This window comes from Streptomyces sp. NPDC088147 (assembly GCF_044741565.1).
Taxonomy (GTDB): domain Bacteria; phylum Actinomycetota; class Actinomycetes; order Streptomycetales; family Streptomycetaceae; genus Streptomyces.
The window spans coordinates 112,237-338,868 of the sequence record NZ_JBIUSY010000007.1 but is presented as its reverse complement, the minus strand read 5'-3'; the positions used below and the strand labels follow the sequence as shown (position 1 = coordinate 338,868).

Genomic DNA, 226,632 nt, shown 5'->3' with positions numbered 1-226,632 from the left:
CGCCCGGCACGAGCGCGCGGATGCGGTGGCGGCCACGTCCGCCCCCTCTGCCTCTGCCTCTGCCTCGCCGACGCCGGCCGAGCGGCCGTATCGCCGGGCGTTGGTGATCAGCCTGTTCAACCCGAAGGCGATCCTGTTCTTCATCTCCTTCTTCGTGCAGTTCGTCGACCCGGGCTACGCGCACCCCGCGCTGTCCTTCGTCCTGCTGGGACTCCTCGCGAACGTGGCCAGCGCCCTCTATCTGTCGGCCCTGATCTTCGGCGGCACGCGCCTCGCCGCCGGCTTCCGCCGCCGTAAGCGCCTCTCGGCGGGGATGACCTCGGCGGCGGGCGCGCTGTTCCTGGGCTTCGCGGTGAAGCTGTCACTCAGCAGCGCCTGACGGCGGCGGGCCGCCGGGGGGCGGCGGGATGCGGGGGCCCACCGATCGGCGAGCGCGGCGACGAGCACGAGCCCCCTGCCGTCGCACGCGTCCAGGTCCGGCGTCCGCTGCGCGTCGTGGGGTGGCGCAAGTCCAGCTACAGCGGCGGCAGTCAGGGCGAGTGCCTCGAAGTAGCCGACGGCTGTGCGGATGTCCCCGTCCGTGACGCGAAGAACCCGCACGGCCCCGCGCTGTTCTTCCCGGCGGTCGGCTGGGCCGTGTTCGTCGCGGCGGTCAGGGACGGCGAGTTCCCCGTCTGAGCGGCTGGCTCCGCGGCGCCTGATGCCGGCGCTGCGCGGCGGTCAGTTCGGGGCCGGGGACGCCGTTTCGTCGGCCTTGATGTCGAAGTTGATCTGATCTCCCTCGACCGAGGTCACCTTGACCGTGACGCCCAGGGTGCTGCCGTCGTCCGCCGTGAGCGTGCACCGGGTGGTGGTGCCGACCTTTCCGGCGAGGTCCTCGGGGCAGGTGATGTCCGGCTTGGGCTGGCCCGTTGTGGCGGCGAGTTTCTCGGCGACCGTGGTGGCCAGCTTGTCCGTGGACATTTTCGGCGTGGACGATCCGACCTCGACTGAGGCCGAGCATCCGACGAGCAGCGCGCCGGCGGCTACGGCCGAGAGGATCGACGTCGCTGCGGACAGCCGGTTTGCGGGCATCGTGGACTCCGGTCTGGGGTTTTGGCAGGGAGCGGCAGGAAGCATACGTGGCGGGGGGCCGCGTCCGCTCTCGTGAGGCCGCGGCTCAGGGCTGACGGACGCCCGGTGGGCGCTCTCCGCGTGCGAGGCAAGGCTATCGCGCAACTCCCCTCGGTGAAGGATCGGTTCAGCGCGATGCGCGGCTCTCTCCGCGCTCCCTCGTTTCTCCCCGTCACCCCATCAAACGTCCTCATGTGTGCGCGCCTTGTGCCCGAGATGTTTCAAGCCACGGCCGGGGCGTCGGAGCTTCGGAAGCGGACGATAAGGTGCACGACAAGCTTCACAGCATGAACGCAACGGGGGTTGCCCATGGGATCCGGGAACGGTGGCGAGCCGACACTCGCCAGTTCGTCCAGCGACAAGAAACGCGCGACGAATTACATGGAACAGGACCTGATACCGGACACCCAGGTAGCCGCCCGCATGGCGGCGGGCGGTGGGGCGGTGCGACCGCTCTTCGTCGGCCCGGTGGCCCCCGCGAGTCCCCTGATGAAGGAGGACACCGGGCTGAAAGGTCTCTCCGGCTGGGCCTTGGACCAGGGTGTCTCCGACGCGCTGACCGCCTGGCAGGGGCAGGCGGCCCGGCTGATGGGCCGGTTGCAGGTGGAGTTGAACGGGCTGCACGGCACGAAGAACACCTTGCTGAACCAGGACACCGCCATAGGCGCGCAGGCTGACGCGATACGGCCCCCCAGCAGTTTCGACGGGATGTGACGGGGCCGGCCATGACGCTGACCTATCAGGACGTGATGACGGCCGACCTGTCTTCGCTCACGGACGTGTCCGCGGCGTGGAAGAAGATGGGCGAGCGCTTCGGTGAGCTGAAGACCGGCTACGAGACGAACGTGCAGGGCGTGCTCGGCAACGGGAACTGGCAGGGGCTCGCCTTCGGCGCGCAGCAGCAGTACGCCTCGGCCACGGCCTTCGAGTACGGGGCGGCCAAGAAGGAGGCGCTGGCCATCGCCAGCCTCCTCACGGACGCGCACACCGAGCTGACCCGCCTTCAGAAGGCGGTCAAGGACCTGGTCCGCGACGCGGAGAAGAAGGAATACAAGGTCGACAGCTCCGGCAAGGCGACCTACGTCGGGTACGACAACCTCTCCGAACAGGAGAAGTACGCCCTCCATCACGACCCCGACTACCCCCGGCTCCAGGCCGACGCCCGGGAGAAGGCGCAGGGCTGGACCGACGAGATCGCCAAGGCGGTCAAGGCCGTCGACGAGGCCGACCAGAGCGTGAAGCGGGCGCTGGCCCGCGCGACGAGCGACGGTTCGACGGACGGCATCGGGATCGGCGGGTTCAACGCGCAGGCCGAGGGCGACCTGGCGAAGGCGGGGAAACCGGAACCCAAGGCCACGAAGCCCGACGGATGGGTCGCCGAGGGCGAGTCCGACGCCTCCGGCCCCGGCACCGGGACATCCGCCACCGGGCCCGACGCGGCGGCCGGCAAGCTGGCGGAGGCCGAGGCGCACGCCGACCTCGGCCGCGCGAGCGCGGAGGGCTCACTCACCAACGGCCCGATGAAGCTCGCGGGCGAGGCCGAAGCCTATGTGGGCGCCAAGGCCTCCGCGGCCGGCGGCATCACCAACGAGGGCATCAGGGGCGAGGCCGGAGCCTTCGCGGGCGCCGAAGCCTCGGCCAAGGGCACCGCCGACGCGGGCCCCGTCGGGGTCTACGGACGGGCGGAGACCAAGGCGGGCGCCGAGGCCGGCATCAACGCCGGGGTCGGCCTCGAAGGTGTGCAGGCGGGTGCGGAAGCGTTCGCCGGCGCGAAGGCCGGCGCCGGAGGCGGCGCGGACATCGGCGGCATCGGGGCGGGCGCGACGGTCGAGGGCTGGGCCGGGATCGGCGCCGAGGCCGAGGCGACGTTCGGCAAGGGCGCGGACGGCAAGTGGCACATCGGCGCGAAGACGGGCGTCGCGGTCGGGCTCGGCGGCGAGGTGGGCTTCGAAGTCACCGTCGATCCGGGGAAGATCGCCGACACGGCGGGCGACGCGGCCAACGCCATCGGCGACGCGGCCGGTGCCGTGGGCGATGCGGCCGGGGCGTTCGGCAATGCGGTCGGTGGCCTGTTCTGATGTACGTTCGCACACCCGCTGCCGTAGTAAGGAGGCCCCGAGATGGCCACGACCCTGCCCGTACCGATCGAGTTCGAACTGCCGGAAGGCTGGCGCGCGGCACGGCCGGATGAAGCCGGCGCGCCCGGCGCGGCGTTCGTCGCGCTGCATCCGCGACCGGATGCCGGATTCAACGCGAACATCACGATCGACGGCGAGTACCGGCCGGACACCGCGACGCTGGCGGAGATCGCCGACGCGTCCGTGGAGCGCCTGGGCCAGGCCACCACGTCGGTCGTGGTCGCCGGACGGCGCGAGATCGGCTCCGCGGACGCACCCGGTTTCACGCAGACGCTTGCCCTCTCGACCGTCGTCGGCGGCGTACCCCGCGACCTCGTCCAGTCCCAGGTGTACCTGTCCATGCTGGACGTCGCCGATCCGCACAAGCGGGCGGTGGTACGCCTGGTCCTGACGGCCACCGCGTCCCAACACCCGTCCGTCGTGGCCGACTTCCAGGACTTCGTGCGCACGGTCCGCCCGGACACCGCGGCCTCGTAGCGCGGACGCACCCTCGTACCGGCAGACCTTGCACCGGCAAACCGACTCCTCATAGGTTGATTTCATGGGACTCTTCGACAAGCTGACCGGAACCAAGCGCCCCGCCGACGGTGTCGCCCCGCGCTCCGCCGCCGAGGTCCACGCGGCTCTGCTCGGCCTCAACCGCCCGGACGTCCCCTATGTCATCCGGGACGGCCGCGAGGAGGGTGCCGATCTGGTGGCCGAGTGGCGCATCCTGGACCCCGCCTGGCAGACCTTCTTCGTCCGCACACAGGTGAGCCGGGTCTTCCAGGTCCGTATGCGCCTGGTCCCGGAGAAGAACGAAGTCCGTTCGCTCGACCAGCAGTACGAGGTCTCGTGGGTCGGTGACACCCCCAGGCTGGCCCTCGCGGCCGATGCCCAGCGCGGCCAGGTGCAGACGGTCTCGAAGCGCTGGACGCTCGGCGGGGGCGAGGACGGCGACCGCGAGGCGACCGAGACGTTCAGCTTCGACAGCTCCGACCTGAAGGACCCTCTTCAGGACGCCGTTCTGGGCGCGGGATGGACCTGGCGCGGAGTCATCAGCGGCAAGCTGTGAGCTTGTCGGCCGGAGAGTGACGTCCGGGGAGTGACGGCCGGGGTGTCGGCCGGGGTCCTGTCCCGCTGACCGCATACCTCGGAACCTCGGAACCTCGGACACCTCGTATGCCTTGGCGCGAGGAGTCGGTCCTGCTCGTTCTCGTCCAGCAGGGCCCGGACGCGGAATCGACGCGGTAGCCGAGGTCCCGTGGCTTGGCGTGTCCCGGGCTCATGCGTACGGGGCCACCGATTCCCCCGCTCCGCCCACTCCCCGCAGCCATTCCTCCAGGCCCCGCGCGTCGTCGCCCGCCCATCCCACGTAACCGTCCGGGCGGACGAGGAACAGGCCCTTGCCGTACGGGGCGTACGCGTCCAGCTCGCGCACCCGGATCAGTTCCGGGTCCAGCGGCGGGAGTTCGGGGGCCGTGCCCACCGCGAGCAGGGTGAAGTGCGGGCCGCGCAGGACGTCGAAGACGGTGGTGCCGTCGGGCAGCGGGCCGTCGGGGGCTCGGTCGCCGGCGCGCAGGGCGCCCGCCGCGCCGGTGGACAGCGGGCCTTCGCGGTAGCCGAGGCCCAGTTGGCGGGTGGCCGCGCCACGGCGGGCCTCACCGCGGTGGATCCGGGTCGACAGGCCGAGCATGTCGGCGGCCACGGGCCGGCGCTCCTGTTCGTATGTGTCGAGCAGGCCCGCCGGGGCGCCGTGACGCAGCACCTGGCCGAGCTTCCAGCCCAGGTTGTAGGCGTCCTGGACGCTGGTGTTCAGGCCCTGGCCGCCCGCCGGGGAGTGGACATGGGCCGCGTCGCCCGCGAGGAAGATCCGGCCGTCCCGGAAGCGGTCGGCGAGCGCCGCGCGCGGGCGGAAGTCCGAGGACCAGAGCACGTCGGTGACCTCGGACGCGGCGAGATGCGTACGGGCGGCGACCAGCGCGCGTACGCCCGCCGCCGAGGTGTCGGGCGCGGAGCCGTCCTTGAACTGGGCGGTCAGCTGGAAGTCGGCCGTGCCGGGGAGCGGGCACGCGGCGAGGAACGAGCCGTCCTCGGCGGGGAAGATATGCCAGTTCAGCCGGTCCAGCGAGGGGATCCGGACGTCCGCGACCAGCATCGGCGCCGGGTCGACGGTCTCGCCGGTCATGCCGATGCCGAGCAGGCTCCGTACGGTACTGCGGCCTCCGTCGGCGGCCACGGCGTACCGCGCGCGGACGGTCCGGGACGGGGGCGCGCCGACTGCCGTCGCTTCGGCCGCCGTCGCGCCGACTGCCGTCGCCCCGCCGTCGGCCGCCGCCCCGCCGTCGGCCGACAGCTCCGCCGTCACCCCGTCCGCGTCCTGCGCGAGACCGGTCAGCGCCGTTCCGAAGGCGACGCCGCCACCCATTTCCCGCAGACGCGCGTACAGGATCTCCTGCGTACGCCACTGCGGCACCAGCCACGGGCCCGCGTACGGCTCCGCCGCCGTCGGCCGCGTCTCCTCGAACATCCGGTGCTCGCCCTGCCGCTCACCGTTCAGCCAGACCATGCCGACGGGCGCGGGGCCGCCGTGCGCGAGCATCCGCTCCACGACGCCCAGATCGTCCAGCACCTCCAGCGTGCGCGGCTGGACGCCCTTGCCGCGCGATCCGGGGAAGAGCCGCGCCTCCCGCTCCACGACCTGTACGGAGACCCCGCGCCGCCGCAGATCGCAGGCGAGGGCGAGGCCGGTCGGTCCGGCGCCGACGATCAGTACGTCGACCACCGGGGCAGGACCGGCTCCGGTGTCGGCGACCGCTTCCTTAACGTTGTTAAGTTCCATGCGGCCGAGGATGCGCTTAACGCTGTTAGATTGTCAAGGTGGCTACGACACGACTGGACCGCACGCTGGTCGCCCGCACCGCGCTGCGGCTGCTGAACGAGGTGGGCCTCGAAGGGCTGACCCTGCGCGCCATCGCCGCGGAACTCGGCGTCAAGGCGCCCGCGCTCTACTGGCACTTCAAGGACAAGCAGGCGCTGCTCGACGAGATGGCGACCGAGATGTTCCGGCGGATGGCGGCCGACCTGCCCGCCGTCGCCGCCCCCGACTGGCGGGACGGTCTCACCGCGGCGATGCGCGGGCTGCGCGGCCATCTGCTGCGGTACCGCGACGGCGCCAAGGTCTACAGCGGTACGCACTTCACGGACACCGGTTACGCGGCCACCATGGACGCCCATCTGCGCGGGCTCACCGAGTCCGGATTCACCCCGCGGACGGCGGCGCGCGCCTGGTTCACCGCGTACAGCTACACCATCGGTTACGTCATCGAGGAGCAGTCGATGTTCCCGGTCGCGGCCACGGACACCGGCACGGCCAGTGGGGCGACCGGCGCGGAGGGGATCGACCTGGCCGCCCGCGCCGAACGGCTGGCGGCGTATCCGCTGGCCGCCGGCGCGGGCGACGAGATCTTCGGCAATCACGAGGAGGGCTTCGAGAGCGGCCTCGCGGCGGTCGTGGCGGGGATCGCCCTCACGGTCCGCCCGACGGACACGGCCTAGGTGGCGCCCCGGTCACCCTCCGTCGCGCGGTCACTCTCCGTCGCGGCGGCCACGGAGAGTCGCCCTACCAGCCCCCGATGTCCGAAGCGTTTCGTTCCCCTTACCGATGGTGTGAGTTCACCTCCGGGGCGGAGAGATTTCCTACCCTGTCACCCACTCACCATCTGTCCGTGGGGCAGTAGACGCCGGGAGCAGCATGACGAAGGCCCGCAGACTGTGGCCGAGATGGCGCGGCGGTAAGAACGCCGAGAACGCAAGGATCGGGAAGAGCGGACGGAGCGGACGGAGCGGAAACGCCGGAAGCACCGCCACCGCGCCGCCGGACGGTACGCCTCCCAGGGACTCGAAGGAGCTGGAGGAGTGCCTGCGCGCCTGCGCGCTGCACAGCGACAGGCTCGCGGCCGCCGGTACCGAGAACAACCGCAAGCGCGCCGATCTCGCCGCGAAGCTGCGCCACCTCCGGACCGTCCACGCCGCGGCCCATGCCTCCGCGGCCTCCGCGGTCTCCGAGCCCGCCGGGAACGAGCTGTTCGACGCGCTGCTCGCCGCCGGGACCGCCGCCCTGGAGTGTGGTGACGGCGGCGGAGGAAACGGCGGCGACGGCGACGAGCCGGCGCTCGCCCTGCTCATCAGCGCCACCGTCCTGGCCGAGCGCGGCAGCTCCCGGGCCGGCTGGCGGCTGCGGGCCAGGACCCTGGAGGCAGCAGGCGACGAACTCGCGGCCGTCGAGGCGTACGAGCGCTACCTCGCGCTCACCGACGACGACTGGTACGGCGTCGCCCCCCGCCTCGCCGGGCTGCGGACAGCCGCCCGGCAGCAGGAGGACATGCTGCGGCTGCTCGCCCGCGAGTGCCCCCGCGCCGAGGAGTTCGCGACCGCGCCCGCCTCCGCCACCGAGGTGCGGGCCGTGTGGGAGGAGGGCCTGCGGCTGCACGACAAGGGCGACCGCGAGCAGGCCGAGCCGCGGCTCGTCGGCGCGCTGCTCGCCATGGGCCGCGACCGGCACCCGGTCGGGGAACTCCAGAACGCCGTCGGCCAGTACCTCGACCTGCGTATCGCCGCCGCCGACGGCGACGCCTCACGGCTGCGCGAACTCATCGGCCACTACGCGGAACAGCGCAGGAACCGGATGCGCCCGCCCCTCGCCGATCCCACCCTCGGCGGGGCCGACTGGATCGGCGTCGGCGAGCTGCGCAATCTGATCGCGGGCAAGTCCGTCTGTCTGGTGGCCAACTCCGAGAGTCTCGGGCGCGGTTCGCTGGGGCCGGAGATCGACGCGTACGACCTGGTCGTACGGTTCAGCTCGTACCGTATCGACGCGCCGGCCACCGGTACGCGCACCGATCTCCACGCCACCGCCCACGAGCACGGCTTCAACTGGGACCGGCCGGTGACCACGCGCATGGTGTTCGGCGGGTCCGCGGAGAAGTGGAGCTACTCGCTGCGCGAGCGGCTGGTGCCCGGCGCCCAGCGGTATGTGACCGACGAGTCGGTGCGCTGGCCGCTGCGCCATCTCGGCGGGGTCGACTGGGACGCCTGGCCGTCCGTCCCGACCAGCGGGTTCAACACCCTCTGGCTCCTCGATTTCCTGGATGTCAGCCCCACGCTCGATCTGTTCGGCTTCGACTTCTACGAGAGCGGCGTCCACCGCCTGCCCGGAGCGATGCGCGTACCCGTCACCTCCGAGCGCGAGCGGACCAGCGAGAAGGCATGGGTCATGGAACGCGCCCAGAGCGTCAACGACATGAGGATTTCCCTGAGATGACCCCCAGCCCCGCGCCCCCCAGCCCAGCGACTCCCGACCCAGCGACCTCCAGCCCCGCGACCCCCAGCCCCGCGACTCCCAGCCCCAGGGCCGCGGACTCGCTCACCGGCAAGCGCCGTGTCGCCTTCGCCGCGCTCGTCGGCGGCGACGACGATGTGCCCGGCCTCCTGACCCTGCTGCGCAGCCTCGCCCTGTCCAACCCGGGCGTGTGCGAGGACTTCGTCGTCCTGCACGGCGGGCCCGGTCTGCCGGCCGCCTCCGCCGCCCGTATCCACGCGCTCCACCCGCGCGTCGAGCTGCGCCCGTCCGGGACCGGCTCGCGCGGCGACGTTCCCCGTATCCGCGACCACGACACCGTGATCCGCGACGTCGACGCCGTCATCCGGGACTACGACACCGTGATCGTCCTCGATCCGCGCACGGTCGTACGGGGCGATCTCGGCGCGCTCCTGCGGCTGCGCGACGGGGCGGTCGCCTTCACCCCCGGCGACACCTTCGTCATCCAGCGCGACCACGCGCAGACGGACCCGGAACCCGGCGGCGAGGCCCCGATCGGCGACTCCGAGGACGACCGGAGCGCGTACGAACTCTCCGACGCCGAGCTGCACGCCGCCTACCTCGCGCTGAACGGCACCCCCCACCACGATCTGATCGTGCACTACGGGACCCCGCACGTCGCCCGCACCGGAGACGTCGAGACCGCCCGCCGCGTCGCGCTCGCCCATATCGGCGCCGGCGAGTTCCAGGAGGCCGCCGACCTGCTGGGATCGGTCCGTATCCCGGTGAACGAGGCATGGCCGCACGAGGTGTTCGGGCACGCCCTGATGAGCCTGTCCCGCTACGAGGAGGCCGAGGCCCAGCTGCTGCTGGCCACCGCCGCCCCCAAGCGCGCCGCCACCGCCTTCGCGCGGCTGGCCCAGATCGCCTGGATCCACGGCGACGACGCCACGGCACAGCGCCACGCCATGAACGGGCTCTCCGCGGACCCCACCCACCGGGGCGCGCGGCAGATGCAGCGCCGTACGGCGGGTGCGCCCGCCGGGCTGCCGCACCCGCGCGAGGGCGCCGCGGAGGACCAGCTCGCCCATGTCGCGTACTACATGCCGCAGCAGGGCAACGCCGGGGACAAGCTGCTGCCCGAGTCCGTACGGCTCACCTTCGGCCCCGACACCGGACCCCGCCGCTGGCACTCGATCCACGCGCACCGGCTCTTCGACGAAGCCGCGCTGGAGCGGGTCAACGCCCGGCGCGGGCTGGTGATCGGGGGCGGCGGGCTGTTCATCCCCGACACCGCGCCGAACGGGAACAGCGCCTGGCAGTGGAACGTCCCCGACGCGCTGCTCGACCGGATCGACGTGCCCGTGATGGTGTACGCGGTCGGCTTCAACGCCTTCGACGGACAGTCCTACCGGCGCGAACGCTTCCACGAGAGTCTGCGCAGGCTCGTGGAACGGTCCGCCTTCTTCGGGCTCCGCAACCACGGCTCGATCGAGAAGGTCCGCGCGCTGCTCCCCGCCGCACTGCACGAGAAGGTGCGCTTCCAGCCCTGCCCGACCACCGTCACCCGGCAGCTGGTCGAGGGCTGGACGGACCCGGCGCACCGGGAGAACACCGTCCTGGTCAATGCCGCCTACGACCGGGCCGGGCTGCGCTTCGGCCATGACTACGGGCACTTCCTCGCCGAACTGGCCAAGGCGATAAGGGCGCTGGGCGGCCACGCCGAGGTGAAGTGCGTGGCGCACTCGGTGGACGACGAGCGGATCGCCTTCGACCTACGGCGCGAGCACGGCATCTCGCTGCCGGTGATCCCGATGTACGACTCCGGGAACGACGAGATCCGGGACCTCTACGCCCGTACGAAGCTGGTGATCGGGATGCGGGGGCACGCGGGAATGATCCCGTTCGGCTGCGGGACGCCGATCATCAGCCTGATCTCGCACCCCAAGATGGCGTACTTCCTGTCCGACATCGAGCGCCCGGAGTGGGGCGTCTCCGTCCATGACAAGAACCTCGGGGCGGTGCTGACGGAACGGGCGCTCGGGCTGCTGGACGATCACGCCGCGTCCGTCGCCGACGTACACGGCAGACAGCGGGAGCTGTGGAAGGTCACGCAGGCGAACGCGGCGGAGCTGCGGGCGATCCTGGGGACCACCGCGCAGACCCCTGAAGGTCTCACGGCCTGATCCCCGGCCCTCGCCGGAGACCCTCGCCGGACGGGCGACTTCGCGTCCCGTCCGGCGACCAGGGTCCTCGCCGTCCTGCCGCGGCGGTGCTACCGCAGCACGGCGCGCCGCAGCTTCCGCGCCCGCCGCACCATCCGCCGGGCCGTCGCGTTGCGCGGGATACGGGCCAGCTGCGCCGGGACCGCGCCGGGCAGCGCCAGCGCCGTGAGCCGGCGCCGCTTGAAGTAGCGCCAGGTGTGCGTGTCGAGATGCTCCGACAGGTACTTCTCCGCCGTCGGGCGCAGCCCCGGGTAGATCTGGTGCTGCATCGCGTAGCCGACGGTCGCGACCAGCTCCGCGATCAGCGGGTCCGGCCGGTGGGTGACGGAGTCACCGTCGTCCAGCGACGGCAGCAGCGCGTCGACGATCGTCACGGGCACGCGGTTGCTGTTCTGGTACGGGGCGAGCCGTTCCAGCAGCAGTTCCGTGCCCGTGTGCGCCACCGGGATGCCGTAGAACGCGGACGCCGTGAACAGCGCCGTCGAGAAGCAGCCGACCACCAGCGCGGGCTTCAGCCGCCGGAAGAGCACCTCGGCGAGCACCGGGCTGTCCAGGATGGTCAGATCGGCGCCGAGCTTCTTCGCCTCCTGCTCCAGCTGCCGCGACCAGGCGGCCGGGGCCGTGGGATGCGGCTTGAAGACCACCTGGGTGTGGCCCTTGGCGACCGCGCCCCGCACCATCCGGATGTGCAGCTCCTCCTCCTCGCGCTCGGAGAGGATCCCGAGCGCGGAGAGGTACTGGCCGAGGAGCAGCGCCGGGGGCTCCGACGGAGTGTCGAAGTTCCGCTCGGCGTCGGTGAGTTCGTCCAGCACGCGCAGGAAGGCGTCCGTCGGCACCAGCTCCGGGCCGACGCCGAACTCGGTGAGGAGCAGCGGCTTGAGCCCCGGTACGAGATCGAGGTGCAGCAGTCTGCGCACCCGCTCGCCGACCAGCGGTTCTATCTTCGAGCGGGTGGGCCCGTAGCTCATCAGCCCGTCCGCGTACACCTCGATGGGCGCGCCGGTGAAGATCTGCGCGATCGCGAGCGCCGGATTGACCTGGATGGACTCGACGACCAGCCGTACGTCGTCGTCCCCGAGCCGCCAGGCCAGGCGCAGATGGCGTTCCCAGAGGGGGACGTCGTCGGCGCGCGGGGACCAGCTGCCCGGGTGGAACGGCGCGATCGTCTCGTTCCACGACACGAGGTCGTCGAACCGGTCGCGCAGCTGCTCGAAGCCCGGCATCTCGTCGACCGAGGGCGTCAGTTCGGGCGAGCCCGCGTTGTTGCAGATGACCAGGAGCCGGCGGTGGACCGCGGGGAAGAGCCCGGCGTCGATCGCGGCGGCCAGCGTGGCCGCTCCGTAGAGCGTGGAGGCGCAGAAGACCTGCGTCGTACGCCCGGCCGCGGACGCACTCGGAAAGAGGGACGACGACGCCATCACGCTGCCGCCTTCCCGGCGGCCAGGGGCCGCCTTCGCAGGCGGCGCAGCCGGGCCGAGCGGTCCAGGTCCATCGAATCCAGCGCTTCCTTCAAGACGTCCTGAGGCAGTCGTTTCAGAGCGGCGGCGCTCATCGCGCGCAATTGCCGCGCCACGGCCGGTTCGAATCGCTCTTTCGACGCCAGATGGTGGGAAATGATCGCGCAGTAGGTGCGCACGGCCTTCAGCAGGAAACGGTCCGCTTCCGCGTCTTTCGCGGTCTCCTCGATGACCTGGTCGAAGGCGCGGATGAAATCGAGCTGCCGTACGTCGCCGATCTGGGTGAGCGACGAGGCGACCCCGCGCCGGTAGAAGGTCCCGAGCAGTCCGAGCACGGCGAAGGACTCCGCCTCGCGGTGCAGCCGCCAGATCCAGGGCCGGTCCTCGGCGGTCCGCAGCCCGTCCGTGAAGTGCACCAGGCCGCGGTCGACGAGCCTGCGGTGGTACATGCCCGCCCAGGCGTACGGATAGTCGACCGAGGTCGAGCGGTCGGCGGGCAGGATCGCGTCCCGGGGCGACAGCACCTCGTCGCGCCGGCCGACCGGGACGCGGTGGATCGTCCGGGCCCTGGCCGTGAACTGGACGTGGTCGGTACGGACGAAGTCGCAGCCCAGCCTCTCCATGGAGGCGAGCACCTGCTCGTAGTAGCCGGGCGCCACCCAGTCGTCACCGTCGAGGAAGGTGACGTACTCCCCGTCCGCGGCGTCCAGACCCGTATTGCGCGCGGTGGCCAGCCCCCCGTTCTGTTCGTGTCTGAGGAGGACCGCCCCCGGAAGGTCGCGCGCCGCCTGTTCGAGGATCTCCGGGGTCCCGTCGGTCGAACAGTCGTCGACAAGAAGGAACTGGAAGTCCTCGCGGCTGTTCGCGCGCAGGCTTCTAAGGGTTTCGAGGGCGTATGTCTGCACGTTGTAGAACGGCACGACAACAGAGAGCTTGACCACCTGCGTGACGCTAGGCGGAGCCGAGTCATGCCGCCTGACATCCGGACGCATGGAAGGTGAACGAAGAATGGCGGAATGGTGAAGCCGCCCGCATCCCGGCAGTTTTTTGTCCGTTCCGGGCCCGCGTCGCCATTCGTAGATGTGCTGTTAACCCTTTATTGCCATTGAGTTGGGGCGACAAACGGAATGGCTTTCTAACGTCCACGTCGTGCCATCACGTATCAGCGGTCAAGCGGTCCGGGTCGCCGTGCTCGCCGACTCCGACACCCGGTGGAAGTGGGGCGCGCTCACCGCGCGCCGCATCGCGCCGGACGACCGCTCCATAGAGCTCAGCGGCTTTCTCCTGCGCGGACGAGCCACGCCCACCGCGAGACAGCTCGCCGAGGTCGGCGCGGAGGCGGACGCCCTGCGTGAGGTGACCGGCACCGACTTCCTGCGCACGCTCCGCGAGGAGTCGTACGACATGGTCGTCCTCGCCCTCGTCGGCGGCGCCGTACAGGCGATGCTGCACGGGATATCCGCCCTCAAGATGGCCCACCGGCCCGTGATCGTCACCGGCTACGTCGGGGTCGTCTACGAGAAGCTCTCGGACGGGCTGCTGCTGCGGCACGGCGCGGATGTCGTCCTCGCCAACTCGCGCTACGACGCGCAGCGCTTCCGCGCCGTCTACGAGGGCGTGGGCGCCGACGCCTCCTCGGTCACCGAGGCCGCGCTGCCCTTCCTCGGCGGTGAGCGGTACGTCCCCGAGGAGGGCCGCGACACCGTCGTCTTCGCCGCCCAGCCCTCCGTGCCCGCGAGCCGCGCCGACCGTACGTATCTGCTGCGGCGCCTCGTCGAGCACGCCAGGCTCCACCCGCGCCGCGAGGTGCTGCTGAAGCTGCGCAGCAAGCCGGGCGAGCACACCACGCACGTGGAGGAGTTCCCGTACCAGCGGCTCGCCGAGAAGGTGCCCGGCGGTCTGCCGCCCAACTTCCGCATGGTGTACGGGAACATGGGCGAGGTCCTCGACCGTACGGACCTGCTGGTCACCGTCTCCTCGACGGCCGCCCTCGAATCCCTGCACCGGCGCATCCCGACCGCGATCCTCACCGACTTCGGGGTCCGCGAGCCGCTCGGCAACCACCACTTCATCGGCTCGGGCTGCCTGGCGTCCTGGGACCAGCTGGACGGCGGCGGGCGCCCGCGCCCCGACGCGGTCTGGTGCGACCGGCAGGGCGTCGCCGCCGACGGATCGTACGCGTCGGCCTTCGACGGCGCCCGGCAGCGGGTGGCGGAGCTGCTCGACGGGCCGGACCTGCCCGAGATCAGCCCGTACTACACGGCCACCACCGCGCCCGGCTACCTGCCGCCGCTGCTGGCCCGCTACCACCTGGCCGTGGACGGGACTCCACTGCCGTCCCGGGCCTCCGAGGGCGATGTCCGCGGGGTCAGGCGCGTGGTGCGCGAGGCCGTACGGGGCGCCGCGCGCGGTGCCTACCGCCACGGCGTGCAGCGCGTGGCGCCCGTCATCCGCCGCATGGGCGAGCTGTGACCGGGCCGTCGCCGGCACAGGACCCGGCCACACCACACACCGCGGACGAACGGGCCGCGCATGACCGAGCCGCAGATGAACGACCCGCGGAGGACCGAGCCGCGGACCAAGGAGAACAGATGACCGTCCTCGCGGTGATCCCCGCACGCGGCGGATCCAAGGGCGTACCCGCCAAGAACCTCGCCCCCGTCGGCGGCGTACCGCTCGTCGTCCGCGCCGTCCGCGCCTGCCTGGCGGCCCGGCGCGTGACCGATGTCGTCGTCTCGACCGACGACGCGGCCATCGCCGACGCGGCACGCTCCGCCGGCGCCGAGGTCGTCCTGCGCCCCGCCGCGATCGCGGGGGACACCGCGACCAGCGAGGCCGCCGTCCTGCACGCGATGGACGCCTACGGCGCGATGCGCGGCAAGACCGCCGAGGTCGTCCTGCTCGTACAGTGCACCAGCCCGTTCATCACGGCCGAGGACCTGGACGGCGTCGCCGGAGCGGTCACCGAGGACGGCGCGGACAGCGCGCTGACCGTCGCGCCGACCCACGGCTTCATCTGGCGCCGCGACAGCGCGGGCAGCGCCGACGCCGGGGCCTCGGGCGGCTACGGCGTCAACCACGACAAGTCGAACCGGCCGCGCCGCCAGGACCGCCCCCAGGAGTACCTGGAGACCGGCGCCGCCTACGCGATGCGCGCCGAGGGCTTCCGCGAGGCCAACCACCGCTTCTTCGGCCACACCGCGCTCGTCACCACCGACCCCGCCCGGGTCCTGGAGATCGACGACCCGCACGACCTGGCCCGCGCCCGCGCGCTCGCCCCGCTCCTCGACCCGGCCGTCCTGCCGACGTACGACGACATCGACGCGGTCGTGCTCGACTTCGACGGCACCCAGACCGACGACAAGGTCTTCGTCGACTCGGACGGCCGCGAGATGGTCGCCGTGCACCGCGGCGACGGGCTCGGCATCGCCGCGCTGCGCCGCAGCGAACTGAAGCTGCTCATCCTCTCCACCGAACAGAACCCGGTCGTCGCCGCCCGCGCCCGCAAGCTCCAGGTGCCGGTGCTGCACGGCATCGACCGCAAGGACGTCGCGCTCAAGCAGTGGTGCGACGAGCACGGAATCGCGCCCGAGCGGGTTCTCTACGTCGGCAACGACGTCAACGACCTCCCGTGCTTCGGACTCGTCGGCTGGCCGGTGGCCGTCGCGAGTGCCCATGACGCCGTACGCGCCGCCGCGCGTGCCGTCACCACGACACCCGGAGGCGAGGGGGCGATCCGCGAGATCGCCGCCTGGATCCTCGGGCCGGGGCTCCAGACCCCCCACACCCCCACCCTCAACAAGTAAGGACGCTCCATGAGCACCAACTCCACCTCGCGCCTGCGCACCCTCGGCACGCGGACCGCGGGACCCGGCCGCCCGGTCTACGTGACGGGTGAGATCGGCATCAACCACAACGGCGAGCTGGACAACGCCCTGGCCCTGATCGACGCCGCCGCCGACGCCGGCTGCGACGCGGTCAAGTTCCAGAAGCGCACCCCGGAGATCTGCACGCCCCGCGACCAGTGGGACATCGAGCGGGACACCCCCTGGGGCCGGATGACGTACATCGACTACCGCCACCGCGTCGAGTTCGGCGAGGACGAGTACCGCTCCATCGACGAGCACTGCAAGAAGCGGGGCATCGACTGGTTCGCCTCCCCGTGGGACACCGAGGCCGTCGCCTTCCTGGAGAAGTTCGACGTGCCCGCCCACAAGGTGGCCTCCGCGTCCCTCACCGACGACGAGCTGCTGCGCGCCCTGCGCGCCACCGGCCGTACGGTCATCCTCTCCACCGGCATGTCGACGCCGAAGCAGATCCGGCACGCGGTCGAGGTCCTGGGCAGCGACAACATCCTGCTCTGCCACGCCACGTCCACGTACCCGGCCAAGGCCGAGGAGCTGAACCTGCGCGTGATCAACACGCTCCAGGCCGAGTTCCCGAACGTCCCGATCGGCTACAGCGGCCACGAGACCGGTCTCCAGACCACCCTCGCCGCCGTCGCCCTCGGCGCCGTCTTCGTCGAGCGTCACATCACCCTCGACCGCGCCATGTGGGGCTCGGACCAGGCCGCCTCCGTCGAGCCGCAGGGTCTCCAGCGCCTCGTCCGCGACATCCGCACCATCGAGGCGTCCCTCGGTGACGGCGTCAAGAAGGTCTACGAGTCGGAGCTGGGCCCGATGAAGAAGCTCCGCCGCGTCGCGGGCGTCGTCGCCGAGGCCACCGAGCCGGTGGCGGTCTGACGCCATGACCGGTGCCGGCGGGGGCCGCTCCCCGCACCCTCGTGCGACCGTCGGCGGTAACGCCGCCGACGGGAACGCCGACGCGATCGCATTCGTGGAGAGCCCGGTCCAGCTGCTCAATGTGCTGGAGTGGGCGCGAGCCAGCGCGACCGGTGACGCCCTCACCGTCGTCGTGCTGTCGCCCACCGATCCCATGTCGCGCGGCCAGCTCCGCCGGATGGCGGAGCTGGCCCGTGACGAGGGTTTCACCGTGCGCTGGCAAGAGGCGCGCGGTGGTGCGGGGGCGCCCCTGCGGACGCTGCGGGAACTGACCCCGCTGCTCCGCAAGGCCGGCCGGATAGTCATCGGAGACCCGTTCTCCCGCTATGTACAACTGCTGCTGACCCTGGTCAGCGGCAAGGCGCTGACGGTGGTGGACGACGGCACGGCCACGCTGGAGTTCATCGGGCAGATCGCCCGCGGCGAACGGCTGGTGCGCTGGCACCGGCGCGGCAGCCGCGGGCCGCGGGAACTGGTCCTCGCGCCCGTCACCGCGGCCGCGCGGCGCCGGCTCTCCCCGTCGGACGGCCGCACGGTCGAGGTCTTCACCTCGATGCCCGTCGAGGAGATCCCGGCCGGCATCACGGTGACCGCCAACCGCTTCGAGTGGACCCGGGCGACCTTCGGGCCGCCCCGGATAGCCGCGGGCGCGGACATGGTCGGTACGTCGCTGGTCGAGACGGGCGTGGTCGACGCGGACCAGTACCTCGACGCGGTCACGGCCCTCGCCCGCACCCACGGCGCCACCCGCTACTTCGCGCACCGCCGCGAGGACGTGGACAAGCTGCACCGCCTCCACACGGTCACGGGCCTGGAGATCGTCCGCCCGGACCTCCCCCTGGAAGTGATCGCCCGTCGCGGCCCGATCGGCAGCACGGTCCTGAGCTTCCCCTCCACGGTGGTCCACACCCTGCCCCTGGCCCTGGCGGGCACGGGCGTACGCGTCGCGGTCTGCGACATCGCCCCGGAATGGCTGAAGGAAACGGCGAGCCCACGCGCCCAGGGCTTCCTGTCGGGGGTGACGGGCACGGCCCGCGACATCCACCGCCTCCCGAGACTGCCCTCCCCGGCCTGACCCAGGGCCCGCCGCTCCGGCCCGGACCGCGTCCACGGACGCGGCCCGAGTCGGCACGCAGCGGTGGCCCGGCCGCTCGGCGGCCGGTACACCCATTTCCGGATCCTGCCCGATGACCTGTGACCGTCCATGGCGACCCGGCGCCCCGGCGATCCACACCCGCTCCAGCGCCTCTCGGCGCCGCTCCGGAACGCGAGGATGGCGCGGTATACCCGCTCTGTCCGAACCTCACACACGCCGGAACTCGGTTTCTTGGCCTGTGTGGCTGAAATTTTCTTGATCCAGGGCTGGTTGATCACTGAAGGGGCCTACCCTTCAACAGGTGAGCCAGTTGATGTCCTGCGAATCCGAGAACGACCTGCCCGCGGAAGCGGAAGCCGCACTCCCCGGCACGTTGCCCGAAACCTTGCGTGCCGAGCTGATCGCCTTCCGCCGGGACATGCATATGCATCCCGAGCTGGGCAACCAGGAATTCCGTACCACCGCCGCGCTCAAGCACAGACTGGAGCAGGCCGGGCTCGTGCCGCGGGTGCTCAACAGCGGTACCGGGCTCATGTGTGACATCGGGACGCCCGACCCCGCCCGCCCCATGCTGGCCCTGCGCGCCGACATCGACGCGCTGCCCATCCCGGACACCAAGACCGGCGTCCCGTACCGCTCCACCGTGCCCGACCGGGCGCACGCCTGCGGGCATGACGTCCATACCACCGCCGTGCTCGGCGCGGGGCTGGTTCTGGCCGAACTCGACCGGCAGGGGCAACTGCCCAATGCCGTACGGCTGATCTTCCAGCCCGCCGAGGAAGTACTGCCGGGCGGTGCCGTCGACGCCATCGCGTCCGGCGTGCTCGACGGCGTCGGCGGCATCATCGCCGTGCACTGCGACCCCAAGGTCGACGCCGGGCTGATCGGACTGCGTTCCGGCCCCATCACCTCCGCCTGCGACCGGCTGGAGATCAGCCTCGACGGCCCCGGCGGCCACACCGCGCGCCCCCACCTCACCACCGACATGGTCACCGCCGCCGCCAGGGTGGCCACCGACGTTCCCGCGCTGCTCGCCCGCCGGGTCGACGCCCGCTCCGGGCTCTCCGTCACCTGGGGACGGATCGCTTCCGGCCACACCTGCAATGTCATCCCGCAGCACGCCGAGCTCTCCGGCACCGTCCGCTGTCTGGACCTGGCCGCCTGGCGCGACGCACCGGACCTGGTGCACGCCGCGATCGACGAGATCGCCACGCTCCACCGCGCCAAGTCGCAGATCGAGTACGTCCGCGGCGTGCCGCCCGTGGTCAACGACCCGGTCGTCGCGGAGCTGCTGCGTGCCGCGCAGACCGCCCGCCGGGGATCGTATGCAGTCGAGGACACCGAACAGAGCCTCGGCGGAGAGGACTTCTCCTGGTATCTGGAACAGGTGCCCGGCGCGATGGCGCGGCTCGGCGTACGGACGCCCGGCAGCCAGGCCCGGTACGACCTGCATCGTGGCGATTTCGACGTCGACGAGCAGGCGATCCAGGTCGGCGTGGAGCTTTTCACCGCCGCCGCGTTGATCGACGGCAACCGTTTGTAACCGGCCTTGACACCTTCGGCTCGCTCTCCGTTCGCGACGATCCGATAACGGCTTCCGTACAGGTCTTTATCTGACATCTACGCGCGTTACGATCGCCGCGAAACCAGCGCCAGCCGAGGCGCTTCGGTCAGGTTGAAGGAGCCTCCCTTGCGCCGGATCACCAGGATCGCCACCGTGGGTGTCGCGTCAGCGGCACTCGCGCTCACCGCCACCGCGTGTGGCAACAAGTCGTCGTCGGACGCCGGTTCCGACTCCAAGGAAGCCGGCGCCGCCATCGCGTACGACATCGGTGGCCGAGGTGACCAGTCGTTCAACGACGCCGCCTTCGCCGGTCTGTCCAAGGCCGAGACCGAGCTGAAGATAAAGGGCAACGCCGCCGAGCCCTCCCAGGGCGAGTCGGACGCCGACAAGGTCCAGCGGCTGACCGAGCTGGCCCGCGCCGGCAACAACCCCGTGATCGGCATCGGTTTCGCGTACGCGCCGGCCCTCAAGAAGGTCGCGCCGAAGTTCCCGAAGACCACCTTCGGCATCATCGACGACTCCTCGGTGACCGGCAAGAACATCGCCAACATGGTCTTCAACGAGGAGCAGGGCTCGTACCTCGCCGGCGTCGCCGCCGCCAAGGTCACCAAGTCCAAGACGGTCGGCTTCATCGGCGGTGTCGAGACCCCGCTGATCAAGAAGTTCGAGGCCGGCTTCACGCAGGGCGTCAAGGAGACCGACCCCTCGGTCAAGGTCCTGTCGCAGTACCTGACCCAGCCCCCGAACTTCGAGGGCTTCTCCAAGCCCGACCTGGGCAAGGCCGCCGCGCAGGGACAGCTCGACAAGAAGGCCGACGTGGTCTACGCCGCCGCCGGTCTGGCCGGCACCGGCTCGATCGAGGCCACCGCGCAGGCCGGCAAGTGGGCCATCGGCGTCGACTCCGACCAGTACGTCCAGAAGGGCCTGGCCGCCTACAAGGACCAGATCCTGACCTCGGTCACCAAGGGTGTCGACGACGCGGTGTTCAACCTGATCAAGTCGGTCAAGGACGGCTCGCCGCAGTCCGGTGAGGTCCGCTACGGCCTGGACAAGGACGGCGTCGGCCTGGCCGACTCCAACCCGGCCTACGCCAAGCTGACCGATGTGGTCGCCGCGGTGGACAAGGCGAAGAAGGACATCGTGGACGGCAAGATCACCGTCAAGTCCGCGCCGTAACGACCCTGTCCGGTCGCGCGCGGTACCTCCCGCGGGCCCGGAGCGACGGTGCACGCCGTCGCCTCGGGCCCCGGGCACACCGGCCCCCGCGGACGACCCGGCACGGGACCGCCCGGCGTACGACCCGGCGCACCGCCCGGCGTACGAACACCCCGTCACCGCCCGGTCACGCCCAGGTCGCCCCCGGCCTCCCGCCTTACGATTCGGCAGCGCTACGCGTGTAGACGACCCTCCGGCGCGATAACTTCACCCCGCCTGCCACTCACCCCCGCCTTCACTCCTTTCCCGCCAAGGAGAGTGCGTCATCAACGCGTCCAGCAGCCCGCCCAGCGGTGCGCCCAGCAGTCCCCCCGCAGTCGAACTGCGGGGCATCACCAAGAGATTCCCCGGCGTTGTCGCCAACCACGACATCGACATCACGATCCGCAAGGGCACGGTCCACGCCCTGGTCGGTGAGAACGGCGCGGGCAAGTCGACCCTGATGAAGATCCTCTACGGCATGCAGAAGCCGGACGAGGGCACCATCACCGTCGACGGAGCGGAGGCCGTGTTCGCCAGCCCCGCCGACGCCATCGCGCGCGGCATCGGCATGGTGCACCAGCACTTCATGCTCGCCGACAACTTCACCGTCCTGGAGAACGTCGTCCTCGGCGGCGAGCGCCTGTACGGGATCGGCGCGAAGGCCCGTAAGAAGATCAAGGAGATCTCCGACGCGTACGGCCTCGGCGTACGCCCCGACGCGCTCGTCGAGGACCTCGGGGTCGCCGACCGCCAGCGCGTGGAGATCCTCAAGGTCCTCTACCGCGGCGCCCGCATCCTGATCCTGGACGAGCCCACCGCCGTGCTGGTGCCGCAGGAGGTCGAGGCGCTCTTCGGCAATCTGCGCGAGCTCAAGGCGGAGGGCCTGACCGTCATCTTCATCTCGCACAAGCTGGGCGAGGTGCTGTCGGTCGCCGACGACATCACCGTCATACGCCGCGGCACGACCGTGGGCACCGCCGACCCCGCGCGCACCACCCCCAAGCAGCTCGCCGAGCTGATGGTCGGCAGCGAGCTGCCCTCGCCGGAGACCCGCGAGTCGACGGTGACGGACATACCGATGCTGACGGTGGACGGACTGCGGCTGACCGCGACCGACCCCGACGGCGTGGTACGCGAGGTGCTCGACGGGATCACCTTCACCATCCACCAGGGCGAGGTCCTGGGCATCGCGGGCGTCGAGGGCAACGGGCAGACCGAGCTGATCGAGGCGCTGATGGGGCTGCGCGACCCCGACGGCGGGGTGATAACCCTCGACACCGCCGACATCTCGCACGCGCCCACCCGCAAGCGCCGCGAGGACGGCATCGGCTACATCCCCGAGGACCGGCACCGGCACGGCCTGCTGCTGGAGGCCCCGCTCTGGGAGAACCGCATCCTCGGCCATGTCACCGAGAGGCCCAACAGCCGCGGCGGACTGCTCGACCTGAAGGCCGCCCGCGCCGACACCACCCGGATCGTGCGCGAGTACGACGTCCGTACCCCCGGTATCGAGGTCACCGCGGCCTCGCTCTCCGGCGGCAATCAGCAGAAGCTGATCGTCGGCCGCGAGATGAGCCACAGCCCCAAGCTGCTGATCGCCGCCCACCCGACCCGCGGTGTGGACGTCGGCGCGCAGGCGCAGATCTGGGACCAGATCCGGGAGGCCCGCCGTGAAGGGCTCGCCGTCCTGCTGGTCTCCGCGGACCTGGACGAACTGATCGGGCTCTCCGACACCCTGCGCGTGATGTACCGCGGCCGGCTCGTCGCCGACGCGGACCCCGCCACCATCACTCCGGAGGAACTGGGCTCGGCCATGACCGGCGCCGCCACCGGTCACCTGGAGGCAGAGCCCGAGCCGGCGGCGGAGTCCGCGCCCGCGGCAGAGGCACCACAGGCCGCAGCGGCACCACCGGAGGACGACGCCCGATGAAGAAGTTCGACAAGGACCGGCTGATCCTGGGCTTCGCGGGCCCGGTGCTCGCGCTGGTCGTGGCCGTGGTCCTCACCACCGTGGTGCTGCTCGCCTCGGGCAGCGACCCCTTCGAGCCGTACCGCATCATGTTCGAGTCCGCCTCGTACGTGGATGTCCAGGTACTGATCGTCAACCAGGCCGGCACGTACTATCTGGCCGCGCTCGCGGTCGCCGTCGGCTTCCGCATGAACCTCTTCAACATCGGTGTCGACGGGCAGTACCGGCTCGCCGCGATGATGGCGGCGCTCGTCGGCGCCAGCGTCGATCTGCCGGGACCGCTCCAGATCGCGCTGATCGTGATCGTCGCGATGCTGGTCGGCGCCTTCTGGTCCGGTATCGCGGGCATCCTCAAGACCACCCGCGGGGTGAGCGAGGTCGTCTCCACGATCATGCTCAACTCGATCGCCACCAGCCTCGTCGCCTGGCTGATCCTGCCCAAGAACTTCGGTGTCCAGCCGGCCGGTTCCAACAACCTGACCACCGGCGAGATCCCGGAGTCCGGCTGGTTCCCCGGTCTCTCCATGGGCGCCGAGGCCGGCGAGATCTACGGCTTCACCTTCGTCGCCGCCGCCTGCGGCCTCATCTACTGGTTCGTCCTCGGCCGCACCCGCTTCGGCTTCGACCTGCGCGCCACCGGCGCCAGCGAGACCGCGGCCCAGGCCTCCGGCGTCGACGCCAAGAAGATGATCCTCACCTCGATGCTGATCTCGGGCGCGGTCGCCGGCCTCGCCGGGATGCCGACGCTCCTCGGCGACACCCACACGTACAGCCTCGACTTCCCGACCGGCATCGGCTTCACCGGCATCACCATCGCCCTGCTCGGCCGGAACAACCCGCTCGGCATCGCCTTCAGCGCCCTGCTCATCGCCTTCCTGGACAAGGCGTCGGCCTCCCTCGACCAGTACGGGTACGAGAAGGAGATCGCCACGATCATGCAGGGCCTGATCGTGATCTCGGTCGTCGTCAGCTACGAGCTCGTCCGCCGCTACGGAATCCGCCGCCAGCAGCAGAAGGTCGGCGCGGAACTCGCCGCCGGAGGGGCCCTCACGACCGAGGCCCGCCCCAAGAACGACCAGACCGAGAAGACCGAGAAGGAGGGGGCCGCGCTGTGAGTACGAGCACGAGCACCGTCTCAGCCACCAGCGCCGCCCCCAAGAAGGGCGGTGGCCGCCGCACACTCTCCCTGCCCGTCATCCTGCTGATCATCGCGGGCGGGCTGGCCCTCATCTCGCTCGTACGGCTGATCAGCGGCGCCGACGACATCACCTCCGTCGGCCAGGTCGCCGGGGCCCTCGAACTCGCCATCCCCATCGGTCTGGCCGGACTCGGCGGACTGTGGGCCGAGCGCGCGGGCGTCGTCAACATCGGCCTCGAAGGCATGATGGTCCTCGGCACCTGGTTCGGTGCCTGGGCCGGCTTCCAGTGGGGTCCGTGGGCCGGCGTCCTGTTCGGCATACTCGGCGGCTGCCTCGGCGGTCTGCTGCACGCCGTCGTCACCGTCACCTTCGGCGTGAACCACATCGTCTCCGGTGTGGCCATCAACATCCTCGCCGTCGGCGCCACGCGCTATCTCTCCAGCTTCGCCTTCGACGGGGTCGACGGCGGCTCCTCCAGGCAGTCCCCGCGCATCGACTCCATCACCGAGATCACCGTCCCCGGGCTCGCCGACTGGATGCAGGACCTCCAGGCCAGACACTGGTTCCTGGTCTCCGACATCGCGGGCGTCGTCGGCGGTCTGGTGACCAATCTGTCGCTGCTCACCGTCGTCGCGCTGCTGCTGATCCCCGGCACCTGGTGGGTGCTGTGGCGTACGGCGTTCGGCCTGCGGCTGCGCTCCTGCGGCGAGAACCCGGTCGCCGCGGAGTCGCTGGGCGTCAACGTCTACAAGTACAAGTACATCGCCGTCACCGTCTCCGGCGGTCTCGCCGGTCTCGCCGGTGCCTTCCTCGCGATCGTCGCCACCGGCATCTACCAGGAGGGCCAGACCGGCGGCCGCGGCTATATCGGTCTCGCCGCGATGATCTTCGGCAACTGGATGCCGGGCGGCATGGCCCTCGGCGCCGGGCTCTTCGGCTTCACCGACAGCCTCAAGCTGCGCGGCGGCGCCGAGAACGTCCACGCCATGCTGCTGCTTCTCGCGATCCTGCTCGTGCTGGTCGTAGCGTGGCAGCTGTACAAGAAGAAATACGTCTCCGCGGTGATCTCGGCGGCCGTCTCGGCGGGGCTCTTCGCCTGGTACGGGCTGACCGACCAGGTGCCGAGCCAGTTCGTGGACGCCGCCCCGTACGTCACGACGCTGCTGGTCCTCGCGCTCTCCGCGCAACGGCTCAGGATGCCCAAGGCGGACGGTATGCCGTACCGGAAGGGGCAAGGAAAATGACCGCACCGGCCGGACCGGCGGTGGACTGGGACGCGCTGCGGGCCTCCGCACGTGCCGCCATGACCCACGCGTACGCCCCGTACTCGAAGTATCCGGTCGGGGTCGCGGCCCTGGTGGACGACGGCCGTACGATCACCGGCTGCAACGTCGAGAACGCCTCGTACGGCATCGGACTCTGCGCCGAATGCGGTCTGGTCTCGGCGCTCCAGCTCAGCGGCGGCGGCCGGCTCACCCACTTCACCTGCGTCGACGGCGCGGGCGAGGTGCTGGTGCCGTGCGGGCGCTGCCGCCAGCTGCTGTACGAGTTCGGCGGTCCCGAGCTGGTCCTGGAGACCCCGGACGGCTTCCGCACGATGGCCGAGATGCTGCCGCAGGCGTTCGGTCCCGGCCATCTGAACTGACCACGGCCCACCGGGCGTACGCGGGCCCCTGGACCCGCGCGCCCCTCTGAACCCGGCCCCTCCGCCGCCGCGACCGACCCGGCGGCGGAGGGGCCGTACAAGCTCCTCGCAACCACGAGGCGTATCCATAGGCGTATCTATGCGCGTAGAGACTCCGGGATACTCTCGCCTACGTACGGCAGTCATCGAAAGGATCACCATGGACGTCATCTCCGTCATCCGCACCAAGCGGGACCGGGGCGAGCTGAGCCCCGAGCAGATCGACTGGGTGATCGACGCCTATACGCGCGGCGAGGTCGCCGACGAGCAGATGTCGGCGCTGGCGATGGCGATCCTGCTCAACGGCATGAACCGTACGGAGATCGCGCGCTGGACCGCGGCCATGATCGCCTCCGGCGAGCGCATGGACTTCTCCGCGCTGTCCCGCCCCACGGCCGACAAGCACTCCACGGGCGGCGTCGGCGACAAGATCACGCTGCCGCTCGCCCCGCTGGTCGCCGCGTGCGGCGCCGCCGTACCGCAGCTCAGCGGCCGGGGCCTCGGCCACACCGGCGGCACGCTCGACAAGCTGGAGTCCATCCCCGGCTGGCGGGCGCTGCTCTCCAACGACGAGATGCTGCACGTCCTGGACACCACGGGCGCCGTCATCTGCGCGGCGGGCGACGGACTGGCCCCCGCCGACAAGAAGCTGTACGCGCTGCGCGATGTGACCGGCACCGTCGAGGCCATCCCCCTGATCGCCTCCTCGATCATGTCGAAGAAGATCGCCGAGGGCACCGGCTCGCTGGTCCTGGACGTCAAGGTCGGCTCCGGCGCCTTCATGAAGACGATCGAGGACGCGCGCGAACTCGCCTCCACCATGGTGGGCCTGGGCACCGACCACGGCGTACGGACCGTCGCCCTGCTCACCGACATGGACACCCCGCTCGGCCTCACCGCGGGCAACGCCCTGGAGGTACGCGAGTCCGTCGAGGTCCTGGCGGGCGGCGGCCCGGCCGATGTCGTCGAACTGACCCTCGCCCTGGCGCGCGAGATGCTCGACGCGGCGGGCCTGAAGGACGCGGACCCGGCGAAGGCGCTGGCGGACGGCTCGGCGATGGACGTCTGGCGCCGCATGATCGCCGCGCAGGGCGGCGACCCGGACGCGACGCTCCCGGTCGCCCGCGAGACCCAGGTGGTGACGGCCCCCGCCACCGGCGTCCTGACCCGCCTGGACGCGTACGGCGTGGGCGTCGCCGCCTGGCGCCTGGGCGCGGGCCGCGCCCGCAAGGAGGACCCGGTCCAGGCGGGCGCGGGCGTCGAACTCCACGCCAAGCCGGGCGACCGGGTCACGGCGGGCCAGCCCCTGCTGACGCTGCACACGGACACCCCGGAGAAGTTCGACTACGCGCTGGACGCGCTGACGGGCACGTACGACATCGAGGCGTCCGACACGGCGTTCAAGGTGGCGCCGGTGGTGCGGGAACGTATCGCCTGACCTGCGCGCCCGCGGCCGGAGGCCGCTGAGGTACACGCCTCGTTCGGGTGAACGGGATCGGTGGACGGCCGCCGGTCCCGTTCGGCATCCTGGGATCGATGGTGAAACGAATGGAGACCGCCATGAGCGCACTCACTGTCGACCACGAGCCCCATCAGGGCTGGGACGACCTCGTCCGTGCCTGGGAGCAGACGGACGCGCCCGAGGGCTGCAAGGTGGAGATCATTGAGGGGATCGTCACCGTGTCACCGTCGCCGTCCTGGGACCACAATTCCACCGCTTCCATCATTCAGCGGCGTCTGTTCGCCGTGATCCCGGAGGAATGGCACATTTTCCAGACGCAAGAGGCGGCTGTACCAGGCCGTATGGGGCTGTACATCCCCGACCTGATGGTGGCGGCGGAGGAGGACAGGCCCGCGCCCGGGGATCTGTTCCCGGCGAGCCGGGCGAAGCTCGTCGTCGAGATCACCTCGCGCGGCAACGCGAACCATGACCGCGTCGCCAAGCTCCACGGCTACGCCCAGGCCGGCGTTCCGCTCTATCTGCTGCTCGACGCCTGGCATTCGGGTCAGCCTACGGCGACGCTCTACGGCGAGCCCGAAGGCGGTACGTACCGCATGCTTCAGTCGGTCGAGTACGGCGGCAAGCTGACGCTGCCGCCCCCGTTCGATCTCACCATCGACACAGCGGAGTTCCCCGTCAGCTGACGGGGATCAGCTGACCGACCGCCCCGCCAGCAGCCCCGGCAGATCCCGCATGTCGTCGAAGACGACCGTGCCGGGGCCGGTCAGCCGGTGCGGGGCCGTCAGGCCGCCCGCGTAGCCGAAGGCGCGCATTCCGGCGGCCCGTGCCGCCTCGACGCCGTACGGGCTGTCCTCCACCACCGCGCAGCGCGCCGGGTCCACGCCCAGCGTGCGGGCCGCGTGCAGGAAGAGGTCCGGGGCGGGTTTGCCGCGGGCGACGTCGGCCGCGCTGAAGACACGGCCCGTGAAGTAGTCATGGAGGCCGGTGGTCGTCAGATTGCGGCGGATGCCGTCATGACCGCCGTTCGACGCGAGGCAGAAGGGGATGGGCAGGGCCTCCAGCACCTCCGCGATCCCGTCGACGGCCGTCAACTCGGCGTCGAACGCCTCCTGGTAGAGATGCTCGTACGCGCGGTACCACCCCGGCTCCAGCGGGCGCCCGAGCCGCTCCTCGACCGCCGCGTCGAAGACCTCTCCGGAGGAGCCGACGAACGTCGCGACGATCTCCTCCTCCGTGAAGTGACAGCCCAGCGCGGCGAAGACCTGGGCGTCGATCCGTACGGATATCCGCTCGCTGTCCACCAGGACGCCGTCGCAGTCGAAGATCACCAATTCGAAAGGATCACGGGTCATGCCCGCAGCGTACGGGGTGTGCCCGGACCGCTCCGATGAGTTCCGGCCGCCGGACCGGTCTCCCCAGTGTGGATGCCACGAAACCGATCGTCCTCGTCATCGCCGGCCACCTCACGCCGGCCGATGTGCCCCGGTTCCACGAGGAGCTGTACGCGCGGCTGTACGAGGAACTGGCCGCGCGGCCGGACGACTTCGGCGCGGCCGAGGTGATCTGTGAGGTCGACGGTCTCGTCCGGCCGAACCTGGCGGCGGTCGAGGTGCTCGCCAGGCTCCGGCTCGACGCCCGCAGACGGGGCTGCCGGCTCCGCTTGCGGGGCGCCGGGCGGGAGTTGCGGCTGCTGCTGGATCTCGTGGGTCTGGGCGACATGGCGGTGTAGGGAGGCCGGGGAGGCAGAGGACCACGAGGCTCTAGATGCGCGGCGCACCGGTCGATCAGGTGGTTCGCGCTGCGGTCCGTGGGGAGACGCGCGGCGGCGGGAAGGGCATCATCCCGGGGCGCGGGTCATGTGCCCCACGAAGGAAAGGTGCTCGACATGCGAGCGTTCACGCGTGCCGCGCTGGTCGCCGTCTGTGTGGTCGGGGCCGCCCTCGCCGTTGTCTCCGCGGCCCAGGCCGCGCCCAACGCGGCGGCGCACAAATGCCGTTACTACTACTCCAGCTGGGGCCAGGGCCCGAACGGCGAGATCGAGGGCTTCGGGGACTACGCCGAGGGAGCCACCGACCCCCAGGGCCGGGTCTGCCAGAACGGCTGGTGGGCGGACGCGCGGGAGAACGAGAAAGAGGGGACCCGGGCCGACGGCTCCGGGCTGATGGCCCGGCGCTGACGGGCCAGGGCTTACGGTCGTCCGCCCCGACCCCGGGCGTACGGTCGTCCGCCCCGACCCCGGGCGCACCGCCGTCCGTCCCCGCCCCGGGCGCACTGCCGCACATCCGGGCCGCCCGGCACCGCGGCGTCTGTCACGGCCTCGGGCGCACCGCCGCCCGCCCGCGCCCGCCGACGCGGGACAGCCGCGTCGGCGGGCCGGCTCCGGCGGTACGGACCTATGCCTTCTCCAGCCCCGCCGGCAGACCGAACAGCGGGAACCACCGCTCCGTGTCGAGGAAGCAGTGCATCGTGACGATCTTGCCGTCCTCGATCTCGATGACCTGAAGCGCCCAGGGGGTGAAGCCGTCGCCCGACTCGGCCGGTTTGTAGTGCGCGAAGGCCGGGGTGCCGTTGGCCACCGTCGGCAGGAGCCGTGAACCCCGGCAGCCCGCGCCGATGGTGAGCATGAAGCCGGTGATGTCGTCGTGGCCCTGGAGCCACAGGTCGAACGGCGGCATGGTGAACTTCGCGTCATCATGGAGCAGCGCGGTCAGCGCCTTCATGTCGTAGCCCTCGAAGGCCGTCACATACCGTTCGAGCAGTTCCTTCTGCTCCTCGTCGAGCGGATCTGCCGCATCCGTCGCGGCCGGCTCCGACTCGGCGATCGTCGCGCGCGCCCGCTGGAGCGCGCTGTTGACGGAGGCGACCGTCGTGTCGAGCAGCTCGGCGACCTCGCTCGCCTTCCACGCCAGCACCTCGCGCAGGATCAGCACGGCCCGCTGCTTCGGCGGCAGATGCTGGAGCGCCGCGACGAACGCCAGCCGGATCGTCTCCCGCGACACCGCCGTCTCGGCCGGGTCGGCCACCGAAGGCAGCACCCGGCCGTCCGGCACGGGTTCCAGCCATACGTTCTCCGGAAGCGAGGTGAGCTGCGCCTGGGCCACCGGCGTCGGGCCCGACAGATCCATCGGCCGGGCCCGGCGGCTGCCCGCGTTGAGCATGTCCAGGCAGACGTTCGTCGCGATGCGGTAGAGCCACGACCGGAGCGAGGAGCGACCCTCGAACTTCTCGAAACTCTTCCACGCGCGCACCATCGTGTCCTGTACGGCGTCCTCGGCCTCGAAGGCCGATCCCAGCATCCGGTAGCAGTAGCCGGTCAGCTCCGTACGGTGCTTCTCCAGCCGGGTATCCAGGTCGTGTGTTGCTGCAAGATCACTCATCGCGTCACCCCAGTCGCCCCCTTGAGACCAGTCTGTGAGACCGGTCTCACGGAAGCTACCGCAGGGCACTGACAATGCGCTCAGGTTCCGGGTTTACGGCCGTAAACGTAGACATCGTCGCCGTTCTTCAGCAGCGACCAGTACGTCGCGGCGACCGTCTTGGTCATGTTCACGCAGCCGTGCGAACCGGGCGGGTTCCACATGCTCAGGTTCGCCTGGTGGAAGGCCTGCCCGCCGTCGAAGAACTGGGCGTAGGGCATGGGTACGTCGTAGATCGTGGAGACGTGGTTCTTGTTCCGCCAGTAGACCTTCTTGAGCCCGGTCCTGGTCTCGTAGCCGTCCCGCCCGGTACGCACCGGCACCGGTCCGTACACCAGCTTCCTGCCGTCCTGGATCCAGCTCAGCTGGCGCGAGAGGTCGACACAGGCGATGCGGCCCTTGTTGGTCGGGCACTTGCCCGCTTTGTTGGGGTTCTTGCCCGCGGCCTTCTGCTTGTTCATCAGATCCATCACGCCCCAGGTGATGGGTCCCGCGTAGCCGATGGTCGGGGTGATGCCGTGCTTCGACTGGAAGGCGCGGATGGCCTTGCAGTCCGTGGCCGATTGCTTTCCGTCCACCGGCCGGCCGAGGAACTTCTCGACCTGCTTCTGGTGCGTGCCCGTGCTGGTGGTGCACGACGCCGCCTGTGCGGGCGAGGCCCCGCCCAGCACCACGGTCAGTGGGACCACCAGCGCGGTGATCCCCGCCGCCACAGCGCCGTTACGGCCTATGTGTGCGTGTCTCATCCCGTTCCGCCCATCTGTTTTCCCTCAACCGCGCCATCCGGAAGGCGCGTTCTGTGGGCTAGACGGGTGAAACGCGGGCTTAGTTGCGCGGAGGGGACAGAATGGCGCGACTCAGTCGCTGACGAGCTCCCGGGCACGCGCCCCGGCGGCTTGGGGCCCGGCGGCCCGCGTCCCGGCGGCTTGGGGCCCGGCGGCCCGCGTCCCGGCGGCACGCGCCTCGGCGAGCGACCGCCGCCGCTCCGTGCGCGCCGCGAGCGAGCCGTACAGCGTGAGGGAGACGACGCCGAGGACCGCGAGCAGACCCAGCGCGACCGTCGCCGCCCAGCCGCCCGCGTGGAACGCGATCGCGCCCAGCGTGCCGCCCGCGCTGCTGCCCAGGTAGTACGCAGACTGGTAGAGCGCCGACGCCTGCGCGCGGCCGGACTTCGCCGTACGGCTCACCGCCGACGAGGCGACCGCGTGGCCCGCGAAGAAGCCCGCCGTGATCAGCACCAGTCCGAGCAGGACCGCGGCCAGCGAGTCGGCCAGCGACAGCAGCAGACCCGCCGCCGTCGTGCCCACCGCCAGATACAGCGCCCCGCGCCGGCCGAGCCGCTCGACCAGCCGTCCGGCCGCCGCCGAGGAGACCGTACCGACCAGATAGACCAGGAAGACCGACCCGATGACGCCCTGCGCGAGCTGGAACGGCGCCTCCACCAGCCGGTAGCCGATCACGGTGTAGACCGCGCCGAACACCGTCATGAAGAGCGCGCCTATCGCGTACAGCCGGCGCAGCAGCGGATCGGCCAGATGCCCGCCCACGGTCTTCGCCAGCGCGCGCGGACTCAGCGACCGCGACGTGAAGTTCCGTGCCTTCGGGAGCAGGGCGCGGAACACCACCGCGCACACCAGCGCGAGCAGCCCGACCGCGCCGAGCGCCGCCCGCCAGCCCCACAGCTGGGCGACCCAGCCGGTGAGGATACGGCCGCTCATACCGCCGACGCTGTTGCCCGCGACGAACAGCCCGATCGCGGCGACCAGCGCCTTCGGCCGTACCTCCTCCGCCAGGAACGCCATCGCCGAGGCGGGCAGACCGGCCAGCGCCGCGCCCTGTACGGCGCGCAGCGCCACCAGCCACTCCACGTTCGGCGCGAACGGCACCAGCAGCCCCACGGCCACCGCGACCGCCAGCGAGACGCTCATCAGCGTGCGCCGGCCGAACCGCTCGGACAGCGCGCTCAGCGGCAGGACGAACAGCGCCAGCGCGCCCGTCGCGGCCGAGACCGTCCAACTGGCCTGGCTCGCCGTGACACCGAGACCGGCGGAGATGGCGGGCAGCAGGGCCTGGGTGGAGTAGAGGAGGGCGAAGGTCGCGATCCCGGCGGCGAAGAGCGCGAAGCTCATCCGGCGGTAGCCGGGGCGGCCGGGGGAGAGCAGCGAGTCGGTGGTGTCGGCGGCGGCGGACGGCGCGGCGGAGGCACCCGCGGTGACGGGTGCCTCGGTACTGACAGAAGGCATGCTTCGAACGTAGGCACCGCACCTTCATGCGTCCAATGCATGGAATGGCGATAATCGTTCCCATGGTGCATGAACCCAGCTCACAGCGGCGGCTGTCACGGAACAGTTACGAACACGACATGGATCACACGGGCCCGGATCGCACGGCGCCCGTGGCCGGGCTGGACCCCGACTCCTGGTCCGCGGTCCTCGCCCCCCGGCTCGCCCACTTCGCGGGAGTGGCCCGCCACGAGCATGTGACCCGCGCCGCCCAGGACATGGCCGTCCCGCAGTCCACGCTCTCCCGGGCGATGGTCAGGCTCGAACGGGACCTGGGCGTCGCCCTGTTCGCCCGTAAGGGCCGTACGGTCTCCCTCACCCCCGCGGGCCGTACGTTCCTGACCTCCGTCGAACGGGCCCTCGCGGAGGTCGAGCGGGCCGCCGAGTCCGTACGCGCCGACGCCGATCCGGCGTCCGGCAAGGTCGCCTTCGGCTTCCTGCACACCATGGGCTCGGAGACCGTACCGGCACTGATCAGGGCGTTCCGCGCCGACCATCCGCGGGTCCGGTTCCAGCTCGTCCAGAACTACGGCGAGGCGATGCTGGAGCGGCTGCGCGCGGGCGAGCTGGACCTCTGTCTCACCTCACCCGTGCCGGACGCCCCCGATCTGGTCGCCCGCAGACTGGACGAACAGCGGCTGCGGCTGGTCGTGCCCGACGACCACCGGCTGGCGGGACGCCGCCGCGTGCGCCTCGCCGAGGCCGCCGACGAAACGTTCGTCACCCTCGAACCGGGGTACGGGCTGCGCCGGATCACCGACGACCTGTGCGCCGAGGCGGGCTTCCGGCCGCGCGTCGCGTTCGAGGGCGAGGAGGCCGAGACGCTGCGCGGTCTGGTGGCGGCGGGCCTGGGCGTCGCGCTGCTGCCCCCGCCCGCCGTGGCCCGCCCCGGGGTGGCCGAGCTGACCGTCACGACGCCCCGCGCGGCCCGCGAGATCGGCGTCGCCTGGCTCGACGGCCACCCGGACACCCCGCCGGTCGCGGCCTTCAAACGCTTCCTGCTCTCCCGGCGCGGCCAACTGCTCCCGGACTGAGGGGGGTTGGGCGTCACGTACCGAGAGGGACGGGCCGGCCGGGACCGCGTGTCTATCCGGTCCCGGGTTTCGTGTGCAGGACTTCGCGAACCTGCTCCGCCGCGCGGAGAATGCTCTCGCTGATGAAGTCGCTGAACCGGGCGATGTTCTCCAGACGGGCGGCGGCCGGGGTGTCGACGCCGAGGACGCCGACGCCCTGCCGCGCGATCTCGGCGACCCGGGCGATCCCCTGGGCGCTGGCGATCGTCGACTGGTACCAGACGTTGTCGTCGACGAAGTAGCGCTCGCGGCGGCGTTCGTCGCGTTCCCTGCGGATGAGGCCCTGTTCTTCGAGGAACGCGATCGCCTTGGAGACGGACGCCGGGCTGACCTGGAGGTGCCGGACGAGTTCGGACGCGGTGAGGCTGCCCGCGTCGGCGATGAAGAGGCAGGTCAGCACCCGGGCCATCATCCTGGGCAGGCCCTGCTGCATCAGGAGGACGGTGAACGCCTCCTCGTACTCGCGCAGGGCCTCGTCGTCGCGCCCGTGGCCGTGCACCGGCGCTCCCTGTTCGCGGGGCGGGGTGCTCTTGCGCCGGCGGGCGCGGCGTTCGGTGGCGCGGTGGGCCACGTCGGCGCGGTAGGCGGTGGGGCCGCCGTTGCGCATCACCTCACGTGTGACCGTCGAGGTGGGGCGGTCGAGACGCCGGGCGACCTCCGCGTAGGCGAGGCCGTCGGCCAGCCCCAGCGCGATCTGCTGACGTTCCTGCTGGGTGAGTCTGCCTCCCGGCACCGCGCTCTCCCTTCGTTCTTTCCTGACTTCGTTCTTCCCTGACCCTGCCAGCGTAGCGTTCGTCCACATCCCAATGCAACGCCAAGGGTAATCGTCATTGCGTTAGATCGCTCTTCGTTGCAACGAAAACGCGGCCTTCACCTGCAAGGATTCACTTTGTGTGCAACGAAGTCGTTGCGTGATATTCAAACGCAACGTAGCGTTTCCGTTGTAAGAAACAACGAGCGCACAAGGAGAGCATGATGCAGAAGTTCGACACCCCCGCCGCGATCTCCGCCGTCCTGGACATCCCCGCCGGGCGCGTCCAGGTCATCGCCGCCGACCGGACCGACACCACCGTCGAGGTCCTGCCCGCCAACGCCGCCAAGGGCCGCGACGTGACCGCGGCCGAGCGGACCACGGTCGAATTCGGCGACGGCGTCCTGCGGATCACGGCCCCGGCGGAGAAGAACCAGGTACTCGGCGCGTCCGGATCCATCGAGGTGACGGTCCAACTGCCCGCCGGCTCCCACATCGAGGCGAAGGCGGCCGGCGCCGAGTTCCGGGGCGTCGGACGGCTCGGCGCCGTCGTCGGCGAGGGCATGCACGGTGCGGGCACGCACGGCGCGGTCAAGATCGACGAGGCCGCGAGCGTGCGCGTGACCGCCCACGCCGGTGACGTCACGGTCGGCCGCCTCACGGGCCCCGCGGAGATCAGCACCCAGAAGGGCGACATCCACATCGGCGAGGCCACCTCCGGCGCGGTCGTGCTGCGCACCCGGAGCGGCGACGTGACGGTCGGCGCCGCCCACGGTGTCTCCGCCTCCCTGGACGCCGGCACCGGATACGGCCGGATCCACAACACGCTGAAGAACACGGATGGCGCCGCGGCCGGCCTGAACATCCGGGCCACCACCGACCACGGCGACATCACCGCCCGCGGCCTGTGACGAGGGAACCATCCGCCGCGGCCAAGACCCCCCAGTCACCCGGAACACCGAAAGCGATCAGGTGGAACACATGACGAAGAACAGCACGCCCCCGGCCGGCTCGACGTGGACCGGCATGGTGCCGGTCGACGACACGGCCCTCGCCGTCACCGACACCGGCGGCCCCGGCATCCCCGTGGTCTACCTCAACGGCCAGTTCGCCACTCAGGGGTACTGGCGGCGGACCATCGCCCACCTGGGCACGGGATGGCGGCACATCACCTACGACGAGCGGGCCCGCGGCAGGAGATCGAAGCGTTCCGCGGACTACTCCTTCGAGGCTGCCGTCCGGGACGTCGACGCCGTTCTCGCGGCCAGGGGCGTGGACCGGGCGCTGGTGGTGGGCTGGTCCTACGGGGCGGTCGTCGCGGCGCACTGGGCCGGCCGGAATCCGGACCGTACGGTGGGCGCGGTCCTGGTCGACGGCGCGTTCCCGTCCGACTGGCTGGACGAGGCCATGGAGGAGCGGATCCGGAAGCTGTTCCGGCGGATGGGCTGGTTCACGCCGCTGCTGCGCCCGACGGGCCTGGTCCCGCGGATGACCGCCGGACAGCAGGCCGACAGCAACATCGAACTCGGCAGGCTCTCCCGCGAGCGCGAACTGGGCCCCGTGCTGGACGACATCACCGTCCCGGTGCGGTACGTCGTCGCCTCGGGAACGTCCCTCGGAAGCCGCGGTGACGAGCAGGAACGGATACGCACCAGCCTCGACGCGGTGACCGCCCGCAACGCGCACATCCGGATCGGTGCGAAGGTCACGAGCAACCACGGTGCGATCCTGCGCAAGGACTTCCCGGCCATCGCCGACGCCGTACGCGAGGTCGCCGCCCTCGACGGCGGGGGGCGCTGAGGCCCGGCCACCGGAGCGACGGTGGCCGGGCACGGCTCAGCGCCGCAGCGACCGCCCGAACCCGGCCGCGAGCGGCATCCGCAGCCCCAGCGGCGGCGGCGCCGCCAGCGCGTCCGCGACCGGCCGGGAGTACGTACGCGGCAGCAGCGCGCCCAGTACGAAGTCCGCGGCCAGCGCCAGGACTTCCTGGTGGTGCTGGCGCAGCGCGTGCCCGTCGGAGTGGACCTCGAAGCGGCAGGTGTCCCGGTTGACCTTCTTGGCGCGCTCGGCCAGCCGGTAGGACAGCTCGGGGTCGGTGCGCGCGTCGGTGGTGCCGTGCATGATGAGGACCTGACGGTCAGCCAGCTGCCGTACCGGCTCCGGCTCGGCGGCCCGGTCGTCCTCCGGCAGCCAAGGGGCCAGCGCCAGAACGGAGTTGACGGCGCGGTGCCCCGCCGCGTGCAGCGCGGCCCGGCCGCCCATCCCGTGTCCCGCCAGGCACACCGGCACATCGCCGTAGCGCCGTACGACCTCGTCCGCCGCCCACTCGGCGTCCGAGGCCAGCCGCGCCTGCGCGCCGTTCCAGCCGCGTCCGCCGTAGTGCACCGCGTGCGCGACCAGCCCCTCGGCGGCGCCCGCTCTGGCGAGGTGGCGGAGAAGCGGCAGCATCCGCGCGTACGCGACGGGGGAGGGGCGCCGGTCGGACACGGGCTCGCCCTCGGGAAGCACCAGGATCACACCCCCCACCGACGCCCCCGCGACGCATGCGCCGAACGCCCGGCCCAACCGTGCCCGTGGCTCCGCGCGACGCGCGCGCGCCGAACCGTCCCGGCCTGCCGTACGTCCCCCCGGCCCGGGAACCGCTTGCTGTCCCATAGCAGAACAGTCTCAGAAGGAGAGGTGTACTCCACCCGTCCGCCCGGTCACTGTTACATATCGACCCCGTACGCTCTACGCGCGTAGGCGTTAGAGTGCGGAGATGACGAGCCAGACCTCCCGGCCGCCCAGTGCCGACCAGATCCGCCGCGCCCCGAAAGCCCTCCTCCACGACCACCTGGACGGCGGACTCCGTCCCGGCACGATCATCGATCTCGCACGTGAGATCGGCTACGAGAACCTGCCCGAGCAGGAGTCCGACAAACTCGGCCTCTGGTTCCGCGAGGCCGCCGACTCCGGTTCGCTGGAACGCTATCTGGAGACCTTCGACCACACCTGCGCCGTCATGCAGACCCGTGAGGCGCTCTTCCGGGTCGCGGCGGAGTGCGCGGAGGACCTGGCGCAGGACGGCGTCGTCTACGCCGAGGTGCGGTACGCGCCCGAGCAGCACCTGGAGCGCGGACTCACCCTCGAAGAGGTCGTGGAGGCCGTCAACGAAGGCTTCAGGGAAGGCGAGCGGCGCGCGCAGGCCGACGGCCACCGCATCCGCGTCGGCGCCCTGCTCACTGCCATGCGGCACGCGGCCCGCGCCCTGGAGATCGCCGAACTCGCCAACCGCTACCGCGACTCGGGGGTCGTCGGCTTCGACATCGCGGGCGCCGAGGCGGGCTTCCCGCCCACCCGTCACCTCGACGCCTTCGAGTATCTGAAGCGCGAGAACAACCACTTCACCATCCACGCGGGCGAGGCCTTCGGACTGCCCTCGATCTGGCAGGCGCTCCAGTGGTGCGGCGCCGACCGGCTCGGCCACGGCGTGCGCATCATCGACGACATCGAGGTCGCCGAGGACGCCTCGGTGAAGCTGGGCCGGCTCGCCGCGTACGTACGCGACAAGCGCGTCCCGCTGGAGCTGTGCCCCAGCTCCAACCTCCAGACCGGCGCCGCCGCCTCGATCGCGGAGCACCCCATCGGGCTGCTCCGCCGGCTGCACTTCAGGGCGACGGTGAACACCGACAACCGGCTGATGAGCGGCACGAGCATGAGCCGTGAATTCGAGCTGCTGGTCGACGCCTTCGACTACACACTCGACGACATGCAGTGGTTCACGGTCAATGCGATGAAATCAGCATTCATTCCTTTCGATGAACGACTCGCCATGATCAATGACGTGATCAAGCCGGGATATGCCGAGCTGAAGTCCGAATGGCTGTTCAGGCAGACCGCTGTGACCAGCTAGTTCTTGCTGCCGGTGAGGAGATCGCCGGGATGGGGAAGCGGCCGGGAACACGGAATCCCGGCCGCTGTCGGGTGTTTGCGGGGCGGGTGCGCGGCTGGCTAGTTTGGAGAGCCGCTCGCAATTCCCCCCATTTTCACCATCGCCCTTCCCTTCCTTCCCCCTCTTTATCCCGTCACCTCACCTTCCGCTCACCTTCCGCAAGGACGAAATTCCAGATGAAGCAGTCCGCCATCAAGACTCTCGGCACTGTCGCCCTCGGTGCCGCCTTCGCCGCCACCGCCGCGGGCAGCGCCGCCGCCGCGCCCGCCGCCCCCGAGGCCGGCGCCGCGCTGGACCTCGTCACCAGGACGCTGCCGGTGGGGGACCTCGCCGGCCAGCTCCCCGCGCCCCTCCCCGACGTGCTGACGGCGACCGGGCTGGCCCTGAGCACCATCCAGACGACCGCGCCGTACGCGATCGACGCCGCGAAGACGGCCGGCCCCGTCCAGCAGCTGGTGGGCGGGCTGCCGGTGAACGGCCTGGGCAAGGGACTGCCCGTCAACGGGATCCCGCTCGGCGGCTGAGCACACGCGCACACAGCGGTGGGGCGTACACCCGGATCCGGGTGTACGCCCCACTGTCATCTGTCCGGGCGCCTGTCGGCTGTCGACCGCCCGCTGTCGGCTACCAGGCGGCCGTGGAGGTCTTCCCGCCAGGCAGCAGCAGCCACAGCGCCAGATAGAGCAGGAACTGCGGACCGGGCAGCAGACACGAGACGAGGAAGATCACCCGCATCGTCTGCGCGGACGTACCGAAGCGCTGGGCCAGCGCCGCGCACACTCCACCGAGCATCCGTCCGTGTCGAGGGCGGACCAGACCAGCCATGATGGGCTCCTTCACGAGACCGTTCGGGAGCCTCTCTCGTCGTGCTCCCCGATGTCTCCATGGTGCGCCCGGAGCCGGGGCCGGAGCGTCGCTCTACGGAGCGATGCCGACCCTGGGAATCGTCGGGGTCGTTCCCTGAAGCGCCTCATCCCGCGCGACGGTGTCCGTCTCGTTCTCACGGCTGCCCGGGTGCGACCCGCGGGGGATGCGGAAGACACGTGGGAAGCGGGGCATACGGCGGGGGACCGTACGGGAACGACGCGCGCGGCGCAGCCGCGCCCGCCCGGCCGGAACCACCACCAGATGCGCCAGGGCGACGCCCGTCGTATTGAGCAGCAGCGCGTCCACGTCCACCACCCGGCCCGGCACCCCGGTCTGGAGCAGCTCGATCCCGAGCGAGATCATCGCGCCCGCCGTGACCGTACGGGCCATCGAGGCCCACCCGGAGACGAAGAGACGGCCGTCGACCATCGGCAGCAGCACACCCAGCGGGGCCAGCAGCAGAAGCCCCTCGCCGATGCGCCGGGCGCCCTGGACGGGCCCCAGCGCCAGATCGGCCTTGATCCCCGCGAAGGGCGTCAGATTGGCCGCGTTCACCCACATGACGTCCAACGGGCGGAGCGTCACCCATCCCACCAGCATCAGATGCAGCAGGAGGAGAGCGAACCCCGCCATACGGAAGTGGATGACGGCACTGCCGCCCGGACCTTGACGCACGCAGCCCAAGACGCGGTGGCCGGCGGGAACGGTTCCGCCCGCGGTGGAAGAAGAGCGCCGTGAGACGGGTATCACCCGCCCGGCCCGCCTGCCCCGGCCCATCCGCCCGGCCCGCCGCGAGCCGAACGGGAGGCCCTAGGGTCTGTCTTCAAAGTAGCGCCGTCCGCCCGGAGGGCGGGCCCGGCGGCGTCCGGTGCGTGCGATCGCAAGGCGGAGGGTCGCCCCCGTACTGGACGTACTGGGGTGATCCCGACAACGCCGCGAGCGTGCGTGCCGGGCGTCGCCGAGCAGGCGGGACTTTGAAGACAGGCCCTAGCGACCCGACGGTGAGGCGGACGCCGTCGAGGGCGCCGACGAGACCGGGCCGAGCGTCGGTACCGGCGCGTCCGGCTGGGCCTTCGTCGCCCGGGTGCAGCCATAGGCGCGCGCCGGATAGTCGCCGGGTCCGCCCAGCACGACCTGCCCGTCCGTCGCCTCGCTCTCCGCGAACGTACAGACGATCTGCGCCAGCGCCGTCGCGGGCAGATCCTCCGGCTGGCGGCTGAGCCGCAGCGCCCCGGCGGGGTCGCCCTCACGCGAGGACGAGACGACCAGCGGCCCCCGTACGGTCGTGCCGAACCCCGCCTCCCGCTCATCGGCGGACGGCTCGGCCTGAAGCTCGTCCAGCAGGCCCTGCGCGATCACCACCCGGTCGTCGGAGCCCCTGCCCTGCTGGATCCGCGCCGCGCGCTCCACCGGCGCGAGCCCGGAGGAACAGACCAGATAGATCCGCACGGGAACGCCCGGCCGCGCCTGGGTGATGACGTCCTTCCCGGAGATCTCGCACGGCTTCCGGGAGGGCGCGGGTCCCGCGTCCACCGGTACCGAGGTGGTCCTGATGCCGCACCCCGCGGCGAGCGCGGCGAGCGCGACCACACCCGCGAGCCGCCCGAAGGCGGCCACCCCGGCCCGCCGCCCACGGCCCGCGCGCCGCGTCCGGCCCGCTCGCGGCGTCCCGTCCACCGCCCGCGTCCGGCTCGGGCCGCTCCCCGTCATCCCGCCCCAGCGCGTCACGGGGTGCCGCCTTCCTCTCCCGGATCCCGGTCGCGGTCACGCTCCGCGGCCTCCGTGCCGTCCGCGCCGTCCCGGGGCAGCCGCAGTACGAACATCGCGCCGCCGTCCGGCACATTGGCCGCGGTGATGTCACCGCCGTGGATATGCGCGTTCTCCTGGGCGATCGACAGCCCGAGCCCGCTGCCCTCGGAGCGCGGCCGGGAGGCGCTCGCCTTGTAGAAGCGGTCGAACACATGCGGCAGGACGTCCTCGGGGATACCGGGACCGTGGTCCCGTACCTCGATGACCAGCCAGCCGTCCTCCGTACGCACCGCCACCCGGACCGGCGAGCCACCGTGCTTGAGCGCGTTGCCGATCAGATTCGCCATGATCACGTCGAGCCGGCGCGGATCGAGCCGCGCCATGATGCCGCGCTCGGCGTCCAGATCCACCGCGTCCAGCCAGGCCCGCGCGTCGATACAGGCCGTGACCTGGTCGGCGACATCGACATCGTCCAGGACGAGCCGGGCCGTACCCGCGTCGAAGCGGGTGACCTCCATCAGATTCTCCACCAGCACATTGAGCCTGCGGGTCTCGCTCACCACCAGCGTCACGGCGGGCGCGATCATCGGGTCGAGGCTGTCGGCCTCTTCCTCCAGGACCTCCGTCACCGCGGTCAGCGCGGTCAGCGGGGTGCGCAGCTCATGGGACATGTCGGCGACGAAACGGCGGCTGGACTCCTCCCGCGCGCTCATGTCCGCGACCTTCTTCTGGAGCGACTCCGCCGCCTTGTTGAACGTACGGGAGAGATCGGCCAGTTCGTCCCCGCCCGACACCCGCAGCCGGGTGCCGAACCTGCCCTCGCCGAGCTGCCGCGCCGCCTCGCCCAGCCGCTGCACGGGCTTCAGTACGGTCGTCGCCGCGGCGTGCGCCAGCAGGGCGGAGCCGACGAGCGCGAGGGCCGTGGCGATCCCCAGCGACCAGGCGAGCGAGTTGAGATCGGTACGTTCCTGGTCGAGCGACTTGAACAGATACCCGGTCGGCCCGCCGCCGATGATCCGCGTACCGCCCACCAGATAGGGCGTGCCGCCGCGCTCCACGCGCTGCCAGAAGACGTGGTACGGGTATTTGTTCCCGGCTGTGAGCTTCTGCTTGTCGTTCACCGCGTCCTGGAGAGACTTCGGTACGTCGTCCATCGTGAAGGTGTCCGGATCGGAGACGCCCACGATCGGCTTGCCGCCGTCGCGCGTGCCTATCAGCAGCACGCTGTACCCGGGGCTCTCGCCCGCCATCAGCACGGCCGTGCTCTGCAACTCCGTCTGACTCGGCCGCAGGGGCAGTTCCGCGGCGCGGTTCTGCATCTCCTGCTGGAAGTCCTCCAGCGCCGAGTCCTGGGTCCTGGTCAGGACGGCCTCGCGGTTGAGCCAGTACGCGATGCCCGAGGCGGAGACGGCGGCGGTCAGCGCGACGGCCGCGAAGACGACCACGAGCCGCAGCCGCAGACTGGTCCAGCGGAGCCCCGCCAGAACCGCCCTCTTCGCCGCGCCGGCCCTCGCCTCACCGCCGCCGAGGCCGCGGCGCGGGCGGCGGTACGGGTCGATGCCCTCACCGAGGTGCACGCCGTACACGTCCTGCGCGCCGTACACGTCCTGCGCGCCGTACACGTCCTGCCCGGCGGACACCTCGTGCGTGCCGCGCGGGCCGTGCGCGTCGTCCTCCGGCGGGCCGCCGGCCGGCCGGTGCCGCCTGGGTGCGTCACTCACGAAGGCGTGTCCAGCCGGTATCCCACGCCGCGCACCGTACGGATCAGGGTCGGCGAGGACGGCACGTCCTCCACCTTCGCGCGCAGCCGCTGCACACACGCGTCCACCAGCCGCGAGTCACCGAGGTAGTCGTGCTCCCACACCAGCCGCAGCAACTGCTGCCGGGACAGCGCCTGGCCGGGCCGCCGGCTCAGTTCGAGCAGCAGCCGCAGCTCGGTCGGCGTGAGCTGGAGGTCCTCGCCGTTCTTGGTGACCGTCATCGCGGAACGGTCGATCACCAGGCTGCCGAACGTCGCGGAGTCCGTGGACTCGCGCTCGCCGCGGCGCAGCACCGCGCGGATCCGGGCGTCGAGCACCCGGCCCTGGACAGGCTTCACCACATAGTCGTCGGCACCGGACTCCAGACCGACCACTACATCGATGTCATCACTGCGCGCGGTCAGCAGGATGATCGGCAACTGGTCGGTGCGCCTGATGCGCCGGCACACCTCGAACCCGTCGATCCCGGGCAGCATCACGTCCAGCACGATCAGATCCGGCCGCTGCTCCCGCAGCAGTTTCAGGCCGTCCTCTCCCGTCGCCGCGGTGGCCACTCGGTGGCCCTGGCGTGACAGCGAGAGTTCGAGGGCCGTGCGGATGGCGTCGTCGTCCTCGATCAGCAACAGGAAAGGCACGGAGGTCATTCTGTCCCATGGGGGGACCGGAGTTCGACCGCCGGTGCGCTCCCCACTCATTCCCCACGCGTTTCACAAGCCACGAAGTCCCCTGTGACAGGGCTGTGACAGACGGCGGACAGGGCCATGAAACTGCCCCGGCAAGCTCATTGGCACACGGAACGAAACCAGACTCCAACGACGGGGGGCGCGGGATGAACGCACTGCACGGAACGACCTCAAGCGCAGTGGTCACGCGTCTTCACGACGTCACGCGGAGCAGCGAGAAGTCCGGCGGCGTGAACGGGCGGGGGTGCGTTCGCGGCGCCGGGCGTCAGCACAAGCCGTCGTACATGACGGTCGTTGACGCGGACCGCACGGAGCGCTCGGACCGGGCGGGCAACGGGGGAATTCCGGGCAACGGGGGTAACAGGGCAGCCGCGTACGGGGAGGTCACGGGGGAACGGACGGTCCTGACGGAGCGGACGGACGCCGAAGCGGCGTTCACCGCGTACGTCCAGGAGCGCCGCGCCTCCCTGTACGCGACGGCCTACCACCTGACCGGCGACCGGTTCGAGGCCGAGGATCTGTTGCAGAGCGCCCTCTTCTCGACCTACCGGGCGTGGGACAGGATCAGCGACAAGGCCGCGGTCGGCGGCTATCTGCGCCGCACCATGACCAATCTGCACATCAGCGCCTGGCGCAGGCGCAAGCTCAATGAGTATCCGACGGAGGAGCTGCCGGAGACGGCGGGCGACACCGACGCGATGCGCGGTACGGAACTGCGCGCGGTGCTCTGGCAGGCGCTCTCCCGCCTGCCGGAACTCCAGCGCACGATGCTCGTACTGCGCTACTACGAGGGCCGCACCGACCCGGAGATCGCGGAGATCCTCGACATCAGTGTCGGCACGGTGAAGTCGAGCATCTGGCGGTCGCTCCGCCGGCTGCGCGAGGACGAGGTCCTCAGCTTCGGCCGTGACGAGGAAGAGTCCTTCGGGGAGCTTGTCGCCTGAAGGCTGTGGGGGGAAGCACGGGGGAAGTACGGGGGGAGCGGGACTCGCCGTCTCGGGGGAGGCGGCGGGAGCACCACAGGGGGACGGACGGACCGGGGGCTGGGGGGTTCTCGGACGGCCGGGGGATCACGGGGGATACCGGGGGGACACGGGGCAGGAAGCGGGATCGCACGGGCCTGGGGGGCTCGTGCGGTCCCGCTTCCATGTCCGCGTGTGCGCGTGGCGCGTATGCGCGTATGTGCGCGGCGCGGTGGCGGTGGCGGTGGCGGTGGCGGTGGCCGTGACCTACGGGTGACTGGTCGCGGTCGGCGACGATTCGGTGTGCGCGGATCTCGTGACGCGCGCGGCCTTCCCGGTACGCGGCCTGACGTATTGCCCGGCCGCCGCCGCCGCGATCCGGCCCAGCGCCTCCGCCTTCGCGCACGGATACGCGCCCAGCGCCGTCTGCCGCCCCACGATCGCGCGCTCCGCCCGCATCAGCCGCCAGCCCCGCCGCAGCAGGAACGTCACCGACTTCCGCCCTTCGCGCAGATCACGCATCAGCCGCCGCCGGAACGTCGTCGACGGACGGCCGCGCAGACAGAGCGCGTCCGCCAGCACGCCCAGCTCCCGACAGCGCGCCACGATATCGGCGGCGAAGATGCCCTCAGCGAGGAACACCGGCGTGCGCCGGATGTCGAGGGCTTCGGAGTCCACGCGCGAACTGGTCGCGATCGAGTAGACGGGAACGGTCGTACGTCCCGTACGGCACAGCTCGGCGACCGCCGCGACCGCGGCGTCCGCGTCCCAGGACCGCACCGAGTCCCAGTCGATGTCCGAACTGCCCGCCACCAGCGGCAGCGTGGGGTCGTCGCCCTCTTTGTAGAAGTCGTCCAGGCGCAGCACGGGCAGGCCGGTGCGGGCGGCGAGGGACGATTTTCCCGAGCCGGAGGGGCCCGTGAGCAGCACGACTCGGGTCGGAAGGGTTGCGGAGTTCACGGGACACCAGTGTGAGGCATGTACCTGCTCAGGAAACCCCCCGGGGACCGATCGGGCGGGATCGGCGGGTCGGGTTCGGCTGGTTTGGCGGGTTTATTGGTATCGGCACCCCCGCCTCAACTACTCTGCGTGTCAGTCCGATTACTCCTCGATCAGGCCAGGCGGAAAAATCCATGGCACGTCACGCAGCTTCCCTCTCCCCCCGGCGCACTCTGCTCCGCGCCGGTCTGACCGTCACCGCCGCGAGTGCGGCCCTCGGCCTCGGCGGTACGGCGGCCCAGGCGGCGGATCCCGCCGCACCCGCATCCGCGACGGACACCAGCGAGCAGCTCTCCGAGTCCTCCATGGCGGCGGGCCAGGCCCTGACCGGCTCCGTCGGGTATGTGCTGGGCCCGCTCACGGACCTGAAGCTCTACCCGCTGGCCCACACGGGCGTGGATCCCCTGGACAACGCGGTGGGCACACAGATCGCCGACTTCAAGCCGGTGTCCACCGCCCCGCTGACCGCCCCGGTGACCGAGGGCGCGGCGCTCAAGGACGTGCCGGTGCTCGGCCCGGTGCTGGGCACGGCGACGGGCATGCTGACGGGGTGATCGGTGTCGATGGCTCGATGGCCCCGTTCTCCCCCGGAGTGAGGGAAAACGGGGCCTCCGTGTGACGGTTCGGGAGGACAGGCCTCGGCGAGACGAGCGTCAGCAGGACACGCGTCAGCAGGACGAGCGTCAGTAGGACGAGCCCGACGCGCCCAGGCTGCCCGTGGGGTGCCAGACCGTCTTCGTCTCCAGGAAGGCCGTCAGCCGGCGGATGCCGGGGTCCGCCGACCAGTCGGTACGGCCCGCGCCCTCCGGGCGCAGCACCCGCTTCAGATTGTCCGCCGCCGCGATCTCCAGCTCCTTGGCGAGGGCCTCGTCCGCGCCGGTCAGGTCGATCCCGTTGACGTCCTGGTGCGCGGCGAGCGGGGCCGCGATCTCGGCGGTCCTGCCGGAGAGGACGTTGACCACGCCGCCCGGGAGGTCGGAGGTGGCCAGCACCTCACCGAGCGAGAGCGCCGGGAGCGGGGACTTCTCGCTCGCGACGACGACCGCGGTGTTGCCCGTGGCGATCACCGGCGCGATGACCGAGACCAGGCCCAGGAACGACGACTCCCGCGGCGCCAGTACGGCCACGACCCCGGCCGGCTCGGGGGTGGAGAGGTTGAAGAACGGTCCCGCGACCGGGTTCGCCCCGCCCACCACCTGGCCGATCTTGTCGGTCCAGCCCGCGTACCAGACCCACCGGTCGATCGCCGCGTCGACGGACACGGCCGCCTTCGACTTCGACAGGCCCTCGGCGTCCGCGACTTCCCGTACGAACTGGCCCTTGCGGCCCTCCAGCATCTCGGCGACGCGGTAGAGGATCTGGCCCCGGTTGTACGCCGTCGCGCCCGACCAGCCGCCGAACGCCTTGCGCGCCGCGACGACCGCGTCACGGGCGTCCTTGCGGGACGCCAGCGGGGCGTTGGCCAGCCAGGTGCCCTTGCCCGCCGCGTCAGAGGCCGATCGCGCTGCCGTCACTTCGTACACCCGGCCGCTCTCGCTGCGGGGGAACTTGCCCCCGACGTACAGCTTGTAGGTCTTGAGGACACTCAGTCGCGTCACATCGGACTTCGAGTCAGACATTGAGGTACGCCTCCAGGCCGTGGCGACCGCCCTCGCGGCCGTACCCCGATTCCTTGTAGCCGCCGAACGGCGAGGTCGGGTCGAACTTGTTGAACGTATTGGCCCAGACGACACCCGCCCGGAGCTTGCCGGCGACCGCCAGGATGCGGGAGCCCTTCTCCGTCCAGATACCGGCCGACAGCCCGTACTGGGTGTTGTTGGCCTTGGCCACGGCTTCCTCGGGCGTACGGAACGTCAGCACGGACAGCACCGGGCCGAAGATCTCGTCGCGGGCGATGGTGTGCGCCTGCGTGACGTTCGTGAAGACCGTGGGGGCGAACCAGTAGCCGGAGGAGGGCAGTTCGCACGCGGGCGACCAGCGCTCGGCGCCTTCCGCCTCGCCCGCGTCGGCCAGCGCCGTGATCCGGGCCAGCTGTTCGGCCGAGTTGATCGCGCCGAGGTCGGTGTTCTTGTCCAGCGGATCGCCGACGCGCAGCGTGGCCAGCCGTCGCTTGAGCGAGTCCAGCAGCTCGTCCTGGACGGACTCCTGGACGAGCAGCCGCGAGCCCGCGCAGCAGACCTGGCCCTGGTTGAAGAAGATGCCGGTGACGATGCCCTCGACGGCCTGGTCGATGGGGGCGTCGTCGAAGACGATGTTGGCGCCCTTGCCGCCCAGTTCGAGCGTGGCCCTCTTCCCCGTACCGGCGATCTCGCGCGCGATGGCCTTGCCGACGGCGGTCGAGCCGGTGAAGGCGACCTTGTCGATGCCCGGGTGCGAGACGAGCGCGGCGCCCGTGCCGCCGTCACCGGTCACGATGTTCACGACGCCCTTGGGGAGCCCGGCCTGACGGCAGATGTCCGCGAAGAAGAGCGCGGAGAGCGGGGTCGTCTCGGCGGGCTTCAGAACGACCGTATTGCCGGTCGCCAGCGCCGGGGCGATCTTCCACGCGAGCATGAGCAGCGGGAAGTTCCACGGGATGATCTGGCCGGCGACACCGAGCGGGCGGGGGGTGGCCCCGCCTCCTCCGTCTGTCGTCCTCCGGCCGAACCCCGCATGGTCGAGCTTGTCGGCCCAGCCCGCGTAGTAGAAGAAGTGCGCGGCGACCAGCGGGAGGTCCGCGTCGCGGGTCTCCCTGATCGGCTTCCCGTTGTCGAGCGTCTCCAGGACGGCCAGCTCGCGCGAGCGCTCCTGGATGATCCGCGCGATACGGAACAGATACTTGGCCCGCTCGGCGCCGGGCAGCGCGGACCACTTCTCGAACGCCTTGCGGGCGGCCCTGACCGCGCGGTCGATGTCGTCGGCGCCGGCCTGGGCGACCTCGGAGAGGACCTCCTCGGTGGACGGGCTGACGGTCTTGAAGACCTTGCCGTCGGACGCCTCGGTGAACTCGCCGTCGATGAAGAGCCCGTAGGACGGCGCGATGTCGACGATCGCACGGGATTCCGGCGCGGGGGCGTACGCGAACGCGGAACCGAGTGCGGAACCGGACGCGGATGTGGATGCGGGTGTGGATGCGGATGCGGATGCCATGGTGATCAGTCCACCGTCACGTAGTCGGGGCCGGAGTAGCGGCCGGTGCTGAGCTTCTGACGCTGCATCAGCAGATCGTTCAGCAGGCTGGAGGCGCCGAACCGGAACCAGTGGTTGTCCAGCCAGTCCTCGCCCACGGTCTCATTCACCAGCACCAGGAACTTGACCGCGTCCTTGCTGGTACGGATGCCGCCCGCCGGCTTCACGCCGATCTGCACCCCGGTCTGCGCGCGGAAGTCGCGTACGGCCTCCAGCATCAGCAGGGTGTTGGCCGGGGTGGCGTTGACCCCGACCTTGCCCGTCGACGTCTTGATGAAGTCCGCGCCCGCGATCATGCCGAGCCAGGAGGCGCGGCGGATGTTGTCGTACGTGGACAGCTCACCGGTCTCGAAGATCACCTTGAGCCGGGCGGCCCCCGCGGCCTCCTTCACGGCGCGGATCTCCTCGTACACCTTGAGGTAGTGACCCGCGAGGAACGCGCCGCGATCGATGACCATGTCGATCTCGTCGGCGCCCGCGGCCACGGCGTCGCGGGTGTCCGCGAGCTTGACGGCCAGCGAGGCGCGGCCGGCCGGGAAGGCGGTGGCGACGGAGGCGACCTTGACGTCCGAGCCGGCCAGCGCGGCGACCGCCGTCTCCGCCATGTCCGGATAGACGCAGACCGCGGCGGTGGCGGGCGTCGTACGGTCGGTCGGATCGGGCCGGAGGGCCTTGGCGGCGAGCGCCCGGACCTTGCCCGGGGTGTCCGCGCCCTCGAGCGTCGTCAGGTCGATCATGGAGATGGCCAGATCGATGGCGTACGCCTTGGCGGTGGTCTTGATCGAGCGCGTACCGAGCGACGCGGCGCGTGCCTCCAGGCCGACGGCGTCGACGCCGGGGAGCCCGTGGAGGAAGCGGCGCAGTGTGCTGTCGGACGCGGTCACGTCAGCGAATGCGGGGGTAATGGTGGGCATGGTCACCAGATGAGCATATCTACGCGCGTAGCAGCCTGTACAGGGGGTGAGGGCCGCGAGGGGGAGCCGTTCCCGAGATGTGACCGTCGCGGGTGGTGCTCGTCGTTGACCGCCGGGGGCGTGGAGGCACGTTCCGGCCATGCGGCAGAATCGGACGTATGACGAGCCCCGAGCAGCCCACCGAGCCGACCCACGCCGACCGCGTCTTCCGGTCGTCCGGCGGGATGGTCGGCGGCGGCCTGCTGCTCGCGCTCACCCTCTGGATCGGCGGCGACGCGCTCTTCCGCGGGACGGGCGGCACGCCCTGGCTGGCGCTCGCCGCGATGCTGTTCCTCGTACCGCTCGTGATCGCGTTCAGCCTGCGCCCGGCGGTCTACGCGAACGCCGACCGGCTGCGGATCAGGAACCCGTTCCGGACGATCACGCTGCCGTGGGGGGCGGTCTCGACCGTACGGGCCCAGTTCTCCTGCGAGGCGCTGACGGAGGACGGCAGGAAGTTCCAGCTGTGGGCGGTCCCGGTCTCGCTGCGCCAGCGCAAGCGCGCGAACAGGGCGCAGCTGCGGGGTGCCTCCGGCAGGGCGTCGGGGGGTGCGGGCGGCGGTGCGTCCGGCGGTGCGGGCTCGGGTGCGGGTGCGGCCGAGGTCCGGATGGCTCAGGCGGACCGTACGGTCGCGGATCTGCGCGAACTGTCGGACGGCGCGGAGTCGCGGCCGTCGGCGCAGGGGGAGCCGACGGTGCGGTGGGCGTACGAGGTGCTGGCGCCGGCGGCGGCGGGGCTGATCGTCCTGATTGTTCTGCTGCTGATCGGCTGACGCGGTGCGCCGTCCGGCGGGCGGTCGTGGCGCGGTGCGCCTGCGGCGGGCGTGGTGCGCCTGCGGGGCGGGGCCCGGACGCACCCTGACCGTGTGCCGACTGGACGTGTTCGGCGTACGAGAAGGCCGGTCCAAGCTCATCGCGGCCGGCCGGCAGACGCTGATCCGCGTGGACGGCGCGGTCAGGGGCGGCGGCCGGTGACGCGCTCGCCCCAGATGAGGTAGGCCGTCCGGCCGGTGAGCCAGGCTTCGTGGGCGGAATGGATGCGGTCGCGCTCCGGGCCGAGGCAGAGGGTGTCCGTCTCCTTGAGTGTTGCCCACCGGTACGCGGTGGCCGTGTGGGGTTCCGGGCCGTACGGGACGACGTCCGCGCCCTTGAAGACGACATCGAGCCCCTCGGCCTCGGTGACGCCTCTGGGTACGTGGTCCACGACGAGGATTTCCTCGGGTGCGGCGGGAGAGAGGCCGGTCTTCGCCGCGATCTCGCGCACGTACGCCTCGTGCATGAACTCGTCGGTCTGGGCGTCGCCGCCCGGCAGTTGCCAGGATCCGGCGGTGGCGGTGGGCATGAGGAGGACGTTCAGTTCGTCGTCGATGCGCCGGGTGAAGAAACCGGCGACGCCGGTCCGGCGGCGGGGCGGTTCGGACCGGCCGAGTTCGAAGTACATGTCCTCACCTCTCGTTGATCATCGCGGGGTACGGGGCCGTCGCTCTCACCGTGAAGATGAGCCCCTTCCCGGTCATCGTTCTGACGACGGACCACCCGGGCGCGAGGAGATCCAGTAACTCCAGCCCCCTGCCGTGCTGGTCCCATGCGTCGTGCGCGCGGCGGGAGGGGCGGTGTCGTGCGCTCCGGTCGTGCAACTCGATCTGGACCGCGCCGTCGTACGGCGCATGGCAGATCAGATCGAACCCGCCACCGCCGGCGTGCAGCACGGCGTTGGTGGCGGTCTCGCTGACCAGCAGCTTGACGGTGTCGTGGTCCACCCAGGGATACGGCGCGTAGGCGCGGGCGGCTATGGCGCGGGCCTCGGGCACGGCAACGGCCGTACAGGGATAGCGCCCTACTGCCAGGACGTAACCACGCTGATCCATAACCCCCGCCTTTCAGGCGCGCGGATGTAGGGCGAGCCCGCTGCGGTTACGTGTGTCCGCAGCGTGCGCGCCCAGTTTGAGTCACGTGACTTGCCCTGCGCAACCCAGCGTGTGGATCTCAGCTCGGAGAGTCATAAGGTGGTCAACTGACCGATACTCTGACGGCGTCGGGAGAGCACGCCACTGGAAGGGGACTCGTGGCTGTAAGCGTCAATGCGAACGCGATCTTCGCCATGCGCCGCGTGGGCGAGGAACTACAGCGTCTCCGCGTCGAAGCCGGTCTCCAGCAGGAAGCGGTGGGGCAGGCGCTCGGCGTCTCGCGGTACACCGTGGGCAAGATCGAGCGCGGCAGAGCGTTCCCCACGGACGAACAACTCCCCAAGCTGCTCAAGCTCTTGAAGGTGACGCCGGAGGAACGAGCCGGGATCGTCGCGACGATCGAGCAGGGCAGGTCGTACGGTCGCACGTGGTACGAACGGCCCGAGATCCAGGCCCTGTTCAGCGGCGACTCGTACCGATACCTCTCGCTCGAAGATGCCGCGGAACGCATCTCGCTCCACTCGGGAACGTACGTTCCGGGGCTCCTCCAGACTCGTGAATACGTCGAGGCGATCGTCGCCTTCGGTCAGAAACACGAGAGCACGGAGCGCCGTGAGACATTCGTCGATGCGAGGCTGAGGCGACAGGAAGTCCTCACCCGCAGAAACCCGCTTACGGTGGACGCGCTGTGTCTGGAGTCCGCGCTGCGGGCTGTTGTCGGCGGACCGGAGGTCATGCGTGCGCAACTCCGGCATCTGGTGGCGTGTGCTCAGCAGCAGAGCGTCACTCTGCGAGTGATCCCTTTCGCAGCCGGAGCCGCGAGTGCTTCAGGTGCGACGTTCACCATCCTCGACTTCCCCGGGGCTGACCATCGCAGCGTCGTGTCGCAGGAGCGAGCACGAGGTGAAACCCTTCAGGACGATCCTGCGGAGGTGCGTCGCAGCCGCCGGAAGTTCGCCGACCTGGCAGATCAAGCACTGGGTGAGGAAGCAACCATCCGGTGCATTGAAGAGATCGAGAAGGGACTCCAATGAACAGCCCGAAGGATGACCTCTACGTGGCACCGCTCGACGGCGAGTGGGAGAAGTCCTCGTTCAGCGCCGGCTCGGGTAACGACTGCGTTCAGATCATGCCGATCGACGGCGGCGTCGCCTTCGGCGACACCAAGCGCCGCGACCTGGACGGTGCGTTGCGGTTCACCGACAAGGAGATGCTGGCCCACATCCTGGCCGTCAAGGCGGGCCAGTACGACCACCTCATCCCCGACGGCACCGAACTCTGAGCGGCACGGCACGCCGGCGGTCGAGGCGTGAACGCGCTTCCATAGCAGCCACGTTGGGTACGGACGGTCCGGGGTAATCCGTAACTTGGCGGCGGAGGCGCATCAGCACCGGTGACCGACCCACCGCCCTGAAAGGCTGTTGATGGACACCCGCACAATCCGCCGCACGAGCGTCACACTGCCTGCCCTGAACGAGCCGGGCCGCTACCTCTCCCACGTCACCTCGTTGGAGGGCGGCCGTGGCCGGGTGGCGGAGTTCCACTACGCCGACGCCGATCTGCGGGACCTCGACCTGGCCGACACCCACCTGATGGACGGGAGGATCACCGGTCTCAAGGCCCGGCGCACCCTACTGGAGAAGCTCCGCGTCGACTCCGTGGAGTTCACCGGCTGTGACCTGTCCTCCCTGCGGTGGACCGACAGCAGGATCTCCCGAGCCGTCTTCCGCGGCTGCAAGCTCATGGGCGCCGCGCTCGAAGACGTCACGCTGGACAACGTGCTGTTCGAGAACTGCACGTTGGACTACAGCACCCTCACTCGCGTCCGGGCCGTCGGGCCCGTGATCTTCGCCAGGTGTTCGCTGCGGGAGGCCATTTTCAGTGCCGTCGATCTGGGCGCCGCCCTGATCGACGACAGCGATCTGCGGCTGACCGAGTTCGACGGCGGGAAGTACCGCGGCCTCGACCTTCGGGGCAGCGACCTGTCCCAGCTCCGTGGCGTCGCCTCGCTCAAGCAGATCGTCATCGACCGGGCCCAGACACTCCAGCTGGCCGAGGCTCTCGCCGTCGAGCTGGATGTCACCTTCGGCGAAGACCTCGACGACACGTAGCCCCGCATCTGCCCTCGGGAGGCACAGCCATGGGCCCGCGACTCGTATTCGACACGTTCGACGACATACGCGGCCGGTGCGACATCACACCGGTCCGGCTGCTTGGCAGCGAGCCCGGCTACGACGACGACGCCATCGTCCCCGGCGACGACTGGACGCCCCTGACTGCCGACGAGGCCGAGCAGCACCGAGCCGACGACTCGACGCCGGACAGCGTCCGGATCGAGCTCGTACGCCACCCGCTACCGGATCTCGATCCGGACGATGTGGCCGGCCGCCTCGAAACCGCCGCCCGCCTGGATCCGCTCAAGGGCCACCGGCCCCCTGCCCTCCTGGGCTGTACGGCCAGCCCCGCCAACTGGGCCACCACCACGGAGGACACCGCCACCGGCCGGCGCATCGGCCTGCGTGGCGGCCGGCCACCGAGCGCGAGCAGCGTGATCGCTCCGGCGCCCGCGCGCCCCGTGGTCAACGAGGGGAGCCCGGGGCGGCGGGGGCCTACGCCGTGATCGCGTAGAGCGTGCCCGAGGCGCCCGTCGCGTAGGCCGTGGAGCCGGAGAGCAGGGGGCCCGTGCGGAGTTGTTCGCCGGCGGGGAAGTCCCACTTCTTCTTGCCGGTGGCCGCGTGGAGCGCGTGCAGGGTGGTGCCGGCCGCCACGCAGACCGTGCCGTTGTCGGCGCTCGGGGCGGGGTGGATCTCGGTGGTGAAGGGGGTGTTCCACCTCGGGGCACCGGTCTTCGCGTCCCAGGCGTACAGGGTGGTCTTGCCGCAGACGTAGACCGTGTCGCCGGACACGACCGGGGGGCCCTGGAACGAGCCGCCGTCCTCGGCGGCGGTCAGCCACTTCTCCTGGCCGCTCGTGGACACCGCCGACACGGACGTGCCGTTCTCGCCGAAGACGGTGAAGAAGACGGAGTCACCGGCCACGGCCACGTCCGAGATCCGGACGGCCGAGGTCAGGTGCTTCCATTTCCGCTTCCCGGTGGCCGGGTCGTACGCGTACAGGGCGCCGCCGCTGCTGGTGTAGACCGTGCCGTCGGCTATGCGCGCGGATTCGGCGTATTCGAGGTCGGCCGAGGTCTCCAGCAGGATCTTCCCGGTCGACGTGGACACCGCGTACAGCACGGCGGAGGTGCCGCTGCCGCCCAGGAAGCAGACGGTGTCGTCGGACGCCGACGGGGCCGCGTCGGCGACGTCCAGTTCGGAGGAGGCCCACTTCCGCTCGCCGGTGGCCGCGTGCAGCGCGCGCAGGACATCGCCGACCACGACGCAGACGGTGTCGTCGGTCACGGCCGGGGCGGGCACGAGCGGGCCGTCCGTGGCGCCGGTGGTATGGGTCCACTGATCGCCGCCCTGGTCGGCCGAGACCGCGTACAGGCCCTTCCGGCCGGGGAAGTAGACCATGCCGTTGGCCACCGTCAGCGCCCCGTCGGCGTCGTCGCGGCCGTCGCCTGCGGCGACCGTGGACTTCCAGCGTGGGGTGCCGGGCCGCTGCGGGACCGTCGGGGTCTCCTCGGGCGCGGGGGTGCCGGCATCCGTGTCGTCGTCGGTGCCGGAGGACTGCCAGACGCCGTAACCGATCCCCGCCGCGGCGGTGACCCCCACGAGGCCGAGCAGCGCCCTGCGGCGGGTCATACCGGACGAGGGGAGTGCCGTGGGCGGTGGCGCGTCGGTGAACTGGGCCGTGGAAGCGTTGAGTTGTACGGTCCTGGCGACCGGTTCGGGGAGCCAGCCGTGGGCCGGGGGAGGCGCGGCGTACGCCCCGGCCCCGGACAGGTGGTGCATCAGCTCGGCCACGGTGGGGCGTTGGCCGGGGTCCTTGGCCAGGCAGTGCTCCACCAAGGGCCGCAGGCCGGGCGGAAGGTGCTCCAGGCCGGGCCTCTCGTGCACCGTTCGGTAGTGGAGCCCGTGCGCCGACCCCGTGCCGAACGGCCCGGCTCCCGTCGCCGCGTACGCGAGGACCGCTCCGAGGGAGAACACATCGCTGGCCGGGCTGACCCGGTCGTCCGTCAGCTGCTCGGGGGACATGAAACCGGGGGTGCCCACCATCACCCCGGTCTGGGTCAGGGCGCTGGCGTCGCTGACGACGGAGATGCCGAAGTCGATCACGCGCGGGCCGTCGTGGGCGAGCAGGATGTTCGAGGGCTTCAGGTCACGGTGGACCACCCCCGCCGCGTGGATCGCCCCCAGCGCCTCGGCCAGCCCCGAACCGAGCGTCAGGACACGCTCCGGCGGCCATGGACCGTGCGCGGCGACGGCCTCGCTCAGCGCCATTCCCGGTACGTAGACCGTCGCCAGCCAGGGGGGAGTGGCGTCGGGATCGGCGTCGACCACACCCGCGGTGAAGGCGCCGTTCACGCGCCGGATCGCGGTGACCTCCCGGACGAACCGGCGGCGGAACTGCGGGTCCTCCGCCAGGTCCGGGCGGACCACCTTGACGGCCGCCATGCGCCCGCCCCGCGAACGCCCCAGGAACACGCTGCCCATGCCGCCGGAGCCGAGCCGGCCCACGAGACGATAGGGCCCCACCTGCTCGGGGTCCCCGGCACGCAACGCCTTCAACGCCTCCACCACGTACCCCCGCCGAACCTGGTGCCGGTCGCGGCACCGCGGCTGTCTGTCGGATCCCTGCGAAGTCAGCCACATTACTGGGAGTACGCGCCCACGCGGGGCAGGGGGTTGGGATCCGCCGCCGGACAAGTGGCCTGTGGCGGGCCCGCGTACGACAACCGCGTACGACAGCCGGATACGACGGCCGCGTACGACAGTCGGATACGACGGCCGGGTACGACAGTCGGATTCGACGGCCGGGTACGACAGTCGGATACGACGGCCCGGTACGACGGAACGGTCAGATGCCGGCGACCGCCGCCAGGTCACGCTTCATCGCCGCCAGCGTCGCCGTCGCCGTGTCCCGTGCCGCCGTCAGGGCCGTCGCGTCCGCGACCGGGATCACGACCTCCAGGTAGCACTTCAGCTTGGGCTCGGTGCCGCTCGGCCTGACGATGACGCGGGCACGGTACGCGCCCTCCAGGTGGTAGCGGAGGCCGTCCGTCGGGGGCAGCGCGTCCGTACCGCGTGTGAGGTCCTCGGCGGAGGCGACGCTCAGGCCGGCCAGCTCCGTCGGCGGCGTCTCGCGCAGGCGGCGCATCGCGGCGGCGATCAGGGACAGGTCCCGGACACGGACCGACAACTGGTCCGTGGCGTGCAGGCCATGGGTGACGGCCAGATCGTCCAGCAGGTCGGTGAGCGTGCGGTCCTTGGCCTTGAGTTCGGAGGCCAGCTCGGCCACCAGCAGCGCGGCCGTGATGCCGTCCTTGTCGCGGACGCCGTCGGGATCGACGCAGTAGCCGAGCGCCTCCTCGTATCCGTACCGCAGGCCCTCGACGCGGGCGATCCACTTGAAGCCCGTCAGCGTCTCCTCGTAACCCAGCTCCGCCGCCCCGGCGATCCGGCCGAGCAGCGACGACGAGACGATCGACTCGGCGAAGGTGCCCGTCGCGCCCTTGTGGACGAGATGGGCCGCGAGGAGCGCGCCGACCTCGTCGCCGGTCAGCATCCGCCAGCCGCTGACGGCCGTGTCGTCGGGGACGGCGACGGCGCAGCGGTCCGCGTCCGGGTCGTTCGCGATGATCAGGTCGGGCCGTACGCGCCGGGCGGTGGCGAAGGCCAGGTCCATCGCGCCCGGCTCCTCCGGGTTCGGGAACGCCACGGTCGGGAAGGCCGGATCGGGCACGGCCTGCTCCGCCACGAGCGCGGGCTCGGGGAAGCCCGCGCGGGCGAAGGCCGCCAGGAGGGTTTCCGTACCGACGCCGTGCAGCGCCGTGTGGACCACGCGGGCGGTGCGGGGCGTGCCGGGGGTCAGGACCGCGTCCGTACGTGCCAGGTACGCGGCCAGGACGTCGTCGCCGAGGATCTCCCAGCCGTCGTCGGGCCGGGCCACGCCGGCCAGCGGGCCGACCGCGGCGATCCTGGCCGCGATCTCGCCGTCGGCGGGCGGCACGATCTGCGAGCCACCGCCGAGATAGACCTTGTAGCCGTTGTCCTGGGGCGGGTTGTGGCTGGCGGTGACCTCCACACCGGCGACGGCGCCGAGATGCCGTACGGCGAAGGCCAGTACGGGCGTCGGCAGCGGCCGGGGCAGTACGGCGGCGCGCAGCCCGGCGCCGGTCATCACGGCCGCGGTGTCCCTGGCGAAGTCGGCGGACTTGTAGCGGGCGTCGTATCCGATGACGACCAGCCCGTCACCATGACCCTGGGCCCTGAGATACGCGGCGAGACCTGCCGCGGCGCGGATGACCACCGCGCGGTTCATCCGCATGGGCCCGGCGCCCAGCTCGCCGCGCAGCCCGGCGGTGCCGAACTGGAGCGTGCCGGCGAACCGTTCCGCCAGGGTGGCGGTGTCCCCGGCGTCGATGATCTTGCCGAGCTCCTCGCGGGTGTCGCTGTCGGGATCCTCGGCCTGCCAGGCCTTGGCCCGTGCGACGAGGTCCTGATACGTGGCGTCCTGCACGGTGGGGGGCACCTCCTGGTAGCTGTGACGCCGGGGCCGACGGCATGGCCCCGGCGGGATGTCATTCCCGGCTCGGACGTGACCTAGTGCCGCGACCGGGCAAACATTGCCGGAGAGGGTCTAGACGCGCTGGAGCACCTGGGCGAGCAGGGCGCCCATCTGCGTCGCCGAGTCGCGGCCCGCCTGGAGGACCTCTTCGTGGTTGAGGGGCTCGCCCGAGATGCCCGCGGCCAGATTCGTGACCAGGGAGATGCCGAGCACCTCGGCGCCCGCCTCACGGGCCGCGATGGCCTCCAGGACGGTGGACATGCCGACGAGGTCGCCGCCCAGGACGCGGACCATGTTGATCTCGGCCGGCGTCTCGTAGTGCGGGCCGGGGAACTGCACGTACACCCCCTCTTCGAGGGCCGGGTCGATCTCCTTGCACAGCGCGCGCAGCCGCGGCGAGTACAGGTCCGTGAGGTCGACGAAGTTGGCGCCGACGATGGGGGAGACGGCCGTCAGATTGATGTGGTCGCTGATCAGCACGGGCTGGCCGGGGCGCATGCCCTCGCGCAGTCCGCCGCAGCCGTTGGTCAGCACGATGGTCTTGCAGCCCGCGGCGACCGCGGTACGCACGCCGTGCGCGACGGCGGCGACCCCGCGGCCCTCGTAGTAGTGCGTGCGGCCCAGGAAGACCAGCGCGCGCTTCTCGGCGATCCGGTACGAGCGGATTCTGCCGCCGTGACCGGCCACGGCCGGCGGCGGAAAGCCGGGGAGATCGGTGACGGGGAACTCCGCCTCGGGCGTGCCGAGCGCGTCGACCGCCGGTGCCCAGCCGGAGCCCATCACCAGGGCGACGTCATGGGTCTCGGCGCCGGTCAGCTCGCGCAGGCGGGTGGCGGCGGCGTCGGCGGCGGCCAGGGGGTCGGATCCGTCGGCGTTGGCCGGGATAACAGATGCGTTCACGCGGATGAGGGTAGCCGGTCATGCCCTACGCGCGTAGATGGTCGTCGCACGGTCATGACATCGTTGTGTTGTCGTTTCCAACGAAAACAGCGGCCATGCGCCGCTTCCCCGGTTCCCGCCCGGTTCTTCCCCGGTTCCCCCGGAGGTCCCGCGCGGTTCGCCCGCCCGTCCGGCCCCCGTCAACAGGGGCGCTTGCGCAGCTCCATCACATAGTCGTGCGGGGCGCCCGCAGACTCCGCCGCGTCGGCCAGCTCGCCCAGATAGCGCGCCGAGGGGAGACCGCCCTCGTAGCCGTTCAGGACGTACATCCAGGTCGGCTCCTCGCCGTCCAGGGTGTGCACCCGTACCCGCATACGGCGGTAGATGTCGAGCCCCACGCCCTCCCAGCGGTCCATGGAGTCCTCGTCCATCGGGGCGATGTCGTACAGCGCGACGAAGACCTGGGAACGCGGCGCCTCCACGACCGTGGCCAGCGCGCCCTCCCAGCCCATCTGCTCGCCGCCGAAGGTGAGCCGCCAGCCGTTGAGCCAGCCGGTGCCGCGCAGCGGGGAGTGCGGGGCGCGGCGCGTCATCAGCCGCGCGTCGAGGTTGCCGGCGTACGCGGCGTAGAGCGACATGGGGTCGAGGGTACGGGAGGTACGGGCGTGGGCTGTTTTTTTGAGGGCTCGGTTCGCCTCCGGGGCGCTTCAAGTCTGCGTCGACGGTCGACCGTGCTCGATTCGCTCGTTCCTCACGAACCTCCGCGCGCTCTCCCTTTCGACGCCGACGCGCCCCTTCGGCTCACTCGCCGCCGGGAGGACAGCAGCCGGAACGTATCGGCGCCCCTGCCCCTTGCGGTGACCTGAGGGCCGGGTTTGGCGCGGCCGGAGGCGAACCGAGCCCTAGAGAAGAAGGCCGCCGGGCACCCCGGGGGGAAGGTACTTGAAGCGTGCGGGACAATGGAGTACGACTGCATCCCCCGGGGCTCCCCCCGGAACCCCGGCCGGGGTGGCAGACGGGCCGGGTTGACAACGCGAGGCGGACTTTTTCGTGACCCGGATCGTGATCATCGGTGGCGGCCCCGGCGGCTACGAGGCGGCTCTCGTCGGGGCCCAGCTCGGCGCGGAAGTGACCGTCGTCGACTGCGACGGACTCGGCGGCGCGTCGGTGCTGACCGACTGCGTACCGTCGAAGACCCTCATCGCGACGGCCGAGGTGATGACCACCTTCGACTCCTCGTACGAGGAACTGGGCATCATCGTCGCGGACGACACCCCTCCCCTTGAGCAGAAGGCCCGCGTCGTCGGGGTCGATCTCGGCAAGGTCAACCGGCGTGTGAAGCGGCTCGCGCTCGCCCAGTCGCACGACATCACGGCCTCCGTCACCCGGGCCGGCGCGCGGGTCATGCGCGGGCGCGGGCGGCTCGACGGACGGCAGGCCGTGGACGGCTCGCGCCAGGTGATCGTGACCGCGGCGGACGGCACGGAGGAGTCGCTCACCGCCGACGCCGTGCTGATCGCGACCGGCGCGCACCCCCGCGAGATCCCGGACGCGAAGCCCGACGGCGAGCGCATCCTCAACTGGACGCAGGTCTACGACCTCGACGAGCTGCCCGAGGAACTGATCGTGGTCGGCTCCGGTGTCACCGGCGCCGAGTTCGCCGGTGCCTACCAGGCGCTCGGCTCGCGCGTCACGCTCGTCTCGTCCCGTGACCGCGTCCTGCCCGGCGAGGACCCGGACGCCGCCGGTGTGCTGGAGGACGTCTTCCGGCGCCGCGGCATGAACGTGATGTCCCGCTCCCGCGCCGAGGCCGCCAAGCGCGTGGGCGACCGGGTCGAGGTGGCCCTCTCCGACGGCCGGGTCATCTCCGGTACGCACTGCCTGATGGCCGTCGGCGCCATCCCGAACACGGCGGGCATGGGACTGGAGGAGGCCGGCGTCCTGGTCAAGGAGTCCGGCCACATCAAGACCGACCGGGTCTCCCGTACCTCCGCGCCGGGCGTCTACGCCGCCGGTGACGTCACCGGGATCTTCGCCCTCGCCTCCGTCGCGGCCATGCAGGGCCGGATCGCGATGTACCACTTCCTGGGCGACGCGGTCGCCCCGCTCAACCTCAAGACCGTCTCGTCGAACGTCTTCACCGACCCGGAGATCGCTACCGTCGGTTACAGCCAGGCGGACGTCGACGCCGGCAAGATCGACGCGCGCGTCGTCAAACTGCCGCTGCTGCGCAACCCGCGCGCCAAGATGCAGGGCATCCGGGACGGCTTCGTCAAGATCTTCGCCCGCCCCGGCACCGGGATCGTCGTCGGCGGGGTCGTCGTCTCGCCGCGCGCCAGCGAGCTGATCCATCCCATCGCGCTCGCCGTCGACAACAACCTGACCGTGGAACAGATCGCGAACGCCTTCACCGTCTACCCGTCCCTGTCGGGCTCGATCGCCGAGGTGGCACGGCAGTTGCACACCCGGAAGACCGGCGAGGAGGGCTGACGGACGGGCGCTCCGCGGGACGCTCCGCGGGGCGCTCCGCGGGGCGCTCCGCGGGGCGCTCCGCGGGGCGCGAAGGCACCGCGGTTCGCCTGCGTGAAGGCGTCGTTCGTGAGCGCGTCGCCCTGGCCGGTACGGGCTTCGCCGCTGCTGACGCGGCCTTATACCACTGTGCGTACCCGTCTGTGTACAACTTCTGTTATTCGGCGCAAACTGCTGAAAGTAGACGGCGGTTGGGGTTACTGTCAGTTTCGTGTTCGCTGCAGAACGTCGCCAATTGATCCTCGAAATGGTGCGCGCCAACGGGGCCGTGTCGCTCCGTGAGCTCGCCCGCGTCGTCCAGACCTCCGAAGTGACCGTACGGCGGGACGTGCGGGCGCTGGAGGCCGAAGGACTCCTCGACCGCCGGCACGGCGGTGCGGTATTGCCGGGCGGATTCACGCGAGAATCCGGCTTTCCGCAAAAGTCCCATCTCGCAACGGCGGAGAAGACGGCCATCGCCGATCTCGCCGCGAGTCTCGTCGAAGAGGGCGAGGCCGTGGTCGTCGGCGCCGGTACGACCACGCAGGAGCTGGCCCGTCGGCTCGCGCGGATCCCCGGCCTGACCGTCGTCACCAACTCGCTGCTCGTCGCGCAGGCGCTCGCGCACGCCAACCGGGTCGAAGTCGTCATGACCGGCGGCACGTTACGCGGCTCGAACTACGCGCTGGTCGGCAGCGGGGCGGAGCAGTCCCTCCAGGGTCTCCGGGTCACCCGCGCGTTCCTGTCCGGGAGCGGACTGACCGCCGAGCGCGGGCTGTCCACGTCCAACATGCTCTCGGCGAGCGTGGACCGGGCGCTGGTGCAGGCCGCGGCGGAGGTCGTGGTGCTCGCCGACCATACGAAGCTGGGCACCGACACGATGTTCCAGACGGTGCCGACGGATCTCATCAGCAGGCTGGTGACCGACGAGCCGCCGGCGCATGACGACCGCGCGGCGACGGAGCTTCAGGCGCTGGCGGACCAAGGAGTGCAGATCGCGGTGGCCGGCGCGGTGGCCGGCGGAGCCGGCGGTTCGGCGGGCGGGGTGTCCGGGGGCGCGGCCGGTACGGGGTCCGGGTCCGTCGCGGGGACCGGCGGCTCGGGCGGTGAGGTGCATCCGGCGGGGCGGCAGTCGCGTCGTGACGTACCGCTTCCGGGGCAGCGCCGCACGCATGCGGCGGGTCCGGGACAGGGGCCGGGGAACGGGGGGCCGGGTCCGCAACTGCGGAGCGCGGCGGCGTCGCTGGCGGCGCAGGAGCCGGGGGAGAGGGCGCGGGTAGCGGACTTGCGGCGCCGGTAACGCCTCCGGCTGGGGGGCGTGGTCGTGGGTTCGTTTCGCTGGGGCCGGTGGCCCGGGTCCGGGGTGCCGCCGGGTGGCCGTCCGGCCATGTACCACCGGAGACGCCGGACCCCGGCACCACCCACCGGCCCCGCGCCGCAGGCGCACACCGCACCCCGCGCCGCAGGCGCACCGCGCACCCCGGCGACAACCCGCACACGACCAACCCGCACACGACCACCGGCCTCAGCCGAAACGCACCCCGGACCACGGCCCCCAGCCGGCAGGCTCACCTCAGGGCCGTAGGCCCGTCAGCGTCAGCTTGAGCAGGCGTTCGCCCAGGCTCGGGTCCGACGATTGTTCCGCCGCCAGCGCGATCGCGTTCGTGAGTTGCAACAGGTCATCGATCGCGACCTCCTGCCGTACGTGCCCGGCCCGTTGCGCCCGTTCCAGGAGGCGTCCGCCCGCCTCTCGCATCGGCACGCTGCACTGCGACAGCGCCGAACTCTTGTCGTGCGACGCCGACATGAGCGCCTGCGAGAGCCCGCGGTACTCACCCGCATGAGTGATGAGCGCACCCAGCCATTCGACCAGGGCGCCGCACGGCTGGTCCGACTCGGCGAGTTCGCGGGAGCGGTCGATGAGGGAGGCGAGCGCTTCCTGGAAGACCGCGTTCATCAGCGCGTGGCGGTTCGGGAAGTGCCGGTAGAGCGTGCCGATGCCGACGCCCGCGCGGCGCGCGATGTCCTCCAGGGAGGCATCCGTGCCGTGTTCCGCGAAGCTGCGGCGGGCCTCCGTGAGCAGGCGTTCGTAGTTGCGGCGCGCGTCGGCGCGCATGGGACGGGGCAGTGCGTGTGCCGTACTGCTCGCCATTGGGGGTCCTCTCTGTCTCCGCCCGTGGCGTCAAGGATGCCACCGCATACGCCGGAGCCCCGCCCGATGTGCTCGGGCGGGGCCCAGGTCCTGTCCGGTCGGTCAGTCCTTGATTTCGCAGATGGTCGCGCCGGACGTGAGGGACGCGCCGACTTCCGCGGCGAGGCCCTTGATCGTGCCGGAGCGGTGCGCGTTGAGGGGCTGCTCCATCTTCATGGCTTCGAGGACGACGACGAGATCGCCTTCCTTGACCTCCTGGCCCTCCTCGACGGCGACCTTGACGATGGTGCCCTGCATCGGGGAGGCCAGGGTGTCGCCCGAGGCCGCCGAGGCGGACTTCTTGGCGGCGCGGCGCTTGGGCTTGGCGCCGGCGGCCAGGCCGGTGCGGGCCAGGGTCATGCCCAGGCTGGACGGCAGGGAGACTTCGAGGCGCTTGCCGCCGACCTCGACGACGACGGTCTCGCGGCCCGGCTCGTCGTCGGTCTCGGCGTCGGTGGGGGCCGCGAAGGGCGGGATGTCGTTGGTGAACTCCGTTTCCATCCAGCGGGTGTGGACGGTGAACGGGTCGGAGGTGAAGGCCGGGTCGGTGACGACCTTGCGGTGGAAGGGGATCGCCGTGGCCATGCCCTCGACCGTGAACTCGTTCAGGGCGCGGGAGGCGCGCTGGAGGGCCTGTTCGCGGGTGGCGCCGGTGACGATCAGCTTGGCGAGCAGGGAGTCCCAGGCGGGGCCGATGACCGAGCCGGACTCGACGCCCGCGTCCAGGCGGACCCCGGGGCCGGAGGGCGGGGCGAAGGTGGTGACGGTGCCGGGGGCGGGCAGGAAGCCGCGGCCCGGGTCCTCGCCGTTGATGCGGAACTCGAAGGAGTGCCCGCGCACGGCCGGGTCGCCGTAGCCGAGGGCCTCGCCGTCGGCGATGCGGAACATCTCGCGGACCAGGTCGATGCCGGTGACCTCTTCGGTGACCGGGTGTTCCACCTGGAGGCGGGTGTTGACCTCCAGGAAGGAGATCGTGCCGTCGGTGCCGACGAGGAACTCGACGGTGCCCGCGCCGACGTAGCCGGCCTCCTTGAGGATCGCCTTGGACGCCGCGTACAGCTCGGCGTTCTGGGCGTCGGAGAGGAAGGGCGCCGGGGCCTCCTCGACCAGCTTCTGGTGGCGGCGCTGGAGGGAGCAGTCGCGGGTCGAGACGACGACGACGTTGCCGTGCGAGTCCGCCAGGCACTGGGTCTCGACGTGGCGGGGCTTGTCGAGGTAGCGCTCGACGAAGCACTCGCCGCGGCCGAAGGCGGCGACGGCCTCGCGGACGGCCGACTCGTACAGTTCCGGGACCTCTTCGAGCGTACGGGCGACCTTGAGGCCCCGTCCGCCGCCGCCGAAGGCCGCCTTGATGGCGATCGGCAGGCCGTTCTCCTTGGCGAACGCGACGACCTCGTCGGCGCCGGAGACCGGGTCGGGGGTGCCGGCGACCAGCGGGGCGCCGGCGCGCTGGGCGATATGGCGGGCGGCGACCTTGTCGCCGAGGTCGCGGATGGCCTGCGGAGGCGGGCCGATCCAGGTGAGCCCGGCGTCCAGCACGGCCTGAGCGAACTCGGCGTTCTCGGAAAGGAATCCGTAGCCGGGGTGGATCGCGTCCGCACCGGAGTCCTTGGCCGCCTGAAGCACCTTGGCCATGTCGAGATAGCTGGCTGCCGGGGTGTCACCGCCCAGGGCGAACGCCTCGTCTGCCGCGCGGACGTGCAGGGCGTCCCGGTCCGGGTCCGCGTAGACGGCTACGCTCTGGATCCCGGCATCCCGGCAGGCACGGGCAACGCGGACAGCGATTTCGCCACGGTTGGCGATGAGCACCTTGCGCACGATGGCTCCCTCCTTGAAAACAAGCTGAGTTTAGGGACTGCCGACACGCCCCATGGATCCGTCCCCCATGGTGACCTTGCCCACACGGCGCGTGGTTCGAGGCTCGTTCAGAAGGCGAAATCCCTTGTGGCACCACGGTACGCCGGGATCCCCCGTCGCACAGTAGCGCTCGGATGTGGTCCACCTCTCTGTCCGAGTACCCCTCGGCGGATCGCGATTCTTTGTGGAGTCCCTACGAATGGCCGAATGATTCTCTGCACCCGCCGGGGCCCTTGTCCGGAGGTTTACCGGTTAGTAGCGTTCGCGATGTCCTACGTACTACCGGTAACAGGGGAAGAGGGTGGCGCCGTGGCGCGCAGACCGGTGGCCTGGGTGGCCGCGGTGGTACTGCTGTTCGAGGCGGTCGGCGTCGTGTTCGTCAACGGCGTGCTGGCGACGGTTGTCGACAATCAGCGCATGTCCCTGGCCGGACTCGACCCGTCCGCCATGTCCCTCGGCGCGTGGGTGATGGGCGGCGTCCTCGGCTGCTTTCTCGTGCTCATCGCGGCGATTCTGGTACGTACCGGCATCAAGGACCGCGTTCCGGGCCGGTTCGGCAGGGTCGCGCTCATCACCTGCGCGGTCGTGCACGGGGTGCTCGGCGCGGTGACGATGGGGCTGGTGGGGTGGAGCGCCTTCGCGCTCATGATGGTCGTGCTGGGGCTGATCGTGCTGGTGCTGGTGGGGTACGAGCCCGAGCGGGCCGCCGCGGACGACGGGCCGGCCGCCGCCTGAGTCCGGCCGCCGCCTGAGTCCGGCCGCGGCCCGCGCCTGCCCGGTCAGGAGTCGAAGCGGCTGCGGGAGGACTCGATGTGGCCGAGGTACTGATGGGTCCAGTCGCACATCCGGCCGACCGTCTCCCGCAGCGCCCGGCCCGGTTCGGTGAGGGTGTACTCGACCCGCGGCGGCACGGTGGGGTGCACGGTCCGGTCGACCAGACCGTTGCGCTCCAGCATGCGCAGGTTCTGGGTGAGCATCTTGTGGCTGATGCCCTCGATCCCGTTCCGCACCTCACCGAAGCGCAGGGTGCCGTCGCCGAGCGCCTCGATGATCAGGAGCGCCCACTTGTTGGCGACGTCCGAGAAGATCTCCCGGGCCAGCGAGTCCGCGCGCGTCAGGTCGGCTTCGTCGGGCGAGCCGTCGTACTTCGTGGTCACCATCAGGTTCCCCAGTCACCGAAAAGTGCGTTCTTCCACGTCGGCGCTCACTCTCCTACGGTTCTTCAGTAACCACAAGAGACCACGAGGAGCGGAGAAGCATGGCCATCACTCTGGTGAACCCCGGCGGACTGCCGGAAATCGATGTCTACCGGCAGGTGTCGGTCGCGACCGGATCGAAGCTGGTCTTCATCGCCGGACAGGTCGCCTGGGACGCCGAGGGGAGCACGGTCGGCGAAGGTGACCTCGCGGCGCAGGTCGAACAGTGCTACCTGAACGTCGGCACCGCCCTGGCCGAGGTCGGCGGCTCCTTCGAGGACGTGGCGAAACTGACCGTCCACGTCGTCGACTGGACCCCCGACAAGATGCCCCTGTTCCTGGAAGGACTGGCCCGTGCCGCCGCGAAGCTGGGGATCACGCCGCTGGCGCCGGGCACGCTGATCGGCGTCGCGGCGCTGGACGTGCCCGAGCATCTGGTGGAGGTCGAAGCCACCGCGGTCCTCGACTGAAGGGGACCGCACAGGCGCCGGTGGGGCCGGTTCAGGCCCACAGATCGGTGATCGTGACGCCGTGTTCGCCGAGCAGCCGGCGCAGCAGCGGCAGCGACAGGCCGATGACATTGCCGTGGCTGCCGTCGATCGCGTCGACGAAGGGCGCGGACCGGCCGTCCAGGGTGAAGGCGCCCGCGACGTGGAGGGGTTCGCCGGAGGCGACGTACGCGGCGATCTCGGCGTCCGTCGGATTCCCGAAGCGGACGGTGGTCGAGGCGGTCTCGGCGGCACGGCGGCCGGTCGTCGTGTCGATCACGCAGTGACCGGTCCGCAGGATTCCGTCCCGCCCGCGCATCGACTTCCAGCGGGCGGTGGCCTCTTCGGCGTCGGCGGGCTTGCCGAACGCCTCGCCGTCGAGTTCGAGGACGGAGTCGCAGCCGACGACCAGCGCGCCGGCCGTCGCGGGGAGCGCGGCCACGGCGGTGGCCTTGGCCTCGGCCAGAACGAGCGCCAGTTCGGCGGGGGTCGGGGCGGAGAGGGCGTCCTCGTCGACGCCGCTGACGATCACCTCGGGGGCGAGCCCGGCCTGCCGGAGCAGTCCGAGACGGGCGGGGGAGGCGGAGGCGAGAACGAGCCGGCGGCGCTGATCGGTCATGCGGGCCATCGTAGGTCGCGGCGTCCGGCCGCTACGGGGGAGGTCCGCCGGGGGCGATCGGCGGGAAGTCCGCCGGAGGCGGTCAGCGGAGGCCGAGCACGAGCATTGCCAGCACCACCGCCAGCGCGAGCAGCACACCGGCGCGGCGCAGCATGAGCTGCGCGTCGCGCATCTCCCTGGGGGGCTCGTTCTCCGGATCGGACCACAGCATGGGACCGATACTCCGGCCGCCGGGTCCGTAGCGCCTGAGTACGTGTACTCAGGCGCTACCGTGCCGACGGCCTGTCCTCGCGCCCGGCCCGGGGGGTGGTGGTCAGCCGGGCCAGTACGTGCGCGCCCACGCCCGCGGCCCCGGCTCCGGGAGCCGGCGGCGGGCGATCCGCGTCGGGGCGGACCACTCGGCGGGGGGCGGGGCCGCGTCCGACGGCGAGTCCGCCATCGCCGCGGCACGGGCCCGCACCACCGCGAGTGCGGCGGCCAGCTCTTCCCGGGTCGGATTTCCTCGTACAACCTTGATCACTGTTCGGCGCCCTTCCCGGTGTCCTAGAGGGGGATGTTGCCGTGCTTCTTCGGAGGCAGGCTTTCCCGCTTCGTCCGCAGTTGACGCAGGCCCTTGACGATGTGTGCCCGGGTGTCCGAGGGCATGATGACCGCGTCGACATAGCCGCGCTCGGCCGCCACGTACGGATTGAGCAGAGCGTCCTCGTACTCCTGGATCAGTTCGGCGCGTGTCTCCTCCTGCGCCGTCGCGTCACCGGCCGCGGCGATCGTGCGGCGGTGCAGGATGTTGACGGCGCCCTGCGCGCCCATCACCGCGATCTGCGCCGTCGGCCAGGCCAGGTTGAGGTCCGCGCCCAGATGCTTGGAGCCCATGACGTCGTAGGCGCCGCCGAAGGCCTTGCGGGTGATCACCGTGATCAGCGGGACCGTGGCCTCGGCGTACGCGTAGATCAGCTTGGCGCCGCGCCGGATGATGCCGCCGTACTCCTGGTCGACCCCCGGCAGGAACCCCGGGACGTCGACGAACGTCAGCACCGGCACATTGAAGGCGTCGCACGTACGGACGAAACGCGCGGCCTTCTCGGAGGCGTTGATGTCCAGACAGCCCGCGTACTGCATCGGCTGGTTCGCGACGATCCCGACCGGGAAGCCCTCGACCCGGCCGAAGCCCGTGATGATGTTCGGCGCGAACAGCGCCTGGGTCTCCAGGAATTCGGCGTCGTCCAGTACGTGCTCGATGGCCGCGTGCATGTCGTACGGCTGGTTCGCGGAGTCCGGGATCAGCGTGTCCAGCTCGCGGTCCTCGTCCGTCGGCTCCAGCGAGGCTTCCTCGGGGAAGGCGGGCGGCTCGGACAGATTGTTCGAGGGGAGGTACGACAGCAGGGACTTGACGTAGTCGATGGCGTCCTTCTCGTCGCCCGCCATGTGGTGCGCGACGCCGGAGGTCGTGTTGTGCGTACGGGCGCCGCCCAGCTCCTCGAAGCCCACGTCCTCGCCGGTCACCGTCTTGATGACGTCGGGGCCCGTGATGAACATGTGCGAGGTCTGGTCGACCATCACCGTGAAGTCGGTGATCGCGGGCGAGTAGACCGCGCCGCCCGCGCACGGGCCGACGATCAGGCTGATCTGCGGGACGACACCCGAGGCGTGCACATTGCGGCGGAAGATCTCGGCGAAGAGACCGAGGGCGGCCACGCCCTCCTGGATCCGGGCGCCGCCGCCGTCGTTGATGCCGATGACCGGACAGCCGGTCTTCAGCGCGAAGTCCATGACCTTCACGATCTTCTCGCCGTAGACCTCGCCGAGCGAGCCGCCGAAGATCGTGAAGTCCTGCGAGTAGACACAGACAGGACGGCCGTCGACCGTGCCGTAACCGGTGACGACCCCGTCCCCGTACGGGCGGTTCTTCTCGATGCCGAAATTGGTGGAGCGGTGCCGGGCGAACTCGTCCAGCTCGACGAAGGAGCCCTCGTCCAGCAGCAGATCGACCCGCTCGCGGGCCGTCAGCTTGCCTTTGGCGTGCTGCTTCTCCACGGCGCGCGCGGAACCCGCGTGCGTGGCTTCCTCGATACGGCGCTGGAGGTCCGCGATCTTTCCCGCGGTGGTGTGGGCGGCGGTTCCGTCGGGGATTCCTCGGGCGTTTTCCGGCTCGGACATCGGGATGCGGCTCCCTGCGGGGTCACGGATGCGGGTGTTCCGGGTGCTACTGATCCGTAGGGTATCGGCGCCCATACCGTTCGGCAGTGCGGTGTTGGCCACACCTAGGGTGGCTTGCATGACGGATCCCCATGCACCAGAGAGCCGCTGGTCCGACCTCGAACGCCCCCCGCTGAACGAGCGCGCGCTGCGCCGCGGGCTGATCCGGCCCGGCGGGCTGTGGAGCTCGCTCGACGTGGTCGCCGCCACCGGATCCACCAACTCCGATCTGGCCGCGCGGGCCATGGCGGGGGCGGACGGCACACCGGGAGCCGCGGAGGGCACCGTACTGATCGCCGAGGAGCAGACGGCGGGCCGCGGCCGGCTGGACCGCCGCTGGTCGGCGCCCGCGCGCTCCGGGCTCTTCTTCTCCGTACTGCTCAGACCCGGCCCCGGCGTACCGGTCCACCGCTACGGCTGGCTGCCGCTGCTGACCGGAGTGGCCGTGGCGACCGGGCTGGCGCGGGCCGCGGGCGTGGACACGGCACTCAAATGGCCCAATGACCTGCTGGTGACCGTGGACGGGGAGGAGCGGAAGGCCGGCGGGATCCTCGCGGAGCGCGCGGGGGACGACGCGGTCGTGGTGGGTGTGGGCGTGAACGTCTCGCTGCACACGGCGGAACTGCCCGTACCGGCGGCCGGCTCGCTGGCCCTGGCGAACGCGGTGTCCCTCGACCGCGACACCCTGCTGCGCGGGGTCCTGCGGGCCCTGGAGCGGTGGTACGGGGAGTGGCGCGAGGCGGGCGGCGACCCGGCGCTCTGCCGGCTCCAGGAGGCGTACGCGGCGGGGTGCGCGACGCTGGGCCGCACGGTACGGGCGGTCCTGCCGGGCGACCGTGAGCTGCTGGGCGAGGCGGTGGCCGTGGACGGCGACGGACGGCTGGTGGTCGCGACCGAGGACGGCGCCAGACATCCGGTCGGGGCGGGCGACATCGTCCATCTGCGGCCGGCCTCCTGAGGCGCGCGTCGTCCGTACGAGGACGTCTTCCGGCGTCCGCGTTGTCCGTACGAGGACGTCTTCCGGCGTAGGCATATGCACGACGCACATGGCGCGGTCGCCGGGGCGGTCACCGGCGACGCCCCGTGACCGGACCGTCGCACCCGGATCCAGGTTGCTCACGCGATACGTGAGCCAGCGCACATCTGCCGTATCGTTGAGGCGGTCCACGACAGATCGGCAGGGCAGTGCGCAGGGAACGGGCAGGAGGCGGCTGGTGACCGTCGACGATTCGACTTCCGGCGAGGACGCGCAGCCGCCGTCGGAGTCTTCGGTACACCCCAACCCCCACCATGTCGTCGACCACACGGCCGAGCCGTCCGACGACCCGCTGGCCATCCGCCTCGAACAGCTGATCCTCGGCGCGGACCGCCGTTACACCGCCTTCCAGGCGGCCCGTACCGCCGGGGTCTCGATGGACCTCGCCTCCCGCTTCTGGCGCGCCATGGGCTTCGCCGACATCGGCCAGGCCAAGGCGCTCACCGAAGCGGACGTACTGGCCCTGCGGCGGCTCGCCGGTCTGGTGGAGGCGGGGCTGCTGAGCGAGCCGATGGCGATCCAGGTCGCCCGCTCGACCGGACAGACCACCGCCCGGCTGGCGGAGTGGCAGATCGATTCCTTCCTGGAGGGCCTGACCGAGCCGCCCGAGCCCGGCATGACCCGTACGGAAGTCACGTACCCCCTGGTGGAGCTGCTCCTGCCGGAGCTGGAGGAGTTCCTCGTCTACGTGTGGCGGCGCCAGCTCGCCGCCGCCACGGGCCGTGTCGTCCAGGCCGCGGACGACGACGAGATGGTCGACCGCCGCCTCGCCGTCGGCTTCGCCGACCTCGTCGGGTTCACCCGGCTGACCCGTCGGCTGGAGGAGGAGGAACTCGGCGAGCTGGTCGAGGCGTTCGAGACGACCGCGGCCGACCTCGTCGCCGCGCACGGCGGCCGGCTGATCAAGACCCTCGGCGACGAGGTCCTGTTCGCGGCGGACGACGCGGGAACGGCCGCGGAGATAGCGCTGCGCCTGATAGAGACCATGACCCACGACGACTCGATGCCGGCGCTGCGCGTCGGGATCGCGTTCGGGACGGTCACGACGCGGATGGGCGACGTGTTCGGCACGACCGTGAACCTCGCGAGCCGGCTGACCTCCATAGCGCCGAAGGACACGGTGCTGGTCGACGGCGCGTTCGCGGAGGAGCTGATCCGCACGGGCGACGCCCCGGCCTCCGAGGCGCAGGCGGCGGAGGCCGCGGCGAAGGCCGAGCACGAGGGCGCGGCGCTGCCCTCGTACCGCTTCGGGCTCCAGCCGATGTGGCAGCGGCCGGTGCGGGGACTGGGTGTGGTGGAGCCGTGGCTGATGGGGCGGCGGAACACCTAGGGCGGTCCCAGCTCTTCCAGGCCCGGTGCGGCTCCCCGCCGAGCCGCCCCCCTAGGATCGGTCCGGCCAAGGTGAACTGTCGTTAACCGGGAGGGTGCGGTCGTGACGGAGACTGAGCAGAGGTTCGGGGAGTTCGTCGTCGTACGGCGGCACGGTCATGTCGCCGAACTGGCCCTGGACCGGCCCAAGGCCATGAACGCCGTCTCCAGCGAGCTGGCCCGGTCCCTCGGGGCCGCGTGCGCCGCGCTCGGCGCCGACCGGGACGTCCGGGTCACGGTGCTGACCTCCACCCACGCGCGGGCCTTCTGTGTCGGCGCGGACCTCAAGGAGCGCAACTCCCTCAGCGACGCCGAACTCGTGCGCCAGCGCCCGACCGCGCGGGCCGCGTACACCGGCGTACTGGAACTGCCGATGCCGACGATCGCGGCGGTGCACGGCTACGCGCTGGGCGGCGGCTTCGAGCTGGCGCTCGCCTGCGATCTGATCGTCGCCGACCCCACGGCGGTCGTGGGGCTGCCCGAGGTGTCGGTCGGGGTGATCCCCGGCGGCGGCGGTACGCAGCTGCTCCCGCGCCGCGTCGGCGCCGCGCGCGCCGCGGAACTGGTCTTCACGGCACGGCGGGTGGCCGCGGCCGAGGCGGCGGCGCTGGGGCTGGTCGACCAGCTCGTGGACGAGGGCGCCGACCGGGACGAGGCCCTGGCCCTGGCCGGCCGTATCGCCGCCAACTCGCCCGTCGGCCTGCGCGCCGCCAAGCGCGCGCTGCGGCTCGGGCACGGGCTCGACCTGCGAGCGGGGCTGGAGGTCGAGGACGCCGCGTGGCGGTCCGTCGCGTTCTCCGGAGACCGGGCGGAAGGGGTCGCCGCGTTCAACGAGAAGCGCGCGCCGCGGTGGCCCGGTGAGTGAGCACGCGCCGCGGCGCGCGGTACGGGTGAACGCGTCATGATCACCCATCGATCCGGATGATCAAATCCCGTCAAACCGTCTTAAGGTGGGGCGATGGGAGTGGATGGGCGACTGCGCGCCATAGTGCGACTGTCTCAGGCGATGGCGGCGGCCCCAACAGCGATCGAGTCCTGGCGGGCCGCGGCGTGCGGCGCGCTGGAGGCGCTCGGGGGGAGCTTCGGGGCGCTGTCGGTGTGGGAGCGGGATCTCGGTCGCCTCAAGGTGCTCGTGAACGCGGGAGCACGGGTGGACGGGGAGGAGGAGTTCCCCGAGGACGAGACGTATCCCGTGCATGAGTTTCCGGAGATCGCGGAATTCCTGCACGGGCGGTGGGCGGGCGGCGGCGGGCCGCAGGCCTGGGTCGAGACCGCGGCGGGGCCGGCGGTCGCGCCGGCGTCGGACGGCCCGGGTGGCCCGGGTGGCTCGGGCGGGCCCGGCTACAACCACCAGCGCATGGCCGCGCTGCGCAGGCGGGGCCGCGGCTGCTGCGTCGTCGCGCCGATCGTGCTGCACGGGCGGGCGTGGGGCGAGCTGTATGTGGCCAGGCCCCCGGAGGCGCCGCTGTTCGACGCGGCCGACGCGGATTTCGCCACCGTCATCGCGTCGGTGGTGGCGGCGGGGATCGCCCAGACGGAACGGCTCGAAGAGGTCCGCCGGCTCGCCTTCACCGACCCCCTGACCGGACTCGCGAACCGGCGCGCGGTCGACGTACGGCTCGACGAGGCGATCGTCCGGTACCAGGAGGAGGGGGCCGTCGTCAGCCTCGTCGTCTGCGATCTCAACGGCCTCAAGAAGGTCAACGACACCCAGGGCCATGCGGCCGGTGACCGTCTGCTGGAACGGTTCGCCACGCTCCTGTCCGTATGCGGCGCACGGCTTCCCGGCGCGCTGGTGGCGCGGCTGGGCGGGGACGAGTTCTGTCTGCTGACGGTGGGCCCGACCTCGGACGAGGTGCTGGCGGTGGCCGCCGAGGTGTGCGAGCGGGCGGCCGGGCTGGATCTGGGGGAGGGCGTGGCGTGCGGGATCGCGTCGACGGGGGACCCGATCGGGGAGGTGGGGTCGGCGCGACGGCTGTTCCGGCTGGCGGACGCGGCGCAGTACCGGGCGAAGGCGGCGCGGGCGGGCGGGCCGGTGGTCGCGGGGCGGGACGGGGCGGTACTGAGACTGGCGGACGCGCCGGCGCCGGCGCGGGGGGAGAGACGGCGCTTCCGCGACGCCCCGGGGTCGGCGTAGCCGACGGGGGCGTTGGCCGGGCGCGTTTCGGCTGGGGCCGGTGGTCGCGGGTGCGGGTTGTCGCCGGGGCGAGCGTGCCCACCGGACCCCGACCCCTGGCACCCCAACGGCGCACCCGTACCCCGCCCCCCGCCGGAGGCACGCCGCCCCCTAGTGACACCCTGCGATTCAGTCCGTACGCTCCTGAATATGGATATGCACACTGTTGTGGTGGGGACGTCCGGGACCACCGCCGAGGATGTGGTCGCCGTGGCCAGGGGCCGCGCCCGGGTCGAGCTTTCCGTCGAGGCCCTCGACGCGCTCGCCGTCGCGCGCGAGGTCGTGGACGCGCTGGCCGCCAAGCCCGAGCCGGTGTACGGGGTGTCCACCGGGTTCGGGGCGCTCGCCACCCGGTGGATCAGTCCGGAGCTGCGGGCGCAGCTCCAGCGCAATATCGTGCGGTCGCACGCCGCCGGGATGGGGCCCCTCGTCGAGCGGGACGTGGTGCGGGCGCTGATGTTCCTGCGGCTCAAGACCGTGGCCTCCGGGCGCACCGGCGTGCGCCCGCTCGTGGCACGGGCCATGGCCGACGTGCTGAACGCCGGGATCACGCCCGTCGTGCACGAGTTCGGCTCGCTGGGCTGCTCCGGGGACCTCGCGCCGCTCTCCCACTGCGCGCTGACCTTGATGGGCGAGGGCGACGCGGAGGGCCCCGACGGTGTCGTACGGCCCGCGGGGGAGCTGCTCGCCGCGCACGGGATCGAGCCGGTGGAGCTGCGGGAGAAGGAAGGGCTCGCCCTGCTCAACGGGACCGACGGCATGCTCGGCATGCTGGTCATGGCGATCGCCGATCTGCGGCGGCTCTACACCTCCGCCGACATCACCGCCGCGCTGAGCCTGGAGGCCCTTCTCGGTACCGCCAAGGTCCTCGCCCCCGAGCTGCACGCCATCCGCCCGCACCCGGGCCAGGGCGCCAGCGCCGCCAATATGCTGCGGGTGCTCGCGGGGTCCGGGCTGACCGGCCACTTCCAGCAGGACGCGGCCCCCCGCGTCCAGGACGCCTACTCCGTGCGCTGTGCCCCGCAGGTCGCCGGCGCGGGCCGGGACACGCTGGCGTACGCGAGCGTCGTGGCCGACCGGGAGCTGGCGTCGGCGGTCGACAACCCCGTCGTCCTCCCGGACGGCCGGGTGGAGTCCAACGGCAACTTCCACGGCGCCCCTGTGGCGTATGCGTTGGACTTCCTGGCGATCGCCGCCGCCGACCTCGCTTCCATCGCGGAGCGCCGTACGGACCGGCTGCTGGACAAGAACCGCTCGCACGGTCTGCCGCCCTTCCTCGCCGATGACGCGGGGGTCGACTCGGGGCTGATGATCGCCCAGTACACCCAGGCCGCCCTGGTCAGTGAGATGAAGCGGCTCGCGGTGCCGGCCTCGGTCGACTCGATCCCGTCCTCCGCGATGCAGGAGGACCATGTCTCCATGGGCTGGTCGGCCGCGCGCAAGCTCCGTACCGCCGTCGACAGCCTGTCCCGCGTGATCGCCGTCGAGCTGTACGCCGCGACGCGTGCGATCGAGCTGCGTACGGGCCTGACGCCCGCGCCCGCTTCCCAGGCGGCCATCGACGGCCTGCGCGCCGCGGGCGTCCAGGGGCCGGGGCCCGACCGCTTCCTCGCGCCCGATCTGGCCGGGGCCGACGCGTTCGTGCGCGGGGGCGGGCTCGTCGCCGCGGTCGAGCCGGTGACCGGGCCGCTGGCCTGAGACGCGGAGGGGCCGCCGGGTTCCGGCCCGGCGGCCCCTCCGTGCGTACGACGCTCAGAGCGACGCGCGGACACTTCTGCGTATGGAGTACGCGACGAACCCCGCGCCGATCCCGAGACAGAGGCTCCCGCCGACCAGATACGGCGTGGTGTCCACGCCGCCCGTGTCGGCGAGGGTCAGCGGCTCGGATTCCCCGGCGGTGAGGCTGTGAGCGGATGCGGCTGACTGCTCCCGCGGACCGTTCTGCTCCTCGGTGGCCTTCGCTGAGGGCACGAACCACAGGGCGCAGAGCAGGGTGCCGGCGGCGGTAGCTGTCAGGAGCGGTCGGCGTGCGACGGACACGTGATCGATCCCCCTTGTGACAACGCCGAATTGGCTGGGTGCGGTGATGTTAGTGATAGCAGCGGGTCGCGGGAAAGTCGTGGGGTCGGGAGCTTACCCTCCGTCGTATGAGCGATTCTGAGACATCACGGTATGTTCGGGTACAGGTGGAATTGGTGCTGGAGGTCGATGACCCTCAGCGACTGAGCGCCGCCGCCCTCGACCGCATCGGCGCGGACGAGTCCATGCCGGACGACGAGCGGGCGCATGCCCGGTCCGCGGTCCGGGAAGATGAGGCGGAGGCCCTCGCGTATCTGGTGGAGCCCTTCGACCTCGTCAAAGAGGTCCCGGGGATCGAGCTGGCCCAGGCCTCCTGGACCAGCGAACTGATCGACTACGACCCCGACGCGGTCGAGTGGGCCCTCGACGAGGACGACGAGGACGGCGAGGACGACGGCGAAGAGGCCGGGGTCGAGGGTGAGGTCGGAGCTGGTCGGATGTAGACCGGAGGCGTGTCACTCTGGTAAGCCCCGGTCCGCCGTAACCGACGGGCCGGGGCTCGCGCATTTCCCCGGGGCGAGTGGCGTTCACCACATCCTCGGTGGATGTGGAACCGGACGAACCGGTACAGGTGTTCTTAAGTGTTATCGGCAGGGTAAGCGGCGATGATGGAGAAGCGTGTGATGAGGGACAGCAAGCGGCGCAAGGGCCTCGCGGCCGCGTCCGCGGTGCTCGGCGGCCTACTGGTGCTTTCGGCCTGTAGCGAGGGGACCGACAAGGCCCCCTCGGAGAGCGGGGCGTCGGCTCAGGCCAAGGCGGACGAGGTGGCCGCCAAGGAGACCTCGCAGGCCCAGATATCCATCGCGCCCAAGAACGGCGCGACGAATGTGGGCATCAACAACGACGCCAAGGTCACCGTCACTAAGGGCACCCTCACCAGCGTGACCATGACCACCGCGGACGGCACCGCCGTCAAGGGCACCCTGGCCGCCGACGCCAAGAGCTGGAAGCCGGACGCGCAGCTGGAGCGCTCCACCGCGTACAAGATCACCGCGACGGCGAAGGACGCCAAGGGCCGCGAGGCCCATGAGAACTCCTCCTTCACCACCGTCTCGCCGAGCAACAGCTTCATCGGGAACTTCACCCCCGAGGACGGCTCCACGGTCGGCGTCGGGATGCCGGTCTCGATCAACTTCGACAAGGCGATCACCGACAAGAAGGCCGTCCAGGACGGCATCACCGTCACGTCGAGCAGCGGCCAGCAGGTCGTCGGCCACTGGTTCAACCAGCAGCGCCTCGACTTCCGCCCCGAGCAGTACTGGACGGGCGGCTCCACGGTCACCCTCAAGCTGAACCTGGACGGGATCGAGGGCGCCGACGGCGTCTTCGGCGTCCAGCAGAAGACGGTCACCTTCCAGATCGGCCGCAGCCAGGTCAGCACGGTCGACGTCAAGAGCAAGACGATGACCGTCGTGCGCGACGGCAAGACGCTCAAGACCATCCCGATCTCGGCCGGCTCGCCCGAGAACACGACCTACAACGGCCAGATGGTGATCTCCGAGAAGTTCAAGGAGACCCGGATGAACGGTGCCACGGTCGGCTTCACGGACGACGACGGCAAGGGCGAGTACGACATCAAGGACGTCCCGCACGCCATGCGGCTGTCCACGTCCGGGACCTTCATCCACGGCAGCTACTGGGGCGGCAACGCGTTCGGCAACGTCAACACCAGCCACGGCTGTGTGGGCCTGAAGGACGTGAAGGGCGCCGGTGACCCCAACCAGCCGGCCGCCTGGTTCTACGACAACTCGCTCATCGGTGACGTGGTCGTCGTCAAGAACTCCGCCGACAAGACCATCGCCCCGGACAACGGCCTCAACGGCTGGAACATGAACTGGTCCGACTGGCAGGCCGGTTCGGCCGCCTGACCGACGCGGGTCGGCAGGCCCCGGCCCGAACCGACTCGCCCGGCCGGTCCGAGTCCGCGGGCGAACGGCGGCGGCACCTCCTCCAGGTGCCGCCGCCGTTCGCGTTCTCATGCCGCTCTCACCCGGCCCTTAACTCTTCATCACACCGGGCTCCTAGCTTCGGCGCATGTTCTTCACCTACCTCAGGCGCGAGCTGCGCCGTCGCAGAAAGGCGGCGCTCGTCGTCGCCTCGGGGCTCGCCCTGGGCATCGCACTGGTGATCGTCGTCAGCTCCGTCTCCTCGGGCATGAGCCAGGCCCAGGACAAGGTCCTGCAATCGCTGTACGGCCTCGGCACCGACATGACCGTCACCAAAGCCGCGGCCCCGCCCGGCGAGGGCGACACCAACCGGCGGCGCTTCGAATTCGACGCCGACGGCGACACCGACGCCGAACAGAGCAGCGACCGGGTGATGGTCCAGGGCTTCCAGACCCTGTCCTCCTCGACCGTCACCGAGGTCGGCGGCCAGAACGGGGTGGACGCGGCCGTCGGCGGGCTCAGCCTGACCGTGCTCAAGGTCAACGGGGAGTTCAAGCCCGGCGAGATCGCCCCGCCGCAGGGCGGCGACCGGACAGGCCAGGGCGGAGCGGGCGGCTCCGGCGGCGGACAGGTCCGGGGCGGCGGCGCCGCGTTCGACGTCAACTCCTACTCCGTGTTCGGCACCGACGTCGCCGCGCCCGCGCTCGGCCCGCTGACCTCGTCCAAGATCACCGCAGGCCGTACGTTCAAGAGCACCGAGACGGACACGGCGGTCGCGGTCGTCGACAGCGCGTACGCCAAGGAGAAGAGCCTCGCGGTCGGCAAGACCGTCACCATCTCCGGTACGACGTTCTCCATCGTCGGCGTCGCCACCGCGGACAGCGGGGACTCCGCCGCCAACCTCTACATCCCGCTGAAGAAGGCCCAGACCCTGGCCGACTCCAAGGACAAGGTCACCACGGTCTACGTGAAGGCCGCCGACTCGCAGCAGATCGACAGCGTCAAGTCCGCCATCCAGAAGAACATCCCGGACACGACGGTCACCACCTCCGCCGATCTCGCCGGCACCGTGTCCGGCTCCCTGTCCACCGCCTCCGACCTCGCCACGACGGTCGGCACGTGGCTCTCCGTCGCCGTGCTGATCGCGGCCTTCCTGGTGGCGGGGCTGCTCACCTCCTCGGCCGTCAGCCGCCGCGTACGGGAGTTCGGCACGCTCAAGGCGCTCGGCTGGAAGAGCGGCCGGGTCACCCGCCAGGTGGTCGGCGAGGCGCTCGTCAACGGACTGCTCGGCGGGGCGCTCGGTATCGCCCTCGGTCTCGGCGGCGCCTATCTCGTCACCGCCATCAGCCCGACCCTCACGGCGCAGCTCGGCGCCACGGGCGGCCAAGGAGGCGGCGGCTTCGCCGGCGGCGGTCCCGGGGGCGGGGGCGGCCCCGTGCGGCAGACCGCGTCCAAGGCGCTCGACATCGCCCTGACCGCGCCCGTCTCCGTCTCCACCATCGGTATCGCCGTGGGGCTGGCGGTCGCGGGCGGTCTCATCGCCGGCGGCTTCGGCGGCTGGCGGGCCTCCCGGCTGCGGCCCGCGGACGCTCTGCGCCGCGTCGAGTAGCCCGTTCCCCTTCCCGCGGGATTCCGCAGGTCCCGCGGCATTCCGCGGGTCCCGCAGGTCCCGCTGGATTTCGCAGGTCTCGCAGGTCTCGCAGGATTTCGCAGATTCCGCAGCAACAGGATTTCGCACAGCAGGAGTTGCACCGTGTACCAGCTCAGAGGCGTCACCAAGCGCTACTCGCGCGGCAAGAAGACCGTCGACGCGCTCGCCGGCGTCGATCTGACGATCGAGGACGGCGGCCGGCTCGTCATCCAGGGCCCGACCGGAGGGGGGAAGTCCACGCTCCTCCAGATGCTCGGCGGCCTCGACCGCCCGACGGAGGGGAGTGTCGAATTCGACGGGGTGGATCTGGCCCGGCTGCCCGAGGCCAGACTCACCAAGGTACGGGCGGAGAGCATCGGCTTCGTCTTCCAGAGCTTCAACCTGATCCCCACGCTGACCGCGCAGGAGAACGTCGAGACGGCCCTGGTGCCGCTCGGCCTCAAGGGCGCGGCCCGGCGCGAACGCGCGGCGGAGGCGCTCGGCTCCGTCGGCCTCGGCGAGCGGCTCGGCCATGTGCCCGGCGAACTCTCCGGCGGCCAGCAGCAGCGGGTCGCGATCGCCCGCGCGCTCGTCAAGCGGCCGAAGGTGCTGCTCGCCGATGAACCCACGGGAAATCTCGACGAGTCGATGCGTGACGAGATCATGGAACTGCTGGAGGGCCTCTGGAAAGAGTACGGTCTGACCTTCATCATGGTCACTCACGACAGCTCGATCGCCCGCCGCGCTCCACGGCTCGCCACGATCCGCAAGGGACGGGTCACGATCACCGAGAACGCCGCGGCCTGACGCCGCCAGGTCCTGGCGGCGCACGCGCCGGGCCGTACGGGCCCGGACGTGAGGGCCTGGCCGTACGGCCCCGGAAGTACGGCCCCGGACGTACGGCCAGGTTCCGCCCGGACGTCTCCTTAAGTCGGGGGCGTCACCCTCCTCGTACGCGTAGGTTCGACCCATGCTGATCACTCTGGGAAGCCCGCCCTCGGACGCCGAGACCGACGCCTGGCACGCGGTGATCAGCGCGGCCCATGTCCGCGATCTGCCGGCCTCCGCGCCGGAGCCGAGCAGGACGGAGACCGCCGGAAAGCTGCGGGTCCCGCCGGTGAGCGGGCGAAACGTTCATCTCGCGGCGGTGGGGGAGGACGGCTCGTACGAGGGCGTCGCCTCGCTGCTGCTGTTCACCGACGAGACCAACCGGCACACCGCCTTCCTGGACGCCCTGGTGGTACGCCCCGACGCCCGGCGGCGCGGCATCGGGGCGACGCTCTGGACGGCGATACGCGCCGAACTCGCCGACCAGGGGCGCTCCTCCGTCTCGACCGTCCTCGAACTCGGCGGCGCGGGCGAGGCGTTCGTCGACAGCCTCGGGTTCACGAACGTCCTGCGGCTCGGCTGGTACGTGCAGCGCGTCGCCCAGGCGCTGGAGGAGGTACCGCAGCCCGCTCTGCCGGAGGGCCTGCGCTTCGCGGGCTGGTCGGGCGTCGTGCCCGACGGGACGGCCGAGGCGTTCGCCCGCGCGCACGACGCGAGACGTGACGTATCGGGGCCCAGCAGACAGCTGGACGAACGGACACCGAGCTGGGACGTGGAGCGGGTACGGACCGCGGCCCGGCTGATCGAACAGCGCGGCGGCGTCGTCCTCACCTCGGCAGTCCTCGACACCGAGCGGGACGACGCCGTCGTCGCTTACACCGAGCTGGTCCTGACCGCCCCCTCGGACACCCGCGCGCTCCAGTACGACACGGTGGTCGTCCCCACCCACCGGGGCCGGGGCCTGGGCCTCGCCGTCAAACGCCATCTGCTGGGCCGGCTGAGCGAACTGCACCCGGGCGTACGGGAGATCCGTACCACCGTCGCCGACGACAACACGTCGATACTCGCGATGAACGAGGCGCTCGGCTACCGGCGGGAGCGGCCGGCGGGAATCTTCCAGGCGAAGCTCTGACGCTCCTCCCGGCCCGATGCCCGCCCGCCGGCTCGCCGGGCGGATCAGCTCACGACACGGCCCGCCCGCAGTTCCAGCCGGCCGCCCGTGAACCGGGCGCGGAAGCCGCGGTCGTGTGAGACCACCACCACCGCCCCTTCGTACGCCGTCAGCGCCTCCTCCAGCTCCTCCACCAGGCTGAGCGCCACGTGGTTCGTCGGTTCGTCGAGGATGAGCAGATCGGCGGGGCGGGTCACCAGCCGGGCCAGTTCCAGTCTGCGCCGCTGGCCGACCGAGAGCGCCGCGACCGGTACGCCGAGGTCGTCCGGCCGGAACAGCCCGAGGCCCAGCAGTTCGCCGGCGTGCTCCTCCGGGAGCCCGGGGCGGCCCGTGGCGAAGGCGTGCAGCAGCGGGAGCCCGGACGGTACGGCGGGCAGGTCCTGGGGCAGATAGCCGATCCGGCCCGTGTGGCGCACCGTGCCGCTGTCCGGGCGCAGTTCACCGGCGAGGATCCGGAGCAGCGTGGTCTTGCCCGCGCCGTTGGGGCCGGTCACCAGCAGCCGTTCGCCCGCCTTCACCCGGAGGCCGGCCACCGTCAGCCGGCCGCCGACCACCACATCGTCCAGCTCGGCGACCGTTCCCTCGGCGGCCGCTCCACCGACGGCCGGTCCCTCGGTGGGCGCTGCCCCGACGGCCGTTCCCTTGGCGACCGCTCCCCCGACGGCCAGTCCCTCGGTGGGTGCTGCCCCGGCGAGCGGCTCTTCCGCTCTCCGGGTGCCGCCGGACGCGACGAGCGTGGCCGTGAACCGCAGCGGCTCGGGTGGCGCGGGCACCGGGCTCTCCTTGAGCCGCCACAACCGCTCCCGCGCCGCCCTGACCTGCCCGGACAGCTTCGCCTCGTGCGAGCGGCGGTGCTTGCCGAAGCCCTGGCGCGGGTCCTTGCCGGTGGCCGCGAGCCGCCGGCCGGACGCCTCGACCAGCTCCTCCGTACGCGCCAGCTCGTCCAGATACTCCAGATGGTCCTGCTCCCGGCGGCGCCGGGCCGCCGCCTTCGCCGTCCGGTAGCCGTGCCAGCCGTCGCCGTACCGGGTCACCGTACGGGTGTCCCGGTCGACCTCCAGGATCGTCGTCGCGATCCGCTCCAGGAACGCCCGGTCATGGGTGACGGCGAGCACCGTCCCGCGATGCGCCCTGAGCTGGTCCTCCAGCCAGGTGCTCGCGCGGAGGTCGAGATGGTTGGTGGGCTCGTCGAGCAGCAGCAGTTCGGGCGCCGACGCCAGGACGCAGGCCAGCGCCAGCCGGGACTGCTCGCCGCCGGAGAGCGAGCCGAGGGTGCGGTCCCGGGTCACCCGGGCGAGTCCGAGGCCGTGGAGCGCGGCGTCGACGCGGGCATCCGCGCGGTAGCCGTCACGTTCCTCGAAGGCCGCCAACAGCTCCCCGTAGGCGGCCAGTTCGTCAGGTCCGGCCTCGCCGAGGGCCGCTTCGGCCGCCGCGATCCGGCGCTCCAGGGCGCGCAGCTCGGCCAGGGCCGCGTCGACGGCGTCCTGGACGGTGTGGCCGGGATCGAGGGCGAGGGTCTGGGCGAGATGGCCGACGCCGCCGGGGAAGCGGACGGTGATCTCGCCGTCGTCGGGCCGTTCGGCCCCGGCGAGCAGCCGCAGCAGTGTCGACTTGCCGGAGCCGTTCTCCCCGATGACTCCGGCCTTCTCGCCGGGACGTACGGTCAGTGACACCTGGTCGAGAACCGACCGGTCGCCGTACGCCTTGGACACGTCTTTCATCGCCAATTGGGCGCGTTCGCGCATGCTTCTTCCTGGATTGTCACGCCCTTGTGCAGGGCTGAGCAGTGTCGGACCTGGGGAGCGGGTCCGGAATCACAGGAAGTAGTAGTGCTTGAACATGCCGCCCACTGTAGCCGCGCCTTTCGGCGCGGCCCAGGGGATTTACGCGTGCCTACGGGGCGCCCGTGTTGTTACGGGTTGCCGACCAGTTGCACCGGGCCGTTCAGGGTGTTCGGAGTGCAGCCGGGTCCCGACAGGGTCAGCTGCCGCTTGGTGTCGACCACGGAGAGGGGACCGGTCAGCGAGGTGCCGCAGAACTGGACCGTGTGGGCTCCGGCCGCCTGGACGGGACCGGTGATGTCCGCGCCCGTCGCCACCAGGCTCGCGCCCGAGGTGACCACGACGGGGCCGGTCTGCCGTGTGCCGTTCAGACAGAGGACGCCCGAGGAGACGACCAGCGGGCCGGTGTGCTTGCCGGTCAGCGTCTTCGTACAGGCGGGCGTGGCCGCGATCCGGCCGCGGAAGTCCAGCGCGTACGCGAGCTTGCCGGGCTTGTCGTCCGAGATCGGGGCGCTCAGCTTGCCGAACTCGCCGCCGGTCGGCTTCTTCCCGGCGTTCCACTCCGGCATCCGGCCCAGCTCGTCGGCGGTGCGGCCGTCGGCGATGACGGTGTCACCGGCCGTGCCCGACATCGCCTCGGAGGCGGCGCGGATCGCGGTCAGGTAGGAGGCGGGGGAGTCGAGGTCGTACGAGTCGAGGTCCACGCGGTCGCGCAGCCAGGTGCCCCACAGGAACTCCAGGTACTCCGCGGCGGCCTCGGGGGCCTGGTAGCCGATGTCGCGCGTGAAGTAGACGAGGCTGCGGTAGCGGTCGTCATGGAAGCGGGCCAGACCGAGGCGCTGGGGGAGCTGGTCGGTGGTGATGGGGTCGTTGTTCTCGTCGCGCAGCCAGACCCACTTCTTCTCCCGCATGGTCTGCCAGAAGGCGGCGGTCGACAGGCCGCTCAGATTGGCGGCGACGCGCAGCCGGATGTGCGTCTTCGCGCCGCCGTCGGGCGTTTCGAGGAAGGACGTCAGGGAGTGGTGTCCGTCGGTGAGATACAGCTCGCCGCCGGGGCCGACGACGACCGTCTTCATCGCGGCGCGCGTCTCGTCCGTCTCCTGGCCGACCGGGACGGTGCAGGTGAAGCTGGTGGGGTCGGAGAGCGTGGCGCCCGACGGCACCGTCGCCGCCTCCTCCTGGCCGTTGGTCTCGCACCAGTCGTCGAAGCGCTTGTTGACGTCGCCGTTCTGCTCGTCCTTGGTGCTGCCGTAGCGGCCGAGCTTGTAGTAGATCTGGTCGAAGCCCACGGAGGGCTGGGTGGGGCGCAGTTGGTCGAGCGTGACATCGAGGAGATCGCCGGCCTCGGCCTTGAGAGCGGCGCTCTTCGTTCCCGTTCCCGCCGGGTCCGCCGGGGCCGCGCCGACGGGGGAGCCGCCCGCGACGACACCGCCCAACGCGAGCGCGCCCGCGGCCAGTCCGGCGGCCAGACCGCGCGCCGCGCCGCCGGGGCGCCCGCCGGCCCGTGCGGGGCGGTGGCTGTCAGGCCGGTGCTGCGTACGGGCTGAGGCGGTCATTCGGGCTCCAGTTGGTGTGGTCACGGGACCGCGCCCCTGCGTGAGGCGTGGTGGGTCAGCGCATATCCACTCACCTCTCGGGGTACCGTCCGGCGGCTTTCGGCCATCGGGAAGGTGTCGGGCGGGTGAACGGTGGCGTCGGGGTTGGGTGTTCGGGCGGGATGTTCGGGCGGGGCGTTTGTCCGGTCGGCGCCGGTTCAGCGCCTGGGCCCGGCCAGCGCGTAGAACAGCCCACCGCCCACCGCGAGTACGACCGCCGTCCAGTCGGCCGCGGCCGTACCGGACGGCTGGATCAGCCACGTCGTGACCTGGGACGTGATCGAGCCCGTGGACGGTACGAACAACGACGCCGCGCACCAGCCGAAGGGCAGCGTCCAGGCGTACTGGCCGCCCCACAGCGCCGCTCCGATCGCGGCGAGCCCCGCCGACCCGGCGCTGTTCCGCAGGAGGGTCCCGGCCCGCACCGGCTCGTCACCGGCGGTCAGGAAGGCGAGCAGCAGCGCTCCGGCGAGCACCCCGATGAGCAGGACATGGGCCGCGCGCCGGGGCGCCCAGCGGATCGCCGCCGTACGGTCGAGCGCGCGGTCCTGCCCGCTCAGACCGACCGTGGCCGCCGCCACCACGGAGGTCAGGAGCAGAATCCCGGTCCTCGGATCATCGGATCCGGCACCCCGGGTGAGCGACCAGGTGGCGACGGTGGCGATCAGAGCGGCGGCGAGGGACGCGGGGACCTGGCGGGAGCGCGCGTACAGCGTCAGCCAGCGGGTGGACGGCCGGCGGGTGGACGGCCTACGGGTGGACGGCCGGCGGGTAGTCGGCTGCCGGCCGGAAGGCCCACGCGTGGACGCCTGCCCGGTGGAAGGCCCACGCGTGGACGACCGGTGGGCAGGGGCCGCCGCCTGTCGTTCCGGCTGTCGCTGTTTCACCGAGGACCGCCGTTCTTCAGTACGTCCAGCAGGTCACCGTCGCAGGAGAGCGCGGCGGTCCGCAGCGCCGTGATCCGCGCGCGCTGCGCTTCGGGCGGCAGGGCGCGCAGCGCGTCCCAGGCGGGCCCCGCCAGCGCGTCGATGTCGGCGCGCGGCCAGCCTGTGCCGCGCAGGGGCTTCAGATCACCGGTGAACCAGGCGGCGGCCACCGTCCGCGCGGCCAGCTCGCGTACGACCTCGGTCTCGTAGGACGCCTGCCGTTGCTCCTCGGTCGGGTCGCTCGTGTCCGCGTCGAGACACGGCGCCGTGCCGGCGCCCGCCAGCAGGGCGCGGGTGTACTCGTCCTCCGGCGCGCCGTCGAGAGCCTGCGCCTCGAAGTCGACGGGTACGACATCGGCCGGTACCGCGTTGGCCGGTACCGCGTTGGCGGGTACGGCGTTCGCGGGCGGGGACGCCTCCTTGTCCACGGGCCACGGATCGACGCTCTCGCGGACCGCCGACGGCGGGTCGGGCAGCCGCCCCAGCAGTCGCAGGGCCTCCTCGCCGGGGCCCTTGAGCGCGGCCAGCCGGGGTTCGTGCAGCTTCGTCACGCAGACGCGGCCCTCGCACACCAGCGCCGTCGCCGCCTTGTCGAGTGCGTAGTTGCGCGCGTTGTCGGCGGGCAGGAGCGGTACGGCGACGGCCGCGCCCAGCACCACCGGCAGCAGCGCGAGCAGCCGGGCGCGCGGCTTCCGGGCCACGAGCAGGAGGAACCCGGTGGCCGCCAGCCCGAGCAGCCAGAGGGCCTGGCCCGCGTGGACGCGCCACGTGACGGTCAGGAACGCGCTGTACACCTGGGAGAGCGCGGGGGAGAGGAGCACGATCCGGTTCGGGACGAGGTCGCCGGTGACCGTGTCGTGCACGATCAGCACCGCCATCAGGGATCCCAGCGCGAGCACCGGCGGGGTCAGCGCGGACGGTACGGTCCTGGCGACCCCCATGCCCAGCAGAGCGCCCGCGACCAGGGCCAGCACCCCGACCGCCAGGATCGGCAGCCAGCCGAGATGGGCGTAGCCGTCGTTGGCGAGCACCCGCACCCCGCCGTAGAGGAACACCAGCACGTACGCGGCGGTCAGGGTGAGCGCGAACGCGCCCGCGGTCGTGGTGGCGCGGTGCCATCGGGGGCGCGGTGTGGCCGCGAGGAGTTCGGACGTACCGGAGCGCCGGTCCCGTATCCCCTGCACCGCCCCCGCGGTCACCGCCAGCGGCCACATGAGCACCATCGTGAACCGTTCCCACCAGGCGGTGGAGGTCCACTGCTGCGTCCAGCTCTCGGCGCCCTTCCACCACGGCCCGCTGACCAGCTGGAGGAGGGCGAGTGCGAGGATCAGGAGCAGGACGCCGGCCAACGGGGCGGCCGAGCGCCGGAGTTCGATGCGCAGGATCCGGCCTGTACCGCTGCGGCGTGCGCGCGTCTGCCGCGCGGGGGCATCGGACCGTGCGGGGGCGTTGGACCGTGCGGGGGTCTCGGGACTGACGGGGGTCTCGGACCGTGCGGGGGCCTCGGACCGTGCGGGGGGCTTGGGGCCCACGGGGGTTTCCGGGCTCACCACGTACCTCTTCCCGGCTCGGAGCGCATGAGCAGCGCCGCGTAGCCACGCTCGATGGGGCTGTCGCCCGGGTGATCGGTGCCGCCCGCGTCGGCGAGCTGTTCCGGGGTGCCCCGGAACACCAGCGCGCCGTCCGCGATGAGCACCACGTCCGTACAGGCCGCCGCGACGTCCTCGACCAGATGCGTGGAGACGACCACACAGCTGTCCGTGCCGAGTTGGTGCAGCAGCTCGCGGAAGCGCAGCCGCTGCGCCGGGTCGAGCCCGGCCGTCGGCTCGTCGAGCAGCAGGATCCGCGGGTCGTTGACGATCGCCTGCGCGATTCCCGCGCGCCGCACCATGCCGCCGGAGAGGGTCTTCATCCGGTCGTCGGCGCGGTCCGCGAGGCCCACGCGCTCGATGGCGCGCTGGACCGCCCCGGGGATCTCCTCGTGGGGCACTTCCTTCAGCCACGCCATGTACTCGACGAACTCGCGGACGGTGAAGCGCCGGTAGTACCCGAACTCCTGTGGCAGATAACCGATACGGCGGCGCAGCTCGCGCCGGCCGGTCTGCGCGTGAGCGGGTGTGCCCAGCAGTTCGAGGGTGCCTCCGGCGGGCCGGAGGACGGTGGCGAGTGCGCGGATGAGGGTGGTCTTTCCGGCGCCGTTGGGGCCGAGCAGACCGTGGACGCCGGTACCGAGGTCCAGATCGAGGCCGTCGACGGCCATTTTGCGGCCGCCGGCCCGTACCCGCAGTCCTTCGGCCCGGATCTCCCAGGCGTAGGTCCGCGGTGCCACTTCGGCGGCGGTCACGCCGCGCGTCATGTCGTCACCATTTCGGTCATGAGCAAAGGCCCTTTCGCGTGTGTGTCGCACGTTGAGGTGAGCGTGTGTGCGGGGCGGTGGCGCGGCTGTCTTGTAAGTACGGCTGTGTCAGCGGTGGATGCCGAGGAGGGTGTACGCGCCTCTGCGGGCGATCACGACCACCAGACCGAGCGCGAAGACGGCGCCCCACACGGGCAGGGCGTCCGCGTGGAGGACCACGGGCGTACGGCTCACGGCCACCGTCGGCGCCACGATCACCGCCGCCCAGACCGCCACCAGCCCGATCGCGGCCCGGGTCACCCCGATCAGCCCGCCGAGCGCGAGCGCGCCGGTGGTGAACGCCAGACAGGGCAGCAGCCACTGCGCGACGCCGGCGCCGGTCACCCAACCGGCCACCAGCAGCGCGGAGATCACCACGACGAGTACGGATGTCGTGCGCCGGAGCACCAGTTGGAGCCCGGCGCGCGGGGTGCCCGCGATCAGTTCGTACGCCGGGTCGAGGCCGCGCGCCCAGGAGGCGGCGACCCCCAGCACGGGCAGTACGGGGGCCAGCAGCAGCACGAAGGAGACGCCCTGGCCGCTGAGGTCGTTCAGGCTGTCGAGGATCACGGCGGTCAGGGTGACGAGGACGGTCATGAACAGCCACGGCACCATCACGGGGGAGGCCCAGGCCGAGAGCGGCAGGGCCCACCGGCGGCGTTGTGGCATCGGCGCGATCGCCGGGAGCTGTGGTGTCAGCTCGGCCCAGACTCCGTCGACGAGCGCGGTCACGGCCGGGGTGGCGTCGCGGGTGACCGCGGCGAGGCGCGCACGGCATCGCGCACAGGACTCCAGATGGGCTTCGAGCGCCCACACCTCGTCGTGCGCGAGGCCGGCGCCGCCCGTCCCGCCCGTCCCGCCCGTATCCTCCGTGTCGCCGCGCGCGTACCGGCCGATGAGCCGCTCCGACGGGTGTTCCACCTGGTCCTCCGCGCTCATGACAGCGCCTCCCGCATCGCTCTCCGTGCCCGCCGGGCGCGGGTCTTGACGGTTCCTTCCGGCACCCCGAGCAGTACGGAGGTCTCCCGTACGGTCATCCCGTCGAGCACCATGGCCCGCAGTACGTCGCGCAGTTCGGGCGCGAGCCGCCGCAGCGCGTCGCCGACCTCCCCGCCGACCGCCGCCGCCAGCACCTCGTCCTCGGCGGCGGGCGCGACGGCCGGCCTGGTGGCGTCGGCGGTCACGGCGGCGGGCAGCCGGGCCTGGTGCGCGCGCCTGCGGAAGGCGTCGACGAGCCGGCGCGCCGCGATCGTCCACAGCCACCCGACGGCGGTGCCGCCGACCGCGGCCCCCGCGAACGCGCTCGCGGCGCGCCATACCGCCAGATACGTCTCCTGCATGACCTCGGCGACGATCTGCTCATCGGCGCACCGCCGCCGCAACCGCACCGCCAGCCACGGCGCCGTACGCCGGTACAGCTCCTCGAACGCGGCGCGGTCGCCTTTGGCGACGAGCTTGACGAGTCTCTCCTCGTCAAGCTCCGCTGGTGTCTTCCCGCTGAATCCCACACCGGCTAGACGTACGCGGCGCGCGTGGGGTTTTCCATCCGGTGTGCCCTGTGTCACATTCCGGCGGGGGCCGGGGACTTCGGGGGCGGGGGACTTCGGAGGCGGGGACTCAGGGAACGGGGACTCAGGCGTGGGGCCGGAGCCGTTGTATGCGGTCCAGGTCGCCCGCGAGCAGATCGTCGTGGGTGATGGCGAAGTCGCCGTTGGGGAGGGAACGCCCGCCGAAGTAGGACCCCATGACGGTGTCCGGCAGATACTGCCGCAACTGGTGGCGCATCCCTGGCGGATAATCGACGGCTTCCCCCCAGCCCTCCGGCGCCTCATCGGTGGCCAGCAGCACCCAGTGGTCCACGGGAACATCGGCGTCGAGGTCGGGCGGCTCGCCCGTATGACAGTCCAGCGCGGGCAGCGTCAGCCGGTCGGGGGCCGTCGGCCGGTACCACATCAGCAGCGGCTTCGCCCGCTCCGCCTCGGCGTTGTCGAAGCAGCACACGGCGATGGAGTGGCCGGGGTAGTGGGCCGCGTAGAACTCCATCAGGAGCGGATTGAGGCGCGGCCGTCTGCGTAACGGCACCTGTATCAGGGCGGATTCGAGGAGCGTCGGATCGGCGGCGAGCAGCACGGTATAGATGTCGTGGTCGAACACCTCGACCCGCCCGGGGTCCCACCCCATCCCCGCCATCCCGCCCCACCCCACGGCGGGAACCGGCCGGACGGCGTCGACCATCCGGCTGAGCACGTCCGGAGTGCGCCCCGCCGAGATGAAGTTCTCCCGCGACATGTGCCGCGCGGGCAGGTGCAGCAGCATGGCGTTGGGCCCGACGGCGAGACTGGCCGCGGTGTTCTGATACCCGAGGACATGAATCAGTCCGTGCGCCGCGTGATGCAGCCGCCCGGCGTACAGGGTGGTGCCTGAGAACTCCGCCTGGTCCGTCGAGACGCACATGGGCTCAAGTTATCCGCCGCGGCGGGGGGCGTGAAGTGGGCGTGAACCCACGCCGGGTGGCATGGCACGCGCCGGTTGGCGTGGCACGCGCCGGTTGGCCGGATGAGATGTGCGCGCGGTCATACGGGCTCGGCCACGCGTGCTTCGCCGCGGAACACCTGGGCTGTGTGCCACTGGATGTACTCGGACGCGACCCGGGGACTGCCGTTCTGCGGGCCGATGAGCCCCCGGCCGGTGAGGTCGAGCACATGGGTCCGGGCCGCGGCGCTACGGCCGACGAACTCGCGGGAGACCGTGATCCGTCGGCCGGCGTCCAGGCCCAGCACGCCTCTGTCGAAGAGCTTGTGGTGCAGGGAGCACAGGCACAGTGCGTTGGAGAGCGTGTCCGGGCCCAGGAAGGCCCACCACCGGACATGGGCGGCCTCCAGCCCGACCGGCAGGCGGCCGAGCGCCCCGTCGAAGCCGCAGAACGCGCACTGGTACTCGTACGCCACCAGCACCTTCCCCCTCAGCTCGACCGCACGCCGTCGCGCGTCGGCGGGACCGGTGGCACGCGGCGCGCCGTCCGCCAGATCGAGGTCGAGTCCGACGGAGGCGGCGATGTCCGAGTGCAGGGACGGCGGGAAGTGGACGTCCAGCAGCAGGCGCGCGAGCCGCCCGAGCAGCGCCAGATCCGAGCCGAGCGCGTCCCGCAGCCCCGGAACCAGCCGCCCTTCCGCACCGCTCTCCCGCAGCACACGGACCCCCGTACCGGGGCTGTCCGCGCCTTGCTCGGTCCGTACCTCCCAGACGCCGTCGCTGACGAGATGGTGGAACGGGTAGGCGGGCGAGGTCCGGTGGGTGGGACCGTAGTCCTGCAACAGCTCCCGGAGGTCGTGCTCGATGTCCGAGTAGCGCAGCGACTGTTCGGGCTGCCGCTGGAACCGCCCCAGCGCGTACAGCATCAACAGGGGTTTGTGCGGGGCGCGTTCTCCGTTCTGCGTCCACTGACGCAGGTTTCCGACTCGTTCGATCCAGTCCATGACAGGGGACTGTATTGCGGGGTACACGGAGGGATGACACCGCCCGGTCGCCGGTCGGAGACGACGGCGCCGGACGGAACGCGTGGCCGGTATAGTCCGAAGATCAGGTAATTTCCATGTATGGGGGTCCAGTTATGGCACTGTTCGGCAACGCGCACACGGTCGACCCGGCGGCGGCGCAGCAGGACTACGCGCGCCTCCTGGGCCAGGGCGAACAGGTACACGCCGCGTACACGCTGATCCGCGACACCATGCTCTTCACCGACCGCCGGCTCATCCTCGTCGACAAGCAGGGGATCACCGGCAAGAAGGTGGAGTACCACTCCATCCCCTACAGGAGCATCACGCACTTCGCGGTGGAGACGGCCGGCACGTTCGACCTCGACGCGGAGCTGAAGATCTGGATCTCCAGCAACCCCGCGCCGATCACGAAGACGTTCACGAAGGGCGTCGACATCTACGAGGTACAGGCCATCCTGACCCAGTTCGTGGCCCGCTAGACCCGGTCTCGCGGACCGCGTGTGGGCGGTCGGCTCAGGCGGCGTGTGGCACGAAGGAGAGGCGGGTCTCCTCCGTGTCGATGGATACGTCCAGCTTCGCGTCCAGTGCCACCGCGAGAGCACGCAGCAACGGGAGCGTGGGGGTCGTTCCGCCGCCCTCGATCCGTTCGATGTCCTTCACGGACAGGTCCGTCCGTTCGGCGAGCGCGGCTTGATCGATCCCCAACGCCGTGCGGCGGTCGTGGACCGCCTGTCCCAGAGCGATGGCGGCCCCGGCCTCGACGTAGGCCGGGTCGGCCCGATGCTCCTCGGGAATTGTCCACGAGGTGTGGTATCCCGCACTCACGCCTGCTCCTCGAACGTCCGGTGGTACGCGGTGGTCGCGGTCGGATGCGACCCGTCACATTCCTTCTGCGCCCACAGCGACCGCTGGACCTCTCGCTCTTCGCGCATCCGGGTCTTCTTGAAGACCGTCAGAAGCACGATACGTCGCCCTGGTGCCAGCCAGTAGGTGAGACGGACGGCATCCGGGCCCAAGTGGAAGCGCAGCTCTCTGACGGGGCCGCTCAGATGCCGCGAGTGCGGTTCGCCAAGCGTCGTGGGTGCGTCGGCGAGCCGGTCGGCATGGCGTTCCACCGCGCGATAGTGCTCGCGCGGCAGCCCGTCCAGCCAAGCCTTCACCTCGGGTTCGATCTCGATGTCGTAGCGGTGCTCCACTGGGTGAAGCGTAGGCAGACCCCGGTCGGCGCCGGTTGATTCCGCCAGTGATCACCCGATCGTGTGCGGAGCCCGACGTCGTCGGATTACTCGCCGGACGAGACCGGGGCCACGCCGATCGGGCAGGAGACGCCCGTGCCGCCGAGGCCGCAGTAGCCTGCCGGGTTCTTGTCCAGGTACTGCTGGTGCTCGGCCTCCGCCGGGTAGAAGGTGCGGCCTTCCGCCGGGAGGATCTCCGTGGTGATCGTGCCGTAGCCGTTGCCCGTCAGGACCTTCTGGTAGGCCGCGCGGGAGGACTCCGCCGCCTCGGACTGGGCCGGGGAGTGCGGGTAGACCGCCGAGCGGTACTGCGTGCCGACGTCGTTGCCCTGGCGGAAGCCCTGGGTCGGGTTGTGGGACTCCCAGAAGAGCTTCAGCAGGTCGGCGTACGAGACGACCTTGGGGTCATAGACCACGCGGACCGCTTCGGTGTGGCCCGTCAGGCCCGAGCAGACCTCTTCGTAGGTGGGGTTCGGCGTGGAACCGCCCTGGTACCCGACCAGCGTGGTCCAGACGCCTTCCTTCTGCCAGAACGTGCGCTCCGCGCCCCAGAAACAGCCCAGGCCGAAGTCGGCGATCTCCAGACCCTGCGGATACGGGCCCAGCAAGGGGTTGCCGAGGACCGTGTGGCGGGAGGGGACCGCGAACGTCGGCTCCGGGCGGCCGCGCAGGGCCTGCTCGGGGGTGGGGAGCTCGGGGGTGCGGCGCAGGAACATGGCTCTCCTCAGATGTGGTGTCCTGCTCAGAGGAACGTACGACGGCCCCCGGACATTCCGGGGGGCCACCTCACTGCGGCAGCGTCGCCGGGCTGCCGCCGTTCGCCTCGTACCCCGCCACCGCCAGCGCCCGGTACACCGTGTACTCCGCCGCCGGGTCCCCGTCGTGCGTCCACGGCAGCGCCCCGACATGGCCGTCCACCCGGACCAGCTGGTTCATCGCCTCGGCCCAGCGCTCGGACCGTACGAGGAACAGGATCAGCAGATGCCGTACGTGCGGCAGCATCGGGTCGTCCTGCCGGGCGGCGTGGACCGCGAAGAGCGCTCCCTCCACCGCCTTCTTGACCACCGCGCTCTGGTAGAAGCCCTGCACGAGATTGACCTCGGGGAGGTGCTCGTACACCGCGAACAGCGGCAGCGCCGCCAGCAGCGAGCCCTGCGGTGCGCGCGCGGCCGCCGCCGTCGCGAACCGGTCGGCCTCCTCGCGGGAGCCGTGCCACTTCTCGCACCAGTAGTGCAGCGCCGCCAGATGCGCCCCCATGTGCGCCGGAGCGCGGTCGATCACCTTCGCCCACAGCTGGTCGAACCGCTCGGGGGAGTAGCCGAGCCCACGGGCCACGGCCAGTTCGATGATGTACGGCACGGGGTCGCCGGGCGCCAGCAGGGCGGCCTCGCCGCACACCGTACGGGCCTCCTCCAGGATGATCCGGAACTCATCGGTCCCGGCGGCCGAGGACCGCCACGCCTGCTGCGCCAGGAACTCCGCGTGCACCGCCGCGCCGCCCGCGTCCTTCGGCGACTCGGCACGCCAGGCCCGGAGCCACGCGCCGCCCGCCGGGCGCTGCCCTTCCTGTACCGGCGCGCCCGCCGACGCCGCCTGAAGCTCCAGCGAGGCCGCCCCGGCGAACGCCTGCACGCGCTGCCAGCGCACCTCGCCCTCCTTCGCGGTGCCCGCGAGCAGTTGCGCGGCGGCCCGCCAGTCCTGCGTGTGCTGCACGACGTCGAGTACGTCCAGGAGGTCCTGATCGGGGCCCGGCAGCCGCACGTCCAGCGCCTCCTGCCGTACGAAGCCGTACGCGGCCGGGTCGGCGGCATCGGGCGATCCCGGGGCGACCTGGCGGATACCGCCCCTGCCGCGCCGGACGAACGGAACGATGACCGCGGCCAGCAGGCCCATCGCGATCAGGAACCAGAGAATCTCCATGGCCCCATTGTCCCGGATGCCGAATGCCCGCCCCCGCCCCTACCCCCACGGAGCGACCACCTGCCCGCACTCACCCCCGGCCCCCGGCACCAGCCCACCGGCCCCGGCGCCGCACCCGCACCCGCGCCCGCCACCCCGCGCCGGAGGCCGAAGGCGCCCCGCCGCGAGGCGAACCGGCGATACCCTCAGGACCCATGACCCACCAGCACACCAGCGAGCCGCATCACTTCGAGACTCGCGCCATCCACGCGGGCAACACCGCCGATCCCCGCACCGGCGCCGTCGTCCCCCCGATCTACCAGGTGTCCACCTATAAGCAGGACGGCGTCGGCGGCCTGCGCGGCGGTTACGAGTACAGCCGCAGCGCCAACCCCACCCGTACCGCGCTGGAGGAGAACCTCGCGGCCCTGGAAGGCGGCCGGCGCGGGCTCGCCTTCGCGTCCGGGCTCGCCGCCGAGGACTGCCTGCTGCGTACGCTGCTGGCGCCCGGCGACCATGTCGTGATCCCGAACGACGCCTACGGCGGCACCTTCCGGCTCTTCGCCAAGGTCGTCTCCCGCTGGGGCGTGGACTTCTCGGTCGCGGACACCTCGGACCCGGCGGCGGTACAGGCCGCGCTCACCCCCCGTACGAAGGCGATCTGGGTCGAGACTCCCTCGAACCCGCTCCTCAACATCACCGACATCGCCCAGCTCGCCGGGATCGCGCGCTCGGCCGGGGTGAAGCTCGTCGTCGACAACACCTTCGCCAGCCCCTACCTCCAGCAGCCGCTGGCGCTGGGCGCCGATGTCGTCGTCCACTCGACGACGAAGTACATGGGCGGGCACTCCGATGTCGTCGGCGGCGCGCTGATCGTCGACGACGCGGAGCTCGCGGACGAGCTGGCCTACCACCAGAACGCGATGGGTGCCGTCGCCGGGCCCTTCGACGCATGGCTGGTGCTGCGCGGCATCAAGACCCTCGCCGTACGGATGGACCGGCACAGCGAGAACGCCACGCGCATCACCGAGATGCTCACCGCGCACCCGCGCGTCTCCAAGGTCCTCTACCCGGGGCTGCCCGAGCACCCGGGGCACGAGGTGGCCGCCAAGCAGATGAAGGCGTTCGGCGGGATGATCTCCTTCCAGGTCGAGGACGGCGAGGAGGCGGCGGTCGCGGTCTGCGACCGCGCGAAGCTGTTCACGCTCGGGGAGTCCCTCGGCGGCGTCGAGTCCCTGATCGAGCACCCCGGCCGGATGACGCACGCCTCGGCGGCGGGCTCGGCGCTGGAGGTGCCCTCCGACCTGGTCAGGCTCTCCGTCGGGATCGAGTCCGCCGACGATCTGCTCGCCGATCTCCAGCAGGCGCTGGGCTGAGCGGCCGTTCCACCGCGGGCTGCTGCCGGCAGTCGGCAGTCGGCAGCTGACAGCCGGTAGCCGACAGCCGCCGACCGTCGCCGGCCGGGCTTCACGGGCTTCACCAGCCGTACCAGTCCTCCAGCGGCGGTGTCGTCTCCGTCGGCGGCGCCGACCACGGATGCGCGGTCGACGCCCAGACGCCGAACACGATCAGCGCCACGATCAGCAGCGTCCAGAACGCCCGCCGCGCCGCCCGGCGCCTGCGCAGCACCCGGGCGCCGCGGTGGGCGGCGCGGCGGGCGATGTCGGCCGGTACGTCGGGGCGTGCCGCGTCCAGCATCATCCGCAGCACCTCGGCCCGCTTGCGGTCGGTGCTCCTCATGGGCCCGCCTCCCGCGGCCCGGACGGGCCCGGCTGCGTCCCGCTCCGCCGCGACGGCTCCCGTATCGTCGCGATCGCCCGTGCGCAGAGCACGCGGACCCGCTCCTCCGGGAGCCCGATCAGCGCCGCCGTCTGTTCCTCGGCCAGCCCTTCGTACAGGCGCAGCACCAGCACGACACGTTCCTGCGGGCCGAGCACCCCGAGCACACCGCTCGCCCGGCGGCCACGCCGGGCCGGGTCGCGCCAGGCGGCCTCGCGGGCGAAGCGCAGCACCAGCTCCTGGCGGGCGCGGTCGTACGGATCCTCGCCGTCGTCGCCGCTGAGCCGGTCCCACTCCGCGTACGTCCGGGACAGCGCGGCGACCAGCAGGCGCTGGGCCCGTGGGGTGGCGTCGGGCGGCTCGCCGGTGAGCAGTACGGCCGCATGCAGAAGCCGGCCGGCCGCGCCCGCTGCGAACGCCTCGAACTCCCGGGCGCGGCGGCGATCCAGGACCGCCCGACGCTCTCGCACGACCTCATATGAGGCCAGTCAGGGGCCCAGGGTCAAGAGGGCGTATCCGCACCCCGGTGCACACCCTGCCCCGCGCCCTGCCCCGCGCTCTGCCGCGCGTCCTGGGCGACCTCCGCCGCCGGGCGGTCGCCCGCGTCCGGTTCGTCCGTGCCGTCCGTACCGCCCTCACCGGAGGGCAGCCCGGCCGCGCGCGCCGACAGCGCGCCGTTGAACCGGGTCAGCAGGGTGGTGAAGGAGTTCCGTTCCTCCTCCGTCCAGCCGCCCGTGACCTGTGCCATCAGCTCGCGCCGTGACGAGCGGACCTCTTCGAGCCGGGCCAGTCCGCGCGCCGACAGTTCGAGCACGACCGCGCGCCCGTCCTCCGGATGCGAGGTGCGCTTGACCAGGCCGGTGTCGACCAGCGGGGCGACCTGCCGGGTGACGGTCGAGGAGTCGATGCCCATCCCGGCGGCCAGCGCCTTGACGCCCATCGGACCTTCCCGGTCGAGCCGGTTGAGCAGCAGATACGCGGCACGGTCCATCGAGTTGCGGACCTGGCCCACACCACCGAGCCGGGTCTGTTCGGCCCGCCGGGCGAAGACGGCCACCTGGTGCTGGAGGGCATCGAGGAGGCCGGCGTCGTCCGAGGGTTCGGAGGCCGTCTCCCTGGAGACCGACGCAGCGGAAGTCATGTCCTGAATGGGGGGCATGGCTGGGGCTCTCTCGTACGGGGGTCGGTTGGTGGGGGACAGAGTACGCGGCGACGGCTTGGACCGTACCTGCCCTGCGAAAACCCGACGCCGTACCTGCCCCGGCCAACCCCAGGCCGTACATGACCCGGGCCCGCCCGGGTCCCGCGGCGGACGCGGCCGGCCGTGGACGCCGATGGCCGACAGTGGACACCGACCGTGGACGCCGACCGCCGGCCGTGGACACCGACGGCCCTCCGGCCGGTGAGCTGCGAGACTGGCTCTCATGAGCTTCGGTACGTCCCGCCCGGTGCCTCGCCCCGCGCACCACCCCTCCCACCCCCTGATGCTCGATGACATCCGAGGGGCCCAGAAGATGCTGTCCGACGTCGCGCGGACGACCGCGATGGAGGGGAGCCGCTATCTGACGCAGCTGGTCGGCGCACCCGTTCTCCTCAAGTGCGAGAACCTCCAGCGGACCGGCTCGTTCAAGCTGCGCGGCGCGTACGTACGGATCGCCTGCCTCTCCCCGGAGGAGCGCGCGGCGGGCGTCGTCGCGGCCAGCGCCGGCAACCACGCGCAGGGCGTCGCGCTCGCCTCCACCCTCCTCGGCGTCCGCTCGACGGTGTTCATGCCGGTCGGAGCGCCCCTGCCGAAGGTCGCGGCGACCCGCGACTACGGCGCGGAGGTACGGCTGCACGGACAGGTCGTGGACGAGACGCTGGCCGCCGCCCAGGAGTACGCCAGGAACACCGGCGCGGTCTTCATCCACCCCTTCGACCACCCGGACATCATCGCCGGACAGGGCACGGTCGGCCTGGAGATCCTGGAGCAGTGCCCGGAGGTACGGACGATCGTCGTCGGGATCGGCGGCGGCGGGCTGGCCGCGGGCATCGCCCTCGCGGTGAAGTCGCTGCGCCCTGATGTCCGGGTGATCGGGGTCCAGGCGGCGGGCGCCGCCGCGTATCCGCCCTCACTCGCCGCGGGCCGGCCGATGGCGGTCGAGTCACCCCAGACGATGGCGGACGGCATCAAGGTGGGGCGGCCCGGCGACATCCCGTTCCAGCTGGTCCAGGAGCTGGTCGACGAGGTGCGCACGGTCTCCGAGGACGAGCTGTCCAGCGCCCTGCTGCTCTGCCTGGAGCGGGCGAAGCTGGTGGTGGAACCGGCGGGGGCGAGCCCGGTGGCCGCGCTCCTCAGCGACCCGGGCTCCTTCCACGGCCCCGTGGTCGCGGTGCTCTCGGGCGGCAACGTCGACCCTGTCCTGATGCAGCGGATCCTGCGTCACGGCATGGCGGCGGCCGGGCGCTATCTGAGTCTGCGGCTGCGGGTGACGGACAGGCCGGGCGCGCTGGCGACGATGCTCGGGGTGCTGTCGGTCGCCGACGCCAATGTGCTCGATGTGAGCCACGTACGGACCGATCCGCGGCTCGGGCTGACGGAGGCGGACGTGGAAGTGCATCTGGAGACCAAGGGGCCCGCGCACTGCACGGCGGTGGCGGCGGCGCTGCGGGAGGCGGGTTACACGATCCTGGGCTGAGGCCCACGGCGTCGTCATGCCTGAGGGCCGGTACACCCGTGGGTGTACCGGCCCGGACTCAGCCCCGGTAGGGCTTGGCGTCGAGGATCTTCACGGAGGCGGTCCTGCCGTTCGGCAGCTCGTACTCCGCGTCCTCGCCGACCCTCTTGCCGTTCACACCGCTGCCCAGCGGGGACTGCGGCGAGTAGGTCTCGATGTCCGAGCTGGCGTACTCACGCGAGGCCAGCAGGAATTCCAGGGTGTCGTCGGGATCTCCGTCGAAGGCGATCGTCACGACCATGCCGGGCTCGACGACCCCGTCGTCCGCCGGGGCCTCGCCGACCTTCGCGTTCTGAAGGAGCTGGGTCAGCTGGCGCAAGCGGAGCTCCTGCTTGCCCTGCTCCTCCTTGGCCGCGTGGTACCCGCCGTTCTCCCGCAGATCGCCCTCTTCACGGGCCGCCGCGATCTTCATGGAGATCTCCGCGCGCGCGGGACCAGACAGGTACTCCAGCTCGGTCTTCAGCTGGTTGTACGCCTCCTGGGTGAGCCAGGTGACGTTCTCACTGGTCTGGGTCACAGGTGCTCCTCGTAGGTACCGGGAATACAAAGCAACGCCCTACCCAGAAGAATGTGCCTTCTCGGGTGGGCGAAACCACGAGCCTAACAATTTCGAGGCGCGAGGGGGAGGACGAATGCCATCAGAATTACATCAACGCAGGTCAGCGATGTCCATCCGGGGTGCAGGCGGCGGGTCACCGCGCTCGTGTCGCCCGCTTCCGTCCGTCCGGAGGCCGGGCCGTCGGGGCAGGACCCGGGCGGGGCTCAGTCCGACGTGCAGCCCAGCAGCTCGGTACTGGTGGCACTGTCGGTGGTACGCACCGTGACGACCCGGTCGATCCGCGTCTCGCCCGCGCCGAAGCGCACGTCCAGCCGGCCGACCTCCGCGCCGCTCTCCGCGAGGGAGCGCAACGTACAGCTGCCGGTGGCGTCCCGGTCCTTGCGGACCTCCAGATGCGCCTCGACCGCGGTGGCGGAAACCCTCTTGAACTTGATGAGCTCGCCGGAGACACTCCGTTCGACCACGTAGTGATAGCCGAACCAGCCGATCAGCCCGATCAGCGCGACGCCGAGCACCGCGCCGACGACCTTCAGTCCGCGGTCCGCGCGCTGGTCCGCCGAGCGGCCGTAACGGCCTCGGGGAGGCTCCTCGCGCACCACGGCCATGATCGTTCCTTTCGGACTCGGGCAAGCCGGAATTTCCGCCGCCCGATATCCGTCACTATAGAAGCCGTCCGATGCGACACATCACTGAGGATCGAGTCTTGACTGAGCAGCTGCGGCTGATGGCCGTTCACGCCCACCCCGACGACGAGTCGAGCAAGGGCGCGGCCACCATGGCCAAGTACGTGTCCGAGGGGGTGGACGTGCTGGTCGTGACCTGCACGGGAGGCGAGCGCGGCTCCATCCTCAACCCCAAGCTCCAGGGCGACGCCTACATCCAGGAGCACATCCACGAGGTACGCAAGAAGGAGATGGACGAGGCGCGCGAGATCCTCGGCGTCGAGCAGGAGTGGCTGGGGTACGTCGACTCGGGGCTGCCCGAGGGCGACCCGCTGCCGCCGCTGCCCGAGGGCTGCTTCGCGCTGGAGGACGTGGACGAGGCGGCGGGCCGTCTCGTACGCCTGATCCGGTCGTTCCGGCCGCAGGTCATCACCACGTACGACGAGAACGGCGGGTATCCGCACCCGGACCACATCATGACCCACAAGATCTCGATGGTGGCGTTCGAGTCCGCGGCGGACAAGGAGAAGTACCCGGAGGACGACTTCGGTCCCGTCTGGCAGCCGGAGAAGCTCTACTACAACCAGGGCTTCAACCGGCCGCGCACGGTCGCGCTCCACGAGGCGCTGCTCGCCCGGGGCCTGGAGTCCCCGTACGGCGAGTGGCTGGAGCGGTGGAAGGAGATCGAGCGGGTGGAGCGGACGCTGACCACGCACGTTCCGTGCGCCGACTTCTTCGAGATCCGGGACAAGGCGCTGATCGCGCACGCCACCCAGATCGACCCCGACGGCGGCTGGTTCCGTATCCCGATGGACATCCAGCGGGAGGTCTGGCCGACCGAGGAGTACGAGCTCGCGAAGTCGCTCGTCGATACATCCCTCCCCGAGAGCGACCTGTTCGCGGGCATCCGCGACAATGACTGATATGTATGCGACTCAGGCGATGGCGTTCGTGGCTCCTCTCGCCAAGGAGCTCGACGAGAACAAGGTGACGCCCGGTGTGCTCGGGTTCATCGTGTTCGCGGTGATGGCGGGGGGCGTGTGGCTGCTGATGAAGTCGATGAACCGCCACATGGGCAAGGTCAACTTCGAGGAGGCCCCCGCGCAGACGCCCGCCGCGTCCGCGGGGTCCGCGAAGAGCGAGCCGGCGTCCGCCGCCCCGCGCGGCGAGTAGCGCGGCACCGGCCGGCTTCACGCCCCGCCCCTTCACGCCCCGCCCCTTGACGCCGCCCGCAGGCGTCAAGGGGCCGGACGCGACGGCTACCCGGGCGATGTCACCGGTACGCCCATCACCTCGCGCGCGTGGCGGTTCGGCACCATTCCCAGCTGCCATGCCTGCCAGCCGTCCTCCAGCCGCAGGCCCCGGCCCAGCATGACCCCGAGCGTCGCCGCGGACTCCGCGAGCTTGCCGTCGCGGGCCGGGTGGGCGGCGGCGGTGAGGTCGGACAGTTCCTGTTCGGCGACCACCGAGCCCACGTCGATACCGCCCGCCGAGGCGTACGGCAGCAGCGTGCAGCGCAGGAAGCGGGACCAGTCGGCGCCGCGGTGGTCGTCGTACGAGGAGAAGAGCGCCGTCGCCTCGTCGCAGAGCTGGAGCGCCTGGCCGGGGCGGTTGTTGCCGGCGTCGATGATGGCCAGCTCCAGACAGGTCCACGCCTCGCCGTGGGCGACGCCGATGCGGCGGAAGTCCGCGCGGGCGTCGGTCAGCAGCTGGCGGGCGAAGCCGGAGTTGCGGAGGTTGCCGGTCTGGGCGGCGCGCTGGTCGCGGGTGACCCGGCCGGAGTGGTGCCGGGCGCAGGCCAGCCCGTACACGTCGCGCATCCGGGAGAACATCGTGCGCGCCCGCTCCAGCTCCCGTACCGCCTGGTCGCGGTCGCCGGTCTCCTCCAGCGCCTGGCCCAGGTAGTAGAGCGTCCACGCCTCGCCGCGCGCGTCCTCGTTCTCGCGGTGGCGGGCGAGGGCTTCGCGCAGTTCGCCGACCGCCGGGGCCGGGTCGCCGTCCACCAGCCGGGTGCGGGCGAGCTGGGTCATCGCCCAGGCCTCGCCGCGGCCGTCGCGGGTCCTGCCGTACAGATCGAGGGCCGCGCGCAGCTCCGCCTCCGCCCGCGCCACATCGCCCAGCCGCAGATACAACTGGCCGAGCTGGAAGTGCGTCCACGCCTCGCCGTGCAGGGACTCGTTCTCGCGGTGCAGTACGAGCGCGCCGGAGAGCAGCGTGAGCGCCTCGGCCACCGAGCCCCGGTCGCGCTCGACGGCCGCCAGGGCGTGCAGCGTCCAGCCGCGGTCGCCGGCCAGCGGCTCCGGGGACTGGAGCGCGAGCGCCTCGCGCAGCTTCGCCGACGCCTCGGCCAGATTGCCCTGGTGGTGCAGGGTGATGCCGAGCGAGCACAGCGCGCGGGCGGCGCCCGCGTCGTGGTCCGCCTCCCGGTAGAGACCGACGACGGTGGTCAGGGTGGTGCGCGCCTTGTCCAGCTCGCCGAGCTGGCGGGCCGCGATGCCCGTACGCCACTGGACCGAGCGGAGCAGCAGCCCCTGGCCCACCGCCTGGGTCAGCTCGTTGATCTCGCCCAGCCGGTAGAGGTCGCCGCGCAGCAGGCAGTAGTCGCAGAGCGCGCCCAGCAGGTTCAGTACGGCCTGCTGGTCGACGCCCTCGGCGTGCCGCAGCGCGGCCGTGATGAAGCTCGACTCGTCGTCCAGCCAGCGCAGCGCGGACTCCAGCGAGGAGAAGCCGTGCGCTCCGGCCGCCGTCTTGAAGAGGTCCGCGCGGGTGGAGGTCTTGCCGTCGACCAGCCGGATCACGGAGTCGGCCAGCTCGCCGTAGTTCCGGATCAGCCGCTCCTGGGCGGCCGTACGGTCCTCGGCGCTCTCCTCGTCCCGCAGGCGTGAGTGCGCGAAGATCCTGACGACATCGTGCAGCCGGTAGCGGCCGGCCCGTACGTGGTCGATCAGCCCTGCCCGGGACAGCTCGGCCAGCGGCCGGCCGGCCTCCTGCTCGTCCGTCGCCAGCAGCGCCGCCGCCGCTGCCACGCCCAGGGACGCGCGGCCGGCCAGCGCGAGGCGGCGCAGCAGCATGCGGGCCTGGTCGCCCTGGTCGGTGTAGCGCACCCACAGGGCACGTTCGGCCGGTTCGACCGGGCCGTACGCGTCGAGGTCCGTGGCCAGCCGCTGCGCCGTGCGCTCCCCGAGCGAGGACCCGGCGATCCGCAGCGCGAGCGGCAGGCCGCCGCACAACTCGGCGACGCGGTCGGTGGACTGCGCGTCGTACGGTCCCTCCGCCGACGCGGCGGGGGGTGCGGCCACGGCCCGCAGCAGCTCTTCCGCGCCCGCCGTGTCCAGCGGCTCGACGGGCAGCTGGTGCACCCAGGCCGGTACGTCGTCCGGCAGATCGAGCCGCTCGCGCGCCGTCACCAGCACCAGGCTCTCGGACCGTTCCGGCACCAGCGTCCGCACCTGCTCGGGATCGGAGGCGTCGTCCAGGACGACCGTCACCGGCAGGCCCGTCAGATGCTGGTGGTACAGCTCGCTCAGCCGCCGCACCTGCTGCTCCGGGGAGGACCCCTCACGGAACAGCAGCTGTTCGCGGGGCGCGCCCAGCCGGTTGAGCAGATGCAGCAGCGCGTCGCGGGTCGACAGCGGCGCCTCGAAGGAGCCGCCGCCGCGCAGGTCGACCACGCACGCGCCCCTGAACTGGTCCTTGAGCTGATGCGCGGCCCGTACGGCCAGCTCGGTACGGCCGGAGCCCGGCGCGCCGTACAGCACCACGACCGTCGGCTTCGTCTCCGTCGACACGCGGGCCGCGTGCACCCACTGAGCGATCTGCGCCATCGCCGCGCGCCGCCCGGCGAACGGCCCGTCCGGCTCGGGCAGATGACCGAAGGACCGTTCGAGCACACTGCGCCTGCGGGCGGCGGCGCTGCGGTCCCCGCCGCGCAACTGCGGCACGACGGTGGGCTTCTTGGTGGTGCGCCGGGTCGCGGAGGTCAGCACCCGCTGCTGGTCGAGGAACGGGCGGATGCCCCGTACCTCCAGCGCCGTCAGCCACTGGAGCCGCAACTGTTCGGTGCCGCCCGGCTGGCCCGCGGCCCCGGCCCTGCGGTGCGCGGCCGGCCAGTGCGAGGCGGTCACCTTGGCGACGGTGGTCGCGGCCCCGGCGACCGCCACGACGGCCCCGGCGCCGAACGCGATGCCCGTGGCGGTGCCCAGCGCGACGTCCGCGCCGACGGCGGCGACCGCGGCGACGGAGGTGACCAGCACGGGCGTGCCGAGGGACTGCCTGCTGAACCGCTCCGACAGCGCCGGGCGTTCGGCCCGCTCCGCGTCCAGCGCCCGCACGTACGCGGTGTACTCCTCGTCCGCGCCCGCCGCCATGGCATCCAGGGCGCCGCGCCCGCGTGCCAGCAGTGTGTTCCCTTCGGTCCGCCCGCCGGAGCGCCGTACCTCTTCCTCCACGGCACGTACCAACAGCCTCTCGGCTTCGGCCCGGTGGCTTTCCCGCATATGCGTCCCCCTCCGAGAGCATGGGTGAGAGAGGACATTGTCCTGTGCGGGCGGCGCGAGCGCGAGGGGAGCCCGCGGGCGCGTGTGTCTTCCGCGGTCTCTCGCGGGCTGGGGCGCAATACCGTTCTTGGCTGGGAAGCTGATTGTGCGTCGTCGGCTGTTCCAGCCTTGTCCCCGTAGATCAAGAGGGGGCGGGATGCCGAAGGTGCCTGAGAGTCGGCGCGTTGGGCGTATGGCCCTGAATGAGGTGCGTGCGCTTCTGGAGCGGCACGGGCACATCGTGCAGGAGGTCGACGGCGGTAACGACCACGGTGAGGACCTGCACGTCACCTTCGTGCAGAACGGCGAGCGAACAGCAGACTCCATGGCCGTGCAGGTCAAGGGTGGAGTCTCGTCGCGAACCAGAAGGGGCCGTCGCATCCGAGTCGGGGATCACGGGGGCAACTGGCGCGACGGTAGCCTGCCAGTGCTCTGTGTCGTCCATGATCCTGAGCGGGGCGGCCTCTTCTGGGCTAACGCGACCCGTCAGCTCCGCCGAGCCGAAGCGCTGCGCACGATGCTGAAGTCTGTTGTCGTCTCACGGGAGTCCGTGCTGAACGACGATACGATCGGGACTTTCGTGCAGAGCATGAGAAACGTCCTGGTTTGGGAACGTCAAGGGGTTGGTCGTTGGGCTGACCTGGGCGGACGTTGAGTTCACTCCGCATGATGTCGTTAAGCCTTTCGAGAACGAGTATGGCGAACCCATGATCTTTTGGCAGCAGCGTGGGAGGCCATTCGCGGTTTTGCTTCATCATGATCTTGACTGGGATCCCGTGCGCGTTCAGGAGGGGATGCTCCGCTTTGATCCCATTCCGATGATCAGCAGCGTCATCCTCAACGATGCGCAAGCGCACTGGCTCATGGGGTGCTTTAAATCCACGGAGTGGTGGCGCCGACCGATCGAGCAGAGCGACCTTTCCTGACCTCTGAGGTTCCTTGGAACTGCCTGCATCTGACATTGCGCTGCTCACTTCTATGCCCTTTCAATGCAGGTGAGCTGAAGGAGAATGCTGGTCCGATCGTGCGGAACCGCGCGGGGGGTGGTTACTAACGTCCGCAACTGCTCGGGCAAAGGCGCGGAAGGCCAAGACGCGCTCGGGGGCACTCAGGCCGCGCAGCGCTGACAAGAAGCCGACCAGGAGGGCCAGCGGATAGATGGCGCGCTGGAGGGTGAGTGCACCAGCGCAGATCACGGTAGACAGCAGTGCCACGGTCACGATGAGAGAGCCCCTTCGGAGAGACGTCGCACCGTTTTGGTGCGCTGACGCTCATAGAAGGCCGTGCGGTACTGGAGCTCCGAGCCGCCTTGTGCGCCAGGATGCTCGAAGTGCCTGGTCGGGCAGATAATGTCCGGACTTCCGGTCCGGATACGTGCTGGAAGTTGTCGTCACATGTCACGCCCACACCAGGCCCGAAGCGAGGGTGATGGCTGCTTGGTAGGAGTCGACTCTCCTGTCGCGGCGGGCTGCGATGCCACGCCATGCTTGAGGCGGTTGCAGCATCGCACCACGACGTTGCGTCGTTTGTGGACTCCTTGTCGAAGGGGTCGCGGCTGGCCGCCCTGCTGCCGCACGGGAGTCGGTTGCTGATATGGCTGGCCGCTCGGGAATGGTGTGTGGGATGCCTCGGCGTCGCAGCCAGGTCAGGATGATCGCGGAGGTGCAGCCTTGCCGCCAAGGACGTGGCGAGTCGTATCCAGGAGCGTTCCGGCACGATCCATGGGGGGCTGTATCACCACCATCACCGTGGTGAACTGCGCGCAGCCGTCGGTGTCCCTGCCCGTGACGGCGAAGAGGGCGGACGTCCAGCGCAGTGCAGACCACGTGGGATCCTGGAGCTCAGTCCGCCATGGAGTGGCCGAGCACCGCGTCGCGAAGCCTCTTTTCCGAGCCCTGGTGGCACGCTGGTGAGCGTCTGCGACGGTGAATTCCACCGGACGCCAGCCAGTCGATGTAACCGGCCCCGTCCGCTCTCCGCTTGCGCCGCCCGAAGTGGCTCGAGGGTGCCGTCCTTCAGCTACTGGCGGAAACGGGTGGACAGACTGGTTCATGCTCCGTGTCGCTCGGCCACGTCCCGCCAGGCCAAGATCAGCATGTGACGACATGGTTCAGCCGGGTCGGCTCAATGCATAAACCCTCGGGTCGGATCGCGAGGCGGCACGTTGCCGAACTCCTCGAACCATCCTTCAGGGCGCAGATCTCCGATGCCCATGCGTTGATTGAGGGGGCTGTCAGGGTGCTCCAACCCCTGCAGCGTGGGGTCATACAGAAAGAGCACATCGTGGTCTTGGAAGAGCAAATCCGAGCAGTCGGACCAGTCGTAGTCCCCCCGCTGCTCGGGGAGCCCTTCGGTGAACTTGGCGACCAGATCCGGTTCATCACATGTCATTGCCGAAGCACTCTGCAGGGCAAAGTGGAGCGCCAGTTCCTCTGCCGCGCAGCGTGGTTCAGGGGAACGGCCAAGGGTGATGTCTTCGTTGAGATCGTCCAGGGCTCTCAGCATCCTGCGCCGCCAAGGCCGTGGCTGGCCCCATGTCGATGCTGGCAAGTATGCGAAGAAGATCCCAAAGCTGTTCGCGAGGATCGGCTGGTCACCCAACTCTTCCAACTCGTCATGAGCCATATCGGCGAGGATCTCCAGGTTGCAGCTGAGGATGCGCGATGTGCGGGGCGTCATCCGCCATGGCTCTTCGTCTTCCTCGTCCCAGACGACGTCTGGGTCCCAGGTTTCCGAACCTAGCCCGTGGCCCTCTTGAGGTAGGTAGATGCTAGGAGCATTGAAGGATGCGATCGCTACCGCATCTCCACCCTCTGCAGCCTGGACGTACCACTCATGGGCTTCGGCGTTCTGTCGGCGCCGCTGGGCGATAACACCCCGGAGCCGCATGGCAAGGGCATCCCTCTGGGCTGCGGCCCTCTCGTAGCAGGCCGCTGCTTCGTCCCATCGTCCTTCAATCTCGTGCAGGGCACCAAGGGCTCGGGCCTGCAAGGGAGTTCCTGTCTCAGATACCGTCCGGTACCACGATGACCAGGTGTGTTCTGGACGTTGCTCGCGCTGTACGAACCCAAGGTCGTGCATGGCGGCATGGTCACCTCTGGCTGCCAGTGGAGAGAAGCAGCGCTTGGCGAGCACGAGGCGACCGAAGCGGAAGGCAGACCGCCCGACAGGCAGCAGCTCGCTACCGCCACTCGCGTGCGCGACTGCTGCCTCCCATACCTCGTCAGGGATGTCCGCCGCTTCGGCGGCGCTGGCTGTGGCGTCCACGAGGTAGTCGAATGGGCGCCAGGCATCTGCGGTATCTGTGGCAACCAGCATTCCTGCTACACCGAATTGGGTCTCGGTCGCCCACATCAGAGCCTGCTCGGGACTCTCGGCTCGGAGACGGGAGGCATCCCCAGCAGTGAGATAACACGTGGACAATGTCAGCAGGGTCTCAGCGGGCAGCGGAGTGGAGATGCCTGCTCGCGTAAGGTCGATGGCTGCTTGGACCAGGGCCGCGCCACGGGGATGGCCTTTCGGCTGACGTTTGGTCGTCAGGAACTCTTCGAGCAGCTTCGGCCCGGCTGCGAGGTATTCTGCGATGCCGTGAACGCCGTGGTGGCGGGCTGCTTCAGCAAGACGAATATCGCGGTTCGGGTTTTCAAGGTGCGCGTGGAGCCTGCCCATTTCCGCCTCGGACCACTGTCGGTCCAGTACGAGGGGCTCGATGAGGTTCAAGACCCGGGATCCCAGGCGGCGCACAGACGCCACGCCAGCTCCCGTGCCTCTCAACGCGCGCTCACTGTAATTGCCGTACACCTCGGAACGCATGGTGGCCATGACCACAACTCGTTGGTCCAAGAGTGCGGACAACATGCCTTGATCGAGACTGCCTGGGAGGAGGAAGCGGTCGAGGTCGTCCAGCCAGAGCACCCACTTCCGACGGCCGTGCCTCCGTAGCGATATATGCGATAGCACGGGGCCCAGGTCGCTTGCCGCAGGTGGTGCAATGATCCAATGATCAGAAAGTTCGCGTTGTACGGCCTCGAAGGCGCACCGTGATTTTCCGGCCGTGGACTCGCCGACCAATAGGATGAGGCCGCCGTTCTCCCTGGCTTCAAGCAGTTGAGTCGAGACTGTGCTGTCCGCGTCCCGTGGCACATAGGTCGGTAGTGGGGGAACACCCTCGAGGCGACTCGTTCGGTGTACGCCCAGTTCCAGCGGCTTGGCGTCAGCCACCGGGCGGATCGGGATCCGGACTGGGCCTACCGTGATGTGACGCGATTCTTCCTGTGTCGGAGTGGGAGTCTTGGCTCGCGCCGCGCGCAGGAGGCGATCCCAAACTGCCGGGTCGGCGAGCGCGGCAGGGAGGACGGTGTTTCGCTGCCGAGCCATGGCGTCGACTGCACGGAGAAACTCTCGAAAGAGTTTATCTCTCGGTATGTGCTTTCCGCTTCGCCAATCGCTGATGCGCTGCACGGACAGGGAAGTTCGTCCAAGGCGATCCCTGCTCGCAGAGCAGATCGCGGCTGGCTTAGGGGAGCCGACTGCAGCGAAAAGAGCCTCCAGGTGGTCCCTGAATTTCCGCTTTCCCTTGTGCTCAGTCATGAGGAAATGATCTTCCAGCGCTATCAGATGGCTCCCAGGTCCACGGTGACGGAGAAGGGCGCGGCAGCCTTGATCACGCCGGTGAACATCTCGCCGTCCCTGTAGACCTTGGTGGCAGGGTCGAGAACGTAGGTGTAGATGATGGGGACACCGGTCGTGGCCTGTTCGATCCGCCAGTAGAAGGGGATGCCGGCCTTGGCGTACTGGTCCACCTTCACGATCCGGTCGGTGGTCTCCGAGCCGGGGGACACGACCTCGACGACCAGGAGCACATGCTCTGGGCGGGTGGGCGTGATGTCGATGGTCTCCGTCTGGTAGACGACGACGTCCGGACGGCGGTTCGTGAGAGGAACGTCCTGCAGGCGGACGTCGAAGTCCGTGTCGGCGTTCCAGTCCGGGCCCGCCGCGGCGTCCAGGGCATTGGCCAGGATTCGGGCCAGCCGGTTGTGCCGTTTGGACGCGCTCGGGCTCACAACGACCATCCCGTCCACGATCTCGATGCCGGCACACTGCTCCTCTGACCAGGAGTCGTACTGCTCCGCGCTGATCTGCGTATGCATCCACGCGGGCGCCACCATCTCGGCGGTCATGGTGTACCTCCTTCGAGGGGCCTCGACAGTTCCAGCGCTGCTGGCCTCAGCCTACTGTCCTGTGATGCCGGGGCGCCCAAGGCCGCTAGGCGCTGTCCGGCGGATCATGTGACCTTCTGACCGGTCGCTCGTTAATTCGGTTATGGGTCGGGGGGATCTGACGAATCGTGAGTGGTCGCTTCTGGAGCGGCACCTGCCACTCCCGGGCGGCTGGGGCGGGCGGTGGAATGACCACCGCACTGTGGTCAACGGAATCCTCTTCCGGGTCCGCACCGGTGTCCCGTGGCGTGACCTGCCGGAACGCTACGGCTCCTGGAAAACGATCTATGAGAGGCATCGCCGCTGGTCGGCGGACGGCACCTGGGACCGACTCCTGCATGCAGTCCAGGCCCACGCCGACCTTGCAGGGCGGATCGACTGGTCAATGGTCGGTGTCGACTCGACCTCCTGCCGGGCCCACCAGCACGCGGCCGGCGCGCGAAAGACCCGGCCACGGGTCCCGAAAAAAGGACGACGCCCCGGCACCACCGCCCCGACGAGGGACTCGGACGGTCTCGGGGCGGCCTGACCTGCAAGATTCACCTTGCCGGGGAAGGCGGCTGCCGCCCCATGGCCCTGCTGGTCACTCCGGGCCAGTGGGGCGATGCTCCGCAACTGGCGGAGGTCCTGGACCGGATCCGAGTTCCCCGGCCGCTGGGCGGACGGCCCCGGACCCGGCCCGACCACATCAGCGGCGACAAGGCATACAGCTCCCGCCGCAACCGCCGCTACCTGCGACGACGACGGATCCGGCACACGATCCCGGAGCCGAAGGACCAGCGGGCCAACCGTCGCCGCCGAGGCAGCGCGGGCGGCAGGCCCACCGGGTTCGACCGCGAACGCTACCGGCGACGCAACGAGGTCGAGCGGACCATCAACCGGCTCAAGAACTCCCGAGCGGTCGCAACCCGATATGACAAGCGGGCCTACGTCTTCCACGGCACGGTCACCGCAGCGGCGGTCCGCTTATGGCTCCGCCCATGATCCGCCGGACAGGCCCTAGGTGCGGCATGCGGGGGAGGCCGCTGCGAACCGCTTGATGGCATGACTTCGCCTTGCCTGCTTCCGCACGCTGAGCACCCCGTCGGGTGGTGGCCGGCGGGATGACTTTGCCGAAGTCACACACTGTGATGTGCCGGTTCCAGCACGAGTACCGCAGCGTGTCTGAGGTGCGACCGCTCGGTGATCAGCCGCTCATCACTGACGCTTCGGCTTCGTGTCGAGAACTCCGTGCCTGCGGCGGGCGTGCGGGGAGGCTGGGGCAGGATGGGGCGCATGGCGAACCGACTGGCCCATGAGACCTCCCCGTACCTCCTCCAGCACGCCGACAACCCCGTCGACTGGTGGCCCTGGTCGCCCGCGGCGTTCGAGGAGGCGCGGCGGCGGGATGTGCCGGTGCTGCTGAGCGTCGGGTACAGCAGCTGCCACTGGTGCCATGTGATGGCGGGCGAGAGCTTCGAGGACGAGACGACCGCCCGGTACATGAACGCCCACTTCGTCAGCGTCAAGGTCGACCGCGAGGAGCGGCCCGATGTGGACGCCGTGTACATGGAGGCGGTTCAGGCGGCCACCGGGCAGGGCGGGTGGCCCATGACGGTGTTTCTGACGGCGGACGGGGAGCCGTTCTACTTCGGTACGTACTTCCCGCCCGCGCCCCGGCACGGCATGGCGTCCTTCCCGCAGGTCCTGGAGGGGGTCAGTGCCGCGTGGAAGGACCGGCGCGGGGAGGTCACCGAGGTCGCGGCGCGGATCGTGGGGGAGCTGGCGGGGCGGTCGCTCGCGTACCGGGGGGACGGGGTGCCGGGTGAGGAGGAGCTGGCGCAGGCGCTGCTGGGGCTGACGCGGGAGTACGACGCGGTGCGGGGCGGGTTCGGCGGGGCGCCCAAGTTCCCGCCGTCCATGGCGGTGGAGTTCCTGCTGCGCCACCACGCCCGTACCGGCGCGGAGGGCGCGCTCCAGATGGCGGCCGATACGTGCGAGGCGATGGCCAGGGGCGGGATCTACGACCAGCTCGGCGGCGGGTTCGCCCGGTACTCGGTGGACCGCGAGTGGACCGTGCCCCACTTCGAGAAGATGCTGTACGACAACGCGCTGCTGTGCCGGGTGTACGCGCATCTGTGGCGGGCCACGGGCTCCGATCTGGCCCGGCGGGTGGCGCTGGAGACGGCCGACTTCATGGTGCGCGAACTGCGCACGGCGGAGGGCGGGTTCGCCTCGGCCCTGGACGCGGACAGTGACGACGGCAGCGGCGCGCATGTCGAGGGCGCGTTCTATGTGTGGACGCCGGACCAGCTGCGCGAGGTGCTGGGGGAGTCGGACGCCGCGTTCGCCGCGCGGTACTTCGGGGTGACGGAGGAGGGCACCTTCGAGGAGGGCGCGTCCGTGCTGCAACTGCCGCTGGACGGCGGGGTGGCGGACGCCGAGCGGGTCGCCTCCGTACGGCGGCGGCTGCTCGCGGCGCGTGACGGGCGGCCGAAACCGGGGCGGGACGACAAGATCGTGGCCGCCTGGAACGGGCTCGCGATCGCCGCCCTGGCCGAGACCGGCGCCTACTTCGACCGGCCGGATCTGGTGGAACGCGCCACGGAGGCCGCCGATCTGCTGGTGCGGGTGCATCTGGACGACGCGGCGCGGCTCGCCCGTACATCGAAGGACGGCCGCACCGGCGCCAACGCGGGGGTGCTGGAGGACTACGGCGATGTCGCCGAGGGCTTCCTGGCGCTCGCGGGGGTCACCGGTGAGGGGACATGGCTGGAATTCGCCGGGTTCTTGCTGGACATTGTGCTCGACCGGTTCGTGGCCGGGAGCGGGACGCTGTACGACACGGCGAACGACGCCGAACAGTTGATCAGGCGCCCGCAGGACCCCACGGACAACGCCACGCCGTCCGGCTGGACGGCCGCCGCCGGAGCGCTTCTCTCGTATGCCGCGCACACCGGCTCCGAGGCCCATCGCACCGCCGCCGAAGGGGCGTTGGGGGTGGTGAAGGCGCTCGGGCCGAGGGCGCCGCGCTTCATCGGCTGGGGGCTCGCGGTGGCCGAGGCGCTGCTCGACGGGCCGCGCGAGATCGCGGTCGTGGAGAAGCCGGGGGCGGCGGGAGCCGGGACCGGGCCGGAGCGGAGCGCGCTGCACCGTACGGCGCTGCTGGGCACCGCGCCCGGCGCCGTCGTCGCGGCGGGAGTGGCCGGAAGTGATGAGTTCCCGCTGCTGACGGACCGTCCGCTGGTCGGCGGGGAGGCCGCCGCCTATGTCTGCCGGAGGTTCGTCTGTGCCGCGCCGATGACGGAAGTAAGCGCACTAAAGGGAGAGTTGGGCGTTTTCGAGTAACGTATGGCTGATTTCCGACGCGTGGTGAATCGGACTGAAACGCAGTATTCACCCAATCGGCCCTCCGGCTGTCACAGGTCCCCCTTATTGTCTCCACAAGAGTCACAACAGGTGCGCACGGGGGGACTGTGCGCACGAGGGGGATGCAGGGGTCAGCCGACGGCCAGGGGGGCCTGCCGCGGCCTGCCCTGGCCGAGGGGGGCCATGTGTTCACGTCCGTATTCATCGCTGCCATTTCACTGGCGCTGTTCTGGATGGCCGCGTTCACGCTCTGGTGGCAGATGCATGCCTGGCGTACGCCGGAAACGCTCGCCGCGACCAGATTCGACCGGCCCGACGGCGGACGCGAGGGCTCGTTCTCGCTGCTGCTGCCGGCCCGTCACGAACAGGCCGTGCTGGAGCACACCGTCGAGCGGCTGCTGGAGTCCGGCCACAGCAGGTTCGAGATCATCGTCATCGTCGGGCACGACGACCCGGAGACGGCGGCGGTCGCCGAACGGGCCGCCGCCCGCGACCCGCACCGGGTCAGGGTCGTCGTCGACACCCATGAGGCCAAGAACAAACCCAAGGCGCTCAACACGGCGCTGCCGTACTGCACCGGCGAGGTCGTCGGGGTCTTCGACGCCGAGGACCAGGTCCACCCGGAGCTGCTGACCCACGTCGACCACGCCTTCCGCACCACCGGCGCCGATGTCGTCCAGGGCGGCGTCCAGCTGATCAACTTCCACTCCAGCTGGTACAGCCTGCGCAACTGCCTGGAGTACTTCTTCTGGTTCCGCAGCAGGCTCCATCTGCACGCCCAGAAGGGCTTCATCCCGCTCGGCGGCAACACCGTCTTCGTCCGTACCGACGTCCTGCGCGAGGCGGGCGGCTGGGACCCGAACTGCCTGGCCGAGGACTGCGATCTGGGCGTACGCCTCTCCAGCGTCGGCAAGAAGGTCGTCGTCGCGTACGACTCCGACATGGTGACCCGCGAGGAGACCCCGGGCTCGCTCGTCTCCCTGCTCAAACAGCGCACCCGCTGGAACCAGGGCTTCCTTCAGGTGTACCGCAAGAAGGACTGGCGCCAACTGCCCACGCGCGGACAGCGGATGCTCGCCCGCTACACGCTGATGACACCGTTCCTCCAGGCGTTCACCGGCCTGATCATCCCGCTCAACGTGGCGGTCGCGCTCCTGCTCGACGTACCGGTCACGGTCGCGTTCGTGACGTTCCTGCCGCTGGTCACCGCCATGGTGACCTTCGTCTTCGAGGTCGTCGGGCTCCATGACTTCGGCAAGCAGTACGGACTGCGCGTCCGCCTCTCGCACTATCTGAAGCTCATCGTCGGCGGCCCCATCTACCAGGTGCTCCTCGCGGGCGCGGCGATCCGCGCCGTCTGGCGCGAGCACCGGGGGCGCAGCGACTGGGAGCTGACCAGTCATGTCGGCGCGCATCTCATCCGAGAGGACGTCCACGCGTGACCTCCACCCTCCCCACGGTGACGACCGGGCAGCCGACCGCCGTCACCGCGCGGCCCGGCCATGCCCGCCGCGTCAGCAGGACGCGGCTCACCGTCCGGCCGGTCATACGCTTCCGCCGCTCCCGCGCCGATCTGCTCCTGTGCGGGGCGCTCCTCGTCGCGATCCTGCTGGTCCAGGGCTGGAACATCCAGCACTATCCGACGCTCAGCGACGACGAGGGCACCTATCTCGCGCAGGCCTGGGCCGTCCAGGAGGGCAAGGGCCTCGCCCACTACACCTACTGGTACGACCATCCGCCGCTCGGCTGGATGCAGATCGCCTTCCTGACCTGGCTGCCCGCGCTCCTCTCGCCCGAGACGATGACGGTCGCCCCGATGCGCTTCGCGATGCTGCTGGTCAGCGCGGCGAGCGCGGTCTTCCTGTACGTACTGGCCAGGCGGCTCTGGCTGCCGCGCTGGGCCGCCGGGCTGGCGATGGCCCTGTTCGGGCTCTCCCCGCTCTCCGTGGTGCTCCAGCGGGAGATCTTCCTCGACAACATCGCCGTGATGTGGATGCTGCTCGCGTTCTGCCTCGCGGCCTCGCCCAGCCGGCATCTCTGGCACCACTTCGCGGCCGGAATCGCCGCCGCCGTCGGGGTGCTCACGAAGGAGACCATGCTGGTCATCCTGCCCGCGCTGCTGGTGACCCTGTGGCGGCACAGCCATCGCGACACCCGGAAGTTCGCGGTGACCGGCGCGATCACCGCCTGCGCCCTGGTCGGCCTCAGCTATCCGCTGATGGCCCTGCTCAAGGGGGAACTGCTGCCCGGCGGCGGCCATGTCTCGCTCTGGGACGGCATCGCGTTCCAGATGAGCAGGCCCGGATCCGGCTTCGTACTCGACCCGGGCAGCGGCTCGTACGGGGTGCTCCAGTCCTGGCTGTACTACGACCGGGTGCTGCCGCTCGGCGGCATCGCGGGCGCCGTCCTGCTGGTGGTCACCCTGCGCTGGTCGGTCACCGCGCGGGCGCTCGCGGGGCCCGCGCTGGCCGTGGTGATCCTCACCCTGGTCGCCCTGCGCCCGTCCGGCTATCTGCCCGCGATGTACGTCATCCAGGCGCTGCCGTTCCTGGCGCTGGTGCTGGCGGGCGGCGCCGCGTCCGTCACCCACGCGATCCTGCGCAGACGGCGCGGCCCGCGGGAGGGCCGTACGCTCACCACCGTCCGCTGGACGGCGCTGGCCGCGCTCGCCGCGAGCGCGCTGGCCGTCGTCGTCCCCCGGTGGTACGAGGGCGATCGCACCGCGCTGACGGCCGACGCCAACGCCCCCTACCGGCAGGCCGCTTCCTGGATGGCGACCGAGGTGCCCGACCCGTCCCGGGCCCGGGTGCTGGTCGACGACGCGCTCTGGCTCGACCTCGTGCACGCCGGGTACGAACCGGGGCTCGGCGCGATCTGGTTCTACAAGGCCGACCTCGACCCGGCCGTCACGAAGACCATGCCCGACGGCTGGCGCGATCTGGACTATGTGGTCGCGTCCCCGACCGTACGGCGCGACGCGCGCGATCTGCCCAAGGTGCGGGACGCGCTGGAGCACTCGACCGCCGTCGCCGTCTTCGGGGACGGCGAGGACCGGATCGAGATCCGGCGGATCACGGGAGGCGCGGGAGGCGCGGGGCGCACGGGAAGTACGGGAAGCGCCGCACGCACGGCAAGCACGGATGGCGACCGGATCGCGGGAGGCGACGAGCGATGAGCATTCTTCCCCCCATCGGTGCCGGGGAGCGCGGTGAACCGGAGCTGGAGGCGACCGTCGTCGCCGAGCCCGGCGCCGTCACCGTCATCATCCCGACCTTCAACGAGTCCGGGAACGTACGGGAGTTGCTGCGGCAGCTCACCGGCGCCGTACCGGCCAGGCTGCCCTGCGAGGTGATCTTCGTCGACGACTCGACCGATGACACCCCCGACGTCATCGAATCCGCCGCGCAGGACTGCCCGTTCCCGGTGAGCGTGATCCACCGGGAGAAGCCCGAGGGCGGTCTCGGCGGTGCGGTCGTCGAAGGGCTCAGGGCCGCGGGGTCCGACTGGATCGTCGTCATGGACGCCGACCTCCAGCATCCGCCCGCGCTCGTCCCCGAGCTGGTCGCGGCCGGGGAGCGGACCTCCGCGGATCTCGTCGTCGCGAGCCGCTATATCGAGGGCGGCAGCCGGGCCGGGCTGGCCGGCGGCTACCGCGTCGCCGTGTCCCGCGCGGCGACCTGGCTGACCAAGGGGCTGTTCCCGGCCGGGCTGCGCGGGATCAGCGACCCGATGAGCGGGTTCTTCGCGATCCGGCGCTCCGCCGTCACCGCGGAGGCGCTGCGGCCGCTCGGCTACAAGATCCTGCTGGAGCTGGCCGTACGCTGCCGGCCCGAGCAGCCGGCCGAGGTGCCGTTCGTCTTCCGCGACCGGTTCGCGGGCGAGTCGAAGTCGACGGCGAAGGAAGGACTGCGCTTCCTGCGCCACCTCGTGGAGCTGCGGACGGCCGCCCCGCTCGCCCGGATGATCGCCTTCGGACTGATCGGGCTCACCGGCTTCGTACCGAACCTGCTCGCGCTGCACGGGCTGACGGCGGCCGGGGTGCACTATCTGCCGGCCGAGGTGGTGGCCAACCAGTTCGGGGTCCTGTGGAACTTCCTCCTGATCGAGGTGCTGCTCTTCCGCGACCGGCGGGCGCACCGGCACTGGGCGGACCGGGTGGGCCGGTTCGCGCTGCTCGCCAACGCCGACCTGCTGCTCCGTATCCCGCTGATCGCGCTGTTCGTCGCACAGCTCGGGATGGGGGTGCTGACGGCGACCGCGTGCGCGCTGCTGGCGACGTTCGTGCTGCGGTTCGTGGGCACGGAGGCGCTGGTGTATCTGCCCAAGCGGGAGCCGAGGCGGGAGCGGGCGGGGCGCGGCGCGGGGCGCGGCGCGGGCCGTGCGGCCCGCCGCGCGTCGGACCGTGCGGCGGTGGCCGCCCGTACCGAGGGGAGCGTGCGCCGATGAGCCCCGTCCCGCCGCGTGTCCCGCCACGCCGGTTCCGTACGCCGCGCGGATCCCGTACCTCGCGCCCCTTCCGTTTCCGTACGTCGCGCGGATCCCGTACGCCGCGCCCCTTCCGTTTCCGTACGTCGCGTCGTACCGCCTTCCTCACGTTCCTCGCGCTGACCGGCAGCATGCTGTACGCCACCCAGCAGCCCGCCGCGGCCGGGGCGAACCTCGTCAAGAACCCCGGGTTCGAGACACCGGGCCCGCCCGGCACGGACGCCCTGCCGTACTGCTGGGAGCGGTCCGGCTGGGGGGACAACGACTTCTCCTTCGATACCGTCGCCGACGCCCACTCCGGCACCGCGGCGCTGAGAGTCGCGCTGACCCGCCGGACCGAGGGCGACCGCAAGGCGCTGATCACGGAGTCCGCGGAGTGCGCGCCCGCGGTCGTGCCCGAGCGGCAGTACGACCTGTCCCTCTGGTACAAATCCACGACACCCGACGCCGCGATCACGCTCTTCCGCCATGACGCCACGGCGGGCTGGCAGTACTGGACCGATCTCAAGACCCTGGACCTCAGCGCCGGTTACCAGCGGGCCGAGGTCCGTACGCCCGTCATCCCGCCCGGCACCGACCGGATCACCTGGGGCGTGTCGGTGTACGGCACGGGCAGTGTGACCACCGATGACTATGTGATGGAGGAGGTCGCCCCGCCGCCCGTCGAACCGGAGTGCACCGGGACCGCCGAGGAGTGCGCCAACGGCCGCTGGCAGGTGCTGCCGACGGAGAACCCGGTGCGCTCGATGCACTCGGTGGTGCTGCACAACGGCAAGGTGCTGCTGATCGCGGGCTCCGGCAACGACCCGGAGATGTTCGAGGCCGGTACGTTCACCTCGGCGGTGTACGACCCGGCGGACGGCTCGTACCGTACGGTCCCCACCCCCGACGACATGTTCTGCTCCGGTCATGTCCAGCTCTCCGACGGCCGGGTGCTGGTGATGAGCGGCAACAAGGGCTATCCGTCGGCGGACGGCACGGTCGGCTACCAGGGCTACAAGGACTCGTACGTCTTCGACCCCGCCACCGAGACGTACACCAGGACCAACGACATGAACGACGGGCACTGGTATCCGTCGGCCACGATCATGGGCAATGGCGATGTGATGTCCTTCGGCGGGCTGCGCGAGGACTCCAGCGGTTCGGTGACGGCCGAGCGCTGGTCGGCCGCGCAGGACAAGTGGCTGCCGATGGGACAGGTCAACCAGACCTGGTCGTACTGGGGCCTGTACCCGTCGATGATCCTGATGCAGGACGGGCGGCTCTTCTACTCCGGCAGCCATGTCTTCGGCAACGGCACGCCCGGCACCGGCTCGTCGGTCTACGACTACGACGCCAACACGGTGACCGAGATCGCGGGTCTCCAGAACAAGGACGAGCGCGACCAGTCGGCGAGCGTGCTGCTGCCGCCCGCGCAGGACCAGCGGGTGCTGACGATCGGCGGCGGCAATATCGACTCCAATCCGGAGGCCAACCGGCTGACGGATCTCATCGACCTCAAGCAGCCCAACCCCCGCTACACCCCGGGCCCGTTGCTGCCGCAGGGCACGGTCGACCTCGGCAACGGACCGCAGCCGCAGACCGGGGCGCAGGGCAAGATGTACGGCTCCGCCGTGCTGCTGCCCGACGGCAAGGTCCTGGAGACGGGCGGCGCGCTGCACAACCGCGCCAACCCCGTCTACGAGTCCTCGCTGTTCGACCCGGCGACGGACACCTTCGATCCGGTCGCGGTGGACCCGGAGGCGCGCGGCTACCACTCCTCGGCGTTCCTGCTGCCGGACGGCCGGGTGATGACGACCGGCGACAACCCGGGCAACGGCTCCTGGAACCACCGGGTGTCGCTCTACACCCCGCCGTATCTCCTCAAGGGACCACGCCCGCGGATCACGTCACTGATCGACAACCAGTGGCTGTACGGCGATACGCAGCGGATCACGGTCGACCGGCCGATCGCCAAGGCCGAGCTGATCCGGCCGGCCGCGGTCACCCACTCCTCCGACCCCAACCAGCGGTTCGTGGATCTGCCGCTGTCGGTGGACGGGAACAATGTCGACCTCAATGTCACGAGCAACCCGAATCTGGCGCCGCCGGGCTGGTACATGCTCTTCGCGGTCGACGCCAACGGCGTTCCTTCGGTGGCCGAGTGGGTGCGTCTGGGCGGTCCGCCGGCGCTCGCCGACAAGGCGGCGGAGTCGGCGCACGTCCACGACTTCGCGGGGGATCTCGCGAAGAGCCCCGGGAAACCGCGGAAGAAGCGGACCTCGGCGCCGGTGAGCCCGCAGGTCGCGGGATGCGACCGGCACTACGGCTCGGCGAACGTCTGCGTACCGACGGTCTTCCCCGAGACGGTGCGGGGGAGCCAGGGGAGCCAGGGGAGCCAGGGGAGCCCGGGGAGTACGAAGGCGGCGACGACGAGGGCACGCTGCGACTGGCTCGCGGCGAACGACTACGGGCGGCTGAAGGTCAACGGCGGGGACGATCCGCTCCGGCTCGACCCGGACGGCGACGGAGTGGCGTGCGGGAAGGGGGACGTGAGGCGCCGCTGACTCTGGGGTGAGGTGTCGCGTACGCGGACCGGGCCCCGGGCTTTCGCCACCGCGTACGCGGCCCCCCGGGACGGTCGCCGCGTACGCGGCCCGCCGGACCGTCATCGCGTACGCGGCCCCCGGGCTCTCGCCACCGCGTATGCGGCGCATCGGCCCCAACAGCGGGCGCGGAGCACGCACTTCATCGCGATGTCAGTGCTCCGCCATATCATCTGCTCCAGGTATTCCCGGTCACGGTTCTACGATGCGATCGTGGTCCACGACGCGAGGGGGGCGTTGATGTCCGACGTGGAAACCGGTTCCGGCACACCCGGGCTGCGGGGTATGGAGCGGCTCTCGCGCGACCTGCCCCACGGAGTGGAGCTGTTCCATCTCAAGCCCGGGGGCAGCGTGCTGTTCGCCGACCGGAACGGGGCGCGCGAGCTGGGCCCGAGCGAGGAGTTCCTGCGTTTCCTCGACGACGGGCAGTTCGCCCACTACCTCGTCGGTGACGCGCACACCTCGCCCGAGCGCCCGTCCAACGCCACGTTCAAGCTCGGGGTCGTCGGCCCGCGCAGCGCCGTCACCCCGCACGCGCACGGCGGCGAGCACGTCGTGCTCAGCCTCGGTCACGCCGCCTGCGGTCTCTACGACGCGGCGCGGGGCCGGGTCACCGAGATCCGGCTCTCTCCCGGGGCCATGATCCGGATCCCCGGGATGATGCCCCACTCCTTCGCCAACCGCGGCGCGAAGCCGTTGAACATGCTCGCCGCCCAGGCCGGTTTCGGTATCGACCACGAGGACTACGCGATCACCGCGGACGAAGCCGAGCGCCGCGCCACCGCAGGCGACCGGCGCGTGGCACACGGCCGCGGCGGGCTCGGCACCGTCACGCGCGTGGGCACCGACTACGGGCTGCTGGCCGCCGCGCTGCGCGACATCGAACGTATCCAGCGCGTCCGGGGCATCGGCGCCACCACCGTGCGAGAGCGTCTCGCCGCCGGACTCCGGCGCGCCGCGTCCGTGCTGGAGGGCCCACGATGATCTGCCCGTTCTGCAACAAGAACCTTCTCCTGAAGGAGCGGCCCAACCGCACCTGCTCCCACTGCAAGCGGCGCTTCGCCCTGGACCCCAGGACCAACTCGCTGAGGATGAGCGACGCACGGGTCCGCCGTCTCCTCCCCAAGCTCACCGACGGCGGACGGCTGAAGATCTCCGTCCACCAGCTTGGGGCCGCGGCGCTGCCCAGGACGGCGCCGGCCAAGAGCCAGAGCCCGGTCGTGGAGGCCCTTGGCTGCCTGTGGGTGCCCCTGCTGGTGGGCGTCATCATGGTCGTCGTCGGAGTGAGCACCGGTGACATGGTCGGGTTCACCATCTTCGGCTCGATCCTGGTCGGCATCTTCATCCTCGGCGTGACCATCGCCCTGGCGAGCAAGAGGAAACCGACGCCGAATCCGCTCAGCGGCTTCCGCGCGATGCTGCTGAGCGACTGGGTGGACGTCTACGGCGCGCTCCCGGCCGGGATCGTGGACGACTTCCCGTACCGCCGCGTCTATATACCGGAGGGGGCACGCCTCGCGGTGCTCTGCCCTGACCGGGCCATCGCCGCCTTCCTGGTCGCCAACGGGATACCGGAGCGGCACGGAGCCGTCATCGCCACAGAGGTCGAGCAGGTGCCGGACGCGCTGCCCGTCCTCGTCCTGCACGACGCGAGCGCCCCGGGCTGCCGGCTGGTCATGCGGACGCGTGAGGCGCTGCCGGGCCGCACAGTGATCGACGCGGGGCTGCCGCCGCGCGCCGTCATGCGGACGCCGGGCGCGCCGGCGAGGCGCGGCGACAAGCCGGCGAAGGATCTCGTCGAGTGGCTGGGCGAGAGCGGGACGCTCACCAAGGACGAGCTGGAGTGGCTGGCCAAGGGCTGGACCGTCTCCCTCGTGGCCATACGGCCCGCCAAGCTCCTCGCGGCCGTCAGCAGGACCGTCGCACGCGTCGGCGCCGCGACCGGTCCGGATCCCGAGCGGCGGAAGGCGGAGTCCGTCGGGTTCCTCACCTGGCCGGGCGAGGACGGCCGATGACCCCACGCGTCGCCGCGAGCATCGGCGACCGGTTGCTCGACCGTGCCCTCGCCACCGCCGTCGCGCGTGCGGGCGCGCCCGGCCGGATCCGGTTCACCGAGCGTCAGTTGTACTACGAGATGTGCCGCGTCCTGCGCCCGTCGCACGCGGTCCCGCGCAGGCTTCCGCTGACGCCCGCGCCGCCCGTACGGTACGAGCGGTTCGAGGAGGCGCTGCGGCGGCACGGCGCGGTGCCGGGACTGCTGGCCCCGGCTCCGGCTTCAGCCGATGACTTTCGGGAACCGTCCGCGCCCTCCGCGCCCGATCTCTACGACTATGGACTGCCCCGGCTGCTCATCTGCCAGAGCCGCCAGGTGGCCCGGATGCTCCTCGCCAACGATGTGCATCTGGAGGCCGCCTGCCCGGTGTTCGCCGCCGACGATCTGCCGCTCGACCCCCGGCTGGTGACCGGGCTCGGCAGGGTCGACGGCGCGACCGTGCACGTCCTGCACGACGCGAGCGTGGACGGCATCGCGCTCACCGGCCGGGTGCGTGACGCGGTCCCCGGCGTACGGGTCTCCTCGATGGGCCTCGTACCCCGGCACGCCACGGCGCTCCACCTGATCTCGCCGCGCGGCCCGGCACAGGTACTGGCACAGGGACCCGGCCCGCTGACGCTGCCCGCCGCGCTCGGACCCCGCGAGCGGGACTGGCTCGCCGACGGGCGCTTCGCGGAGGTGGAGTCCGTCTCACCGGCCCGGCTGCTGCGCACCGTACTGCGGCTCGTGCGCGGACCGAGGACGCCCGGCCACTCGGTGTGGACCGGGCTGCGTGAGCTGCGTACGGCGGGATTCATGACATGGCCGACGAACCGACCAGGGGATACGAGGACTCAAGGTGATCAACCGGCCACGCGAAACCCCGTACAGGGATGAGCTGCTCGCCGACGGCAGCGTCCACCGCCGCTATGAGGACGGACGCGAGGAATGGCGGCGGCGCGAAGGCGGCACGCACGTGCGCTGGCACGACAACCAGGGCGCGTCCGGCACCGACGAACAGCTCGGCGGACGCATCATCAAGCGCCGGTACTCCGACGGCAGGGTGACCTACGGCCGGGACATCGGCTACGGCCGCACGGTCTGGGACCGGGGCGAGACGTTGCTGGTCAACAAGACCTCGTTCGGCGGGCGCATGGGGACGCTGCTGGGCGGGCTCGGGCTCGTCGCCCTCGCCGTCACGGCCGCCCAGCTCCCGCCCGAGGAACTCACGCCCGAAGAGGAGGAGGAACTGCGGCAGCAACAGCAGCAGGCGGCGGCCCAGAACTCCTCAGGCGGCGGGGACGCGGGCGGTGGCGACGGCGGCGGCGACTGGGACTCCAGTGACGGATGGAACTCCGACGACGACGGCGGCTGGAGCGACGACGACTTCGGATAGCCCGGCCGGCCGACCGGTCCGGCCACCCGCGAAGGATCGCGAAGGACCGCGAAGGACCGAGTACGACTGAGAAGGACCGAGAAGGAACCGAGAGGAGGGGGCGGCCATGGCGCGTTTCTGCGCCTGCCTGGCGGCGACACCCGAACGGGCGGCGGAACATCTCGCGGCGATGGGCGCCGCCGTGGGCGCCGGTCTGCCGGGCGCGGCGCTGGTCCGGGACGAACCGGGCCATGCCACCGGCCCGTTCACCGCGTACGGCCGTACCGCCGTCGGCGAGGTCACCCTCCACAACCGGCCCGAGCTGTTCGCGGCGCTCGTCGGCGCCGGGGCCCCCGCCCCGCCGGGCTGCCCGGACGGTGAGCTGCTGCTGCGCTGCTGGGTACGGCTCGGCGCCGCCGGGATCCGGGCGGCGGAAGGCATGTTCGCGCTCGCCGTGCACGACACCGGGGAACTGGTCCTGATCCGCGACCACATGGGCGCCCGCACGCTGTTCTACGCCCGCGCCGACGGCTGCTGGGCCGCGTCCACCTCGCTGCGCGCCCTGCGCCGCTGGCCCGCGCTCGGCACCGGTCTCGAACTGGCCGCCGTACGCTCCTTCCTGACCTTCGCCTACCTCCCCGGCGAGGAGACGCTGCTGCGCGGCGTACGCGAAGTGCTCCCCGGGCGCTGTCTGCGGCTCGCGGTGGACGGGGCCGTCACGGAGGAGCACTACTGGGAGCCCCAGGAGCTGATCGAGGACGACGGCGCGGCGCCCGAGAGCCACGCCCTGCGCCTGCGCGCGCTGCTGGAGGAGGCGACGGCACGCCGGCTGCCGGAGGCCGAGGCCGTGGGCGTGCTGCTCTCCGGCGGGGTCGACAGCTCGCTGGTGACCGCGCTCGCCGCCAAACTCCACGCCCATCCCGTGCACACGTACTCCATCAGCTTCGGCGACGAACTCCCCCATGAGCTGGGCTACTCCGGCCTGGTCGCCCAGCACTGCCACACCCGCCACCGCGTCCTCACCGTGTCAGGCGACGCCGTGGCCGCGCGGCTCGCGGAGGCCGCCGCGCTGCTCGACAGCCCCGTCGGCGATCCGCTGACCGTGCCCAATCTGATGCTCGCCGAGGCCGTGGCGGGCGACGGGCCCCGGGTCGTGCTCAACGGGGAGGGCGGCGACCCGGTGTTCGGCGGGCCGAAGAACCTGCCCATGCTGGTGTACGAGATGCACCGCGGCGAGGTGGCGGGCGGCGACGCCGAGGACGCGCGCGAGACGGCGTACCTGCGCTCGTACCGCAAATGCTTCACCGACCTGCCCGAGCTGCTCACCGCCGACGCGCTGGACGCCCTGGCCGCCGCGCCGGCCCCGGAGCGGTTCGTCGCCCCGTATCTGCGGCCCGCGGCCCGGGACGGCAGGATGGACCACCTGCTCAACCAGCTGCTGCACTGCAATCTGCGCACCAAGGGCGCGCATCACATCCTCACCAAGGTCGAACGGCTCACCGCCTCCCAGGGGATCCAGGGCCGCGCCCCGCTGTTCGACCGCCGGGTGGTGGACCACGCCTTCGCCACGCCGCCCCGGTGGAAGCTGCACGGGGCGGCCGAGAAGTGGGTGCTGAAGGAGGCCGTACGGGATCTGCTGCCGGACACGGTCGTGGACCGGCCGAAGAGCGGTATGCGGGTGCCGGTGCAGCAGTGGCTCGGCGGACCGCTGCGGGAGCTGGCGGGCGATCTGCTGCTGGGCCGCGAGGCGCGCGCCCGCGGGCTGTTCCGGCCGGACACGGTGCGCGCGTGGATGCGGGGAGAGGGCACGCTGCTGCCCAGGCAGGGCGGCAAACTCTGGCTCGTGCTCACCCTTGAACTGTGGCTGCGCGCCTACGACGTCAGCTGATGGAGGACTCCTTGACCGCCGAGCGGAACACCGAGCCGAACACCGAGCCGTTCACCGAGCCGAACGCCGATGCGTACCTCTGGGCGGAGGCGTCGGACGCCACCGAGCCGGACGCCACCGAGCCGGACGCCACCGTGCCGCTCATCGACCCGCGTACCGGACGGATACGCGGCAGCTCGCCCGTCGCCCGTGGCCCGCGGGTCGCCGCCGCGGTCCGCGCGGCCCGCCGTGCCTTCGACGGCTGGCGGGCGCGCACCCCGAGGGAGCGATCCCGGGCGCTCGACCGGCTCGCCGGGCTGATCGAGGAGCACGCCGACGCGTACGCAGCTCTGGAGCGTGCGGGCACCGGCAAGCCGGCGCACGAGGCGGCGGGCGAGGTGGCGAACGCCGCGGACCTCTTCCGCTTCTACGCCTGGGCGGCGCGCACCCAGCCCGCCCCCGCCGCCGGAGGCTTCGTCGCCGGGCACGAGAGCTGGGTCCGCTGGGAGCCGCTCGGTGTGGCCGGGGTCGTCGTCCCCTGGAACTACCCGCTGATGATGGCCACCTGGCGCTGCGCGCCCGCGCTCGCCGCCGGGAACAGCGTCGTCGTCAAGCCCGCCGAGACCACCCCCGACTCACTGCTGCTGCTCGCCGAGCACGCCGCGGAGGCACTGGGCGAGGCGGTCCTCCAGACCCTGCCCGGCGACCGGGAGACCGGACGGCTGCTCGTGGCGAGCGCGGTCGACATGGTCGCCTTCACCGGGAGCGCGGAGGCCGGGGCCGATGTGGCGGCGCGCGCGGGCACCCGGCGCGTCAGCCTGGAGCTGGGTGGCAACAGCCCGGTCGTCGTCCTGCCGGACGCCCCCGAGGACACCTGGTCGGAGCTGGCGCTCGCGACCACGTACAACGCGGGCCAGAGCTGCGCCGTCCCGGCGCGGGTGATCACGCTCCGCGAGAACTACGAGTCGGCCGTGTCCCTGCTCGCCGACGCGATGGGGGAACGCCGGGCGGGCCGGGACTTCGGTCCGCTCAACAACCCGGACCAGATGGGGCGTTACGACCTGCTCATGGCCTCCTCGACGGCGGTGGTGATGGCGACGGGCGAGAGCGCGCCCGGCACCGGCGAGGAGGACGGCTTCTGGCGGCCCACGTGTGTGCTCGCGGATCTGCCGGACGACGATCCGGCGGTGCTGGACGAGGTGTTCGGCCCGCTGCTGACGGTGCAGGCGGCGGACAGCGTGGAGGAGGCCGTGGCGCTGGCGAACGAGGTGCCGCAGGCCCTGGCCGCCAGCGTATGGACCCGGGACGTGGCGGCGGGCCTGGACCTCGCGGCCCGGCTGAACGCGGGCGAGGCGTGGCTCAACTGCCATCTCGTCCAGACGGCGGAGCTGCCGCACGGCGGCCGGGGTTCGTCGGGCCACGGCACGGACCTCAGCACGCTGGCCCTGCACGCGTACCAGCGCCCGAAGACGATCACGGCGCGTCTGACGCTGACGCCCCGCTTCCGCTGAGGAAGGCCGCGGAAGGACGTCAACGTCCGTAACTCCCTGCCGGTCAGACCGTGCTGATCGGCCACGGGCGAGGACCGAGTCCTCCCGCTCGTGCGCGGCGTCGATCGCGCAGACCGCGTCCTGGAGCGGTGGGATCGGTCGGCGGGTCCGTCCGGGGCGGACCCCGTACCGGACCCCGTACCGGACCCCGTACCGGTCAGAGACGCAGTCCGTCGGCGACGCTGTCCAGGGCGTGGCCCACCAGGACGCGCAGATCGTCCTGGTTGCCGTGCTCGCCCCAGTAGAGGGTGACCTCGCGCACCACGCTCAGCATGGCCGCGATGAAGAGCCGCAGCTCCAGGTCGTCGGGGGCGCGGCCGGTGCGCTCCGCGAGGACATCGCCGAGGAGCTTCGCCGACTCCGCCATCGTCTCGGTCATCCTGGCGCGGACGGCCGGGACCTCGACCATCAGCTTCGTACGCTGTATCGCCTCGTCGTACTCGGTGGCCAGGATGGACTGGAGCGTCTGGTCGAGGAGGAACCGGATGGATTCGAGCGGGGGTTCACCGGCCGGCCGGGAGCGCAGTACGGACGCCACGACCGCGTCGTAGTCGTCGGTGAGGACGATGTCCTCCTTGGTCGGGAAGTACCGGAAGACGGTGGACGGGGAGACCTCCGACGCCTCCGCGATCTGCTCGATGGTCGTCGCCTCGTACCCCTGCTCGGCGATCAGCCCGAAGGCGGCCCTGCGGATCGCGGTCCTGGTCCTGAGCTTCTTGCGTTCACGCAGGCCGAGCTGGGGCTGCTGCGCCGTGAGGGGGGTGTGAGAGAGGGCGGCCATGCTTCTCATTGTCGGGCATCCCGGGGCTCCCGGACCCTGTGCGGTCCGGGATCCGCGTCCGTCAGGAGTGCTGGTACGCCACCAGTGAGATGCCGACGAAGTGCGTGGCGAACGCGGCGAGGGTGAAGGAGTGGAACACCTCGTGGAAGCCGAACCAGCGCGGTGACGGGTTGGGGCGCTTCAGTCCGTAGATCACGCCGCCCGCGCTGTAGAGCAGCCCGCCGACGACCACGAGCACGAGCACGGCGATCCCGCCGGCGCGCATGAAGTCGGGCAGGAAGAAGACGGCGGCCCAGCCCATCGCGATATAGCACGGGGTGTAGAGCCAGCGCGGCGCGCCGACCCAGAAGACCCGGAAGGCGATGCCCGCGGCGGCGGCGGCCCACACGGCCCAGAGCAGGGTCCGGCCGGTCGAGTCGGGCAGCAGCAGCATGGTCAGCGGGGTGTACGTGCCCGCGATGATCAGGAAGATATTGGCGTGGTCGAGCCGGCGCAGGACGGCCTCGCCGCGTGGGCCCCAGGTGCCGCGGTGATATATCGCGCTGACGCCGAAGAGCAGGCACGCTGTGAAGACGTAGATACCGCACGCGACACGCGCGCGGGTCGAGTCGGTCAGGACGATCAGGGCCAGCCCCGCGATCAGCACGGCGGGGAACATCCCCGCGTGCAGCCAGCCGCGCAGTTTCGGTTTGACCGGACTCGGCAGCTGGATCTCGACCGGCCCCCCTTCCGAGTGCGGGAGGTCTGTCCGCGGGGAGCTGTCGAGCGGATCGGGAGCGGCGTTAGTCATGAGCTCATGCTACCTACGGGGCCGTAAGTTACGCCCTGGTACGAAAGATCCGGGGTGCCCAGTGCGTGCCGTCGAGATGACGTAAGCGTGCCCTGCGAGTGGCGATGCTCACGTGTGAGGCCCTCTGGACAGATGGGCGGATCAGTCGGATGATCAAATGAGTGCGGTCGGCACCGGATGAGCGGCTACGAAGCATCCGGGTCGCAGCCCCCAAGGGGCACAACCTCAAAGAACCCTCATCAAGGAGCGATCGTGGCGCGCGACATCGCGGCTCCCAGCACCAGCACCAGCACCGTCCCCACCAACCACCAGGAGCTGATCTCCTGGGTCGACGAGATCGCAGGAATCACGCAGCCGGACAGGGTGGTCTGGTGCGACGGGTCCGAAAGCGAGTACGAGCGCCTGTGCGGGGAGCTCGTCGCCAAGGGCACCTTCACGAAACTCGACCCGGTCAAGCGGCCGAACTCCTACTACGCCGCTTCGGACCCGTCCGACGTGGCACGCGTCGAGGACCGCACCTTCATCTGCTCCGAGAAGGAGGAGGACGCGGGCCCGACCAACCACTGGAAGGCGCCGGCGGAGATGCGCGAGATCTTCACGGGGGACGACGGCGTCTTCCGCGGCTCGATGCGCGGCCGGACGATGTACGTCGTGCCGTTCTGCATGGGACCGCTGGGCTCACCGCTCTCCGCGATCGGCGTCGAGATCACCGACTCCGCGTATGTCGCGGCCTCCATGCGCACCATGACCCGCATGGGGCGGCCGGTGCTCGACGAGCTGGGCTCCGACGGCTTCTTCGTGAAGGCGGTCCACACGCTGGGCGCGCCGCTCGCCGAGGGCGAGGCCGATGTGCCGTGGCCGTGCAACTCCACCAAGTACATCTCGCACTTCCCCGAGTCCCGCGAGATCTGGTCGTACGGCTCCGGCTACGGCGGCAACGCCCTGCTGGGCAAGAAGTGCTACGCGCTCCGTATCGCCTCCGTCATGGCGCGTGACGAGGGCTGGCTCGCCGAGCACATGCTGATCCTCAAGCTCACGCCCCCGCAGGGCGAGTCGAAGTACGTCGCCGCGGCCTTCCCCTCCGCGTGCGGCAAGACCAACCTCGCCATGCTGGAGCCCACCATCTCCGGCTGGACCGTGGAGACCATAGGCGACGACATCGCCTGGATGCGGTTCGGCGAGGACGGGCGGCTCTACGCGATCAACCCCGAGGCGGGCTTCTTCGGTGTCGCGCCCGGCACCGGCGAGCACACCAACGCCAACGCCATGAAGACCATGTGGGGCAACTCGGTCTTCACCAACGTGGCGCTCACCGACGACGGCGACATCTGGTGGGAGGGCATGACGGAGGAGCCGCCCGCGCACCTCACCGACTGGAAGGGCAACGACTGGACACCGGAGTCCGGCACGCCCGCCGCCCACCCCAACGCCCGCTTCACCGTCCCGGCCGGGCAGTGCCCGATCATCGCGCCCGAGTGGGAGGACCCCAAGGGGGTCCCGATCTCGGCGATCCTCTTCGGCGGCCGTCGCGCCTCCGCCGTACCGCTGGTCACCGAGTCCTTCGACTGGCAGCACGGCGTCTTCCTCGGAGCCAACGTCGCCTCCGAGAAGACGGCGGCCGCCGAGGGCAAGGTCGGCGAGCTGCGCCGCGACCCGTTCGCCATGCTGCCGTTCTGCGGCTACAACATGGGCGACTACATGGGCCATTGGGTCAAGGTCGGCTCGGACGCCGCGCGGGAGGGCCGCGAGTCGAAGCTGCCGAAGATCTACTACGTGAACTGGTTCCGCAAGAACGACGCGGGCCGGTTCGTGTGGCCCGGCTTCGGTGAGAACAGCCGCGTCCTGAAGTGGATCGTGGAGCGGCTGGAGGGCACGGCGGAGGGCGTCGAGACCCCGATCGGCATCCTGCCGACCAAGGAGGCCCTGGACACCGACGGCCTGGCGCTGTCGGAACCCGAGCTGGACTTCCTGCTCTCGGTCGACAAGGAGGTCTGGCGCGAGGAGGCGGCTCTCGTCCCCGAGCACCTCAACACCTTCGGCGACCACGCGCCCAAGGAACTGTGGGACGAGTACCACGCCCTGGTCGAGCGCCTGGGCTGACGGCGGCCCCGCCGGTATCCGTGGCGACGCGTATACCGGCACCCGTCGACCCGTACCCGTACCCATCGACCCGTACCCGTCGACCCGTACCCCCGGAGCCCCCGCACGGCTCCGGGGGTACGTCAGTGCTTGCCCCGGTCCTCCAAGTACCGCGTGTGCGTTTCCTGCCTGCGCGACTCCGCCTCACGCAGTGCCGTCGCCAGCGCGTGTGCCTCGTCGTGCAGCACCGTCAGCTGGCGCTCCAGGTGGCGTTCCGGCGGCTCGGTGCCCGGCTGGAGGCGGGTCCACCAGCGGGTGCGGACGAAGGTGTCCACCGACTCCGGGATGTCCTGGCGGACCGCCCTGGACAGGGTGTGGACCGCTTCCGGGTCCACGGCCAGGGCGTCCGTGACCCAGCCGGGCTCCAGCAGGGCGGCCAGCGTCTCGGTCAGCTCCGTCAGCCGGCCCGCCGCCGCGGGAGGCAGGTCCACCTCGCCCAGATAGGCCATGAGCTGCTCGAAGTCGCCGCGCAGCTCGTCCAGTTGCTCGGAAGGGTCGGTGAAGGGCGGCGCGTCGGGGCGTTCGGGCGGGGCGAGCAGCGCACCCGCGCCGTACAGTCCGGCGACGACCACCGGCCAGTACGCGCCCGCGAGTCCGGTGAAGGTGAGGGCCAGTCCCGCCAGCCCCGCCGCGCTGCCGGTGAGGTTCTTCCGGGACTCCACGTACCTGAGGAATCTACTGGTAGCCACGGATCTCCTCGAAGGCCCCGTCGAGCGAGCCGCGCGTCGCGTCGAACAGCCGCCCGCCCGTCAGTTCGGCGATATGCCCCAGCTCCGCGCGGTCCGAGTCGCCGAAGAGGATCGGGAAGACGGGCGTGGCCCGCCGGTCCTCCGGCAGCCCCGCGTAGAAGGCGTCGAAGTCGCCGGGACCGCTGCCCGCGGTGTTCTCGCCGTCCGTCATCAGCACGATCGAGGTGAAGGCGTCGGCGCCGCCCGCGCCCAGCCGCGCGTACGCCTCCCGCAGGCTGCTGTAGATCGCCGTGTCGCCGGACGCGGTCAGCGAACCGGCGTCCGCACGGATCCCGTCCAGCGCGGTGGCCGGGTCGCCCGGGTCCACCGTATGCGTACGGATCCGCTTCACCGACGAGCCGAACGGCATCAGCGTCACCTCCTCCCGGTCCCGGAAGCGCTCCCCGGTCGCGGAGTCGTCCGTGCCCGTGAGCCCGGCCAGCGCCGCCTTGAGCCGGGACAGCCGCTCGCCCTCCATCGAGCCCGAGGTGTCCAGTACGTACACGGTGCGCGAGGGCCGGCGCAGCTGGTTCTCGTACGCGTCGAGCAGCCCGTCCGCGACCGAACGCGAGCCGGGGAAGGGCAGTTCGCGCCGCTTCTCGGTGCCGAGACCCGCCGCGGGCTTCACCGACGGGACGACCGGGCGGCGGAACGTCTCCTCGGTCAGCGCCCGCTGTGCTTCGGGGCCGCGCAGATACGAGGTGAGCGCCTGGCCGGATTCCCGCGCCTCCTGGGGCGCCGACGTCAGCAGCGTCAGCGGGTAGTCGGCGGTCACCACGCCGTCCTTCGGGCGGATCACGGTGAGTCCGGTGTGGCTGTCGCGGTTCATGGAGAGCAGCACCGACTCGTAGTTGACCAGTGCGTCCACGCTGCCGCGCCGGGTGTACGCGGTCGCCAGCCAGCCGGAGGAACCGGAGGTCAGCTTCTGCCCGGTGAAGAACTCCTCCAGCTTGGGCGCTGCCCGGCGCACATCCGCGTCCGTCAGCGCGGACTGCGCGCCCGACAGCCCGGAGGCCACCGAGATCAGCGCGGAGAAACCGGAGTTGGAGCGTACGGGGTCGGTCATCCCGTACGTCAGCTTCCCCGCCCGCACCGCCTGGTGCACCTGTGACCAGGTGACCTCGTCCGGCCGCCAGCCGAGCCGCGCGACCGTGGCCGCCTTGACGCCGAGGGCGACGGGGGAGGACATGACCGAGGTCTCGTTGGTGAGGCGCTCGGCCGTGCCCGGGTGCAGCCGCAGATAGTCGTTGGACGACAGCCACACCGCGTCGTACTTCCCGTCCGCCTTGCCGGACGCGATCAGCTCGGCGGCGTCCAGCGTGCCGGTCCAGGTGGGCCGTACCTTCACCCCGGTCTTCCGCTCCGCCTCGTCCAGCACGCCCCGCATGTCGGCGAGTTCGCTGGAGGCGAGCACCCGCAGGGTGCCGGGGTGGTACGCGGTGTCCGCGCCGTCGTTCCGGGGATCCTTCGCACCGCCGCCCGGCGAGCAGGCGGTGACGGTGGCGGTCGCGGTGAGCAGCGCCGCGATCAGCGCGGCCGTCAGCCTCGGCCGCCGTCTCCCCGAAGGCCGTCTTCCCGTCACTGCGGACCGCCTTCCAGCGCGCCCGCGGACCGGGTCCGCTCCAGATGCGTGCTCGCGGTCCGCAGCTCCGCCGTCAGTGATTCCACGGTCGTCGCCATCGACTCCGTCGCCTGGATCTTGTACGTGTCGATCGCGTCCAGCGTCCGGTAGATCTGCTGGAACGCCGACCGCAGCGTCTCCGCCCCGACCGCCGGGTCCGCCGCGATGCGCTGGATCTCCCCGCTCTGGGTGGCGAGCATCTCCGCGTTGCCCCGGATCAAGTCCTCGGTGGTCGAGCGCAACACGTTCACCTGCTCGGTCACCTTGCGCTGGTTGTCGAGGGCCGAGGCCAGCATCACGGCGATCCGCAGCGCCGAGACGGTGGTGGTCGCGGCCCGGTCGACGCCCTTGATCAGCTCTTCGTTGTTGCGCCGTACGACGTCCATCGCCAGATAGCCCTGCGCGCACACCGCGAGCTGGGTCAGCAGGTCCTGGTGCTTCTGCCGGACGGGGAAGAGGACATCGGCGCGCAGCGCGTCGGCCTGCGCCGGGTCCGTCAGGTCGGCCGCCGCGACGCGCTCCTCGACCGCGGTGTCGAGCGCGTCGGTGAGGACCGCGTACTCCTGGAGCTTGCCCATGGTCTCCCACAGGCGGGTGCGCTCGGTGTGCAGCGCGGCGTTGTCGCGCCGCAGTTCGTCCTGGCCGCCCCTGAGCGAGCTGACGATCCGGTTCAAGGTGGCCTGCGAGGAGGCGTACTTGGCGGCGTGGTCGCGCAGCCTGTTGCCGCCGGGGAGCCTGGAGAGGAGCTTGCGGGCGCCCTTGCCCGGGGTGTCGCGCGGGTCCAGGTCCTCGACCGTACGGCGCAGTTCGACGAGCGAGGACGACACCCGGGACTGCGCGTCCTCGCCGCCGGACGCGAGCGAGCGGACCGTACGGTCCAGCATGCGGTTGGACTGCTGGGCGGCGCCGCGGATCTCACCGGAGCCGAGGGCCGCGATCTCCCCAACGCGCGTGGTGAATTCCGGCGAGCGCGCGTCGAGACCGGCGAGCGAGCCGACGTAGTCCGTGGCGCGCCGGGTCATCTCGTCGCGTACGGAGGCGTCGATCGGTACCAGCCCCGCCGCCTGTTCGGTGCGTACCGGGGCGACGGGCTCGGGCGGCGTGAGAATCAGCTCGCTCGGCGCGCCCGCCGTGTTGTCTGTGGTCATCTGGTCCCCCTGGATATGAGCCGAGCCTGAGCTTGTGCCGGTGCCGGTGCCGGTGCCGGTGCCGGCGCCTGAGCTTGTGCCGGTGCCGGTGCCGGTGCCGGTGCCTGAGCATGTGCGGGTGCCGGGTAGGGCGGCATCACGACCGGCTCCGCCGCGCCATCGCCTGGAGCCACTCGGTGGTGGGCACGGGCGCCTGGTGGACGCCGGCCAGCGTCTGGTTGAGATAGTCCGTGTGGGCCGCGGTCGCCGCGGTGAACTCGGCCGCCGCTCCCTGCGGGCGGAAGCCATGGCGTACCGCCAGCTCGCGCAGCCGTGTGTCGGTGGTGAGCAGCTCGCCGAGCGCGCGGCCTTCGCCGGTGAGCGGGACGAGCGTGTGGGCGCTGTTGACCGTGGTGTCCGGATAGAGCACCACCAGGTCCCCGACGTCCTGCTTCTGGAGCAGCAGCGAGGCGACCTGCGACTCGTACACCAGCACCAGCGGATTGCCGGCGCCGCTGATGAAGTCACGGAACGGCGCGTCGGAGCTGGTCTGCTGGGCGCCCTGCGGCGCGATCAGCTTTCTGAGCAGCGGCGCCGTACGGTCGACCCCGGCGGCGTCGGTGACGAGTCCGCCGTTGGCGACGAAGGACGCGGCGGCGAGATAGAGCGCGCCGGAGTTGGAGGTCTCGGGGTCGGTGCTGCTGATGAACACCGTCCCGTTCAGCTCGGCGTGCGCCGAGGCGCCCTTGAGCCGCTGCCAGGTGCGGTCCGCGCGGACCGCGTCGAGGAACGGGCCCATCCGGAGCGTGCCGCGCGCTGCCGCGCCCGGCTTCCCGCCGAGGGCGGCCAGCCCGTTGCGCGCCAGGACCTGGGCGACCGGGCGGTGCGCGACGACGACCAGCGGCGAGTAGAAGGGCCGCAGCGGGCTGCCCGGCACCTTGTACTTCGTGTCCAGCGCCGTGGCCGGGGCCTCGGAGGCGGGAAAGGCGAAGTCGTAGCCTTCGAGGGGCAGTTCCTCCATGGCCCAGGAGCCCGAGGTCTCCGTCCTGACGGTGAGGCCCTTGTCCGCCAGGGCCTTCACCACCTCGGGATCGGCGAAGAACTCGCTCTTCTCCGAACCGATCACACCCCGCACGGTCTTCGTTGCCGTGCCCGTTCCTGTGCGCGTTCCCGCGTCTTCCCGGCCTGCCACGACGGCCGCTGCCACGCCGCCGATCAGCAGCACCGCCAGAACGATTCCCACGATGCGTTTCACGAGGGAAGCGTGCTCCCAGAAGCCTATGTTCTGGGGTGAGTTGGATGTACGTAAGGTGAAGGGCCCATCCCGGTGCGGAACCGGAGGGATCCGTTCATCCCCGGCGGATGTGGCGCCCGGTCCGCGCGCCTCCGCGGCCCGTGGACCGGGGCCGTCAGAGGGCGGCGACGAGCCGCGGCTCGCGCAGCGCGGCGGTGTGCGCGTCCATGCGCTCGGCGGAGAGGATCGCCGCGGCGGTGTCGGCGCGCGAGGCGGCGACGACCAGGGCGCGGCCCGCGAGGGCGAGCGCGCGGCGGTGCAGCGCGGCCGGATCGGCGCCGGTGAGCGCCGCGTGCCGGGCCGGCGGGGCCCCGCGCAGCCTGGCGATCTGCGCGGCGATGGACTCGGCGGCCTCGTCGAGACCCAGCTCGTCCGTGACGGCGAGCAGCGCGGAGAGATGCCCGGCGAGCTGGATGTTCAGCTCTTCCTCGCGGGTGCGGTGGGGAAAGTCGGCGGTGTCGGCCAGCGCGTGGACCGACTTGGTACGGATCGGCTCGTACATAGGAGGGCCTCCTGGCATGGTCAGGAGACCATCCTACCTTGGATTCAGTCTAAAGTTGAGTGCAGTCCGGCGAATACCGTCGGTGATCGCCGGAGCCGATGAGCCCGGACGCGGGCCATGGCCGGGCTATGGCTGCGAGTACCCCTCCAGGAACGTGCCGATCCTGGTCACCGCGTCGGCCAGATCCTGGGCCGCGGGCAGTGTCACGATCCGGAAGTGGTCCGGCTCCGGCCAGTTGAACCCCGTACCGTGCACGACCATGATCTTCTCGGCGCGCAGCAGATCGAGCACCATCTCCCGGTCGTCCTTGATCTTGTAGACCTTGGGGTCGAGGCGGGGGAAGAGATAGAGCGCGCCCTTGGGCTTGACGCAGGTCACGCCCGGGATCGAGGTGAGCAGTTCGTACGCGGTGTTCCGCTGCTCCAGGATCCGGCCGCCCGGCAGCACCAGATCCTGGATCGACTGCCGGCCGTTCAGCGCCGTGGCCACCGCGTGCTGCGACGGCATATTGGCGCACAGCCGCATATTGGCCAGGATCGTCAGCCCCTCGATATACGACGCGGCGTGCGCCTTGGGCCCGCAGACCGCCAGCCAGCCGGAGCGGAACCCGGCCACCCGGTAGTTCTTGGAGAGCCCGTTGAAGGTGAGGGTGAGCAGATCGGGCGCGACGGCGGCGGTCGGGGTGTGCGTGGTGCCGTCGTAGAGGATCCGGTCGTAGATCTCGTCGGAGCAGACGATCAGGTTGTGGCGGCGGGCGATCTCGGTGAGCGCGCCGAGCATCTCCTCGCCGTACACGGCGCCGGTCGGATTGTTCGGATTGATGATCACGATCGCTTTGGTCCGATCGGTGATCTTCCGCTCGATGTCGGCGAGGTCCGGCATCCAGTCGGCCTGCTCGTCGCAGCGGTAGTGCACGGCCGTACCGCCCGCGAGCGAGACCGACGCGGTCCACAGCGGATAGTCCGGCGCGGGTACGAGCACCTCGTCGCCGTCGTCCAGCAGCGCCTGCATCGACATCTGGATCAGCTCGGAGACGCCGTTGCCGAGGTAGATGTCCTCGACGCCCAGCTCGATGCCCTTGGTCTGGTAGTGCTGCATCACCGCGCGCCGCGCGGACAGCAGCCCCTTCGCGTCGCCGTAGCCGTGGGCGCCGGACAGATTGCGGAGCATGTCCTCGAGGATCTCCGGCGGGCACTCGAAGCCGAAGGCCGCGGGGTTGCCGGTGTTCAGCTTGAGGATGCGGTGGCCCGCTGCTTCCAGCGCCATCGCCTCATCGAGGACCGGGCCCCGGATTTCGTAACAGACGTTGGCGAGCTTCGTCGACTGGATGACCTGCATGGCGGCCACCTTACGGCGCCGGGGGCGGGGGTGCTCGGTGGTTTTGGCCACGTCCGAACCACTTCGCCCCCCTCACCGCACCGCGAACGGCGCGCGGAAGAAGCAGAGGCCCCGGATGTCAGGAGCCGGGACCTCTGCGCTCATGGGGTGGGACGGGGCCGGGCCGGGAGAGCGTGCCGCTCACGATCGCGGCCCGGCGGCGTCCCGCTGGGCGAGGGTCTCCCTCAGCCGGGCGGGGGTGGTGAAGAGGTGGCCGTGCATGCCGATGGTCCGGGCGGCCCTGATGTTCTCGTCGCGGTCGTCGACGAAGAGGACGCGGTCGGGTTCGAGGCCCAGGGCGCTGAGGCACCATGCGTAGGCCCCCGGCTCCGGCTTGGCGCGGCCGATGCGGCAGGAGAAGGCGCGTACCTCGAAGTGCTTCAGCCAGCGGTGGTGTTCCTCGTAGTGAACGGCGAGCTCTTCGGGGATGTTGGACAGCAGCGCGATCCGCCGGCCGGCCGCCGCCAACCCGCCGACCAGGGCCACCATGTCGTCGTCGACGGCGTTCCAACTCGCGATGTCGGCCTCGACGAGAGCGGCGATCCGGCGGTCGTCGAAGCGGGTGCCGAGGAGACCGGACGCTCGGCGCCAGTAGTCGGGACCGGTCAGCTCGCCGCGGTCGTAGGGGGGACGGAGCGCCCAGTAGGTCTCCCAGAACGCCGGGGCGGGCACGCCCGCCGTCGCGGTCAGCCGGTCCCGCCCCGCCGGGGACTGCTGCCGCGCGATGACGCCGAACAGGTCGAAGAGGACCGTGTCGGTCACGCGGTCGCACCTTCCGCACGGTGACACCGGCCGTGGCCGGTGCGTCGGTCTGCACTCATGCCCCATATTGAACATCACGTGTGTTTGAAACGCAATCTTGCGAACGTGTGTGGTGTTCGATCGCGCGCATTCGCGCTGACGTCCCGGTGCCCGCCGTGGTGGGTGCAGGGTGGTGCGAGGGTCTGGTCATCCTCACTTACTTAAAGTAAGGTACTGAAGGAATCGGCCGGGTCCCGGCCGGTGGCAGCTCTGCCCTGCCCGCCCCGCCCGGCCGGTCCTCATGAGCCCGCGCCCCGCGGTCGGCGGTTGCCGCCTACGTCTTCCGAGAGGTCATCGTGTTCATCGCCTATGCCGTCGTCGGCATCCTGCTCGCCGTCGCCCTGACCGGCTCCGCCGTCGGTACCTTCACCCGGCAGGAGAAGATCGTCGGCTCGATGCTCGGCCTCGGCGTGCCCGAGAGCTGGCTGCCGCGCCTCGCCACGCTGAAGGCGGCGGGCGCCGTCGGCCTGGTCGCCGGGCTCTGGGTGCCGCTGCTCGGCGCCGCCGCCGCGATCGGCGTGGCCCTCTACTTCATCGGCGCCGCCGTCACGCACCTGCGGGCCAAGGACTACGCGATCGCGCCGGTCGTCGTCCTCTTCCTGCTCGCCGTCGCCGCGCTGGTGCTGCGCCTGGCCTCGGCCTGAGCGCGATCCCGGCGCGCCGGGAAGGGCTCCGCGCCGCGACGGCCGCGTGCGGGGTCGTGGAGACCGGGCCCTTTAAGAAACCGTTTGTTGAACGCGCCCTCATGGATGAGCGAACGGGACCGGGAATCGGTGAAGGGCCGGCGAAGGCCATCAGCGTGTCGCTGCCCGAGGGCACTGTGCGGGCACTGCGCGACAGCGCGGGTGGTCGTGGTGTGTCCGCCATCGTGGCCGCGGCCGTTGAGGAACATCTGCGCAATCAGGCCACGTTGGCGTATCTGGACGAGTACGAGCGCGAGCGTGGCGCCTTCACCCCCGTGGAGAAGCAGGAAGCCGCGGACGTCTGGGCGCGGGCCGAGCACCGGGAGGGGGAGTGGCGCGAGGCCGTCTGACGGGTGGGGGCAGTCTGGTGCTCGACAGCCAAGGGCTCTCGCTCTACCTGGAGCAGGACCGGGCTGTGATGAATCTGGTGCGGTCCGCGGTTGACCGTGGCGCGGACCGTGTTGTCAGCGGTGCGACGCTCATCGAGGTCCAGCATGGGCGTATCAAGCACGCTCGCTGGAACTACGTGCTCTCTCAAGTGCGCCTGGAGCCGCTGAGCGTGGGGTGGTCCAAGGAAGCCGCTCAGCTGCTCCGGGCGACCGGGTTGCACGGACGCACGTACGCCATCGACGCGATGGTCGCCGTCACCGCGATGTATCAGCCCGGTCCGGTGGTGCTGCTCACCTCGGATGTGGATGACATGTCGAAGCTCTGTGGGGCGCGCGTGACGCTCGTGGCCGTCTGAGGCGCGGCCGGGCCGGGCCGCGGCGCGCGTGGGCGGCTCATCGCTTCGAACGGCGTACCGCGCGGCCCGCCAGGACGTTGGTGCGGCGGCCGTCCTCGATCACGAACCGGCCGTCGATCAGTACGTGCGGGATGCCCACCGGCGGCGTGCGCGGTTTCTCGAAGGTGGAGCCCGCGGCGACGGTGTCCGGGTCGAAGAGGACCAGGTCCGCGCGGTAGCCCTCGCGGACCAGGCCCCGGTCGGGGAGCCGGAGCCGGGCGGCCGGGCGGGCGGTGAGGTGGGCCACGCACTCCTCCAGGGTCAGGACGCCCAACTCCCGTGCGTACCGGCCCAGATACTGCGGGAACGTGCCATAGGCGCGCGGATGCGGCTTCGCGCCCTGGAGGATGCCGTCACTGCCGCCCGTGTGGACGCGGTGGCGCATGATCTGCCGGACGTTCTCCTCGTGTCCCACGTGCTGGAGGATCGTCGAGCCGAGCCGGTCCTCGATCAGCAGCCGCCGGGCCGTGGTCCACGGGGCCTCGCCCGCCCGCGCCGCCGAGTCCGCGACCGTCCTGCCGACATGGTCCGCGAGACCGGGCGCCGAGACACCGGAGATCTCGATGGTGTCCCACTCGATGGGCACGCCATGGCAGCCGTCCGCGCCGATGACCTCCATGTGGTGGCGGATCCTCTCGGCGGTCGCCTCGTCGCGCAGCCGCTCCAGGATCGCGTCGGGGCCGCCCTCGCTCGCCCAGCTGGGCAGCATCGCGACGAGCGTCGTACACCCGGGGGTGTACGGGTACGTGTCGAGCGAGATGTCCGCGCCCGCGTCCAGGGCCTCGTCGAGCAGCGTGAGCAGCTCGGGCGCCCTGCCCTTGTTCACGCCGAAGTTCATGGTGGCGTGGGCGAGATGGAGGGCGCAGCCCGCGTCCCGGGTGAGCGTCACCATCTCCTCGTACGCCCGGAGCGCGCCGGCGCCGTACGAGCGGTGATGCGGGCAGTAGTAGCCGTCGTACCGCGCCACCACGCGGCACAGCTCGGCCAGCTCCGAGTCGTTCGCGTACATCCCGGGCGTGTAGGTCAGCCCCGAGGACATCCCGACCGCGCCCTGCTCCATCGACTCGGCCACCAGCCGCTTCATACGGGCGAGTTCGGCGTCCGTCGCGGGCCGGTCGTCCCAGCCGACCGCGTACATGCGGACCGTGCCCTGCGGGATCAGGTACGCGGCGTTGACGGCGATGCCCCCGCCGTCGAAGCCCTGGCCCTCGAAGGCGCGGTCGAGCCGGTCGAGATAGCCGCCGACCGTCCGCCAGTCGAAGTCGATGTCCGAACCGTCGCCGTTCCAGCCGGTGATCGCCTGCCGGACCTGCGCGAGGGTCGTGTCGTCCACGGGCGCGTACGACAGCCCGTCCTGGCCGATCACTTCGAGCGTGACGCCCTGCGCGGCCTTCGCGGAGTGGTCGGGGTCGCGCAGCAGGGCGAGATCGCTGTGGGCGTGCATGTCGATGAAGCCGGGGGAGAGGGCGAGCCCGGCGGCGTCCAGGACGCGGGCGCCGGACGGGCGCGGCTCGCCCTCGCGCCGTATCGCCGCGATACGGCCGCCCTCGACTCCGACATCGGCGCGGTACGAAGGGCCGCCCGTGCCGTCGACGACCCGTACGTCGCGAATGACGAGATCCATGTGCGAAGGCCCCTCGGAGTCGGTGATCGGAGGTCGGAGGTCCGTAGGCGGAGGTTGGCAGGCGGAGGTTGGCGGAGGGGCGGCGGTCAGAAGAACGTGCGGATGAGGTCCGTGACCGTGCCGTCCGCCTCCACCAGCGGGATCAGCTGCCACTTGTCGAACGACGTACAGGGATGGGACAGCCCCATCCCCACCCAGTCGCCGACCTCCAGGGCGGCTTCCGGCGTGGTGGTCAGCCAGCCGTGCTGGTCGGACAGACCCGTCACCGTGATCCCCGTCGCCGGACGGATCTCGCCGGTGCGGCCGTCCCGTACCACTCGCGCCACCGGCAGATCGAGGTCGTACGCCGCGTCCCGCTTCCCGGCGTTGACGAACGCCTGCCCGGCGGACGGACGGGAGACGACCTGCGCCCAGAGCCGGAAGGCGGGCTGGAGGGACCCCTCCTCGGGGACGCGGTTGAAGGGGGTGAGATGGCGGTAATGGCCGTCGTCGTGCGAGACGTACGCGCCGGAGCGCAGCAGCTTCAGCACGGGCCGGGAGAGGGCGGGGATCTCCGCGAAGACATCGGCGACCGCGTCGAACCAGGCGCTGCCGCCCGCGCTGACCACGATCTCGTCCGTGTCCCCGAACCGCCCCGCCGCGTCGAACTCCGCCGCCAGCGCGACCAGCCGGCGCAGCCAGGCGCGGACCGTTCCGCCGTCCGCTCCCGGCACCTCGCCCTCGTAGCCGGCGACCCCGGTCAGCCGCAGGGTCGGTACGGCCGCCACCGCGTCCGCGACCGCCGCGCACTCCGCCTCCGTACGCGCGCCGGTACGCGCCCCCTCGCCGGCGCCCAGCTCGACCACGACCTCCACCGGGCGGCCGGCCCCGGCGGCCCGCAGGGCCTCGTCCATCAGCTCGACACCGCGCACGGAGTCGACGTAGCAGACGAAGCGGAAGCCGGGGTCGCGGTCCAGCTCGGCGGCGAGCCAGCGCAGCGCCGCCGCGTCGACCACTTCATTGGCGAGGAAGATCCGCTGGATGCCGAACGCGCGGTAGACGCGGGCCTGGTGGGGCACGGCGGCGGTGATGCCCCAGGCGCCGCGCTCCAGCTGACGCGCGAAGAGCCGCGGCGCCATGGAGGTCTTGCCGTGCGGGGCGAAGGCGAGGCCGTGGCGCTCGGAGTAGGTCTCCAGGAGCGCGAGGTTGTGCTCGACCGACTCGGCGGAGAGGGCGAGGACCGGGGTGGTGAAGCCACCGGTGAACAGGGAGCGGCGCTCGGCGGCGAGCGCGCCGACGGTGAGGCCGTCGGCGTCCGGGGGGAGGGCCTTGAAGCGGTGGTCGACGCGCTCGTCGCTCAGCCCTTCGAGTCCCTTGAGGTCGCTGATCCCGCCGAGCCCGCCGAGCCCGCCGAGCCCGCCGAGCCCGCTGGACTCGTCCAGCCCGTCCGGCTCGTCCATCCCGTTCAGCCCGTCCGTTCGTCGGCCGGCGGCCATGGAGCCTCCCCTATGTCGATCTCATTGCAGCTCGTTGCAGTACACGCAATGGCCATTGCGCATATCGCTGAGGGCTGTCTAACATCCGAGCCGACAGCGGGTCAATGGTGACCCGTCACGGTGACCGGCCCAGGCCGGTCGAGCGGCGAGGAGCCCCAGAGTGACCGGAACCGTAGACACGGACCTCCACCCCGGCGTGGATGTCGTCTGCCTCGGTGAATCCATGGTCACCTTCCTGCCCTCGCTCCCGGGCCGCCTCGCCGACGTCCCCTCCTTCGCCCGTACGATCGGCGGCGCCGAGTCCAATGTCGCCTGCGCGCTGGCCGCCGCCGGGCACACCGTCAAGTGGGTCAGCAGGGTCGGCGCCGACGGCTTCGGCGATCATCTCGTGGACGCGATCGCCGCGTACGGGGTCGACACCTCGGGCGTACGCCGCGACCCGGACCGGCCCACCGGCATCTACTTCCGTACGGCGACGGACCGGGCCACCGACGCGCACGAGGTCGCCTACTACCGTGCGGGCTCCGCCGCCTCCGCGATGGCGCCGGGGACCTTGTCCTACGACGACCTGTGGGCCGGGCGCGTGCTGCACGTGTCGGGCATCACGGCCGCGCTCTCGGACGACTGCCTCGCCCTGATGCGTGAGCTGACCGCCCGCGCGCCGGGACGCCCGCTGCTCTCCTTCGACGTCAACCACCGGCCGGGGCTCTGGCGCGACGGCTCGGGCGCCCGCGTCCTGTTGGATCTCGCCCGGGGGGCCGATCTGGTCTTCGTCGGTGAGGACGAGGCGGCCGAGGCGTGGGGCCTGCACGGCGGGGACGCGATCCGGGCCGCGCTCCCGGAGCCGGCGACGCTGGTGGTGAAGCGGGGGAGCGCGGGGGCGACGGTGTACGAGCGGAACGCGGGCGGCGCCGGCGAGAGCGTGCACGGCGGTGCGGGCGAGAGCGTGCACGGCGGTGCGGGCGAGAGCGTGCACGGCGGTGCGGCCGGGGGCGTGGGGAGCGATGGCGTGGCCGGCGGCGTGGAGGGCGGTGGCGTGGCCGGGGGTGCGGTCCGGGGCGCCGACACCGTCACGTCCGTACCCGCGCTGCGCGTCGACGTCGTCGCGCCCGTCGGCGCCGGGGACGCCTTCGCCGCCGGATTCCTCTCCGCGACCCTCCGCGGTCTGCCCGCCGCCGCCCGGCTCCGGCACGGTCACCTGACGGCCGCGGCGACCCTCACCGTCCCCGGAGACCTCGGCACACCCCCCTCCCGGGCGGACGCCGACCGGCTCGTGGACCTCGACCCCGCCGCCTGGGGCACACTTCGTCTCGGCCCCGGGTGGACGGCGGCCACGGAGCAGGAGGTACGTACCCCATGAGCCAGACCGTCGACCGGGCACTGAGCATTCTGCCGCTGCTGGCCCAGGGCCCCGCCGACCTCGGGAGGGTCGCCGACCGGCTCGGCGTCCACAAGTCCACCGCGCTGCGGCTGCTCCGTACGCTCCATGAGCACGGGCTCGTCTACCGCCAGCAGGACAACCGCTACCGCCTCGGCGCACGCCTTTTCGCGCTCGCCCAGGAGGCCGTCGAGAATCTCGACATGCGCGACATCGCCCACTCCCATCTCGTCGCGCTCAACAGCCAGTGCGGCCACACCGTCCATCTCGCCGTGTACGAGGACGGCGAAGTCGTCTACATCGACAAGGTCGAGAGCCGCTACCCGGTCCGGATGTACTCGCGGATCGGCAAACCGGTGGCGATCACCGTGGCCGCCGTCGCCAAGCTGCTGCTCGCCGACCTCCCCGAGGCGGAGCGCCGCGCGCTCGCCGAACGCCTCGACTACCCCATGTACACGCCCCGTTCGAGCCCCAACGCGGTCGCCTTCCTCAAGGAGCTGGCGACCGTACGCGAACAGGGCTGGGCCACCGATCTCGGCGGCCACGAGGAGTCCATCAACTGTGTCGGCGCACCCATCCGCGGTGCGGACGGCCGGGTCGTCGCCGCCATGTCGGTCTCCGCGCCGAATGTCGTCGTCACCGCGGACGAACTCCTCACCCTGCTCCCGCTGGTGCGTCGTACCGCCGACGCGATCAGCGGGGAGTACTCCGGCACCACCTATCCCAGCAAGGACGCTTCATGACCGACAAGACCGGATCGACCGCCAAGACCGGCAAGACCGCGCTGACCCCGTCGACCCACACGACGCCGCCGGCGAAGTTCTCGCACGGCGTCCGCAAGGGCAACATCCTCCAGGTCGCGGGCCAGGTGGGCTTCCTCCCGGCCGTCGAGGGCCAGGCGCCCACCGTCGCGGGCCCGACCCTGCGCGAGCAGACCCTCCAGACCTTCGCCAACGTCAAGGCGATCCTGGAGGAGGGCGGCGCGAGCTGGGACGACGTCATGATGGTGCGCGTCTACCTCACCGACGTCGACCACTTCGCCGAGATGAACGAGATCTACAACACCTACTTCGGCGAGCAGGGTCTGAAGGAAGCGCCCGCCGCCCGTACGACGGTGTATGTGGGCCTGCCCAAGGGGCTGTTGATCGAGATCGACGCGCTGGCCGTCCTCGGCTGAGCCGTCGCCCCGGCCCGTCCCCCTCGTCCCCGTACCGGGAACCCACACCGCTGAACGACTTACGCGTACCCGCGCCGCCCTACGTCACGGCGCCCGCCGACCGGGCGCCGTGTCGTGATCCCCCCATGCCCACGACCAGAGGCTCCCCATGCTGCTCGCCGCTGACGCGCCACCGGAGACCCCGCCCCACACAGGCGGTCTGCTGCTCCTGATCGACGGCACCGCCGGTCTGCTGACCGTCGCCGCCCTCGGCATCGTCCTGCTCCTCTTCCTGATCATCAAGGTCAGGCTCCAGCCCTTCGTGGCGCTGCTCGGCGTCTCCATAGCCGTCGGCCTCGCGGCGGGCCTCTCCGTCACCGAACTCTTCGGTACGGTCCAGAAGTCCGCCGCCGTCTCGATGATCGAGACCGGGATGGGCGGCATCCTCGGCCATGTCGCGATCATCATCGGACTCGGCACCATGCTCGGCGCGATCCTCGAAGTGTCCGGCGGCGCCGAGGTGCTGAGCGCCCGGCTGCTGAACCTCTTCGGCGAGAAGCGCGCCCCGCTCGCCATGGGCGTCACCGGCGTCGTCTTCGGTATCCCGGTCTTCTTCGACGTCGGCATCTTCGTGCTCGCGCCGATCGTCTACGCCGCCGCCAAGCGGTCCGGCAAATCGATCCTGCTGTACGCGATGCCGCTGCTCGCCGGCCTCTCGATGACCCACGCCTTCCTGCCGCCGCACCCCGGCCCGGTCGCCGCGGCCGGACTCTTCAAGGTGGATCTCGGCTGGGTCATCCTGATGGGTGTCGTCGTCGGCGTCCCGGCCGTCCTCGCCGCGTGGGCCTACGCGGCCTGGATCGGGAAGCGCATCTTCGTCGACGTCCCGCAGGACATGGTGGAGGCCGCGGAGGAGGCCAAGGCCGCGGTCGCCGCCGAGCAGCGCGCCTCGGGGGTCACCCCCAGGGAGACACCGGTCGCGCTCGGCACGGTCCTCGCCATCATCGGCACCCCGCTGATCCTGATCCTCCTCGCGACCTTCTCGTCGATCGCCCTCGACCCGTCGACGGGCCGCTCGGTCATCGAGTTCTTCGGCCACCCCTTCGTGGCGCTGACGATCGCGCTGCTGCTCGCGTACTACCTGCTGGGCATCAGGCGGGGCTGGTCCCGCAAATCCCTGGAGACGGTCTCCACCGCCTCGCTCAAGCCGGTCGGCAACATCCTGCTCGTCGTCGGCGCCGGCGGTGTGTTCGGCGCGGTCCTCAAGGGCAGCGGGATCGCGGACGCCCTCGCCGACACCTTCAACGACGTCGGTCTGCCCGTCATCCTGCTGGCCTGGCTGATCTCGGTCGTCCTGCGCGTCGCCCAGGGCTCGGCGACGGTCGCGATCGTCACCACGGCCGGTATCGTCGTGCCGCTCGTCGAGGGCCAGGACCTCTCGCAGGCGCATCTCGCCCTGATCATCATGGCGATCTCGGCGGGCTCGATCTTCGCCTCGCACGTCAACGACGGCGGGTTCTGGATGGTCGCGAAGTACTTCGGCATATCGGAGCGCGACACCCTGAAGTCCTGGACGGTCCTGGAGACCGTGCTGTCGGTGGCGGGCTTCGTGGTGGCGGCGCTGCTGAGCCTGGTCATCTAGGGCGTGTTGCGAAAGTGCGCCGTCCGCCGTGTGGGCGGACGGCGCCGCTTCCACGTAGCCGCCACGATCGCGACGTGCGACCCGTCAGGTGGGGATCGGCTTGGTCTGGGTGCAGTTCTTCCATTCGACCCAGGGCCGGGCGCCGCCGTTCTTGGGGCCGGTGGCGTAGGTGGGATCGCCGGTGATCGTCTGTCCCTTGGATTCGTGGGTGATCTCGATGCCGAAGAGCTTGAAGCCGAGGGAGACCTGTCCGGCGGAGAGCCCGAAACCGATGCCGAGCGAGGCGTTCCACCAGTCGGTGTTGGCCTTGTAGTCGAGTCTGCTCAGTTTTCCCTTGTCGTGGAGGAGCCGTTCGAGGGGGCTGGCGTCGTCGTCCGGTACTTCGGCGGCGTCGGAGGGGGAGGGCAGCGGATTGCTGGCCGGGTCACCGTTTCCGCGCAGCCAGTCCTCGACGGTGGTGCTGTCGGCGTCGTTGTCGAGGAGGAGTTCGGCGGACTCGGTGTGTATCCGCGACTCGGTGGAACCGCCGCCACCGCCGACATCGATGGTGACCGGACCGGCGTTGGCGCCCGCCTCGGCCTTGCCGCCGACGCCTTCCCCGGCCTCCTGGCTGGTGGTGATCAGCAGCTTCTCCGGGTGGTGTGCGGCGCCGTCCGCTTCCTCCTGGTCGTAGGCGGCCGCGTCGTAGGTGACGGAGACCTGCTGCATCTTCTCGCCCGTGGCGACCCCCAGCGCGCCGGCCGTGCCCTTGACGGTGAAGGTGTAGATGAAGGTGATCTTCCCGGCGTTCGGTCCGCTGTGGGAACGCATGACCACCACGTCCTCGGTCATCGTGCCGGAGGCCAGCTCGCCGGAGAACTTGCCGCCCTTGCCGCCCGTGAACTTTCCACCGAAGCTCACCGAGCCGGATGCCTCGGTGGAGGTCTTGGTGATGTCGACGTCCGGCGCCAGCTCCGGAGCGAGATCGGGTTTCTTGGTGGCCGCGTCCTGTTGGCACGCTCCCATCGCCGCCCCGGGGTTGTACCCGCTCTGGTACTTGCAGCCGTCGTTCGCCTTGAGGTACGCGGCGAACTTCTGCGCGTCCTGGAGGTTGGCCGCCAGGTCCGCCTGGGGGTCGCCGCTCTTGTGCCCGTTGAAGAGCCACTGGCCGCCGCTGCCGCTGCCCGCCAGGTAGGTGCCGCTGAGCTTGGCGCTGCCGCCCCAGTCCTTCAGACCCGGGATGCCGGCGGAGATGCTCGCCGTGACGCCGCCCGAGGTCTCGTTCACCCGCTCCAGGGTGACGGTGCCGTCCGACCACTGCTGGAGCTTGACCGTCTCCGAACTGCTGATCTTGATGAAGACCACCTGGATGACGACGGTGTCCTTGGTCTGGTCCTGGGACAGCAGACACCGCGCGGGCTCGAACGGGTCGCCGTTGGGGACGAACGGATCGCCGGGACCCCCGCCTCCGCCGTTGTCCCCGCCCCCGTCCCCGCCGTCGCTCCCGTCGCCCGCGTAGTCGCCGGAGGAGCACGCCTCGGCCCCGCTCAGCGGGTGAAGTATTCGGCACACCGCGCTCTTCAGCCCGGTCGCTTCGTCGGCGGGCACACTCAGCCCGACGATCCCCGCCACGACCAGGGACACCACCCCGACCATCGCCGCGTACTCGGCCCCGCTCTGACCCCGGTCGCCCCGTCCCCGGCCACGCCCCATCCCGTGCCCCTGGACAGCCCCGTGCCCCTGCGCGATCCCGCGCCCACGCCCGTACCAACTGTGCAGCCTGCCGGCGTCCTTCACCTGTTCTCCCAGCTCACGCCATCGTCGTGACCTCCCGAGCGGCAGCAGCCTAAGAACGGGCAAGGGCCCATACGCAGGTCCACGGACCCATTCGCGGGCCTAGTCACGGTCGTCCCGGTAGGAGTTCATTTGCCGGTTGGCCATTGGCCCCCTCGGAGACGCCCGCTGTCTCCCGTACCGCCGGGCAGGGGGCCGCGACCTGGACTCCCGGCACCGAACCCTCACCGCAGGCCCTCTTGCGCGATCATCGTCACCCCGCTTTGGTGACTCGGGTCACGTAGAGACAAGCGGGAGGCGACGACACGTATGGCAGACACCACGGACACCGGCATGGATGAGGCCGTCTCCCGTCCGCGCAAGTCGAGTTGGACGTACATCGGCCCCGGCATCGTCGTCGCGGCGACCGGTGTGGGCGCGGGCGATCTGGTCGCCACGCTCATCGCGGGCAGCAAGTTCGGCTACACCCTGATGTGGGCGGCGGTCATCGGCTGCGTCGTCAAGATCTCCCTGGCCGAGGCCACCGGCCGCTGGCATCTCGCCACCGGCCGCACCCTGTTCGAGGGCTGGCGCAGCCTGGGCCGCTGGACCACCGTGTATTTCGCGGTGTACGTCGTCGTCTGGGGCTTCGTCTACGGCGCCACGGCGATGTCCTCCAGCGCGCTCCCGATCGTCGCGCTCTTCCCCGACGGGCCGGGGCTCAAGACATGGGCGGTCATCACGGGCCTGATCGGGCTCGTCTTCGTCTGGTTCAACCAGTACGCCGTCTTCGAACGGGTCATGACGGTCCTGATCGGCGTGATGTTCGTGGTCGTCATGTACGTCGCGATCCGCGTCGTCCCCGATGTCGGCGCGAGCTTCGCGGGCCTGCTCCCGGTCCTGCCGGACGGCTCACTGCTCTACACACTCGGCCTGATCGGCGGGGTGGGCGGCACGATCACCATGGCCGCGTACGGCTACTGGGTCAACGCCAAGGGCTGGACCAACACCGGCTGGATGAAGGTGATGCGCCTCGACAACCGGGTCGCGTACATCACCACCGGCCTCTTCGTCGTCGCCATGCTGATCATCGGCGCCGAGCTGCTGCACTCCTCCCAGATCGCCCTGACCAAGGGCGACCGCGGCCTGATCGACCTCGGCACGATCCTGGAGGACCGCTTCGGCCCGACCACCGCCAAGCTGTTCCTGGTCGGCTTCTTCGCCACGTCGTTCTCGTCGCTCATCGGCGTCTGGCACGGAGTGAGCCTGATGTTCGCGGACTTCGTGGAGCGGATCCGCAAGGAACGCGTGGGGGCGGCGGCGGACGAGGCGGGGAAGACGACGGAGGAGGTCGCCTCCGGCGAGCGCGAACGCTCGGTGCCGTTCCGCGCGTATCTGCTCTGGCTGACCTTCCCGCCGATCTCGCTCCTCTTCCTGGACGAGCCGTTCGGCCTGGTCGTCGTCTACGGGGTGCTGGGCGCGTTCTTCATGCCGTTCCTGGCGCTGACGCTGGTGTGGCTGCTCAACTCGTCGCGCACGCCGAAGGAATGGCGGAACGGCATCCTGAGCAATGTGATGCTGACGGCGGCGGGGCTGCTGTTCGTGGTGCTGTGCGTGCAGCAGGTGCGGGACATTCCCTGGTAGGGCTCAGGGCTTGTCCCGGGCGGCGCTGATGATGTCGAGCCATCGCTGAACGGAGAGAGTGTCCGGGTGTTCGGGGCCGAGTACGCGCCGTCGTGCCGAGAGTACGGCGGCACCTCCACCGCCGCGCGGTCGTGATGTCCTTGGTGGTGCAGGACGACGGCGAGGCTGAGGTGGGTGGTGAGGGTGGAGGGGTGGTGCTCGCCGAGGGTGTCGCGTTCGATGTCGAGGATGTCCTCGTAGATGGCGCGTGCTCGGTCGTACTGGCCTTGGTCGTCCAGGACGGAGGCGAGGTTGTGGTGGGTGGTGAGGGTGGAGGGGTGGTGCTCGCCGAGGGTGTCGCGTTGGGTGGTGAGGATGTCTTCGTAGATGGCGCGTGCCTGGTCATGGTGGCCTTGGTCCTGTAGGACGGAGGCGAAGTTGTTGTGGGTGGTGAGAGTGCCGGGGTGGTGCTCGCCGAGGGTGACGCGTCGGGTGGTGAGGATGTCTTCGTAGATGGCGCGTGCTCGGTCGTGGTGCCCTTGGTCATGCAGGACGACGGCGAGGTTGTGGTGGGCGGTGAGGGTGTCGGAGTGGGTTTCGCCGAGGGTGCCGCCCAGCCGGGGCACCAGCTCGTCGAGCAGCTTTCTGGCCTGGCTCAGCTGTCCCTGGGCATGCAGGCTTCGGGCGGTCAGCATGGCCGCCGTCCAGATGTTCGGGAACACCTGGTCGTCGTCCGAGCCCTCCTCGAAGGTCAGTGCGTGCACGGCATGCGGTGTCAGCGCCGACCACAGTGGCCACCGCTCCACATCTTCTGGGAGGCCGGTCTCGTCGCTCTCGGCGGCCTTGTCCAGCAGTCGCACATTCAGCGTGTACCACCCCGGGTTCCTATGGGCGTCCCGTACCAGTGGGTGCAGCGCGACCGTGTCCACCCCGTTCGCGGCGGCCAGGTCCACCAGCCCCAGCCCCGCCAGCGCCTGCAACGCGGCCCAGATCTCGGCCCCGCTCACCCCCTCGAACGCCTCGTCCTCGCCCAGTACCGCCGGGTCGGCCAGGATCAACGGCACCGGCGCGTCCGCGAAGTTGGCCAGTACCTCCAGCAGCGGCCGTACGCAGCGGTGGCCGCGCTCGGTCAGCAGGTCCAGGGACATCCGCCAGATGCCCGCCAGCGCGGTGGCCGTGCCGGGGTGCGGGAATGCCCCGCCGTCGTCCAGTGACGCGCGGAACTCCGCGAAGGTCGCCGTCTCCCCGGCGTCCCGGAAGCGCGCCGGGCGTTGCCCCACAGCCGCCAGGTAGCGGCCCACGGTGTTGAGCGCGAGCGGCAGCCCGCCCAGCCGCCGGGCCAGTTCCGCCGCCTCCTCGCGTGAACCGGCCGACGGGCCCGCGAGGTCCAGCAGGACGTCCGCGCCGTCGCCGTCGCCGAGCGGCGTCAGCCGGTGCAGGACCGCGTGATCGCCCCACGTGCCCGGCTGGCCGTCGCGGCTCGTGACCAGGACCAGTCCGCGCGGCGACCGGTGCGGACGGACGAGACCCGTGCCCAGCGCCAGCCGCCCCGGGCCGTCGAGCAGCCGCGCGTCGTCCGCGTTGTCGACCACCAGCAGCCAGGGCTCCTCCAGCGCCGAGAGCCGGCGCCAGAGCTGGTCGGCCAGTCGCCCGACGGCGATCTCCTCGTCCGGTACGCCGAGTTGGCGGGCGAGCGCGGTCAGGCCGCCGGTGAACCGGGACGCGTCCTGGGCGCCGATCCACCAGACCTGGTCGGTCTCCCGCTGGAGGCGGTGGGCGACGGACACGGCGACGCTCGTCTTGCCGACCCCGCCGAGGCCCTGGACCACATGGACCGCCCCGGCGTCCTGCTTGTGGCCCTCGTCCCGTACGGCGGCGAGCAGTTCGTCGAGCAGCTCGTCCCGGCCCCACAGTGTGCGCCGGGAGGCCGTGCCGTGCGGGACCGCGAGAGTGATCTGGTCGCTCTCCCGCGTCGAGAAGCCGGAACCGGTCAGGCCTGGCCCGGCTCCGGCGCGGGAGGGTTTGCCGGGGCGGGTCCGTTCGTACCGTAGAAGTGCTGGTTGATGACGCCCGCCGTGCTGCCGCTGCCGCCGCCCGTGATGTCCACCTTCTCGGTGGAGACCCATGCGCCCGCGCCCGTACCCGTGATCGTCGTGCCGGCGCCGCGTGACGTCAGCTCGGCCCGCAGTTCGTCGCTGAACCTCTGGAGTTCCAGGGCGAGTTCGGACCTCAGCTCCTCGGGTGCGGCCTCCAGTACGTCCACGAAGCGGTCTTCCCACCTGTCAGCCTGGCGTGTCTGGCCCGCCTCGTCCGACCCGTCCAGCTCCGCCGTCGTACGGTCCAGCCGCTCCAGCGTCACCCGTTCCAGCTCCGCGTTCCCGGAGCCCCGCCCGAACCATCCCGCGACGCGCGTACGGAACGACTCCCACGCCTGCGTACCGGCGGCCGACGCCGCGCCCTCCACGACCGCGATCCCACCGGCCGCCGCTGCCGCCGTCACCGCCTCGGCCAACATGAATCCCCCCGGATCCCCGAATCCCTGAACCGCGTTGCATCTGAGGGTCCTTCTTACCGCAAGCACCCCGCCCCCGGACACACGGCAGCGCCGTCGGGTGGGGTTTCGACGGCGCTGCCGGCCCTGTGGGGGGCTCGGGGTGGTGGTGCGGTCTACGGTGTGACGGGCCTACGAGAGGCCGTGGACGTGCGGGCCGACGGCGTCGGACCAGGCGTTGCCGGCGGTCGCGTCCCAGTTGGTGGACCAGGTCATGGCGCCGCGCAGGCCGGGGTAGGTCTTGGAGGGTTTGAAGGAGCCGCAGTTCGTGCCTTTGGTCAGGCAGTCCAGGGCGTTGTTCACGATGGAGGGTGCTACGTAGCCGCTGCCGGCTCCGCGAGTGGAGGCGGGGACGCCGATGCCGACCTGGGAGGGGTCGAGGCCGCCCTCCAGTTGGATGCAGGCGAGGGCGGTGAGGAAGTCGACGGAGCCCTGTGAGTAGACCTTGCCGTCGCAGCCGAGCATGGAACCGCTGTTGTAGTACTGCATGTTGACGACGGTGAGGATGTCCTTCACGTTCAGGGCGGTCTTGAAGTACTCACCGGCCGTCGACTGCATGTCGATCGTCTGCGGCGCCATCGTGAGGACGAATCCGGGTCCGGCCTTCGCTCCCAGCGACTTCAACGCCTGTGTCATGTAGGTGGAGTTGAGGCCGTTCTCCAGATCGATGTCGACACCGTCGAAGCCGTACTCCCGCATCAGCGCGTACACCGAGTCGGCGAAGGCGGTGGCGGAGGCCGCGTCGTTGATGGCGACCGCGCCCTTCTCACCGCCGATGGAGATGATGACCGACTTTCCGGCCGCCTGCTTGGCCGCCACATCGGCCTTGAACTGCTCGACGGTGTAACCGCCGAGACCGGCCGAGTCGAGGTTGAAGGCGACCTGGCCCGGCGTGCCGGTGGCGTCGGCGAAGGCGACCGCGATGATGTCGTACTGGTCCGGGACCTGGGCGAGGGTCTGGACGGTCGCGCCGTTGTTGAAGTTCTGCCAGTAGCCGGTCACCGCGTGGGCGGGAACGGCGGCGGGCGCGGCGGGTGCGGCGACGGGTGCGGCAGGTGCGGCGGCGGGCGCGGTGGGGCGCGCCGTGCCGGACGACGACGCCGCCGTCGCCGAGGGGATCGCCAGTCCGGCGGTGGCGAGGACGGCCGTTGCCGTCAGCGCGGCTTTCAGGAGCGAGGTACGGGACGGTGATGGAGCTACGTTCCGGCGCACTGCATGGCCTCCGTGGGGGGAGTCGGTTGGAGGGGGGAAGTCGGGAGTCGGAACGGTGGCCACCGCTGGCCCTCCAAGTTGGTCCAGACCATTGCTCTTGTCAAGGGCCCCCGCAGCAGCGCCGCCGGGGGAGCGGCGGCGCTGCTGGTTCGCGGGGCCCGGTCCGTGAGGGGTGTCCCCTCCGGCCCGGACCTTCGGCCGGACCTGCTACGGCAGGCTGTGGACGTGCGGGCCGACGGCGTTGGACCAGGCGTTGCCGGCGGTCGCGTCCCAGTTGGTGGACCAGGTCATGGCGCCGCGCAGGCCGGGGTAGGTCTTGGAGGGTTTGAAGGAGCCGCAGTTCGTGCCCTTGGTCAGGCAGTCCAAGGCGTTGTTCACGATGGAGGGTGCTACGTAGCCGCTGCCGGCTCCGCGTGTGGAGGCGGGGACGCCGATGCCGACCTGGGAGGGGTCGAGGCCGCCTTCGAGCTGGATGCAGGCGAGGGCGGTGAGGAAGTCGACGGAGCCCTGTGAGTAGACCTTGCCGTCGCAGCCGAGCATGGAACCGCTGTTGTAGTACTGCATGTTGACGACGGTGAGGATGTCCTTCACGTTCAGGGCGGTCTTGAAGTACTCACCGGCCGTCGACTGCATGTCGATCGTCTGCGGCGCCATCGTCAGCACCATGCCCGCGCCCGCCTTCGCGGACAGCTGGCGCAGCGCCTTGGTCATGTAGGTGGAGTTGAGGCCGTTCTCCAGGTCGATGTCGACGCCGTTGAAGCCGTACTCCTGCATCAGCGCGTAGGCGCTGTTCGCGAAGGCGGTCGCGGAGGCGTCGCTGTTGACGGAGATGCTGCCCTTCTCGCCGCCGACCGAGATGATCACGGACTTGCCCGCGGCCTTCTTCGCGGCGATGTCCGCCTTGAAGTCGGCGACGGAGGCGTAGCCGACGGCCGGGTCGAGGTTGAAGGTGATCTGGCCGGGCGTGGTGGTCGCGTCGGCGAACGAGACGGCGATGATGTCGTACTGCGCCTGCACGTCACGGAGCTTCTGGACGGTCGCGCCGTTGTTGAAGTTCTGCCAGTAGCCGGTCACCGCGTGCTTCGGCACGCCGGGGCCCGGGTTGCCGCCGCCGCCCTGGGAGGTCCTGCCGGTCACGGTCGCGGACTTCGCGGACTCACCGGCCGCGTTGGTGGCGGTCACCTGGAAGTCGTACGAGGTGTTCGCGGCCAGCCCCGTCACGGTCGAGGACGTACCGCTCGCCGACTGGACCTTCGTACCGGCCCGGTACACGTTGTAGCCGGTCGCGCCGGACACGGCGGTCCAGTTGAGGGTCACGGACGACGACGTCACCGACCCGACCGCCAGCCCGGAGGGCGCGCCGGGCACCTGGGGCTCGGGGTCGCCGCCCCCGCCGCCGTCGGGGCCGAAGACGGACACGTCGTCCGCGTAGTAGGCGCTCTGGCCGTACCACCCGTGGGTGTAGACGGTCACGGACCTGGTCGAGGCGCCGGTCCTGAAGGTGGTGGTCAGCTGCTTCCAGCCGGAGCTGTCCGGAGTCCAGGCCGACACATCGGTGGTGCCCGTCCCCTCGGCCCCGAGATACGCGTATCCGCCCTGGACCCAGGCGCTCAGCGTGTACGTCGAGTTGGGCTGTACGGCGACCGCCTGGGCGCACTTGGCGTTGTCCTGGCCGCCCGGGGTGGCCCGGAGCGCGGCGGCGCCCCCGTGCACGGGAGATCCGACGGTGGCCCCACTGCCCGCCGAGCAGGTCCAGTTGGTGAGCCCGGACTCGAAGCCCGCGTTCTTGGCCACGTTGACGTCGGCGGCCTGCGCGGTTCCGGTGAGCCCGGTCAGGCTCAGCGCGCCGGCGGCCAGCACGGCCACCGTCCCGCCGATCCAGGTTCTGATACGTCGTCTGCCGCCTGGTGCACGTTCCACTTGCTGCCTCCGGCTGGGGTTCGGGGATGGAGGTACGTGAGAGGGGGAACGGTGGCCACCGTCGGGCGTAAAACTGGTCCAGACCAATCAAGTTGTCAAGACCTGTGGCAGCAGGTCGTACACGAAGGGGTGGGGCAGGGCCGGTCCGGAACCGTCCGGTCCGGGCGGGCGGGCTGCATCCGGGCAGGGCCGGTCCGGGCTGGGTGGGTCCGGGCAGGGCCGGTCCGGCCGGACGCGCGTTTACGGAGCGTCCCCCGGCGCTTCGCCGTTCGCGAAGGTCACCACGAGATCGGCCGCGGACCGGCCCGGGGCGACCAGGCGGGCGTTGGCCTCGTCGGACTCCAGGACGAAACGCTCCGCCTCGGCGGGCGGCTTGCCGAAGCGCTCGTGGCGGGCGATCAGCCTCCGTACCCGTTCCTCGTCCGCCAGATCGACCCACCAGGTCTCGTCGAGCAGCCCGCGCACCTCGCTCCACGGGCCGTCCGGCCCGTCGTCCAGCAGGAGGTAGTTCCCCTCCGTGATCACGAGAGGCACATCGGGCGGGACGGGGATGGTCCCCGCGACCGGCTGCTCCAGCTCCCGGTCGAAGCCGGGCGCGTACACCGTCTCGCCCGCCCGCGCGGTCCGCAGCCGCCGCAGCAGGGCGGTGTAGCCGTACGGGTCGAAGGTCTCCGGAGCGCCCTTCCGGCCGAGGAGGCCCAGCCGGCGCAGCTCGGTGTCGGCGAGGTGGAAGCCGTCCATCGGGACCAGGACCGCGCGGTCCCGGCCGAGCGCACCGGCGATGTGGGCGGCGAGCGTGGTCTTGCCCGCGCCGGGCGGCCCGGCGATTCCGAGGATCCGGCGGTGGCCGGGACCGGCCGTGCCGCCGGTGTCGTTCGCACCGTTCGCGGCCAGGCGCCGCGCGCGCTCAAGGAGGTTCCGGAGTTGCCGGGGTCGCTGGGGAGTCATGCGCCGAGCGTATTTCGGCAGCCGCGGCCGGAACGTTCAGTCCTCCTGGAGCCGTTCCACCGCGTAGCCCGTCACGCACCCGACCACCAGCACCGCGTTCGACATCAGCAGCCCCTCGGCCGCCAGGTCCTGCCACTGGAGCGACATGTTCAGTGCCTGCGCGGCCACCGGCACGGTGAGGACCGCCGCCAGATGCTGCACCGTGGCGTCGCGGAACGGCTCGTGGTGGAAGCGTCCCGCCGCCCACGCCGCGACGGCGATGCAGACGGCGTTCGGCAGATGGATCAGCAGCAGTCGGCCGGTGAACGTCTCCAGCTTCTCGTCCGAGGCCAGATGGTCGTAGACCAGCGTGGCCTGGAGATACTCCGTGATGAGCAGCATGACGATGCCGGCCGCCCAGGCGCGCATGAGCGCGAAGACGGGTGCTCCGCCTCCGCCGTCCCGGCGCGTGGGCGCCCTCGGATAGTCGTACCGCGTCATCGCCTCTCGCCTCCGAACGGATGGCTGAACAGATCGCCGTGCATCAAATCCTCGTACTTCAGGTCGTTCTTCAGATCGTTTCGCTGTCGATTCGTTTCCCGGGCCGGGGCGGTCGGGCCGGGCCCGTGCCCGGTGTCGGCCCGCCCCGGCCCGCGGCGCCGGCTCAGATCGCCGTGAACACCAGCACCGCCGCGAAGCAGGCCGCCGCCAGCCCGCACCCCGTCACCAGCAGGACGTACTGCGCCACCGGCGACCAGTTGCCGCGCCCCGCGACCGTCGCGGTGCGCTCGGGGGCCGCCGGGTCGTACGCCACCGTGACCTGCGAGCCGACCCGCACCGCGCCCGTCGCCAGATCCTCGAACTCGACGCTCCGCCCGTCCGGCGTGCGGAAGGAGAAGACGTACCGGCGCGCGTCCGAGCGGTTGTACGGCTCGCTCTCGATCCGTACGCACACACCGGCCGCCCGGCCGCCCGCCCGCAGCGCGCGTGTCACCGCCGCCAGCCGCCGGGCGTAGTGGGCCGCCAGCCAGCCGAACAGCAGGGTCATGCCCCCGAAGAAGACGTAGTCACCGCCCGGGATGTCCATGGTGGCCGCCTACGTGAGGGTGATCGAGTCGATGATCTTCGTCAGGTCGCCGTCGCCGAGTCTTCCCTTGGCCGCGTCGACCCGTACCGCGTACGACTTCTTCGCGGAGTCGAGCCCGGCGACGATCACGCCCTTGATCCGGGAGCCCTTCTCGGTGAACTCGAAGTCGATGCGCCGGGCCTCCGTCCTGCCCTCGGGGCCCGCGACCTCGACCTTGCGCTGCTTTCCCAGCGTCGAGCCGAGGGCGATGCCCGCCTCGGCGCCGATCGCCGCCTCGTCCACCGAGTCGGCGTTGGTGAAGTCGAGCTGGACGGTGATCATTCCGACGTCCTTGCCGTCCTTGGTGAGCGTCGCCGCCGCCGCGTTGTACGTGCTCCGCTCACCGGCGCTCTGGGGAGTGAAGGCGGGCGGGTGGGCGACCGTGACCGCGGACGTCTTCAGCGTGCCCCAGCCCTCGGGCACCACTCCGGCCGTCGTGTCCGTACCGCACCCGGCCACCAGCGCGACGACGGCGGCGCAGGCGGCGGTGACGGCGGCAGCGGCCGGCCGGCGCGGTGTCCTCCCGCTTCTCGGGCCGCTCCCGCTTCTCGGGCCGCCGCCGACGCCGCTTCCCGGGCCGCTCCCGGTGCTTCCGCCGTTCGCGCTGTTCGGCCTGGTCGGGGTGGTGATGGCGGGTGTCCTCATGGCTGGTGTGCTCCTGTCGCCGGCCGGGTCAGTTCGCACAGTAGCTGTACGGAAGATAGGTGCGGCTGTCCCCATGGGGTGCCCCCAGGAACCGCGCCTCGTCGAGGGTCTCCTCCTTCTTCTCGGTGGAGACCGAGAAGCCGAGGCTGAGTCCCAGGTTCAGCTCGAAGCCGTACTCCGCGGCCTCCGTGTTTCCGGTGTAGTTCGTCCGGCTGGAGAGCCCCTCGTCGAAGAGGAGCCGCCCGAACGGATCGTCCGCGCCGGGGCGCTTCGTCGGCGCGTGGTCGTCGAACATGTAGGTGAAGGGCGCGGCGTTGTCGCCGTGTCCGTCCAGCCACTCCTGCGCGATCCGGCGCTGCTCGTCGCCGTCGGAGCCGGGCGGGATGACCACGGAGTTGGTGACGACCTCGATACCGGTGGACCCGTCGGTGCCCTTCGCCCCGCCGCTGCCGCCGCGCTTGTCGTCGCCGTCCTTGCCGTTGTCCCCGCCGACCTTCACGCCGTCCTTCGTGGCGCCCTTCTCGACCGTGCGGGTCATGTCGATGCGCAGCAGCTCGCCGGTCTTCTTGTCGTGCGTGACGGTGATCGTGCCGGTCTGCGTGGTGGACGCGGAGGACTCGCCGCCGAGAGGCCCGGCCTCGTACCCGACCTTGCCGCCGTACTCGACGGCCGCGCTGTACGTGTACGCCTTGGTGCCCTTGAAGTCGTTGTCGGTCCAGGTCACCTCGGGCGAGAACTTGAAGGTGCCGCCGAGGGTGGCGCTCAGCTTCTTCTCGTCACCCGCCGACAGCTTGAGTCCGCCCGCCGCGCTGGCCTCCAGGCCGACCTTGCCGTAGCTGATGTGGCGGTTGCCGAGCTTCTCCTCGATCCGGTCGCGCAGCTCCTCCTCCTTGGCCATCGGGCCCTTGCCGAAGAGGTAGAGGATGCTGTTGCCGAGGCCGCCGCCGCGCGCGTTGGTGTTGCGGTTGGCCAGCTCGTACGTCTTGAGTTCCTCGATGTCGTCACGGAACGACGCGGCCTGCTCCTCGCTGTCGAAGACCCAGGTGTCGCCGTTGGTGACCTTGATCCCGGCGCCCAGCTCGACCTTGTCCGCGCCGAACTTGCCGATCTTCGCGCCCGGTTTCCAGTCCTTCTTGGCGGCGACGGAGGCGGCGTCGGTGAACGTCATCATGACCTGCTGGTCGTGCGCGTCAACCCTGCCGTCCTTGTTGAGGTCCTTGTTGGACTGGAACGTCGTCTGCTGGAAGCCGTACTCCTCGCCCCACTCGATGAAGAGGACCTTCGCCTTGGCGCCCGCCTTGTCGGTGACCGAGGAGATCTGGCACAGCGGCGGCTCGTAGTCGGCGTCGGTCCTGGGAGTGGCCCGGTCCTGGTCACCGCCGCCGCCCGCGTCGCAGGGGCCGCTGAAGGTGACCAGACAGCGCAGCCCGTCCGCGAGGGTCTGGTCGACTCCCGTACCGACCAGCGCCCCGACGACCGCCGCCACGACCACGATCACGCCCGCGTACTCGGTGGCCGTGGCCCCTCGGTCGCGAGCACCGTCGGGCGGCTTCTGTCGTTCCGTCCGGTGTGCCGTGCGGTGTGCCGCCTGGTGTGCTGCCTGGTGTGCCGTGCGGTGTGCCGTCCGGGGCGCCGCCCGGCGTCTCATCCGGCCTCTGATCCGGCTTCTCATCCGACCCGTCCCCCTCGGTGACCGAGTGCCTCTCGCACACGGAATCGGAAGGGGAGCGTACGGGCCCCGGTGATGCCCGTTCGTGGGCCCCTGGGCCCAACTCGGGCCCAAACCCGAGCGATTGGATGCGGAATTCGACCAAATGGAATATTAATTGAAACGGCAGTGAACAACTGACTGCTTCGCCCGCTTTGCCGGAGGCTGCCACCCGTATCCCTGGCATCGTCATCTGATAGGTGTTCTCTGCGCAGTACGAGGTGGATAAAGTGCTGAAGCAGAAGCACGGAGCAGGAGACAGAACTGCGGCCGTCGGGACTCCGGCGGCCGGAGCCGAACGGGGAACCAGCGTGCCGACCGCGATTGCTGTCACCAGTCCTGATCTGGTGCTACCACCGACGGACCAGCAGACGCCGACCGCGGCGCTGCTCCAGTCACCCGACGCCCAGCCACTGGACGCCGCGCTCGCCGACATGCAGGTTCTCGTGGAGCAGCACGGCTACGTCGTGGCGCTCTACCCCGCGTCGATCACGGCGGCTCACGAACGGCGCCTGCACACCGTCCGGTCGGTCCTGGAGACCGACCGGATCGCGCTGCTCAAGCTCGATCTGCCGCCGCTCGGCGTGGCCGTACTGGTGCGCCAGCTGCGGCAATTGTCCATCTGTGACTTCAGTGCCGGAATCGTCGCTTCAGCGGCCCGGCTGCTCTCGCACTACATCTACGCCGGGGCGCAGCTCAACTCCGTGACCAGGCTCGACCGGGTGCCCGTGAGCCTCAAGACCCATGCGAAGTCCTGGGTGCCCGGATCCCAGTTCGGAGTGCTCGCCAACCCGTCGCCCCAACTGATCAAGATCGGCGGAACCGGAAAACTCGCGGGCCCCGACTTCGGGACCCAACTCATCGTCGGAAAAGGGCAGTTGCAGTCCGACTGGGTGACCAAGACCCTCGCGCCCGCGTGGCGCGTCCAGGGGGTCCAGGAAAGCACTCTCCCGGCGGATTCGCCGCGCTGGTGGGGGACTTCCAAGATGGTCGAGTTCGCCGCGTTCCTGCCGGACATCTCCGTCCTCTATCAGCTGGTCTCCTCCGTACGAAGAGAGGTGTGTTCCTGGTGCGGCATCGAACTCATAGGTGATCGCTGTGGATTCTGTTCGGCTCCGCTGACGCCGCCGGAGAACCAAATGGGCGCCGCCGGTGTCCTGAACCACGGAACATCCACCTAGACGTACGCGCCGCACGTGCGGCACCGCTCACGACCCGTTCACGACCGGGGCGCTCTCCTCGCGCTCCTCCGGCCCCAGGGCCCGTTTCCTCCCCCGGCTCCCGATACCCCGATCCGCTCGTCAGACTCCCCCGCTCCCGCTTCGCACACCATTTCGACACACCGATTTCACACATCGGGCTCATTCTCAGTCCTGACACCCCGCCCTCACACTCACGTCACCGAACGAGGTTGCTCCGCCCATGAATTCACGGCAACGCCGCGGCGTCATACTCCTTCTTCTCTCGGTCCTCTGCGCCTTCGCCGCGTTCGCCGGTGTCCTCTCCGTGATCAGCGACGTGAATTCGAAGGTCGGACCCGAGGTGTCCGCGTACCGGCTGAAGGCGGACGTCGCGCCGTACACCCCGCTCACCGAGGGGCAGTTCGAGAAGATCAGCATGCCGAAGCGCTGGCTCTCCGAGAACGCGGTGACCGATCTGGCCGTCGTCAACGGAAAGATCGCCGTCACCCAGCTCAAGCAGGGCTCGCTGCTCCAGGACGACATGATCGTCAGCCGGCCCGCGCTCGCCAATGACGAGCAGGAGATCGCGATCATGATCGACGCGTCGACCGGTGTCGCCGGGAAGATCCTGCCGGGCGACCTGGTCAACATCTTCGCGACCTTCGCCGCCGAGAACAAGGACGCCCAGGCGCAGTCGCGGATCATCGTCCCCAACGCCAAGGTCCTCGAGGTCGGCAAGCTCACCGCACTCCAGCCCGACGAGAGCAACAGCAACCGCAGCGCGGCCACCAAGGCGGTGCCGATCACCTTCGCGCTGAAGACCAAGGACGCCCAGCGCGTCGCGTACGCCGAGTCCTTCGCGAAGCACGTACGCCTCGCGCTCCTCGCCGACGGCAGCCCCACCACGCTGCGCCCGGGGGAGAACACCTACACCCTCGAAGGGGACAAGTGAGGGACGTATGAGCACCAGAATCCTGCCGGTCGTCGGGGACGCCGACGCCGCCCGGTCCATCACGACTCTGCTCAGTCAGCTCCCTGACGCCGAGCCGGCCGCACCGGTCGGCGACTCCACCTCGCTGATCGACACCCTGGCCAGGCTGGCCGCCGAGTCGATCGACGAGCTGCCGGAAGTGGTCCTGGTCCATGAGCGGATCGGTCCCGTACCGGCGCTCGAACTGATCCGGGAAGTGGCCCTGCGCTTCCCGGCCGTCGGGGTCATCCTCGTCACCACGGACGCCGGTCCCGGCTTCTTCGCCGCCGCGATGGACTCCGGCGCCCGGGGTCTGGTCGGACTGCCGCTCTCGTACGAGGAACTCGCCCAGCGCGTACAGGCCGCGGCGGCCTGGTCGGTGGGCGTACGGCGCCATCTCGGCCAGGGCGCCGATGTGTTCACCGGCCCCGGCGGTACGGTCATCACCGTCAGCGGCGCGAAGGGCGGCGTCGGCACGACCATGGTCGCCGTCCAGCTGGCCCTGGCGGCACGGGCGTCCGGCATGAACACCGCGCTCGCGGATCTCGACCTCCAGGCCGGCGACGTCGCCTCGTACCTCGATGTGCAGTTCCGGCGGTCGATCGTGGACCTCGCCACCATCCAGGACATATCTCCCCGGGTGCTCCAGGACGCGGTCTACATCCACCCGAGCGGGATAGGGATGCTGCTGGCGCCGGGGGAGGGGGAGCGCGGCGAGGAGGTCAACGAACGGTCCGTACGGCAGATCGTCAGCGCGCTGCGCAACCGCTACGAGGTCGTCATCATCGACTGCGGCACCCAGATGAACAGCGCCAACGCCGCCGCGATCGAGATGGCCGACACCACCTTGCTGCTGACGACCCCCGATGTGGTGTCGGTCCGGGCGGCGAAGCGCATGGTGCGGCTGTGGGACCGGCTCCAGATCCGCAAGGCGGAGGAGACCGTGATCGTCGTCAACCGCCATACGCGCAACACCGAGATCCAGCCGCCGCTGATCGAGCGGATCACCAGCACCCGGGTCGCGCGCGTGACCATCCCGGCCAACTTCAAGGAACTGCAGTCCGCGGTCGACGCCGGCCGGATGCAGGACCTGGAGTCCAGGTCCACGGTGAAGCAGGCGATGTGGGGGCTGGCCGGGGAACTGGGCCTGGTGAAAACGCCCGAAGGCGGGGAGAAAAGCAGCAAGTTCAAGGGAGACCGCGGATCGGTCGGGGTCCTGCGCGGACGATCGAAGCAGCACGACTGATGAGGCCAGCCCACCCGCCGGAGGGGGAGCGTTGAAGCATGAGTGTCCCAAGAACAGACATACGACGATACGGAGAGGGCCCGGCCACGCGGCCGGGCGACGGCGGCTCGCACGCTGAGCGGCTGAGCGACGGCGACCGCTCGCGTGGCGACCGCCTGCGTAACGGCCGATCGCAGGGCGACCGCTTGCGTGGTGACCGGTCGCGTGGTGCGTGGCTGCGCTCTGTGCGGCTGCGCGGTGCACGGCTGCGCGGCGCGCGACTGCGTGACGCGCGGCTTCGCGACACGCGGCTTCGCGACGACCGGGGGCAGCTCGCCGTCGAGTTCGTCGGCATGGTGCCGATCATCCTGGGCACGGTGATCCTGCTCTGGCAGGCCGCCCTGGTCGGCTACACCTTCTCGCTCGCGGGCAACGCGGCGGACGAGGCGGTGCGGGCGGGCACGGTCGCCGAGACGGAGACGCTCGCGGCGGCCTGCGAGCGGGCCGGGACCGAGAACCTTCCCGGGGCCTGGAGCGCCACGATCCGGTGCAGCGACGACTCCGAAACCGGTCTGGTGGAGGCCGAGGTCGATCTCGAAGTGCCGGTGCTCTTCCCCGGCTTCAACATCCCGGTCACCGTCCCGGGCCAGGCCTCGGCCGTAAGGGAGAGCTGACCGATGGTGAAGCGCACAGCGCGCGGCGCGCGCGACCGGGGACAGATCGCCCTCGAATACGTCGGCGTCATCACCCTGCTGCTCGTCCTCGCCCTCGCCGCGATCCAGCTCGGGCTGGCCGGGTACGCCGTGACGCAGGCGAGCACGGCGGCGCGGACGGCGGCCCGAGCCGCCACGTACAACGATGTCAACCTGTCACCTCAAGCGGCCGGTGAGGCCGCGACGAGCGACTGGCTGACGGTCAACATCCCGGATCCGGCCATCAGCGGCGACGAGGTGACGGTCACCGCGGAGGTCACGATCCCGGCCATCCTGCCCGGCATGGACCTGCCCAAGGCCAAGAGGAGCGCCACCATGCCCCTCGACTGACCGGGGCGTCCGGCCGCACGCTGGTCATGGACGCGACCACGCACATCACCACCGCATCACCGCACCACCGCACCACCCGAGCACACCAGCAGAACCTGGGAGTTGAGGACATGAGCCTGCGGGCGCGCATCAACAGCCCCGAGCCGACGAACGGGCACAGCGAGGAGAGTCTCCTCGTCGGGGTCTACCGCGCCAAGCTCCTGGAGGAGATCGACCTCGCCGAGATGTCCGCGCTCGCCGCGGCCGAGCGCCGGGCCCGCCTCGAGCGGGTCCTGAGCCACATCATCAGCAGGGAGGGCCCGGTCCTCTCGACCGTCGAGCGGTCCCAGCTCATCCGCCGGGTCGTCGACGAGGCCCTCGGTCTCGGCATCCTGGAGCCCCTGCTCGAAGACGCCTCCATCAGCGAGATCATGGTGAACGGCGCGGATCAGGTCTTCGTCGAGCGCGGCGGCCGGCTGGAGCAGCTGCCGATGCGGTTCACCTCCAACGAGCAGCTGATGCAGACCATCGAACGCATCGTCTCCACGGTCAACCGCCGTGTGGACGAAGCGAATCCGATGGTCGACGCCCGGCTGCCGTCCGGCGAGCGTGTGAACGTGATCATCCCGCCGCTCTCGCTGACCGGGCCGATCCTCACCATCCGGCGCTTCCCGAGGGCCTTCACCCTTCAGGAGATGATCGGCCTCGGTTCGCTGGACGAGCAGATGATGGTCCTGCTGTCCGGTCTGGTGCGTGCCAAGTTCAACGTGATCGTGTCCGGCGCCACCGGCACCGGCAAGACGACGCTGCTCAACGCCCTCTCCGGACTCATCCCCGACGGTGAGCGCATCGTCACCATCGAGGACTCCGCCGAGCTCCAGCTCCAGCAGTCCCATGTGATCACGCTGGAGAGCCGCCCCTCGAACGTGGAGGGCAAGGGCCAGGTCACCATCCGCGACCTCGTGCGCAACTCCCTGCGCATGCGCCCCGACCGCATCATCGTCGGTGAGGTCCGTGGCGGCGAGACACTCGACATGCTCCAGGCGATGTCCACCGGTCACGACGGCTCGCTCGCCACCGTCCACGCCAACAGCGCCGAGGACGCGCTGATGCGACTCCAGACCCTGGCCTCCATGTCGGAGGTCGAGATCCCGTTCGTGGCGATCAAGGACCAGATCAACAGCGCCGTCGATGTCATCGTGCAGCTCACCCGGCACGCAGACGGCTCCCGCCGGGTGACCGAGATCGCCATCGTGGACTCGCACGGCCGCGAGGAGTACCGGATCGTCTCCGTCTGCCGCTATATCGCCCAGCCGGTGTCCGCGGACGGGCGGGTGCACGGGAAGTTCGAGTACTACCCGCTGCCGCGCCGGATCGCCGACCGTCTCTACCTCAAGAGCGAACCCGTCCCACCGGCCTTCGGGGTCGCTGCCGCGGAGGAGGAGCTGGCCGTACGCAAATCGGCGGCCTGAACCGATCCGACGTCCGCTCCCCGGCTCCCCGCCCCTCCCCGCCCGCCCCGCCCCAACATCGTCCACACTCCACCTCGTCCACCGAGAAGGTCCCGCACGACATGGATAATCTCCCGCTCCTGACGATCGGCGTCACGCTGCTCACCTGTGTGCTCGCCGTTATCGGCGTGCACATCTACGCGTCGGGGAAGGCCCAGCGGCAGGTACTCGTCGCGCGCATGTCCCAGACGGGACAGATCTCCACGGTGTCCGGCCGCCGCCGGCACTTCGTCGGTGTCGACCAGTGGCTCCGTACGACGAAGCTCGGCAAGCGCATCGAGCGCAAGATCGCGGTGACGGGCCTCGATCTGACCCCCGGCGAGTACTTCGTGTACGTCGTGGCCGGACTGCTCGCGCTGTACTTCAGCATCGGCGCGATCTTCGCCCAGTTCTTCGGCATCCTGGCGGCGCTGATCGGCGTGTGGGGCGCCAACGCCTTCCTCAACTGGCAGCGCACCAAGCGCACGGAAGCCTTCATCAACCAGCTGCCCGAGCTGACCCGCGTACTCGCCAACGCCACCCAGGCCGGACTGGCCCTGCGTACCGCCCTGGCGATGGCGGCCGAGGAACTCGACGACCCGGCGGGCGAGGAACTGCGCAAGGTCGCCGACCAGCTCGCCGTCGGCCAGTCCATGGACGACGCGCTCGGCGAGCTGTCCGACCGGCTGCCCTCACGTGAACTGGTCGTCCTCGTCACCACGCTGGTCCTCTCCAGCCGGGCCGGCGGCCAGGTGGTGAGTTCGCTGCGCAACCTCACCGAGACGCTGGACGAGCGCAAGGAAACCCGCCGAGAGGTCAAGACCATGCTCTCCCAGATCAAGGTCACCGCCGTGGCGGTGCCGATGCTCGGACTCGGCTTCCTGCTGGTGATCAACGCCATGTCGTCCGGAGCTCTGGACAAGATGACGGGAACGGTGCTCGGCCAGGCCGCGGTCGTGGTGGCCTTCGCGATGTACGGCGTGGGCTTCTTCCTGATCCAGCGCATGTCCCGCGTCCAGGTCTGAGTCCGGGTCCCAGGAAGGAGGAGAGAGAACATGATGGGTCTACTGCTCGCGGTCGTCGTCGGACTGTCCGTCTACGGAGCGTTCCAGGGCGTCCGTCTCTACCGCGCGGACGCCAAACTGCCCAGCGACCTCGCCATCGCGCTGGAGGTCGGCGCCACCCGCACCACCGCCGTCGGCTCCGGCATAGACCGGCTCGGGATGCGCTACGCCCCGTCCGTGCTCCGCATGATGGGACCCAAGCGCGTCGACGCGCTGCGCCGCCGCCTCGACATGGCGGGCAACCCCGGCGGTATAACGGTGGACCGCTATGCCGCCCGTCGCGCGGTCTACGGCATCCTGGGCGTGCTCGCGGCGCTGGCGCTCGTGATGCGCGGACAGCCGGTCATCGCTCTTATCGCGCTCGCGTACGGCCTGGTGTGGACGGACGTCATCATCCGCTCGCACATCGCCCGCAGGAAAGAGGACATCGAGCGCACCCTGCCCGACTTCCTCGACGTCCTCGCCGTCGTCGTCTCCGCCGGTCTCGGCTTCCGTCAGGCACTGGAGCGTGTCGCGGAGAAGTACAAGGGCCCCTGGTCCGACGAACTTCGCATCACGCTGCGCCAGATGGACATGGGCGTCAGCCGGCGCGAGGCGTTCGACCAGCTGCGCAAGCGCAACGCCTCCGAGCAGGTGTCGATGTTCGTCACCGCGCTCCAGCAGGGCGAGGAGCTGGGTGCCCCGATCGTGGACACCCTGATACAGATCGCCAACGACATGCGCCGCACCGACGCGCAGAACGCGCGGCGCCGGGCCGCCCAGGCCATCCCGAAGACCACGCTCGTCGTCACGATGGTCATGCTCCCGGCCACCATGCTGTTGATCGTCCTCAGCTTCTACTACGGTTCCGGCGTCGACTTCGGGGACATCCTCGGCTAGTGACTCCACGACGGCGACCCCGGCACGGCGGCCTCAGTATCAGCGACCGACGAAGCGTGAACCCGATCCCCAGTACGGGAGGTGACCCCCATCATGGCCCAGAAGACCCTCATCCTCGCGGGCGGCAACAGCAGTGAGGTGCCGCGTTCGGCCACCGCCGACCCGAAACACGTTCCGGCACTGCCGATCCAGGTGAACGCCCTCCAGGCGCTGTGCCGACAGGTCTTCGGGTTCCGTCTGGCGATGATCGCGCTCGCCGCTCCCTTCGCCCTCAGGAATACCGCACCCGGTCTCGGGACCTGGCTCGTCGGTGTGGCCGTTCTCGTCACCTTCATGGGCTCCTACGTCCTGCTGCGTGACTGGGAGCGCTTCGGTCCGTTCCTGCTGCGCCACCCCGTGCTCCTGGCGGCGGACATGTTCTTCGGCGCTCTGCTGCTTGTGACAGCGTCCCCGGACTCGACGCTCGCGTACGTCACCATCTGCACCCCGCTGCTCGCCGGGCTGGTGTACGGCTGGCGCGGCGCCGCGCTCTTCGCCGTACTCCAGTCGCTGATCGTCGCCGGGGCGTACGCCGTCAACAACGAGGCGGAGGCGGGCTTCAACGCCCTGCTGCTCCCGGGGCTGTGCGTCATGGCGGGCGCGGTCGGCAGCACTCTGCGCAATCTGATGCTCGGCTTCGGCACCGCGAGCCAGGCGCTGACCGAGGCCCGCGCCCGGCTCGCGGTCAGCGGCGCGGTCGAGGAGGAACGCGCCAGGCTCGCCCGTGAGATGCACGACTCCGTCGCCAAGACCCTGCACGGCCTGGCCATGGCGGCGGACGGCCTGGCGAGCTCGGCGGACCGGATGGAACCGCGCACCGTCAAGCACCAGGCCGAACTGGTGGCACGCTCGGCGCGCCGGGCCGCCGCCGAATCACGGGAGCTGCTCTCGGACCTGCGACGGGAGTCCGGGCTGGACGGCGGCATCGACGTCCTGGGGGAACTCCACTCCCGTACCGAGGACTTCGGCCGCCGCCACGGCATGTCCGCCACCTTCCGGCGGCTCGGTGACACCTCCGTACCGCCGATCCCGCATGCCGTGGCCCGGCACGCGCTGACCATCGCCACCGAGGCGATGGAGAACGCGCAGCGCCACGCGAAGGCCGAATCCGTCACCGTCTCGGCGGGCGTGGCCGGGGATGTGCTGCGTATCAGCGTCTACGACGACGGTCAGGGCCTGCCGCCCGGCACCACCCTCAACGATCTGCGGCGGGCGGGACACTTCGGACTGGTCGGCATGGTCGAGCGGGCCGCCTCCATCGGGGCGCGTATCCGCATCGGCAGGGGCCGGGCCGCGAAGGGTACGGAGGTACGGCTGGAACTGCCGCTCAACGCCCTGCGACCTACAGGAGAGGAACAGCGGCCACAGAGCCCTGTCCCGCAGCTGAACTGAACCTGATCCGACCCGATCCGACCTGATCCGACCCGAGCAGACCCGAACAGACCTGAAGCACCGCCCATTCGTCCCCACACTTGAGAGGAGGCCGCAGCCATGCCGGACGACATCTCCAGCACTTCCGGGCAACACTGGACGCAACAGGCTCATGCCTCGCAGCACACGTCCTCGCACGCCACACCGCTCAGCTCGGAACAGACCGCCGGAACCCCCGTATCCGCACCGCCGGCGGCATCCGGAGAACTCCCCGACTTCCCCCATACGATGCCGGCCGCGCCGGCCCTGCGCGTCGTGGTCGCCGACGACAACCCCGTGGTACGGGCGGGCCTCACCGTCCTGCTGTCCGGACGTGACGACATCGAGGTCGTCGCGGAGGCCCAGGATGGCCGCCAGGCGTATGAACAGGCCGTACAGCACCGGCCGGACGTGATCCTGCTCGATGTGCGTATGCCGGGGGTGGACGGGATCTCCGCCCTGCCTCATCTGGTGCGGCTGGCCCCGGTCCTGATGATGACGTACAGCCGTGAGAGCGAGATCGTCCACGAGGCGCTGCGGCTGGGCGCGGGCGGCTATCTCGTCCACGGCGAGTTCACGGCCGACCAACTGGTCGCGGCGGTCAGGGACATCAAGCAGGGCAGGGCCCACTTCACCTACTCCGCGTCCAGCGCGCTGCTGGCGACGGTACGGGGCGGCGCCGGCGGCCGGCCGGAGGGCGGGCAGCTGCCGGAGGGCCTGGGCACGGCGTTCACCGGCCCCGGTTATTTGCCGAGCGTTCCCGAGCAAACGTCTGCGTCTGCACATGCAATGCCTCCGGGGCACCCCCCGTACTTTCCGTCAACCAATGTCCAGGCTGGCGTGGTTGATCCGGAGTTGAACGCACAACAATTTGCTCAAGACTCTTCGCTTTCGCAAGCGAATGTGGGACATTCTCTTCAGGGGCGGCAACCGTCCGGGGCCTCGGCGGCCCTGTACTCCGAACTGAGCCAGCGGGAGGTGGAGATCATGGACCTGATCGGGTCGGGAATGACCAATCAGCAGATCGCCGCGGCCTGCTTCATCAGCCAGAAGACCGTCAAGAACCACATCAATCGCATCTTCGCCAAGCTCAACGCGGGCAGCCGCGGGGAGGCCATCGCCCTGTGGCACGGCATCACGCGCGGGGGGTCGGCGAGCCATGGCTGAACGCGCGCGAGACGAGCAGGCGACGGGGACGGCGGGCTCCGGCATGCCGGGCGCCGGGATACCGGATTCCGTGCGGCCGGGCTCCCCGCTGCCGGGCTCCGCGATACCCGGCGGGGCCCAATCCCCGCGTTGGGCCCTGGGTTGGGCCCTCAGGCCCATGCTGAGGGGTGCTTCCCCGGCGTACGTTTCTCATGTCGCCAGCGAGACCGGCCGGGAGGAAGCCGGAAACGCGAACGACACCAAAGACTCGTACGAGTCGGCCGGTACACGGCCGGCCGACACCGGAGGAGAACACCATGTCGAACATCACGCTGAAGGCCGCCACCAACGCCAAGCTCTACGTCGGCACCTGGGCGAACACGGCCGTCACGGCGATGAAGCGCCGCAGCGACAAGGGTCAGGGCGCCGTCGAGTACGTGGGCGTGATCGTTCTGGTGGCGCTGATCATCGTGGCCATCGTGGGCACCGGTGTGGCGGAGGACATCGCCACCGGCCTGTCGGACAAGGTCAGCGAGATCCTCGACGCCAGCTGATCATGAGCGATTCTCGCGAGTCAGGGCAGGCCGCCCCCATCTACATCACGATGGTGGCGGGCCTGCTCTTTCTCGCGCTCGCGCTCTTCGCGGTCGGTCAGGCCGGTGCGAAACACAGTGGTGCGCAGTCCGCGGCGGACGCCGCGGCCTTGGCGGCAGCCCAGGAGTCCCGCGACGACTTCGTCAGCGTGAACATCCTGGGGAATCTGGGGAATCTGCTGAACCCCGCATTTTTGGACGACATCTTCAACGGCAATCCCCTGGGCACCAATGTCGGGTGCCAGGCAGCGGCGCGTTTCGCCGACCGGAACGAGGCTGTTCTGGTGACGGACGACGAAGACGGCTGCCGTCCCGTGGACGACAGGTGGGGTTTCAAGGTCCGTGTCAGGACCCAGGAGCCGATGGGTGCCACCATCCTGCCGGGAATCGCGGACAAGAAGGCCGAAGCGTCGGCCACGGCGGTCGTGGAACCCCGGTGCACCTTCGAGCCCGCTGAAGATGAGGAGAATCCGCCCACAGAGGGCGACGAGTCGCCGCCGGACGAGGACAACCCGGACGACGCCGAGCCGGTGTCGCCCGGCTCGCTCAAGTGTGATGGCGGCACTATGTGGGAGATCGATCCGGAGGATCTCGATGACCTCGACCTGCTCCCGGACTCGGCCGATCTATTCTCCGTCCGACTGGCCCAGGACTGACCACCGCGAGTGAACGCAAAGGAACAGGATTAATGAGTCTGTGGCATGGGGCGAAGGCCCGTAGGGCGGCCGGGGCCGCTCTCGCTGTCGTGGCGTTGAGCATCTCCCTGACAGCCTGTGGGGGCGGCGACGCGGACAACAAGCAGAATACCGGGGCGTCGTCCTCCGCTCCTGGCGACGAGAAGCCCAAGGACGGTGCGGAGAGCGGTGGTACCACCGTCCCGGACACCAGCCAGACCTTGGCGACGATCAACGGCACCAACGGCTTTCAGGTCCTCATCCACACGGCTGTGCGGGACGAGGGCGGCTTCCTGACCGTCACCGGCACGCTCAAGAACACCTCAGGCTCCAACCAGTCCGTGCCGATCCACTGGAACGGTCTGGAGTCCCAGATCAAGGCCAAGGGCCGGTCGTTCGGCGGTATGACGCTCGTCGACAAGGCGGAGAAGAAGCGTTACTACGTCCTGCGGGACACCGACGGGAACCCCCTGACCACGACCGGCATCACCCGTGTGGACGGAGGGGCCAGCGTGACGTTCTTCGCCCAGTTCCCGGCCCCGCCGTCGTCCACGACCCAGGTCGACCTCCAACTGCCGCTGATGCCCTCCGCGACGATTGAGATCTCCTGATGCGTGCCACGACGCCCCGCGCGCGCAGGGCATCCAGGCGCCCGGCCGCGACGGCCCTCGCCGCCGTCGTGCTCTTCGCCGGTGTGCAGTTCACCATGGCACCCGGTGCGCACGCCGACGAGACCCCCAGTACGCCACCCGGCACCGAATCGACCTCGCCGCCCCCCCAGGTCGACGGCAACGCCTCCGGCCTCAAGCTCCGCGCGGGCGCCACCCTCGCGCCGGCCAAGGTGCTCGACATCATCTCGGTCATCGAGTCCGAGGGCGGTGAAGAGCGCCGTGAGGACACGAACGAGAACGTGAAGTTCGCGCTCCAGGCCGAGGTCCTCTTCGGCAAGGACAGCGCCAAGCTGTCGTCCGCCGCGAACTCCCGTATCGCCGCCATCGCCGAGGAGATCACGAAGCAGGGCGCGACGAAGGTCCGGGTCTTCGGCTTCACGGACAACCTCGGCTCCTCCGCGCACGGAGACGTGCTCTCCAAGCAGCGCGCCGAAGCCGTGCACGGTGTCCTGCAGCAGCAACTGACCTCCGCCGGGATCACCTTCGAGATCCGCGGCTACGGCGAGCAGTACCCGATCGCCGACAACAGCTCCGAAGAAGGCCGCAAGAAGAACCGTCGCGTGGAGGTCTCCTTCCCGCGCGGGGAGAGCTGACGGCTTTCCGGCTCGTCCGCTGATGAGGGGGCGGGTCCGCGACTGGTTCGCGGACCCGCCCCCTCACCACGTACGGGGTCAGAGCAGGTGGTCGGCCTTGCCGGCCTTGATCTCGCGGATCAGATTGCGCAGGGCGTCGCGGCTGTCGGTGAGGTAATGGTCCTCCTGGCCGCGTACGGAGATATAGCCATTGCCGTCGTCGTCCGTGCCTATGCGGAAGCAGTTGTTTCCCTCGCCGCAGAAGGCGTCTTCCCAGTGGATCTCTGACATGTCGACCTCTCAGAGCTCGTGTGCGATCCCGTGGATGAAGTCACGTGACTGTGCGGTGCTCAGAGCGTGCGTCTCCATCCAAGCGAAGTGAGCGCGGTATTTTACGAGTTCGCCCTCGGCGTGGCTGAACACGGGGCCATGGGCCGAGTCGAGCTGAACGGTGTCCAACTGCGACACAGGTCCCTCGGCATAGAGGACCGCGTGACCCGCGCCCGGGAAGGCCCCTGCCTGAACCGGCAGTATGCGCAGTTCGATGTTCTCGCGCTCGGACATGGCGCACAGATGCCGAAGCTGCTCGCGGGTGGCCCGGCGGCCCCCGAACTGCATACGGAGCGCCGCTTCGTGTACGTACCCGGCGTACCGCACCGGGTCGGGCCGGTCGAGCACCCGCTGACGTTCGAGCCGGTGGGCGACGCGCAGTTCGACGTCGGAGGCGGGGAGCGGAGGGAGCACCGCGGTGAAGACGGCGCGTGCGTATTCGCTCAGGTGCAGCAGCCCCGGAAGGTGAACTGTCTGGAGCGTACTCAGGCGCGTGGCGTGCCATTCCAACTCGGCGATGTCCAGGAGCCCTTCGGGTAGCGCGCCCCGGTACGCCTCCCACCACCCCTTGCCTCTGGCCATCGCCATTGCGGCCAGGGCGTCGACCAGGGCCTTGTCCTCGCACCCGTAGTTGCCGGAGAGCGTACGTACGCGTTCGACGCTGAGTCCGGATCGGCCGGACTCCATGTTGGGCACGTTGGTGCGCGGAATCTCCAGCAACCCGGCGGCGAACTCCGTGGTCATACCCGCGGCCAGGCGCATCTTCCGCAGCTCGGCGCCGAGCCGGCGTTGACGCTCCGTGGGTGAACTCCTCGGCGGCATTCCGCCCCTTCCGCCCATTCCTGCCTGAGTGATCCCAGTCTGCCGGTGGGTGCTTACCCGCTCAACCGCGGCACGACGACGTTCATCAAAGAGTAGTACACGTACTCCCGCATGCCCTACAGTCGGTAACGCACCACTCACGCAGACGAGTGGGAAGTGCGTCGCGCGGTCCTGCCCGCAGCTCCTTCCCTGGGAGGGGCGGTCCCGCGTCAGGGAGACGAAGCCACTGCTCAGCCGCGTCGCGGAGAACACCCAACTCGCCCCGCCCGAGGGAGACATCCATGCCGCTCACGCGCGCCACGCACTGCCCGGTGGCCCAACCCGTCCTCGCCAACGCGGGTCTCGCCGGCCGCCGCCGCACCCGGCCACCACGCCCCGAGGGCCTGGCCTACAGCTTCACCCTTCCCGGTGAGCCACACTGCGCGACGACCGCGCGTGCCACGATCCGGTCCGCGCTCTCCGTGCACGGGCTCGCCCCGTACGCGGACCTGGCCGCGCTCGCCGCGACGGAACTCATTGGCACGGCGGTCAAACTGACACCCGGTCGGGAACTCCACCTCTCCCTGCGCCACCGCGCGGGCGCCCTCCGCCTTGTCCTCTGGGACCAACACCCGCACCACACGGACCCCGACGACGTGAGCCTCTGCGCGACACGCCGCCGGGACGCGCTCTGGTTGCTCGCGGCATGCGTCGACGACTGCGGGGGCGAGTGGGGTACGGCCGAGGCGAAGCCGCCGCAGCGAGGGGTGAAGTCGTGGGCGGTACTGCCGTGTCGGCGCCTCGACGGACGCGGCGGGGCGCGCCTCTGAACCGACCTTCGTGGGGCCGGGGCCCGGGACGCACTGTCTGCGGGTCCCGGGCACGCGCGTTCACCGCCGGGGCGGTGCTGTTTCAGGGAGAAGGGGACGGGATCGGGGTAGTCGCGGACCAGAAGTCGGAGTGGACGGAGGGATAAGGGACATCCGCCCCTTCGAAAGGAGTCCCGTTGGCCTTCGTCTTGGGTGGGGCGACCTCCGACTCGATGAAGCACGGGGTGACGACGTCGAAGAAGAACTGGCCCTTGTCGCCAACCGAGACGCTCATCCTGAAGTCCTCCGCGGTCCTGGCATGGATGGACGGGAACTTCTTGCTGCTGTTCACCGTGGTGATCGTGTAGCCCTGCTTCTTCCAGTACCGCTCCACCACGCCGAGCAGACTCCCGCGTCTGGCCTCCGAAACGACAGTCATCACCGCGGTGCGCCGGGTTACTGCACCCGTCTGCTTGCCGTCGATGGTGTAGTCGTCACATCCGCTCGCCGTGGACCCGTCGTGCACCCAGTTCAGGGTGGGACGCACCGAAGACATAGTGCTCAGCATGATCGCGTCGGCCTTTTCGGCCGCCTCCTGCAGACTGATCTTGCTGACCACGTGCTTTTCCTCTCTCCGCTCTCCTGACACTTCCGGACTGGAACACCCGGCTGTTACGACCGTGAGCGCCGCGATCAGAACAATGCGCAGCATCTTCATCGGGGCTCCTCAGTCGAGATCTCATCGCTCTGACCGGCGACGATGAGGGCAATGTTCTCGGCAGACACCGTGTCCTTGACGGGGTGGAAGTAATTCGAGTGGGCAGGCGTGGCCCCTTGGCCGTCGATGTACGGGCGCGGTCCGTCATCCACCTTGAAGCGTTGCGCCCCGAAGTCCTCGTGGGCCGGATCCGTACCGAACCAGAGTTCGCTCTCGTCCTCCGACGACATGTATCCGGCTATGCCACCGACGACACCGCCGGCCACGCCCCCGACGACGCCCCCCACCGGGCCTCCTATGCCCAGCCCCAGCACTGCTCCGGCGGAGGCGCCGCCCACTACACCGGCCCCAAGAGCACTCGCCTCGTCCCTACTTGGCAGCATGGTCACGGGGTCGTTGTCCGCAGCGCCGACGTACACGTGGTCCTTGCCGACACCGAGGTCCTCGGCGGAATCCGCGCCGGTGCCGGGGCTGCCGACCAGGATGATGTCATCGGCTCCCGGGATTCCGCCGTCCCGCTGCGCCGCCTGTCCCACCGTGAACGAACCATATGAATGGCCGATGGCGGTGACATGCGGGTCAGGGTTCTGGTTTGTCGCCGAGATGCCCGCCATGAAGTCGTTGTACGCGACGGCCCCGACTTTGCCGTCACGCTCGAACATCACGCCCGCATTGTCGATCACTTTCTCGGCTGGCAGCTGCGGTGCGTCGTATCCGAGCCATACGATCGCCGCGCTGGACTTGTCGAACCGCATTGCGCCCTTGGCGGTGTCGCGCGCTCGCTGTACGTCGTTCTTGGCGAACGCCTCGTCCAATGACGTCCCGAGCCCTGGGACATACGCGGACACATTCCTCGACGCATCCGGGTTGCCGAAGGAAACGATGGCGCGTCCGAGTCCCTCGTCCCCGATTCCCAGCAGGTACATGCGCGGCACGCCCTTCTCCGGATCCGCCCGTAACTGCCCGTCGATCGACTTCAGCCCCGCCAGCTGCGCCTTCGCCTTCTCTCCGTCCTGCCCCTCCAACTTGCCGATCAGCAACTGCAAGTTGTCTCTGTTGGCTGTGTCGCGCACCTCGGAGGGAATGCCGTCCAAGTTGCCGATCTCATTCGGGTACACCGCGAGATACTCCTCGCGCTGCTCCTGCGTGAGGGACGTCCACCAGGCCTTGCGTTCCGCCGGGGACTTGTCGTTGGGGATGTCTTTCTTCAAGTAGTCGTCCGCCGCGCCCCGCACAGCCGCGGCGTCCGCTGCGGCATCCGTCCACGTCTTCGTGTCGACGGTGAGACCGGGGGCGGCCTTGAGTTTGCCGAGTGTCGCGCTGAAGCGGGTGTCGATGTCCTGGGCCTCGTTGACCGCCCGCAGGATCCGGTCGGCGATGGCCTGGGCCTTGGCGTGGTGGGGGTTGGCATGGGCGAGCAGTGGTCCGCCCGAGGGGGCTCCCAGCGGGGGGCCGTACGGCGTGCCCAGGGGAGAGCCGTTCGTGCTGCCGCCCGGGAGCTCCTTGCCGTCGGTGATGTTCTCTCCACCGGCCGGGTAACTGACGGATCCGTCCGCGTGTACGGTGAATCTCAGGTTCGCCGCGTCCTCCAGAGCGTCCTTCAACCTCCGCTGTGCGCCGCTCAGTTCGAAGGCGAGACTGTTCAGAGTCGTACGGACCAGCCCGCACTCCGTATAGAGGTACTCGAAGTTCCTGTCGAGCCGTTGCAGCCGCCCGAGTGCGGCCGTCGCCGCCTCCCCCTTCTGTGACGCCGCGAGCCGGTTGGTCATCTCGTTGCTCACCCGGTCGCGAGCCGCGTCGGCCCTGTTGCTGACTTCGCCCCAGCCGTCTGCCGCGTCCTGGAGCTCCGACCACTTCAGGTCGCGTAATCGCTGCCATGTCAGCACAGCGGTCATTTCTCCTTAGGTTCACCCAGGTCACTCAGGTCACTCAGGTCACTCGGGTCACTCGGTGTGTTGATCCCCTGTAGCGAGGATTTCACCTTGGTGTCCCGCTCTCCCAAGTCCTTGCCGACCTGCCGCAGCTTCGGGGCGAGGGATCCGCACTCGTCCCGTACGGAACTCAGCCGGTCCTCCCAGGAGGTCAGGACCGCCTTCAGGACGCCGGAACTCGCCAGGCCCTCGGTGGCCGCCGTGACACCCGTATGAGTGGACGTCAGCCTGCTCTTCGCGGTCGTGGTGCTCGTCCGTAAGGCTTCGGCGACGCCGGCCGCGGTCGTCCACGGTCCGTCGCTGTGCTCCAGATCGCTCCGGGAAGCCGCGCCGCCCGAACCGCCCGAACCGCCCGCCGACGCCAGCGACATCGGCCCGCTCGCGGCGCTCTGTCTTTCCTGACCGGCCAGGTCGATCAGCTCTTGCCAGGATTCCGAGTACGCCTCGGTCGCCATCCTCGCCCCTCCCCATTTGCCCCTGTAACGACGTGCGCCGGATCAAGCTATCGAATCCGCGTACTCCGCTTGCCGCGCACGAGTCCGGGTTTGGGCCCTGGGGCTCAAGACGGGGGAGGCGCGCGCGCCTAACCTGGGTGTATGTCGCCATCGGGGGTAGTGCGTCAGTTTCGTCGTGTGCGCGGTCGCGTGCGTCGGCGCGTGCGGAAGTCCATGCCGCGTACCGAGGCCAGGCTGCTCGGGCTGCGCCGGGCGCGGCGCGGGCGCCGGGGGCAGCGGGGACAGGGAGCCGTCGAGTACGTCGGTCTCGTGGCGGTCGTCGCCGCGATCATCGGCACGCTGGTGGTCACGGGCGTGGGGCCGACGATCGCCGAAGGTCTCGGCACGCAGGTGTGCCGGATCACCGGCGGCGACAACTGCGGTGGCGGCGGGGGAGACCACACCGACGCCGCGGACGACCAGGGCGAGCAGGACGATCCCGCCTCCGACACAAGTGACACCGGTGGCACCGGCGGTGGTACCGGCGGCGAGAAGCCCCAGACACAGATCGACTACGAGGCCGCCCTCAAGGAACTCCAGAACGCCCAGGCCGCCGAGAAGTCCGACTCCGACAAGGCCAAGGAGGCCGCGAAGGAGCTGGCGAAGATCCTGGCCGACGAACTGGGGATCACCGACGCCCTGGACTGCGTCACCAAGGGCGACATGGGCGCCTGTACGGAGACGCTCGTCAACGTACTGCTCAGCCTCATCGGCGGCGCCGTGGGCAAGCTCGCGGCGAAGTACGGGGCGCCATGGAAGTGGAAGAAGGCCGTCGAGCTGGTCAGAAAGCTGAAGAAGCACGGCGGTGATCTGTACGACGGCATCAAGGGCCTGATCAAGAACCGCAAACGCGTCAGCGAGGCCGAGGACAGACTCGCCGACGCGAAGCGGAAACTCGACGCCGAGAACAAGGGTAAACCCAAAGAAGGCGACAAAGAGGGAGACAAGGAAGGCGACAAGGAGCCACCGGACAAGAAACCCACCACGTGCCCCGTCCGGCACAGCTTCCTGCCCGGTACGCCGGTCCTGCTCGCCGACGGCACACGACGGGCCATCGACCGTATCCCCGTGGGCACGCGCGTCCTGGCCACCGACCCGCTGACGGGCGTGACGGAGCCCCGCGCGGTGCGGCGGACCATCATCACGTACGACGACAAGCACTTCACCCGGCTCACGGTCCTGGACGGCGGCGTACCGGCGCGCCTCACGGCCACGGACACGCACCCGTTCTGGCTGAGCGGCGAGCGCCGCTGGGCGGAGGCCGGCGAACTCTCCCCGGGCGACGAGCTGCGTACGCCGACGGGCTCGACGCGTACGGTCACCGCCGTCTCCCGCTACACCCAGCGTCAGACCACCTACGACCTGACCGTCGCGGGCATCCACACCTACTACGTGGGGATCGGCTCCGCCGCCGCGCTCGTCCACAACAACGACTGCGACATGTCCCCGGAGGACGCCGACGCGGCCAGGAAGCCGAACGTCGGCGAGGGCGACGCCAAGAAGTTCAAGGATCACTTCCTGCGGCACAAGAAGCTCATCGAGGACGCCCTCGGTACGAAGTACAAGAAGCTGAAGGAGGACGGCCCCCGGTTCCGTGAGGACATCGGAAAGGCCATCAAGGACGGCACATTCGAGCTGGTCGGGAAGGGTACGTTGAAGAAGGGCGAGCCGGAGGGGCTGATCTATCGTGGCAAGGGCGTGACGGTCGTCCTGCGGGAGAACGGCGACTTCTGGACGGCGCTCAAGAGCGGCGAAGGACTGGACACCTCGATCGAGATCACCCAGAAGGTGCCCAAGAAGAAGTAGCAGACACAGCAGAAGCCGAAGAAGCCGAAGAAGCCGCAGAAGCTGAAGAAACCGAAGAAGCAGCAGAAGAACACGCGGAGAAGGGGTAGCCGGGATGAGCAGCCAGTGGCGGCCGGTCGAAGAGGCGCTCCGCGCCCACCATGTCCGCGATGTGCTCGTCCCCGGCTGGGTCGACCGGGACGGCGACGTACCGGAATTCCGGCCGCAGCCGATGGCCGTATGGCTGCGGCTGGACGACGGACTGCTGCGGTTCGAGTCCGTCGGCCAGTACGACCGGCTGGCCTCGGCCCGGGTGCCGGCCGTCAGCTGGTCGGACATCGAGGTACTGGCAGACGCCGAGGACGAGGTGATCGTCGCCTCGTACGGCGAACAGCTCTTCGGCGACGGCAGGAGCGAGTGGCGCTGTACACGGATCCGGGTCTATCCGGGCGGCGGTGCGGAGTGCAGATGCCTCGCCCTGGACTTCGAGGGCGGCCACACGCTCTTCCTCGACCCCACCTGGACGTTCGGTATCCGGCTCGGCAACGAGGCGCAGGAGAAGTGCTGGGTGGAGCTGTACGGGGACGGCGCGTGCGGAGTCGAGACCACGCTCGTGCCGGGCCGATGAACGAGGGCCGGTACGGATCGGACAGGCACGGATCAGGCGGACCACGAACCGGGTTTGGGCCCGGACCCACGCGCGTACCGGGTCCCAGGGCCCATGACCACGTGCCCCGGAACGCATAGCGTCCGCATCGCTGGAGTCGCGTACGTCCAGGACACAGAACCCGGACGCCCACGCGCGAGCCGCCGGAGTCGTCGACGGGGGAACGTGCACATGCTCTGCAACTTCTTGATCAGCCAACCGCTCGAACCGTCCGAGCTGATCGCCGCACTGGCGCACGCCACGGGCGTGCGGCCCGGCCAGGTGGACGTGTGCGCCGAGGAGGACGGCCAGGACGCACGCGACTGGGAGGCGTTCGTCCTCTGTACGCACCACCGGGTACGGGGCGATGTGGTGATGAGCCTGGACGTACAGGTGCAGCCCGCGACCGTCGCGTACGGCGCGCCCGAGACCGAGGCGGAGCTGGCCGCGGCCCTCGCCGCCCGTACGGGGGCCGCCGTGCTCTATCCGGACGAACACGTCGACCCGGAGACGTACTGGCTGGCGGCCCCGGCCGGGGGATCGCCCGCCCCGGTGGTGACCCGGGCGCGGCTGGTGGCCGCGGAGGTCGCCCCGGATGTGACCGAGGCCGACGAGCGGCCGATCTACACCGTGGACGCCGTGGAGACGCCGGTGGCCGCCTTCCCCGCCGCCGAGGTGACCCCGCTCGGCGAGCCGGCCGTGAGGGCGGCCGATACGCCGGCCGGCATGAACGCGCCCGGGGGCACGAGCCAGTGAGGAGTGACCGGATGAGCACACGCACCGAAGGCAGGCCGGAGGAGGACACGCCGGGGACAGCACGGCGTGTGTGCCTGGCCGCCGTGACCGCCGCGCTCTCGCTCGGGCTGATGGGCGCCTGTGGAGGCGGGGAGCGCAGCGACGCGAAGGAAGCCGGCAACGAGGCACCGGCCACCCCACGCGCTTCGTCCTCCGGCGCTTCGTCCACCGGCTCTTCGTCCTCCGGCTCTTCGTCCTCCGCCCCTTCGTCCTCCGCCCCTTCGTCCTCCGCCCCTTCGTCCTCCGCGCCCTCGTCGGCCGCGCCCGGACTCGCGGCGACTCCGCGCCCGGACCTCACCGGCATCGGCGCGAGCGGCGGGAAGGCCCTCACCCAGGGCGAGTTGGACCGGGCGATCCTCGCCGACGGCGATGTGTCGGGCTTCAGGTCAGGCCCGATGGACGCTCCGCCGCCCCGGGGCGAGAACGCGGACAGGAGCGAGTGCCTGCCCCTCACCGCCGTCCTGAACGGCAAGCCGGAACCGCTCGGGAAAGCCGTCGCGTACCGGCAGCTCGTCGGCCCCGACAACGACCGCCCGGCCGTCTCCGAATTCCTCACCACCCACGGCGTGCAGGACGCGAGCACCCTGCTCAACCGGCTGCGTGCCGCCGTCACGGCCTGTGCGGACGGCTTTACGGCCTCCGGCGGTGACGGCCCCTCGACATACACGGGCGTCAAGCGGTTGAGCACGGTCAAGGCGGGCGACGACGCGCTCGCCTATCAGCTGACGGGGGACTTCGAGGGCGATCCGGTCCCGCTGGTCTTCCATCTCGTACGGGTGGGCGGCACCGTGGCCACCTTCTACACCGCGAACTTCGAGAACGGTGCGACACCGCTGATGCCACCGGCCCTGCTCGCCGCCCAGGCGACCAAGCTCACCTAGCGCGCGGACTCACGCAGCATCCTCCAGGACTCGTACAGCGCGCTCCACGACTCACGCAGCGCGCTCCGCGTCCATGTTCACACTCAGCCGCACCCCGGGCCGCAGCCCCCACCGCTCCATCGCGCCGCCCTCCGCCTCCAGCACATGGCGGGCCCGCCAGCGCGGCAGGGGGAGCCGGCCCGGCTTCAGCGTGTGGACGTCGATGACCTTCAACTCCTTGTCCAGATACGCCACATCGATGGTGAAGCGCATCCTGAAGGTGTGCACGCTGTTGCACGGAGTGATCAGCAGCGCGCCCGCTATCCCCTCGCGCCCGAGCAGCCCACGCCGCCGTGTCCCGTACGACGCGGCGATCTCCAGCTCCACCGGGACGTCCTGCCCCGCGACCGTCAACTGCCCTGTGCCGTTACGCCAAGTGCCCATGGCGGTAGACCGTAGCGCCCGTGGCACGGCCACGCGCCCCCGAGGGTGGGGATGGGGCCCTGGGGCGCCGAGAGTGGGCCCCTGGACCCATGACCGGGTCCGTCGGGGAGCCCTAAGGTCAGTGCTGTGTACGCCACGCTGATCGTCGTCGCCGCGCTCTGGGGTGCGGCCACCGCACTGCTCCTGCCGCGTGCCGCCTACCGGCTCTCCGTCGAGCCGGAGGACGCGTGGCGGGACAGCTGCCCGGCCGGGCACCCGATCACGGGGCCCGCCGGCGGATGGCTCGGCGTCGCGAGGTGTACGGGCTGCGCGGTGGCCACGCCCTCCGGTACGGCGGAGAGTTCCGGGTCCCAGACCGAAGCCCCTGGCATCGGCACCGACCGCGCCGCGGCTCCCGTCACTACAGCGAGTCGTTCGGAGACCAGTTCCGAGACCGGTTCGGAGACCGGGTCCGAGCCCAGTCTCGCGACCGGGTCCGAGACCAGTTCCGCGACCGGGTCCGAGACCAGTTCCGCGACCGGCTCAGCGGCCGGACCGGCGGTCGGATCCACGGTCGGTTCCGTCGGCGCAGCGGCCGAACCGGCGGTCGAAGGATCCGGCGCCCGCGTCCGCTACGCGCCCTCCCTCCCCATATCTCTCCTCACCGCCCTCGCCTGCGCGGTCCTCGCCGCCGCCACCGGCCCCCGCCCCGAACTCGCCGTCTGGCTGCTGCTCGCGCCCTTCGCCGTCCTGCTGGCGCTCGTCGACCGCAATGTGCACCGGCTGCCGGACCAGCTGACCCTGCCGCTCGCGGCGGCGGCCGTCGTAATGCTGGGGCTCGCCGCGCTGCTGCCCGACGGCGGCGGCGACCGTACGGGTCCCGGCGGCTCGTGGGGGACCGCGCTGCTCGGCGGACTCGTCCTCGGCGTCTGCTACTTCGTGCTCTTCCTCATCAACCCGAACGGCATGGGCTTCGGCGACGTCAAGCTCGCCCTCTCCCTCGGCGTCGCGCTCGGCTGGTACGGCTGGACGGTCCTGTTCGTCGGGGCCTTCGCCGGGTTCCTGCTGGGCGCGCTCTACGGCTTCGGGCTCATTCTGCTGCGCCGGGCCGGGCGCAAGTCCGCGTTCCCCTTCGGCCCCTTCATGATCGTCGGCGCGCTGATCGGTATCCTCCTCGGCGCTCTCGCCGCCGCGTGACGGCCGCCGCACGACTGGGCGCCGTACGACCGACCGCCGTACGACTGGATCCCGTACGACCGGCCGTTGTACGACCGGACGCCGTACGACCGACCGCCGTACGACCCGGGGCCGCCGCGCGGCCGGCCGTACGGTCCGAAAGCGTTCGCGAACCCGGGGTGCCGCTGCCACGATCGCCCCATGTCCCACCGTCACGACCGCGCCCGCACCTTCGAAGAGCTGATCGCCGAGGCCGAGGCCGTCTCCGTCGACGGCTGGGACTTCTCCTGGCTGGACGGCCGGGCCACCGAGGAGCGCCCCGCCTGGGGGTACGCCCGGTCGATGGCGGACAGGATGTCCCGGGCCACCGCCGCCCTGGACATCCAGACCGGCGGCGGCGAGATCCTCGCGTCCGTACCGAAGCGCCCGCCACTCACCGTGGCCACCGAGTCCTGGCCGCCGAATCTCGCCCGTGCCACCGCCCTGCTGCACCCGCTCGGCGTCGCGGTCGTCGCCGACCCGGACGAGCCGCCGCTGCCGTTCGCGGACGGCGCGTTCGATCTGGTCGTCAGCCGCCACCCCGTACACGCCTGGTGGGAGGAGATCGCGCGGGTCCTGTGCCCCGGCGGCCGTTATTTCTCCCAGGAGGTCGGCCCGGCCAGCGTCTTCGAACTCGTCGAGTACTTCCTGGGGCCGCAGCCTCCCGAAACGCGGTCCGCCCGCGACCCCGTGCGGGCGCGGGAGGCGGCCCAGGCGGCGGGTCTGGACGTGGTCGATCTGCGCACGGCCTCGCTCCGTACGGAGTTCCACGACATCGGGGCCGTCGTCTACTTCCTGCGCAAGGTGATCTGGATGGTGCCCGGCTTCACCGTCGAGCGGTACCGCGACCGGCTGGCGGCGCTGCATCGCCGCATCGAGGCCGAGGGGCCCTTCGTCGCGACCACGACGCGCTTCCTCATCGAGGCGGTCAAGCGCGGAGGCCGCTCCCGAGCGTAACGGCGCGGGGTGGCAACTACTCGCCACTCCGGGCCCCGGAATCCGCGAAATGCCTGGTACTACGGGCCTCACGCGGCCGGCCGTGGTTTTCGGAGCACCGGCACGGCCCGTCGCGACGCCCACCATCAGTTATGAAGGGTTATGGTGGAAACCCCCCCTCGGGCCGGTCCGTATCCCCCCCACGGACCGGCCCGTTTTCTGTGTCGGCCCCGCCCGGAGCCAACCCCGCCCGGCGAGCCAACCCCGCAACGGAGCAGGCCCCGCCCGCCGAGTCAGCCCCGCAACGGAGCCGGCCCCCGCAACGGAGCCGGCCCAGCCAACGGAGCCGGCCCCCCCTGCGAGTCCGCCCAGGGCCCCGGCGCGTCAGCCCCGCCCGGCCCAGATGTTCGTGCCCGCCGTGTCCACCGCGAAGCTGTCGATCTCCTTCAGCTCCTCGGCGGAGAGCTCCGGCCCGGCCAGCGCCGCGACGTTCTCGTCCAGCTGCTTCGTACTCGACGCGCCGATCAGCGCGGACGTCATACGCGGGTCACGCAGCACCCACGTCAGCGCCAGCTGCGCCAGCGACTGACCGCGTCGCCGCGCGATCTCGTTCAGCCCGGTCAGCCGCCGCACGACCTCGTCCGACAGCAGATCCGGGTCCAGGGACTTGCCCTGGGTGGCCCGCGAGCCCTCCGGGATGCCCTTCAGATACTTGTCCGTCAGCAGCCCCTGGGCGAGCGGCACGAAGGAGATACAGCCCATCCCGGCCGTCTCCAGGGTGTCCAGCAGTCCGTCGTCCTCGGTCCAGCGGTTGATCATCGAGTAGGAGGGCTGGTGGATGAGCGCGGGCACGCCCATCTCCTTCAGAAGCCGGGCCGCCTCGGCGGTCTGCTCCGCCGTGTACGACGACACACCGACGTACAGCGCCTTGCCCTGCCGCACGGCGGAGGCCAGCGCCCCCATCGTCTCTTCCAGCGGGGTGTTCGGATCGAAGCGGTGGGAGTAGAAGATATCGACGTGGTCGAGTCCCATCCGCTTCAGGGACGCGTCCAGCGACGACAGCAGATACTTACGGGAACCCCATTCACCGTAGGGGCCGGGATGCATCAAATAACCGGCCTTGGTCGAAATGATGAGTTCATCCCGATAGGCCGAGAAGTCCTGCGCGAAGATCTTGCCGAAATTCAGCTCGGCGGATCCCGGAGGCGGACCGTAGTTGTTCGCCAGGTCGAAGTGCGTGACGCCGAGATCGAAGGCGCGGCGCAGGATCGCGCGCTGCGAATCGAGGGTGCGGTCGTCGCCGAAGTTGTGCCAGAGGCCGAGCGAGATGGCGGGCAGTTTCAGGCCACTGCGTCCACTGCGCCGGTACTCCATGGAGTCGTACCGGTCGTCGGCTGCGAGGTATGAGGGAAAATCAGTCACGCTTCTCTCCCTATCACGTACTTGTGACAGACCGGGTTGGGTCCCCGTGGGGCCCGCGCAGTAATGTGACGGCTTCGGGGTCCCCGGGCCGGCCCCAGGATCCCGTCAGTGGATGCGCCGGTCCCCATGGAATCGAGAGGGTGGACTCAGTGAACCTGCGCGACCTGGTGTATCGGCTCTACGCACGCCGGGTGGAAGGCCGCCTCGACCACACACAGGTGCCCAAGCACATCGGTGTCATCCTCGATGGCAACCGTCGCTGGGCGCGGGCGGCGGGCGGCACGGCCGAGCAAGGACACAAGGCGGGCGCCAACAAGATCCAGGAACTGCTCGGCTGGTGCTCCGAGACCAAGGTCGAGGTGGTCACCCTCTGGATGCTCTCCACGGACAACCTCGACCGTCCCGAGAACGAGCTGACCCCGCTCGTCGGCATCGTCGAGAACGCGGTCCGCGATCTGGCGGCCGACGGCCGCTGGCGGGTGCACCACGTCGGCACGCTCGATCTGCTGCCCGCCCATACGCAGACCGTTCTCAAGGAGGCCGAACAGGCCACCCACGGCAATGAGGGAATACTCGTCAATGTCGCCGTGGGCTACGGCGGCCGGCAGGAGATCGCGGACGCGGTCAGCTCCCTGCTCATGGACCACGCGAGCAAGGGCACCTCGTTCGAGGAACTCGCCGAGATCGTCGACGTCGATCTGATCTCGTCCCATCTCTACACGCGCGGCCAGCCCGACCCGGACCTCGTCATCCGCACCAGCGGCGAGCAGCGCCTCTCCGGCTTCATGCTCTGGCAAAGCGCCCATTCGGAGTACTACTTCTGCGAAGTCTTCTGGCCGGCGTTCCGTAAAGTCGACTTTCTGCGCGCGCTGCGCGATTACGCCGCACGTCACCGGCGCTACGGGACCTGACCTCCCCCTTCTCCCGTAAGGACGCCGCGAGACGGCGACTCGGCGCCGGCCGGTGCCCGGCGGATTCCGCCGGGCAGGACCGCCCGCTTCACCCACGGTTCATCCACCGTCCGCCCTACGCCCTGGCATGGCGGCGCGTGTTCGAGGGAATACCTCCCCCAGGTCGACGTCCAAAACAAGTCAGTGGACGTCGCATCTCAGCGGACGGCATGGGGCCGTCCGCCCGGGAGGCCCTTTGCACCAGGACGACCGTGCGCCGAGTCGTACGGGCGACATGGAGGGCCGGAGTCCGGCCCGCGCATGGGGTCAGGACCCGGCCCACCCGCCCGCGACGCCGTCGCACCCCGACCTCATCCGAGGGGGTACGTCCTTCCGTGGTGACCAGCACAAAGCGCCGCATGCCCGACAGGCGCACCTACGTTCTCGACACCAGCGTCCTGCTGGCCGATCCGAACGCCATGTCCCGCTTCGACGAGCACGAAGTGGTGCTCCCGATCGTGGTGATCACGGAGTTGGAGGCCAAGAGGCACCATCCGGAGCTCGGCTACTTCGCCCGGCAGGCGCTGCGCCTGCTCGACGACTTCCGTATCCGGTTCGGCCGTCTCGATGCCCCCATCCCCCTGGGCGACCTGGGAGGCACGCTGCGCGTCGAGCTCAACCACTCTGATCCCGGCATCCTGCCCGCCGGCTTCCGCTTGGGGGACAACGACTCACGGATTCTCGCGGTGGCCCGCAATCTGCAGGCCGAGGGGTACGACGTCACGGTCGTCTCCAAGGATCTGCCGCTGCGTATCAAGGCGTCCTCGGTCGGGCTCCTCGCCGAGGAGTACCGCGCCGAGCTCGCCATCACCGAATCCGCCGGCTCCTCCGGCTGGACGGGGATGAGCGAGGTGTCGCTCGCCGCGGATCAGGTGGACCTTCTGTTCACCGAGGACTCCCTCTTCGTGCCCGAGGTCAGCGATCTGCCCGTGCACACCGGTCTGGTGCTCCAGTCCGAGCGCGGCAAGGCGCTCGGCCGGATCACCGCGGAGGGCCATGTCCGGCTCGTCCGCGGCGACCGCGAGGCATTCGGCATCCATGGCCGCAGCGCCGAGCAGCGCATCGCCCTCGATCTCCTCCTCGACCAGGACATCGGCATCGTGTCGATGGGCGGCCGGGCGGGCACCGGCAAGTCGGCGCTGGCCCTGTGCGCGGGGCTGGAGGCGGTCCTGGAGCGCAGACAGCACCAGAAGGTGATGGTCTTCCGGCCGTTGTACGCGGTCGGCGGGCAGGAGCTGGGCTATCTGCCGGGCACCGAGGCCGAGAAGATGAGCCCGTGGGCTCAGGCGGTCTTCGACACGCTCTCCGCGGTCGCCGGCCGTGAGGTGATCGAGGAGGTGCTGGGGCGCGGCATGCTCGAAGTGCTGCCGCTCACGCATATCCGCGGCCGGTCCCTGCACGACGCGTTCGTCATCGTCGACGAGGCCCAGTCCCTGGAACGGAACGTACTGCTGACCGTTCTGTCCCGTATCGGGGCGAACTCCCGGGTGGTGCTCACGCATGATGTCGCCCAGCGCGACAATCTCCGGGTGGGGCGTTACGACGGAATTGTCGCCGTCGTCGAAAAGCTGAAGGGGCATCCGCTCTTCGCGCATGTCACGCTCACCCGCTCCGAGCGTTCACCGATCGCCGCGCTCGTGACCGAAATGCTGGAGGACGGTCAGATCTAACCCCGTATCACCCCACTTGGCGCCGCCCGGCGAAAGCGCAGCAGCTTAGCCGGGCGGCGCTGTGCCGCGCCGCTTTTTCCTTGATTCTCCTGGCGCAAACAGAGTGTGAGCTTTCCCACGCAACGAAGAATTGCCTCGCGCCGTTACCTTCCGGCAGAGTCTTGCTTCCGTCAGGCCCCGCATGCGGCACACGCGCATCTTCAGTGATGTGGCACCACACAACTCAACAACTGCCGCCGCATGCCGCCCGCGCACCACGCGGCAGTCCCCGCAAGGGGGTTGCCCACCGGGCCCGTGTCTCCCGTGACGCCGTAGTACGGAGACCAGTGCCAGGGGCACGATTGCGTCCGCGAGGTCACGTATGCGGATGTTGCTGGAAGGACACCGTGTGAGCCGGATCTCGGTCCGGGGATTCGCCGTGGCATCTGCCACTGCGGTCACCACCGTCGGCGCTGTCGTGGGTGTCGCCTCGGGCGACCCTCAGGTCTCGGACGACAATTTCGAGGCGACCGCAGCCGACATGACGCTTCTCGCTGACATCCCCGCGGGCCAGCAGGCCCAGGTGCAGACCGCGTCGCTGACGCAGCAGGCCGACGTACAGGCCGCCGCCGCCGACGCGACCGCCAAGAAGTCAGCGGAGGAAGCGGCCCGTATCCAGGCTGCCAAGGACGCCAAGGCGAAGAAGGAGGCCGCCGACGACGCGGCCGAGCGTGAGCGCAAGGCCAAGGAGGCCAAGGAGCGCGCCAGCCGTGACGAGGTCCGTTCCAACTCGGGTCTCGGCGCGTCCTTCACCCAGCAGGCCTCGTACACCGTCGCCGAGGTCAAGGCGATAGCACGGCAGATCGTTCCCGCCGATCAGTTCCAGTGCTTCAGCAGCATCGTGGAGCGCGAGTCCACCTGGAACTACCGGGCGCAGAACCCGTCTTCCGGTGCCTACGGCCTGATGCAGGCGCTTCCCGGCTCCAAGATGTCCTCGGTCGGCTCCGACTGGCAGACCAACCCGGCCACGCAGATCAAGTGGGGCCTGAACTACATGAACTCGGATCGCTACGGCAGCCCCTGCCAGGCCTTCGCGTTCTGGCAGGCCAACGGCTGGTACTAGACGCCGTGACCGGTTGAACCCGGTCCTCCCGGCGCTCAACCTCACGAAGCCCCCCGCCGTCCTACGGCGGGGGGCTTCGCACGTGTACGGTCGGTTCGGACGTGCTCCGTGCTCCCAGAGGAGTGAGTTGGGGACAGCACAGGGGGAAGAGGAAGCTTCATGTCGAAAGTACCCGCATGGCTCGGTCAGGTCGGTGCCGAACTGACCCGTATAGGGGAGCGCCTGGACCAGCGCCGGGCGGAGGCCGAGGAGGACGACCGGCCGGTACCGCGTACCGCGCCCGAGAACGTCCCCCCGCCTCCGGCGTACGCGCCCTCCGTCTCGGCCAAGCCGGACCCCGTCGCCGCCATCCCCTGGGGGATGCGGGTCGCGGGCGAGGCGGCCTGGCGGCTGCTCGTCCTCGCCGGGCTGGTCTGGGTGCTGATGCGGGTCATCGGCGCCGTACAGCTGGTCGTCATGGCCTTCGCCGCCGGTCTGCTGATCACGGCGCTCCTCCAGCCCACGGTCGCCTGGCTCAAGCGGCACGGGATGCCGCGCGGACTGGCCACGGCCCTCACCGCGGTCGCCGGATTCGTCCTCATGGGGCTGGTCGGCTGGTTCGTGGTGTGGCAGGTCATGGAGAACATCGACGATCTCTCCAACCGTGTCACGGACGGCATCAACGAGCTGAAGCGCTGGCTGCTCGACAGCCCGTTCCATGTCACCGAGGGCCAGATCAATGACATCGCGAAGACCCTGAGCGACGCGGTCGGTTCCAACACCGAGAAGATCACGTCCGCCGGGCTTCAGGGCCTGACCGTGATCGTCGAGCTGCTGACCGGGATCGTCCTCGCGATGTTCTCGACGCTCTTCCTGCTGTACGACGGCAGGAAGATCTGGCACTGGACGCTCAAGCTCGTCCCGGCGCAGGCCCGTGAGGGCGTCGCAGGAGCCGGGCCGCGCGCCTGGCGCACCCTGACCGCGTATGTGCGCGGCACGGTCCTGGTGGCGCTGATCGACGCGCTCTTCATCGGTCTCGGGCTCTACTTCCTCAATGTCCCGCTGGCCGTGCCGCTGGCCGTCTTCATCTTCCTCGGCGCCTTCATCCCGCTGGTGGGCGCGCTGGTGTCGGGCGCGCTGGCCGTGGTCGTCGCGCTGGTCACGCAGGACGTGTTCACGGCGCTGATGGTCCTGTGCGTCGTGCTCGGGGTCCAGCAGATCGAGGGGCATGTGCTCCAGCCCTTCATCCTGGGCCGTGCGGTACGGGTGCATCCGCTCGCCGTCGTGCTCTCCGTCGCGATCGGCAGCCTGGTCGCGGGCATCGGCGGGGCGGTGGTGGCGGTGCCGGTGGTGGCCGTCACCAATACGGTGGTGGGCTATCTCCGGGCGTACAGCGCGGAACAGGCCCTGCCCCGCCCGCCGGCGCAGGACCCCGCCGACTCGTCGTCCTCCGCGTCCCCCTCTTCGTCCGCCTCGTCCGCCTCGTCCGCGTCCTCCTCGTCCCTGTCCTCCGCGGAGGCCCAGGCTCCGGAAGCCCCGGCCGTGGCGCCGTCGGCCAGGCCCGCCACCGCCGAGGCCGGGGACGGCCGGGAGTGATATCCGAGCCGGAACTGGAAGGCGAGGACGACGGGCGGAGCGGCCCGCGGTCCTCGCCGTCCCCGCGGTCCTCGCCGTCCCCCCGGTCGCCGCTGTCCCCGCGGGCTCCCGAACCGACCGACGGGCCCGGGACGGTCGTCGGTGACGGCATCCCCGTACTGCCGCCGCGCCGCGTGCGCTGGCTCTGGGCCCTCGGCGGCGCGGTCGTCGCCTCCGCCGTCTGGGCGGGCGGACTGTACGCGTACGACCGGACGGGGCCGGATCTGCGCGGCTACCGGACCAGCGAGGACCTCTGCCGGGACGCCGATCTGTCCGCGCTCTCCGCGCTCCTGGGCGGCAAGAGTTCCCCTCGGCCCGCGGTGGAGGAACAGCGCGCCATCGACCGGTCCTTCTGCAATGTCACGATGGCGCCGGGCCGGCCGCCCGAGGCGAAGGACGACGTCCTGACGAGGTCGTACGCGTCCGTCACCGTCCAGTACACCCTGCACAAGGAGACAGATCCGGAACCGGAGTTCGAGGCGACGCTGACCCCGCTCGCGCTCTCCCAGGTCATCGAACGCAGGACCAAGCGGGTCCCGGAACTGGGCGAGCGCGCCTATCTGATGACGGACTCCGACGGATACGGACCCGAGCTGAAGGTCCTGGACGGCCGGGCCGTGCTCTCGATCGAGGTCGCGAGCGAGTCCGTCACCGAGGGCCCGCCCGGTGGCGGACAGATCGCACCCCCGGACACGGAACCGGTCGACCCCGCCGTACTCGAACCCGCGATGGTCGAGGACATGAAGGCGCTGATGGCCGCAGTCAGGGAGTGACCGCGGTACGGGCAAACGGAACCGGCCCCCGCCCTCCACCGTGTCGTGGAGGGCGGGGGCCGGTCCCGTCCGGGCACTACTCGGCGGGTACGGCCTCGGCGAGCACGGCCTCGGCGTCGAGTGTCGTGCCGACCGCCTGGATCACCGCGGCGATCTTGAAGGCTTCCTGGATCGTCTCGCGGTCCACACCGGCCGTGCGGAGCACCTGCTCGTGCGAGTCGAGGCACTGGCCGCAGCCGTTGACGGCGGAGACGGCGAGCGACCACAGCTCGAAGTCGACCTTCTCCACACCCGGGTTGCCGATGACGTTCATCCGCAGACCGGCGCGCAGCGTCCCGTACTCGGGGTCCGACAGCAGATGCCGGGTCCGGTAGAAGACGTTGTTCATCGCCATGATCGCGGCGGCCGATTTGGCGGCGGTGTACGCCTCGGCGCTCAGGTTCGCCTTGGCCTCCGGCTCCAGCTCGCGCAGCACCCGCGCCGAGCGCGAGGCGATCGCGCAGGCCAGCACGGTGCCCCAGAGCTGCTGCGCGGGCAGCCCGCTGTTGCCGATCACCGAACCGAGGTTCAGCCGCAGGTCCTTGGCGTAGTCGGGCAGGGCCGACTTCAGTTCATCGAGGGCCATCGGAGATCACTCGCCCGACAGGAGCTTGACGGGGTCGAGGGTGTTCTCGCCCTTGTTCCAGTTGCACGGGCACAGCTCGTCGGTCTGGAGGGCGTCGAGCACCCGCAGGACCTCCTTGGGGTTACGCCCCACGGAACCGGCGGTCACCATCGTGAACTGGATCTCGTTGTTGGGGTCCACGATGAAGACGGCGCGCTGCGCGAAGCCGTCCTCGCCCTCGATGCCGAGGTCGCGCATCAGCTCGTGCTTGGAGTCGGCGAGCATCGGGAAGGGCAGGTCGCGCAGGTCCGGGTGGTCCTTGCGCCAGGCGTGGTGCACGAACTCGGAGTCGCCGGAGAAGCCGAGGATCTGGGCGTCACGGTCGGCGAACTCGTCGTTCAGCCGGCCGAAGGCCGCGATCTCGGTCGGGCACACGAAGGTGAAGTCCTTGGGCCAGGCGAAGATGACCTTCCACTTGCCCTCGTAGGTCTTGTGGTTGATCTCCTCGAACTCCTTGCCCTTCTCCAGGGAGACACAGGCGGTCAATTCGAACGAGGGGAACTTGTCACCAACGGTGAGCACGGACTCTCCTTGTGGGGGCGGGAAGTCCCTTTTTGAGGTCTTCCGGGTGGTTGGACGGCTCACTGATGGTGGCACAGTCAGCATTGATCATAGAAATAGCTAGACTCGGTCGCCGTGATCGGAGGTGCCTATCAGTGGGGTCGGTTCAGTGGGTTCGGTGTCAGCGGGTTCGGTGTCGGTGGGTCCCGTGTCAGCGGGTCCTGTGTCGGTGGGGCCGGTGTCCGTGACGCAGCACGTCAGGCAGTCCGGTCCCCGGGCCAAACAGCCCAGCCTCTCCCAGCTGCGCGCCTTCGCGGCCGTGGCCGAGCATCTGCACTTCCGGGACGCCGCCGCCGCGATCGGGATGAGCCAGCCCGCGCTCTCCGGCGCGCTCTCGGCGCTGGAAGAGGTCCTCGGCGTACAGCTCGTGGAACGTACGACCCGCAGGGTGCTGCTCTCCCCGGCCGGTGAGCGGCTGGCGTCCCGGGCGATGGCCGTACTGGACGCGGTGGGCGCGCTGGTGGACGAGGCCGAGGCGGTACGGGCGCCCTTCACCGGAGTCCTCAGGCTCGGCGTGATCCCGACCGTCGCCCCGTATCTGCTGCCGGCCGTGCTCCGGCTGGTCCATGAGCGCTATCCGGAGCTGGACCTCCAGGTACACGAGGAGCAGACCTCGTCCCTGCTGGACGGTCTGGCGGCGGGCCGGCTGGATCTGCTGCTGCTCGCCGTACCGCTCGGCCAGCCCTCGGTCACCGAACTGCCGCTGTTCGACGAGGACTTCGTCCTGGTCACCCCCGACGACCACCCCCTCGGCGGCTGTCGCGACCTGCCGCGCGAGGCGCTGCGCGAGCTGCCGCTGCTGCTCCTGGACGAGGGCCACTGCCTGCGCGACCAGGCGCTGGACATCTGCCGGGAGGCCGGCCGCGCCGACGGCGTGCCCGTGACGACCACGGCGGCGGGACTGTCGACGCTGGTGCAACTCGTCGCGGGCGGCCTCGGCGTCACGCTGCTGCCGCGTACGGCCGTACAGGTCGAGACCGGACGCAACGACCGGCTCGCCACGGGATACTTCGCGGACCCCGCCCCGGCGCGCAGGATCGCGCTGGCGATGCGCACAGGCGCGGCGCGGGGCGGCGAGTTCGAGACCTTCGCGGACGCGCTGCGGGAGTCCCTGCGCACGCTCCCGGTACGCCTGAGCGCCCCGTCACCGCACCCCCCGGGCGTGCCGCGGCAGAGCTGACACCGCCGGCCGGCACCGCACCCGCCGTACGGTCACTCCGACCGGAGGCCGTCCGGCCGCATCATCCGCCACAGGGGCGGCAGACTGGCCACCGTCACCAGCAGGACCACCGCGACGCCCACGCCCGCGAAGGGCGCGAACACCCACCAGTCGGCGACCCGTTTGCCGGTCATGTTCAGCAGGACGGCACCGAGGGTCAGCCCGCCCGCGATGGCCAGCAGCGTGCCGAGCGCGACCGGGACCGCGGTCTGCCAGAGCACCGACCAGGCGAGTGTCGAGCGGCGCGTGCCGAAGGCCACCAGGACCGACAGCAGGCGTCTGCGCTCGCGCAGTTGCTCGATCTGGGAGACCAGCATGCTCGCGGCGATCAGCGCCATCGTGGCGGTGCCGCCGATGAACAGACCTGTCTGCACGCTCGCGTACTGCTTGTCGCGTTCGACGGCCTTGAACGTGTCGACCCGCATCGTCGGATCGAGCGCCGCCGCGGTGTTGCGTACGTACTCCTCGGCGTCCGTGACCCGTTCGTCGGTCCGGATCGTGGCGCTGGTCCGCGCGTCGGGCATACGGCTCGGGTCGAGGGCGCCCGGGGTGGCGAGGATGCCGTCGTTCACCCGGCCGACCGGGTCCGTCCTGGCCTCGACGGTCCGGGTCGACGCGGGCAGTGTCCACAGCGCGGGCAGCGTGACGCCGTTCACCGTGCGGCTGCCCAGATCGACCGGCTCGCCCAGCCGGGCCGTCTTGTCGACCCAGTCGTTCTGCTTCTTCTTCCCGGGGACATGGGACACGAAGGTGTCCCCGTCCTCGCAGGACGGCAGCCTCGCCAGCTCCCGCAGGGTGGCGCAGCTGCCGACGGTCAGGATGGTGGTGGGCTGGATCTCGTGCGGGGCCACGGGCCCCGGCCTGACGACATAGCTCTCGGCCACGGCGACGACCGCCGTGACGCCCTTGGTGGCGCGGAACCCGTCGGTCATCTCCTGGGCCAGCCGCGCACTGCCGTAGAACGCCTCGATGGTGATGTTCGCCCGCGTCGGATCCTGACCGGTGGGCCTGACGAAGTCCTCGTGCATCCCGGCGAACGTCATCTGAACGGCGATGGCGCCCGCCACGGCCGCGGTGATCCCGATGACCGCCCGGGACGCCGGACCGCTGTTCAGCTGGAGCCTGCGGGCGGCGAGCTGCCACGGCACCGGTCCGCCGGTCAGTCCCGCCACCACCGCCTCGACGAGCCAGGGCAGCAGGGTGGTCAGACCGGTCAGCACCAGCACCGCGCCGGCCGCGATGGGGTACGGATCGACGGCGGTCGCCTCGCCGACCGTTCCGACCGTGCTCAGGATGGTGACACCGGTGACAGGCATCAGCAGCCGCCACCACAGCTGCCGGCGCCGGGGGCGGGCCTCGCGTACGACACCCAGCGGTTCGATGGTGACCGAGCGCAGCGCGACCAGCGTCACCCCGACCGCCACCACCGGCACGGCCGCCACGATCAGCGCGGCGAGCCTCGGCGCGGGGACCAGGTCGGCGGGGAAGGCGGTGAGATTCCACAGCCGCACCCCGCCCGCCAGCGGTCGCAGCGCCAGGAAGAACGCGAATCCGGCGAGCAGACCGAGCGCCGCGCCGAACAGCGCCTCCCCGGCCGCGATACGGCGGGTCATCGCGACATCGGCGCCCACCAGCCGCAGCGCGGCGAGTCTGCGGTCCCTGCGCTCACCGCCGAAGCGGACGGCGGTGGCGATGAAGATGCCCACCGGCATCAGCAGCACCACGGAGATCAGGACGATCAGCACGACCAGGTACGGGTCCATCGGATCCGGCCGGCCGGTGGTGCCGTAACCGGCTGTCCGGTGGCCGCCCTGGGCCTTCGTGAGAGTGTCGCTGCCCGCGTAGAAGCGGAGTTCCTCCGGATCGAGCAGACCGGCGTCGGCGATGGTGCCGACGACGCGATGGCCGAGCCGCTCCGCGAGGAGCGCGCCGTCGGGCGAGTCCAGCAGCGTCCGCAGGGCGGGGGAGACCACCATCTCCCGGGGCCCCGGCACCTTCGCGACACCGGGCGGCAGCGGCGGGCGGGCGCCGTCCGGGCGCAGCAGCTGACCGCCGACGGTGGCGCCGCGGTAATCGGTCTCGACGTTGATCCACACCAGCGTCGTGTCCGACCGCTGCGCCGGAGCGCCCGCCGTCTCCGCGACGGTGCGGGCGGCATCCCGTTCGGCGCGCGCGTCGATCACCCCCGGTACGGACGCGGCGAAGAAGAGCAGCGTGACACCGAGCCCGACCCCCACGGCGGTCAGCAGCGTACGGATCCAGCCCTCGCGTCCGCCCGCGGCGGCGAACCGTACCCCGAGCCCGAGGTCACGGGCCCAGGTGCGGAGCCGGCCGGGCGCCCGCTTGGGGACCGGGGGAGCGTAGGCGGGGGGCCTGGTCCGGTCGAGGAGCGTCATACGGTGAACTCCGCCTCGCGGACCCTGCCGTCCCGCACGATCACCTCACGGTCCGAGTAGGCGGCGACCCGCGCCTCGTGGGTGACCAGGACGACGGCGGCGCTGGTGGCCCTGGCCGTCTCGGTCAGCAGCTCCATCACCCGCTCGCCGTTGAAGGAGTCGAGCGCGCCGGTCGGCTCGTCGGCGAAGATCACGCGCGGCGAGGTGACCAGGGAACGGGCGACCGCGACGCGCTGGCCCTGTCCACCGGAGACCTCGCCGGGGCGCTGGGACCCGATGCCGGCGACCTCCAGCCGCTCCAGCCACTCGCGCGCGGCGCGTTCGGCGTCCTTGCGTCGGACGCCGGTGAGCCGCAGGGGCAGCGCCACGTTCTCCAGGCAGGTCAGTTCCGGTACGAGCTGGCCGAACTGGAAGACGAAGCCGAATTCGCTTCGGCGCAGGGCGCTGCGCTCGGCCTCCGGCATATCGGTCAGCACCCGGTCCCGATAGGTGATCGTGCCCGAATCGGGGGGCACGATCCCGGCGAGGCAGTGCAGCAGCGTGGACTTGCCCGAGCCCGACGGGCCCATGACGGCGACGACTTCGCCCGGGTGGATCGAGAACGTCACGCCGTCGAGGGCGGGTGTCGGTCCGTACGACTTGCGCAGATCGTCGGCGATGAGCAGGGAGCCGGCGGGCGTCATCGGCGTATCGCCGTGGCGAGCCGGTCCAGCCGGGCCGCGGTCAGTTCCAGCCAGCGCAGATCGGCTTCCAGGTGGAACAGCGCGTGATCGCAGATCAGCTGGTCGGCGAGATCGCCCTGGCGCTTGCGCGCGGTCAGGTCCCGCATCATCCGCAGATGCTCGGCGCGCTGGGCGTCGAGCAGATCGGCGGCGCTGCGGCCGGTGAGCAGCGCGATGACGACCTTGGTGTAGAGGGTCGACTGGAGGTACGGCTCCGGGCTCTCCGGCTGCGCGAGCCACTTCCCGACATCGGTGACACCGGCGTCGGTGATCGCGTATCTCTTGCGCTCGGGTCCGCCGCCGGCCTCGACGCCGTCGACCACGACGAGCCCGTTCTTCAGCAGCCGGGACATGGTCGAGTAGACCTGTCCGTAGTGCAGGGGGCGGTCGCGGCCGAATTGATCGTCGAAGGACCGCTTGAGGTCGTATCCGTGGCGCGGCCCCGACTCCAGGAGTCCGAGAAGAGTGTGCCCGATTGACATCCCCTTACTATACATGCGGTGTATAGGTGTGCGGACGCGCCCAATCCTGCGTCCGTGCGACGGGGGCTAAGGCCCCGCATCCGTTGGACAACTCCCTCACGATGCGACTCGTGAAGCGTTGGCGGCAAAGCCGTTCGTGAGCTGCGGTGACGTCGATGGGGACGGGGTTTCGGATCACGAATCCGTGTGCGGGGTAGATCAGGAGTCGTTGCAGTGCGCCTGCCAGCTGCGGGAACGACGACTTCGACGCGTCCGCTGACCGCGAGTATGGCCTGTGCCCACCAGGTGTCCGGCTCGTCGGCGATGCGGCTGATGCCTAACGGTTTCCGATTCCGCGAACCAAGCGGGCTATGTGCTCGCTGAGCATCGCCTTCAGCTGACGCTCGACGGAGGAGAGAAGGCTGTGGTGCCCGGTGATGCCCATGCGTCAAAGGGGTCATTCCTACAGATAGGAAGCGTGCCCCTGTTGTCGAACTCGCACCGTGTTTGCGACTACGGCTCTTCGCCTGCCGACCACTCTTCGCGAAGGATTCCGTAAATGATGGAGTCCCGCCAGGCGCCATGTACATGGACGTGTCCGCGGATTACCCCCTCCTCGGTCATCCCTGAGGCCAGGAGTGTCTTCGCGGACGCGGTGTTCATCGGAGCGCGAGCCGCCCAGACGCGATGAAGGTCCAGGTCTATGAATGCCAGAGCGAGCAGCAGTCGCACGGCCTCTCTGCCGTAGCCACGTCCCCAGGCGTCGGTGCGAAGCGCGCCGCCGATCGTGGCTGAGCGTTGCTGATGGGGGTCGAGGGCGAGACGAACGAATCCGGCCAGTTCGCCACTATCTCTCTCCACGAGAGAGAGGGCGTACTCGTTCCGTGGAGAGACGGTCGCCGATGCCATGGAGCGAGCGACGATGCCTTCGACTTCGGGGCGTGAGCGTGGGGCGAAGCTCAGGTGCTCGGTGACTTCGGGACTGCCGTAGATAGCAAGTACGGCATCAACATCGTCGGTGGCGAGTTCACGGATGGCTAGACGAACGTCGTGACGCGCAATCGGGTACATGCTTGGGCCTCAATCTGTCAGCGTGGCAGCGGTAGTGGACGGTGTCGGCTGAAGACTGAAATTTCCTCGCACAAGTCCCGTGCGGTTGCCGCGGTGCGAGACGGGCTGCCGTGGAGGGAAGACCAAACACGTTGTACGGAACCGATGATGCCGGCGTTGCGATGATTGGGTGGGAGATCGAGTACGGGACGGACGGCTTCGGCTGCGCCTTCCAAGTCTCCCGTGTAGAGGCGGGCCAGGGCCAGGTTGGACTGGCAGCCAGCTTTGGCGGCGAACGCCCAGTGCGGGTTGTTGGTGTCGCTCAACTCTTGCACCGCACTTTCTGCACGCCTGACCAGGCTTGTGTCGCTTTCGCCCAGCAGGACGCTCGCCTCGATGCCGAAAAACGTCTGTCTGACCTCCGGGAAATGGAAATTTCCACCGATTGAGTCCAGGTCGTCCGGCCGGGTGTGCTGACGTAGCTCGTCGGCGCGATGATTTGCCGCGCGAACAGTTTCAGCATCCCCCAGCAGCGCGGCGGCACGTGCTTCCTGAGAAGCCAACCACACGATGACGGTGCCGCCGAGGCCATGGCTGGTCTCGATGCCTTGGCGCGCATAGCGCACGGCATCCTCTGGTCGGTTCGCCCAGTAAGAAATGGCGGACTGGAGCCCGCGAACCCAAGCCCTCATGGCCTGGTGCTCGGCTTGCTCGGCACATACCGACGCGGTGCGGGCCTGCATCATGGCCGATTGCGGGTCCCCGAGATCGTGGCTGGCCTTGGCCAGCATCCCGGACTGGAAAGCGGCGAGGAGATACAGATCCCGTGTCTGGGACGGCTTGGCACGACCGCTCTCCAACAGTCGGAACGTAGCATCCTGGACATAGGTCAGGTCGTCCAGGATCGTACCCACGGGAACGCGTAGATGGATCTTGGCGATACGGCCTACCTCATCCTGAAGATGGCTCAGGGTCTCCGGTCCCACCTGGTTCCGTTCCGCTCCCATGGCGAATTCAATGGCGCGTCGTGCGGCCATAGCTGCGTCCCGTCCCATCTTCTGCTGTTCCGCGCCGGAAGCGGCGCCGACGTCGATGTCCGACAAGCTGAACTGCCCAGAAGACCTGTTCCCCATGGGCAGACGTTCCTCGGCTGGGGCTTCGGAGAGGAGTTCATGGATCGGCCTCATGAAAAGGTGCGCGAGAATTCTCCGGGCATCGTTCTGAGGCGTCACTCTTCCCGAGTACCAGCGCTCATACGTTCTGTCCGAGACCGTGTGCGTGGTGAGAGAGGAGTCCCGAACCTTTGCCGCCAAGCTTTGTGCTGCCTGGTGGTACTGATCGATGAAGGTTCGGTAGTCCTTCCATCCCCTTTCGTCGATCAGGGACCGGAGGAGCGTGGCCATGGAATCCCCCTGTGCTGTCCAGCGTGATAGGGCGACGTTACGCCCGCGATGCCTGCAACTAGGCCTGTTCATTGGGTTCCTGACGAATCTGTCGGAACTCTGTCGTCACTCTGTCCAGGGTTTGTCCCCTTCCTCGCTCTGCTCGCGCGGGAATGACGTTGATCTGTCGGTAGATCTGCGTTAGCCGCGTTGCGACGATCGACACCCACCACCTCGTGTGCCCATTGCGCCACGGAAAGTAACCGAAGTGCGGGTGTGTCGAGTGCTGGTCAGTACAGGACTATGAGGGGAATCGCATGGTGACCATGCTCCCGAAGCAGTACGAAAAAACCGGTTGTCGGCCACCGGCGGGGCCTCCGCCCCAGCTCATGCTCGGCGGTGCTCCGGAGTCCGTCCGGGCCGCTCGTGCCTACGTACGCGAGTTCATCGCGTACCACCTGCCGGATTTGGCACCCGACCGCACGGCCGATGTCGAACTTGTGGTCTCGGAGTTGGTCACCAACGCCGTTCGGTACGGGACTGAGCCCGGCGACTCGTTGCTCGTCGGCCTGAACGGCACGGCCGCTCGTGTCCGTATCGAGGTGCGGGACCCCGTACGGCGGCGGCCGTCACTCAAGCCCGTTTCACATGAACGCGACCGGGGGCGTGGGCTGTTCATCGTTGAGGCGCTGGCGGAGTGCTGGGGTGTGGTCGACCAGCCGTTCGGCAAGACCGTGTGGGCAGTGGTGGCACGGTGACGGAGCCGCCGACCGGCCAATCCACTGTCCCGGGCCCAGGGTTCGTCGCGGGCTGTCTCGTCTCGACATGGCTCGACGTCACACCGGCGCACCCGGTGGCGTGGTTGCTGCTCGGACATCCACCGCCGCGTCGTCGGGGTGAGTCGGCGGAGAGTGTCGAGGCCGGATTGCGGAGCATTGCCGCCGGGATGGGTCTGCGTCGCGTCGTCGAGAGTGTGCCGTACGTCGGTGAACGCCTGCTGATCCGGGGCCCGATCATCGCTCTCGACTACGGACACCCCGACTGCCTTCTGCGTCTCCCGGACCCCGGCCATCGTTGGCGCGCCCACCTGACCCGAGGCGGAATGACATACATCACCCTCGGACTCGATGCCATGCCGCTGGGCGCGAGCCGGGACGCCATCGATACGTACATGCGGCGGTCCGCCGTAGCTGGAAGAGCGCTCGTGGGCGCCACCGGCGTACGAACCCGCTAGTGACGAGACGTCACCGGCCTCCGCTGACCGTTCTCGTCATCGCGCTGTCCGCGCTTCTCGTGTTCGTTCTGACGATCGCCAGCGATCAGTTCGCCCCATGGACCCCCGTTTCCGGCCGGACTCCCGGCGAAGGAAAGGCCGGCCGGAACGGGTTCGGGCCACCACGGCCCAGCACTGCACCAATCGGGCGTCCGGACGGACCGGATGCCGACACGGCACAGGAGGTCACCATGCGACACCTCATTGACCTGGTCAAGTACGGCGGAGAGGAAAACGGCGGCAGCAGCGGAAGCGGCGGCGGCGACGACGGACAGGGCGGCAATCCTTCCGGCGGCTGTGGCGATGGCGACGGCTGCGGTCGCAGGTAACAGCACATCCTCAACGCGGCGGCCCCTTCTCCGGGCGGGGCCGCCCACTCCTGGCGGAGGAGAAAAGTGATGCCGCACCACCACGCGTACGTATGGCTCGGTCACGGCGACGTACTGGTCAAGCCGGGTGACGCGCATCGGCGCCCTGGACATCCCGAGTTCGCGTCGGCGCAGGTAATGCCGCTGGAAAGCGCGGACTGGCTACTCAAGAGCGTGTCCAGGATCGAGGCGACGTTCACTGAACCCCAAAAGGCGGCGGACTGGTACATGGAACAACTGGCACGACACGCCGAGACGTTCACCGGCAGCTACGCCCCCCTTGCTGCCTCCGACGAGATCGCCCGGCGCCTGGCGGCCCGCGCGGATATCGTCGGCGGTTGGTGGGCGACCGGCGGCCGATTCCTGTCCGTCAACCTGATCGCTTGCAGTCCGCACCGTGAACGCAGGGAGTACGTGTGCCCGGTTCGGTGACAGCGGGCCCACGTGGGCGCTGAAGATCGACGCCTTGACCAGGGCGTGTCGCTTAAACGGTCCGCCCGGTCGACGGTCCGTCCGGTGTCCCGTCCTCCGACTCCCTATCGGGCGGCCCCGGCTCCGCCGTCTTCCGAGGCCGGCCCCGGCGCGGGATGGGCGCCGCGTCGGTGGGCAGCCTGCCCGCCTCGCCCAGGGCCCGGCGGAGCAGGAACTCGATCTGCGCGTTCGCGCTGCGAAGTTCGTCGGACGCCCACCGTGCGAGGGCGTCGTACACCGCCGGGTCCAGTCGCAGGAGAACCTGCTTGCGTTCGGTCACTGGTAGAGCGTGCCCGTGTTCACGACCGGCTGGGCGGCCCGGTCCCCGCAGAGCACGACCAGCAGATTGCTCACCATCGCGGCCTTGCGCTCGGAGTCCAGCTCCACGATGTCCTGCTCGGTGAGGCGGGTGAGCGCCGCCTCGACCATGCCGACCGCGCCGTCCACGATCAGCCGGCGGGCCGCGACGACGGCGCCCGCCTGCTGGCGCTGGAGCATCGCCGAGGCGATCTCGGGCGCGTAGGCGAGATGCGTGAAGCGGGACTCGATGATGTGGACGCCGGCCGCCTCCACCCGCGCGTGCAGTTCGACGGCGAGCTTCTCGGTGATCTCCTCGGCGTTGCCGCGCAGCGAGAGACCGGCCTCCTCGTGGGCGTCGTACGGGTACTCGATGGCGATGTGCCGTACGGCCGCCTCGGTCTGCGTGGAGACGAACTCCAGGAAGTCGTCGACCTCGAACATCGCCTGCGCGGTGTCCTCGACCTTCCAGACGACGACCGCGGCCAGCTCGATGGGGTTGCCGTAGGCGTCGTTCACCTTGAGGACGGCCGTCTCGTGGTTCCGTACCCGCGTCGAGATCTTGGTGCGGGAGGTGAGCGGGTTCACCCAGCGCAGTCCGTCCGTACGGATCGTGCCGCGGTAACGGCCGAAGAGCTGGACGACCCGGGCCTCGCCCGGCGCCACCATGTTCAGTCCGCACATCGCGAAGAACGCGGCGATCCCGACGAGTACGCCGACCGTGATCAGCGCCGCCTTCAGCCCGGCCGAGCCGGCCATGCCCCCGAGGACGGAAAGGGCGACGCCGGCGACGAGACCGAGCAGTCCGAGCAGCAGGGCGAGCCCGCCGCCGATGCTGTGGGCGGGAGTCTCCCGGACCTGTGGTGCGGGCATCTCCGGTATGTCGTCCGAGGTGGTCGTGGCCGTAGGTGTGCTGGTGGAAGCCATGTTCTGTCCCCGTTGTCGGTTCACTGCCGCCGATGGGCGGTAGCTAGCATTGTGATTACACATTATGCCCCAACGCAACCCTCCGGCGCTCCCAGGAGTCGATTCAGGTGGGATAGGTGCTGATTGTCACGTCCCAAAAGACCTGATCGGTCGCCCTTTGTCACAGCGAGCGGTGTTAGCTTTCTGAGCTGATTCCGGTGGGTGAGCAGCTACGGGGAGTCCTGGCGGAGCGGACGAGAGAGCGGGGCGTGGACGGCGATGGGCCGAGCGGAAGTCAGAAGGGCGAGCCGGCACGGAGCGCGCCGCGCCGCCGGGCCGGGCGGCATACGCGGCTTCTTCACGCTGAGAAGACTGCTGGGTGCGTTCTTCGGGCTCTGTCTGCTCGCCATGGGCGGGCTGATCGTGCTCTACGTGCTGGTCCCCGTGCCGAGCGCCAACGCGCAGGCCGAGATGCAGAGCAACGTCTACAAGTACAGCGACGGCACGATCCTCACCCGCACCGGCGAGATCAACCGCGAGATCGTCGGCCTGGAGAAGATCCCCAAGGACGTCCAGCGCACCTTCGTCGCCGCCGAGAACAAGTCCTTCTACCAGGACTCCGGCGTCGACATCAAAGGCACGACCCGCGGCCTGATCAACACCCTCTCGGGCAAGGGCAAGCAGGGCGGCTCGACCATCACCCAGCAGTACGTCAAGAACTACTACCTGAACCAGGACCAGACGGTCACCCGCAAGCTCAAGGAGCTGGTGATCTCCCTGAAGGTGGACCGGAACACGAGCAAGAGCGACATACTCGCCGGGTACATCAACACCAGCTACTACGGCCGCGGCGCGTACGGCATCCAGGCCGCGGCCCAGGCGTACTACGGCATCGACGCCTCCGCGCTGAACGTCGCCCAGGGCGCGTATCTCGCCGCACTGCTCCAGGCCCCCAGCCAGTACGACTGGACGGCGGCCACCGCCACCGGCCGGAAGCTGGTCACCGAGCGCTGGAACTATGTCCTCGACAACATGGTCGAGCAGAAGTGGCTGGATTCCGCCACCCGCTCGGGGCTGACGTTCCCGGTGCCCCGGACGCCGAAGGCCGCCCCGGGGATGGAGGGCCAGGCCGGCTATCTCGTCGAGGCCGCCAACGACGAACTGGCCCGCCAGGGCGTCGACAAGGCGGAGATCGCCAAGGGCGGCTGGACGATCACCCTCAATATCGACAAGAAGCGGCAGAAGGAGCTTGCCCAGTCGGTCGACAAGCAGCTGGAGAGCAAGCTCGACCGCAAGGACAACACGACGGACGCGACGGTGCAGGCCGGCGCCACCTCCGTCGACCCGAAGACCGGCCGGGTGGTCGCTCTCTACGGCGGTACGGGCGCCACCGAGCACTGGATATCCAACGCCACCCGCACCGACTACCAGCCCGCCTCGACCTTCAAGCCGGTGGTGCTCGCCTCCGCGCTGGAGAACGGCGCCGAGACCCAGGACGGCCGGAAGATCGGCGTCAACACGCGGTACGACGGCACCAGCGAGCGGCCGGTCGAGGGCAGCGACACCCCGTACGCCCCGCAGAACGAGGACGACCGCGACTACGGCCGGGTCAGCGTCCAGACCGCGATGAACAAGTCCATCAACTCCGTCTTCGCGCAGATGGTCGTGGACGTCGGCCCGCCCGAGGTCAAGAAGACCGCCCTGGACCTCGGGATGCGGGACAAGGGCTTCCCCGAACGGCCCGCGATCACCCTCGGCACGATGAACGCCTCCACCTGGGACATGGCGGGTGTGTACGCGACGCTCGACAACCACGGCAGGAAGATCACGCCGACGATCGTGAAGGCCGCCGAGCACAAGGACCGTACGGTCGAGATCCCCGACCCGGTCGGGAAGCAGGTGATCAGCCGGGAGACGGCCGACACCGTCACCCATGTCCTCCAGGGTGTCGTCGACAACGGGTCGGGCTTCGAGGCCAACAGCTCCGCCTATGACGCGGCGGGCAAGACCGGTACCTCGGAGAACAACTGGTCCGCCTGGTTCTCCGGCTACACCCCGCAGCTCACCACGGTCGTCGCGCTGTTCGGCGAGTCCCCCAAGGAGGGCGGCGGGCAGGTCAGCCTGACCGGCACCGCCAACTCCGGCCGGGCCAACGGCGGCGGCTTCCCCGCCAGGATCTGGGCGGACTACACCCTGAGCGCGCTGAACGGCGGCTCCGACGCGAGGTTCGACCTGGACATCGCCGCGCCCGTGCGGGAGACGCCGTCGGCACCGGTGGCCCCGAGCAGCCCGGAACAGAGCCCGTCCCCGACGCTCTCGCAGTCGGAGTCACCGGAGCCCGGCCCGTCCGAGTCGGTGTCCAGCCCGCCACCCCCCTCCGAGTCGGCCGGGGACAGCTCACCGAGCACCGAGCCCGGTGGTGGGGAGAGCAGTCCGGGCGGCGATGAGTCGAGCGATGCCCCGCCGGGCGCGGACAGCCCCGCCGACGGTCCGGTGCCGGGCCGCCAGTGATCCGGGCCCGCCCGTGACGCGGTCTCGGCCGTAACCCGGGCCGGCTCGTAAATCGGCTCCGCCCGTGACCCGGGTCCGTAGCGCGCGGTCTCCCTGCGGACGCGGTCGCGGGACGCACTGATCAGCGTGCGTCCCGCGACCGCGTCCCCGCGTCAGCCGCCGTTCGCCTTCTTGGCGATTCGGTCGCCGATCACCTTGTCGATATTGCGCCAGTACTGGAGCGCCCGGTCCAGAACGGGACGGGACACCCCCTGCGCCAGATGTCCGGAGACATTCGACACCAGCCGGTCGCGCGCCGCGTCGTCCAGCACCTGACGGACCTGCGTGCCCGCCTGGCCCCAGTCGTCGTCCTCGCGGTGCAGCTTGTACGCCTCGCGCACCATCTCACCGGCCGCTGCCCAGCCCGCCGGGTCGCCGAACCGGTCCACGTCGGCCGCGGGGCCGCCGTACGAGTTCGGCGCGTACGGCCGCGCCGCGTTCGCCGCCTCGTACCGCATCGGACCGTCCTTGGCGTACGAATTCACCTGCGAGCGCGCCCTGTTGGGCGGCAGCTGGGCGTAGTTCGGGCCGATCCGGTAGCGGTGCGTGTCCGGGTACGAGAAGAGCCGGCCGAGCAGCATCTTGTCCGGGGACGGGCCGATGCCCGGCACCAGATTCGAGGGCTCGAAGGCGGCCTGCTCGATATGGATGAAGAAGTTGTCCGGATTCTTGTTGAGCGTCATCCGGCCGACATCGATCAGGGGGTAGTCGCCGTGCGGCCACACCTTGGTCAGATCGAACGGGTTGAAGCGGTAGTCGGCCGCGTCCTCGAACGGCATGATCTGGACCTTCAGGCTCCAGGTCGGCGCGTTCCCGGACTCGATCGACTCGTACAGATCACGGCGGTGGTGGTCACCGTCCGAGCCCGCCATCGCGTCCGCGTCGGCCTGGGTGAGATGGCCGATGCCCTGGTCGGTCTTGAAGTGGTACTTCACCCAGAACCGCTCACCGGCGCCGTTCACCCACATATAGGTGTGCGAGCTGTAGCCGTTCATATGCCGGAAGGACTTCGGGATGCCCCGGTCGCCCATCAGCCAGGTGACCATGTGCGCGGACTCGGGGGAGAGCGTCCAGAAGTCCCACTGCATGTCGTTGTTGCGCAGCCCGGTGGCCGGGTGGCGCTTCTGCGAGCGGATGAAGTCCTGGAACTTCATGGGGTCGCGTACGAAGAAGACCGGCGTGTTGTTGCCGACCATGTCGTAGTTGCCGTGTTCGGTGTAGAACTTCAGCGCGAAGCCGCGGGGGTCGCGCCAGGTGTCGGGCGAGCCCAGCTCGCCCGCGACCGTCGAGAACCGGGCCAGCATGTCGGTGCGCCTGCCCGGCTGGAAGAGATCGGCCTTGGTGAACTGGCTGACGTCATTGGTCACTTCGAAGAATCCGTACGCGCCCGCGCCCTTCGCGTGGACCACCCGCTCGGGGACCCGTTCCCGGTTGAACTGGGCCATTTTCTCGATGAGGTAGTGGTCCTGCATCAGGATCGGGCCGTCGGGGCTGATGGAGAGCGAGTGCTCGTCGCTCTCCACCGGAATGCCGGCGTTGTTCGTCGTGTAGGGAGTCTTGGGGGATGACGCGGTCACGAGCGGGCCTCCCGTCGATTGAGCCCGGGAGAACGGGGACCAGGAACCGGGAGTGATCCCAGGCCCTGTCCCGGGCTGGGACAGCGGTCACTACGGCCGCCTGCCCCAGCTAACCTCTACGACACCTCATTGGCAACATGTGCCCTTAGTGCATTTTGTCCACTATGTCCCCAGGTCTTCCTAGGCCCTCGTCGGGATCTCGAACCAGACCACCTTGCCGGTGGAGAGCCGGGTCGCACCCCAGCGCCGTGCCAGCCGGTTGACCAGGAACAACCCACGGCCGCCCTCGTCGGTGTCGCGGGCCCGCCGCTGCCGGGGCAGCTGCGGCGAATCGTCCCCGACCTCACAGCGCAGTACGTCCGTACGGAGCAGCCGCAGCGTCACGGGGCGCTCCGCGTACCGGACGGCGTTGGTCACGACCTCGCTGATCAGCAGCTCGACCGAGTCGCTCAGCTCCTCCAGGTCCCAGCGGGCCAGCGCCCGCCGGGCCAGCCGCCGGGCCCGGCCCGGAGCAGCGTCCTCCGGCTCCAGGAACCAGTACGCGACGTCACTGGGCGCGATCCCGTCGAAACGGGCGGCGAGCAGCGCGATGTCATCGTCCCGGTCGCCGGGGCCCAGGACATCGAGGACGTCGTCGCAGAGCGCCTCCAGCGGCGGCGAATGGTCGGGCCCTGTCAGCTGCGCGGTGGCCGCGAGCCGCTCCCGCAGCTGCTCGATCCCCGTCCACACGTCCCGCAGCCGGGACTCGACGAGCCCGTCGGTGTAGAGGAGCAGGGTCGCTCCCGCGGGCGCGTCCAGCTCGACGGCCTCGAAATCCACCCCGCCGACCCCGATCGGCGCCCCGGGCGGTACCCGCAGCACCTCCGCCCGGCCGCCCAGGTGCAGCAGTATGGGCGGCGGGTGACCGGCGTTGGCGATGGTGATCCGGTGCGAGACCGGGTCGTACACCGCGTAGAGGCAGGTCGCCATCCGGTCCGTGCCGAGCCGCTGGGCCTGCTCGTCCAGATGGTGCAGCACCTCCTGCGGCGGCAGATCGAGCCCGGCCAGGGTCTGCGCGGTCGTCCGCAGCTGGCCCATGATCGCCGCGGAGGTCATGGAGTGGCCCATGACATCACCGACGACCAGCGCGACCCTGCTGCCGGGCAGCGGGATCGCGTCGTACCAGTCGCCGCCGACCCGCGCGGTCTCGGCCGCCGGGAGATAGCGGGAGGCCAGCCGTACGCCGGTCGGCTGGGGCAGGTTCTCCGGCAGCATCGTGCGCTGGAGCTCATCGGCGATATACGCCTCGCGGCCGTACAGCACCGCCTTGTCGATGCCCAGCGCCGTATGGGTCGCCAGCTGCGCCGCGACGAGCAGATCGTTCGGCTCGAAGGCGGCGCGGTCCGGTCTGCGCAGGAAGACCGCGGCGCCGATGACCCGCCGCCGGCCGCGCAGCGGCGCGAGGATCGCGCGGTGTCCCGACGGTACGGTGCGGTCGGCGCCGAGCAGCTCGGGCAGCGCGGCGCGGGCCGCGGCCGAGTCGCCGAAGACCGGACGTACGCCCCGCAGCACCTCGGAGAGCGCGCCGCCGGAACGCACCTCGCACAGCTCGGCGGCCGGCATCACATCGGACTGCGGGTCGAGGATCGGCAGCCGCAGACCTTCGCTGATCTGGACCGGGATACCGCCGGTGCCCTCCGTGTCGTCGTCCGTCAGCCGCAGCCGGTCCGTACGCCGCAGCCGCAGCACGAACGGCGACACCGGGCGCTCGTCACCGACGGGCAGCGGATCGCGCAGATAGACCAGTATGGCGTCGGAGAACGTCGGTACGGTCGCCCGGCACAGCCCGAGCACGATCTCGTCCAGGTCTATGCCGCGCGCGATACGCCGGGTCGCGGCCCCCACGAAGCGCAGCCGGTCGCCCTCGCGCCGCGCCGTCGCGACGGGGTCCGGCGCCGGCGCCGGCACCACGGGCTGCGGCACGGCGGAGGCGCCGGCCTCCTGCCGCGGCCTGGTGCGTTCCTGCGACCGGGCAACCAGTGGCTGCCGGCCTTCGTGGGAGGGGGGATGCTCCGTCACGCGTGGGATTCCGTCCGTCCGGGCCGGGGGTGCGATGCGATCGTTCCGACAGGCGAAACTACCGCGCGGCAGGCGGCGTCGACAGGGCGGCAGCCCTTACGCACGGCTCCACCCCCTCGTAGTGGCTCACGGTCGTTGTTGTGCGGTCGTTGCGGGCGAACAGTGTCGAGTCGAATAGTGCCGAACAGTGTGACGTGTGGTGCCGTGCGCGATGTGACCAACGGTCAGCCGGCTTTCCGTACCGGCCCGTTGCCCCACACCGGTCTTCCGGAGGACGATCCTACGTTTCAACCCCGGGGGCGTATCAAGGATCTCACGAGGTCGTATGCGCCCGAGCGCGTTCCCGGACGTGAATCGGTCACGTCACCACGGTCGTACCTGCGGGCTCCCTCAGGGCGTCAGCCGCGCCGCCGTACGGTCCCAGTCCGCCGGCAGTTCGGGCACCGGCCAGTGCGGCTCGGGCCGCCAGTGCTCCCAGCCGTCGCGGTACGGGGCGCCCCACGCGTCGATCACCTCGACCGCCGCGCGTCCGGCCTCCCCGACCCGGCGCGCCTGCGCGGGTGTCATCAGACCGTCGTGCTGTGCCTGCGCGAACTCGTCCTCGTCGCGCCAGCGCCAACTGCGGTCCGGATACACGTCGATGTCGAGGAAGTGGTCCTCGGAGTCGATGCCCCCGGCCCAACGGGTGTGCGGCTCCTCCAGGTTGACGTACCAGTTCTGGAACCGCCAGCCGCGCTCCCACCACAGCCACACCGACCAGGGCTCGCCGGGTCTGGCCAGCTTCAGCACGCCCATCCCGTACCACCGGTCGCGCACCACCCTGCGCGGTTTGGTGTAGCGGGTGGCCAGCGGCTCGCGGTGGACGGGGGTGCCGTCCGCGAGGGCCGGCTTCACACACGGGGTGTCCGGCGCGAGCCAGGCCGCGAGCAGGTCGTCGGTGTCCTGCACGACCGTGACAGGACGGCAGATGTGCACGCGGTCCCCGGCGTTCTCCCGGTACCGCCACAGGATCTGTGTGCCGGGCGCCCAGTGCTGCCCGTTCGTCGCCCTCACCGTCGCTGTCATGCGCAGATCTTACGGACAGGACCGGGGCGGTGGTGTGCGGGGCGCCACGGCACACCTCACGTATTCACGGATGTGTCATGCGCAGGACATCCAGTGCCTCGTCGAGCTGTTCCAGGGTGAGATCCCCGCGCTCCACGTAGCCGCCCGCAAGCACCGTCTCGCGGATCGTCGTGTGCTCGGCGAGGGACCGCTTGGCGACCTTCGCGGCCTCCTCGTACCCGAGGTACCTGTTCAGCGGCGTGACCACGGACGGGGACGACTCGGCGTACTCGCGGGCCCGCTCCACATGGGCCGTGATGCCGTCGACCGTACGGTCCGCGAGCAGCCGGGAGACGTTCGTGAGCAGCCGTACGGACTCCAGGAGGTTCTTGGCGATCACCGGGAGCATCACGTTCAGCTCGAAGTTCCCGGCGGCGCCGGCCGTCGCGACCGTGGCGTCATTGCCCGTGACCTGCGCGGCGACCATCAGCACCGCCTCCGGGATCACGGGATTGACCTTGCCGGGCATGATCGAGGAGCCGGGCTGGAGATCGGGGAGGCTGATCTCGGCCAGACCGGTGCGCGGGCCCGAGGCCATCCAGCGCAGATCGTTGGCGATCTTGGTGAGGGAGACGGCGAGCGTACGCAGCTGGCCCGAGGTCTCCACGAGCCCGTCGCGGGCCCCCTGCGCCTCGAAGTGGTTACGGGCCTCCGTCAGCGGCAGCCCGGTCGCGCGCGCGATCTCCGCGATGACGGCCGCCGAGAAGCCGGGCGGTGTGTTGATGCCGGTGCCCACCGCCGTACCGCCGAGGGGAAGCTCGGCGAGCCGGGGCAGCGAGGCCGTCAGCCGCTCGCCCGCGTACCGGATCTGCGCGGCGTAGCCGCCGAACTCCTGGCCCAGGGTGACGGGCGTGGCGTCCATCAGATGCGTACGGCCCGACTTCACGACGTCCCGGAACTCCTCGGCCTTGCGCTCCAGGGAGGCGGCGAGATGGTCCAGCGCCGGCATCAGCCCGCCGGTGACGGCGGCGGTCGCGGCGATGTGGATGCTCGACGGGAAGACGTCGTTGGAGCTCTGCGAGGCGTTCACATGGTCGTTCGGGTGGACCTCACGGCCGAGACGCTCGGTGGCGAGCGTGGCGAGCACCTCGTTGGTGTTCATGTTCGAGGAGGTGCCGGAGCCCGTCTGGAAGACGTCCACCGGGAAGTGCTCGTCCCAGCGGCCGTCCGCGACCTCGGCCGCCGCGGCCTGGATGGCGTCCGCGATGTCCTTGTCGATCACTCCGAGCTCGGCATTGACCTTGGCCGCGGCGGACTTGACGCGGGCCAGGGCCTCGATATGGGCGCGTTCCAGCCGCTGTCCCGAGACGGGGAAGTTCTCCACCGCGCGCTGCGTCTGGGCACGCCACTTGGCGTGCGCGGGGACCCGTACCTCGCCCATGGAGTCGTGCTCGGTCCGGTACTGGTTCTCGTCGGTCGTCATCGTCGTCGTACCTCCTGCAAGGGTGAGCGTCCGGCTGATCCGATGTGTTCCCGCGGGACGTTCCCGCAGGGCGTTCCCCCGGGAGTGTGGTGGAGACGGGAACGCCCTCCCCGGAGGAAGGCCGGGGAGGGCGCGTCGAAGGGGCCGTGCGGGGCCCGGGGGTTGCCGGACGACGGGCAGCGGGCAGTGCGCGGCCGGCGGCGTCGGGCGGGACGGGGCGGGAGCGTCGGGCGGGACGGGTGCGTCAGGCGGGGCGGGAGCGTCAGACGAGACCGGGGCCGCGGACCGGGATGCTGGTGAACGTCGGGGCCGGGGCCGGCTCGGTGAAGAAGTCGTTCCCCTTGTCGTCCACGACGATGAACGCGGGGAAGTCCTCCACCTCGATCTTCCAGACCGCCTCCATGCCCAGCTCCTCGTACTCGACGACCTCGACCTTCTTGATGCAGTCCTGGGCGAGCCGGGCCGCCGGGCCGCCGATCGAGCCGAGGTAGAAGCCGCCGTGCGTGCCGCACGCGTCGGTGACCTGCTTCGAGCGGTTGCCCTTGGCGAGCATGACCTTCGAGCCGCCCGCCGCCTGGAACTGCTCCACGTACGAGTCCATCCGGCCGGCGGTCGTCGGGCCGAACGAGCCGGAGGCGTACCCCTCGGGCGTCTTCGCCGGGCCCGCGTAATACACCGGGTGGTCCTTCAGGTACTGCGGCATCTCCTCGCCCGCGTCGAGCCGCTCCTTGATCTTGGCGTGCGCGATGTCACGGGCCACCACGAGCGGGCCGGTGAGCGACAGCCGCGTCTTGACCGGATACTTCGTCAACTCGGCGAGGACATCGTCCATCGGACGGTTGAGATCGATCCGGACGACCTGTCCCTCATCGAGGTGCTCGTCGGTCGTCTCCGGGAGGAAGCGCGCCGGGTCCTTCTCCAGCTGCTCCAGGAAGACGCCCTCGGCGGTGATCTTCGCGACGGCCTGCCGGTCGGCCGAGCAGGAGACGGCGATCGCGACCGGCAGCGAGGCGCCGTGCCGCGGCAGCCGCACCACCCGTACGTCATGGCAGAAGTACTTGCCGCCGAACTGCGCGCCGATACCGATCTTCTGCGTCAGCTCGAAGACCTTCTCCTCCAGCTCCTTGTCACGGAAGCCGTGGCCGGTCGGGGAGCCCTCGGACGGCAGCTCGTCCAGGTAGTGCGCGGAGGCGTACTTCGCGGTCTTGAGCGCGAACTCGGCGGACGTACCGCCCACCACGATCGCCAGGTGGTACGGCGGGCACGCGGCCGTACCGAGCGAACGGATCTTCTCCTCCAGGAACTTCATCATGGAGGACTCGTTCAGGACCGCCTTGGTCTCCTGGTAGAGGAACGACTTGTTGGCGGAGCCGCCGCCCTTCGCCATGAAGAGGAACTTGTACGCGCCGCCGTCGGTCGCGTACAGCTCGATCTGCGCGGGCAGGTTCGAGCCGGTGTTCTTCTCCTCCCACATGGTGAGCGGAGCCATCTGCGAATAGCGCAGATTCAGCTTCGTGTACGCGTCGTAGATGCCGTGCGACAGGGCTTCCTCGTCGCCGCCGCTCGTCAGCACGTTCTGCCCGCGCTTGCCCATCACGATCGCCGTACCGGTGTCCTGGCACATGGGCAGGACGCCCGCGGCGGCGATATTCGCGTTCTTGAGGAGGTCGAGCGCCACGAACTTGTCGTTCGAGGACGCCTCGGGGTCGTCCACGATCCTGCGCAGCTGAGCGAGATGGGCCGGGCGCAGATAGTGCGAGATGTCGTGCATCGCCTCGGCGGCGAGCGTACGCAGCGCCTCCGGCTCGACCTTGAGGAACGTACGGCCGTCGGCCTCGAAGGTGGAGACACCTTCGGCGGTCACCAGCCGGTACGGCGTGGTGTCCTCTCCCAGCGGAAGCAGATCCGAGTACGCAAACTCCGGCATTACGGCCATTCCTCACTCGACAGACAGCGGCGTGGCCTCCATTGGCGACGCGACCTCCAGCGTAGGACGCGACACCGGCAGTGGTGCTGTGAGGTAAGGCTCAGTCGCGACGACACGCAGCCGCATGACGGTTCTGCCCCCAGGCCCTGTCGTCAAAGTCCCGCCTGCCCGGCGGCGCCCGGCACGCACGCTCGCGGCGTTGTCGGGATCACCCCAGTACGTCCAGTACTGGGGTGACCCTCCGTCTTGCGATCGCACGCACCGGACGCCGCCGGGCCCGCCCTCCGGGCGGACGGCGCCACTTTGAAGACAGGGCCTAGTCGCGATCTATCGCGTTTCGCTACCCTGGGTCCGTGGACCTCGAAAAGCACCCTCAGAAGCCGGTCGCGCAGAAGCCGGTCGCGTCGGCGGAGCCGCCGGCCATCCGGGCCTCCGACGCCGACCGTGACCGGATCGCGGACATCCTTCGGGAGGCCCTCGCCGAGGGCCGGCTGGACGCCGAGGAGCACGCCGAGCGGATCGACTCCGTCTACCGGGCCAAGACCGTCGCCGAACTGGAGCCGCTGGTACGCGACTTGCCGGTCACCGGAGCCGACGGCCGCCGGCCCGCGCCGGGCGAGTCCGTGTCGGGCTCGTACGGATACGGTCCGGAGGACCCCACGGCACCCGCCGAGAACCTCGTCGCGATCTTCAGCAGCTCGACCCGCAGGGGCCGCTGGCGTATCGGCCGCAAGACCAACGCCTTCTCGCTCTTCGGCAATATCGAGATCGACCTGACCGAGGCGCTCTTCGGGCAGCGGACCACCGTGATCAACGCGACGTCCATTTTCGGCAATGTCGAGATCACCGTCCCCGAGAACATCTCGCTGCGCGGCAACGGCACCGGAATCTTCGGCAACTTCGAGGTGGTCACGCTGGAGGCCGAGGAGCGGGACGCGCCGACGGTGATCGTGAACGGCTACTCGGTGTTCGGCAATGTCGAGGCCAAGCCGAAGCGCGGCAAGTTCATCGCCGATCTCCGCAATCAGCTCCGGAAGCACTTCGGTCACTGACGCGTCCGGCTCGTGCGGCCCCGTCCGGCTCGTCCGGCTCGTCCGGCTCGTCCGCTCGTGTGTCTGGCGTGACTCGTGCGGCTTGTTCCGCTCGTCCGGCTCGGCCGCTTCTGGTCGAAGACGTCCCGTCGCGGGGGCGTGTCCGGAATGCCGTACCGCGTTCCGAACTCCGAACTGGCTGCCACTCAGTGCATAGGCGTGCGTACAGCGGGTAGGGAAAGCTTCATCGTCTCTCGCTCGCGAAGCCGTCGTCAGGAGTAGACCGTGCTGCAACTGCCGCATCAGCCCCTGCAGGTCGCCGCCGTACCGCCCCAGCGGAGTCCCGCTCGGGAGGATCAGGCCGGGCCCTGGCATTCGGAGGCGGTGTGCCGCCGGGACGAAGCCGGATTGTTCTTCGCCCCTTCCAAGGAGCCGACAGCCGCGAGGCTGGCGCGGGAGGAGGCCGCGAAGCGGGTCTGTGCCCGCTGTCCGGTCATGGTCGACTGCCGGGAGCATGCCCTGCTCCAGCCCGAGCCGTACGGCGTGTGGGGCGGCCTGACCGCTGCCGAGCGCCGGGTGGTGCTGGCCCGCCGCCGGCGGCGCGAGGTGGAGCTGCGGAAGGCCGCCGCGGCGGGCGACCGCATCGCCGCCGCCGGTTGAAGCGTGGCGGTACGTATACGGAGGTACGTATACGGCGGTACGTATATGGAGGGGGCGCCCCGCCGCACAGCTGGGGCAGCCCCCTCCGTATACGTCACGCGCGGTGACTACTTGGCGCGGTCGAAGTCGATCGTGCTGTAGGCGCGGAGCTTCGAGAGCCGATGGGTCGAGTCGATCTGCCGGATCGTGCCCGACTTCGAGCGCATGACCAGGGACTGGGTGGTCGCGGTCTCCGAGCGGTAGCGCACCCCGCGCAGCAGCTCGCCGTCCGTGATGCCCGTGGCGACGAAGAAGACATTGTCGCCACTGACCAGATCGTCCGTGGACAGGACGCGGTCCAGATCGTGCCCGGCGTCGATCGCGTGCTGCCGCTCGGCCTCGTCCTTGGGCCACAACTTGCCCTGGATGACGCCGCCGAGGCACTTTATGGCGCAGGCCGAGATGATGCCCTCGGGGGTGCCGCCGATGCCCATCAGCAGATCGATGCCCGTGCCTTCGCGCGCGGCCATGATCGAACCGGCCACATCGCCGTCGGAGATGAACTTGATCCGCGCGCCCGTCTCCCTGATCTCCTTGACGATGCCCTCGTGGCGGGGGCGGTCGAGGATGACGACGGTGACATCGTCGGGCGTCGAGTGCTTGGCCTTGGCGACCCGGCGGATGTTGACCGCGACGGGCGCGTTGATGTCGACGAAGTCGGCCGCCTCGGGGCCGGTGACCAGCTTGTCCATGTAGAAGACCGCGGACGGGTCGAACATGGCACCGCGGTCCGCGGCGGCCAGGACGGCGATCGCGTTCGGCATGCCCTTGGCGTTCAGGGTGGTGCCGTCGATGGGGTCCACGGCGATGTCGACCTCGGCGCCGGTGCCGTCGCCGACATGCTCCCCGTTGAACAGCATCGGGGCTTCGTCCTTCTCGCCCTCGCCGATGACGACGACGCCGTTCATCGAGACGGTGGAGACGAGCGTGCGCATGGCGTTCACCGCGGCGCCGTCCGCGCCGTTCTTGTCACCGCGCCCGACCCACCGGCCGGCCGCCATGGCGGCCGCTTCGGTGACCCGGACCAGCTCCAGGGCGAGGTTGCGGTCGGGTGCCTCGGGAGACACCTCAAGCGGATGAGGTAGTTGATGTTCGGTCATCGGAGCGCACCTTTCTGTACGGCGACGGCCGGAAAAGAGGGTGATCCGACTCTATCCGTACATCGACAAATTGAGCAGAGGGCCCCACGGATGAGCGCCACGCCGTGATGCGACGATGGTGCGGTGGCGAGCAAGCGAGGCAAACAGACGGTGCGGGACCTGTTCCTGTCGATGGCGGTCATCGGACTCGTCGTCGCGGGGATCTATGTGTTCATCCCGCACGACGAGAAGGGCATCCCGGTCAAGGCGGTCGACTACCGGGTCGAGCTGCTGACCGCGCGGCGCGCGGCGCCGTACCCGGTGCTGGCGCCGGCGGGCCTGGCGGAGACGTGGAAGCCGACGTCCGTCTCGTACAAGCGGGAGAGCGGCAACGCCTGGCACCTCGGCTACCTGGCCCCGGACGGCGAGTACGTCGCGGTCGAGCAGTCGACGAGCGCCCCGGAGAAGTACGCCGCGGAGGTCAGCCAGCAGGCCGCGGACACGGGCCGGACGCAGCAGGTGGCGGGCGAGACGTGGCAGCGCTGGGAGGGGCCGAAGTACGACGCCCTGGTCCGGACGGAGGGGGACGTGACGACCGTGGTGACGGGTACGGCGTCCTATGAACGGCTGGCGGAGATGGCCGCCGCGCTGGAGGCCGAGAAGCCGGAGGCCGGGAAGCCCGACGCCGGAAAGCCTGACGCCGAGAAGCCTGACGCTGAGAAGCCGGCGGAGCCGGGGAAGGCCTGAGGCCGGGAAATCCGGCGTCGGGGATCCGCCCGTCGTAAGTCCGGCGTCGGAGAGTCCTGATGGGCGAGGCCGCTGTCCTGTACGCGATGTACGGGACAGCGGCCTCGTCGTCTGCCGGGCTCAGACGGTGGTGATGGCCTCGTCGAAGGAGAGCCGCGGGGAGCGCGGGTACCAGGCGTTCTCGCCGGGCTTGCCGATGTTGACGATCACCAGCGGGGTGTGGTCGCCGTCCAGGAACTCCTTCTGGACACCGGCGGCGTCGAAGCCGGTCATGGGGCCGGCGGCGAGGCCGGCGGCGCGGATGCCGACGATGAAGTAGCCGGCCTGGAGGGCGGCGTTCAGCGAGGCGGACTGCTCACGGGCCGGGCGCTCGCTGAAGAACGCGTCCTTGGCCTGCGGGAAGGCGGGGAAGAGCTGGGGGAGTTCCTCGTGGAACTCGTTGTCGGCGGCCAGGATCGCGACCAGCGGCGCGGTGGCGGTCTTGGCCTGGTTGCCCTCGGCCATGTGCGGCACGAGACGCTCGCGGGCCTCGGCGGAGCGGACCAGGACGACGCGCAGCGGCGACTGGTTGAAGGCGGTGGGGCCGTACTTGACCAGGTCGTAGATGGCCTGTACCTGCTCCTCGGTCACCGGCTCGTCGGAGAACGTATTGGCCGTACGTGCCTCACGGAAGAGGAGGTCCTGAGCGGCGGGGTCGAGAACAAGGGACATGGAAATACCTTCCGGGGGGCGCGTTGGATCAAGCAAACAACTTCACCGTACAACCGGATGTGTGAACCTTCAACTAAAGCCGGATCGTGGTGACCCGACTCACAGCCCCTCAGCAGCATCGGGAGTGTCAGAAGCCCCAGAGGCCACGAAGGCCCTAGAAGCCCCAGAGGCCACGGAGCCCCAGAGTCCGCGGAGGCCCAGAGTCCGCGGAGGCCCCAGAGGCCCGGAGCCCCCGAGGATCCGGAGCACCCAGAGGCCCGGAGCCTCCAGAGCCCCGGCAGTCCCGGCAGCCCCGCACGTCAGGTCACCGCGCTTCGGCGCCGCCGCTGCCGTCCTGTTGTTCCGCCGACTCGTCCGCCAGGGACGCGTCCAGCCGCGCCCTGGCACCCTCCAGCCAGCGGCGGCACACCTTCGCCAGCTCCTCGCCCCGCTCCCACAGCGCCAGCGAGTCCTCCAGGGACGTACCGCCGGCCTCCAGCCGCCGTACGACCTCGATCAGCTCGTCCCGCGCCTGCTCGTAACCGAGCGTCGTGCCCTCGTCCGTCCTGGCCATGTGATCCACCCTAGTTACGCGCGCGTGCGCGCGGTCCGACTACGTCTCTGTCAGCGATCACGTCAGCGATCACGCAACGATCCTGTCCGGGCTCACTCGGCGACCCGCACCGTGAACTCACCCTCCGCCACCCTGGCCCGCAGCTCCTCGGCCGCGGTGACCTCCTCCGGGGAACGGACGACCGTCCCGTCCGGCCGCTGGAGCACCGCGTACCCGCGCTCCAGCGTCGCCGCAGGGGACAGCGCGACCACCCGGGCCCGGGTGTGCGACAGCTCCGAGTCCGCGCGGTCCAGCAGATGCCGCAGCACCCGCCGGCTCCGGTCGGTGAGCGCGTCCACCTCGGCCGCGCGCTCGTCCACCATCCGGTGCGGCCTCTCCATCACGGGCCTCGCCAGCGCGTGGGCGAGACCGCGCTCCTCCCGGTCGAGCAGCCCCCGTACCGTCCGCAGCGCCCGGTCCCGCAGGGCCTGTACGCGGTCCTGCTCCTCCCCGACGTCCGGCACGATCCGCTTCGCGGCGTCGGTCGGCGTCGAGGCCCGTACGTCCGCCACCAGGTCGAGCAGCGGCGCGTCCGGCTCATGGCCGATCGCGGAGACCACGGGCGTACGGCACGCGGCCACCGCCCGGACCAGCTGCTCGTCCGAGAACGGCAGCAGGTCCTCCACGCTGCCGCCGCCGCGCGCCACGACGATCACATCCACCTCCGGCAGCGCGTCCAGCTCCTTGACCGCCTGGACGACCTGCGCGACCGCGTTGACCCCCTGCACCGCGGTGTTGCGGACCTCGAAGCGCACCGCGGGCCACCGCCGCCGTGCGTTCTCCAGCACATCGCGCTCGGCCGCCGAGGCCCGCCCGCACACCAGCCCGATCAGCTGCGGCAGGAAGGGCAGTTGCTTCTTGCGGTCGGCGGCGAACAGCCCCTCGGCGGCCAGGGACTTCCTCAACCGCTCCAGCCGGACGAGCAGTTCACCGATCCCGACGGGCCGTATCTCCGTGGCCCGCAGCGACAGCTGCCCGCGCGGCGCGTACCACTCGGGCTTGGCCTGCACCACGACCCGCGCGCCCTCGGAGACCACATCGGCGATCGCGTCGAAGACCTGCCGGTAGCAGGTCACGCTCACCGAGATGTCGTACGACGGGTCGCGCAGCGTCAGGAAGACGACGCCCGCCCCCGGCCTGCGCGAGAGCTGGGTGATCTGTCCCTCGACCCAGACGGCGCCGAGCCGGTCGATCCACCCGCCGATGAGCCGCGACACCTCGCCGACGGGCAGCGGTGCGTCCGCGGATGTATTGAGAGCCATACAGGGGAGCGTATCGGCCGCCTGTGACATCGCTCCGAAAACGGCATTACGGGCACAAGCTCGCCGCTACGGCCTTCCGGCCCACACAGCCTCCGGCCCGCGGGCCCGGCCCCGGCTACGGCTTGTCGACGAGTGAGGCCGGCCGGCCGCGCCCCCGCTGCACCAGCAGCACCACGAGCCCCACGGCCAGCCAGATCGCGCCCGCCAGCCGCGCCGAACCCGCCGCCTCCACGATCACCGCGATCAGGATCGCCGCGCCGATCACGGGCAGCACCACGTGGACGAACCAGCGCACCGGCCCTTCCCGGCGCCGTACCGCGAACCACCCCACCACCGACGCGTGCAGCAGCACGAACGCCGTCAGCGCCCCGATGTCCACCACCGAGACCAGCCGGTCGAGCCCGTCGGGACGCCGGGCCGCCCACACGGCCGCCAGCAGCGTCACCACCGCGGCCAGCAGCAGCGCCACCCGGGGCACGCCCGAGTCCGTACGGGAGAGTACGCGCGGCAGCCGGCGCTGGCGGCCCATGGCGAAGAGCAGCCGTCCGGCCGCCGCCTGCGCGGCCAGCGCCGCGAACGCCGCGCCGATCGCCTTGCTGACCGCCACCAGATCGTGCAGCCAGGCGCCGACCGACGTGTCCACCGCGTCATAGAAAGCGGAGCCCTGCGCGGCCGGATCCGCGGCCAGCTCCGCCGAGGACATCGGTTCGAGCAGCGCCACCAGATAGGTCTGCGCGATGAACAGCGCGCCCGCGAGCACCAGACAGAACAGCACGGCGCGCGCCACCTGCCGCGAGCCGCCCGTCACCTCTTCCGCGAACGACGCGATCGCGTCGAAGCCCAGATAGGACAGCACGGCCACCGACACCCCGCCGAGTACGGCGGCCAGGGAGAAGCCCACGTCGCTCGTGAACGGGGTGGACCAGCCGCGTGTCCCGCCGTCCTGCGCGAGCACCGCGACGGCCGACACCACGAACACCAGCAGGACGACGATCTCCATGGCGAGCACGGCCATCCCGACCCGGGCCGCCGCCCGTACCCCCCAGAGGTTGAGCAGGGTGGTGATCACGACGGCGATCGTGGTCCACACCCAGCGGTCCACGGACGGAACCAGCGCCTCCATGGCGATCCCGGCGAAGAGATAGGCGACCGCGGGGATCAGCAGGTAGTCGAGCATCGCCATCCAGCCGGCGATGAACCCGGCCCCCTCTCCGAGCCCCTTGCGCGCGTACGCGAAGACGGAGCCGGCCTGCGGGGCGACTCGCACCATCTGCGCGTAACTGAAGGCGGTGAACGCCATCGCGACGGTCGCCACGACGTAGACGAGGGCCACGGCGCCGTGGGACTTGGCGTCGAGGGTGCCGAAGACTCCGACGGGCGCCATGGGGGCGATGAAGAGGAGCCCGTAGACGACGAGGTCGCGGAAGCCCAGCGTCCGCCGCAGTCCGCCGTCACCGGGCTGCCGGATCGCCGCCCCCGGCCGGGCGCCCGGCCGGCCATCTGACGTCCCTTCCGACGCTGCCCCTGACGGTTCTCCCGACGCCCCTCCCGGCGTCCCTTCCGACGCTCCTCCCGACGTCCCTCCCGACGTCCCTCCCGGCGGTCCTTCTGACGGCCCGTCCGTACCGGTGCCGGTCTCGGCCATCGCGTCCCTCCGTCGATCGCGTAGGCCCAGTCTCGGGCCGCCGCCCGCCGTTCCGCCTCTTGTGGACGGCCTTACGAGCCCCTTGTGGGCGGCCTTACGATGGGAGACATGACTGCACCGTCCCGCCCGTCGCCCGCCGCCACCCCTAGTGGAGACGCCGCGCGCCGCGCCGGCAAACGCGTCCTGCTCGCCGCACCTCGTGGTTACTGCGCCGGTGTCGACCGCGCCGTGATCGCCGTGGAGAAAGCCCTGGAACAGTACGGGGCGCCGATCTATGTCCGTCACGAGATCGTCCACAACAAGTACGTCGTCAAGACCCTGGAGAAGAAGGGCGCGATCTTCGTCGAGGAGACGGCGGAGGTCCCCGAGGGCTCGATCGTCATGTTCTCGGCCCACGGCGTCGCGCCCGTCGTCCACCAGGAGGCGGCGGACCGCAGGCTCGCCACCATCGACGCGACCTGCCCGCTGGTCACCAAGGTGCACAAGGAAGCCGTCCGGTTCGCGGACGAGGACTACGACATCCTGCTCATCGGCCACGACGGCCACGAAGAGGTCATCGGTACGTCGGGCGAGGCCCCGGACCACATCACGCTGGTCGACGGCCCCGACGATGTCGCCAACGTCGAGGTGCGCGACGAGTCGAAGGTCGTCTGGCTCTCACAGACCACCCTCTCCGTGGACGAGACGATGGAGACGGTCGGCGCGCTCAAGGAGAAGTTCCCGCAGCTGATCTCGCCGCCGAGCGACGACATCTGCTACGCCACGCAGAACCGCCAGATCGCGGTCAAGCAGATGGGCGCCGACGCCGATCTCGTGATCGTCGTCGGCTCCAAGAACTCCTCCAACTCGGTCCGGCTGGTCGAGGTCGCCCTCGGCGCCGGCGCGGGCGCCTCCCATCTGGTGGACGGCGCCGACGAGATCGACGAGGCATGGCTCGACGGCGTTTCCACGGTCGGTGTCACCTCGGGCGCGTCCGTCCCGGAGATCCTGGTCGAAGGCGTGCTGGAGTGGCTCGCGCAGCGCGGCTTCGAGGATGTCGAGATCGTCAAGGCGGCCGAGGAGTCGATCACGTTCTCGCTGCCGAAGGAGCTGCGCCGCGACCTGCGGGCCGAGGCGGCGGCGCTCTCGGAGAAGTAGGGGCCGGACGGTACTTGGTACGTGGACATGACCAATGCCGCCGTCCGGGAAGTCGCTGTCAGCATCTGCCCGTAACGTTGTGTCCATGAACGTCTTCGGAGTGGACATCGGTGGCTCGGGCATCAAGGGTGCGCCCGTGGACCTGGAGCGCGGCGATCTGGTCGAACCGCGGTACAAGGTGCTGACCCCGCACCCGGCGACGCCCGAGAGCGTCGCCGACGGAGTGGTGGAGGTCGTGCGGCACTTCGGCTGGTCGGGCCCGGTCGGCATCACCTTCCCGGGGGTGGTCACGGGCTCGGTCATCCGTACCGCCGCGAATGTCGACAAAGCCTGGATCGATACGGACGCGGGACAGGTGCTCGGCGAGCGGCTGGGGTTGCGGACCACGGTCCTCAACGACGCGGACGCGGCGGGGGTGGCCGAGATGGCCTTCGGCGCGGGCCGAGGCCGCAAGGGCACGGTATTCCTGCTGACCTTCGGTACGGGCATCGGCAGCGCGCTCTTCGTGGACGGCAAGCTGGTGCCCAACACCGAGCTGGGCCATCTGGAGCTGGACGGCCACGAGGCGGAGAAGCGCGCGTCGACGAAGGCCAAGGAAGACGCGGACCTGAGCTGGCACCACTGGGCGCACCGCGTCCAGAAGTATCTGGCCCATGTGGAGATGCTGTTCTCGCCCGAGCTGTTCATCATCGGCGGCGGGGTGAGCCGCAAGGCCGACAAGTTCATCCCGCTGATCGAGGGGATCAGGGCGGAGATCCTCCCGGCGGAGCTCCAGAACAACGCGGGGATCGTGGGCGCGGCGATGGCGGCGGCGGGCAGGTGACGCGGCGGGCGACCTAGGGCTGTTTTTAAAGTCCCGTCTGGCCTGCGGGCGGACGGGGCTCCTTCCGCGACACGCCCTGGGGCCTGTCCCAGCCGCGCGCTCTAGCCGCGCCGCGCGGCCCTGGGCACGGTGGCTCGGGGAGCCCTGGCCCCGGTCCCGGAACCAGGGCTCCCGGAGCCATGGCCGGGACCGGCCGCTCGGTACGCCGTGGCGCCGGCCCGGGTCACCCCGGCTCTGGCCGCCGCGTCCCGGGCGCTCTGGCGCCGGCCCATCTGCCGTACCTTCCGTACGGTCGCGATCAGCCCGGCGATGAGCGTGCCGCCGTACAGCCAGCCCGCGTGCAGGGCCAGGGTGGTGATGAGCGCCATCATCTGCCCGCCGAAGCCGCCGGTGCCGCCGGCGATCGGATACGCGCCGGCCGCGAAGGCGATCGGCACGCTGATCGGCGCCGTGACCAGGTCGGCGGTACGCACCC

215 protein-coding genes and 1 pseudogene (2 of these 216 cut by a window edge) are annotated in these 226,632 nt (G+C 70.6%); 114 read left to right on the top strand and 102 right to left on the bottom strand.

Annotation, left to right across the window (positions count from 1 at the left end; translation table 11 throughout):
- Positions 1-379 carry the 3' portion of a leucine efflux protein LeuE gene (leuE, locus tag ACIOGX_RS25135; protein WP_401916372.1) on the top strand. Its footprint begins 299 nt before the window's first position, so 379 of the gene's 678 nt are visible here — the last part of the coding sequence; the start codon falls outside the window, past its left edge; the stop codon is at positions 377-379.
- Between the two features lie 107 nt (positions 380-486).
- A complete protein-coding gene (locus tag ACIOGX_RS25130) occupies positions 487-678 on the top strand; it encodes a DUF397 domain-containing protein (protein ID WP_401916679.1) in 192 nt (63 codons plus the stop codon).
- Between the two features lie 42 nt (positions 679-720).
- Here ACIOGX_RS25130 and ACIOGX_RS25125 read toward each other — a convergent pair whose 3' ends face one another.
- On the bottom strand, positions 721-1,074 hold the full coding sequence (locus ACIOGX_RS25125) for a DUF4333 domain-containing protein (RefSeq protein WP_356515891.1): 354 nt from the start codon (positions 1,072-1,074) through the stop codon (positions 721-723).
- A gap of 348 nt (positions 1,075-1,422) precedes the next feature.
- On the opposite strand from ACIOGX_RS25125, the gene ACIOGX_RS25120 reads away from it, so the two are divergent.
- The 4 genes from ACIOGX_RS25120 (at position 1,423) to ACIOGX_RS25105 (ending at position 4,305) form a co-directional block, all read left to right on the top strand.
- On the top strand, positions 1,423-1,827 hold the full coding sequence (locus tag ACIOGX_RS25120) for a hypothetical protein (protein WP_356515893.1): 405 nt from the start codon (positions 1,423-1,425) through the stop codon (positions 1,825-1,827).
- An 11-nt stretch (positions 1,828-1,838) separates the two neighbouring features.
- Complete coding sequence (locus ACIOGX_RS25115) at positions 1,839-3,191, top strand: hypothetical protein (RefSeq protein ID WP_401760610.1); 1,353 nt, start codon at positions 1,839-1,841, stop codon at positions 3,189-3,191.
- Between the two features lie 42 nt (positions 3,192-3,233).
- The gene (locus tag ACIOGX_RS25110) at positions 3,234-3,728 is read left to right on the top strand and encodes a hypothetical protein (protein WP_356515897.1); all 495 of its coding nucleotides are present in this window, start codon (positions 3,234-3,236) and stop codon (positions 3,726-3,728) included.
- A 64-nt stretch (positions 3,729-3,792) separates the two neighbouring features.
- Complete coding sequence (locus tag ACIOGX_RS25105) at positions 3,793-4,305, top strand: hypothetical protein (protein WP_129770721.1); 513 nt, start codon at positions 3,793-3,795, stop codon at positions 4,303-4,305.
- A 210-nt stretch (positions 4,306-4,515) separates the two neighbouring features.
- Here the strand turns inward: ACIOGX_RS25105 and ACIOGX_RS25100 are convergent, their stop codons facing one another.
- Positions 4,516-6,072 (bottom strand): FAD-dependent monooxygenase, encoded by a 1,557-nt coding sequence (locus ACIOGX_RS25100; RefSeq protein ID WP_401916368.1) that lies wholly within the window; start codon positions 6,070-6,072, stop codon positions 4,516-4,518.
- A gap of 29 nt (positions 6,073-6,101) precedes the next feature.
- Here ACIOGX_RS25100 and ACIOGX_RS25095 point away from each other — a divergent pair, with 29 nt between their 5' ends.
- The 3 genes from ACIOGX_RS25095 (at position 6,102) to ACIOGX_RS25085 (ending at position 10,736) form a co-directional block, all read left to right on the top strand.
- On the top strand, positions 6,102-6,788 hold the full coding sequence (locus ACIOGX_RS25095; protein ID WP_401916676.1) for a TetR/AcrR family transcriptional regulator C-terminal domain-containing protein: 687 nt from the start codon (positions 6,102-6,104) through the stop codon (positions 6,786-6,788).
- 196 nt (positions 6,789-6,984) lie between these two features.
- Complete coding sequence (locus ACIOGX_RS25090) at positions 6,985-8,553, top strand: hypothetical protein (protein ID WP_401916364.1); 1,569 nt, start codon at positions 6,985-6,987, stop codon at positions 8,551-8,553.
- Positions 8,550-10,736 carry a polysaccharide pyruvyl transferase family protein gene (locus ACIOGX_RS25085; RefSeq protein WP_401916361.1) on the top strand — a complete coding sequence of 729 codons (2,187 nt, stop codon included), beginning with the start codon at positions 8,550-8,552 and terminating at the stop codon, positions 10,734-10,736. Before ACIOGX_RS25090 ends, ACIOGX_RS25085 begins: the two co-directional genes overlap by 4 nt.
- Before the next feature lie 89 nt (positions 10,737-10,825).
- Here ACIOGX_RS25085 and ACIOGX_RS25080 read toward each other — a convergent pair whose 3' ends face one another.
- Complete coding sequence (locus ACIOGX_RS25080) at positions 10,826-12,193, bottom strand: alpha-2,8-polysialyltransferase family protein (protein ID WP_401916358.1); 1,368 nt, start codon at positions 12,191-12,193, stop codon at positions 10,826-10,828.
- Complete coding sequence (locus ACIOGX_RS25075; protein WP_129770715.1) at positions 12,193-13,173, bottom strand: glycosyltransferase family 2 protein; 981 nt, start codon at positions 13,171-13,173, stop codon at positions 12,193-12,195. Before ACIOGX_RS25075 ends, ACIOGX_RS25080 begins: the two co-directional genes overlap by 1 nt.
- 208 nt (positions 13,174-13,381) lie before the next feature.
- Between ACIOGX_RS25075 and ACIOGX_RS25070 the strand changes: the two genes are divergently transcribed.
- The 12 genes from ACIOGX_RS25070 to ACIOGX_RS25015 all read left to right on the top strand — a co-directional run bounded on the left by ACIOGX_RS25070 (position 13,382) and on the right by ACIOGX_RS25015 (position 27,807).
- Positions 13,382-14,704, top strand: a complete 1,323-nt coding sequence (locus tag ACIOGX_RS25070) for a DUF6716 putative glycosyltransferase (protein WP_129770714.1) — start codon at positions 13,382-13,384, stop codon at positions 14,702-14,704.
- Positions 14,705-14,823: 119 nt separating this feature from the next.
- On the top strand, positions 14,824-16,038 hold the full coding sequence (locus ACIOGX_RS25065) for an acylneuraminate cytidylyltransferase (RefSeq protein ID WP_129770713.1): 1,215 nt from the start codon (positions 14,824-14,826) through the stop codon (positions 16,036-16,038).
- Positions 16,039-16,047: 9 nt separating this feature from the next.
- Positions 16,048-16,974 (top strand): N-acetylneuraminate synthase family protein, encoded by a 927-nt coding sequence (locus tag ACIOGX_RS25060; protein WP_356515907.1) that lies wholly within the window; start codon positions 16,048-16,050, stop codon positions 16,972-16,974.
- 4 nt (positions 16,975-16,978) lie between these two features.
- Positions 16,979-18,088, top strand: coding sequence for a hypothetical protein (locus ACIOGX_RS25055; protein ID WP_356515909.1), 1,110 nt, complete (start codon positions 16,979-16,981; stop codon positions 18,086-18,088).
- Between the two features lie 334 nt (positions 18,089-18,422).
- The gene (locus tag ACIOGX_RS25050) at positions 18,423-19,652 is read left to right on the top strand and encodes an amidohydrolase (RefSeq protein ID WP_356515966.1); all 1,230 of its coding nucleotides are present in this window, start codon (positions 18,423-18,425) and stop codon (positions 19,650-19,652) included.
- A gap of 147 nt (positions 19,653-19,799) precedes the next feature.
- A complete protein-coding gene (locus ACIOGX_RS25045; protein WP_356515912.1) occupies positions 19,800-20,849 on the top strand; it encodes a BMP family ABC transporter substrate-binding protein in 1,050 nt (349 codons plus the stop codon).
- Positions 20,850-21,153: 304 nt separating this feature from the next.
- Positions 21,154-22,800: an ABC transporter ATP-binding protein gene (locus ACIOGX_RS25040; RefSeq protein ID WP_401916673.1), complete on the top strand. Its 1,647-nt coding sequence runs from the start codon at positions 21,154-21,156 to the stop codon at positions 22,798-22,800.
- Positions 22,797-23,954, top strand: a complete 1,158-nt coding sequence (locus ACIOGX_RS25035) for an ABC transporter permease (protein ID WP_356515914.1) — start codon at positions 22,797-22,799, stop codon at positions 23,952-23,954. The genes ACIOGX_RS25040 and ACIOGX_RS25035 overlap by 4 nt, the downstream gene beginning before the upstream one ends.
- Entirely contained in the window at positions 23,951-25,222 is a 1,272-nt protein-coding gene (locus ACIOGX_RS25030) for an ABC transporter permease (RefSeq protein ID WP_356515916.1), read from the top strand. The genes ACIOGX_RS25035 and ACIOGX_RS25030 overlap by 4 nt, the downstream gene beginning before the upstream one ends.
- Complete coding sequence (locus tag ACIOGX_RS25025) at positions 25,219-25,623, top strand: cytidine deaminase (RefSeq protein ID WP_129770704.1); 405 nt, start codon at positions 25,219-25,221, stop codon at positions 25,621-25,623. Before ACIOGX_RS25030 ends, ACIOGX_RS25025 begins: the two co-directional genes overlap by 4 nt.
- Positions 25,624-25,822: 199 nt before the next feature.
- Entirely contained in the window at positions 25,823-27,100 is a 1,278-nt protein-coding gene (locus ACIOGX_RS25020) for a thymidine phosphorylase (protein WP_401916351.1), read from the top strand.
- Positions 27,101-27,222: 122 nt separating this feature from the next.
- On the top strand, positions 27,223-27,807 hold the full coding sequence (locus ACIOGX_RS25015; RefSeq protein ID WP_356515920.1) for a Uma2 family endonuclease: 585 nt from the start codon (positions 27,223-27,225) through the stop codon (positions 27,805-27,807).
- Between the two features lie 6 nt (positions 27,808-27,813).
- Here ACIOGX_RS25015 and ACIOGX_RS25010 read toward each other — a convergent pair whose 3' ends face one another.
- Positions 27,814-28,476, bottom strand: coding sequence for an HAD family hydrolase (locus tag ACIOGX_RS25010; protein WP_384775370.1), 663 nt, complete (start codon positions 28,474-28,476; stop codon positions 27,814-27,816).
- A gap of 68 nt (positions 28,477-28,544) precedes the next feature.
- Between ACIOGX_RS25010 and ACIOGX_RS25005 the strand changes: the two genes are divergently transcribed.
- Positions 28,545-28,853, top strand: a complete 309-nt coding sequence (locus tag ACIOGX_RS25005; protein WP_401916349.1) for an STAS domain-containing protein — start codon at positions 28,545-28,547, stop codon at positions 28,851-28,853.
- A gap of 156 nt (positions 28,854-29,009) precedes the next feature.
- Positions 29,010-29,300: a hypothetical protein gene (locus tag ACIOGX_RS25000; protein ID WP_356515926.1), complete on the top strand. Its 291-nt coding sequence runs from the start codon at positions 29,010-29,012 to the stop codon at positions 29,298-29,300.
- Positions 29,301-29,517: 217 nt separating this feature from the next.
- Here ACIOGX_RS25000 and ACIOGX_RS24995 read toward each other — a convergent pair whose 3' ends face one another.
- The 3 genes from ACIOGX_RS24995 to ACIOGX_RS24985 form a co-directional block, all read right to left on the bottom strand.
- On the bottom strand, positions 29,518-30,501 hold the full coding sequence (locus ACIOGX_RS24995) for a sigma-70 family RNA polymerase sigma factor (RefSeq protein WP_387017469.1): 984 nt from the start codon (positions 30,499-30,501) through the stop codon (positions 29,518-29,520).
- 80 nt (positions 30,502-30,581) lie between these two features.
- Positions 30,582-31,286 (bottom strand): L,D-transpeptidase family protein, encoded by a 705-nt coding sequence (locus tag ACIOGX_RS24990; protein WP_383965894.1) that lies wholly within the window; start codon positions 31,284-31,286, stop codon positions 30,582-30,584.
- A gap of 111 nt (positions 31,287-31,397) precedes the next feature.
- Positions 31,398-32,783, bottom strand: a complete 1,386-nt coding sequence (locus tag ACIOGX_RS24985) for an MFS transporter (RefSeq protein ID WP_401916344.1) — start codon at positions 32,781-32,783, stop codon at positions 31,398-31,400.
- A gap of 62 nt (positions 32,784-32,845) precedes the next feature.
- Between ACIOGX_RS24985 and ACIOGX_RS24980 the strand changes: the two genes are divergently transcribed.
- Positions 32,846-33,856 (top strand): LysR family transcriptional regulator, encoded by a 1,011-nt coding sequence (locus ACIOGX_RS24980; RefSeq protein WP_401916341.1) that lies wholly within the window; start codon positions 32,846-32,848, stop codon positions 33,854-33,856.
- Between the two features lie 52 nt (positions 33,857-33,908).
- Here the strand turns inward: ACIOGX_RS24980 and ACIOGX_RS24975 are convergent, their stop codons facing one another.
- The gene (locus ACIOGX_RS24975) at positions 33,909-34,628 is read right to left on the bottom strand and encodes a helix-turn-helix domain-containing protein (RefSeq protein ID WP_356515936.1); all 720 of its coding nucleotides are present in this window, start codon (positions 34,626-34,628) and stop codon (positions 33,909-33,911) included.
- 242 nt (positions 34,629-34,870) lie between these two features.
- Here ACIOGX_RS24975 and ACIOGX_RS24970 point away from each other — a divergent pair, with 242 nt between their 5' ends.
- The gene (locus ACIOGX_RS24970; RefSeq protein WP_401761382.1) at positions 34,871-35,557 is read left to right on the top strand and encodes a DUF4097 family beta strand repeat-containing protein; all 687 of its coding nucleotides are present in this window, start codon (positions 34,871-34,873) and stop codon (positions 35,555-35,557) included.
- Between the two features lie 70 nt (positions 35,558-35,627).
- Entirely contained in the window at positions 35,628-36,446 is an 819-nt protein-coding gene (locus tag ACIOGX_RS24965; protein WP_356515938.1) for an alpha/beta hydrolase, read from the top strand.
- Positions 36,447-36,482: 36 nt separating this feature from the next.
- Here the strand turns inward: ACIOGX_RS24965 and ACIOGX_RS24960 are convergent, their stop codons facing one another.
- Positions 36,483-37,163, bottom strand: a complete 681-nt coding sequence (locus tag ACIOGX_RS24960; RefSeq protein ID WP_401760634.1) for an alpha/beta hydrolase — start codon at positions 37,161-37,163, stop codon at positions 36,483-36,485.
- Positions 37,164-37,404: 241 nt separating this feature from the next.
- Between ACIOGX_RS24960 and ACIOGX_RS24955 the strand changes: the two genes are divergently transcribed.
- Both ACIOGX_RS24955 and ACIOGX_RS24950 read left to right on the top strand, forming a co-directional pair.
- Positions 37,405-38,538: an adenosine deaminase gene (locus ACIOGX_RS24955; RefSeq protein WP_356515939.1), complete on the top strand. Its 1,134-nt coding sequence runs from the start codon at positions 37,405-37,407 to the stop codon at positions 38,536-38,538.
- Between the two features lie 215 nt (positions 38,539-38,753).
- A complete protein-coding gene (locus ACIOGX_RS24950; RefSeq protein WP_356515941.1) occupies positions 38,754-39,101 on the top strand; it encodes an ATP-binding protein in 348 nt (115 codons plus the stop codon).
- A gap of 100 nt (positions 39,102-39,201) precedes the next feature.
- Here the strand turns inward: ACIOGX_RS24950 and ACIOGX_RS24945 are convergent, their stop codons facing one another.
- The 5 genes from ACIOGX_RS24945 to afsQ1 form a co-directional block, all read right to left on the bottom strand.
- Positions 39,202-39,402, bottom strand: a complete 201-nt coding sequence (locus ACIOGX_RS24945; RefSeq protein WP_129770693.1) for a PspC domain-containing protein — start codon at positions 39,400-39,402, stop codon at positions 39,202-39,204.
- Between the two features lie 93 nt (positions 39,403-39,495).
- Positions 39,496-40,077 carry a VanZ family protein gene (locus ACIOGX_RS24940; RefSeq protein WP_401760635.1) on the bottom strand — a complete coding sequence of 194 codons (582 nt, stop codon included), beginning with the start codon at positions 40,075-40,077 and terminating at the stop codon, positions 39,496-39,498.
- A gap of 354 nt (positions 40,078-40,431) precedes the next feature.
- Positions 40,432-41,172: a hypothetical protein gene (locus tag ACIOGX_RS24935; RefSeq protein ID WP_401916335.1), complete on the bottom strand. Its 741-nt coding sequence runs from the start codon at positions 41,170-41,172 to the stop codon at positions 40,432-40,434.
- Positions 41,169-42,914, bottom strand: a complete 1,746-nt coding sequence (locus ACIOGX_RS24930; RefSeq protein ID WP_401916332.1) for an ATP-binding protein — start codon at positions 42,912-42,914, stop codon at positions 41,169-41,171. The genes ACIOGX_RS24935 and ACIOGX_RS24930 overlap by 4 nt, the downstream gene beginning before the upstream one ends.
- On the bottom strand, positions 42,911-43,588 hold the full coding sequence (afsQ1, locus tag ACIOGX_RS24925) for a two-component system response regulator AfsQ1 (protein ID WP_193564048.1): 678 nt from the start codon (positions 43,586-43,588) through the stop codon (positions 42,911-42,913). The genes ACIOGX_RS24930 and afsQ1 overlap by 4 nt, the downstream gene beginning before the upstream one ends.
- Before the next feature lie 194 nt (positions 43,589-43,782).
- Between afsQ1 and ACIOGX_RS24920 the strand changes: the two genes are divergently transcribed.
- Positions 43,783-44,580 carry a SigE family RNA polymerase sigma factor gene (locus ACIOGX_RS24920; protein WP_401916328.1) on the top strand — a complete coding sequence of 266 codons (798 nt, stop codon included), beginning with the start codon at positions 43,783-43,785 and terminating at the stop codon, positions 44,578-44,580.
- A gap of 285 nt (positions 44,581-44,865) precedes the next feature.
- On the opposite strand, the gene ACIOGX_RS24915 is transcribed toward ACIOGX_RS24920, so the two are convergent.
- Complete coding sequence (locus tag ACIOGX_RS24915) at positions 44,866-45,558, bottom strand: ATP-binding protein (protein WP_401916326.1); 693 nt, start codon at positions 45,556-45,558, stop codon at positions 44,866-44,868.
- Positions 45,559-45,731: 173 nt separating this feature from the next.
- On the opposite strand from ACIOGX_RS24915, the gene ACIOGX_RS24910 reads away from it, so the two are divergent.
- The gene (locus ACIOGX_RS24910) at positions 45,732-46,151 is read left to right on the top strand and encodes a hypothetical protein (protein ID WP_401916324.1); all 420 of its coding nucleotides are present in this window, start codon (positions 45,732-45,734) and stop codon (positions 46,149-46,151) included.
- Positions 46,152-46,280: 129 nt separating this feature from the next.
- Here ACIOGX_RS24910 and ACIOGX_RS24905 read toward each other — a convergent pair whose 3' ends face one another.
- Genes ACIOGX_RS24905 through deoC form a run of 3 tightly spaced genes read right to left on the bottom strand, consistent with a single transcriptional unit; the run spans position 46,281 to position 49,679 of the window.
- Positions 46,281-47,216 (bottom strand): aldehyde dehydrogenase family protein, encoded by a 936-nt coding sequence (locus tag ACIOGX_RS24905; RefSeq protein ID WP_401916321.1) that lies wholly within the window; start codon positions 47,214-47,216, stop codon positions 46,281-46,283.
- Positions 47,209-48,726 carry an aldehyde dehydrogenase family protein gene (locus ACIOGX_RS24900; protein ID WP_356514274.1) on the bottom strand — a complete coding sequence of 506 codons (1,518 nt, stop codon included), beginning with the start codon at positions 48,724-48,726 and terminating at the stop codon, positions 47,209-47,211. The genes ACIOGX_RS24905 and ACIOGX_RS24900 overlap by 8 nt, the downstream gene beginning before the upstream one ends.
- 5 nt (positions 48,727-48,731) lie before the next feature.
- Positions 48,732-49,679: a deoxyribose-phosphate aldolase gene (gene deoC / locus ACIOGX_RS24895; RefSeq protein WP_193564060.1), complete on the bottom strand. Its 948-nt coding sequence runs from the start codon at positions 49,677-49,679 to the stop codon at positions 48,732-48,734.
- 158 nt (positions 49,680-49,837) lie between these two features.
- On the opposite strand from deoC, the gene ACIOGX_RS24890 reads away from it, so the two are divergent.
- Positions 49,838-50,491 carry a PH domain-containing protein gene (locus ACIOGX_RS24890; protein WP_401916318.1) on the top strand — a complete coding sequence of 218 codons (654 nt, stop codon included), beginning with the start codon at positions 49,838-49,840 and terminating at the stop codon, positions 50,489-50,491.
- Positions 50,492-50,673: 182 nt separating this feature from the next.
- Here the strand turns inward: ACIOGX_RS24890 and ACIOGX_RS24885 are convergent, their stop codons facing one another.
- Both ACIOGX_RS24885 and ACIOGX_RS24880 read right to left on the bottom strand, forming a co-directional pair.
- Positions 50,674-51,159, bottom strand: coding sequence for an NUDIX hydrolase (locus ACIOGX_RS24885; protein ID WP_401916315.1), 486 nt, complete (start codon positions 51,157-51,159; stop codon positions 50,674-50,676).
- 4 nt (positions 51,160-51,163) lie between these two features.
- Positions 51,164-51,586 (bottom strand): ATP-binding protein, encoded by a 423-nt coding sequence (locus ACIOGX_RS24880; RefSeq protein ID WP_129770683.1) that lies wholly within the window; start codon positions 51,584-51,586, stop codon positions 51,164-51,166.
- Between the two features lie 197 nt (positions 51,587-51,783).
- Between ACIOGX_RS24880 and ACIOGX_RS24875 the strand changes: the two genes are divergently transcribed.
- The 4 genes from ACIOGX_RS24875 (at position 51,784) to ACIOGX_RS24860 (ending at position 54,245) form a co-directional block, all read left to right on the top strand.
- Entirely contained in the window at positions 51,784-52,659 is an 876-nt protein-coding gene (locus ACIOGX_RS24875) for a helix-turn-helix transcriptional regulator (protein WP_356514279.1), read from the top strand.
- Entirely contained in the window at positions 52,656-52,907 is a 252-nt protein-coding gene (locus ACIOGX_RS24870; RefSeq protein ID WP_356514281.1) for a DUF397 domain-containing protein, read from the top strand. The genes ACIOGX_RS24875 and ACIOGX_RS24870 overlap by 4 nt, the downstream gene beginning before the upstream one ends.
- 142 nt (positions 52,908-53,049) lie before the next feature.
- Positions 53,050-53,736 carry a pentapeptide repeat-containing protein gene (locus tag ACIOGX_RS24865; RefSeq protein WP_401916311.1) on the top strand — a complete coding sequence of 229 codons (687 nt, stop codon included), beginning with the start codon at positions 53,050-53,052 and terminating at the stop codon, positions 53,734-53,736.
- Positions 53,737-53,765: 29 nt separating this feature from the next.
- Entirely contained in the window at positions 53,766-54,245 is a 480-nt protein-coding gene (locus ACIOGX_RS24860) for a hypothetical protein (protein WP_401916308.1), read from the top strand.
- On the opposite strand, the gene ACIOGX_RS24855 is transcribed toward ACIOGX_RS24860, so the two are convergent.
- From ACIOGX_RS24855 to ACIOGX_RS24840, 4 genes are all read right to left on the bottom strand, one after another.
- Positions 54,235-56,298 carry a PQQ-binding-like beta-propeller repeat protein gene (locus ACIOGX_RS24855; RefSeq protein WP_401916305.1) on the bottom strand — a complete coding sequence of 688 codons (2,064 nt, stop codon included), beginning with the start codon at positions 56,296-56,298 and terminating at the stop codon, positions 54,235-54,237. The genes ACIOGX_RS24860 and ACIOGX_RS24855 overlap by 11 nt on opposite strands.
- Before the next feature lie 289 nt (positions 56,299-56,587).
- Entirely contained in the window at positions 56,588-58,249 is a 1,662-nt protein-coding gene (locus ACIOGX_RS24850; RefSeq protein ID WP_383974493.1) for a phospho-sugar mutase, read from the bottom strand.
- Between the two features lie 120 nt (positions 58,250-58,369).
- Positions 58,370-59,197, bottom strand: a complete 828-nt coding sequence (locus ACIOGX_RS24845; RefSeq protein WP_129770676.1) for a purine-nucleoside phosphorylase — start codon at positions 59,195-59,197, stop codon at positions 58,370-58,372.
- Positions 59,198-59,376: 179 nt separating this feature from the next.
- Complete coding sequence (locus tag ACIOGX_RS24840) at positions 59,377-59,814, bottom strand: gamma-glutamylcyclotransferase (RefSeq protein WP_030355792.1); 438 nt, start codon at positions 59,812-59,814, stop codon at positions 59,377-59,379.
- 412 nt (positions 59,815-60,226) lie between these two features.
- On the opposite strand from ACIOGX_RS24840, the gene ACIOGX_RS24835 reads away from it, so the two are divergent.
- Both ACIOGX_RS24835 and ACIOGX_RS24830 read left to right on the top strand, forming a co-directional pair.
- A complete protein-coding gene (locus ACIOGX_RS24835) occupies positions 60,227-61,666 on the top strand; it encodes an NAD(P)H-quinone dehydrogenase (protein WP_356514289.1) in 1,440 nt (479 codons plus the stop codon).
- Positions 61,667-61,916: 250 nt separating this feature from the next.
- Positions 61,917-62,984, top strand: coding sequence for a DeoR/GlpR family DNA-binding transcription regulator (locus ACIOGX_RS24830; RefSeq protein ID WP_383974500.1), 1,068 nt, complete (start codon positions 61,917-61,919; stop codon positions 62,982-62,984).
- Positions 62,985-63,257: 273 nt separating this feature from the next.
- Here the strand turns inward: ACIOGX_RS24830 and ACIOGX_RS24825 are convergent, their stop codons facing one another.
- A complete protein-coding gene (locus ACIOGX_RS24825; protein WP_401916300.1) occupies positions 63,258-63,836 on the bottom strand; it encodes a TetR/AcrR family transcriptional regulator in 579 nt (192 codons plus the stop codon).
- A 102-nt stretch (positions 63,837-63,938) separates the two neighbouring features.
- Positions 63,939-65,693 (bottom strand): biotin carboxylase N-terminal domain-containing protein, encoded by a 1,755-nt coding sequence (locus ACIOGX_RS24820; RefSeq protein ID WP_356514295.1) that lies wholly within the window; start codon positions 65,691-65,693, stop codon positions 63,939-63,941.
- A 306-nt stretch (positions 65,694-65,999) separates the two neighbouring features.
- Here ACIOGX_RS24820 and ACIOGX_RS24815 point away from each other — a divergent pair, with 306 nt between their 5' ends.
- Positions 66,000-66,467 carry a hypothetical protein gene (locus ACIOGX_RS24815; RefSeq protein ID WP_401916297.1) on the top strand — a complete coding sequence of 156 codons (468 nt, stop codon included), beginning with the start codon at positions 66,000-66,002 and terminating at the stop codon, positions 66,465-66,467.
- Positions 66,468-66,511: 44 nt separating this feature from the next.
- Here ACIOGX_RS24815 and ACIOGX_RS24810 read toward each other — a convergent pair whose 3' ends face one another.
- A complete protein-coding gene (locus ACIOGX_RS24810) occupies positions 66,512-66,892 on the bottom strand; it encodes a helix-turn-helix domain-containing protein (protein WP_356514299.1) in 381 nt (126 codons plus the stop codon).
- A gap of 98 nt (positions 66,893-66,990) precedes the next feature.
- Between ACIOGX_RS24810 and ACIOGX_RS24805 the strand changes: the two genes are divergently transcribed.
- Positions 66,991-67,398, top strand: a complete 408-nt coding sequence (locus tag ACIOGX_RS24805) for a RidA family protein (RefSeq protein WP_401916294.1) — start codon at positions 66,991-66,993, stop codon at positions 67,396-67,398.
- Between the two features lie 31 nt (positions 67,399-67,429).
- Here ACIOGX_RS24805 and ACIOGX_RS24800 read toward each other — a convergent pair whose 3' ends face one another.
- From ACIOGX_RS24800 to ACIOGX_RS24785, 4 genes are all read right to left on the bottom strand, one after another.
- Positions 67,430-68,044 (bottom strand): Maf family protein, encoded by a 615-nt coding sequence (locus ACIOGX_RS24800; protein ID WP_401916291.1) that lies wholly within the window; start codon positions 68,042-68,044, stop codon positions 67,430-67,432.
- 73 nt (positions 68,045-68,117) lie between these two features.
- Positions 68,118-68,246, bottom strand: coding sequence for a morphogenic membrane protein MmpB (gene mmpB / locus ACIOGX_RS24795; RefSeq protein ID WP_356514305.1), 129 nt, complete (start codon positions 68,244-68,246; stop codon positions 68,118-68,120).
- A 102-nt stretch (positions 68,247-68,348) separates the two neighbouring features.
- Positions 68,349-68,555, bottom strand: coding sequence for an acyl-CoA carboxylase epsilon subunit (locus ACIOGX_RS24790; protein WP_129770666.1), 207 nt, complete (start codon positions 68,553-68,555; stop codon positions 68,349-68,351).
- A 23-nt stretch (positions 68,556-68,578) separates the two neighbouring features.
- The gene (locus tag ACIOGX_RS24785) at positions 68,579-70,192 is read right to left on the bottom strand and encodes an acyl-CoA carboxylase subunit beta (RefSeq protein WP_356514307.1); all 1,614 of its coding nucleotides are present in this window, start codon (positions 70,190-70,192) and stop codon (positions 68,579-68,581) included.
- 118 nt (positions 70,193-70,310) lie between these two features.
- Here ACIOGX_RS24785 and ACIOGX_RS24780 point away from each other — a divergent pair, with 118 nt between their 5' ends.
- The 5 genes from ACIOGX_RS24780 (at position 70,311) to hutH (ending at position 76,509) form a co-directional block, all read left to right on the top strand.
- The gene (locus ACIOGX_RS24780) at positions 70,311-71,189 is read left to right on the top strand and encodes a biotin--[acetyl-CoA-carboxylase] ligase (protein ID WP_356514309.1); all 879 of its coding nucleotides are present in this window, start codon (positions 70,311-70,313) and stop codon (positions 71,187-71,189) included.
- 256 nt (positions 71,190-71,445) lie between these two features.
- Complete coding sequence (locus tag ACIOGX_RS24775; RefSeq protein WP_356514311.1) at positions 71,446-72,597, top strand: adenylate/guanylate cyclase domain-containing protein; 1,152 nt, start codon at positions 71,446-71,448, stop codon at positions 72,595-72,597.
- A gap of 102 nt (positions 72,598-72,699) precedes the next feature.
- Entirely contained in the window at positions 72,700-73,500 is an 801-nt protein-coding gene (locus tag ACIOGX_RS24770) for an enoyl-CoA hydratase-related protein (RefSeq protein ID WP_356514313.1), read from the top strand.
- Positions 73,501-73,593: 93 nt separating this feature from the next.
- A complete protein-coding gene (locus ACIOGX_RS24765; RefSeq protein ID WP_401916285.1) occupies positions 73,594-74,772 on the top strand; it encodes a diguanylate cyclase domain-containing protein in 1,179 nt (392 codons plus the stop codon).
- 195 nt (positions 74,773-74,967) lie between these two features.
- On the top strand, positions 74,968-76,509 hold the full coding sequence (gene hutH / locus ACIOGX_RS24760) for a histidine ammonia-lyase (RefSeq protein WP_401916668.1): 1,542 nt from the start codon (positions 74,968-74,970) through the stop codon (positions 76,507-76,509).
- Positions 76,510-76,563: 54 nt separating this feature from the next.
- On the opposite strand, the gene ACIOGX_RS24755 is transcribed toward hutH, so the two are convergent.
- A complete protein-coding gene (locus ACIOGX_RS24755) occupies positions 76,564-76,851 on the bottom strand; it encodes a hypothetical protein (RefSeq protein ID WP_356514317.1) in 288 nt (95 codons plus the stop codon).
- 155 nt (positions 76,852-77,006) lie between these two features.
- Between ACIOGX_RS24755 and ACIOGX_RS24750 the strand changes: the two genes are divergently transcribed.
- The 5 genes from ACIOGX_RS24750 (at position 77,007) to ACIOGX_RS24730 (ending at position 82,366) form a co-directional block, all read left to right on the top strand.
- A complete protein-coding gene (locus ACIOGX_RS24750; protein ID WP_401916282.1) occupies positions 77,007-77,333 on the top strand; it encodes a hypothetical protein in 327 nt (108 codons plus the stop codon).
- A 165-nt stretch (positions 77,334-77,498) separates the two neighbouring features.
- Positions 77,499-78,758, top strand: coding sequence for an Ig-like domain-containing protein (locus ACIOGX_RS24745; RefSeq protein ID WP_356514705.1), 1,260 nt, complete (start codon positions 77,499-77,501; stop codon positions 78,756-78,758).
- Between the two features lie 166 nt (positions 78,759-78,924).
- Positions 78,925-80,385, top strand: a complete 1,461-nt coding sequence (locus ACIOGX_RS24740) for an ABC transporter permease (RefSeq protein ID WP_401916280.1) — start codon at positions 78,925-78,927, stop codon at positions 80,383-80,385.
- A 144-nt stretch (positions 80,386-80,529) separates the two neighbouring features.
- Positions 80,530-81,213, top strand: a complete 684-nt coding sequence (locus ACIOGX_RS24735; protein ID WP_401916277.1) for an ABC transporter ATP-binding protein — start codon at positions 80,530-80,532, stop codon at positions 81,211-81,213.
- A gap of 163 nt (positions 81,214-81,376) precedes the next feature.
- On the top strand, positions 81,377-82,366 hold the full coding sequence (locus ACIOGX_RS24730; RefSeq protein WP_356514325.1) for a GNAT family N-acetyltransferase: 990 nt from the start codon (positions 81,377-81,379) through the stop codon (positions 82,364-82,366).
- A 44-nt stretch (positions 82,367-82,410) separates the two neighbouring features.
- Here ACIOGX_RS24730 and ACIOGX_RS24725 read toward each other — a convergent pair whose 3' ends face one another.
- From ACIOGX_RS24725 to ACIOGX_RS24685, 9 genes are all read right to left on the bottom strand, one after another.
- The gene (locus ACIOGX_RS24725) at positions 82,411-84,150 is read right to left on the bottom strand and encodes an ABC-F family ATP-binding cassette domain-containing protein (RefSeq protein WP_401916274.1); all 1,740 of its coding nucleotides are present in this window, start codon (positions 84,148-84,150) and stop codon (positions 82,411-82,413) included.
- Positions 84,151-84,317: 167 nt separating this feature from the next.
- Positions 84,318-85,742 carry a ParB/Srx family N-terminal domain-containing protein gene (locus ACIOGX_RS24720; RefSeq protein WP_401916272.1) on the bottom strand — a complete coding sequence of 475 codons (1,425 nt, stop codon included), beginning with the start codon at positions 85,740-85,742 and terminating at the stop codon, positions 84,318-84,320.
- 197 nt (positions 85,743-85,939) lie between these two features.
- On the bottom strand, positions 85,940-86,668 hold the full coding sequence (locus ACIOGX_RS24715; RefSeq protein WP_401916269.1) for a hypothetical protein: 729 nt from the start codon (positions 86,666-86,668) through the stop codon (positions 85,940-85,942).
- Positions 86,665-88,257, bottom strand: a complete 1,593-nt coding sequence (locus ACIOGX_RS24710; protein ID WP_401916266.1) for a hypothetical protein — start codon at positions 88,255-88,257, stop codon at positions 86,665-86,667. The genes ACIOGX_RS24715 and ACIOGX_RS24710 overlap by 4 nt, the downstream gene beginning before the upstream one ends.
- Positions 88,254-89,063 (bottom strand): ABC transporter ATP-binding protein, encoded by an 810-nt coding sequence (locus ACIOGX_RS24705; protein ID WP_356514335.1) that lies wholly within the window; start codon positions 89,061-89,063, stop codon positions 88,254-88,256. Before ACIOGX_RS24705 ends, ACIOGX_RS24710 begins: the two co-directional genes overlap by 4 nt.
- A 108-nt stretch (positions 89,064-89,171) precedes the next feature.
- Positions 89,172-90,041: a zf-HC2 domain-containing protein gene (locus ACIOGX_RS24700; protein ID WP_401916263.1), complete on the bottom strand. Its 870-nt coding sequence runs from the start codon at positions 90,039-90,041 to the stop codon at positions 89,172-89,174.
- A complete protein-coding gene (locus ACIOGX_RS24695) occupies positions 90,038-90,610 on the bottom strand; it encodes an RNA polymerase sigma factor (protein ID WP_129770649.1) in 573 nt (190 codons plus the stop codon). Before ACIOGX_RS24695 ends, ACIOGX_RS24700 begins: the two co-directional genes overlap by 4 nt.
- A 124-nt stretch (positions 90,611-90,734) precedes the next feature.
- On the bottom strand, positions 90,735-91,556 hold the full coding sequence (locus ACIOGX_RS24690) for a hypothetical protein (protein ID WP_401916260.1): 822 nt from the start codon (positions 91,554-91,556) through the stop codon (positions 90,735-90,737).
- 119 nt (positions 91,557-91,675) lie between these two features.
- On the bottom strand, positions 91,676-92,578 hold the full coding sequence (locus tag ACIOGX_RS24685; protein ID WP_356514341.1) for a phosphorothioated DNA-binding restriction endonuclease: 903 nt from the start codon (positions 92,576-92,578) through the stop codon (positions 91,676-91,678).
- Positions 92,579-92,712: 134 nt separating this feature from the next.
- On the opposite strand from ACIOGX_RS24685, the gene ACIOGX_RS24680 reads away from it, so the two are divergent.
- Positions 92,713-93,078, top strand: a complete 366-nt coding sequence (locus ACIOGX_RS24680) for a PH domain-containing protein (RefSeq protein WP_129770646.1) — start codon at positions 92,713-92,715, stop codon at positions 93,076-93,078.
- Positions 93,079-93,112: 34 nt separating this feature from the next.
- Here ACIOGX_RS24680 and ACIOGX_RS24675 read toward each other — a convergent pair whose 3' ends face one another.
- The 4 genes from ACIOGX_RS24675 to ACIOGX_RS24660 form a co-directional block, all read right to left on the bottom strand.
- The gene (locus ACIOGX_RS24675; protein WP_383963371.1) at positions 93,113-93,424 is read right to left on the bottom strand and encodes a helix-turn-helix domain-containing protein; all 312 of its coding nucleotides are present in this window, start codon (positions 93,422-93,424) and stop codon (positions 93,113-93,115) included.
- Entirely contained in the window at positions 93,421-93,795 is a 375-nt protein-coding gene (locus ACIOGX_RS24670) for a type II toxin-antitoxin system RelE/ParE family toxin (protein ID WP_401916255.1), read from the bottom strand. Before ACIOGX_RS24670 ends, ACIOGX_RS24675 begins: the two co-directional genes overlap by 4 nt.
- Before the next feature lie 86 nt (positions 93,796-93,881).
- On the bottom strand, positions 93,882-94,550 hold the full coding sequence (gene msrA, locus ACIOGX_RS24665) for a peptide-methionine (S)-S-oxide reductase MsrA (protein ID WP_383963376.1): 669 nt from the start codon (positions 94,548-94,550) through the stop codon (positions 93,882-93,884).
- Between the two features lie 70 nt (positions 94,551-94,620).
- Entirely contained in the window at positions 94,621-95,754 is a 1,134-nt protein-coding gene (locus ACIOGX_RS24660; protein WP_401916252.1) for a hypothetical protein, read from the bottom strand.
- A 194-nt stretch (positions 95,755-95,948) separates the two neighbouring features.
- Here ACIOGX_RS24660 and ACIOGX_RS24655 point away from each other — a divergent pair, with 194 nt between their 5' ends.
- The gene (locus ACIOGX_RS24655; RefSeq protein WP_356514347.1) at positions 95,949-97,109 is read left to right on the top strand and encodes a cystathionine gamma-synthase; all 1,161 of its coding nucleotides are present in this window, start codon (positions 95,949-95,951) and stop codon (positions 97,107-97,109) included.
- Between the two features lie 100 nt (positions 97,110-97,209).
- Here ACIOGX_RS24655 and ACIOGX_RS24650 read toward each other — a convergent pair whose 3' ends face one another.
- The 3 genes from ACIOGX_RS24650 to ACIOGX_RS24640 are packed head-to-tail and all read right to left on the bottom strand — an operon-like array spanning position 97,210 to position 98,671.
- Complete coding sequence (locus ACIOGX_RS24650; RefSeq protein WP_401916249.1) at positions 97,210-97,473, bottom strand: hypothetical protein; 264 nt, start codon at positions 97,471-97,473, stop codon at positions 97,210-97,212.
- A complete protein-coding gene (locus tag ACIOGX_RS24645; protein WP_401916246.1) occupies positions 97,470-97,982 on the bottom strand; it encodes a sigma factor-like helix-turn-helix DNA-binding protein in 513 nt (170 codons plus the stop codon). The genes ACIOGX_RS24650 and ACIOGX_RS24645 overlap by 4 nt, the downstream gene beginning before the upstream one ends.
- 32 nt (positions 97,983-98,014) lie before the next feature.
- Entirely contained in the window at positions 98,015-98,671 is a 657-nt protein-coding gene (locus ACIOGX_RS24640) for a MarR family winged helix-turn-helix transcriptional regulator (RefSeq protein WP_401916243.1), read from the bottom strand.
- Positions 98,672-98,936: 265 nt separating this feature from the next.
- Between ACIOGX_RS24640 and ilvA the strand changes: the two genes are divergently transcribed.
- The gene (ilvA, locus tag ACIOGX_RS24635) at positions 98,937-100,190 is read left to right on the top strand and encodes a threonine ammonia-lyase (RefSeq protein ID WP_356514351.1); all 1,254 of its coding nucleotides are present in this window, start codon (positions 98,937-98,939) and stop codon (positions 100,188-100,190) included.
- A gap of 58 nt (positions 100,191-100,248) precedes the next feature.
- Here ilvA and greA read toward each other — a convergent pair whose 3' ends face one another.
- Together greA and ACIOGX_RS24625 are read right to left on the bottom strand one after the other, a co-directional pair.
- Positions 100,249-100,746, bottom strand: a complete 498-nt coding sequence (gene greA / locus ACIOGX_RS24630) for a transcription elongation factor GreA (RefSeq protein WP_356514352.1) — start codon at positions 100,744-100,746, stop codon at positions 100,249-100,251.
- Between the two features lie 245 nt (positions 100,747-100,991).
- Positions 100,992-101,393, bottom strand: a complete 402-nt coding sequence (locus ACIOGX_RS24625) for a DUF4307 domain-containing protein (protein ID WP_356514354.1) — start codon at positions 101,391-101,393, stop codon at positions 100,992-100,994.
- Between the two features lie 98 nt (positions 101,394-101,491).
- On the opposite strand from ACIOGX_RS24625, the gene mca reads away from it, so the two are divergent.
- A complete protein-coding gene (mca, locus tag ACIOGX_RS24620; RefSeq protein ID WP_356514356.1) occupies positions 101,492-102,373 on the top strand; it encodes a mycothiol conjugate amidase Mca in 882 nt (293 codons plus the stop codon).
- A 1-nt stretch (position 102,374) separates the two neighbouring features.
- Complete coding sequence (locus ACIOGX_RS24615; RefSeq protein WP_356514358.1) at positions 102,375-102,623, top strand: hypothetical protein; 249 nt, start codon at positions 102,375-102,377, stop codon at positions 102,621-102,623.
- 86 nt (positions 102,624-102,709) lie between these two features.
- On the opposite strand, the gene ACIOGX_RS24610 is transcribed toward ACIOGX_RS24615, so the two are convergent.
- The gene (locus tag ACIOGX_RS24610) at positions 102,710-105,946 is read right to left on the bottom strand and encodes a tetratricopeptide repeat protein (RefSeq protein WP_401916238.1); all 3,237 of its coding nucleotides are present in this window, start codon (positions 105,944-105,946) and stop codon (positions 102,710-102,712) included.
- A 232-nt stretch (positions 105,947-106,178) separates the two neighbouring features.
- On the opposite strand from ACIOGX_RS24610, the gene ACIOGX_RS24605 reads away from it, so the two are divergent.
- Together ACIOGX_RS24605 and ACIOGX_RS24600 are read left to right on the top strand one after the other, a co-directional pair.
- Complete coding sequence (locus tag ACIOGX_RS24605) at positions 106,179-106,640, top strand: DUF4365 domain-containing protein (RefSeq protein ID WP_401916235.1); 462 nt, start codon at positions 106,179-106,181, stop codon at positions 106,638-106,640.
- Between the two features lie 52 nt (positions 106,641-106,692).
- Positions 106,693-106,911: a hypothetical protein gene (locus ACIOGX_RS24600; RefSeq protein ID WP_401916233.1), complete on the top strand. Its 219-nt coding sequence runs from the start codon at positions 106,693-106,695 to the stop codon at positions 106,909-106,911.
- A 1,198-nt stretch (positions 106,912-108,109) separates the two neighbouring features.
- Here the strand turns inward: ACIOGX_RS24600 and ACIOGX_RS24595 are convergent.
- Together ACIOGX_RS24595 and ACIOGX_RS24590 are read right to left on the bottom strand one after the other, a co-directional pair.
- The gene (locus ACIOGX_RS24595) at positions 108,110-109,807 is read right to left on the bottom strand and encodes a hypothetical protein (RefSeq protein WP_401916230.1); all 1,698 of its coding nucleotides are present in this window, start codon (positions 109,805-109,807) and stop codon (positions 108,110-108,112) included.
- Positions 109,808-110,598: 791 nt separating this feature from the next.
- Positions 110,599-111,165 (bottom strand): Uma2 family endonuclease, encoded by a 567-nt coding sequence (locus tag ACIOGX_RS24590; protein ID WP_401916227.1) that lies wholly within the window; start codon positions 111,163-111,165, stop codon positions 110,599-110,601.
- A 142-nt stretch (positions 111,166-111,307) separates the two neighbouring features.
- Between ACIOGX_RS24590 and ACIOGX_RS24585 the strand changes: the two genes are divergently transcribed.
- The 12 genes from ACIOGX_RS24585 (at position 111,308) to ACIOGX_RS24530 (ending at position 128,407) form a co-directional block, all read left to right on the top strand.
- A protein-coding gene (locus ACIOGX_RS24585) for an IS5 family transposase (protein WP_401916224.1) occupies positions 111,308-112,188 on the top strand; the annotation gives its coding sequence in 2 pieces (ribosomal slippage) (positions 111,308-111,668 and positions 111,668-112,188; 882 coding nt in all).
- Positions 112,189-112,479: 291 nt separating this feature from the next.
- Entirely contained in the window at positions 112,480-114,531 is a 2,052-nt protein-coding gene (locus ACIOGX_RS24580) for a thioredoxin domain-containing protein (RefSeq protein ID WP_401916221.1), read from the top strand.
- Positions 114,532-114,737: 206 nt separating this feature from the next.
- A complete protein-coding gene (locus ACIOGX_RS24575; protein WP_356514364.1) occupies positions 114,738-115,994 on the top strand; it encodes a glycosyltransferase in 1,257 nt (418 codons plus the stop codon).
- Positions 115,991-117,727 (top strand): ArnT family glycosyltransferase, encoded by a 1,737-nt coding sequence (locus ACIOGX_RS24570; protein WP_401916218.1) that lies wholly within the window; start codon positions 115,991-115,993, stop codon positions 117,725-117,727. Before ACIOGX_RS24575 ends, ACIOGX_RS24570 begins: the two co-directional genes overlap by 4 nt.
- A complete protein-coding gene (locus ACIOGX_RS24565; RefSeq protein ID WP_401916215.1) occupies positions 117,724-118,998 on the top strand; it encodes a glycosyltransferase in 1,275 nt (424 codons plus the stop codon). Before ACIOGX_RS24570 ends, ACIOGX_RS24565 begins: the two co-directional genes overlap by 4 nt.
- Before the next feature lie 170 nt (positions 118,999-119,168).
- Positions 119,169-121,583 (top strand): galactose oxidase-like domain-containing protein, encoded by a 2,415-nt coding sequence (locus tag ACIOGX_RS24560; protein ID WP_401916666.1) that lies wholly within the window; start codon positions 119,169-119,171, stop codon positions 121,581-121,583.
- A 279-nt stretch (positions 121,584-121,862) separates the two neighbouring features.
- Positions 121,863-122,606 (top strand): cupin domain-containing protein, encoded by a 744-nt coding sequence (locus ACIOGX_RS24555; RefSeq protein WP_401916212.1) that lies wholly within the window; start codon positions 121,863-121,865, stop codon positions 122,604-122,606.
- Entirely contained in the window at positions 122,603-123,637 is a 1,035-nt protein-coding gene (locus ACIOGX_RS24550; protein WP_401916209.1) for a hypothetical protein, read from the top strand. The genes ACIOGX_RS24555 and ACIOGX_RS24550 overlap by 4 nt, the downstream gene beginning before the upstream one ends.
- Positions 123,634-124,551: a hypothetical protein gene (locus ACIOGX_RS24545; RefSeq protein ID WP_401916206.1), complete on the top strand. Its 918-nt coding sequence runs from the start codon at positions 123,634-123,636 to the stop codon at positions 124,549-124,551. The genes ACIOGX_RS24550 and ACIOGX_RS24545 overlap by 4 nt, the downstream gene beginning before the upstream one ends.
- Positions 124,514-125,050, top strand: coding sequence for a hypothetical protein (locus tag ACIOGX_RS24540; protein WP_383963417.1), 537 nt, complete (start codon positions 124,514-124,516; stop codon positions 125,048-125,050). Before ACIOGX_RS24545 ends, ACIOGX_RS24540 begins: the two co-directional genes overlap by 38 nt.
- Before the next feature lie 106 nt (positions 125,051-125,156).
- Entirely contained in the window at positions 125,157-126,917 is a 1,761-nt protein-coding gene (locus ACIOGX_RS24535; RefSeq protein ID WP_401916203.1) for an asparagine synthetase B family protein, read from the top strand.
- Positions 126,917-128,407, top strand: a complete 1,491-nt coding sequence (locus ACIOGX_RS24530) for an aldehyde dehydrogenase family protein (RefSeq protein ID WP_401916200.1) — start codon at positions 126,917-126,919, stop codon at positions 128,405-128,407. The genes ACIOGX_RS24535 and ACIOGX_RS24530 overlap by 1 nt, the downstream gene beginning before the upstream one ends.
- Positions 128,408-128,603: 196 nt before the next feature.
- Here ACIOGX_RS24530 and ACIOGX_RS24525 read toward each other — a convergent pair whose 3' ends face one another.
- Both ACIOGX_RS24525 and ACIOGX_RS24520 read right to left on the bottom strand, forming a co-directional pair.
- On the bottom strand, positions 128,604-129,227 hold the full coding sequence (locus ACIOGX_RS24525) for a TetR/AcrR family transcriptional regulator (protein ID WP_401916197.1): 624 nt from the start codon (positions 129,225-129,227) through the stop codon (positions 128,604-128,606).
- Between the two features lie 61 nt (positions 129,228-129,288).
- Positions 129,289-130,017 carry a hemolysin III family protein gene (locus tag ACIOGX_RS24520; protein ID WP_356514381.1) on the bottom strand — a complete coding sequence of 243 codons (729 nt, stop codon included), beginning with the start codon at positions 130,015-130,017 and terminating at the stop codon, positions 129,289-129,291.
- A gap of 252 nt (positions 130,018-130,269) precedes the next feature.
- Between ACIOGX_RS24520 and ACIOGX_RS24515 the strand changes: the two genes are divergently transcribed.
- Entirely contained in the window at positions 130,270-132,117 is a 1,848-nt protein-coding gene (locus ACIOGX_RS24515; RefSeq protein ID WP_401916194.1) for a phosphoenolpyruvate carboxykinase (GTP), read from the top strand.
- Between the two features lie 122 nt (positions 132,118-132,239).
- On the opposite strand, the gene ACIOGX_RS24510 is transcribed toward ACIOGX_RS24515, so the two are convergent.
- The 7 genes from ACIOGX_RS24510 to ACIOGX_RS24480 form a co-directional block, all read right to left on the bottom strand.
- Positions 132,240-132,845, bottom strand: coding sequence for a hypothetical protein (locus ACIOGX_RS24510; RefSeq protein WP_356514389.1), 606 nt, complete (start codon positions 132,843-132,845; stop codon positions 132,240-132,242).
- On the bottom strand, positions 132,832-134,466 hold the full coding sequence (locus tag ACIOGX_RS24505) for a substrate-binding domain-containing protein (RefSeq protein ID WP_401916191.1): 1,635 nt from the start codon (positions 134,464-134,466) through the stop codon (positions 132,832-132,834). The genes ACIOGX_RS24510 and ACIOGX_RS24505 overlap by 14 nt, the downstream gene beginning before the upstream one ends.
- Positions 134,463-135,653 (bottom strand): toxic anion resistance protein, encoded by a 1,191-nt coding sequence (locus tag ACIOGX_RS24500; protein WP_356514393.1) that lies wholly within the window; start codon positions 135,651-135,653, stop codon positions 134,463-134,465. The genes ACIOGX_RS24505 and ACIOGX_RS24500 overlap by 4 nt, the downstream gene beginning before the upstream one ends.
- A gap of 136 nt (positions 135,654-135,789) precedes the next feature.
- Positions 135,790-136,914: a hypothetical protein gene (locus ACIOGX_RS24495; RefSeq protein ID WP_356514713.1), complete on the bottom strand. Its 1,125-nt coding sequence runs from the start codon at positions 136,912-136,914 to the stop codon at positions 135,790-135,792.
- Positions 136,915-137,041: 127 nt separating this feature from the next.
- Complete coding sequence (locus ACIOGX_RS24490; RefSeq protein ID WP_356514395.1) at positions 137,042-137,428, bottom strand: hypothetical protein; 387 nt, start codon at positions 137,426-137,428, stop codon at positions 137,042-137,044.
- A 126-nt stretch (positions 137,429-137,554) separates the two neighbouring features.
- Positions 137,555-138,766 (bottom strand): pyridoxal phosphate-dependent aminotransferase, encoded by a 1,212-nt coding sequence (locus ACIOGX_RS24485; RefSeq protein ID WP_356514397.1) that lies wholly within the window; start codon positions 138,764-138,766, stop codon positions 137,555-137,557.
- Between the two features lie 180 nt (positions 138,767-138,946).
- A complete protein-coding gene (locus ACIOGX_RS24480; protein ID WP_401916187.1) occupies positions 138,947-139,567 on the bottom strand; it encodes an HAD family hydrolase in 621 nt (206 codons plus the stop codon).
- Positions 139,568-139,902: 335 nt separating this feature from the next.
- On the opposite strand from ACIOGX_RS24480, the gene ACIOGX_RS24475 reads away from it, so the two are divergent.
- From ACIOGX_RS24475 to ACIOGX_RS24465, 3 genes are all read left to right on the top strand, one after another.
- Entirely contained in the window at positions 139,903-140,250 is a 348-nt protein-coding gene (locus tag ACIOGX_RS24475; protein WP_356514401.1) for a DoxX family protein, read from the top strand.
- Between the two features lie 101 nt (positions 140,251-140,351).
- Positions 140,352-140,639 (top strand): hypothetical protein, encoded by a 288-nt coding sequence (locus ACIOGX_RS24470; RefSeq protein ID WP_401916184.1) that lies wholly within the window; start codon positions 140,352-140,354, stop codon positions 140,637-140,639.
- A complete protein-coding gene (locus ACIOGX_RS24465) occupies positions 140,621-141,034 on the top strand; it encodes a DNA-binding protein (protein ID WP_401916181.1) in 414 nt (137 codons plus the stop codon). The genes ACIOGX_RS24470 and ACIOGX_RS24465 overlap by 19 nt, the downstream gene beginning before the upstream one ends.
- Positions 141,035-141,071: 37 nt before the next feature.
- Here ACIOGX_RS24465 and ACIOGX_RS24460 read toward each other — a convergent pair whose 3' ends face one another.
- On the bottom strand, positions 141,072-142,697 hold the full coding sequence (locus ACIOGX_RS24460) for an amidohydrolase family protein (protein WP_401916178.1): 1,626 nt from the start codon (positions 142,695-142,697) through the stop codon (positions 141,072-141,074).
- A gap of 86 nt (positions 142,698-142,783) precedes the next feature.
- Complete coding sequence (locus ACIOGX_RS24455) at positions 142,784-144,172, bottom strand: amino acid deaminase (protein ID WP_401916175.1); 1,389 nt, start codon at positions 144,170-144,172, stop codon at positions 142,784-142,786.
- 160 nt (positions 144,173-144,332) lie between these two features.
- Here ACIOGX_RS24455 and ACIOGX_RS24450 point away from each other — a divergent pair, with 160 nt between their 5' ends.
- From ACIOGX_RS24450 to ACIOGX_RS24435, 4 genes are all read left to right on the top strand, one after another.
- Complete coding sequence (locus ACIOGX_RS24450) at positions 144,333-145,532, top strand: sugar kinase (protein ID WP_401916172.1); 1,200 nt, start codon at positions 144,333-144,335, stop codon at positions 145,530-145,532.
- On the top strand, positions 145,529-146,293 hold the full coding sequence (locus tag ACIOGX_RS24445) for an IclR family transcriptional regulator (protein WP_356514411.1): 765 nt from the start codon (positions 145,529-145,531) through the stop codon (positions 146,291-146,293). The genes ACIOGX_RS24450 and ACIOGX_RS24445 overlap by 4 nt, the downstream gene beginning before the upstream one ends.
- Positions 146,290-146,727, top strand: a complete 438-nt coding sequence (locus ACIOGX_RS24440; RefSeq protein WP_356514413.1) for a RidA family protein — start codon at positions 146,290-146,292, stop codon at positions 146,725-146,727. Before ACIOGX_RS24445 ends, ACIOGX_RS24440 begins: the two co-directional genes overlap by 4 nt.
- A gap of 148 nt (positions 146,728-146,875) precedes the next feature.
- A complete protein-coding gene (locus ACIOGX_RS24435) occupies positions 146,876-148,348 on the top strand; it encodes a gluconate:H+ symporter (RefSeq protein WP_356514415.1) in 1,473 nt (490 codons plus the stop codon).
- An 84-nt stretch (positions 148,349-148,432) separates the two neighbouring features.
- Here ACIOGX_RS24435 and ACIOGX_RS24430 read toward each other — a convergent pair whose 3' ends face one another.
- The gene (locus tag ACIOGX_RS24430; protein WP_401916168.1) at positions 148,433-150,040 is read right to left on the bottom strand and encodes a hypothetical protein; all 1,608 of its coding nucleotides are present in this window, start codon (positions 150,038-150,040) and stop codon (positions 148,433-148,435) included.
- 390 nt (positions 150,041-150,430) lie between these two features.
- Here ACIOGX_RS24430 and ACIOGX_RS24425 point away from each other — a divergent pair, with 390 nt between their 5' ends.
- Positions 150,431-151,744: an Nramp family divalent metal transporter gene (locus tag ACIOGX_RS24425; protein ID WP_383973037.1), complete on the top strand. Its 1,314-nt coding sequence runs from the start codon at positions 150,431-150,433 to the stop codon at positions 151,742-151,744.
- Positions 151,745-151,869: 125 nt separating this feature from the next.
- Here the strand turns inward: ACIOGX_RS24425 and ACIOGX_RS24420 are convergent.
- The 9 genes and pseudogenes from ACIOGX_RS24420 to ACIOGX_RS24380 all read right to left on the bottom strand — a co-directional run.
- Positions 151,870-153,606: pseudogene (locus ACIOGX_RS24420) on the bottom strand (tetratricopeptide repeat protein); the annotation flags it as partial.
- A 107-nt stretch (positions 153,607-153,713) separates the two neighbouring features.
- Positions 153,714-154,238, bottom strand: coding sequence for a hypothetical protein (locus ACIOGX_RS24415; protein WP_401916165.1), 525 nt, complete (start codon positions 154,236-154,238; stop codon positions 153,714-153,716).
- A gap of 168 nt (positions 154,239-154,406) precedes the next feature.
- The gene (locus ACIOGX_RS24410; protein ID WP_401916663.1) at positions 154,407-155,399 is read right to left on the bottom strand and encodes a chitinase; all 993 of its coding nucleotides are present in this window, start codon (positions 155,397-155,399) and stop codon (positions 154,407-154,409) included.
- 294 nt (positions 155,400-155,693) lie between these two features.
- On the bottom strand, positions 155,694-157,406 hold the full coding sequence (locus tag ACIOGX_RS24405; RefSeq protein WP_401916162.1) for a chitinase: 1,713 nt from the start codon (positions 157,404-157,406) through the stop codon (positions 155,694-155,696).
- A 240-nt stretch (positions 157,407-157,646) separates the two neighbouring features.
- Complete coding sequence (locus ACIOGX_RS24400; protein ID WP_401916160.1) at positions 157,647-158,354, bottom strand: nucleoside/nucleotide kinase family protein; 708 nt, start codon at positions 158,352-158,354, stop codon at positions 157,647-157,649.
- Between the two features lie 36 nt (positions 158,355-158,390).
- On the bottom strand, positions 158,391-158,834 hold the full coding sequence (locus tag ACIOGX_RS24395; protein ID WP_356514426.1) for a hypothetical protein: 444 nt from the start codon (positions 158,832-158,834) through the stop codon (positions 158,391-158,393).
- Between the two features lie 163 nt (positions 158,835-158,997).
- Positions 158,998-159,420, bottom strand: coding sequence for a DUF3592 domain-containing protein (locus tag ACIOGX_RS24390; RefSeq protein WP_356514428.1), 423 nt, complete (start codon positions 159,418-159,420; stop codon positions 158,998-159,000).
- Between the two features lie 9 nt (positions 159,421-159,429).
- The gene (locus tag ACIOGX_RS24385) at positions 159,430-160,104 is read right to left on the bottom strand and encodes a hypothetical protein (protein WP_401916155.1); all 675 of its coding nucleotides are present in this window, start codon (positions 160,102-160,104) and stop codon (positions 159,430-159,432) included.
- A gap of 28 nt (positions 160,105-160,132) precedes the next feature.
- The gene (locus ACIOGX_RS24380) at positions 160,133-161,602 is read right to left on the bottom strand and encodes a hypothetical protein (RefSeq protein WP_356514432.1); all 1,470 of its coding nucleotides are present in this window, start codon (positions 161,600-161,602) and stop codon (positions 160,133-160,135) included.
- 521 nt (positions 161,603-162,123) lie between these two features.
- Here ACIOGX_RS24380 and ACIOGX_RS24375 point away from each other — a divergent pair.
- The 14 genes from ACIOGX_RS24375 to ACIOGX_RS24310 all read left to right on the top strand — a co-directional run bounded on the left by ACIOGX_RS24375 (position 162,124) and on the right by ACIOGX_RS24310 (position 174,769).
- A complete protein-coding gene (locus tag ACIOGX_RS24375) occupies positions 162,124-162,993 on the top strand; it encodes a hypothetical protein (RefSeq protein ID WP_401916152.1) in 870 nt (289 codons plus the stop codon).
- A 241-nt stretch (positions 162,994-163,234) separates the two neighbouring features.
- Positions 163,235-163,945 carry a Flp pilus assembly protein CpaB gene (cpaB, locus tag ACIOGX_RS24370; protein ID WP_401916149.1) on the top strand — a complete coding sequence of 237 codons (711 nt, stop codon included), beginning with the start codon at positions 163,235-163,237 and terminating at the stop codon, positions 163,943-163,945.
- Positions 163,946-163,952: 7 nt separating this feature from the next.
- Positions 163,953-165,209 carry a CpaE family protein gene (locus ACIOGX_RS24365; RefSeq protein WP_401760747.1) on the top strand — a complete coding sequence of 419 codons (1,257 nt, stop codon included), beginning with the start codon at positions 163,953-163,955 and terminating at the stop codon, positions 165,207-165,209.
- 185 nt (positions 165,210-165,394) lie between these two features.
- Complete coding sequence (locus ACIOGX_RS24360; RefSeq protein WP_401916146.1) at positions 165,395-165,862, top strand: pentapeptide repeat-containing protein; 468 nt, start codon at positions 165,395-165,397, stop codon at positions 165,860-165,862.
- Positions 165,863-165,865: 3 nt separating this feature from the next.
- A complete protein-coding gene (locus tag ACIOGX_RS24355; RefSeq protein ID WP_356514442.1) occupies positions 165,866-166,231 on the top strand; it encodes a TadE/TadG family type IV pilus assembly protein in 366 nt (121 codons plus the stop codon).
- Positions 166,232-166,341: 110 nt separating this feature from the next.
- Positions 166,342-167,682 (top strand): CpaF family protein, encoded by a 1,341-nt coding sequence (locus tag ACIOGX_RS24350; protein ID WP_356514444.1) that lies wholly within the window; start codon positions 166,342-166,344, stop codon positions 167,680-167,682.
- A 101-nt stretch (positions 167,683-167,783) separates the two neighbouring features.
- The gene (locus ACIOGX_RS24345; RefSeq protein WP_356514446.1) at positions 167,784-168,725 is read left to right on the top strand and encodes a type II secretion system F family protein; all 942 of its coding nucleotides are present in this window, start codon (positions 167,784-167,786) and stop codon (positions 168,723-168,725) included.
- Between the two features lie 33 nt (positions 168,726-168,758).
- The gene (locus tag ACIOGX_RS24340; protein ID WP_356514721.1) at positions 168,759-169,643 is read left to right on the top strand and encodes a DUF5936 domain-containing protein; all 885 of its coding nucleotides are present in this window, start codon (positions 168,759-168,761) and stop codon (positions 169,641-169,643) included.
- A gap of 93 nt (positions 169,644-169,736) precedes the next feature.
- Positions 169,737-171,074 carry a histidine kinase gene (locus ACIOGX_RS24335; protein WP_356514448.1) on the top strand — a complete coding sequence of 446 codons (1,338 nt, stop codon included), beginning with the start codon at positions 169,737-169,739 and terminating at the stop codon, positions 171,072-171,074.
- Between the two features lie 99 nt (positions 171,075-171,173).
- Entirely contained in the window at positions 171,174-172,259 is a 1,086-nt protein-coding gene (locus tag ACIOGX_RS24330; RefSeq protein ID WP_384764620.1) for a response regulator, read from the top strand.
- Between the two features lie 296 nt (positions 172,260-172,555).
- The gene (locus ACIOGX_RS24325) at positions 172,556-172,792 is read left to right on the top strand and encodes a hypothetical protein (RefSeq protein WP_356514452.1); all 237 of its coding nucleotides are present in this window, start codon (positions 172,556-172,558) and stop codon (positions 172,790-172,792) included.
- Positions 172,793-172,794: 2 nt separating this feature from the next.
- Positions 172,795-173,487 (top strand): pilus assembly protein TadG-related protein, encoded by a 693-nt coding sequence (locus ACIOGX_RS24320; protein ID WP_401916140.1) that lies wholly within the window; start codon positions 172,795-172,797, stop codon positions 173,485-173,487.
- A 32-nt stretch (positions 173,488-173,519) separates the two neighbouring features.
- Positions 173,520-174,116 carry a hypothetical protein gene (locus tag ACIOGX_RS24315; protein WP_401760754.1) on the top strand — a complete coding sequence of 199 codons (597 nt, stop codon included), beginning with the start codon at positions 173,520-173,522 and terminating at the stop codon, positions 174,114-174,116.
- The gene (locus tag ACIOGX_RS24310) at positions 174,116-174,769 is read left to right on the top strand and encodes an OmpA family protein (protein ID WP_383973068.1); all 654 of its coding nucleotides are present in this window, start codon (positions 174,116-174,118) and stop codon (positions 174,767-174,769) included. Before ACIOGX_RS24315 ends, ACIOGX_RS24310 begins: the two co-directional genes overlap by 1 nt.
- Positions 174,770-174,847: 78 nt before the next feature.
- On the opposite strand, the gene ACIOGX_RS24305 is transcribed toward ACIOGX_RS24310, so the two are convergent.
- Entirely contained in the window at positions 174,848-175,039 is a 192-nt protein-coding gene (locus ACIOGX_RS24305; RefSeq protein WP_326810764.1) for a hypothetical protein, read from the bottom strand.
- A gap of 9 nt (positions 175,040-175,048) precedes the next feature.
- Positions 175,049-175,900, bottom strand: coding sequence for a Scr1 family TA system antitoxin-like transcriptional regulator (locus ACIOGX_RS24300; protein ID WP_401916136.1), 852 nt, complete (start codon positions 175,898-175,900; stop codon positions 175,049-175,051).
- A 281-nt stretch (positions 175,901-176,181) separates the two neighbouring features.
- On the opposite strand from ACIOGX_RS24300, the gene ACIOGX_RS24295 reads away from it, so the two are divergent.
- The gene (locus ACIOGX_RS24295) at positions 176,182-176,709 is read left to right on the top strand and encodes an ATP-binding protein (RefSeq protein WP_401916133.1); all 528 of its coding nucleotides are present in this window, start codon (positions 176,182-176,184) and stop codon (positions 176,707-176,709) included.
- An 82-nt stretch (positions 176,710-176,791) separates the two neighbouring features.
- On the opposite strand, the gene ACIOGX_RS24290 is transcribed toward ACIOGX_RS24295, so the two are convergent.
- From ACIOGX_RS24290 to ACIOGX_RS24280, 3 genes are read right to left on the bottom strand one after another with little or no spacing between them, the layout of a single operon-like run.
- Positions 176,792-177,406 (bottom strand): hypothetical protein, encoded by a 615-nt coding sequence (locus ACIOGX_RS24290; RefSeq protein ID WP_401916130.1) that lies wholly within the window; start codon positions 177,404-177,406, stop codon positions 176,792-176,794.
- Positions 177,403-179,301: an alpha/beta hydrolase gene (locus ACIOGX_RS24285; RefSeq protein ID WP_401916127.1), complete on the bottom strand. Its 1,899-nt coding sequence runs from the start codon at positions 179,299-179,301 to the stop codon at positions 177,403-177,405. Before ACIOGX_RS24285 ends, ACIOGX_RS24290 begins: the two co-directional genes overlap by 4 nt.
- Entirely contained in the window at positions 179,298-179,792 is a 495-nt protein-coding gene (locus ACIOGX_RS24280; RefSeq protein ID WP_401916124.1) for a hypothetical protein, read from the bottom strand. Before ACIOGX_RS24280 ends, ACIOGX_RS24285 begins: the two co-directional genes overlap by 4 nt.
- 213 nt (positions 179,793-180,005) lie before the next feature.
- On the opposite strand from ACIOGX_RS24280, the gene ACIOGX_RS24275 reads away from it, so the two are divergent.
- The 4 genes from ACIOGX_RS24275 (at position 180,006) to ACIOGX_RS24260 (ending at position 183,938) form a co-directional block, all read left to right on the top strand.
- Positions 180,006-181,637, top strand: coding sequence for a polymorphic toxin-type HINT domain-containing protein (locus ACIOGX_RS24275; RefSeq protein ID WP_401916121.1), 1,632 nt, complete (start codon positions 180,006-180,008; stop codon positions 181,635-181,637).
- A 94-nt stretch (positions 181,638-181,731) separates the two neighbouring features.
- Entirely contained in the window at positions 181,732-182,244 is a 513-nt protein-coding gene (locus ACIOGX_RS24270; RefSeq protein WP_356514469.1) for a hypothetical protein, read from the top strand.
- Between the two features lie 210 nt (positions 182,245-182,454).
- Positions 182,455-183,018: a hypothetical protein gene (locus ACIOGX_RS24265; protein WP_401916118.1), complete on the top strand. Its 564-nt coding sequence runs from the start codon at positions 182,455-182,457 to the stop codon at positions 183,016-183,018.
- Positions 183,019-183,029: 11 nt separating this feature from the next.
- A complete protein-coding gene (locus tag ACIOGX_RS24260) occupies positions 183,030-183,938 on the top strand; it encodes a hypothetical protein (protein WP_401916116.1) in 909 nt (302 codons plus the stop codon).
- 51 nt (positions 183,939-183,989) lie between these two features.
- Here ACIOGX_RS24260 and ACIOGX_RS24255 read toward each other — a convergent pair whose 3' ends face one another.
- Positions 183,990-184,361, bottom strand: coding sequence for a DUF192 domain-containing protein (locus tag ACIOGX_RS24255; protein WP_383973086.1), 372 nt, complete (start codon positions 184,359-184,361; stop codon positions 183,990-183,992).
- Between the two features lie 126 nt (positions 184,362-184,487).
- Here ACIOGX_RS24255 and ACIOGX_RS24250 point away from each other — a divergent pair, with 126 nt between their 5' ends.
- Together ACIOGX_RS24250 and ACIOGX_RS24245 are read left to right on the top strand one after the other, a co-directional pair.
- A complete protein-coding gene (locus tag ACIOGX_RS24250) occupies positions 184,488-185,537 on the top strand; it encodes a prepilin peptidase (RefSeq protein ID WP_401916112.1) in 1,050 nt (349 codons plus the stop codon).
- Between the two features lie 180 nt (positions 185,538-185,717).
- A complete protein-coding gene (locus tag ACIOGX_RS24245) occupies positions 185,718-186,512 on the top strand; it encodes a class I SAM-dependent methyltransferase (RefSeq protein ID WP_401916109.1) in 795 nt (264 codons plus the stop codon).
- Between the two features lie 363 nt (positions 186,513-186,875).
- Here the strand turns inward: ACIOGX_RS24245 and mgrA are convergent, their stop codons facing one another.
- Positions 186,876-187,913, bottom strand: a complete 1,038-nt coding sequence (gene mgrA, locus ACIOGX_RS24240; protein ID WP_356514480.1) for an L-glyceraldehyde 3-phosphate reductase — start codon at positions 187,911-187,913, stop codon at positions 186,876-186,878.
- Positions 187,914-188,062: 149 nt separating this feature from the next.
- Between mgrA and ACIOGX_RS24235 the strand changes: the two genes are divergently transcribed.
- The 5 genes from ACIOGX_RS24235 to ACIOGX_RS24215 all read left to right on the top strand — a co-directional run bounded on the left by ACIOGX_RS24235 (position 188,063) and on the right by ACIOGX_RS24215 (position 194,022).
- Positions 188,063-188,824: an isoprenyl transferase gene (locus tag ACIOGX_RS24235; RefSeq protein WP_129770901.1), complete on the top strand. Its 762-nt coding sequence runs from the start codon at positions 188,063-188,065 to the stop codon at positions 188,822-188,824.
- A gap of 374 nt (positions 188,825-189,198) precedes the next feature.
- Positions 189,199-190,533, top strand: coding sequence for a PhoH family protein (locus ACIOGX_RS24230; protein ID WP_356514482.1), 1,335 nt, complete (start codon positions 189,199-189,201; stop codon positions 190,531-190,533).
- Between the two features lie 388 nt (positions 190,534-190,921).
- Positions 190,922-191,635: a transglycosylase SLT domain-containing protein gene (locus ACIOGX_RS24225; protein ID WP_356514484.1), complete on the top strand. Its 714-nt coding sequence runs from the start codon at positions 190,922-190,924 to the stop codon at positions 191,633-191,635.
- 159 nt (positions 191,636-191,794) lie between these two features.
- Positions 191,795-193,210, top strand: a complete 1,416-nt coding sequence (locus ACIOGX_RS24220; RefSeq protein WP_401916104.1) for an AI-2E family transporter — start codon at positions 191,795-191,797, stop codon at positions 193,208-193,210.
- Positions 193,207-194,022: a hypothetical protein gene (locus ACIOGX_RS24215; protein WP_401916101.1), complete on the top strand. Its 816-nt coding sequence runs from the start codon at positions 193,207-193,209 to the stop codon at positions 194,020-194,022. The genes ACIOGX_RS24220 and ACIOGX_RS24215 overlap by 4 nt, the downstream gene beginning before the upstream one ends.
- Before the next feature lie 76 nt (positions 194,023-194,098).
- Here the strand turns inward: ACIOGX_RS24215 and ACIOGX_RS24210 are convergent, their stop codons facing one another.
- A complete protein-coding gene (locus ACIOGX_RS24210) occupies positions 194,099-194,647 on the bottom strand; it encodes an alkyl hydroperoxide reductase (protein WP_383041563.1) in 549 nt (182 codons plus the stop codon).
- Positions 194,648-194,653: 6 nt separating this feature from the next.
- Positions 194,654-195,208, bottom strand: a complete 555-nt coding sequence (locus tag ACIOGX_RS24205) for a peroxiredoxin (RefSeq protein ID WP_356514492.1) — start codon at positions 195,206-195,208, stop codon at positions 194,654-194,656.
- A gap of 223 nt (positions 195,209-195,431) precedes the next feature.
- Here ACIOGX_RS24205 and ACIOGX_RS24200 point away from each other — a divergent pair, with 223 nt between their 5' ends.
- Positions 195,432-196,427: a LysR substrate-binding domain-containing protein gene (locus ACIOGX_RS24200; protein ID WP_356514494.1), complete on the top strand. Its 996-nt coding sequence runs from the start codon at positions 195,432-195,434 to the stop codon at positions 196,425-196,427.
- Positions 196,428-196,459: 32 nt separating this feature from the next.
- Here ACIOGX_RS24200 and ACIOGX_RS24195 read toward each other — a convergent pair whose 3' ends face one another.
- The 5 genes from ACIOGX_RS24195 to ACIOGX_RS24175 form a co-directional block, all read right to left on the bottom strand.
- The gene (locus ACIOGX_RS24195; protein WP_401916096.1) at positions 196,460-198,862 is read right to left on the bottom strand and encodes an FtsX-like permease family protein; all 2,403 of its coding nucleotides are present in this window, start codon (positions 198,860-198,862) and stop codon (positions 196,460-196,462) included.
- Positions 198,859-199,545, bottom strand: a complete 687-nt coding sequence (locus tag ACIOGX_RS24190) for an ABC transporter ATP-binding protein (protein ID WP_401916093.1) — start codon at positions 199,543-199,545, stop codon at positions 198,859-198,861. Before ACIOGX_RS24190 ends, ACIOGX_RS24195 begins: the two co-directional genes overlap by 4 nt.
- A complete protein-coding gene (locus tag ACIOGX_RS24185; RefSeq protein ID WP_356514500.1) occupies positions 199,542-200,066 on the bottom strand; it encodes a PadR family transcriptional regulator in 525 nt (174 codons plus the stop codon). Before ACIOGX_RS24185 ends, ACIOGX_RS24190 begins: the two co-directional genes overlap by 4 nt.
- Before the next feature lie 492 nt (positions 200,067-200,558).
- Positions 200,559-201,116: a GNAT family N-acetyltransferase gene (locus ACIOGX_RS24180; RefSeq protein ID WP_401916090.1), complete on the bottom strand. Its 558-nt coding sequence runs from the start codon at positions 201,114-201,116 to the stop codon at positions 200,559-200,561.
- Positions 201,117-201,133: 17 nt separating this feature from the next.
- Entirely contained in the window at positions 201,134-202,498 is a 1,365-nt protein-coding gene (locus ACIOGX_RS24175; RefSeq protein WP_401916087.1) for a hypothetical protein, read from the bottom strand.
- Between the two features lie 296 nt (positions 202,499-202,794).
- Here ACIOGX_RS24175 and ACIOGX_RS24170 point away from each other — a divergent pair, with 296 nt between their 5' ends.
- From ACIOGX_RS24170 to ACIOGX_RS24155, 4 genes are all read left to right on the top strand, one after another.
- Positions 202,795-203,235, top strand: a complete 441-nt coding sequence (locus ACIOGX_RS24170) for an ATP-binding protein (RefSeq protein WP_401916084.1) — start codon at positions 202,795-202,797, stop codon at positions 203,233-203,235.
- 188 nt (positions 203,236-203,423) lie between these two features.
- Positions 203,424-203,711 carry a hypothetical protein gene (locus tag ACIOGX_RS24165; RefSeq protein ID WP_401916081.1) on the top strand — a complete coding sequence of 96 codons (288 nt, stop codon included), beginning with the start codon at positions 203,424-203,426 and terminating at the stop codon, positions 203,709-203,711.
- A gap of 230 nt (positions 203,712-203,941) precedes the next feature.
- Entirely contained in the window at positions 203,942-204,079 is a 138-nt protein-coding gene (locus tag ACIOGX_RS24160) for a hypothetical protein (RefSeq protein WP_401916078.1), read from the top strand.
- A gap of 69 nt (positions 204,080-204,148) precedes the next feature.
- On the top strand, positions 204,149-204,550 hold the full coding sequence (locus ACIOGX_RS24155) for a hypothetical protein (protein ID WP_401916076.1): 402 nt from the start codon (positions 204,149-204,151) through the stop codon (positions 204,548-204,550).
- A 52-nt stretch (positions 204,551-204,602) separates the two neighbouring features.
- On the opposite strand, the gene ACIOGX_RS24150 is transcribed toward ACIOGX_RS24155, so the two are convergent.
- Positions 204,603-204,920 carry a hypothetical protein gene (locus tag ACIOGX_RS24150; protein ID WP_401916660.1) on the bottom strand — a complete coding sequence of 106 codons (318 nt, stop codon included), beginning with the start codon at positions 204,918-204,920 and terminating at the stop codon, positions 204,603-204,605.
- A complete protein-coding gene (locus tag ACIOGX_RS24145; RefSeq protein ID WP_356514502.1) occupies positions 204,866-205,813 on the bottom strand; it encodes an SPFH domain-containing protein in 948 nt (315 codons plus the stop codon). Before ACIOGX_RS24145 ends, ACIOGX_RS24150 begins: the two co-directional genes overlap by 55 nt.
- Before the next feature lie 258 nt (positions 205,814-206,071).
- Here ACIOGX_RS24145 and ACIOGX_RS24140 point away from each other — a divergent pair, with 258 nt between their 5' ends.
- Complete coding sequence (locus ACIOGX_RS24140; RefSeq protein WP_401760787.1) at positions 206,072-208,303, top strand: transglycosylase domain-containing protein; 2,232 nt, start codon at positions 206,072-206,074, stop codon at positions 208,301-208,303.
- A 152-nt stretch (positions 208,304-208,455) separates the two neighbouring features.
- Here the strand turns inward: ACIOGX_RS24140 and ACIOGX_RS24135 are convergent, their stop codons facing one another.
- From ACIOGX_RS24135 to ACIOGX_RS24115, 5 genes are all read right to left on the bottom strand, one after another.
- Entirely contained in the window at positions 208,456-209,919 is a 1,464-nt protein-coding gene (locus ACIOGX_RS24135) for a catalase (protein WP_356514506.1), read from the bottom strand.
- A gap of 180 nt (positions 209,920-210,099) precedes the next feature.
- The gene (locus ACIOGX_RS24130; RefSeq protein ID WP_356514508.1) at positions 210,100-211,977 is read right to left on the bottom strand and encodes an ATP-binding SpoIIE family protein phosphatase; all 1,878 of its coding nucleotides are present in this window, start codon (positions 211,975-211,977) and stop codon (positions 210,100-210,102) included.
- 390 nt (positions 211,978-212,367) lie between these two features.
- Complete coding sequence (locus tag ACIOGX_RS24125) at positions 212,368-213,042, bottom strand: DUF402 domain-containing protein (protein ID WP_356514510.1); 675 nt, start codon at positions 213,040-213,042, stop codon at positions 212,368-212,370.
- 64 nt (positions 213,043-213,106) lie between these two features.
- Positions 213,107-214,504: a class II fumarate hydratase gene (locus ACIOGX_RS24120; protein ID WP_401916070.1), complete on the bottom strand. Its 1,398-nt coding sequence runs from the start codon at positions 214,502-214,504 to the stop codon at positions 213,107-213,109.
- A 262-nt stretch (positions 214,505-214,766) separates the two neighbouring features.
- A complete protein-coding gene (locus ACIOGX_RS24115; protein WP_356514514.1) occupies positions 214,767-216,431 on the bottom strand; it encodes a fumarate hydratase in 1,665 nt (554 codons plus the stop codon).
- 353 nt (positions 216,432-216,784) lie between these two features.
- Between ACIOGX_RS24115 and ACIOGX_RS24110 the strand changes: the two genes are divergently transcribed.
- Entirely contained in the window at positions 216,785-217,483 is a 699-nt protein-coding gene (locus ACIOGX_RS24110) for a DUF1707 domain-containing protein (protein ID WP_129770558.1), read from the top strand.
- Between the two features lie 264 nt (positions 217,484-217,747).
- Complete coding sequence (locus ACIOGX_RS24105; RefSeq protein ID WP_129770557.1) at positions 217,748-218,122, top strand: WhiB family transcriptional regulator; 375 nt, start codon at positions 217,748-217,750, stop codon at positions 218,120-218,122.
- A 107-nt stretch (positions 218,123-218,229) separates the two neighbouring features.
- Here ACIOGX_RS24105 and glpX read toward each other — a convergent pair whose 3' ends face one another.
- Positions 218,230-219,261, bottom strand: coding sequence for a class II fructose-bisphosphatase (gene glpX, locus ACIOGX_RS24100; RefSeq protein WP_356514516.1), 1,032 nt, complete (start codon positions 219,259-219,261; stop codon positions 218,230-218,232).
- 123 nt (positions 219,262-219,384) lie between these two features.
- Between glpX and ACIOGX_RS24095 the strand changes: the two genes are divergently transcribed.
- Positions 219,385-219,987 (top strand): DUF4245 domain-containing protein, encoded by a 603-nt coding sequence (locus ACIOGX_RS24095; RefSeq protein ID WP_401916065.1) that lies wholly within the window; start codon positions 219,385-219,387, stop codon positions 219,985-219,987.
- Positions 219,988-220,107: 120 nt separating this feature from the next.
- Here ACIOGX_RS24095 and ACIOGX_RS24090 read toward each other — a convergent pair whose 3' ends face one another.
- The 4 genes from ACIOGX_RS24090 to ACIOGX_RS24075 form a co-directional block, all read right to left on the bottom strand.
- Positions 220,108-220,698, bottom strand: coding sequence for a malonic semialdehyde reductase (locus tag ACIOGX_RS24090; RefSeq protein WP_356514520.1), 591 nt, complete (start codon positions 220,696-220,698; stop codon positions 220,108-220,110).
- 304 nt (positions 220,699-221,002) lie between these two features.
- Positions 221,003-221,251: an exodeoxyribonuclease VII small subunit gene (locus ACIOGX_RS24085; protein ID WP_384764555.1), complete on the bottom strand. Its 249-nt coding sequence runs from the start codon at positions 221,249-221,251 to the stop codon at positions 221,003-221,005.
- Between the two features lie 92 nt (positions 221,252-221,343).
- Positions 221,344-222,552: an exodeoxyribonuclease VII large subunit gene (xseA, locus tag ACIOGX_RS24080; protein WP_401916061.1), complete on the bottom strand. Its 1,209-nt coding sequence runs from the start codon at positions 222,550-222,552 to the stop codon at positions 221,344-221,346.
- A gap of 115 nt (positions 222,553-222,667) precedes the next feature.
- Positions 222,668-224,197, bottom strand: coding sequence for an APC family permease (locus tag ACIOGX_RS24075; RefSeq protein WP_401916058.1), 1,530 nt, complete (start codon positions 224,195-224,197; stop codon positions 222,668-222,670).
- Positions 224,198-224,305: 108 nt separating this feature from the next.
- On the opposite strand from ACIOGX_RS24075, the gene ACIOGX_RS24070 reads away from it, so the two are divergent.
- Together ACIOGX_RS24070 and ppgK are read left to right on the top strand one after the other, a co-directional pair.
- Entirely contained in the window at positions 224,306-225,334 is a 1,029-nt protein-coding gene (locus tag ACIOGX_RS24070; RefSeq protein ID WP_356514528.1) for a 4-hydroxy-3-methylbut-2-enyl diphosphate reductase, read from the top strand.
- An 85-nt stretch (positions 225,335-225,419) separates the two neighbouring features.
- Positions 225,420-226,157, top strand: a complete 738-nt coding sequence (gene ppgK, locus ACIOGX_RS24065; RefSeq protein ID WP_129770549.1) for a polyphosphate--glucose phosphotransferase — start codon at positions 225,420-225,422, stop codon at positions 226,155-226,157.
- A gap of 101 nt (positions 226,158-226,258) precedes the next feature.
- Here ppgK and ACIOGX_RS24060 read toward each other — a convergent pair whose 3' ends face one another.
- Positions 226,259-226,632 carry the 3' portion of a DUF6542 domain-containing protein gene (locus ACIOGX_RS24060; protein ID WP_383972645.1) on the bottom strand. Its footprint extends 199 nt past the window's final position, so the window shows 374 of its 573 coding nt (coding positions 200-573); the start codon falls outside the window, past its right edge — the gene reads right to left on this strand; the stop codon is at positions 226,259-226,261.

Bases quoted from the DNA above. Each gene is read 5' to 3' on its own strand.
- ACIOGX_RS25125 (WP_356515891.1), bottom strand. From the start codon at position 1,074: ATGCCCGCAAACCGGCTGTCCGCAGCGACGTCGATCCTCTCGGCCGTA.
- ACIOGX_RS25120 (WP_356515893.1), top strand. From the start codon at position 1,423: ATGGGATCCGGGAACGGTGGCGAGCCGACACTCGCCAGTTCGTCCAGC.
- ACIOGX_RS25115 (WP_401760610.1), top strand. From the start codon at position 1,839: ATGACGCTGACCTATCAGGACGTGATGACGGCCGACCTGTCTTCGCTC.
- ACIOGX_RS25110 (WP_356515897.1), top strand. From the start codon at position 3,234: ATGGCCACGACCCTGCCCGTACCGATCGAGTTCGAACTGCCGGAAGGC.
- ACIOGX_RS25105 (WP_129770721.1), top strand. From the start codon at position 3,793: ATGGGACTCTTCGACAAGCTGACCGGAACCAAGCGCCCCGCCGACGGT.
- ACIOGX_RS25100 (WP_401916368.1), bottom strand. From the start codon at position 6,072: ATGGAACTTAACAACGTTAAGGAAGCGGTCGCCGACACCGGAGCCGGT.
- ACIOGX_RS25090 (WP_401916364.1), top strand. From the start codon at position 6,985: ATGACGAAGGCCCGCAGACTGTGGCCGAGATGGCGCGGCGGTAAGAAC.
- ACIOGX_RS25085 (WP_401916361.1), top strand. From the start codon at position 8,550: ATGACCCCCAGCCCCGCGCCCCCCAGCCCAGCGACTCCCGACCCAGCG.
- ACIOGX_RS25080 (WP_401916358.1), bottom strand. From the start codon at position 12,193: ATGGCGTCGTCGTCCCTCTTTCCGAGTGCGTCCGCGGCCGGGCGTACG.
- ACIOGX_RS25065 (WP_129770713.1), top strand. From the start codon at position 14,824: ATGACCGTCCTCGCGGTGATCCCCGCACGCGGCGGATCCAAGGGCGTA.
- ACIOGX_RS25060 (WP_356515907.1), top strand. From the start codon at position 16,048: ATGAGCACCAACTCCACCTCGCGCCTGCGCACCCTCGGCACGCGGACC.
- ACIOGX_RS25055 (WP_356515909.1), top strand. From the start codon at position 16,979: ATGACCGGTGCCGGCGGGGGCCGCTCCCCGCACCCTCGTGCGACCGTC.
- ACIOGX_RS25050 (WP_356515966.1), top strand. From the start codon at position 18,423: ATGTCCTGCGAATCCGAGAACGACCTGCCCGCGGAAGCGGAAGCCGCA.
- ACIOGX_RS25035 (WP_356515914.1), top strand. From the start codon at position 22,797: ATGAAGAAGTTCGACAAGGACCGGCTGATCCTGGGCTTCGCGGGCCCG.
- ACIOGX_RS25025 (WP_129770704.1), top strand. From the start codon at position 25,219: ATGACCGCACCGGCCGGACCGGCGGTGGACTGGGACGCGCTGCGGGCC.
- ACIOGX_RS25020 (WP_401916351.1), top strand. From the start codon at position 25,823: ATGGACGTCATCTCCGTCATCCGCACCAAGCGGGACCGGGGCGAGCTG.
- ACIOGX_RS25015 (WP_356515920.1), top strand. From the start codon at position 27,223: ATGAGCGCACTCACTGTCGACCACGAGCCCCATCAGGGCTGGGACGAC.
- ACIOGX_RS25010 (WP_384775370.1), bottom strand. From the start codon at position 28,476: ATGACCCGTGATCCTTTCGAATTGGTGATCTTCGACTGCGACGGCGTC.
- ACIOGX_RS25000 (WP_356515926.1), top strand. From the start codon at position 29,010: ATGCGAGCGTTCACGCGTGCCGCGCTGGTCGCCGTCTGTGTGGTCGGG.
- ACIOGX_RS24995 (WP_387017469.1), bottom strand. From the start codon at position 30,501: ATGAGTGATCTTGCAGCAACACACGACCTGGATACCCGGCTGGAGAAG.
- ACIOGX_RS24990 (WP_383965894.1), bottom strand. From the start codon at position 31,286: ATGAGACACGCACACATAGGCCGTAACGGCGCTGTGGCGGCGGGGATC.
- ACIOGX_RS24985 (WP_401916344.1), bottom strand. From the start codon at position 32,783: ATGCCTTCTGTCAGTACCGAGGCACCCGTCACCGCGGGTGCCTCCGCC.
- ACIOGX_RS24980 (WP_401916341.1), top strand. From the start codon at position 32,846: ATGGTGCATGAACCCAGCTCACAGCGGCGGCTGTCACGGAACAGTTAC.
- ACIOGX_RS24970 (WP_401761382.1), top strand. From the start codon at position 34,871: ATGCAGAAGTTCGACACCCCCGCCGCGATCTCCGCCGTCCTGGACATC.
- ACIOGX_RS24965 (WP_356515938.1), top strand. From the start codon at position 35,628: ATGACGAAGAACAGCACGCCCCCGGCCGGCTCGACGTGGACCGGCATG.
- ACIOGX_RS24955 (WP_356515939.1), top strand. From the start codon at position 37,405: ATGACGAGCCAGACCTCCCGGCCGCCCAGTGCCGACCAGATCCGCCGC.
- ACIOGX_RS24950 (WP_356515941.1), top strand. From the start codon at position 38,754: ATGAAGCAGTCCGCCATCAAGACTCTCGGCACTGTCGCCCTCGGTGCC.
- ACIOGX_RS24945 (WP_129770693.1), bottom strand. From the start codon at position 39,402: ATGGCTGGTCTGGTCCGCCCTCGACACGGACGGATGCTCGGTGGAGTG.
- ACIOGX_RS24940 (WP_401760635.1), bottom strand. From the start codon at position 40,077: ATGGCGGGGTTCGCTCTCCTCCTGCTGCATCTGATGCTGGTGGGATGG.
- ACIOGX_RS24920 (WP_401916328.1), top strand. From the start codon at position 43,783: ATGAACGCACTGCACGGAACGACCTCAAGCGCAGTGGTCACGCGTCTT.
- ACIOGX_RS24910 (WP_401916324.1), top strand. From the start codon at position 45,732: ATGGCACGTCACGCAGCTTCCCTCTCCCCCCGGCGCACTCTGCTCCGC.
- ACIOGX_RS24905 (WP_401916321.1), bottom strand. From the start codon at position 47,216: ATGTCTGACTCGAAGTCCGATGTGACGCGACTGAGTGTCCTCAAGACC.
- ACIOGX_RS24900 (WP_356514274.1), bottom strand. From the start codon at position 48,726: ATGGCATCCGCATCCGCATCCACACCCGCATCCACATCCGCGTCCGGT.
- deoC (WP_193564060.1), bottom strand. From the start codon at position 49,679: ATGCCCACCATTACCCCCGCATTCGCTGACGTGACCGCGTCCGACAGC.
- ACIOGX_RS24890 (WP_401916318.1), top strand. From the start codon at position 49,838: ATGACGAGCCCCGAGCAGCCCACCGAGCCGACCCACGCCGACCGCGTC.
- ACIOGX_RS24885 (WP_401916315.1), bottom strand. From the start codon at position 51,159: ATGTACTTCGAACTCGGCCGGTCCGAACCGCCCCGCCGCCGGACCGGC.
- ACIOGX_RS24880 (WP_129770683.1), bottom strand. From the start codon at position 51,586: ATGGATCAGCGTGGTTACGTCCTGGCAGTAGGGCGCTATCCCTGTACG.
- ACIOGX_RS24870 (WP_356514281.1), top strand. From the start codon at position 52,656: ATGAACAGCCCGAAGGATGACCTCTACGTGGCACCGCTCGACGGCGAG.
- ACIOGX_RS24865 (WP_401916311.1), top strand. From the start codon at position 53,050: ATGGACACCCGCACAATCCGCCGCACGAGCGTCACACTGCCTGCCCTG.
- ACIOGX_RS24860 (WP_401916308.1), top strand. From the start codon at position 53,766: ATGGGCCCGCGACTCGTATTCGACACGTTCGACGACATACGCGGCCGG.
- ACIOGX_RS24840 (WP_030355792.1), bottom strand. From the start codon at position 59,814: ATGTCGCTCTACGCCGCGTACGCCGGCAACCTCGACGCGCGGCTGATG.
- ACIOGX_RS24825 (WP_401916300.1), bottom strand. From the start codon at position 63,836: ATGGCGAGCAGTACGGCACACGCACTGCCCCGTCCCATGCGCGCCGAC.
- ACIOGX_RS24815 (WP_401916297.1), top strand. From the start codon at position 66,000: ATGTCCTACGTACTACCGGTAACAGGGGAAGAGGGTGGCGCCGTGGCG.
- ACIOGX_RS24810 (WP_356514299.1), bottom strand. From the start codon at position 66,892: ATGGTGACCACGAAGTACGACGGCTCGCCCGACGAAGCCGACCTGACG.
- ACIOGX_RS24805 (WP_401916294.1), top strand. From the start codon at position 66,991: ATGGCCATCACTCTGGTGAACCCCGGCGGACTGCCGGAAATCGATGTC.
- ACIOGX_RS24800 (WP_401916291.1), bottom strand. From the start codon at position 68,044: ATGGCCCGCATGACCGATCAGCGCCGCCGGCTCGTTCTCGCCTCCGCC.
- mmpB (WP_356514305.1), bottom strand. From the start codon at position 68,246: ATGCTGTGGTCCGATCCGGAGAACGAGCCCCCCAGGGAGATGCGCGAC.
- ACIOGX_RS24785 (WP_356514307.1), bottom strand. From the start codon at position 70,192: ATGTCCGAGCCGGAAAACGCCCGAGGAATCCCCGACGGAACCGCCGCC.
- ACIOGX_RS24780 (WP_356514309.1), top strand. From the start codon at position 70,311: ATGACGGATCCCCATGCACCAGAGAGCCGCTGGTCCGACCTCGAACGC.
- ACIOGX_RS24765 (WP_401916285.1), top strand. From the start codon at position 73,594: ATGGGAGTGGATGGGCGACTGCGCGCCATAGTGCGACTGTCTCAGGCG.
- hutH (WP_401916668.1), top strand. From the start codon at position 74,968: ATGCACACTGTTGTGGTGGGGACGTCCGGGACCACCGCCGAGGATGTG.
- ACIOGX_RS24745 (WP_356514705.1), top strand. From the start codon at position 77,499: ATGGAGAAGCGTGTGATGAGGGACAGCAAGCGGCGCAAGGGCCTCGCG.
- ACIOGX_RS24740 (WP_401916280.1), top strand. From the start codon at position 78,925: ATGTTCTTCACCTACCTCAGGCGCGAGCTGCGCCGTCGCAGAAAGGCG.
- ACIOGX_RS24730 (WP_356514325.1), top strand. From the start codon at position 81,377: ATGCTGATCACTCTGGGAAGCCCGCCCTCGGACGCCGAGACCGACGCC.
- ACIOGX_RS24725 (WP_401916274.1), bottom strand. From the start codon at position 84,150: ATGCGCGAACGCGCCCAATTGGCGATGAAAGACGTGTCCAAGGCGTAC.
- ACIOGX_RS24720 (WP_401916272.1), bottom strand. From the start codon at position 85,742: ATGACCGCCTCAGCCCGTACGCAGCACCGGCCTGACAGCCACCGCCCC.
- ACIOGX_RS24705 (WP_356514335.1), bottom strand. From the start codon at position 89,063: ATGACGCGCGGCGTGACCGCCGCCGAAGTGGCACCGCGGACCTACGCC.
- ACIOGX_RS24700 (WP_401916263.1), bottom strand. From the start codon at position 90,041: ATGAGCGCGGAGGACCAGGTGGAACACCCGTCGGAGCGGCTCATCGGC.
- ACIOGX_RS24690 (WP_401916260.1), bottom strand. From the start codon at position 91,556: ATGTGCGTCTCGACGGACCAGGCGGAGTTCTCAGGCACCACCCTGTAC.
- ACIOGX_RS24685 (WP_356514341.1), bottom strand. From the start codon at position 92,578: ATGGACTGGATCGAACGAGTCGGAAACCTGCGTCAGTGGACGCAGAAC.
- ACIOGX_RS24680 (WP_129770646.1), top strand. From the start codon at position 92,713: ATGGCACTGTTCGGCAACGCGCACACGGTCGACCCGGCGGCGGCGCAG.
- msrA (WP_383963376.1), bottom strand. From the start codon at position 94,550: ATGTTCCTGCGCCGCACCCCCGAGCTCCCCACCCCCGAGCAGGCCCTG.
- ACIOGX_RS24660 (WP_401916252.1), bottom strand. From the start codon at position 95,754: ATGGAGATTCTCTGGTTCCTGATCGCGATGGGCCTGCTGGCCGCGGTC.
- ACIOGX_RS24655 (WP_356514347.1), top strand. From the start codon at position 95,949: ATGACCCACCAGCACACCAGCGAGCCGCATCACTTCGAGACTCGCGCC.
- ACIOGX_RS24650 (WP_401916249.1), bottom strand. From the start codon at position 97,473: ATGAGGAGCACCGACCGCAAGCGGGCCGAGGTGCTGCGGATGATGCTG.
- ACIOGX_RS24640 (WP_401916243.1), bottom strand. From the start codon at position 98,671: ATGCCCCCCATTCAGGACATGACTTCCGCTGCGTCGGTCTCCAGGGAG.
- ilvA (WP_356514351.1), top strand. From the start codon at position 98,937: ATGAGCTTCGGTACGTCCCGCCCGGTGCCTCGCCCCGCGCACCACCCC.
- ACIOGX_RS24625 (WP_356514354.1), bottom strand. From the start codon at position 101,393: ATGGCCGTGGTGCGCGAGGAGCCTCCCCGAGGCCGTTACGGCCGCTCG.
- ACIOGX_RS24615 (WP_356514358.1), top strand. From the start codon at position 102,375: ATGTATGCGACTCAGGCGATGGCGTTCGTGGCTCCTCTCGCCAAGGAG.
- ACIOGX_RS24610 (WP_401916238.1), bottom strand. From the start codon at position 105,946: ATGCGGGAAAGCCACCGGGCCGAAGCCGAGAGGCTGTTGGTACGTGCC.
- ACIOGX_RS24605 (WP_401916235.1), top strand. From the start codon at position 106,179: ATGGCCCTGAATGAGGTGCGTGCGCTTCTGGAGCGGCACGGGCACATC.
- ACIOGX_RS24600 (WP_401916233.1), top strand. From the start codon at position 106,693: ATGATCTTTTGGCAGCAGCGTGGGAGGCCATTCGCGGTTTTGCTTCAT.
- ACIOGX_RS24595 (WP_401916230.1), bottom strand. From the start codon at position 109,807: ATGGCCACCATGCGTTCCGAGGTGTACGGCAATTACAGTGAGCGCGCG.
- ACIOGX_RS24590 (WP_401916227.1), bottom strand. From the start codon at position 111,165: ATGACCGCCGAGATGGTGGCGCCCGCGTGGATGCATACGCAGATCAGC.
- ACIOGX_RS24580 (WP_401916221.1), top strand. From the start codon at position 112,480: ATGGCGAACCGACTGGCCCATGAGACCTCCCCGTACCTCCTCCAGCAC.
- ACIOGX_RS24565 (WP_401916215.1), top strand. From the start codon at position 117,724: ATGAGCATTCTTCCCCCCATCGGTGCCGGGGAGCGCGGTGAACCGGAG.
- ACIOGX_RS24560 (WP_401916666.1), top strand. From the start codon at position 119,169: ATGCTGTACGCCACCCAGCAGCCCGCCGCGGCCGGGGCGAACCTCGTC.
- ACIOGX_RS24555 (WP_401916212.1), top strand. From the start codon at position 121,863: ATGTCCGACGTGGAAACCGGTTCCGGCACACCCGGGCTGCGGGGTATG.
- ACIOGX_RS24550 (WP_401916209.1), top strand. From the start codon at position 122,603: ATGATCTGCCCGTTCTGCAACAAGAACCTTCTCCTGAAGGAGCGGCCC.
- ACIOGX_RS24545 (WP_401916206.1), top strand. From the start codon at position 123,634: ATGACCCCACGCGTCGCCGCGAGCATCGGCGACCGGTTGCTCGACCGT.
- ACIOGX_RS24535 (WP_401916203.1), top strand. From the start codon at position 125,157: ATGGCGCGTTTCTGCGCCTGCCTGGCGGCGACACCCGAACGGGCGGCG.
- ACIOGX_RS24530 (WP_401916200.1), top strand. From the start codon at position 126,917: ATGGAGGACTCCTTGACCGCCGAGCGGAACACCGAGCCGAACACCGAG.
- ACIOGX_RS24525 (WP_401916197.1), bottom strand. From the start codon at position 129,227: ATGGCCGCCCTCTCTCACACCCCCCTCACGGCGCAGCAGCCCCAGCTC.
- ACIOGX_RS24520 (WP_356514381.1), bottom strand. From the start codon at position 130,017: ATGACTAACGCCGCTCCCGATCCGCTCGACAGCTCCCCGCGGACAGAC.
- ACIOGX_RS24500 (WP_356514393.1), bottom strand. From the start codon at position 135,653: ATGACCACAGACAACACGGCGGGCGCGCCGAGCGAGCTGATTCTCACG.
- ACIOGX_RS24490 (WP_356514395.1), bottom strand. From the start codon at position 137,428: ATGTACGAGCCGATCCGTACCAAGTCGGTCCACGCGCTGGCCGACACC.
- ACIOGX_RS24485 (WP_356514397.1), bottom strand. From the start codon at position 138,766: ATGCAGGTCATCCAGTCGACGAAGCTCGCCAACGTCTGTTACGAAATC.
- ACIOGX_RS24470 (WP_401916184.1), top strand. From the start codon at position 140,352: ATGGATGAGCGAACGGGACCGGGAATCGGTGAAGGGCCGGCGAAGGCC.
- ACIOGX_RS24460 (WP_401916178.1), bottom strand. From the start codon at position 142,697: ATGGATCTCGTCATTCGCGACGTACGGGTCGTCGACGGCACGGGCGGC.
- ACIOGX_RS24455 (WP_401916175.1), bottom strand. From the start codon at position 144,172: ATGGCCGCCGGCCGACGAACGGACGGGCTGAACGGGATGGACGAGCCG.
- ACIOGX_RS24445 (WP_356514411.1), top strand. From the start codon at position 145,529: ATGAGCCAGACCGTCGACCGGGCACTGAGCATTCTGCCGCTGCTGGCC.
- ACIOGX_RS24440 (WP_356514413.1), top strand. From the start codon at position 146,290: ATGACCGACAAGACCGGATCGACCGCCAAGACCGGCAAGACCGCGCTG.
- ACIOGX_RS24435 (WP_356514415.1), top strand. From the start codon at position 146,876: ATGCTGCTCGCCGCTGACGCGCCACCGGAGACCCCGCCCCACACAGGC.
- ACIOGX_RS24430 (WP_401916168.1), bottom strand. From the start codon at position 150,040: ATGGGGCGTGGCCGGGGACGGGGCGACCGGGGTCAGAGCGGGGCCGAG.
- ACIOGX_RS24425 (WP_383973037.1), top strand. From the start codon at position 150,431: ATGGCAGACACCACGGACACCGGCATGGATGAGGCCGTCTCCCGTCCG.
- ACIOGX_RS24415 (WP_401916165.1), bottom strand. From the start codon at position 154,238: ATGTTGGCCGAGGCGGTGACGGCGGCAGCGGCGGCCGGTGGGATCGCG.
- ACIOGX_RS24400 (WP_401916160.1), bottom strand. From the start codon at position 158,354: ATGACTCCCCAGCGACCCCGGCAACTCCGGAACCTCCTTGAGCGCGCG.
- ACIOGX_RS24395 (WP_356514426.1), bottom strand. From the start codon at position 158,834: ATGACGCGGTACGACTATCCGAGGGCGCCCACGCGCCGGGACGGCGGA.
- ACIOGX_RS24390 (WP_356514428.1), bottom strand. From the start codon at position 159,420: ATGGACATCCCGGGCGGTGACTACGTCTTCTTCGGGGGCATGACCCTG.
- ACIOGX_RS24385 (WP_401916155.1), bottom strand. From the start codon at position 160,104: ATGAGGACACCCGCCATCACCACCCCGACCAGGCCGAACAGCGCGAAC.
- cpaB (WP_401916149.1), top strand. From the start codon at position 163,235: ATGAATTCACGGCAACGCCGCGGCGTCATACTCCTTCTTCTCTCGGTC.
- ACIOGX_RS24365 (WP_401760747.1), top strand. From the start codon at position 163,953: ATGAGCACCAGAATCCTGCCGGTCGTCGGGGACGCCGACGCCGCCCGG.
- ACIOGX_RS24355 (WP_356514442.1), top strand. From the start codon at position 165,866: ATGGTGAAGCGCACAGCGCGCGGCGCGCGCGACCGGGGACAGATCGCC.
- ACIOGX_RS24350 (WP_356514444.1), top strand. From the start codon at position 166,342: ATGAGCCTGCGGGCGCGCATCAACAGCCCCGAGCCGACGAACGGGCAC.
- ACIOGX_RS24345 (WP_356514446.1), top strand. From the start codon at position 167,784: ATGGATAATCTCCCGCTCCTGACGATCGGCGTCACGCTGCTCACCTGT.
- ACIOGX_RS24340 (WP_356514721.1), top strand. From the start codon at position 168,759: ATGGGTCTACTGCTCGCGGTCGTCGTCGGACTGTCCGTCTACGGAGCG.
- ACIOGX_RS24335 (WP_356514448.1), top strand. From the start codon at position 169,737: ATGGCCCAGAAGACCCTCATCCTCGCGGGCGGCAACAGCAGTGAGGTG.
- ACIOGX_RS24330 (WP_384764620.1), top strand. From the start codon at position 171,174: ATGCCGGACGACATCTCCAGCACTTCCGGGCAACACTGGACGCAACAG.
- ACIOGX_RS24325 (WP_356514452.1), top strand. From the start codon at position 172,556: ATGTCGAACATCACGCTGAAGGCCGCCACCAACGCCAAGCTCTACGTC.
- ACIOGX_RS24320 (WP_401916140.1), top strand. From the start codon at position 172,795: ATGAGCGATTCTCGCGAGTCAGGGCAGGCCGCCCCCATCTACATCACG.
- ACIOGX_RS24315 (WP_401760754.1), top strand. From the start codon at position 173,520: ATGAGTCTGTGGCATGGGGCGAAGGCCCGTAGGGCGGCCGGGGCCGCT.
- ACIOGX_RS24310 (WP_383973068.1), top strand. From the start codon at position 174,116: ATGCGTGCCACGACGCCCCGCGCGCGCAGGGCATCCAGGCGCCCGGCC.
- ACIOGX_RS24305 (WP_326810764.1), bottom strand. From the start codon at position 175,039: ATGTCAGAGATCCACTGGGAAGACGCCTTCTGCGGCGAGGGAAACAAC.
- ACIOGX_RS24300 (WP_401916136.1), bottom strand. From the start codon at position 175,900: ATGCCGCCGAGGAGTTCACCCACGGAGCGTCAACGCCGGCTCGGCGCC.
- ACIOGX_RS24295 (WP_401916133.1), top strand. From the start codon at position 176,182: ATGCCGCTCACGCGCGCCACGCACTGCCCGGTGGCCCAACCCGTCCTC.
- ACIOGX_RS24290 (WP_401916130.1), bottom strand. From the start codon at position 177,406: ATGAAGATGCTGCGCATTGTTCTGATCGCGGCGCTCACGGTCGTAACA.
- ACIOGX_RS24285 (WP_401916127.1), bottom strand. From the start codon at position 179,301: ATGACCGCTGTGCTGACATGGCAGCGATTACGCGACCTGAAGTGGTCG.
- ACIOGX_RS24280 (WP_401916124.1), bottom strand. From the start codon at position 179,792: ATGGCGACCGAGGCGTACTCGGAATCCTGGCAAGAGCTGATCGACCTG.
- ACIOGX_RS24275 (WP_401916121.1), top strand. From the start codon at position 180,006: ATGCCGCGTACCGAGGCCAGGCTGCTCGGGCTGCGCCGGGCGCGGCGC.
- ACIOGX_RS24270 (WP_356514469.1), top strand. From the start codon at position 181,732: ATGAGCAGCCAGTGGCGGCCGGTCGAAGAGGCGCTCCGCGCCCACCAT.
- ACIOGX_RS24265 (WP_401916118.1), top strand. From the start codon at position 182,455: ATGCTCTGCAACTTCTTGATCAGCCAACCGCTCGAACCGTCCGAGCTG.
- ACIOGX_RS24260 (WP_401916116.1), top strand. From the start codon at position 183,030: ATGAGCACACGCACCGAAGGCAGGCCGGAGGAGGACACGCCGGGGACA.
- ACIOGX_RS24255 (WP_383973086.1), bottom strand. From the start codon at position 184,361: ATGGGCACTTGGCGTAACGGCACAGGGCAGTTGACGGTCGCGGGGCAG.
- ACIOGX_RS24245 (WP_401916109.1), top strand. From the start codon at position 185,718: ATGTCCCACCGTCACGACCGCGCCCGCACCTTCGAAGAGCTGATCGCC.
- ACIOGX_RS24220 (WP_401916104.1), top strand. From the start codon at position 191,795: ATGTCGAAAGTACCCGCATGGCTCGGTCAGGTCGGTGCCGAACTGACC.
- ACIOGX_RS24210 (WP_383041563.1), bottom strand. From the start codon at position 194,647: ATGGCCCTCGATGAACTGAAGTCGGCCCTGCCCGACTACGCCAAGGAC.
- ACIOGX_RS24195 (WP_401916096.1), bottom strand. From the start codon at position 198,862: ATGACGCTCCTCGACCGGACCAGGCCCCCCGCCTACGCTCCCCCGGTC.
- ACIOGX_RS24190 (WP_401916093.1), bottom strand. From the start codon at position 199,545: ATGACGCCCGCCGGCTCCCTGCTCATCGCCGACGATCTGCGCAAGTCG.
- ACIOGX_RS24185 (WP_356514500.1), bottom strand. From the start codon at position 200,066: ATGTCAATCGGGCACACTCTTCTCGGACTCCTGGAGTCGGGGCCGCGC.
- ACIOGX_RS24180 (WP_401916090.1), bottom strand. From the start codon at position 201,116: ATGTACCCGATTGCGCGTCACGACGTTCGTCTAGCCATCCGTGAACTC.
- ACIOGX_RS24175 (WP_401916087.1), bottom strand. From the start codon at position 202,498: ATGGCCACGCTCCTCCGGTCCCTGATCGACGAAAGGGGATGGAAGGAC.
- ACIOGX_RS24170 (WP_401916084.1), top strand. From the start codon at position 202,795: ATGGTGACCATGCTCCCGAAGCAGTACGAAAAAACCGGTTGTCGGCCA.
- ACIOGX_RS24165 (WP_401916081.1), top strand. From the start codon at position 203,424: ATGGGTCTGCGTCGCGTCGTCGAGAGTGTGCCGTACGTCGGTGAACGC.
- ACIOGX_RS24160 (WP_401916078.1), top strand. From the start codon at position 203,942: ATGCGACACCTCATTGACCTGGTCAAGTACGGCGGAGAGGAAAACGGC.
- ACIOGX_RS24155 (WP_401916076.1), top strand. From the start codon at position 204,149: ATGCCGCACCACCACGCGTACGTATGGCTCGGTCACGGCGACGTACTG.
- ACIOGX_RS24145 (WP_356514502.1), bottom strand. From the start codon at position 205,813: ATGGCTTCCACCAGCACACCTACGGCCACGACCACCTCGGACGACATA.
- ACIOGX_RS24140 (WP_401760787.1), top strand. From the start codon at position 206,072: ATGGGCCGAGCGGAAGTCAGAAGGGCGAGCCGGCACGGAGCGCGCCGC.
- ACIOGX_RS24125 (WP_356514510.1), bottom strand. From the start codon at position 213,042: ATGACAGCGACGGTGAGGGCGACGAACGGGCAGCACTGGGCGCCCGGC.
- ACIOGX_RS24120 (WP_401916070.1), bottom strand. From the start codon at position 214,504: ATGACGACCGACGAGAACCAGTACCGGACCGAGCACGACTCCATGGGC.
- ACIOGX_RS24115 (WP_356514514.1), bottom strand. From the start codon at position 216,431: ATGCCGGAGTTTGCGTACTCGGATCTGCTTCCGCTGGGAGAGGACACC.
- glpX (WP_356514516.1), bottom strand. From the start codon at position 219,261: ATGACCGAACATCAACTACCTCATCCGCTTGAGGTGTCTCCCGAGGCA.
- ACIOGX_RS24090 (WP_356514520.1), bottom strand. From the start codon at position 220,698: ATGTCCCTTGTTCTCGACCCCGCCGCTCAGGACCTCCTCTTCCGTGAG.
- ACIOGX_RS24085 (WP_384764555.1), bottom strand. From the start codon at position 221,251: ATGGCCAGGACGGACGAGGGCACGACGCTCGGTTACGAGCAGGCGCGG.
- xseA (WP_401916061.1), bottom strand. From the start codon at position 222,552: ATGGCTCTCAATACATCCGCGGACGCACCGCTGCCCGTCGGCGAGGTG.
- ACIOGX_RS24075 (WP_401916058.1), bottom strand. From the start codon at position 224,197: ATGGCCGAGACCGGCACCGGTACGGACGGGCCGTCAGAAGGACCGCCG.
- ACIOGX_RS24070 (WP_356514528.1), top strand. From the start codon at position 224,306: ATGACTGCACCGTCCCGCCCGTCGCCCGCCGCCACCCCTAGTGGAGAC.
- ppgK (WP_129770549.1), top strand. From the start codon at position 225,420: ATGAACGTCTTCGGAGTGGACATCGGTGGCTCGGGCATCAAGGGTGCG.